This window comes from Paenarthrobacter aurescens, from assembly GCF_041549525.1.
GTDB classification, from domain to species: domain Bacteria; phylum Actinomycetota; class Actinomycetes; order Actinomycetales; family Micrococcaceae; genus Arthrobacter; species Arthrobacter aurescens.
Window position 1 is genome coordinate 1,596,495 of sequence record NZ_CP157456.1, and the last position, 230,686, is coordinate 1,827,180.

General features: G+C 62.1%; 206 protein-coding genes, 1 tRNA gene, 3 rRNA genes and 1 pseudogene (2 of these 211 only partly in view). 146 read left to right on the forward strand and 65 right to left on the reverse strand.

All coding sequences use genetic code 11. From position 1 onward, the window contains the following. The 6 genes in view from glp to ABI796_RS07440 are tightly spaced (at most 51 nt apart) and all read left to right on the forward strand, a layout consistent with a single transcriptional unit that may run on beyond the window. A protein-coding gene (gene glp, locus ABI796_RS07415; protein ID WP_141283932.1) for a gephyrin-like molybdotransferase Glp crosses the window boundary here: on the forward strand, positions 1 to 214 show its end. The gene continues 1,013 nt to the left of window position 1, outside the view; the window shows 214 of its 1,227 coding nt (coding positions 1,014-1,227); the start codon falls outside the window, past its left edge; the stop codon is at positions 212 to 214. Next, on the forward strand, positions 202 to 741 hold the full coding sequence (gene moaC, locus ABI796_RS07420; RefSeq protein ID WP_141283931.1) for a cyclic pyranopterin monophosphate synthase MoaC: 540 nt from the start codon (positions 202 to 204) through the stop codon (positions 739 to 741). The genes glp and moaC overlap by 13 nt, the downstream gene beginning before the upstream one ends. Beyond that, positions 738 to 1,235: a molybdenum cofactor biosynthesis protein B gene (locus tag ABI796_RS07425; RefSeq protein ID WP_141283930.1), complete on the forward strand. Its 498-nt coding sequence runs from the start codon at positions 738 to 740 to the stop codon at positions 1,233 to 1,235. The genes moaC and ABI796_RS07425 overlap by 4 nt, the downstream gene beginning before the upstream one ends. Next, entirely contained in the window at positions 1,225 to 1,680 is a 456-nt protein-coding gene (locus ABI796_RS07430) for a molybdenum cofactor biosynthesis protein MoaE (protein ID WP_141283929.1), read from the forward strand. The genes ABI796_RS07425 and ABI796_RS07430 overlap by 11 nt, the downstream gene beginning before the upstream one ends. Before the next feature lie 51 nt (positions 1,681 to 1,731). After that, positions 1,732 to 2,490 (forward strand): 4-hydroxy-tetrahydrodipicolinate reductase, encoded by a 759-nt coding sequence (gene dapB / locus ABI796_RS07435; RefSeq protein ID WP_141283928.1) that lies wholly within the window; start codon positions 1,732 to 1,734, stop codon positions 2,488 to 2,490. A gap of 3 nt (positions 2,491 to 2,493) precedes the next feature. Next, positions 2,494 to 2,982, forward strand: coding sequence for a hypothetical protein (locus ABI796_RS07440; RefSeq protein ID WP_141283927.1), 489 nt, complete (start codon positions 2,494 to 2,496; stop codon positions 2,980 to 2,982). Here the strand turns inward: ABI796_RS07440 and ABI796_RS07445 are convergent. After that, entirely contained in the window at positions 2,958 to 4,193 is a 1,236-nt protein-coding gene (locus ABI796_RS07445) for a heparan-alpha-glucosaminide N-acetyltransferase domain-containing protein (protein ID WP_141283926.1), read from the reverse strand. The two genes, ABI796_RS07440 and ABI796_RS07445, sit on opposite strands and share 25 nt — an antisense overlap. A gap of 50 nt (positions 4,194 to 4,243) precedes the next feature. Here ABI796_RS07445 and ABI796_RS07450 point away from each other — a divergent pair, with 50 nt between their 5' ends. From ABI796_RS07450 to ABI796_RS07490, 9 genes are all read left to right on the forward strand, one after another. Then, the gene (locus ABI796_RS07450; RefSeq protein WP_141283925.1) at positions 4,244 to 5,233 is read left to right on the forward strand and encodes a GDSL-type esterase/lipase family protein; all 990 of its coding nucleotides are present in this window, start codon (positions 4,244 to 4,246) and stop codon (positions 5,231 to 5,233) included. Between the two features lie 62 nt (positions 5,234 to 5,295). Then, a complete protein-coding gene (locus ABI796_RS07455; protein WP_141283924.1) occupies positions 5,296 to 5,631 on the forward strand; it encodes a hypothetical protein in 336 nt (111 codons plus the stop codon). Between the two features lie 22 nt (positions 5,632 to 5,653). Continuing rightward, positions 5,654 to 6,544: a carbon-nitrogen hydrolase family protein gene (locus ABI796_RS07460; protein ID WP_141283923.1), complete on the forward strand. Its 891-nt coding sequence runs from the start codon at positions 5,654 to 5,656 to the stop codon at positions 6,542 to 6,544. Between the two features lie 57 nt (positions 6,545 to 6,601). Beyond that, positions 6,602 to 7,534, forward strand: a complete 933-nt coding sequence (gene dapA, locus ABI796_RS07465; protein WP_141283922.1) for a 4-hydroxy-tetrahydrodipicolinate synthase — start codon at positions 6,602 to 6,604, stop codon at positions 7,532 to 7,534. Positions 7,535 to 7,540: 6 nt separating this feature from the next. After that, on the forward strand, positions 7,541 to 9,232 hold the full coding sequence (locus ABI796_RS07470; RefSeq protein ID WP_141283921.1) for a ribonuclease J: 1,692 nt from the start codon (positions 7,541 to 7,543) through the stop codon (positions 9,230 to 9,232). 75 nt (positions 9,233 to 9,307) lie between these two features. Next, positions 9,308 to 12,196: a DNA translocase FtsK gene (locus ABI796_RS07475; protein WP_141283920.1), complete on the forward strand. Its 2,889-nt coding sequence runs from the start codon at positions 9,308 to 9,310 to the stop codon at positions 12,194 to 12,196. Between the two features lie 23 nt (positions 12,197 to 12,219). Then, a complete protein-coding gene (pgsA, locus tag ABI796_RS07480) occupies positions 12,220 to 12,822 on the forward strand; it encodes a CDP-diacylglycerol--glycerol-3-phosphate 3-phosphatidyltransferase (protein WP_141283919.1) in 603 nt (200 codons plus the stop codon). Further along, a complete protein-coding gene (locus tag ABI796_RS07485) occupies positions 12,819 to 13,331 on the forward strand; it encodes a CinA family protein (protein WP_141283918.1) in 513 nt (170 codons plus the stop codon). Before pgsA ends, ABI796_RS07485 begins: the two co-directional genes overlap by 4 nt. A gap of 137 nt (positions 13,332 to 13,468) precedes the next feature. After that, entirely contained in the window at positions 13,469 to 13,903 is a 435-nt protein-coding gene (locus ABI796_RS07490) for a helix-turn-helix domain-containing protein (RefSeq protein ID WP_024820363.1), read from the forward strand. Between the two features lie 96 nt (positions 13,904 to 13,999). Here ABI796_RS07490 and ABI796_RS07495 read toward each other — a convergent pair whose 3' ends face one another. After that, positions 14,000 to 14,539 (reverse strand): MarR family winged helix-turn-helix transcriptional regulator, encoded by a 540-nt coding sequence (locus ABI796_RS07495; RefSeq protein ID WP_170224930.1) that lies wholly within the window; start codon positions 14,537 to 14,539, stop codon positions 14,000 to 14,002. Positions 14,540 to 14,580: 41 nt separating this feature from the next. On the opposite strand from ABI796_RS07495, the gene ABI796_RS07500 reads away from it, so the two are divergent. The 6 genes from ABI796_RS07500 (at position 14,581) to dapF (ending at position 20,164) form a co-directional block, all read left to right on the forward strand. Further along, positions 14,581 to 14,805: a DUF3046 domain-containing protein gene (locus ABI796_RS07500; protein WP_141283917.1), complete on the forward strand. Its 225-nt coding sequence runs from the start codon at positions 14,581 to 14,583 to the stop codon at positions 14,803 to 14,805. A 250-nt stretch (positions 14,806 to 15,055) separates the two neighbouring features. Continuing rightward, on the forward strand, positions 15,056 to 16,099 hold the full coding sequence (gene recA / locus ABI796_RS07505; protein ID WP_141283916.1) for a recombinase RecA: 1,044 nt from the start codon (positions 15,056 to 15,058) through the stop codon (positions 16,097 to 16,099). Next, positions 16,089 to 16,631 carry a regulatory protein RecX gene (locus ABI796_RS07510; RefSeq protein WP_141283915.1) on the forward strand — a complete coding sequence of 181 codons (543 nt, stop codon included), beginning with the start codon at positions 16,089 to 16,091 and terminating at the stop codon, positions 16,629 to 16,631. Before recA ends, ABI796_RS07510 begins: the two co-directional genes overlap by 11 nt. Then, the gene (miaB, locus tag ABI796_RS07515; protein ID WP_141283914.1) at positions 16,631 to 18,178 is read left to right on the forward strand and encodes a tRNA (N6-isopentenyl adenosine(37)-C2)-methylthiotransferase MiaB; all 1,548 of its coding nucleotides are present in this window, start codon (positions 16,631 to 16,633) and stop codon (positions 18,176 to 18,178) included. The genes ABI796_RS07510 and miaB overlap by 1 nt, the downstream gene beginning before the upstream one ends. A 19-nt stretch (positions 18,179 to 18,197) precedes the next feature. Then, a complete protein-coding gene (gene miaA, locus ABI796_RS07520) occupies positions 18,198 to 19,124 on the forward strand; it encodes a tRNA (adenosine(37)-N6)-dimethylallyltransferase MiaA (protein ID WP_141283913.1) in 927 nt (308 codons plus the stop codon). A gap of 71 nt (positions 19,125 to 19,195) precedes the next feature. Beyond that, positions 19,196 to 20,164, forward strand: coding sequence for a diaminopimelate epimerase (gene dapF, locus ABI796_RS07525; RefSeq protein ID WP_141283912.1), 969 nt, complete (start codon positions 19,196 to 19,198; stop codon positions 20,162 to 20,164). On the opposite strand, the gene ABI796_RS07530 is transcribed toward dapF, so the two are convergent. After that, positions 20,145 to 20,759 carry a class I SAM-dependent methyltransferase gene (locus ABI796_RS07530; protein ID WP_141283911.1) on the reverse strand — a complete coding sequence of 205 codons (615 nt, stop codon included), beginning with the start codon at positions 20,757 to 20,759 and terminating at the stop codon, positions 20,145 to 20,147. The two genes, dapF and ABI796_RS07530, sit on opposite strands and share 20 nt — an antisense overlap. Positions 20,760 to 21,313: 554 nt before the next feature. Between ABI796_RS07530 and hflX the strand changes: the two genes are divergently transcribed. Together hflX and ABI796_RS07540 are read left to right on the forward strand one after the other, a co-directional pair. After that, positions 21,314 to 22,876, forward strand: a complete 1,563-nt coding sequence (gene hflX / locus ABI796_RS07535; protein WP_141283910.1) for a GTPase HflX — start codon at positions 21,314 to 21,316, stop codon at positions 22,874 to 22,876. Further along, positions 22,869 to 24,929: an ATP-dependent DNA helicase gene (locus ABI796_RS07540; RefSeq protein WP_141283909.1), complete on the forward strand. Its 2,061-nt coding sequence runs from the start codon at positions 22,869 to 22,871 to the stop codon at positions 24,927 to 24,929. Before hflX ends, ABI796_RS07540 begins: the two co-directional genes overlap by 8 nt. Before the next feature lie 60 nt (positions 24,930 to 24,989). On the opposite strand, the gene lexA is transcribed toward ABI796_RS07540, so the two are convergent. Further along, a complete protein-coding gene (lexA, locus tag ABI796_RS07545) occupies positions 24,990 to 25,733 on the reverse strand; it encodes a transcriptional repressor LexA (protein WP_141283908.1) in 744 nt (247 codons plus the stop codon). Between the two features lie 346 nt (positions 25,734 to 26,079). Here lexA and ABI796_RS07550 point away from each other — a divergent pair, with 346 nt between their 5' ends. From ABI796_RS07550 to ABI796_RS07585, 8 genes are all read left to right on the forward strand, one after another. After that, positions 26,080 to 26,439, forward strand: a complete 360-nt coding sequence (locus ABI796_RS07550; RefSeq protein WP_141283907.1) for a LysM peptidoglycan-binding domain-containing protein — start codon at positions 26,080 to 26,082, stop codon at positions 26,437 to 26,439. A 77-nt stretch (positions 26,440 to 26,516) separates the two neighbouring features. After that, positions 26,517 to 27,635 carry a histidinol-phosphate transaminase gene (locus ABI796_RS07555; protein ID WP_141283906.1) on the forward strand — a complete coding sequence of 373 codons (1,119 nt, stop codon included), beginning with the start codon at positions 26,517 to 26,519 and terminating at the stop codon, positions 27,633 to 27,635. Positions 27,636 to 27,680: 45 nt separating this feature from the next. Further along, positions 27,681 to 28,307, forward strand: a complete 627-nt coding sequence (gene hisB, locus ABI796_RS07560; RefSeq protein ID WP_141283905.1) for an imidazoleglycerol-phosphate dehydratase HisB — start codon at positions 27,681 to 27,683, stop codon at positions 28,305 to 28,307. Then, entirely contained in the window at positions 28,304 to 29,050 is a 747-nt protein-coding gene (hisH, locus tag ABI796_RS07565) for an imidazole glycerol phosphate synthase subunit HisH (protein WP_141283904.1), read from the forward strand. The genes hisB and hisH overlap by 4 nt, the downstream gene beginning before the upstream one ends. Then, the gene (locus ABI796_RS07570; RefSeq protein ID WP_170224929.1) at positions 29,051 to 29,209 is read left to right on the forward strand and encodes a hypothetical protein; all 159 of its coding nucleotides are present in this window, start codon (positions 29,051 to 29,053) and stop codon (positions 29,207 to 29,209) included. Positions 29,210 to 29,258: 49 nt separating this feature from the next. Next, positions 29,259 to 30,002 (forward strand): bifunctional 1-(5-phosphoribosyl)-5-((5-phosphoribosylamino)methylideneamino)imidazole-4-carboxamide isomerase/phosphoribosylanthranilate isomerase PriA, encoded by a 744-nt coding sequence (priA, locus tag ABI796_RS07575; protein WP_141283903.1) that lies wholly within the window; start codon positions 29,259 to 29,261, stop codon positions 30,000 to 30,002. Beyond that, positions 30,002 to 30,919, forward strand: a complete 918-nt coding sequence (locus ABI796_RS07580) for an SseB family protein (protein ID WP_141283902.1) — start codon at positions 30,002 to 30,004, stop codon at positions 30,917 to 30,919. The genes priA and ABI796_RS07580 overlap by 1 nt, the downstream gene beginning before the upstream one ends. A gap of 51 nt (positions 30,920 to 30,970) precedes the next feature. Beyond that, complete coding sequence (locus ABI796_RS07585) at positions 30,971 to 32,275, forward strand: MFS transporter (protein WP_141283901.1); 1,305 nt, start codon at positions 30,971 to 30,973, stop codon at positions 32,273 to 32,275. A 101-nt stretch (positions 32,276 to 32,376) separates the two neighbouring features. Here ABI796_RS07585 and ABI796_RS07590 read toward each other — a convergent pair whose 3' ends face one another. Then, positions 32,377 to 32,775, reverse strand: a complete 399-nt coding sequence (locus tag ABI796_RS07590; RefSeq protein WP_105692384.1) for a DUF1844 domain-containing protein — start codon at positions 32,773 to 32,775, stop codon at positions 32,377 to 32,379. Positions 32,776 to 33,168: 393 nt separating this feature from the next. On the opposite strand from ABI796_RS07590, the gene infC reads away from it, so the two are divergent. From infC to ABI796_RS07610, 4 genes are all read left to right on the forward strand, one after another. Further along, entirely contained in the window at positions 33,169 to 34,203 is a 1,035-nt protein-coding gene (gene infC / locus ABI796_RS07595; RefSeq protein WP_246095809.1) for a translation initiation factor IF-3, read from the forward strand. Between the two features lie 117 nt (positions 34,204 to 34,320). Continuing rightward, complete coding sequence (gene rpmI, locus ABI796_RS07600; RefSeq protein ID WP_011774324.1) at positions 34,321 to 34,515, forward strand: 50S ribosomal protein L35; 195 nt, start codon at positions 34,321 to 34,323, stop codon at positions 34,513 to 34,515. 119 nt (positions 34,516 to 34,634) lie between these two features. Then, a complete protein-coding gene (gene rplT, locus ABI796_RS07605) occupies positions 34,635 to 35,309 on the forward strand; it encodes a 50S ribosomal protein L20 (protein ID WP_141283899.1) in 675 nt (224 codons plus the stop codon). Positions 35,310 to 35,335: 26 nt separating this feature from the next. Then, the gene (locus ABI796_RS07610) at positions 35,336 to 36,247 is read left to right on the forward strand and encodes an RNA methyltransferase (protein ID WP_141283898.1); all 912 of its coding nucleotides are present in this window, start codon (positions 35,336 to 35,338) and stop codon (positions 36,245 to 36,247) included. Positions 36,248 to 36,414: 167 nt separating this feature from the next. Here the strand turns inward: ABI796_RS07610 and ABI796_RS07615 are convergent, their stop codons facing one another. Beyond that, on the reverse strand, positions 36,415 to 37,620 hold the full coding sequence (locus tag ABI796_RS07615; protein WP_141283897.1) for an MFS transporter: 1,206 nt from the start codon (positions 37,618 to 37,620) through the stop codon (positions 36,415 to 36,417). Between the two features lie 133 nt (positions 37,621 to 37,753). Here ABI796_RS07615 and ABI796_RS07620 point away from each other — a divergent pair, with 133 nt between their 5' ends. Continuing rightward, on the forward strand, positions 37,754 to 38,188 hold the full coding sequence (locus ABI796_RS07620) for an NUDIX domain-containing protein (protein WP_141283896.1): 435 nt from the start codon (positions 37,754 to 37,756) through the stop codon (positions 38,186 to 38,188). 28 nt (positions 38,189 to 38,216) lie between these two features. Here the strand turns inward: ABI796_RS07620 and ABI796_RS07625 are convergent, their stop codons facing one another. Beyond that, complete coding sequence (locus ABI796_RS07625) at positions 38,217 to 39,305, reverse strand: Rv2578c family radical SAM protein (protein ID WP_141283895.1); 1,089 nt, start codon at positions 39,303 to 39,305, stop codon at positions 38,217 to 38,219. Positions 39,306 to 39,393: 88 nt separating this feature from the next. On the opposite strand from ABI796_RS07625, the gene pcp reads away from it, so the two are divergent. Then, complete coding sequence (gene pcp / locus ABI796_RS07630; protein WP_141283894.1) at positions 39,394 to 40,035, forward strand: pyroglutamyl-peptidase I; 642 nt, start codon at positions 39,394 to 39,396, stop codon at positions 40,033 to 40,035. Here the strand turns inward: pcp and ABI796_RS07635 are convergent. Next, on the reverse strand, positions 40,032 to 40,661 hold the full coding sequence (locus ABI796_RS07635; protein WP_141283893.1) for an SIMPL domain-containing protein: 630 nt from the start codon (positions 40,659 to 40,661) through the stop codon (positions 40,032 to 40,034). The genes pcp and ABI796_RS07635 overlap by 4 nt on opposite strands. Then, the gene (locus ABI796_RS07640; RefSeq protein WP_141283892.1) at positions 40,658 to 41,110 is read right to left on the reverse strand and encodes a hypothetical protein; all 453 of its coding nucleotides are present in this window, start codon (positions 41,108 to 41,110) and stop codon (positions 40,658 to 40,660) included. Before ABI796_RS07640 ends, ABI796_RS07635 begins: the two co-directional genes overlap by 4 nt. Before the next feature lie 101 nt (positions 41,111 to 41,211). On the opposite strand from ABI796_RS07640, the gene ABI796_RS07645 reads away from it, so the two are divergent. The 4 genes from ABI796_RS07645 to ABI796_RS07660 all read left to right on the forward strand — a co-directional run bounded on the left by ABI796_RS07645 (position 41,212) and on the right by ABI796_RS07660 (position 46,991). Further along, a complete protein-coding gene (locus tag ABI796_RS07645; RefSeq protein ID WP_141283891.1) occupies positions 41,212 to 42,147 on the forward strand; it encodes an LppM family (lipo)protein in 936 nt (311 codons plus the stop codon). 185 nt (positions 42,148 to 42,332) lie between these two features. Continuing rightward, entirely contained in the window at positions 42,333 to 43,394 is a 1,062-nt protein-coding gene (pheS, locus tag ABI796_RS07650; RefSeq protein ID WP_141283890.1) for a phenylalanine--tRNA ligase subunit alpha, read from the forward strand. A 2-nt stretch (positions 43,395 to 43,396) separates the two neighbouring features. Further along, positions 43,397 to 45,940, forward strand: coding sequence for a phenylalanine--tRNA ligase subunit beta (gene pheT / locus ABI796_RS07655; protein WP_141283889.1), 2,544 nt, complete (start codon positions 43,397 to 43,399; stop codon positions 45,938 to 45,940). Positions 45,941 to 46,124: 184 nt separating this feature from the next. After that, positions 46,125 to 46,991: a serine protease gene (locus ABI796_RS07660; protein WP_141283888.1), complete on the forward strand. Its 867-nt coding sequence runs from the start codon at positions 46,125 to 46,127 to the stop codon at positions 46,989 to 46,991. Positions 46,992 to 47,176: 185 nt separating this feature from the next. Here ABI796_RS07660 and ABI796_RS07665 read toward each other — a convergent pair whose 3' ends face one another. After that, complete coding sequence (locus ABI796_RS07665) at positions 47,177 to 47,530, reverse strand: hypothetical protein (protein WP_141283887.1); 354 nt, start codon at positions 47,528 to 47,530, stop codon at positions 47,177 to 47,179. Next, complete coding sequence (locus tag ABI796_RS07670; RefSeq protein WP_141283886.1) at positions 47,527 to 47,805, reverse strand: hypothetical protein; 279 nt, start codon at positions 47,803 to 47,805, stop codon at positions 47,527 to 47,529. Before ABI796_RS07670 ends, ABI796_RS07665 begins: the two co-directional genes overlap by 4 nt. Here ABI796_RS07670 and ABI796_RS07675 point away from each other — a divergent pair. After that, positions 47,789 to 48,016, forward strand: a pseudogene (locus ABI796_RS07675) (DUF4193 family protein); the annotation flags it as partial. The gene ABI796_RS07670 and the pseudogene ABI796_RS07675 overlap by 17 nt on opposite strands. A gap of 573 nt (positions 48,017 to 48,589) precedes the next feature. Here ABI796_RS07675 and ABI796_RS07680 read toward each other — a convergent pair. The 3 genes from ABI796_RS07680 to ABI796_RS07690 all read right to left on the reverse strand — a co-directional run bounded on the left by ABI796_RS07680 (position 48,590) and on the right by ABI796_RS07690 (position 51,127). Beyond that, positions 48,590 to 49,108 carry a hypothetical protein gene (locus tag ABI796_RS07680; protein WP_141283885.1) on the reverse strand — a complete coding sequence of 173 codons (519 nt, stop codon included), beginning with the start codon at positions 49,106 to 49,108 and terminating at the stop codon, positions 48,590 to 48,592. Next, complete coding sequence (locus ABI796_RS07685) at positions 49,105 to 50,067, reverse strand: alpha/beta hydrolase (protein ID WP_141283884.1); 963 nt, start codon at positions 50,065 to 50,067, stop codon at positions 49,105 to 49,107. The genes ABI796_RS07680 and ABI796_RS07685 overlap by 4 nt, the downstream gene beginning before the upstream one ends. A gap of 103 nt (positions 50,068 to 50,170) precedes the next feature. Then, complete coding sequence (locus tag ABI796_RS07690) at positions 50,171 to 51,127, reverse strand: hypothetical protein (protein WP_141283883.1); 957 nt, start codon at positions 51,125 to 51,127, stop codon at positions 50,171 to 50,173. A gap of 125 nt (positions 51,128 to 51,252) precedes the next feature. On the opposite strand from ABI796_RS07690, the gene ABI796_RS07695 reads away from it, so the two are divergent. Further along, positions 51,253 to 51,453: a helix-turn-helix domain-containing protein gene (locus tag ABI796_RS07695; protein ID WP_281283984.1), complete on the forward strand. Its 201-nt coding sequence runs from the start codon at positions 51,253 to 51,255 to the stop codon at positions 51,451 to 51,453. 34 nt (positions 51,454 to 51,487) lie between these two features. Here ABI796_RS07695 and ABI796_RS07700 read toward each other — a convergent pair whose 3' ends face one another. Continuing rightward, on the reverse strand, positions 51,488 to 51,952 hold the full coding sequence (locus tag ABI796_RS07700) for a hypothetical protein (protein ID WP_141283881.1): 465 nt from the start codon (positions 51,950 to 51,952) through the stop codon (positions 51,488 to 51,490). Between the two features lie 206 nt (positions 51,953 to 52,158). Then, positions 52,159 to 52,350: a hypothetical protein gene (locus ABI796_RS07705; RefSeq protein WP_174754557.1), complete on the reverse strand. Its 192-nt coding sequence runs from the start codon at positions 52,348 to 52,350 to the stop codon at positions 52,159 to 52,161. Positions 52,351 to 52,453: 103 nt separating this feature from the next. Between ABI796_RS07705 and ABI796_RS07710 the strand changes: the two genes are divergently transcribed. After that, the gene (locus ABI796_RS07710; RefSeq protein WP_141283879.1) at positions 52,454 to 53,092 is read left to right on the forward strand and encodes a 4'-phosphopantetheinyl transferase superfamily protein; all 639 of its coding nucleotides are present in this window, start codon (positions 52,454 to 52,456) and stop codon (positions 53,090 to 53,092) included. Here ABI796_RS07710 and ABI796_RS07715 read toward each other — a convergent pair. From ABI796_RS07715 to ABI796_RS07730, 4 genes are all read right to left on the reverse strand, one after another. Beyond that, positions 53,089 to 54,432: a M1 family metallopeptidase gene (locus ABI796_RS07715; protein ID WP_141283878.1), complete on the reverse strand. Its 1,344-nt coding sequence runs from the start codon at positions 54,430 to 54,432 to the stop codon at positions 53,089 to 53,091. The genes ABI796_RS07710 and ABI796_RS07715 overlap by 4 nt on opposite strands. 11 nt (positions 54,433 to 54,443) lie before the next feature. Beyond that, positions 54,444 to 58,355 (reverse strand): Pls/PosA family non-ribosomal peptide synthetase, encoded by a 3,912-nt coding sequence (locus ABI796_RS07720; RefSeq protein WP_141284011.1) that lies wholly within the window; start codon positions 58,353 to 58,355, stop codon positions 54,444 to 54,446. Positions 58,356 to 58,511: 156 nt separating this feature from the next. Then, on the reverse strand, positions 58,512 to 59,477 hold the full coding sequence (locus ABI796_RS07725) for a quinone oxidoreductase (protein WP_141283877.1): 966 nt from the start codon (positions 59,475 to 59,477) through the stop codon (positions 58,512 to 58,514). 85 nt (positions 59,478 to 59,562) lie between these two features. Beyond that, positions 59,563 to 60,651, reverse strand: a complete 1,089-nt coding sequence (locus ABI796_RS07730; protein ID WP_141283876.1) for an acyl-CoA desaturase — start codon at positions 60,649 to 60,651, stop codon at positions 59,563 to 59,565. A 166-nt stretch (positions 60,652 to 60,817) separates the two neighbouring features. Here ABI796_RS07730 and argC point away from each other — a divergent pair, with 166 nt between their 5' ends. The 9 genes from argC to ABI796_RS07775 all read left to right on the forward strand — a co-directional run bounded on the left by argC (position 60,818) and on the right by ABI796_RS07775 (position 70,445). Further along, positions 60,818 to 61,861 (forward strand): N-acetyl-gamma-glutamyl-phosphate reductase, encoded by a 1,044-nt coding sequence (argC, locus tag ABI796_RS07735; protein ID WP_141283875.1) that lies wholly within the window; start codon positions 60,818 to 60,820, stop codon positions 61,859 to 61,861. After that, positions 61,858 to 63,024 (forward strand): bifunctional glutamate N-acetyltransferase/amino-acid acetyltransferase ArgJ, encoded by a 1,167-nt coding sequence (gene argJ / locus ABI796_RS07740; RefSeq protein ID WP_141283874.1) that lies wholly within the window; start codon positions 61,858 to 61,860, stop codon positions 63,022 to 63,024. The genes argC and argJ overlap by 4 nt, the downstream gene beginning before the upstream one ends. Before the next feature lie 10 nt (positions 63,025 to 63,034). Continuing rightward, positions 63,035 to 63,994: an acetylglutamate kinase gene (argB, locus tag ABI796_RS07745; RefSeq protein WP_141283873.1), complete on the forward strand. Its 960-nt coding sequence runs from the start codon at positions 63,035 to 63,037 to the stop codon at positions 63,992 to 63,994. Between the two features lie 107 nt (positions 63,995 to 64,101). Continuing rightward, on the forward strand, positions 64,102 to 65,325 hold the full coding sequence (locus ABI796_RS07750) for an acetylornithine transaminase (RefSeq protein ID WP_141284009.1): 1,224 nt from the start codon (positions 64,102 to 64,104) through the stop codon (positions 65,323 to 65,325). After that, entirely contained in the window at positions 65,322 to 66,329 is a 1,008-nt protein-coding gene (argF, locus tag ABI796_RS07755) for an ornithine carbamoyltransferase (RefSeq protein ID WP_141283872.1), read from the forward strand. Before ABI796_RS07750 ends, argF begins: the two co-directional genes overlap by 4 nt. Next, positions 66,329 to 66,865: an arginine repressor gene (locus ABI796_RS07760; protein ID WP_141283871.1), complete on the forward strand. Its 537-nt coding sequence runs from the start codon at positions 66,329 to 66,331 to the stop codon at positions 66,863 to 66,865. The genes argF and ABI796_RS07760 overlap by 1 nt, the downstream gene beginning before the upstream one ends. Positions 66,866 to 66,935: 70 nt before the next feature. After that, entirely contained in the window at positions 66,936 to 68,141 is a 1,206-nt protein-coding gene (locus tag ABI796_RS07765) for an argininosuccinate synthase (protein WP_141283870.1), read from the forward strand. Next, positions 68,138 to 69,613, forward strand: coding sequence for an argininosuccinate lyase (gene argH / locus ABI796_RS07770; protein ID WP_141283869.1), 1,476 nt, complete (start codon positions 68,138 to 68,140; stop codon positions 69,611 to 69,613). The genes ABI796_RS07765 and argH overlap by 4 nt, the downstream gene beginning before the upstream one ends. Positions 69,614 to 69,707: 94 nt before the next feature. Then, positions 69,708 to 70,445 carry a maleylpyruvate isomerase family mycothiol-dependent enzyme gene (locus tag ABI796_RS07775; RefSeq protein WP_141283868.1) on the forward strand — a complete coding sequence of 246 codons (738 nt, stop codon included), beginning with the start codon at positions 69,708 to 69,710 and terminating at the stop codon, positions 70,443 to 70,445. Between the two features lie 80 nt (positions 70,446 to 70,525). Here ABI796_RS07775 and ABI796_RS07780 read toward each other — a convergent pair whose 3' ends face one another. Further along, positions 70,526 to 72,028, reverse strand: coding sequence for an AlkA N-terminal domain-containing protein (locus ABI796_RS07780; RefSeq protein ID WP_141283867.1), 1,503 nt, complete (start codon positions 72,026 to 72,028; stop codon positions 70,526 to 70,528). An 84-nt stretch (positions 72,029 to 72,112) separates the two neighbouring features. Here ABI796_RS07780 and ABI796_RS07785 point away from each other — a divergent pair, with 84 nt between their 5' ends. The 15 genes from ABI796_RS07785 (at position 72,113) to xerD (ending at position 93,489) form a co-directional block, all read left to right on the forward strand. Further along, complete coding sequence (locus tag ABI796_RS07785; RefSeq protein WP_373092662.1) at positions 72,113 to 72,781, forward strand: DNA-3-methyladenine glycosylase; 669 nt, start codon at positions 72,113 to 72,115, stop codon at positions 72,779 to 72,781. A 78-nt stretch (positions 72,782 to 72,859) separates the two neighbouring features. After that, positions 72,860 to 75,088: an ATP-binding domain-containing protein gene (locus tag ABI796_RS07790; protein WP_141283866.1), complete on the forward strand. Its 2,229-nt coding sequence runs from the start codon at positions 72,860 to 72,862 to the stop codon at positions 75,086 to 75,088. A 38-nt stretch (positions 75,089 to 75,126) separates the two neighbouring features. Beyond that, positions 75,127 to 76,437 (forward strand): tyrosine--tRNA ligase, encoded by a 1,311-nt coding sequence (gene tyrS, locus ABI796_RS07795; RefSeq protein ID WP_141283865.1) that lies wholly within the window; start codon positions 75,127 to 75,129, stop codon positions 76,435 to 76,437. A gap of 895 nt (positions 76,438 to 77,332) precedes the next feature. Next, positions 77,333 to 78,854 (forward strand): 16S ribosomal RNA (locus ABI796_RS07800). 547 nt (positions 78,855 to 79,401) lie between these two features. Next, positions 79,402 to 82,555: ribosomal RNA gene (locus ABI796_RS07805) — 23S ribosomal RNA — on the forward strand. Positions 82,556 to 82,701: 146 nt separating this feature from the next. Beyond that, positions 82,702 to 82,818: ribosomal RNA gene (rrf, locus tag ABI796_RS07810) — 5S ribosomal RNA — on the forward strand. Together the 16S, 23S and 5S rRNA genes form the textbook arrangement of a ribosomal RNA operon. A 271-nt stretch (positions 82,819 to 83,089) precedes the next feature. Next, positions 83,090 to 84,985 carry a hypothetical protein gene (locus ABI796_RS07815; RefSeq protein ID WP_344762685.1) on the forward strand — a complete coding sequence of 632 codons (1,896 nt, stop codon included), beginning with the start codon at positions 83,090 to 83,092 and terminating at the stop codon, positions 84,983 to 84,985. Continuing rightward, positions 84,978 to 85,964, forward strand: coding sequence for an HAD-IIA family hydrolase (locus tag ABI796_RS07820; protein WP_141284686.1), 987 nt, complete (start codon positions 84,978 to 84,980; stop codon positions 85,962 to 85,964). The genes ABI796_RS07815 and ABI796_RS07820 overlap by 8 nt, the downstream gene beginning before the upstream one ends. 9 nt (positions 85,965 to 85,973) lie before the next feature. Further along, the gene (locus ABI796_RS07825) at positions 85,974 to 86,294 is read left to right on the forward strand and encodes a hypothetical protein (protein ID WP_246095847.1); all 321 of its coding nucleotides are present in this window, start codon (positions 85,974 to 85,976) and stop codon (positions 86,292 to 86,294) included. A 3-nt stretch (positions 86,295 to 86,297) separates the two neighbouring features. Further along, positions 86,298 to 87,110 (forward strand): TlyA family RNA methyltransferase, encoded by an 813-nt coding sequence (locus ABI796_RS07830; RefSeq protein ID WP_141284688.1) that lies wholly within the window; start codon positions 86,298 to 86,300, stop codon positions 87,108 to 87,110. Between the two features lie 12 nt (positions 87,111 to 87,122). Then, entirely contained in the window at positions 87,123 to 88,163 is a 1,041-nt protein-coding gene (locus ABI796_RS07835) for an NAD kinase (protein ID WP_141284690.1), read from the forward strand. Positions 88,164 to 88,166: 3 nt separating this feature from the next. Next, complete coding sequence (gene recN / locus ABI796_RS07840) at positions 88,167 to 89,906, forward strand: DNA repair protein RecN (protein WP_141284692.1); 1,740 nt, start codon at positions 88,167 to 88,169, stop codon at positions 89,904 to 89,906. Between the two features lie 166 nt (positions 89,907 to 90,072). Further along, complete coding sequence (locus ABI796_RS07845) at positions 90,073 to 91,818, forward strand: CTP synthase (protein ID WP_141284694.1); 1,746 nt, start codon at positions 90,073 to 90,075, stop codon at positions 91,816 to 91,818. 46 nt (positions 91,819 to 91,864) lie between these two features. Next, positions 91,865 to 92,527: an NUDIX domain-containing protein gene (locus tag ABI796_RS07850; protein ID WP_141284696.1), complete on the forward strand. Its 663-nt coding sequence runs from the start codon at positions 91,865 to 91,867 to the stop codon at positions 92,525 to 92,527. Between the two features lie 2 nt (positions 92,528 to 92,529). Beyond that, the gene (gene xerD, locus ABI796_RS07855; RefSeq protein WP_141284845.1) at positions 92,530 to 93,489 is read left to right on the forward strand and encodes a site-specific tyrosine recombinase XerD; all 960 of its coding nucleotides are present in this window, start codon (positions 92,530 to 92,532) and stop codon (positions 93,487 to 93,489) included. An 8-nt stretch (positions 93,490 to 93,497) separates the two neighbouring features. Here the strand turns inward: xerD and ABI796_RS07860 are convergent, their stop codons facing one another. Next, the gene (locus ABI796_RS07860) at positions 93,498 to 94,256 is read right to left on the reverse strand and encodes a hypothetical protein (protein WP_141284698.1); all 759 of its coding nucleotides are present in this window, start codon (positions 94,254 to 94,256) and stop codon (positions 93,498 to 93,500) included. 56 nt (positions 94,257 to 94,312) lie between these two features. On the opposite strand from ABI796_RS07860, the gene ABI796_RS07865 reads away from it, so the two are divergent. Further along, on the forward strand, positions 94,313 to 94,810 hold the full coding sequence (locus ABI796_RS07865; protein WP_141284700.1) for an 8-oxo-dGTP diphosphatase: 498 nt from the start codon (positions 94,313 to 94,315) through the stop codon (positions 94,808 to 94,810). Positions 94,811 to 94,889: 79 nt separating this feature from the next. Here ABI796_RS07865 and ABI796_RS07870 read toward each other — a convergent pair whose 3' ends face one another. The 8 genes from ABI796_RS07870 to ABI796_RS07905 form a co-directional block, all read right to left on the reverse strand. Further along, positions 94,890 to 96,029 (reverse strand): bifunctional 2-methylcitrate synthase/citrate synthase, encoded by a 1,140-nt coding sequence (locus tag ABI796_RS07870; RefSeq protein ID WP_141284702.1) that lies wholly within the window; start codon positions 96,027 to 96,029, stop codon positions 94,890 to 94,892. A 75-nt stretch (positions 96,030 to 96,104) separates the two neighbouring features. Next, complete coding sequence (prpB, locus tag ABI796_RS07875) at positions 96,105 to 97,010, reverse strand: methylisocitrate lyase (RefSeq protein ID WP_141284703.1); 906 nt, start codon at positions 97,008 to 97,010, stop codon at positions 96,105 to 96,107. Further along, the gene (locus ABI796_RS07880) at positions 97,011 to 98,531 is read right to left on the reverse strand and encodes an MmgE/PrpD family protein (protein ID WP_141284705.1); all 1,521 of its coding nucleotides are present in this window, start codon (positions 98,529 to 98,531) and stop codon (positions 97,011 to 97,013) included. It lies immediately after the preceding gene. 42 nt (positions 98,532 to 98,573) lie between these two features. Beyond that, a complete protein-coding gene (locus ABI796_RS07885) occupies positions 98,574 to 99,230 on the reverse strand; it encodes a GntR family transcriptional regulator (protein WP_141284707.1) in 657 nt (218 codons plus the stop codon). 69 nt (positions 99,231 to 99,299) lie between these two features. Continuing rightward, the gene (locus ABI796_RS07890; RefSeq protein WP_141284709.1) at positions 99,300 to 100,388 is read right to left on the reverse strand and encodes a methyltransferase domain-containing protein; all 1,089 of its coding nucleotides are present in this window, start codon (positions 100,386 to 100,388) and stop codon (positions 99,300 to 99,302) included. A 144-nt stretch (positions 100,389 to 100,532) separates the two neighbouring features. Next, on the reverse strand, positions 100,533 to 102,188 hold the full coding sequence (locus tag ABI796_RS07895; RefSeq protein WP_141284711.1) for a helix-turn-helix transcriptional regulator: 1,656 nt from the start codon (positions 102,186 to 102,188) through the stop codon (positions 100,533 to 100,535). A 55-nt stretch (positions 102,189 to 102,243) separates the two neighbouring features. Further along, on the reverse strand, positions 102,244 to 102,957 hold the full coding sequence (locus ABI796_RS07900; protein WP_141284712.1) for a response regulator: 714 nt from the start codon (positions 102,955 to 102,957) through the stop codon (positions 102,244 to 102,246). Further along, entirely contained in the window at positions 102,954 to 104,600 is a 1,647-nt protein-coding gene (locus tag ABI796_RS07905; RefSeq protein ID WP_141284714.1) for a sensor histidine kinase, read from the reverse strand. Before ABI796_RS07905 ends, ABI796_RS07900 begins: the two co-directional genes overlap by 4 nt. Positions 104,601 to 104,739: 139 nt before the next feature. On the opposite strand from ABI796_RS07905, the gene ABI796_RS07910 reads away from it, so the two are divergent. The 10 genes from ABI796_RS07910 to ABI796_RS07955 all read left to right on the forward strand — a co-directional run bounded on the left by ABI796_RS07910 (position 104,740) and on the right by ABI796_RS07955 (position 114,508). After that, positions 104,740 to 106,086 carry a cation:dicarboxylate symporter family transporter gene (locus ABI796_RS07910; protein ID WP_141284716.1) on the forward strand — a complete coding sequence of 449 codons (1,347 nt, stop codon included), beginning with the start codon at positions 104,740 to 104,742 and terminating at the stop codon, positions 106,084 to 106,086. Positions 106,087 to 106,339: 253 nt separating this feature from the next. Beyond that, positions 106,340 to 107,239 (forward strand): ParA family protein, encoded by a 900-nt coding sequence (locus ABI796_RS07915; protein WP_141284718.1) that lies wholly within the window; start codon positions 106,340 to 106,342, stop codon positions 107,237 to 107,239. Positions 107,240 to 107,245: 6 nt separating this feature from the next. Beyond that, positions 107,246 to 108,166: a segregation and condensation protein A gene (locus ABI796_RS07920; protein WP_141284720.1), complete on the forward strand. Its 921-nt coding sequence runs from the start codon at positions 107,246 to 107,248 to the stop codon at positions 108,164 to 108,166. Then, complete coding sequence (locus tag ABI796_RS07925; RefSeq protein WP_174754571.1) at positions 108,150 to 108,815, forward strand: SMC-Scp complex subunit ScpB; 666 nt, start codon at positions 108,150 to 108,152, stop codon at positions 108,813 to 108,815. Before ABI796_RS07920 ends, ABI796_RS07925 begins: the two co-directional genes overlap by 17 nt. A 152-nt stretch (positions 108,816 to 108,967) precedes the next feature. Then, positions 108,968 to 110,182 carry a pseudouridine synthase gene (locus tag ABI796_RS07930; RefSeq protein WP_141284722.1) on the forward strand — a complete coding sequence of 405 codons (1,215 nt, stop codon included), beginning with the start codon at positions 108,968 to 108,970 and terminating at the stop codon, positions 110,180 to 110,182. A gap of 3 nt (positions 110,183 to 110,185) precedes the next feature. After that, positions 110,186 to 111,292, forward strand: coding sequence for a prephenate dehydrogenase (locus tag ABI796_RS07935; protein ID WP_141284724.1), 1,107 nt, complete (start codon positions 110,186 to 110,188; stop codon positions 111,290 to 111,292). Next, positions 111,292 to 112,005, forward strand: a complete 714-nt coding sequence (gene cmk, locus ABI796_RS07940; protein WP_141284726.1) for a (d)CMP kinase — start codon at positions 111,292 to 111,294, stop codon at positions 112,003 to 112,005. Before ABI796_RS07935 ends, cmk begins: the two co-directional genes overlap by 1 nt. Beyond that, positions 111,995 to 112,729, forward strand: a complete 735-nt coding sequence (locus ABI796_RS07945) for a 1-acyl-sn-glycerol-3-phosphate acyltransferase (protein ID WP_170224952.1) — start codon at positions 111,995 to 111,997, stop codon at positions 112,727 to 112,729. The genes cmk and ABI796_RS07945 overlap by 11 nt, the downstream gene beginning before the upstream one ends. Positions 112,730 to 112,739: 10 nt before the next feature. Further along, positions 112,740 to 114,290, forward strand: coding sequence for a ribosome biogenesis GTPase Der (der, locus tag ABI796_RS07950; RefSeq protein WP_141284728.1), 1,551 nt, complete (start codon positions 112,740 to 112,742; stop codon positions 114,288 to 114,290). Positions 114,291 to 114,431: 141 nt separating this feature from the next. Next, a tRNA-Pro gene (locus ABI796_RS07955) sits at positions 114,432 to 114,508 on the forward strand. Between the two features lie 129 nt (positions 114,509 to 114,637). Here the strand turns inward: ABI796_RS07955 and ABI796_RS07960 are convergent. Continuing rightward, the gene (locus tag ABI796_RS07960) at positions 114,638 to 115,084 is read right to left on the reverse strand and encodes a MarR family winged helix-turn-helix transcriptional regulator (protein ID WP_141284730.1); all 447 of its coding nucleotides are present in this window, start codon (positions 115,082 to 115,084) and stop codon (positions 114,638 to 114,640) included. A gap of 173 nt (positions 115,085 to 115,257) precedes the next feature. On the opposite strand from ABI796_RS07960, the gene ABI796_RS07965 reads away from it, so the two are divergent. The 6 genes from ABI796_RS07965 (at position 115,258) to ABI796_RS07990 (ending at position 119,818) form a co-directional block, all read left to right on the forward strand. Further along, positions 115,258 to 116,466 (forward strand): MFS transporter, encoded by a 1,209-nt coding sequence (locus ABI796_RS07965; protein WP_141284732.1) that lies wholly within the window; start codon positions 115,258 to 115,260, stop codon positions 116,464 to 116,466. A gap of 280 nt (positions 116,467 to 116,746) precedes the next feature. Further along, positions 116,747 to 117,133, forward strand: coding sequence for a glycine cleavage system protein GcvH (gene gcvH, locus ABI796_RS07970; protein ID WP_141284734.1), 387 nt, complete (start codon positions 116,747 to 116,749; stop codon positions 117,131 to 117,133). Positions 117,134 to 117,269: 136 nt separating this feature from the next. Beyond that, positions 117,270 to 117,749 carry an FHA domain-containing protein gene (locus ABI796_RS07975; protein ID WP_141284736.1) on the forward strand — a complete coding sequence of 160 codons (480 nt, stop codon included), beginning with the start codon at positions 117,270 to 117,272 and terminating at the stop codon, positions 117,747 to 117,749. A 20-nt stretch (positions 117,750 to 117,769) separates the two neighbouring features. Next, entirely contained in the window at positions 117,770 to 118,486 is a 717-nt protein-coding gene (locus ABI796_RS07980; RefSeq protein WP_141284738.1) for a MerR family transcriptional regulator, read from the forward strand. Continuing rightward, positions 118,486 to 118,989, forward strand: a complete 504-nt coding sequence (locus tag ABI796_RS07985; protein ID WP_141284740.1) for a bifunctional nuclease family protein — start codon at positions 118,486 to 118,488, stop codon at positions 118,987 to 118,989. The genes ABI796_RS07980 and ABI796_RS07985 overlap by 1 nt, the downstream gene beginning before the upstream one ends. Before the next feature lie 235 nt (positions 118,990 to 119,224). Continuing rightward, positions 119,225 to 119,818, forward strand: coding sequence for a MerR family transcriptional regulator (locus ABI796_RS07990; protein ID WP_141284742.1), 594 nt, complete (start codon positions 119,225 to 119,227; stop codon positions 119,816 to 119,818). 110 nt (positions 119,819 to 119,928) lie between these two features. Here the strand turns inward: ABI796_RS07990 and ABI796_RS07995 are convergent, their stop codons facing one another. Further along, the gene (locus tag ABI796_RS07995; protein ID WP_141284744.1) at positions 119,929 to 120,738 is read right to left on the reverse strand and encodes a ParA family protein; all 810 of its coding nucleotides are present in this window, start codon (positions 120,736 to 120,738) and stop codon (positions 119,929 to 119,931) included. 303 nt (positions 120,739 to 121,041) lie between these two features. Between ABI796_RS07995 and ABI796_RS08000 the strand changes: the two genes are divergently transcribed. Beyond that, entirely contained in the window at positions 121,042 to 124,437 is a 3,396-nt protein-coding gene (locus ABI796_RS08000; RefSeq protein ID WP_141284746.1) for a pyruvate carboxylase, read from the forward strand. A 69-nt stretch (positions 124,438 to 124,506) separates the two neighbouring features. On the opposite strand, the gene ABI796_RS08005 is transcribed toward ABI796_RS08000, so the two are convergent. Next, positions 124,507 to 126,318, reverse strand: a complete 1,812-nt coding sequence (locus ABI796_RS08005; RefSeq protein WP_141284748.1) for a long-chain fatty acid--CoA ligase — start codon at positions 126,316 to 126,318, stop codon at positions 124,507 to 124,509. A 188-nt stretch (positions 126,319 to 126,506) separates the two neighbouring features. Between ABI796_RS08005 and ABI796_RS08010 the strand changes: the two genes are divergently transcribed. After that, on the forward strand, positions 126,507 to 127,565 hold the full coding sequence (locus tag ABI796_RS08010) for an ROK family protein (protein WP_141284750.1): 1,059 nt from the start codon (positions 126,507 to 126,509) through the stop codon (positions 127,563 to 127,565). Here the strand turns inward: ABI796_RS08010 and ABI796_RS08015 are convergent. The 3 genes from ABI796_RS08015 to ABI796_RS08025 are packed head-to-tail and all read right to left on the reverse strand — an operon-like array spanning position 127,562 to position 129,721. Further along, positions 127,562 to 128,146 carry a hypothetical protein gene (locus tag ABI796_RS08015; RefSeq protein WP_141284752.1) on the reverse strand — a complete coding sequence of 195 codons (585 nt, stop codon included), beginning with the start codon at positions 128,144 to 128,146 and terminating at the stop codon, positions 127,562 to 127,564. The two genes, ABI796_RS08010 and ABI796_RS08015, sit on opposite strands and share 4 nt — an antisense overlap. Then, positions 128,133 to 128,936: a carboxylesterase gene (locus ABI796_RS08020; protein WP_141284754.1), complete on the reverse strand. Its 804-nt coding sequence runs from the start codon at positions 128,934 to 128,936 to the stop codon at positions 128,133 to 128,135. The genes ABI796_RS08015 and ABI796_RS08020 overlap by 14 nt, the downstream gene beginning before the upstream one ends. Further along, on the reverse strand, positions 128,933 to 129,721 hold the full coding sequence (locus ABI796_RS08025) for an alpha/beta hydrolase (RefSeq protein ID WP_141284756.1): 789 nt from the start codon (positions 129,719 to 129,721) through the stop codon (positions 128,933 to 128,935). Before ABI796_RS08025 ends, ABI796_RS08020 begins: the two co-directional genes overlap by 4 nt. 110 nt (positions 129,722 to 129,831) lie before the next feature. On the opposite strand from ABI796_RS08025, the gene ABI796_RS08030 reads away from it, so the two are divergent. Together ABI796_RS08030 and ABI796_RS08035 are read left to right on the forward strand one after the other, a co-directional pair. Continuing rightward, a complete protein-coding gene (locus ABI796_RS08030) occupies positions 129,832 to 130,623 on the forward strand; it encodes a lysophospholipid acyltransferase family protein (protein ID WP_141284758.1) in 792 nt (263 codons plus the stop codon). Positions 130,624 to 130,689: 66 nt separating this feature from the next. Then, positions 130,690 to 132,093: a class II 3-deoxy-7-phosphoheptulonate synthase gene (locus ABI796_RS08035; RefSeq protein ID WP_141284760.1), complete on the forward strand. Its 1,404-nt coding sequence runs from the start codon at positions 130,690 to 130,692 to the stop codon at positions 132,091 to 132,093. Positions 132,094 to 132,155: 62 nt separating this feature from the next. Here ABI796_RS08035 and pknB read toward each other — a convergent pair whose 3' ends face one another. Next, the gene (gene pknB / locus ABI796_RS08040; RefSeq protein WP_141284762.1) at positions 132,156 to 134,231 is read right to left on the reverse strand and encodes a Stk1 family PASTA domain-containing Ser/Thr kinase; all 2,076 of its coding nucleotides are present in this window, start codon (positions 134,229 to 134,231) and stop codon (positions 132,156 to 132,158) included. A gap of 75 nt (positions 134,232 to 134,306) precedes the next feature. After that, positions 134,307 to 135,650, reverse strand: coding sequence for a LysM peptidoglycan-binding domain-containing protein (locus ABI796_RS08045; protein WP_141284764.1), 1,344 nt, complete (start codon positions 135,648 to 135,650; stop codon positions 134,307 to 134,309). A 258-nt stretch (positions 135,651 to 135,908) separates the two neighbouring features. On the opposite strand from ABI796_RS08045, the gene ABI796_RS08050 reads away from it, so the two are divergent. Continuing rightward, positions 135,909 to 136,262 carry an Rv2175c family DNA-binding protein gene (locus ABI796_RS08050; protein ID WP_141284766.1) on the forward strand — a complete coding sequence of 118 codons (354 nt, stop codon included), beginning with the start codon at positions 135,909 to 135,911 and terminating at the stop codon, positions 136,260 to 136,262. A 107-nt stretch (positions 136,263 to 136,369) separates the two neighbouring features. Here the strand turns inward: ABI796_RS08050 and ABI796_RS08055 are convergent, their stop codons facing one another. Next, positions 136,370 to 137,464, reverse strand: coding sequence for a polyprenyl synthetase family protein (locus tag ABI796_RS08055; protein WP_141284768.1), 1,095 nt, complete (start codon positions 137,462 to 137,464; stop codon positions 136,370 to 136,372). Then, a complete protein-coding gene (locus ABI796_RS08060) occupies positions 137,461 to 138,039 on the reverse strand; it encodes a hypothetical protein (RefSeq protein WP_141284770.1) in 579 nt (192 codons plus the stop codon). Before ABI796_RS08060 ends, ABI796_RS08055 begins: the two co-directional genes overlap by 4 nt. 72 nt (positions 138,040 to 138,111) lie before the next feature. Here ABI796_RS08060 and dinB point away from each other — a divergent pair, with 72 nt between their 5' ends. The 23 genes from dinB (at position 138,112) to dnaE (ending at position 165,146) form a co-directional block, all read left to right on the forward strand. Then, positions 138,112 to 139,374 carry a DNA polymerase IV gene (gene dinB / locus ABI796_RS08065; protein WP_141284772.1) on the forward strand — a complete coding sequence of 421 codons (1,263 nt, stop codon included), beginning with the start codon at positions 138,112 to 138,114 and terminating at the stop codon, positions 139,372 to 139,374. A 239-nt stretch (positions 139,375 to 139,613) separates the two neighbouring features. Then, on the forward strand, positions 139,614 to 139,982 hold the full coding sequence (locus tag ABI796_RS08070; RefSeq protein ID WP_141284774.1) for a DUF3040 domain-containing protein: 369 nt from the start codon (positions 139,614 to 139,616) through the stop codon (positions 139,980 to 139,982). A 437-nt stretch (positions 139,983 to 140,419) separates the two neighbouring features. Further along, a complete protein-coding gene (gene mraZ, locus ABI796_RS08075; RefSeq protein WP_141284776.1) occupies positions 140,420 to 140,851 on the forward strand; it encodes a division/cell wall cluster transcriptional repressor MraZ in 432 nt (143 codons plus the stop codon). Between the two features lie 168 nt (positions 140,852 to 141,019). Next, complete coding sequence (gene rsmH / locus ABI796_RS08080; protein WP_141284778.1) at positions 141,020 to 142,018, forward strand: 16S rRNA (cytosine(1402)-N(4))-methyltransferase RsmH; 999 nt, start codon at positions 141,020 to 141,022, stop codon at positions 142,016 to 142,018. Beyond that, entirely contained in the window at positions 142,015 to 142,671 is a 657-nt protein-coding gene (locus ABI796_RS08085; RefSeq protein ID WP_141284780.1) for a hypothetical protein, read from the forward strand. Before rsmH ends, ABI796_RS08085 begins: the two co-directional genes overlap by 4 nt. 42 nt (positions 142,672 to 142,713) lie before the next feature. Beyond that, positions 142,714 to 144,510 carry a penicillin-binding protein 2 gene (locus ABI796_RS08090; RefSeq protein ID WP_141284782.1) on the forward strand — a complete coding sequence of 599 codons (1,797 nt, stop codon included), beginning with the start codon at positions 142,714 to 142,716 and terminating at the stop codon, positions 144,508 to 144,510. A gap of 102 nt (positions 144,511 to 144,612) precedes the next feature. Continuing rightward, positions 144,613 to 146,253 carry a UDP-N-acetylmuramoyl-L-alanyl-D-glutamate--2,6-diaminopimelate ligase gene (locus ABI796_RS08095; RefSeq protein WP_141284784.1) on the forward strand — a complete coding sequence of 547 codons (1,641 nt, stop codon included), beginning with the start codon at positions 144,613 to 144,615 and terminating at the stop codon, positions 146,251 to 146,253. A gap of 6 nt (positions 146,254 to 146,259) precedes the next feature. Further along, entirely contained in the window at positions 146,260 to 147,750 is a 1,491-nt protein-coding gene (gene murF / locus ABI796_RS08100; RefSeq protein ID WP_141284786.1) for a UDP-N-acetylmuramoyl-tripeptide--D-alanyl-D-alanine ligase, read from the forward strand. After that, complete coding sequence (gene mraY / locus ABI796_RS08105; protein WP_141284788.1) at positions 147,747 to 148,856, forward strand: phospho-N-acetylmuramoyl-pentapeptide-transferase; 1,110 nt, start codon at positions 147,747 to 147,749, stop codon at positions 148,854 to 148,856. Before murF ends, mraY begins: the two co-directional genes overlap by 4 nt. Then, positions 148,838 to 150,427 carry a UDP-N-acetylmuramoyl-L-alanine--D-glutamate ligase gene (gene murD, locus ABI796_RS08110; RefSeq protein ID WP_141284790.1) on the forward strand — a complete coding sequence of 530 codons (1,590 nt, stop codon included), beginning with the start codon at positions 148,838 to 148,840 and terminating at the stop codon, positions 150,425 to 150,427. The genes mraY and murD overlap by 19 nt, the downstream gene beginning before the upstream one ends. Positions 150,428 to 150,429: 2 nt before the next feature. After that, positions 150,430 to 151,728 (forward strand): putative lipid II flippase FtsW, encoded by a 1,299-nt coding sequence (ftsW, locus tag ABI796_RS08115; protein WP_141284792.1) that lies wholly within the window; start codon positions 150,430 to 150,432, stop codon positions 151,726 to 151,728. A 6-nt stretch (positions 151,729 to 151,734) separates the two neighbouring features. After that, positions 151,735 to 152,853, forward strand: a complete 1,119-nt coding sequence (gene murG / locus ABI796_RS08120; protein ID WP_141284794.1) for an undecaprenyldiphospho-muramoylpentapeptide beta-N-acetylglucosaminyltransferase — start codon at positions 151,735 to 151,737, stop codon at positions 152,851 to 152,853. Further along, a complete protein-coding gene (gene murC / locus ABI796_RS08125; RefSeq protein WP_141284796.1) occupies positions 152,850 to 154,220 on the forward strand; it encodes a UDP-N-acetylmuramate--L-alanine ligase in 1,371 nt (456 codons plus the stop codon). Before murG ends, murC begins: the two co-directional genes overlap by 4 nt. Continuing rightward, positions 154,213 to 155,079, forward strand: a complete 867-nt coding sequence (locus ABI796_RS08130; protein WP_141284798.1) for an FtsQ-type POTRA domain-containing protein — start codon at positions 154,213 to 154,215, stop codon at positions 155,077 to 155,079. The genes murC and ABI796_RS08130 overlap by 8 nt, the downstream gene beginning before the upstream one ends. 216 nt (positions 155,080 to 155,295) lie before the next feature. Further along, positions 155,296 to 156,516, forward strand: coding sequence for a cell division protein FtsZ (gene ftsZ, locus ABI796_RS08135; protein ID WP_141284800.1), 1,221 nt, complete (start codon positions 155,296 to 155,298; stop codon positions 156,514 to 156,516). 25 nt (positions 156,517 to 156,541) lie between these two features. Continuing rightward, positions 156,542 to 157,282 (forward strand): polyphenol oxidase family protein, encoded by a 741-nt coding sequence (locus tag ABI796_RS08140; protein ID WP_141284802.1) that lies wholly within the window; start codon positions 156,542 to 156,544, stop codon positions 157,280 to 157,282. Beyond that, positions 157,275 to 158,033, forward strand: a complete 759-nt coding sequence (locus tag ABI796_RS08145; protein ID WP_141284804.1) for a YggS family pyridoxal phosphate-dependent enzyme — start codon at positions 157,275 to 157,277, stop codon at positions 158,031 to 158,033. The genes ABI796_RS08140 and ABI796_RS08145 overlap by 8 nt, the downstream gene beginning before the upstream one ends. Before the next feature lie 85 nt (positions 158,034 to 158,118). Next, positions 158,119 to 158,655: a cell division protein SepF gene (locus tag ABI796_RS08150; RefSeq protein WP_141284806.1), complete on the forward strand. Its 537-nt coding sequence runs from the start codon at positions 158,119 to 158,121 to the stop codon at positions 158,653 to 158,655. A 106-nt stretch (positions 158,656 to 158,761) separates the two neighbouring features. Beyond that, positions 158,762 to 159,049: a YggT family protein gene (locus ABI796_RS08155; protein ID WP_024820479.1), complete on the forward strand. Its 288-nt coding sequence runs from the start codon at positions 158,762 to 158,764 to the stop codon at positions 159,047 to 159,049. Between the two features lie 156 nt (positions 159,050 to 159,205). Further along, positions 159,206 to 159,904, forward strand: a complete 699-nt coding sequence (locus tag ABI796_RS08160) for a DivIVA domain-containing protein (RefSeq protein ID WP_141284808.1) — start codon at positions 159,206 to 159,208, stop codon at positions 159,902 to 159,904. Positions 159,905 to 160,003: 99 nt separating this feature from the next. Continuing rightward, a complete protein-coding gene (gene lspA, locus ABI796_RS08165; RefSeq protein WP_141284810.1) occupies positions 160,004 to 160,612 on the forward strand; it encodes a signal peptidase II in 609 nt (202 codons plus the stop codon). Further along, the gene (locus ABI796_RS08170) at positions 160,605 to 161,531 is read left to right on the forward strand and encodes an RluA family pseudouridine synthase (protein ID WP_141284812.1); all 927 of its coding nucleotides are present in this window, start codon (positions 160,605 to 160,607) and stop codon (positions 161,529 to 161,531) included. Before lspA ends, ABI796_RS08170 begins: the two co-directional genes overlap by 8 nt. Positions 161,532 to 161,588: 57 nt before the next feature. Then, positions 161,589 to 165,146: a DNA polymerase III subunit alpha gene (gene dnaE, locus ABI796_RS08175; RefSeq protein WP_141284814.1), complete on the forward strand. Its 3,558-nt coding sequence runs from the start codon at positions 161,589 to 161,591 to the stop codon at positions 165,144 to 165,146. Between the two features lie 46 nt (positions 165,147 to 165,192). Here the strand turns inward: dnaE and ABI796_RS08180 are convergent, their stop codons facing one another. Continuing rightward, entirely contained in the window at positions 165,193 to 165,693 is a 501-nt protein-coding gene (locus tag ABI796_RS08180) for a flavin reductase family protein (protein ID WP_141284816.1), read from the reverse strand. 114 nt (positions 165,694 to 165,807) lie between these two features. On the opposite strand from ABI796_RS08180, the gene ABI796_RS08185 reads away from it, so the two are divergent. The 3 genes from ABI796_RS08185 (at position 165,808) to nrdR (ending at position 168,383) form a co-directional block, all read left to right on the forward strand. Beyond that, positions 165,808 to 166,341 carry a hypothetical protein gene (locus ABI796_RS08185; protein ID WP_141284818.1) on the forward strand — a complete coding sequence of 178 codons (534 nt, stop codon included), beginning with the start codon at positions 165,808 to 165,810 and terminating at the stop codon, positions 166,339 to 166,341. A 4-nt stretch (positions 166,342 to 166,345) separates the two neighbouring features. Continuing rightward, on the forward strand, positions 166,346 to 167,719 hold the full coding sequence (gene hisD, locus ABI796_RS08190; RefSeq protein ID WP_141284820.1) for a histidinol dehydrogenase: 1,374 nt from the start codon (positions 166,346 to 166,348) through the stop codon (positions 167,717 to 167,719). 166 nt (positions 167,720 to 167,885) lie between these two features. Further along, complete coding sequence (nrdR, locus tag ABI796_RS08195) at positions 167,886 to 168,383, forward strand: transcriptional regulator NrdR (RefSeq protein ID WP_141284822.1); 498 nt, start codon at positions 167,886 to 167,888, stop codon at positions 168,381 to 168,383. Between the two features lie 61 nt (positions 168,384 to 168,444). Here the strand turns inward: nrdR and ABI796_RS08200 are convergent, their stop codons facing one another. From ABI796_RS08200 to map, 3 genes are all read right to left on the reverse strand, one after another. Next, positions 168,445 to 169,224, reverse strand: coding sequence for an SDR family oxidoreductase (locus ABI796_RS08200; RefSeq protein ID WP_141284824.1), 780 nt, complete (start codon positions 169,222 to 169,224; stop codon positions 168,445 to 168,447). 7 nt (positions 169,225 to 169,231) lie between these two features. Then, complete coding sequence (ppgK, locus tag ABI796_RS08205; protein ID WP_141284851.1) at positions 169,232 to 170,035, reverse strand: polyphosphate--glucose phosphotransferase; 804 nt, start codon at positions 170,033 to 170,035, stop codon at positions 169,232 to 169,234. A gap of 71 nt (positions 170,036 to 170,106) precedes the next feature. Then, positions 170,107 to 170,985 (reverse strand): type I methionyl aminopeptidase, encoded by an 879-nt coding sequence (gene map, locus ABI796_RS08210; protein ID WP_141284826.1) that lies wholly within the window; start codon positions 170,983 to 170,985, stop codon positions 170,107 to 170,109. 108 nt (positions 170,986 to 171,093) lie between these two features. Here map and ABI796_RS08215 point away from each other — a divergent pair, with 108 nt between their 5' ends. Continuing rightward, a complete protein-coding gene (locus ABI796_RS08215; RefSeq protein WP_141284827.1) occupies positions 171,094 to 171,258 on the forward strand; it encodes an SPOR domain-containing protein in 165 nt (54 codons plus the stop codon). Here the strand turns inward: ABI796_RS08215 and panB are convergent. Next, entirely contained in the window at positions 171,255 to 172,160 is a 906-nt protein-coding gene (gene panB / locus ABI796_RS08220) for a 3-methyl-2-oxobutanoate hydroxymethyltransferase (RefSeq protein WP_141284829.1), read from the reverse strand. The genes ABI796_RS08215 and panB overlap by 4 nt on opposite strands. A gap of 190 nt (positions 172,161 to 172,350) precedes the next feature. Between panB and glnA (ABI796_RS08225) the strand changes: the two genes are divergently transcribed. The 5 genes from glnA (ABI796_RS08225) to ABI796_RS08245 all read left to right on the forward strand — a co-directional run bounded on the left by glnA (ABI796_RS08225) (position 172,351) and on the right by ABI796_RS08245 (position 178,055). Continuing rightward, the gene (gene glnA / locus ABI796_RS08225) at positions 172,351 to 173,691 is read left to right on the forward strand and encodes a type I glutamate--ammonia ligase (RefSeq protein WP_062067946.1); all 1,341 of its coding nucleotides are present in this window, start codon (positions 172,351 to 172,353) and stop codon (positions 173,689 to 173,691) included. A gap of 9 nt (positions 173,692 to 173,700) precedes the next feature. Beyond that, positions 173,701 to 176,712, forward strand: a complete 3,012-nt coding sequence (locus ABI796_RS08230) for a bifunctional [glutamine synthetase] adenylyltransferase/[glutamine synthetase]-adenylyl-L-tyrosine phosphorylase (protein WP_141284831.1) — start codon at positions 173,701 to 173,703, stop codon at positions 176,710 to 176,712. 19 nt (positions 176,713 to 176,731) lie between these two features. Further along, positions 176,732 to 177,301 (forward strand): GNAT family N-acetyltransferase, encoded by a 570-nt coding sequence (locus ABI796_RS08235; protein WP_141284833.1) that lies wholly within the window; start codon positions 176,732 to 176,734, stop codon positions 177,299 to 177,301. 90 nt (positions 177,302 to 177,391) lie between these two features. Next, positions 177,392 to 177,607 carry a hypothetical protein gene (locus ABI796_RS08240; RefSeq protein WP_026542533.1) on the forward strand — a complete coding sequence of 72 codons (216 nt, stop codon included), beginning with the start codon at positions 177,392 to 177,394 and terminating at the stop codon, positions 177,605 to 177,607. 97 nt (positions 177,608 to 177,704) lie between these two features. Beyond that, positions 177,705 to 178,055, forward strand: a complete 351-nt coding sequence (locus tag ABI796_RS08245) for a hypothetical protein (RefSeq protein WP_141284835.1) — start codon at positions 177,705 to 177,707, stop codon at positions 178,053 to 178,055. A 70-nt stretch (positions 178,056 to 178,125) separates the two neighbouring features. Here the strand turns inward: ABI796_RS08245 and glnA (ABI796_RS08250) are convergent, their stop codons facing one another. Beyond that, positions 178,126 to 179,550 carry a type I glutamate--ammonia ligase gene (glnA, locus tag ABI796_RS08250; RefSeq protein WP_141284837.1) on the reverse strand — a complete coding sequence of 475 codons (1,425 nt, stop codon included), beginning with the start codon at positions 179,548 to 179,550 and terminating at the stop codon, positions 178,126 to 178,128. Between the two features lie 312 nt (positions 179,551 to 179,862). On the opposite strand from glnA (ABI796_RS08250), the gene ABI796_RS08255 reads away from it, so the two are divergent. Continuing rightward, entirely contained in the window at positions 179,863 to 180,300 is a 438-nt protein-coding gene (locus ABI796_RS08255) for an RDD family protein (protein WP_141284839.1), read from the forward strand. 107 nt (positions 180,301 to 180,407) lie between these two features. Here the strand turns inward: ABI796_RS08255 and ABI796_RS08260 are convergent, their stop codons facing one another. The 3 genes from ABI796_RS08260 to lipB form a co-directional block, all read right to left on the reverse strand. Continuing rightward, positions 180,408 to 181,169 (reverse strand): DUF4191 domain-containing protein, encoded by a 762-nt coding sequence (locus ABI796_RS08260; RefSeq protein ID WP_141284841.1) that lies wholly within the window; start codon positions 181,167 to 181,169, stop codon positions 180,408 to 180,410. 116 nt (positions 181,170 to 181,285) lie between these two features. Beyond that, entirely contained in the window at positions 181,286 to 182,278 is a 993-nt protein-coding gene (lipA, locus tag ABI796_RS08265; protein WP_141286752.1) for a lipoyl synthase, read from the reverse strand. A 24-nt stretch (positions 182,279 to 182,302) separates the two neighbouring features. Continuing rightward, complete coding sequence (gene lipB / locus ABI796_RS08270; RefSeq protein WP_281283969.1) at positions 182,303 to 183,034, reverse strand: lipoyl(octanoyl) transferase LipB; 732 nt, start codon at positions 183,032 to 183,034, stop codon at positions 182,303 to 182,305. 86 nt (positions 183,035 to 183,120) lie between these two features. Between lipB and ABI796_RS08275 the strand changes: the two genes are divergently transcribed. Further along, the gene (locus ABI796_RS08275; RefSeq protein WP_141281911.1) at positions 183,121 to 184,764 is read left to right on the forward strand and encodes a serine/threonine-protein kinase; all 1,644 of its coding nucleotides are present in this window, start codon (positions 183,121 to 183,123) and stop codon (positions 184,762 to 184,764) included. 98 nt (positions 184,765 to 184,862) lie between these two features. Here the strand turns inward: ABI796_RS08275 and ABI796_RS08280 are convergent, their stop codons facing one another. Beyond that, complete coding sequence (locus tag ABI796_RS08280; RefSeq protein ID WP_141281913.1) at positions 184,863 to 185,762, reverse strand: TIGR01777 family oxidoreductase; 900 nt, start codon at positions 185,760 to 185,762, stop codon at positions 184,863 to 184,865. An 86-nt stretch (positions 185,763 to 185,848) separates the two neighbouring features. Here ABI796_RS08280 and ABI796_RS08285 point away from each other — a divergent pair, with 86 nt between their 5' ends. Continuing rightward, positions 185,849 to 189,376 carry a S41 family peptidase gene (locus ABI796_RS08285; protein WP_141281915.1) on the forward strand — a complete coding sequence of 1,176 codons (3,528 nt, stop codon included), beginning with the start codon at positions 185,849 to 185,851 and terminating at the stop codon, positions 189,374 to 189,376. 111 nt (positions 189,377 to 189,487) lie between these two features. On the opposite strand, the gene ABI796_RS08290 is transcribed toward ABI796_RS08285, so the two are convergent. The 5 genes from ABI796_RS08290 to ABI796_RS08310 form a co-directional block, all read right to left on the reverse strand. Next, positions 189,488 to 189,916, reverse strand: a complete 429-nt coding sequence (locus ABI796_RS08290; RefSeq protein ID WP_141281917.1) for an OsmC family protein — start codon at positions 189,914 to 189,916, stop codon at positions 189,488 to 189,490. Between the two features lie 129 nt (positions 189,917 to 190,045). Next, positions 190,046 to 190,399 (reverse strand): hypothetical protein, encoded by a 354-nt coding sequence (locus tag ABI796_RS08295; RefSeq protein WP_141281920.1) that lies wholly within the window; start codon positions 190,397 to 190,399, stop codon positions 190,046 to 190,048. Between the two features lie 166 nt (positions 190,400 to 190,565). Further along, the gene (gene sucB / locus ABI796_RS08300; protein ID WP_141281922.1) at positions 190,566 to 192,296 is read right to left on the reverse strand and encodes a 2-oxoglutarate dehydrogenase, E2 component, dihydrolipoamide succinyltransferase; all 1,731 of its coding nucleotides are present in this window, start codon (positions 192,294 to 192,296) and stop codon (positions 190,566 to 190,568) included. Positions 192,297 to 192,408: 112 nt separating this feature from the next. Beyond that, the gene (gene lpdA, locus ABI796_RS08305; RefSeq protein WP_141281924.1) at positions 192,409 to 193,791 is read right to left on the reverse strand and encodes a dihydrolipoyl dehydrogenase; all 1,383 of its coding nucleotides are present in this window, start codon (positions 193,789 to 193,791) and stop codon (positions 192,409 to 192,411) included. Positions 193,792 to 194,084: 293 nt separating this feature from the next. Further along, positions 194,085 to 195,608: a leucyl aminopeptidase gene (locus ABI796_RS08310; protein ID WP_141281926.1), complete on the reverse strand. Its 1,524-nt coding sequence runs from the start codon at positions 195,606 to 195,608 to the stop codon at positions 194,085 to 194,087. A 357-nt stretch (positions 195,609 to 195,965) separates the two neighbouring features. Here ABI796_RS08310 and ABI796_RS08315 point away from each other — a divergent pair, with 357 nt between their 5' ends. From ABI796_RS08315 to ABI796_RS08330, 4 genes are all read left to right on the forward strand, one after another. Further along, entirely contained in the window at positions 195,966 to 196,904 is a 939-nt protein-coding gene (locus tag ABI796_RS08315; RefSeq protein ID WP_141281928.1) for a proteasome assembly chaperone family protein, read from the forward strand. A gap of 35 nt (positions 196,905 to 196,939) precedes the next feature. Further along, entirely contained in the window at positions 196,940 to 198,295 is a 1,356-nt protein-coding gene (locus ABI796_RS08320) for a nitrate/nitrite transporter (protein ID WP_141281930.1), read from the forward strand. A 79-nt stretch (positions 198,296 to 198,374) separates the two neighbouring features. Continuing rightward, positions 198,375 to 199,631, forward strand: coding sequence for a DUF4192 domain-containing protein (locus tag ABI796_RS08325; protein ID WP_141281932.1), 1,257 nt, complete (start codon positions 198,375 to 198,377; stop codon positions 199,629 to 199,631). A gap of 246 nt (positions 199,632 to 199,877) precedes the next feature. Next, positions 199,878 to 201,191, forward strand: a complete 1,314-nt coding sequence (locus tag ABI796_RS08330) for an RNA polymerase sigma factor (RefSeq protein ID WP_141281934.1) — start codon at positions 199,878 to 199,880, stop codon at positions 201,189 to 201,191. A gap of 255 nt (positions 201,192 to 201,446) precedes the next feature. Here the strand turns inward: ABI796_RS08330 and ABI796_RS08335 are convergent, their stop codons facing one another. Further along, positions 201,447 to 201,668 (reverse strand): hypothetical protein, encoded by a 222-nt coding sequence (locus ABI796_RS08335; RefSeq protein WP_141281936.1) that lies wholly within the window; start codon positions 201,666 to 201,668, stop codon positions 201,447 to 201,449. 254 nt (positions 201,669 to 201,922) lie between these two features. Between ABI796_RS08335 and ABI796_RS08340 the strand changes: the two genes are divergently transcribed. Continuing rightward, positions 201,923 to 204,031, forward strand: a complete 2,109-nt coding sequence (locus ABI796_RS08340) for a type IIA DNA topoisomerase subunit B (protein WP_141281938.1) — start codon at positions 201,923 to 201,925, stop codon at positions 204,029 to 204,031. Here the strand turns inward: ABI796_RS08340 and ABI796_RS08345 are convergent. Then, positions 204,028 to 205,242: an MFS transporter gene (locus ABI796_RS08345; protein WP_373092956.1), complete on the reverse strand. Its 1,215-nt coding sequence runs from the start codon at positions 205,240 to 205,242 to the stop codon at positions 204,028 to 204,030. The genes ABI796_RS08340 and ABI796_RS08345 overlap by 4 nt on opposite strands. A 28-nt stretch (positions 205,243 to 205,270) precedes the next feature. On the opposite strand from ABI796_RS08345, the gene ABI796_RS08350 reads away from it, so the two are divergent. After that, positions 205,271 to 205,804: a Chromate resistance protein ChrB gene (locus ABI796_RS08350; RefSeq protein ID WP_141281941.1), complete on the forward strand. Its 534-nt coding sequence runs from the start codon at positions 205,271 to 205,273 to the stop codon at positions 205,802 to 205,804. Positions 205,805 to 205,847: 43 nt separating this feature from the next. Here the strand turns inward: ABI796_RS08350 and ABI796_RS08355 are convergent, their stop codons facing one another. Together ABI796_RS08355 and ABI796_RS08360 are read right to left on the reverse strand one after the other, a co-directional pair. Then, positions 205,848 to 206,915 carry a M56 family metallopeptidase gene (locus ABI796_RS08355; RefSeq protein ID WP_141281943.1) on the reverse strand — a complete coding sequence of 356 codons (1,068 nt, stop codon included), beginning with the start codon at positions 206,913 to 206,915 and terminating at the stop codon, positions 205,848 to 205,850. Between the two features lie 5 nt (positions 206,916 to 206,920). Further along, the gene (locus ABI796_RS08360) at positions 206,921 to 207,307 is read right to left on the reverse strand and encodes a BlaI/MecI/CopY family transcriptional regulator (RefSeq protein ID WP_011774471.1); all 387 of its coding nucleotides are present in this window, start codon (positions 207,305 to 207,307) and stop codon (positions 206,921 to 206,923) included. A gap of 280 nt (positions 207,308 to 207,587) precedes the next feature. On the opposite strand from ABI796_RS08360, the gene ABI796_RS08365 reads away from it, so the two are divergent. From ABI796_RS08365 to ABI796_RS08380, 4 genes are read left to right on the forward strand one after another with little or no spacing between them, the layout of a single operon-like run. Further along, positions 207,588 to 209,180, forward strand: a complete 1,593-nt coding sequence (locus tag ABI796_RS08365; RefSeq protein WP_141281945.1) for a cytochrome ubiquinol oxidase subunit I — start codon at positions 207,588 to 207,590, stop codon at positions 209,178 to 209,180. Positions 209,181 to 209,198: 18 nt separating this feature from the next. Further along, positions 209,199 to 210,281 (forward strand): cytochrome d ubiquinol oxidase subunit II, encoded by a 1,083-nt coding sequence (cydB, locus tag ABI796_RS08370; RefSeq protein ID WP_141282027.1) that lies wholly within the window; start codon positions 209,199 to 209,201, stop codon positions 210,279 to 210,281. Positions 210,282 to 210,288: 7 nt separating this feature from the next. Beyond that, complete coding sequence (cydD, locus tag ABI796_RS08375; protein ID WP_141281947.1) at positions 210,289 to 213,702, forward strand: thiol reductant ABC exporter subunit CydD; 3,414 nt, start codon at positions 210,289 to 210,291, stop codon at positions 213,700 to 213,702. A 56-nt stretch (positions 213,703 to 213,758) separates the two neighbouring features. Beyond that, a complete protein-coding gene (locus ABI796_RS08380) occupies positions 213,759 to 214,763 on the forward strand; it encodes a GNAT family N-acetyltransferase (RefSeq protein WP_141281949.1) in 1,005 nt (334 codons plus the stop codon). Positions 214,764 to 214,767: 4 nt separating this feature from the next. Here ABI796_RS08380 and ABI796_RS08385 read toward each other — a convergent pair whose 3' ends face one another. Continuing rightward, on the reverse strand, positions 214,768 to 215,286 hold the full coding sequence (locus ABI796_RS08385) for a DinB family protein (RefSeq protein ID WP_141281951.1): 519 nt from the start codon (positions 215,284 to 215,286) through the stop codon (positions 214,768 to 214,770). A 152-nt stretch (positions 215,287 to 215,438) separates the two neighbouring features. Between ABI796_RS08385 and ABI796_RS08390 the strand changes: the two genes are divergently transcribed. Continuing rightward, the gene (locus ABI796_RS08390; protein WP_141281953.1) at positions 215,439 to 215,822 is read left to right on the forward strand and encodes a VOC family protein; all 384 of its coding nucleotides are present in this window, start codon (positions 215,439 to 215,441) and stop codon (positions 215,820 to 215,822) included. An 89-nt stretch (positions 215,823 to 215,911) separates the two neighbouring features. On the opposite strand, the gene ABI796_RS08395 is transcribed toward ABI796_RS08390, so the two are convergent. Further along, on the reverse strand, positions 215,912 to 218,428 hold the full coding sequence (locus ABI796_RS08395) for a DNA topoisomerase (ATP-hydrolyzing) subunit A (RefSeq protein ID WP_141281955.1): 2,517 nt from the start codon (positions 218,426 to 218,428) through the stop codon (positions 215,912 to 215,914). A gap of 55 nt (positions 218,429 to 218,483) precedes the next feature. Between ABI796_RS08395 and ABI796_RS08400 the strand changes: the two genes are divergently transcribed. The 4 genes from ABI796_RS08400 to ABI796_RS08415 are packed head-to-tail and all read left to right on the forward strand — an operon-like array spanning position 218,484 to position 223,925. Continuing rightward, positions 218,484 to 221,171 carry a bifunctional GNAT family N-acetyltransferase/acetate--CoA ligase family protein gene (locus tag ABI796_RS08400; protein WP_141281957.1) on the forward strand — a complete coding sequence of 896 codons (2,688 nt, stop codon included), beginning with the start codon at positions 218,484 to 218,486 and terminating at the stop codon, positions 221,169 to 221,171. Between the two features lie 57 nt (positions 221,172 to 221,228). After that, positions 221,229 to 221,954 (forward strand): DUF5998 family protein, encoded by a 726-nt coding sequence (locus ABI796_RS08405; protein ID WP_373092725.1) that lies wholly within the window; start codon positions 221,229 to 221,231, stop codon positions 221,952 to 221,954. Then, on the forward strand, positions 221,951 to 223,177 hold the full coding sequence (locus ABI796_RS08410) for an alkaline phosphatase family protein (RefSeq protein WP_141281962.1): 1,227 nt from the start codon (positions 221,951 to 221,953) through the stop codon (positions 223,175 to 223,177). Before ABI796_RS08405 ends, ABI796_RS08410 begins: the two co-directional genes overlap by 4 nt. After that, positions 223,170 to 223,925 (forward strand): thymidine kinase, encoded by a 756-nt coding sequence (locus tag ABI796_RS08415; protein ID WP_141281964.1) that lies wholly within the window; start codon positions 223,170 to 223,172, stop codon positions 223,923 to 223,925. The genes ABI796_RS08410 and ABI796_RS08415 overlap by 8 nt, the downstream gene beginning before the upstream one ends. 34 nt (positions 223,926 to 223,959) lie before the next feature. Here the strand turns inward: ABI796_RS08415 and sepH are convergent, their stop codons facing one another. Next, positions 223,960 to 225,303 (reverse strand): septation protein SepH, encoded by a 1,344-nt coding sequence (gene sepH / locus ABI796_RS08420; protein ID WP_141281966.1) that lies wholly within the window; start codon positions 225,301 to 225,303, stop codon positions 223,960 to 223,962. Positions 225,304 to 225,601: 298 nt separating this feature from the next. Here sepH and ABI796_RS08425 point away from each other — a divergent pair, with 298 nt between their 5' ends. Next, positions 225,602 to 225,901: a DUF4193 domain-containing protein gene (locus ABI796_RS08425; protein WP_141281968.1), complete on the forward strand. Its 300-nt coding sequence runs from the start codon at positions 225,602 to 225,604 to the stop codon at positions 225,899 to 225,901. A 45-nt stretch (positions 225,902 to 225,946) separates the two neighbouring features. On the opposite strand, the gene ABI796_RS08430 is transcribed toward ABI796_RS08425, so the two are convergent. Next, positions 225,947 to 226,444 carry a DUF3093 domain-containing protein gene (locus ABI796_RS08430; RefSeq protein ID WP_141281970.1) on the reverse strand — a complete coding sequence of 166 codons (498 nt, stop codon included), beginning with the start codon at positions 226,442 to 226,444 and terminating at the stop codon, positions 225,947 to 225,949. A 146-nt stretch (positions 226,445 to 226,590) separates the two neighbouring features. On the opposite strand from ABI796_RS08430, the gene dut reads away from it, so the two are divergent. The 4 genes from dut to ABI796_RS08450 all read left to right on the forward strand — a co-directional run bounded on the left by dut (position 226,591) and on the right by ABI796_RS08450 (position 229,154). Then, complete coding sequence (dut, locus tag ABI796_RS08435) at positions 226,591 to 227,130, forward strand: dUTP diphosphatase (protein ID WP_141281972.1); 540 nt, start codon at positions 226,591 to 226,593, stop codon at positions 227,128 to 227,130. Between the two features lie 119 nt (positions 227,131 to 227,249). Further along, entirely contained in the window at positions 227,250 to 228,008 is a 759-nt protein-coding gene (locus tag ABI796_RS08440) for a DUF3710 domain-containing protein (RefSeq protein WP_141281974.1), read from the forward strand. A 49-nt stretch (positions 228,009 to 228,057) separates the two neighbouring features. Further along, entirely contained in the window at positions 228,058 to 228,375 is a 318-nt protein-coding gene (locus tag ABI796_RS08445; protein ID WP_141281976.1) for a hypothetical protein, read from the forward strand. Then, positions 228,372 to 229,154: a DUF3159 domain-containing protein gene (locus ABI796_RS08450; RefSeq protein WP_141281977.1), complete on the forward strand. Its 783-nt coding sequence runs from the start codon at positions 228,372 to 228,374 to the stop codon at positions 229,152 to 229,154. Before ABI796_RS08445 ends, ABI796_RS08450 begins: the two co-directional genes overlap by 4 nt. On the opposite strand, the gene ABI796_RS08455 is transcribed toward ABI796_RS08450, so the two are convergent. Beyond that, complete coding sequence (locus ABI796_RS08455; RefSeq protein WP_141281979.1) at positions 229,121 to 229,858, reverse strand: TrkA family potassium uptake protein; 738 nt, start codon at positions 229,856 to 229,858, stop codon at positions 229,121 to 229,123. The genes ABI796_RS08450 and ABI796_RS08455 overlap by 34 nt on opposite strands. Next, a complete protein-coding gene (locus tag ABI796_RS08460) occupies positions 229,858 to 230,529 on the reverse strand; it encodes a potassium channel family protein (RefSeq protein ID WP_141281981.1) in 672 nt (223 codons plus the stop codon). The genes ABI796_RS08455 and ABI796_RS08460 overlap by 1 nt, the downstream gene beginning before the upstream one ends. Before the next feature lie 113 nt (positions 230,530 to 230,642). On the opposite strand from ABI796_RS08460, the gene ABI796_RS08465 reads away from it, so the two are divergent. Beyond that, positions 230,643 to 230,686: the 5' end (the start) of an APC family permease gene (locus ABI796_RS08465; protein ID WP_141281983.1), read on the forward strand. It continues 1,930 nt past the right edge of the window; only the first 44 of its 1,974 coding nucleotides appear in the window; the start codon lies at positions 230,643 to 230,645; its stop codon lies off the right edge, out of view.

Genomic DNA, 230,686 nt, shown 5'->3' on the forward strand with positions numbered 1-230,686 from the left:
CCTCAGGGCACGTCTGAGCGAACCGTTGACTTCCCCGGAGGGCAAGCACCAGGTCCGTCGGGGGACCGTGGAGTCCAATGGAACGGTTCGGATGGAAGGCGGTGCGGGTTCGCATCTGGTCCACGCTTTGGCCCGGGCAAACTCCCTGGTTCACGTTCCCGGCGACGTCACGGAACTCGCCGAAGGGGACGAAGTGGAAGTATGGATGCTGTGAATGAAACCTCAGGCACCACAGAACCCTCCACAGCGTTGACCCATCTCCGGCAGGACGGCACTGCGCAGATGGTGGACGTATCCCAAAAAGCCGTCACAACACGTCAGGCAACTGCCACGGCCACGGTCCGCAGCACGCCAGGAGTGCTGGCCCTTCTGGGCGCCGGTGAGCTGCCCAAGGGTGATGCCCTTGCCGTGGCGCGCGTTGCAGGAATCATGGCAGCAAAGAAGACACCTGATCTGATTCCGCTGTGCCATCCGTTGCCGATCTCCAAGGTCACCGTGGACTTTGAACTGGGCGAGGACTCGGTGGGCATCCTGGCCACGGTGAAGACCAAGGGAGTCACCGGGGTGGAGATGGAAGCCCTCACCGCTGCCTCAGTGGCGGCCCTGAGCGTCTACGACATGATCAAGGCCGTGGACAAACACGCAGTGCTGACCGACATCCGTGTGCTGGCCAAGAGCGGCGGGAAAAGCGGCGACTGGGACCTTGCCGGACCGTCAACTGCGGCGGAGGCCGGCGCATGAGTGCTTGCGAGCCGAACGTGACGCGCAGGGCAGGAGTGGTCATTGCCTCCACCCGGGCAGCTGCAGGAGTTTACGCCGATGAGACAGGCCCGATCATCCTCGATTGGCTCAACGAGCACGGCTTCGATACTTTTCCCACCATGGTGGTCCCTGACGGTGAGCCGGTTGGGGCTGCACTGAGGGCACTGCTCACTCAGGGGCCCGCCGTGGTGATCACCAGCGGGGGAACGGGCCTTAGCCCCGATGACCGCACACCGGAAATGACACTTCCGCTTCTTGAGCGCGAGATTCCGGGCATCATGGAGGGTATCCGCCGCGCCGGCGCGGCCAAGACGCCTATGGCCATGCTCAGCCGCGGCCACGCTGGAACAGCGGGAAAAACGTTCATCATCAATCTGCCCGGGTCCCCCAAAGGCGTCATGGACGGCTTGGCTGTCCTGGACCCTGTACTGGGGCATCTGTGCGAGCAATTGGAAGGAAATCATGGGCACTGAAACAAATTTTGAAGTGGTCAGCGCTGTTCTCAGTGCCGAGTCCATCTCCGTGGAACAGGCCATCAAAGCCGTGGAATCCGAATCTGCCGGGGCAGTTGTCAGCTTCAGCGGTGTAGTCCGGAATCACGATGGCGGCAAGGCCGTAGACCGACTGAGTTACAGCGCTCATCCCACGGCGCATCAGGTGATGAAAGAGGTAGTGGAGCAACTGGTGGCCGAGCATTCGGGAGAAGCTGCCCAGCCGGTCCGGATCTGGGCAGCCCACAGGATTGGCATGCTGGAGATCGGGGACCCCGCGCTGGTATGTGCGGTGGCTGCTGCCCACCGCGGCCAGGCGTTCGCTGTGTGCTCCGAGCTGGTGGACCGGGTCAAGGAGCAGGTTCCCATTTGGAAGGAACAGTTCTTCACTGACGGCACTGTGGAATGGGTGGGAGCAGGGGAGTAGGCCGGAGTAACGGTTCCTGCCCGGCACCGGCCCGGCGGTAGGGTTAATGGCATGACCGAACAACTTGCTGTTGCAGTGCTGGGCGCCCACGGGCGTATGGGGATGGAAGCCGTCAAGGCAGTAGAAGCAGCCGAAGACATGACGTTGGTGGCCGCTTTGGGCCGCGGCGATTCCTTGGAGAAGATGCTCGACGCCGGCGCACAGTACGTTGTTGACCTCACCGTTCCGGATACCACCGAAAGCAACGTCCGGTTCGCTGTTGAGCACGGCATCCACGCCGTTGTGGGTACCACCGGGTGGAATGCCCAGCGCCTTGACTCACTGCGCAGCCTGCTGGAACGCCAGCCGGCTACCGGCGTCCTTATTGCCCCGAACTTCGCCCTGGGGTCCGTGCTCGCCTCCGCTTTTGCTGCCAAAGCTTCGCAATACTTTGAATCGGTGGAAATCATCGAACTGCACCACCCGAACAAGGTTGACGCCCCCTCCGGTACCGCCGTGCGCACGGCCCAACTGGTTGCTCAGGCGCGTCAGGAAGCCGGCGTCCCGGCCAGCCCTGACGCCACCGAAACATCCTTGGACGGTGCCCGGGGCTGCGACGTGGACGGTATCCGTGTGCACAGTGTGCGCCTCCGCGGCCTGGTGGCCCACCAGGAAGTGCTCTTGGGCGGTCCCGGTGAGCAGCTGACGTTGCGGCACGATTCCTTCGACCGCGCGTCCTTCATGCCCGGTGTCCTGCTGGGACTGCGCAAGGTTGCGGCCAACCCCGGCCTGACCGTGGGCTTGGACGGCTACTTGGACCTGGGGCTTTAAGCCATGGGTAACTTTTGGAGTTCGTTGAAGAAGAACCGCACCAAAATCTGGGTGGGTGCCATCACCCTGCTGCTGGTGCTCTACCTGGTGGTCTCGGTACAGCGCTCGTTCCTTTTACTGGGGGACCCCAACCTGGTTGCCAAGGGAATCGGGGCCGCTTACCTGGTTCTGCCGGCGGTGGGCGCCTGGGCGCTGATCCGTGAGCTGCTTTTTGGTGCCCGGACAGAACAGATGGCCAAAGTGCTCGAAGCCGAGGGCGGCCTGCCGGTGGACGATCTTCCGCGTACTCCTGGCGGCCGCATTGTCCGCACCGCAGCTGACGCAGAGTTCGAGAAGTACCGCGCTGAGGCGGAGGCTGCTCCCGAGGACTGGCGGTCCTGGTTCCGTCTGAGCTGCGCCTACGATGCTTCGGGCGACCGTAAACGGGCCCGCGCATCCATGCGTGACGCCGTGAAACTCTTCCGTTCTCAGCCCACTGCAGCGGGCCGGTGACTGCCCACCGTTGATGCGGTGTGGCTTACCCATTCCAAAGGTCCGCGGCGACGAAGCACGGCGAAACAGGTGCCAACCGCTATGGCAGTAAGCGCTTGGGCCCAATACATGCCCTCGTCCGTCCACCCCTGGGGCAGGGGCTGATTGGTAAAGCCGGACAACACCCAGACGTGGGCAGAGTAGAGGCTGAGGGTCATGGCACCAGGCCCGCTGAGCAGAATCAGGAAGTTGACCTTGATCCGCTCCGCCGTGGTGCCCAGCAGCAGGAACAAACCCACCACGGCCGCAGCCACACCGCTGCTGTGCAGCAGGTCCAAAGTAGTTCCGGCATGCGGGGCTGCCGTTGCCAGCCACCACCAGGAACCCGTCTGTTCCAGGCCGGTGACGTTGACCTGAAGCATGCTTTCCAATGGATATCCCCTGGTGACAGGGAGGGCGGACAAAGCAGTCCGGCCACCCCACACCTCCATGGCCAGGACACCGAGGACCTTTGCCAGGCCGGCCACCGCGATCCCGCACGTCACCAGCAGCAACTGGATCCTCGCCGTCGTCAGTGCCAACCGGCCTATTACCAGCCCGATCAGCAAGTACGAGATCCACTGGAGTACGGGGTAGTAGCCCGTGAAGAAGACGTCGCCGAGTAAAGCCCCAGGCGTGCCGAAATCCTCCCAGTTGGGGTTGTGGCCCAGCTTGAGGGGAGGGTTTGCGTCCAGCAGCAGCGGCCGGACCAGATAAGCAAGCAGTGGAGAGAACAGGACCCAGCCGAGGGCCCATAGGCACAGTGCCTTGAGCCGTAGGCCCAGGAACGGCAGGATGCACAGGAACAGGACTGCGTAGTGAACCAGGATCACGGCGACGTTGACTTCAAGGCCACCAAGCATCAGCCCGACGACGGCAATCACCAAGGCCCGCATGGCCACTCCACGCCGGGCAGCCCAGAGGTCGGAGCCGCTGCGGGGTTCCTGCTTGCCGGTGCTCAGCGCCAGCCCGACACCGGCAAGCACGGCGAAGAGCGCAGCTGAACGGCCCGAAAATACCAGTCCCACAATCGTTGGGTCCCACTGCGGGGGAGGACCGAATGTTGGCATCACATGCGTGGCCATCATCCCCAGCAACGCCGCACCCCTGGCGGCATCTATTCCAGCCAGCCGCGAGGAAACCGTGCCGTTGCCAGGCGCTTTTCGCGGAGGTGCCGTCTCTTGCGAAGTCATGCAGCGATCGTCTCATAATCGCCGGTGGGCCGACGGTAGAGTTCCATGACATGGAATCCGTGAACGCCCAGTGGGCCGGAGCTTTTCAGATCATCCACGACGCCGATGGCTGGCAGCAGTTCAGGCGCCTCGATGCTGCCCTCTTTATGCCTCCTGCCACGGATGGGCTGGAGGAACGGGCCAGAATGTGCGCCGGAATCCATGCAACGTGGACAGCGGGCTCGGGGCGTGTGGTGATTGAAGCCGAAGGAGCGCAGGACGGATCAGCCTTCGATGTTCTGGTCAACGGAGTCCTCCGGCATCGCGTCACCGGGGCGGGCCGTGTCAGTCATGACCTTGAGCTTGGGGACATTCCGCCTCACTCCCGCGTCCAGGTGTGGTTGCCGCATTACGGTTTCCTGAGGGTGCTGGAGGTTTCCCTGAAAGGTGAAGACGTCACAGTGCCCGTACCAACCGGGAAGCGGTGGATCACCTACGGGAGTTCCATCACCCAGTGCCGGACAGCACATGGTCCGTCGGAGGCGTGGCCGGCCTTGGTAGCCAGGGAACTCGGTTGGCAGTTGCAATCGCTGGGCTTCGGGGGAGAGTGTCAACTCGATCCCGCAGCTGAGGACACCATCTCCCAGCTTCCGGCAGATGTCATTTCCCTGTGCCTGGGCATCAACACCTACAACGTCGCTGCTTTGTCCGGACGGGCCTTCGCCAGCCAGGTCCTTGGGTTCGTCCATAATGTTCGCCGGGCACACCCGGGTGTGCCCATCGCCGTCATTTCACCCATGTTGTCTCTTCCCCGCGAGGATGTGCCCAACTCTGCGGGCTGGACACTGGCTGATTACAGGAATGCCGTAGCAGATGTGGTTCGCACGGTCCGCGAACGCGGGGATACGCTCCTTCATCTCATTGATGGCGCCAGCGTGTTCACGCCGGAGGAGGCAAGCGCCCTGATGCCGGACACACTGCACCCGGACAACGAAGGGTATCGCCTGATGGCAGAAAGGCTGGGGCCGGCCCTGGCAGCTGTGGCCGCAGGGGGAGACTGAGCCGCCCCCAGGTGCCGTCACGCCCCCTTGTTTTCGAATATATGTTCGAATAGCATGGCTGCATGAACGATGTTCCCAAGCCGCCGGCTGGCCTGCAAGGTCCCATGAAAGCGATGAGCCCCGGCGTGGTCGATTTCCTTTTCAGGCAGCTCGTCTCCGGCGAGCCTCCGGAGGACACCCAATGGCGCAAAGAGGGCACTGCCCTCGGTGAGCAGGTGCCGGGGCCCGAGCTTGCCCGCCGGTTGTCCGAGACGGATGTGTCGTCCCTGACGCCCCTTGAGCTGTTCGAATACGTTCGCGCGTCCCAACACCTGGTGACCTGGGCGGAACAACTCAAGGAGCGGGCAGTGGCGCAGTACTGCGCTGACGAACCGGCCCGGGCGCCCAAACCGGCATGACTCGCCCGCGTAGGATGACGGGATGACCCATGCGCCCTCCGCGGCTGAACGCGGGCCTTCGTCTCTCCGTGGTGGCCGGGAACCTGAACCGTCCACTGCTTTGCGGGTGGCACTCGTGCAGTACCGGCCACATCGTGCTGAACGTCCTGGCGAAGCTGTAGTGGCGAATGTTCAAACCCATGCGCGGTTGGTGGAACGTGCCCACGCGGAAGGGGCACGCCTGGTGCTGTTCCCCGAGCTCTCGCTCACGGGATACGAGCTCGAGGGGTTCGGCCTTGATGAATCCCGGCCCGGATCGGACGAAGGGCCTGGCCCGTGGACGTCCGAAAATGATGAAAGGCTGCGGCCACTTCAGGAAAGCTGCTCCTCAACAGGAACCACGGCTGTTGTGGGTGCAGGGTGGAGGGACGTGGACTCCACGCCCCGGTTGGCCTCCCTGGTTGTAGGTCCGGACGGTTCACTGCGGGCAGTGTTCAAGACCCACCTGCACGGACTGGAACGTCAGCTGTTCGTCCCGGGAACAGGACCCGGAATTCTTACCGTGGATGGGTGGAGGATTGCGCTCGCAGTTTGTGCAGACGCCGCGCACCCTGCCCATGCTGCTGCGGCTGCTCAGGAAAAGGCGGACGTGTACGCAGTTTCGGCCCTGTATGTGCGCGGCGAAGAAATGCGCCTTGGACTGCATATGGGTGCCCGCTCCATGGACCACCGGATGTTTGGGCTGATGGCCAACCTCGGCGGAGAAACTGCGCTGGGGGCATCGTGCGGACTCACCGGCGTCTGGAATCCGAGCGGCGCAGTGGTGGCCCAGGCTGCGGGTTCGGGCCCGGCTGCTGTCATGGCAACCTTGGAGCGGTCTTCCTTGGATCAGTACAGATTGGAGGATCAGTACAGATTGGACACTGGAGAATGAGGACCATCACGCGGACCCATTCTTCCAACCAGCCTGTCACAGGGTAACGTTTTTCATATGTCTGACTTGCGCGCCCACGTTCCCGCCCTTGGTACCCTGCTGACCGCTATGGTCACCCCGTTCACTGAGGACGGCAAGGTTGACTATGACCAAGCCGCAACGCTGGCGGAAAAGCTCGTTGAGGATGGTTGCGACGGACTCGTGGTCACTGGCACCACTGGCGAAACCTCAACCCTCACAGACGACGAAAACCTTGGCATGTTCCGGGCGGTCAAAGAAGCCGTGGGTGGCAAGGCTGCCATCATTGCCGGTACCGGCACCAACGACACCGCCCACTCGGTGCACCTGTCCCAGCGTGCGGCAGAAATCGGTGTTGACGGTCTCCTGATCGTCACCCCCTACTACAACAAGCCCAGCCAGGCAGGCGTCCGGGCTCACTTTGAGACGATCGCCTCAGCCACGGATCTTCCCGTCATGCTTTATGACATTCCGGGCCGTTCGTCCATTGCGATCGCACCCGAGACCATGATTGCGCTGTCCAAGCACCAGAACATCGTGGCAGTCAAGGACGCCAAGGCGGACTTCGCAGCCGCAACGCGCGTCATGGCTGAGACGGATCTTTTCTTCTACTCCGGTGATGACGGACTGACTCTGCAGTGGATGGCGCTCGGCGCCGTCGGCTTGGTTGGCGTCACCACCCATGTAGCCACCCGCCGCTTCCGCGAGCTGATTGATGCCGTCAATGCCAGCGACCTCGCCAAGGCAAGGGCCATCAATTTTGAACTGGAACCCGTCATCCGCGCGACCATGACGCGGGTCCAAGGCGCAGTAGCCGCCAAGCAGATTCTCAAGTGGCAGGGAGTCCTGCCCAACTCGGTTGTCCGTTTGCCCCTCGTGGAGCCGGACGCGGCCGAGATCGACACCATCCGCGGGGATTTGGCGGAAGCCGGAATGGACTTCGACGTCCAGGACGGTTCTGCCGGAAAGTAGCAAAACATGACCCAAACCGCCCTTCCCGGACTGGTTACTCCGCCGAAACTGCCCAAGGGCACGCTGCGGATTGTTCCGCTCGGTGGACTGGGGGAGATTGGCCGCAACATGGCGGTCTTCGAAATCGACGGCAAATTGCTGGTGGTTGACTGCGGTGTGCTCTTCCCTGAAGAGACCCAGCCCGGCGTCGATTTGATCCTGCCTGATTTCTCGTACATCGAGGACCGGTTGCAGGACATCGTAGGCGTCGTGTTGACCCATGGCCACGAGGACCACATTGGTGCGGTTCCGTATCTTCTCCGCCTCAAGGCTGACATCCCCCTGATTGGATCCCAGCTGACCCTTGCCCTGGTGGAAGCCAAGCTGCAGGAACACCGGATCAAGCCTTACACGCTCACCGTCACTGAGGGGCAGGTGGAGCAGTTCGGTCCGTTCGAGTGCGAATTCGTGGCAGTTAACCACTCCATTCCCGATGCCTTGGCGGTTTTCATCCGCACAGAAGGCGGCAATGTCCTTCACACCGGCGACTTCAAGATGGATCAGTTGCCGCTGGATGGGCGAATCACGGATCTTCGGCATTTCGCCCGACTGGGTGAAGAGGGCGTGGACCTGTTCATGGCCGATTCCACCAATGCTGACGTGCCTGGCTTCACCACGGCCGAAAAAGAGATCGGCCCCACCCTGGACCGCTTGTTCGGCCAGGCCAGGAAGCGCATCATCGTGGCCTCGTTCTCCTCGCACGTCCACCGTGTCCAGCAGGTTCTCGATGCCGCGGCCAAGCACAACCGCAAGGTGGCCTTCGTCGGCCGTTCGATGGTTCGCAACATGGCCATCGCTGCCAAACTCGGGTACTTGGATGTCCCGGAGGGCATCTTGGTGGACATCAAGAACATCGACAACATGCCGGACGACCGCGTAGTCCTCATGTCCACCGGCTCCCAGGGTGAGCCTATGGCCGCCCTCTCCCGTATGGCCAACGGTGATCACCGCGTGATCGTTGGCAAGGGCGATACCGTGATTTTGGCGTCCAGCCTCATCCCCGGTAATGAGAATGCGGTCTTCCGCATCATCAACGGTCTCCTCAAACTCGGTGCCGATGTCATTCACAAGGGCACTGCAAAGGTTCACGTCTCAGGTCACGCAGCCGCCGGTGAGTTGCTTTACTGCTACAACATCCTTGAGCCCCTCAACGCGATGCCGGTCCACGGAGAAACCCGGCACCTGATTGCCAACGGCAACATCGCGTTGGAGTCCGGCGTTCCGTCCGAGGGAATCATCCTCAGCGACAACGGCACAGTGATCGACCTCAAGGACCACAAGGCAAATGTTGTGGGCCAGGTTGAAGTGGGCTTTGTCTACGTAGACGGTTCCAGCGTGGGCGAGATTACCGACGCCGACCTCAAGGATCGTCGCGTCCTGGGAGATGAGGGATTCATTTCCGTCATCACAGTCATCAGCCGCACCACCGGCAAGATCGTCTCCGGCCCCGAAATCCACGCCCGTGGCGTGGCCGAGGATGACTCAGTCTTTGACGAGATCATTCCCAAGATCAATGCCGCGCTTGAAGAAGCTGTGCTGAACCACACGGATCACACCAACCACCAGCTGCAACAAGTGGTCCGCAGGATCATCGGCACCTGGGTCAACCGTAAGCTTCGCCGCCGTCCCATGATCATCCCGGTGGTCCTGGAAGCGTAGCCGCACGGCAACATGAATGCCCAAGGGGGCCTGAGATCCGCGGATTTCAGGCCCCCTTGGGGTAGCGTGGCACTTATGGCGACCCGTACTACCTCCACGCCACGAGGCAGCTCAAGCAGCAAATCCGGCGGCACAGGCCGGAGCACAGCCGCATCCAAAACCAGCGCAGCTGCATCCAAAAGCAGCGCAGCCGCGAGCAAAAGCGGTCGTGGCAGCACTGCCCGCACCAAGCAAGCGGCCGCCGTCGAGCCCCAAGCGCCGCTTCCGCTGCGCATGCTGTCAGGTTTCTGGCAGGGGATCGGCCACGTCGTAGGCGCCGGGATCCGGAGAATCGGCTACGACGTCAGCGATCTTCACCCCGATGACCGCCGCGACGGTGCAGCCCTGTTCAATTTGGTGCTGGGCATCGTGATCGCCACCTTTGCTTGGTGGGGTCTGACGGGTTGGCTCCCGGACATGGTCTACAGCGTCGTCAACGGCACCTTCGGCTGGATGTCCCTGATCCTGCCGTTGATGCTGTTCGTCTGCGCCTTCCGGCTTTTCCGCAAGCCGCAGGACGGACGCGGCAACAACCGCGTGGGCATCGGCTTCATGATCATGACCTTGGCTGGCTCAGGCCTGGCACATGTCATCGGCGGACTGCCCACGGTAGCGGATGGTTTCGACGGCTTGCGCAAGGCCGGCGGAATGCTGGGCTTCCTCGCAGCAGCTCCCTTGGCAGCCATCCATGTTGCTGTTCCCGTAATTCTCTACGGAATGCTGGCGTTTGTGTCGCTGTTGATCGTCACGGCCACACCGTTCGGCGCCATTCCCTCCCGCATCCGGGGCGCCTATGAGCACCTCATGGGCGTAGACCTCATGGACGAGTCGGGCAAGGACGCCCATGACCGCAGCTACCTCTACGAGAATGACACTGCCGCCAAGCCCAGGACGAAAAAGCGCAGGCGCTTCTTCGGCAAGGACGAGGAGCCTGACACTGCTTTGGAAGGCTACGTCGGAGACGAGGCCTTCGAACACGCAATTGTGGACGACGACGAGGACCCGGACACGTCCGCGCCGCGGGTCCCGCCGGGCGTCCGCCGTCCAACACAGGCAGAGATCGCCGTCGGCAAGATCAAAGCCGCCCAAGGCCTGGGAGGCACACCGGGGATCGAGAACCCCACCGAGGCCATCCCGATTCTCACGCCGGAGATGACGGCCCCCGCGCCGCCCGTTGCGCAGGTCCCGGCCAAGCCAGCAGGAGCGCCCCTCCCGCAGACACCCATCCCGCAGCGCACAGAACAGCTGTCCCTGGCGGGCGATGTCACCTACACCCTGCCGGCCTCGGATTACCTGACGCCGGGCTCCATACCCAAGGAGCGCACGGAAGCCAATGACGCCGTCGTCGCCGCCTTGACCGATACCCTCACGCAGTTCAACGTTGAGGCCGCTGTAACGGGCTTCAGCCGTGGTCCCACAGTGACCCGCTATGAGATCGAGCTTTCTCCCGGTACCAAAGTGGAGCGTGTTACCGCTCTGTCCAAGAACATCTCCTATGCCGTGGCGTCGAGCGATGTCCGTATCTTGAGCCCTATCCCCGGTAAGTCAGCAATCGGCATTGAGATCCCCAATACGGACCGCGAAACCGTGTCCCTTGGCGATGTTCTCCGGAGCCAGAATGCCCGCCGCACGGACCACCCCATGGTCATGGGGGTGGGCAAGGACGTTGAAGGCGGTTACGTTGTAGCGAACCTGGCCAAGATGCCCCACCTGCTCGTAGCAGGTGCCACCGGTGCCGGTAAGTCCAGCTTCGTGAACTCCATGATCACCTCCATCCTGATGCGTGCCACGCCGGATGAAGTGCGGATGGTCATGGTGGACCCCAAGCGCGTGGAGCTCACGGCCTATGAGGGCGTTCCGCACCTCATCACGCCCATCATCACCAATCCCAAGAAGGCCGCAGAGGCCCTTCAATGGGTGGTTCGGGAAATGGACGCCCGCTACGACGACCTCGCCAATTACGGGTACAAACACATTGACGATTTCAACAAGGCGGTCAGGGCAGGCAAGGTTGTGCCGCCCGTGGACTCCAAACGCATCATCAAGCCGTACCCGTACCTGCTGGTGATCGTTGACGAGCTCGCCGACCTCATGATGGTTGCCCCGCGCGACGTTGAAGACTCCATTGTCCGCATCACCCAGCTGGCACGAGCCGCGGGTATCCACCTGGTGCTGGCAACGCAACGTCCATCAGTGGATGTTGTGACAGGCCTGATCAAGGCAAACGTTCCCTCGCGTATGGCTTTTGCTACATCCTCCGTCACGGACTCCCGTGTTGTGTTGGACCAGCCGGGCGCTGAAAAACTGATCGGCCAAGGCGACGCGCTCTTCCTTCCCATGGGCGCCTCCAAGGCAATGCGTGTCCAGGGTGCCTGGGTGACCGAATCTGAGATCCACAAGGTTGTGGAGCACGTCAAGGGCCAGCTGCAGGCCGTTTACCGCGACGACGTCGCGGCCGAGGCGCCCAAGAAGCAGATTGACGACGACATCGGAGACGACCTCGAGGTCCTGCTCCAGGCAACGGAGCTGGTGGTGACCACACAGTTCGGTTCAACGTCCATGCTTCAGCGGAAGCTCCGGGTGGGCTTCGCCAAGGCCGGACGTCTCATGGACCTGCTGGAATCGCGTGGGGTAGTGGGACCCTCCGAGGGTTCCAAGGCGCGTGACGTCCTGGTCAAGCCTGATGACCTCGCCGCCGTTCTTGCCGCGATGAAGGGTCAGGAATCACCTGCTGCGCCCGACGCCCACACGGCGGCACTGAGCGATAACGCGAACTCGAACATCGCCGTCGGCGGTTATGCCGAAGACCTCGTCCAGGCGGACCTGGACAACCGGACGCAAGCCATTGAATATTACGACGGCGCCGACTCCCCGAATGATGACGACGAGGGCGGAGAAGACGCTTGGTCGCTCACAGGAAGGTAGCCCAAAGAGGGTAGCCTTGTGGGGTGACTACAGCCGAGGGTGATAACGCGACGTCCAGCAGCTCCGATGTCTGGAACCTGCCCAATATCCTCACTATGCTCCGAATCGCCCTGGTCCCGTTTTTCGTATGGTTCCTCGTAGCCGACGACGGTCAGTACGGGATCTGGCGCTGGGCTGCCGTTGTGGCCTTCGCCGTGGCCATCTATACGGACAAGCTCGACGGCGACATCGCCCGGGCGCGGGGCCTGATCACCAATTTCGGCAAAATTGCAGATCCCATCGCAGACAAGCTGCTGATCGGTTCCGCCCTGGTCCTGCTGTCCATCCTGGGGGAGTTGCCCTGGTGGGTGACCATCCTCATTCTCGTCCGTGAGTGGGGGATTACGGCCCTGCGGTTCGTCGTCATCAAATACGGCGTCATGCCGGCCTCCCGCGGCGGCAAGTTGAAGACAGTCATTCAAACCGTGGCCATCTTCCTCTACGTCCTTCCGCTCAAAGCGATCGCTCCCTGGCTGGGAGACGTTGCCTTCTGGGTCATGATGCTGGCTCTTGCCATCACGCTGTGGACCGGCGTGGAGTATGTGGTGCAGGCCCTCAAACTGCGCGCGGCCGGGCGGCGTTCATGACGCCCCGTGAAGGTGCATCCGCTGCAGCGCAGGCAGCCACGGCTGCGGTCGCCATGGCAATCGGGAACAAACTCACCGTTGCTACTGCTGAGTCACTGACGGCCGGAATGGTTGCTGCGACGCTGGCCAACACTCCCGGCGCTTCCGGGATGCTGCAGGGCGGAGTGGTCGCCTACCAGAACCCGGTGAAGTCCGGCGTCCTGGGTGTTTCGCAGGAACTGCTGGCAGCGGTGGGCTCAGTTGACGGGCAAGTGGCAGAGGCAATGGCCGACGGCGCCCGGCGGGTCTGCGGGGCGGACCTTGGAATCTCCACCACAGGTGTTGCCGGACCCGAGCCGCACGATGGCAAGGACGTAGGCACGGTATTCATCGGCATCGCAGGTAAATCCGGGACAGAGTCGTTTGAATACAGCTTTTCGGGGGACAGGCATTCCATCAGGGAACAGGCTTGCGAAGCCGCCTTGGCGCGTCTGCTTGCTGCTCTGAGTGACGTTGGTTACCGTTCGTAAAGTAGTCGGGAACAAAAACTGATTGCCAATAGTTGTGTCATTGTGTCGCTTCGGAAGAGCCGGGGCGCCTAGGATGTAAAAACCAACCCGGTCCGCCAGCCAGCGAACCGGACGAATGAGGGAGCAAGGCGATACAGATGGTAAAGCAGCCCGTATCCGTAAACGGCGTTGTCCGCTGGAAGGATGTGGGCTTGGCTGATCAGACACAGAGCGAACAGAAGGAGCGCAAAATGGTTGTACTACGCCACGAGATCGGTGATGTACTGCGCGATGTCCGCCAGCGTCAGGGCCGTACCCTCCGCGAGGTTTCGCACAGCGCCCGCGTTTCACTCGGTTACTTGAGTGAAGTTGAACGCGGCCAAAAGGAGGCTTCTTCCGAGCTCCTGTCTTCTATCTGCACAGCCCTGGATGTTCCGCTGTCCCACATGCTTCGCGAAGTCAGCGATCGCGTGGCCGTCGCAGAAGGTGTTGCTGTTCCGGACACCGTTCCGCAGGAATTCTCACAGCGTTATGGTCGCGATCTGGATCTCACGGATGACTTCCCGCAGGGAATGCTCTCCGGAGCCCGGTAATCGTTCACCAGAGTCATGAAAAATGGTCCCCAGCTCAGCTGGGGACCATTTTTTGTTTGAACGGGGGCCGTCATTGACGGCTTGCTTGAGTGCAGCTCAGGCGGATTCGGATTTGTCTTCGACGTCGTTTTCCGGGTCCTTCACACTGAGGACGCCATCGCCGTAGATGGCGTTGAGGCGGCCCATGTAATCAGCGAGTGTTTGAACATCTTCCAAAGGCCATTCGCCGAGCCGTTCACGGAACACCTGTCGCCGGGCGTCCTGGACCTGGTGCATTTTCTCTTCGCCCTTGTCCGTCAATCGGATGGACTGGGCCCGGCCGTCCTGGGGGTCCGCTTCCTTGTAGACCAGTCCTATGCTCTCCAGAAAAGCGATCTGACGGCTCACGGACGGCTTGCCCACCCCAATGCAGGTGGCCAGGTCCGTCAGGCGGATGGGCCCTTCCCTGCGAATGACGGTAAGGAGCCCGTAGGCAGCAGGTTCCATGTCCGGATGCACTTGGCGTGAGAGCTGGTGGGAGATGGAACGGGCGCGGCGCCAGAGCAGGCTCAGCTGGTGTTCCACCTGCTGGAGGGCGTCGTCCACGGCGTCACCTGGTACCGCCGGTCCGGGCGTGCTCTGGAGAGAATTGCTCATGGCAACCATTCTAGAGTCCGGCGCCATGAGAGACTCTATCGGTGAGGGCAAGTGACTTTTGGCGATTAATGGACGACGAATTCGGGGCAGGCTACTCCCGGGTCCTGGCCGGCTCCCTGGTACTTGCCAGCGTGGGTGGACGGACCGCCGTGGAAGCATTGGCCGCCGGTTACCAGCCCCGCGAGGTGTGGTTGGCTGTCTGCGAAGTCCAGGATGTTCCGCCGGAGCGAAGGCTGGGCAGGGACATCAAGCCGGCCTCAAACTGAGTGCCTTTCGGGCAACGGCCCTTCAAGACACACCGGGCTGGTCATTCGAATATCTGTTCGGATGGGGATATGCTCCTGAAAGAGGAAAATTGATCCTGAACGACGCGTCCGGGGCATTCCGGCAGTCCTGTTTATCCACATAGCAGGGGTCGGCTTGTAAAAATGTCAGGGTGTCGTAATAGCGTCTGACATGACAGGAAAGCGGCCTTTCAGGCCACTCCACAGCGAGAAAGCATCAGAGGTGTGAACCATGGCGGCAGCCCCGGATCGTGAGAAGGCGCTCGAAGCAGCGCTTGCCCAGATCGACAAGCAGTTCGGTAAAGGCTCAATCATGCGTCTGGGTGATGACACCCGCGCACCGATTGAGGTCATTCCCACCGGCTCCATTGCATTGGATGTCGCCCTTGGCATAGGTGGCCTGCCCCGGGGCCGCGTTGTGGAAATCTACGGCCCGGAATCATCGGGTAAAACCACCGTGGCACTTCACGCCGTAGCCAACGCACAGCGCGCCGGAGGCATCGCGGCCTTCATTGACGCTGAACACGCCCTTGACCCTGACTACGCCGCCAAGCTGGGCGTGGACACTGATGCACTCCTCGTCTCGCAGCCGGACACCGGTGAGCAAGCCCTGGAGATCATGGACATGCTGGTGGGTTCCGGCTCTCTGGACATCGTGGTCATCGACTCCGTGGCCGCCCTGGTACCTCGTGCTGAAATCGAGGGCGAGATGGGCGACTCCCACGTGGGCCTCCAGGCCAGGCTCATGAGCCAGGCACTGCGTAAGATCACCGGCCGCTTGAGCCAGACCAAGACCACCGCCATCTTCATCAACCAGTTGCGCGAAAAGATCGGCGTGTTCTTCGGATCACCGGAAACCACCACAGGTGGTAAGGCCCTGAAGTTCTACGCTTCAGTTCGAATCGACGTCCGCCGTATCCAGACTCTGAAGGAAGGTGCGGACTCCGTCGGTAACCGCACCAAGGCCAAGATCGTCAAGAACAAGATGGCCCCGCCCTTCAAGATCGCCGAGTTCGACATCATCTATGGTCAGGGCATCAGCCGCGAGGGCGGCATCATTGACATGGGTGTGGAGCACGGCATCATCAAGAAGTCCGGCTCGTGGTTCACCTACGACGGCGATCAGCTGGGGCAAGGCATGGAGAACTCGCGTCGCTTCTTGCGGGATAACCCCGAGCTGGCCCAGGAGCTGGAGCGCTTGATCAAGGAAAAGCTCGGCGTGGGCGTGGTCAAGGCTGAAGAAGATTCTCCGAAGCTGAAGGCCGTTGACGGCTAGGAGAGGGCCGGATCCGGATACTTCCGTAGCGGCCGATCCTGAGCCTGATCCCGAATCCGTGGCGCGTGCCATCGTCTTGCGACAATTGACGATGGCGCCGCGGAGCCGGCTTCAGTTGTCCCGGAAGCTAGCAGAACGCAATGTCCCTGAACATGTGGCTGAGGCAGTGCTGGATCGCTTTGAAGAAGTTCAGCTGATTGATGACGCCGAGTTCGCCCGAATGTGGGTGCGTAGCCGCTCGCAAAGCAAAAAGCTCGCAAAAGGCGCCATCCGTCGCGAGCTGGCGGACAAAGGCATCGAGCTGGATGCCGCCGAAGAAGCCCTTTCGCAGCTCAGCGATCAGGACGAGGAATCGGCTGCTCGGGAGCTGGTTCAGCGCAAGCTCCGGCCCAGTATGAATCTGACCGATCGGGCAGAGCGGGACAAGTACACCCGCCGGTTGGCATCCATGCTGGCACGAAAAGGTTACGCCCCTTCCTTGGCGTTCAGGATCGTCGGTGAGGTGCTGGCAGAAGCCGGTACCCTTGAGTAGTGAGTTTGACCATTCCCTCCCCATCAGCTGCCGCCTCTCCTTCTGTTGAACCCGGAACCACTGCAGAGCCGCGGACTTATCAGGTCCGGACTTTCGGCTGCCAGATGAACGTCCATGATTCAGAGCGCATGGCGGGACTTCTTGAAGAAGCCGGTTACGTGCCCGCTGATGGCGAGGTAGCGGACGTCGTGGTCTTCAACACATGTGCTGTCCGTGAGAACGCGGATAACAAGCTTTACGGAAACCTTGGCCAGTTGCGCCAGGTCAAAGAGGCAAACCCCTCGATGCAGATTGCCGTGGGTGGATGCCTGGCCCAGAAGGACCGGGAAACCATCGTCAAGAAGGCGCCGTGGGTTGACGCCGTGTTCGGTACACATAACGTGGGGGCGTTGCCGGCACTGCTGAACCGTGCCCGGCACAACAACGAGGCTCAACTGGAGATCCTCGAATCCCTGGATGTCTTTCCTTCAACGCTCCCCACCAAGCGTGACTCCGTCTACGCGGGTTGGGTTTCGATCTCCGTGGGTTGCAACAACACCTGCACGTTCTGCATTGTGCCTTCGCTTCGCGGCAAGGAGAAGGACAGGCGACCCGGAGAAATTCTGGCGGAGATCCAGGCCCTCGTAGATGACGGAGCTGTTGAAGTGACGTTGCTGGGTCAGAATGTGAACTCCTACGGCGTGGAGTTCGGTGACCGCCAGGCCTTCTCGAAACTCCTGCGCGCCTGCGGGGAAATTGATGGTCTGGAACGCGTCCGCTTCACCAGCCCTCACCCGGCAGCTTTCACCGATGATGTGATCGATGCCATGGCTGAGACCCACAACGCCATGCCGCAGTTGCACATGCCCTTGCAGTCCGGCTCGGACAAGGTGTTGAAGGACATGCGCCGGTCCTACCGTTCGAGCAAGTTCCTGGGGATTCTGGACAAGGTGCGCGAACGGATCCCGAACGCCGCCATCACAACTGACATCATTGTTGGCTTTCCGGGCGAGACCGAAGAAGATTTCCAGGCCACCCTGGACGTAGTGGAGAAGTCCCGCTTTGCCTCGGCCTTCACTTTCCAGTACTCCAAGCGCCCTGGCACCCCTGCCGCTGATTTGCCGGAGCAACTCCCCAAGGCTGTGGTGCAGGAGCGCTACGAGCGCCTCACGGCGCTGCAGGACCGTATTGCTGCCGAAGAGAACGCCAAGCAGCTGGGACGTCAGGTGGAAGTTCTGGTCACTGCGCAGTCCGGACGGAAGGCCGGAGAAACGCATCGGTTGTCCGGTCGGTCCAAAGATCAAAGGCTCGTGCACTTTTCCGTGCCCGAAGGCTCCCAGGCTCCCAGGCCGGGTGACTTCGTCACTGTCACCATTACCGAGGCCGCTGCATTCCACCTCGTGGCTGATCCGGCAACTGGGCAGGACTACCTCCTGCGTAGATCCCGCGCAGGCGATGCGTGGGATCGTTCACAGGCTGATTCCTGTGGAGTCCCGGCAGCAGGGGCGGCACCAGGGAAGACGGGCGTGTCGTTGGGCATGCCGTCACTGCCTGTTCGCCGGGCATAGGCGCGGACCACAGGATCGCATGTCGCCTACCCATCAGGAACTTCCGCAGCCTGTCATCGCAGTTGTTGGTCCCACCGGTTCGGGGAAGTCGGATCTGGGGGTCAACCTGGCGTTGGCATTGAACGGTGAGGTGATCAACGCCGACGCCTTGCAGTTCTACCGTGGAATGGACATTGGCACCGCCAAGATCACCGTGGACGAACGCAGGGACGTTCCGCACCATTTACTGGACATCATGGACGTCACCCAGGAGGCCAGCGTTGCGGACTTCCAGGATCAATGCCGTGCAGCCATCGCAGACATCCACTCCCGGGGCAAGCGGGCCATCCTTGTGGGCGGTTCCGGCCTCTACGTGCGCGCCGCCCTGGATGTCCTGGAGTTTCCGGGCACTGATCCGGAGCTCCGTAAACGCTTGGAAGAGGAGAGCCAGAGGCGCGGGCTTGCGCCGCTGCGCGCGCGCCTTGAGGAAGTGGATCCCATTTCAGCTGCTCGCCTTGGCGACGCCCGGCGTGTGATCCGGGCACTGGAGGTTCACGGGCTGACCGGCCGTCCCTTCAGCTCATTCATGCCGCAGCGTCAGTATTTCCAGCCCGCGGTTCAGATCGGGTTGGAAGTGGATCGCGAGGAACTGAGGCAACGCCTGGCATTGAGGGTGCACCGTATGGTGGAGGAGGGCCTTGAAGAGGAAGTTGAACGGCTTGACGCCTTGGGTTTGCGGAGCGGCAAAACAGCCTCCCGTGCCTTGGGTTATGTCCAGTTCCTGAAGGTTCTGGACGGGGAGATGACAGTGGAAGCTGCCGCCGAGGACACCATTGTTGCAACCAGACAGTTTGCACGGCGCCAGTTGACGTGGTTCAGGGCGGATCCACGAATCACCTGGCTTGACTGGCAGGATCCGGAACTGTTGGTCAAAGCCGTAGATGCGGTGTTGACCGCCCCAGGGTAACCCGCACCTGACCGTTGGACGCCAGCCCGCGAAATTTCTGGCCGAACCTGCGTGGCGGGTAGCCTAGATCCATGGATGAAACCGCTGCAGTTCCCGCCCGGCAATCCGCAAACGCGGATGTTCCGGTGACACTTTCCAGCCTTGCCGGCCTGGCGTTCTCAAAGGGCCACGGAACGGGTAACGACTTCGTCCTGATTGCTGATCCCGGCGATGCCCATGAGATCACGGCCGAGCACGTGGCTCAGTTGTGTGACCGTCATGTGGGCATCGGTGGCGATGGTCTCATCCGGGCCGTCCCGTCCCGCTTTCTCCCGGAGGGCCGCGTTGCCTTGGAGCAGGATCCCCAAGCGGAGTGGTTTATGGACTACCGCAACGGTGACGGTTCGCTCTCGGAGATGTGCGGCAATGGGGTCCGCGTCTTTGTTCATTTCCTGATCGCCGAGGGGCTGGTGGACCTCGGACCCGGTCAGACACTTTCCATTGGAACCCGCGGTGGTGTGAAGAAAGTTGTCCGGACCGCCAACGGCTATGCCGTGGACATGGGCCCGTGGGAGTTTATCTTCCCGGACGAAGCCCGGAGCAAGGCCATGGATGCGCTGGTCAGCGCTGATGGCCTGGAGGTGGCAAGGCCCGGGCTCTCTGTGAGCATGGGTAATCCGCATACGGTAGTTGCCCTTGCCGAACTCAGCGAACTGGCCGCCACGCAGCTCTTCAAAGTCCCGGTGGTGGATCCCACACCGGTCAATGGGACCAACGTGGAGTTTGTGGTTCCGGCTGAGCCACTGGTGGAGGATGGCGTAGGAACCATCACCATGCGCGTTCATGAACGCGGCGTGGGTGAAACGCAGTCCTGCGGCACCGGGGCGTGCGCTGCCGCCGTCGCTATCCGTCACTGGGCCGGTGAGACGGCACCGAACGACTGGCACGTCAACGTACCGGGCGGCGTCGTTGCCGTGAAGTTTTTCCCCGGCGCGGGCGGCAGGGAGCACGTGGAACTGAGTGGTCCTGCCGTGATCGTGGCTACAGGGACGCTTTCCTGACCCTGATGATCCTGAACGTCTTGGATGTGCTTTCACGCGAGACCGTGTAAGAGCCGTCCAGCTCGTTGGCGAGCCACCGTTGGAGTGAGTCCGAGCCCAGGTTCTTCTGGACCACCAGCCAGGCGCTGCCCCCGGGTGCCAGCCGGGGCAGCCACGTCAGCAGCAGCGAGTGAAGTTCGTCCTTGCCAATTCGGATGGGCGGGTTGGACCAGATGGTGTCGAACTCGACGGCGGGATCCACTTCATGCGGGAGGCTGGCCGTGACGTTGGTGAGTCCCAGGGCCGCGGCGTTCTCGTTGGTCAGTGTGATGCAACGCTCATTGACGTCAACGGCATGAACTTGCGCATGTGGCGCCATGAGGCCCAAGGTGAGGGCAATTGGACCCCATCCGCAGCCAATGTCCAGCAGGTGCCCCTGAGGTGAGGGCGGCGGAACTTCGGCGAACAGGACCGCTGTGCCCTTGTCCACTCCGTCCGGGCTGAAAATACCCGATGAGGTCTGCAGCCGGCGCGTGGCTCCGGCGAGTTCTACTGTTAGTGGCTTGCGCGTGAATGGTCCGGCCGGTTGGGAAGTGAAATAGTGTGCAGACTCCATAATTTGCCAGATTAGTTGGCTATTGCCAGCTTGGGAAACCGCCTCCGTCCGTCGCGGGTTTGACACGTGCTGCTAAAGTTGTATGCATGTTCTTGATCTTTGAGTAGTCAGCCCGAAACGCCTGAGCTTTCAGGCGTTTACTGGTACTGCCCGCGAAGCAGGCCCGGTTTGGTTAATGCCGGCCCGGCCATTCCGCCCGGCAGGTTCCCCGAGGCTCAGTTTGTTGGCTTTCCCGGTTGGTTCCCAAGGCTCCTGAAGTCTTGAGGCCTGGACGGTGGAGCAGGACACTCAGTAGATCCAATCCGTTGATGCGCAGTGAACCGCCATGGTGTACATGGCTCCTGCAATGCCAGCGGTGAAGCATCCCACCTCGGCCCGGACCCTCCTGCGGATTCACACTAAGCCACTTCTACAGCAGCCACCTCAAAGATCAGGGGTGGCTGTTCAGGACACAGGAGGCCCTTTTGGCCAATGCCCGTCAGCCCAGCGCGAATAGCGCCCCATCGAGCAGCAAACAGCACTATTCTGGAATTGCCGAACAGTCTAAGGAGACCATGACCACCCAGAAGCACTCCGGATCCGATTCCGACGCCCAGGACATGAGTCCTGAACAAATCCAGGCCGTGATCGACCGGATTCTTTCCAAGGATGTACCTGCGCAGCCATCCGAGGACAACGATGCCAACGGTGTGTTCGGCAAGGCGCAGGCGATTTCCACGCTGGACCAGGAACACAGCATTTACGACGGCGACCAAGAGGACCTGGCTGAACGCCGCGCCCTTCGGCGTACCGCTGGATTGTCCACCGAACTTGAGGACGTCACAGAGGTCGAATACCGGCAGCTGCGCCTCGAACGTGTTGTGCTGGCAGGCCTGTGGACCGAGGGGACTCTTGCAGATGCGGAGAATTCACTCCGTGAGCTCGCCGCACTTGCCGAGACCGCTGGATCCGAGGTGCTGGACGGCCTGGTTCAGCGCCGGCAGAAGCCGGACCCGGGAACGTTCCTGGGATCCGGCAAAGCCCAGGAGCTCAAGGACATTGTGGCCGCCACCGGCGCGGACACCGTGGTGGTGGACACTGAACTGGCTCCATCGCAGCGTCGCGGCCTTGAGGACATTGTGAAGGTCAAGGTAGTTGACCGCACCACGCTGATTCTTGACATCTTTGCCCAGCACGCCAAGAGCCGCGAAGGCAAGGCGCAGGTTGAGCTCGCTCAGCTCGAGTACCTGCTCCCGCGGCTTCGTGGTTGGGGTGACTCCATGTCCCGCCAGGCTGGTGGCCAGGTAGGTGGAGCAGGCGCCGGTATGGGCTCCCGTGGTCCCGGTGAAACCAAGATCGAACTGGACCGTCGTCGAATCCGTACCCGTATGGCAAAGCTGCGTCGCGAAATCGCCGCAATGAAGCCGGCGCGAGAGACCAAGCGGGCCAACCGCCGTCGGAATGCTGTTCCCTCCGTGGCTATCGCCGGGTACACGAACGCAGGCAAGTCGTCTTTGCTCAACCGCCTCACCGACGCCGGTGTCCTGGTGGAGAACGCCCTGTTCGCCACCCTTGATCCCACGGTCCGCAAAGCACAAACGCCGGATGGAATTGGCTACACCTTGGCGGACACTGTTGGTTTTGTCCGCTCATTGCCTACCCAGCTGATTGAGGCCTTCCGGTCCACGCTGGAGGAAGTTGCGGATGCGGACCTGATCCTTCACGTAGTGGATGCATCGCACCCGGATCCTGAGGGCCAGATTGCAGCCGTCCGGTCCGTCTTCACCGAGGTGGACGCCCGCAAGGTTCCCGAGATCATCGTCCTGAACAAGGTCGATGTAGCGGACCCCTTCGTGGTGGAGCGGCTCAAGCAGAAGGAACCCCGCCACGCGGTGGTGTCCACCCGGACGGGCCAAGGCATCGCTGAATTGCTGGAAGACATCAGCCGGTCCATTCCACGGCCTGGTGTGCGCCTTGAACTGCTCATTCCCTACGACCGCGGGGAAATGATCAACAAGCTGCACAATTCCGACTCGGAAATCCTTAGCCTTGAGCATGAGGAGAACGGGACCCGCGTAGTCGTCATGGTGCGCGAAGGTCTGGCCGCCGAACTGGAGTCATTCGTTAGTAATGGTTGAGAAAGTGGCGGCGGACGCCGTCGAGTCGGTGGGGGAGAAAGTCACCCTCGAGCTGTTGGACCGGGCTGTTGCCGGCATGGGCGGACAAAGCCGTGCCGGCCAGCATGAAATGGCCAAGCATGTCACACGGGCCATCGAGACCGGGGAGCATCTGCTGGTCCAGGCGGGAACGGGAACGGGTAAGTCCTTGGCTTACCTGATTCCGTTGATCGCCCATTCCATGGACAGTGACAAACCGACGCTGGTGTCCACCGCCACCCTGGCACTCCAGACCCAGATCGTGGGGCGGGACCTCCCGCGCCTTCTGGAGACCATCAACCCTGCCCTTGATCGCCCCGTCAATGTGGCACTGGTCAAGGGCAGGGCCAACTATGTTTGTCTGCAGAAACTTGAAGGCGGGTTCCCCAGCGAAGAGCCCTCCGAGGGACAGTTGTTTTCCCTGGGGGAGGATACCAGCGTTCCCCATTTCGCTGCCTCCATGAGCGGGCCCCAGTCCCAGCTGGGCAAAGAAGTGGTCCGTCTCCGGGAGTGGGCGGAGAAGACCACCACCGGGGACCGAGACGAACTCATGCCTGGCGTGACGGACAGAGCCTGGCGGCAAGTATCCGTAACGTCCATGGAGTGCCTGGGTGCCCAGAAGTGCCCCGTGGCGGAAGAGTGCTTCAGCGAGCTGGCCCGCTCAAGGGCGGGCGAGGCCGACGTCGTGGTCACCAACCATGCCATGCTGGCCGTCAGCGCCTTCGAAGGCCTGGCCGTTCTGCCCGAGTACGACGTCGTTGTGGTTGATGAGGCCCACGAGCTTCAGGACAGGGTGACCGGAGCTGTGTCCGGGCAGTTGTCCGTTGCCATGGTCCACGCGGCAGCATCCAGTGCCCGCAAACACACAGCCATCACTGTGGATGCCCTCAACGCCGCTGCGGATAGCTTGGACATGGCAATCGCCGGAGTGCCCAACGGTTTGTTGCCCAACGGACTCAACGACGAACAGCTCGATTGTCTGGACCAATTGCGCGACGCCACACGCGCGGCGCTCTCGGATTCGAAGACCGATTCCTCCAACGCCGTTGACGGAGGACGCCAGCTCGCCCGTTCACGGCTCATGCTCATCCTGGAACTGTGCGAGCGGATGCTGGCCGCCAAGGAGAACCGCGAAGTGGTCTGGTTCTCGCGGAACAGCACCTTCGACCCCCAGCAGGGCTACTCGCCACCGGACGAGACCGCACCTGCTTTGATCAACATTGCACCTCTTAGCGTCGCAGGGCGGCTCCGTGAGGGACTCTTTGCCGGACACACCGTAGTGCTGACCTCCGCCACGCTGGCCATCGGCTCGGCCTTTGAGCCAGCCGCGGGTGGTCTGGGCCTGATTGGCGAAGGCGCACCGAGCTGGACCGGGATCGATGTCGGATCGCCCTTTGACTACCCCAAACAAGGGGTCTTATACGTCGCAAAACACCTGCCCAAGCCAGGCCGCGGTACCTCGCCTGAGGCGCTGGACGAATTGGAAGACCTCATCCGCGCTTCCGGGGGCGGAGCGCTCTGCCTGTTCTCTTCACGGCGTGCAGCCGAAGAAGCCGCCGATGCCATGCGGCTCCGGCTGGACGTGGATATCCTCTGCCAAGGCGAATCCACCATGGCGGCCCTGGTGAAGCAATTCGCGGACGAACCTGACACGTGCCTCTTCGGAACCATGTCACTATGGCAAGGCGTCGACGTACCGGGTGGCTCCTGCCGTCTGGTGGTCATTGACCGCATCCCCTTCCCACGTCCTGATGATCCCCTGATGACCGCCCGTTCCCGTGCAGTGGCCCAATCGGGCGGTAACGGGTTCATGGCCGTGTCAGCCACCCACGCTGCTATTCGATTGGCTCAAGGCGCAGGCCGGCTAATCCGCTCTACAGGAGACAAAGGGGTTGTAGCCGTACTGGATTCCCGGCTGTCAACAGAGCGCTATGGGGGCTTCCTGCGTGCCGCCCTGCCGCCGTTCTGGGCTACGACGGACCGGACAGTAGTGCGTGGCGTCTTGGAGCGTCTGGGATCGACCAAAGCCTCTTAGGGAGGCGCTGGGTCTGCGGGGAAGCCTTGAGTGTGCGTTTCCTCAAGGAAGCGTGCGTGCTTAGAGAGAGCGCAGCACGGAAACGACCTTGCCCATGATGGTGGCTTGATCTCCGAGGATGGGCTCGTACTGTGTGTTCTGCGGAAGCAGCCATGTGTGCCCGTCCCGCTGCCGGAACGTTTTGACGGTGGCTTCGTCATCCAGCAGGGCGGCAACGATGTCGCCGTTGATGGCATCGTTCTGGCGCCGGACCACTACCCAATCGCCGTCACAGATAGCGGCATCAATCATGGAATCGCCGGCTACCTTCAGCATGAACAGTTCGCCATGCCCCACAAGTTGGCGAGGGAGTGCAAGCACGTCTTCAACCGTCTGGTCAGCCAGAATCGGACCGCCGGCAGCAATGCGGCCCACCAGAGGGACCATGGCAGTATCGCTGGCGCTTGCCAATTCCGTCACGGCCAGGCCACCGGCACTGCGCAGCGTGGTGGGGGCTTCCACGCCGGGAATTGGTCCGCCGTCAAGGGTCAACGGCATCAGCACTTCCATGGCGCGGGGTCGCTTGGGATCTCTGCGGAGGTAGCCGAGCTTCTCGAGCTGTGACAACTGGTGCGTGACGCTGGACAAACTTGCCAGGCCTACGGTGTCGCCGATTTCACGCATGCTGGGCGGGTAGCCGTTGTCGTTGACCGAACGCTGGATGGTCTCCAGGATCTTCTTCTGCCGGACAGTCAGGCTTTTGGGACTCTTTTGAGGCTGTTGGCTCCGCAGGGGTGCCCCGCCGCCTGTGGCTTTCGCTGCCATGTTCGCCAATGCCTTTCATTCAGCCCGATGAGTGCCCGGGGTTGTTGGGTCCGCAAAAAATGTCGGACCCTCCTGTTCCACTGAAACAGTGCTGTTTCTTCACTCAAACGTAGGGCAGGCACAGGCGTTTATCAAACATTTGTTCTAGCGAGTCTCGACACCGTTCGTTGATAAGTGCTAAAAATGTCATAGCAAGGTTCGAATATGTGTTCTATAAACCTGATGCTGAAGCCCGATGTTCGAACAAAGCGTTCGAACATCGGGGGTCGGGGGAGGGGAACACCAAGAATTGGCAGCCAAGCACCGGTACTCCGGAGCCTGGCAATAGCTCAGAAGGGCTCAGCTCATGTCCGCAGTCATCACGTTCGCTGAATTCCGCACTACCCAGGCACCCGCTCGCTTGCGTCTGACCCGGCGTGGTCGGTTTGTCTTCTTCGGCATCCCCGCCATGCTGTTGGTGGCGGCGTTGCTGAGTCTCGCCGGTTTCATCAACTCCCCGGCCAAGGCTGCGGACTCACAGTCCCAGTTGCGTCCGCCTGTGGCCGTCACGGTCACTGTCCAGCCCGGGCAGTCCCTGTGGGGCATTGCTGGTGCTGCAGCTCCTGAGCGGGATCCTCGGGATGTCATCGCCGAGATCATCCAGTTGAATGACCTCCGCGGCGGCCGCATCCTGCCCGGCCAGCAACTCTTCGTCCCCGCAAACTAGGTAGTCCCAGGTCTGTTGCATCTGTGGCCGGGCGTCACAGTTAGTCGGCAGTCCCGACCGCCCCTTAAACTGGGTTGGTGAGTGACCAGCTTGAGCGACTTGACCGACTTCCCCTCCGGACCAACCTGCGTGGACTGAGCCCCTATGGCGCGCCGCAGCTTGATGTCCCCATCCTGCTCAATGTCAACGAGAACACTCATGGCGTCCCTGCTGATGTGCAGGCCGCCATTACCGAGGCTGTTGCTGCTGCCGCTACTGGACTGAACCGTTACCCGGATCGAGAGTTCACTGAACTCCGTCAAGCCCTTGCCGAGTACTTGGGCCACGGACTTTCTCCGGATAACATCTGGGCTGCCAACGGTTCCAATGAAGTCCTGCAGCAAATACTCCAGGCATTTGGCGGTCCGGGACGCAAGGCCCTGGGTTTCCCTCCCACGTACTCCATGTACCCCCTGCTCGCCAGCGGCACTGACACCGAGTATGTCCGGGGAGTCCGTGCTGAGGACTATGGGCTGGACGCAGCTTCGGCTGCTGCGCAGGTCCGGGAAACCGGGGCCAACATTGTTTTCCTCTGCTCGCCCAACAACCCCACGGGCACGGGACTGGGGCTGGACGTCGTCGAGGCAGTCTACGAAGCCGGGGAAGCCAGCCAAGCGATCGTGATCGTGGATGAGGCCTATCACGAGTTCGCACACGACAATACTCCCAGCGCCCTGACCTTGCTGCCCGGCCGCGAGCGATTGATCGTTTCGCGCACAATGAGCAAGGCTTTTGCCCTGGCCGGTGCCAGGCTCGGGTACATGGCTGCAGCTCCTGAAGTTACGGACGCGATCAGGTTGGTGCGTCTGCCCTACCACCTCTCTGCGGTTACCCAGGCAACAGCACTTGCGGCGCTGACGCACCGTGAAGCCCTTATGGCCGACGTCGAAGACATCAAGGTCCAACGGGACCGCATAGTCACTGAGCTGCTGCGCATGGGCCTCAAGCCTGCAGCTTCGGACTCCAACTACGTCTTCTTTGGAGGGCTCGAGGAACCTCACGCGATTTGGCAAGGCCTGCTCGATGCCGGCGTGCTGATCCGCGACGTCGGCATCCCCGGTCATTTGCGTGTTACCGCAGGCACGGAGCAGGAAACAACGGCCTTCCTTGAAGCGCTGGAATCCCTGTTGAACGGCACTGCGCCGCAGCACGCCTAAACTTGTTCTAGACCCAACCCACCCTCCGTGTATAAGGACGTCCCAATGAGCGAAACCGGCGCCACGCCGACCGCTGCCCGAACCGCGCGCATGGAGCGCACCACCAGTGAATCCTCGGTGCTGGTGGAGATCAACCTGGACGGAACAGGTGTATCGGATATCAGCACCTCGGTTCCGTTTTATGACCACATGCTGACGGCATTGTGCAAGCACTCCCTGATTGACATGACAGTCAAGGCCACCGGCGATACCCACATCGATGCCCACCACACCGTGGAAGATGTCGCTATCACCTTTGGTGAGGTTCTCCGCACCGCACTGGGAAACAAGGCCGGCATTCGTCGTTTTGGTGAAGCAACGGTTCCTTTGGACGAAGCTCTGGCGCACGCGGTGGTGGACGTATCCGGGCGTCCGTACCTTGTGCACGGGGGTGAACCGGCCGGACAGGAATACCACTTGATCGGTGGACACTTCACGGGATCGCTGACGCGGCACGTTTTTGAAGCCATCACCCTGCACGCCGGAATCTGCCTGCACATGAATGTCCTTGCCGGGCGGGACCCCCACCACATTGTGGAGGCACAGTTCAAGGCCTTTGCACGTGCGCTTCGCGCTGCGGTGGAGTCCGATCCCCGGGTGGAGGGCATTCCCTCCACCAAGGGGGCACTATGAGCGGGCAGTTCTTGAAGGATGGGGCAGTTGCGGACGCTGTTGCTTCAGTGAAACCGGAGTCGCCCGAGGGCAAGCCCACGGTCACGGTCCTGGACTATGGATCCGGTAATGTGCGGTCCGCGGTCCGCGCCCTGGAACGTGCCGGCGCCCATGTCATTCTCAGTTCCAAACCAGAGGATGTTCTCAACGCCGACGGTCTGGTGGTTCCCGGCGTCGGAGCTTTTGAGACGGTGATGCAGGAACTGAAGTCCGTTGACGCCATCCGCATGATTGGGCGTCGGGTTGCAGGCGGCCGTCCCGTGCTGGCCATCTGTGTTGGCTTGCAGGTCCTCTTTGAGGCAGGTGTCGAGCACGGCACCGAGTCCGAAGGTATGGCCGAATGGCCTGGCAAGGTTGAGCTCCTTCCTGCTCCCGTTGTTCCGCACATGGGGTGGAACACCGTGGACGTTCCGGAAGGCTCCAAACTCTTTGCCGGTGTTGAACAGGAACGGTTCTACTTTGTGCACTCTTATGGTGTGCAGGAGTGGAACTTTGACGTGGTTCAGCCGCGTATGGCTCCTCCCATGGTCACGTGGTCCGAGCACGGTGCGCGCTTCATTGCTGCGGTGGAGAACGGGCCTCTCTGCGCCACGCAGTTCCACCCGGAGAAGTCCGGCGATGCCGGAGCCCGGCTCTTGCGAAACTGGGTGGACACCCTCCGCAAGCCCGCACCGGAAGCATCTTCCGGAAGCGGAGCCGCCTAGATGTGGTGGTCCGTACTCCTGATGGGCCTCGCTGGTCTTCTGGTGGGTGGGGGAATTTCCTTCCATCAGCAGAAAAAGCCCAGGTGGGTCTCCATTTCCTTCTATGTGCTGGCCGGGATGTCCCTGCTGGCCGCCTATCTCCTGACGCTGGGTAACTGAACCACGCGCTCACCACGCCGCGTCACCTTTCGAAACTTCAAGGACACACATGACCTCCTCTGCCCAGTCCGTTCTGGAACTCCTGCCCGCCGTTGACATTGTTGACGGCCAGGCGGTCCGCCTCCTGCAGGGAGAAGCCGGCTCGGAAACCAGCTACGGAACGCCGCTCGAAGCTGCACTGAACTGGCAAAACGCCGGTGCCGAATGGGTGCATATGGTGGACCTTGATGCCGCCTTCGGCCGTGGGAACAACGCTGCGCTGATCAGTGAGGTTGTCTCACAGCTCAACGTCAAAGTGGAGCTCTCCGGCGGATTGCGGGACGACGAATCCCTGGAACGTGCACTTGAACTGGGCGTCGCGCGCGTAAATCTTGGAACGGCGGCGTTGGAGAACCCTGAGTGGACCCGGCGTGCGATCGAGCGCTTCGGTGACAAGATCGCCGTCGGCCTTGATGTCCGGGGGACGACTCTTGCCGGACGCGGCTGGACCAAAGAAGGTGGCGACCTTTGGGAGGTTCTGGCGCGTCTGGAGGACGCCGGCTGCGCCCGCTATGTGGTTACCGATGTCACCAAGGACGGAACCCTGCAGGGCCCCAACGTGGAACTTCTCCGCCAGATGGTGGAGAAGACCGGCAAGCCGGTAGTTGCCTCCGGTGGTATTTCCAGCTTGGAAGACCTCCGCGTCCTGCGTGAACTGGTGCCGCTGGGCGTTGAAGGTGCAATCGTCGGCAAGGCGCTCTACGCCGGTGCCTTCACCTTGCCCGAAGCGCTGGACGTTGCCGGGCGCCGCTGATGCCACATCACGACGGACACGCACCCGGGCACGAGGACCGGAGCCACGCCCGGCGTGAGCTTCCCGGCCATATCGCCGCCGCGTTGGCCGGTGCCGGGGGAGCCACTGACTCCGCTGGGCAACCGTGGGCCGGCAGGAGCCTGAGTGGTGACGACGCCAAAATTCACAACTTTGAAGACGACGACGGATCGGCGGACGCCGGTTATGTCGCCGCGATCGCAGCGCTGATCAAGGGGACGGGCAATGAGGCGGACGTTATAGCTTCACTGGCCACGGCGCGAGTTTTCGTTCCCGTTGTTGCGCAGCTGGCGGAGGAAGCGGAGGGTGTCGAGGGCCTGCATGCGGACAAGCAGGCTGATATGGCATTGGTCACACTCAAGGCTCCCGATGGTCGCACGGCCATGCCGGTGTTCACCTCCGCGGCTGCCCTTGAAGCGTGGCACTCCCAAGCCCGCCCGGTAGCTGTTTACGCCGCCCGCGCCGCACTTTCCGCAGTATCGGAGGGTGCGCAACTGTTGGTCATGGACCCTGGCTCAGACTTTGCATTCGTTGTGCGGCGTCCGGCAATGTGGGCCCTGGCTCAGCAGAAAAACTGGACGCCGTCCTACCTCGATGATCAACTGGAGGCAGCTCTCGCTTCGACGGTTTCGGCATTTCGCACGGTCCGCCGGCTGGAGACGCAGCCCGGTGCTGGAGTTGCGTCGTTGACAGCGGACGGCCGTCGGGTACCCGGGGGCGGTGCAGGGCCGGAACTGCGTGTGGTGCTCTTCCTCGAAGATGGACTTGACGCCGTGGCTGTGCAGACGCTCGTGGCCCAACTCAACGAGGCCTGGTCACGGATGGATTCCTTTGCCGAAGGCGTGGATTCCATGGAAGTAAAACTGCAGCGCGCAGCACAGGAGCCCGCGCAGCATTAATGGCGGTGCCGGTTCCCCGGGGCTGCCCTGGGGAACAAGAGGAATTAGCCAGTGAACTTTGCTCTCTACAAAGAGACGCTGTCCATCCGTCCTGTCCGGCGCCTGCTGGTAGTGGGCATGATTGCCCGCATTCCCCACTCGGCGGCGGGCGTACTCCTCACCTTGCACATAGTGCTCACCCTCGGTCACGGCTATGCGGCTGCCGGAGCGGCTGCCGCCGTCATGACCATTGGCATAGCGCTGGGCGCTCCTTGGCGTGGCCGTCGAGTAGACATGGTGGGACTCAGGAAAGCGCTGATCCCCTCGGTGATCTCGGAGACGGTCATATGGTCGATCGTCCCGCATGTTTCCTATGAGTGGCTGTTGCCTCTGGTATTTGTTGGCGGCCTCTTCACGCTGCCGATTTTCAGTGTTGTCCGCCAATCCCTCGGTGTGATGGTTGACGGCGAGCAGCGGCGTTCGGCGTTTGCCCTGGACTCCATCGCCACCGAGCTGGTGTTCATGATTGGACCGGCCGTCGGCGCGATCGTGGCCACCAGTGGTTTCTCAGCCGTGGGGCTCACTGCTGTGGGTATCTCAGTTTCCGTGGCGGGGCTGTTCCTCATCTGGTTCAATCCGCCCACCCGCAGCGAAGCGGTGTGTACGCCGCAGGAGTCGGCCGACAGGGCCGCGGCTGATCTCGCTGCGGCTGAGGCGGCCATGGTGGCATCCGCGCCTGCCCACGTCCAGGAGGCGGCCTCGGAAATGGCGTCGCCCACCTCCCGTACGGCAGCTTTGCGAAGCCGCGTGGCCAGGAACTTCACCTGGTTCACGGTTTCTGTTGCTGCGCTCTTCGCAGTGGCCGCCGGCTCGGGCATGGTGCTGAGCGGGTCCGATGTCAGCATCGTGGGCCTGTTGGAGCGTGGTGGGCACGAGAATGAAATTGGAATCGTGTTCTTCTTCTGGTGCGCGTCCTCGGTAGTGGGTGGCCTGATCTACGGTTCAATGAAGCGTTCCATCTCGCCCATGCTCCTGCTCCTGGGCATGGCCGCGCTCACCATCCCCATGGGATTCGCCCAGGACACCTGGACCCTGGCGTTCCTGTCACTCCTTCCGGGCCTGCTGTGCGCACCGGTCTTGTCAGCCTCCTCAGAAAAAGTGGCTGACCTCGTTGAGGAAGAGCGCCGGGGGGAGGCCATGGGCTGGTACGGCTCCGCCCTGACAGCGGGTGTCGCCCTTGGCGCACCGTTGGCCGGAGTCTTCATCGACACCGTGGGTCCTTCAGGCGGGTTCGCTGCGGTGGGCATCGCCGGTGTTGTCCTCTGCGCGGCGGGATTGTTGCTGACATCCATGCGTCGCCGGGCAGCGCGGGTCTGAAACAGCCGCAGTGCGGGTTTAAAGAATCCTGAACAGACGACGACGGCGGGCTGACCATATGTGGTCAGCCCGCCGTCGTCGATTCTTGCCTCAGTTACCGCTTAGTTCACAGGTCCGGTGAACTTCTCTCCCGGGCCCTTGCCCGGGGCGTCGGGGATGAGTGATGCCTCGCGGAATGCCAGCTGCAGGGAGCGCAGGCCGTCGCGCAAGGGGCCGGCGTGCTGCGAGCCGATCTCTGGGGCGGCGGCGGACACCAGGCCGGCAAGGGCTGTAATCAGCTTGCGGGCTTCGTCAAGATCCTTGAGGTCCTCGGCATTGGGGTCATCGGCAAGGCCGACTTTGACGGCTGCCGCACTCATGAGGTGAACGGCGCCGGTGGTAATGACTTCCACAGCCGGTACTTCGGCGATGTCGCGGATCTGCTGGGACACCCCGGCATCGGCGGCAGGGGCGGCGTTTTCGCTGTAGGAGTTGCGGGAATTGCTGTCTTCAGTGCTCATACTGGTAAGCTTGTCACAGACCGACTGGAAGTCGTTATTCAGGGTTAATATCCGCAGTCAACGTTCCCGCCTTCCGCAATGTGCGCTTGGCGGGATGTTTCTGTAGAATTGTCTTTCAGTTTGCAAGCGGAGTTCTCTCCCACCCGCGTCAGCCGTTCCCTCAGGGGGCAGGATCCCTTTTGGGACAAGAGGTTGCCGGGTACCTGGTCGGACACTTGTGGAAGCATGGCTTCCGGAAGTGCGTGCTTCCTTGATGGAAGTACAGCCGATCTTCGAGGCCTTCGATTGCACCAGCAATTGGAGGCCTTCTCTATTTGCCGGTGACATCACCACAACCACAGGAGCTTTAACATTAGCGAGCCAAGAATCAATGAGCGTATCCGCGTCCCCGAGGTGCGGTTGGTCGGTCCTGCCGGCGAACAGGTAGGAATTGTCCGCATCGAGGACGCCCTGCGTCTTGCTGCCGAGTCCGATCTCGATCTCGTTGAAGTTGCCCCGCAGGCTAAGCCTCCTGTTTGCAAGTTGATGGACTTCGGTAAGTACAAGTACGAAGCCGCAGTGAAGGCCCGCGAGGCCCGCAAGAACCAGACCAACACGGTTCTTAAGGAAATCCGCTTCCGCATTAAGATCGACAAGCACGACTACGAAACCAAGCGCGGACACGCACTTCGGTTCCTGGGTGCCGGCGACAAAGTCAAGGCCATGATCCAGTTCCGTGGCCGTGAGCAGCAGCGTCCCGAGATGGGCATCCGCTTGCTGCAGCGTTTCGCTGAAGACGTTGCCGAGGTTGGCATCATCGAGTCCAGCCCGCGCATCGATGGCCGCAACATGGTCATGGTGATCGGCCCGCTGAAGAACAAGGCTGAAGCCAAGGCCGAGGCCCGCCGCGCTACGCAGCGTGCTGAAGCCAAGGCACAGAACGAGGCCAAGGCATCCGGACGCGTTGACACCACGGGGGAGCAGGCTCCGTTGACTCAGAGCCTCGCCGACCTTCTGCCTGAGGGTTTCAAGGTCACCGAAGAGGAGACCACGAAGACATCTGCCGAGGCCACCGAGGCTCAGGCGCCGGTGGCTGAAGAAGCTCCCGTTGCCGAGGAAACTCCGGTTGAGGAAAAGGCGCCGGAGGCTGAGGAAGCTCCCGTAGCTGAAGAAGCTCCGGTTGTTGAGAAAGCACCTGTGGCTGAGGCTCCTGCAGTCAAGGCTGCGCCGGCTCCGGCCAAGGCAGCGCCTGCAGCGAAGGCTGCACCGGCTCCGGCAAAGGCAGCGCCTGCAGCAGCAGCTCCAAAGCCTGTAGTACCGGCAGCGGCCCCGAAGCCTGCAGTTCCTTCGGCTCCGAAGCCCGTCGCCAAGCCGGCAGCTCCCAAGCCGGCAGCTCGGCCTGCGGCCCCCAAGGCTGCACCGAAGCCTGCATCACGCAAGACCAACTAGTTCAACGCCGTGGAAGCCCCGCTTCCATCGGCAAGCAACCAGCACGCCGGCCCTTGTAGGCCGGCTGCGCGAAAGAATCGCGGACTCGTCCGTGGATACGTAAGGAGATCGGTTCCCATGCCGAAGATGAAGACCCACAGCGGTGCTAAGAAGCGCTTCAAGCTGACCGGCACCGGCAAGCTGAAGCGTCAGCAGGCCAACCGTCGTCACTACCTGGAGCACAAGTCCTCCAGGCTGACCCGTCGCCTCGCCGGCGACAAGCTCGTCTTCAAGGGCGATGCCAAGGTCATCAAGAAGATGCTCGGCGTCTAAGTTCCAAGTTCTTTGGTTTCTGCCATCCGGCAGGGACCGACTACACCAAAAGCCTTCTCAGGCCGGCCGGGTTTCCGGCAGTAGCAGCTTGGGATAAAGATTTCTGAAGGAGTACGCACGTGGCACGTGTGAAGCGGGCGGTAAACGCCCACAAGAAGCGCCGGGTTGTCCTTGAACGCGCAAAGGGTTACCGCGGACAGCGTTCGCGCCTGTACCGCAAGGCCAAAGAGCAGCTGCTGCACTCGTTTGTGTACAGCTACGGTGACCGCCGCAAGAAGAAGGGTGACTTCCGTCGCCTCTGGATCCAGCGCATCAACGCTGCATCCCGCGCCAACGGCCTCACCTACAACCGTCTGATCCAGGGCCTGAAGGCCGCTGAGGTTGAGGTTGACCGCCGCATGCTGGCCGAGCTGGCCGTCTCCGACGCCAACGCTTTCGCCGCTCTGGTGAACATTGCCAAGGCAGCACTTCCGGCTGACACCTCCGCTCCGGCTGCTGCTGCTCCCAAGGCTGCCAAGGCTGCCAAGGTTGCTCCGGCTGCTGCCACCGCAACGGCTGTCAAGGCTGCAGTTTCCGAGAAGCCGGCTATCGACGGCGCAGTTGCTGCCGATGGCGACGAAGCTCCGGAAGGCTACGCCATCAAGGGCAACGCCGAGTCCAAGAAGTACCACGTTCCGGGTTCCACCTGGTACAACACCACTGCTGCTGAGTACTGGTTCTCCACCGTTGAGGCTGCAAAGGCTGCCGGCTTCGAGCCTGCAGGTGGCGAAGCCCGCCAGCAGATCAAGAACTAGTCGCAACTGCCACTAAAGTTCTTTATATGAACGAAACCGGGCGCCCGCAAGACTTTCCGATGACCAACCCCCGAGCTGATCGGGTGAGGGACGTCGCCAAGCTTGCCGGGCGCCCGGCCCGTTTAAAGCGCGGGCGCTTTCTCGCAGAGGGTCCGCAAGCGGTGCGTGAGGCGTTGACCTTGCACCGTGAGCGCACAACGGCCGGAGGTTCCGCCGTCGTGCACGAAGTTTTTGCCAGCGAAACGTGCCTTGAGCGCCTCCCCGAGCTCGCAGACCTCGCTGAAGGGACCTTGCTCCGGTTAGCCACTGACGAGGTTCTTGCCGCTATGGCGGACACGGTGAATCCCCAGGGGATCGTGGCCGTGTGCAGTTTTGTTGACGTCAGCTTGGATTCGGTGCTCGACGCCGGTCCCCGCCTGATCGCGGTGATGTGCCAGGTTAGGGACCCCGGCAACGCCGGTACAGTCCTTCGCGCGGCAGATGCTGCCGGCGCCGATGCTGTTGTCCTTACCGGCTCAAGTGTGGACATTTACAACCCCAAAGCTGTGCGTTCCACAGCGGGCTCTTTGTTCCACCTTCCCGTTGTCCTCGGTGCCGATGTTGAGGAACTGGTGGCCCAATGCCGGGACCGCGGTATTGGTGTCCTGGCAGCGGACGGCTATGGGACCGTGAACCTGGATACCCTGCAGGATGAGAACGCAGCCCGAAGGCTGGGGAATGAGTCAGTGGTCTCGGACTATGCCCTTGAGTCTCCTACCGCCTGGCTGTTCGGCAACGAGGCCCAGGGCCTCTCTGACGCTGAGCTTGCACTGGCTGATCATCGGGTGGCCGTTCCCGTCTACGGGGCGGCTGAGAGCCTGAACCTGGGCACCGCGGCCACAGTGTGCCTTTATGCAAGTGCGCGATCCCAGCAGGGCGTCAAAGCAGGAAAAGCCTAAGCAGGATCGGCGATGCCGGGCAACGGATCCGCACGGCTGTACCGATCAAACAAGAAACGGGCTCCGCTTCGGCGGAGCCCGTTTCTTGTTTGATCGGCCTTGACCCCGTCACCGGAGGCCTTCAGCGACAGCGAGGTTCGGAAGTGATCAGCGAGGTTCGGAAGTGATCAGGCCAACGGCTTTTTTCGTTCCAGCAGGCCGCTCAGCAAAGCTACTCCGAGGCCCAGGATGGCAAGCACCGCACCCACCAGGGCGGGAGCAACATAGCCCCAACCCCACGCAATTACGGTGCCACCCAGGAAGGCGCCAAGCGCATTGGCAATGTTGAGGGCTGAGTGATTCAGCGAGGATGCCAGCGAAGCCGCTCCCGGTGCCGCGTCCAAGAGCCGCGTTTGCAGTGCGGGAGTGAGCATGGAGCCAACCCCGCCCACTACAAAGGCCATGATGAAAGCGGCCCATGCCCAGTGTGCTGCAATGGCGTACACCACCAAGGCAACAGCAATTCCGGGCATGACCCAATAGATGGTTCCCATCACTGATCTGTCAGCAAGGCGTCCACCCAAGATGTTGCCCGCCACCATGCCCAGCCCGTAAAGGGCCACAACGGCGGGAATGAGGTTTTCAGGTATGCCGGCCACGGAGGTCATGGTGTGGGCGATGTAGGTGTACACGGCGAAGAATCCGCCGAATCCAATGATGCCGATCAGCAGGGCAAGCCACACCTGGAGCCGTTTGAGGGCACCCAGTTCGCGCCGGATGCTCGCCTCCGGGTGGGCTGGCTCGAAGGGAACGAATTTCCACACCAGGGCAACGGTCAGGAGCCCGATGGCACCCACTATGACGAAGAGGAGGCGCCAGCCGAAGGTCTGGCCCGCCCACGTTGCTGCCGGAACGCCGATGACGTTGGACACCGTGAGCCCTGCCATCACCATGGAAATTGCCCAGCCCCTTTTGGTGGGGGCCACAAGTCCGGCAGCGATGACGGCCGCCACTCCGAAGAAGGCTCCGTGGGGCAGTCCTGACGCAAAGCGGGAGAGCAGCATGAAGCCGTAGTCGGGGGCGATGAAGGACGTCAGGTTCGCCAAGGACAGGAACAGCATGAGTCCCAAGGCAAGGTGTTTTCTTGGAAGTTTTGCTCCGAAAGCGGCGAAGAGCGGGGCACCGATGACGACGCCCAGTGCGTAAGCGGAGATGAGATTCCCGGCCTCGGGGGTGCTGATGCCCAGGCCCTCCTCGATCTCCTTGAGCAGTCCCATCATGGCGAACTCGGTGGTGCCGATTGCGAATCCACCCATGGCCAACGCCAGGATGGCCAGGCCAAGGTGGTTCTTTGCCGTTTTGGCGGCAGCGGACGGGGACGCGGTGATAGTCATAAGCCTGCTTCTTGGAGGTGCCTTAGTGGCCGGGAAATGCGGAGAAAATCCGATAATAAGTTTAGTCCCGTGGAGAGAACTAAGAACCGGTATGTGAGAAGTCCCATTGCCCGGGCCGCCATAGACTGTTGCGGTGACTTCATTGATCAACGTAGTGGGCGCCGCCGTCGTCGACTCCCTGGAAGCCCCCACCCGCCTGCTGGCCGCACGCCGCACAGCGCCTCCCCAGTTTGCCGGGATGTGGGAATTTCCCGGTGGCAAGGTTGAAGCAGCAGAAACTGCCGAAGCAGCATTGCACCGGGAACTTGCCGAAGAACTGGGAGTTCAAGTGCAGCTGGGGGCGGAGCTGGAGTCCGGCAACCCCGTTGGGTGGACGCTGAATGAGCGCGCGGCAATGCGCGTGTGGTTCGCCGAAGTAACCGTGGGGGAGCCGCAGCCCTTGGAAGACCACGATGAATTGCGTTGGGTGCCGTTGACCGATGACCATCAGGTTCTTGGCCTTCCGTGGATACCGGCAGACCTCCCCATTGTCCGGGCCTTGCTGGACCGGGTAGCTGCTCCCGCGTGAAACCGGGCCCGCAGCTTAGAGCGGACTTTTAGAAAAGCGGCTGTTGTCCGGGCAGGGGAGCTGCGGCTGCGGGGGCAACTGCGGACCCGGTGGCGGCCCGGGCATTGCGGTGGCTGAAACCGGACGTCCCTGTGAAGCCGTACTTGGCTTTGAAGAACGTGACTCTCCCGGTGAGCCAGGTGCGGTATTCCTTGGAGGCGTAAGCTCCTTTGCCATAGAGCCGCCTGTATTTGCCCACCAGTTCGGGGTGCTGAGCGGCCAGCCAGTCCATGAACCACTCCCGGGTTCCCGGTTTCAGGTACAGGGCGCCGGCGGTGACTCCTGTGGCGCCAGCCTTGGTCAGCTCGGCGAAGAGATCATCAAGGGCCTCATCGGAGTCTGTGAGCCACGGGAGAATGGGCATGGCCATCACTCCGCATCCCAGTCCGGCGTCACGGAGCCTGGCTATGAGTTTGAGCCGGGCCCTGGGTGAGGGCGTGCCGGGTTCAATGAGCTCTGCGAGGTCCTGGTTGGTCATGGCCAATGAAATGCCGAGGTCCACCGGTACCTGGGTAGCTGCGTGCTTGAGCAAGGGGATGTCCCGGGCCAACAACGTGCCTTTGGTCAGGATGGAGAACGGCGTGCCGGAATCGGCCAGGGCGCGGATAATTCCGGGCATGAGTGCGTAGCGGCCCTCCGCGCGCTGGTAGGGATCGGTATTGGTGCCGAGGGCAACTTGAGGCCTTTCCCAAGAGGGTTTGGCCAGTTCCTTGCGGAGCACCTCCGCGGCGTTGATCTTAACCACCACCTGCGAATCGAAGTCCCGCCCGGCGTCGAACTCCAAGTAAGTGTGACTCTTGCGGGCAAAGCAGTAGACGCATGCATGGCTGCATCCGCGATACGGATTGAACGTCCACTCAAAGGGCATGTTGGACCCGGAAGGCACCTTGTTGAGCACTGACTTTGCGGTGACCTCATGGAAGGTGACTCCGGAGAATTCGGGTGTGGAGATGGAACGCACAAGTCCGGCAAGCGGCAGCAGAGGCTCCATTGCCGGGGCAGGGCCTGGAGCCTCGATTCCGCTTGTAACTGACGCCGGTCCACGGGTAGGTGAAAGTGCTTGTGCGTCCCATCTCATGAACTCCATTCGAAGGTATGTTCGAACGAATGTCAAGGCCGCCCGCAGTGGGGGCGGAGCAGTGGCCGGGCGTTGCTATGGTTGGTCCATGATTCTGCTGACTGGCTTTGAACCTTTTGGCGAGGACACCGTAAATCCATCATGGCTGGCAGTGCAGCGGGCAGCGGAGTTGCTGGCCTCCGAAGGCATTGCCGTTGAAGCTGTGGAGCTGCCCTGCGTCTTCGGTGAATCAGCCACGGTTCTCATGGACGCCATCATGGGCCTGAAGCCGGAGATTATTGTTTGTACCGGCTTGGCCGGGGGTCGTGCGGGGATCTCCCTTGAACGCGTGGCCATCAACTGCGATGACGCACGGATACCGGACAACAAGGGCCAGCGACCCATCGACGTTGAGGTCATTGCCGGGGGACCTGCGGCGTACTTTTCAAGCCTGCCGATCAAGACCGCGCTCAGAAATCTACAGATCGCAGGAATCAGGAGTGAAGTCTCGCAGAGCGCAGGTACTTACGTTTGCAACCATCTTTTCTACGCATTGATGCACTCCCTGGCATCAAAGCCCGGTGTCCGCGGTGGATTCGTCCACCTTCCATACCTCCCGTCGCAACTTCGGGCAGGCAGCGAAACACCGTCCATGCCCCTGGAAGCCATGGCAGAAGGTATCGCCATCGTCGCCAGGACCGCCTTGGACACAACGGCCGATGTGAAATTCGCAGCTGGGGCAATCAGCTAAAGAAGCTCCCACTCCACCTTGATGCTCGCTGAAACAGAGGACTCCCCGGCTTCCACGGGCATGGCTTCTGCGGCGAAGGAAGCCCTCACCATTCCACCCAAAGGGACAGGCGCGCCGTGCAACGGTTCCTGGGCAATGGAGACCACCTTTCCAAGGCTGGCCGAAGCCAGAGACGCATATTGTTCCGCCCGCGCCACCGCATCCTGCCATGCAGCCTCCTGCGCCCGGGCAAGAACGGAGGAAGCATCCGCGAAGCCCTGCTCGAGCCCATTGATCCGAACGTCATCTCCGCCGGCAGCCACCGCGGCAGCAATAGCCACAGGAGCGTCCGCCTGGGAACGGATTCCCACCTGCAGATTGGTGGAGGCCACATAGGCGTTCACCTTCTGGCCTTGCCCCTCCACCCAGACCAGATCGGCGCGCAGGTTCAACCCGCTCGTCCGGAGGTCCACGGCTGATATGCCGGACTCCCGCAAACTGGCCGCCACAGCGTTAGCCGCTTTTCCGGCGTCGTCATATGCTTTTGCTGCGGTGTCCCGGCGCGTTTCCACGCCAAGGGTCAACGTCACCAGGTCCGGAACGGCCTTCGCGCTCGCGGTCCCGGTAACAGTGATGGTTCGGTTCATGCTGAGGCCTCGATTCGTGGGCCTGCAGGGCTGTCCTGCCGGCGGTGGTCAGTGTCAACGTAGCCGCCTGCGGCGAGGCCGGCTTGCCTTTCAAAGAAATTCTTCAACCCGGGGTTCCCGCTTCGAAGCATGGACCACGCCGCGGCAATGCCGTAGAGGGCCAGAAAGGGAAGCCCCAGGCAGTATGCGTACTGGCTGCTGTGCCGCTCTTCATGCCCCAGGAGAACGGGGTCACGTCCGGCGGCGCCATGCGGGGCCCGGTAAAGGATGACGTTACCCAAAGTGAAAGCGCCGGCATGGGGAAACTTCCAGTGGTAACCGGCCGCGATCAGCAGCCCGCGCGGCCCGTTGGAGACGGTGCACCTGGATGCGACCGCTACCAACAACCCCAGAGGTGTGGAGAAGTTGAGGACATTTGCGAGCTGCCGTAAGCGTTGCACGGGAGTCATGAAGCCATGCTAGCCCCGTTGACTGTGGCGCAGCATGGATGCCGGGGATACGCTGACTGGGCGCGCGTCTGTGCCGCACTCACATTGGGGGAAGAAGGAAAATGAACGCGAAACGCGCCTTGGGCGTCGTCGGTGTACTGCTCGCACTCATGCTGGCTTTGACAGGTTGCGTCAAGCTCAACATGTCCGTGAAAGTCAACAATGAAAAGAGCGTGGACTACGAGGTGGTCTACGCAATCCAAAAATCCGTGCTGGGAGAGAAGTCCTTCGACGAATTCATGGAGTCCAACGGTACCGGAAGCCAAGGGATGGACATCCCGGACGGTGCCACAGTGGTGGATTACGAGGACGAGAAGTACAAAGGCAAGCGGATCACCGCTGCCAACCTGGACCCAGCCAAACTTGCCGAGTCCTCCAGCTCCGAGAGCCCCTTCGACCTGAAAAGGGACGGGGACTTCTACGTCATCTCCATGGGCGGAGTGACCGGCGGTGAAAGCGGCGACGCCTCATCATCTGCCATGGCGAAGTCCATGTTCGACGAAGCCTCCGTTACGTTCACCTTCCCCGGCAAGGTAGTGGAAGCCAACGGCGCCACCGTGGACGGTAACAAAGCCACTTTCGACATGCTCTCCGTCAAGGACACGGTTGTCCAAGCCAAGGCCGAGGCCAACGCCGGAATTCCCCTGTGGATTATCTGGACCCTCGTGGCAGTTCTCGTCATTGCCGCCGCACTGGTCCTCCTGTTCGTCCTGTTGCGCAAGAGGTCAGCACGTCAAGAGCCGGCGCTCGCTGGGGCAACTCCCTATGATCCTCAGGGGTACGCAGTCCAGCCGGTTGTCCAACCCCAGCAGCCGCCCTATCAGCCACAGCAGGATTGGGCAGGGCAAGGCTATACGCCGGGAGCACCGTCTGCGCCGGTACAGCCGCCCAGTCAGCAGCCGCCGGCCCAGCAGCCGCCCGCCCAGCAGCCGGGTCAGACGCACGACGGCGGCCGCGTACCTCCTCCGCCGCAGGCACCGCCCGCTTCCGGCGCCTAAGCGCACACCGCAACCTCAGCCGCCGTCGTCGTTTCACATAGCGGGACGGGTTCGGGTGGGTTAAATCGCCCCCGTGAGGTTCAACTAGACTGAAGGGTAGTGCCTGCCGTCCGCGGCGAGCACTACCCTTTCGTTTTGCAGGCCAGCCTCGCCGGCCGCTCCCAACTCGTAGCTAAGAACAGTAGATGACTGACACTTTGCCAGGCGCTGCCATCCCGAATCCGCTGGATGAAGCCGCCATCAACGCCGCCGTCGAGGACGCCATTGCAGCCATTGCTGCCGCATCCTCCCTTGAAGAACTCAAGGCTGTCCGCCTCGCCCACACCGGAGAGAAGTCGCCCCTGAGCCTTGCCAACCGTGAAATCGGTGGGCTCGCCAAGGAACACAAAGCCGCGGCCGGTAAGCTCATGGGTTCCTCCCGGGGCCGCGTCAACCAGGCGCTCGCAGCACGCACAGCAGTTCTCGAGGCTGAGAACGACGCCCGCATCCTGGTTGAAGAGACCGTGGACGTCACGGCCGCACCGCGCCGGCGCCGGGCAGGCGCACGCCACCCGCTGTCCACGCTGCAGGACCGCGTCTCTGACATCTTTGTGGGCATGGGTTGGGAAATCGCCGAAGGCCCCGAGGTGGAGTCCGAGTGGTTCAACTTTGATGCCCTGAACTTCAAGCCGGACCACCCGGCCCGCGAAATGCAGGACACATTCTTCGTGGAGCCCCCCGAAGCGCATCTGCTCATGCGCACGCACACGTCCCCGGTGCAGGTCCGTTCCATGCTGGAACGTGAAGTGCCCATCTATGTACTGTGCCCCGGCAAGGTTTTCCGTACGGATGAACTGGACGCTACGCACACACCCGTCTTCCACCAGTTCGAAGGCCTTGCGATCGACAAGGACCTCAGCATGGCTGACCTGCGCGGCACGTTGGAGCACTTCGCCCGCCAGATGTTCGGCGACGAAGCTTCCATCCGCCTGCGCCCCAACTACTTCCCGTTCACGGAGCCTTCCGCTGAACTGGACATCTGGCACCCGGGCGCCAAGGGCGGTCCGCGCTGGATCGAGTGGGGCGGCTGCGGCATGGTCAACCCCAACGTCCTGCGGGCAGCGGGTATTGATCCGGACATCTATTCAGGTTTTGCCTTCGGTATGGGTATTGAGCGCACGCTCATGTTCCGCAACGAGGTCGGCGATATGCGCGACATGATCGAAGGCGACGTACGTTTCAGCGAGCACTTCGGGATGGAGATCTAACAGTGCGTATCCCACTTTCCTGGCTGCGTGAATTCGCGCAGGTTCCGGCCGATGCGACGGCCGAAGACGTCATGGCTGATCTGGTCAAGGTTGGTTTTGAAGAAGAAGAAGTTCACCGCCCCACGGACGAACTGACGGGTCCCGTTGTGGTGGGCCAGGTTCTGAGCCTGGTCAAGGAACCGCAGACCAATGGCAAGACCATCAACTGGTGCCAGGTCCGCGTGGTTCCTGAGGGCCAGGAGCAGACGCTTACCGGCGAGGGCATTGATCCTTCCGGCGTGCAGGGCATCATTTGCGGTGCCCACAACTTTGTTGAGGGCGACAAAGTGGTTGTCACCCTGCCGGGCGCTGTTCTGCCCGGAAACTTCCAGATCTCGGCGCGCAAGACTTACGGTCACCTGTCCGCGGGCATGATCGCTTCCGTCCGTGAGCTGGGTATCGGCGATGACCACGACGGCATCCTGGTGCTCTCGCGCATCGGACTGGACCCGGAAATCGGCTCAGACGCGATGGAACTGCTTGGTCTTTACGACCAAGCAGCCGAAATCAACGTCACCCCGGACCGCGGTTATGCCTTCTCCATCCGCGGTGTGGCCCGCGAGTACGCCCACGCTACCGGAACGTCGTTCACGGACCCCACGTCCAAGGTCAACGCACCGGCTTCCCTGCAGGGCGGCTACGGCGTCAAGCTCAACGATGACGCGCCTATCTACGGCAAGCCCGGATGCGACCGCTTCGTGGCCCGCACGGTCCGTGGCGTGGATGCTTCCCGTCCCACCCCGCCGTGGATGTCCTCCCGCCTTCGCCTCGCCGGCATCCGCTCCATCTCCTTGCCGGTTGATATCTCCAACTACGTCATGCTGGAGCTCGGCCAGCCGAACCACTGTTATGACCTGGATAAGCTCTCCGGCGACATCGTGGTGCGTCGTGCCGTGGCGGGGGAGAAGATCACCACCCTGGATGACAAAGAGCGCACGCTCGACGTCGAGGACCTGCTGATCACTGATGACTCCGGTGCTATTGGTATTGCCGGTGTCATGGGTGGTGCGCACACTGAAGTGTCCGATTCCACCACGAACATTCTGGTGGAAGCTGCGCACTTTGACGAGGTTTCGATCGCACGCTCCCGTCGCCGCCACAAGCTGCCGTCCGAAGCGTCCAAGCGCTTTGAGCGCGGCGTTGACTGGCACGTGGCCCACATTGCTGCCCAGCGCGTGGTGGACTTGCTCGTGGAACTGGCCGGTGGGGTCGCTGACGAGGCGGGAACCGACGTCGGAACCGCTCCTGATGCTGTGACCATTGAGTTGCCGGCAAAGTTCGCCTCCGCGCGTATCGGCATCGACTTCACCGAAGAGCAGATCACCACGTCTCTGGAAGACCTTGGTGCCGTGGTGGAAAAGACCACCTCCGGTTACACAGTGACGGCTCCGAGCTGGCGCAATGACCTCGAGACCAAGGAAGACCTCTCCGAGGAAATCGCGCGGCTGGTGGGCTACGACAACATCCCCTCGACACTTCCGGTGGCGCCCCCGGGCCGGGGCCTCAGCCGCACCCAGCAGCAGAAGCGCCGGGTTGTCCAGGCGTTGGCTGATGCGGGGCTTACCGAGGTGTTGTCCTACCCGTTCGTCTCCAAGGCAGCCAACGATACTTTCGGTGTTGCCGCTGAAGGTGCTGCCCGTCCCGCACTGAAGCTTGCCAATCCCATCAGCGAGGAACACGGTTATCTCCGTACGTCCATCCTGCCGGGATTGATCGAGGTTGCACGCCGCAATCACTCACGCGGTTTCCGCGATTTGGCTGTGTACGAGGCCGGTTCGGTCTTCCTCCCTGGCGAAACGCTGGGCACGGATTCCATCCCGCCGCTGGGCGTCAAGCCCGCCGATGAGGTTCTTGATGCACTGTACGACGGCGTCCCTCACCAGCCGCTGCACATCGCCGCAGTCCTGACCGGACATGATTCACCGGCCGCTGCGACGCACACGCCTCGGGCGTGGGATTGGGCAGACGCTCTTGACGTGGCACGCCTGATCGCCGATGTTCTGGGCGTGGAATTGGTTGTCAGCCAGGGAAGCCACCAGGCGTTCCACCCTGGCCGTGCAGCTCAGCTGGCGCTGCGCAACGGTGAAGTAGTGGGCTACGCCGGCGAGCTTCACCCGAAGTTGTTGGCTGCGCAGGACATGCCGGCCCGCTCCGTGGCGCTTGAGGTCAATGTGGAGGCGTTGTTCGAAGCTGCTGCTGACGTGATCGTGGCCAAGCACATCTCCGGATTCCCCGTTGCGACGCAGGACGTTGCCTTGGTTGTCCCGCAGGACGTGCCGGCGGACCAGGTTCTGGCTGCGCTGCGTGAAGGTGCGGGCGAGCTCCTCGAAGACGTCGCGCTGTTCGATGTCTACGCGGGTCCCGGAATCGACGAAGGTAAGAAGTCACTGGCTTTCGGCCTCCGCTTCCGTGCTGACGACCGCACACTGACCGCGGATGAGGCTTCTGAAGCCCGTGCCGCAGCTGTTGCTGTTGCAGCCGAGCGCTTCGGAGCTGTCCAGCGCTGATACTGCTCGCGATTGATCATCCCCGGAACCATCTGGTTCCGGGGATTTTCTTTTAATCGAGATTGAGCTCCCAGCATCTTGACAGACTATTCACATGTGTATGACAGTTCTGTCATGCGCATGTGAAGCATGTGTATCACATCCCTCGCACGGTTCCATAAGAGCCGTCCTTTGAAAGGTACCCATGAAGAAGCACAACGTTGCTTTGCTCGTCGGGGCAGCAGTCATGGCTTTGACATCCTCACTTGGCGGAGCTGCAGTGGCGTCAGAGTCGACGCCCCAACCAGCCGCAGCCGAGGTCCAGCCCGTATCGCACATAGTGGACAAGTCGCAGACGTCAGGCTCGGCCGCATCCCCTTTGGCTGACCGGTATGTCATTGCCGCGCCTTCCAAGACCGGCGGCGCGTCCACGGATTCGGTCATCGGCGCTGATGGTCGCGTGCGGATCACCAACACCACAGCAGCCCCCAACCGCTCCATTGTGCAGATCGAATTCAACGGCGGCTACATCTGCTCAGGAACCTTGATCTCAGATGACACCGTGCTCACGGCCGGACACTGTGTTCACGAGGGCGGCACGGGTTCAACGGCTGACTATTCCTGGGGCGTCAAAGTAGCTCCGGGCCGCAACGGTTCAACGGACCCCTACGGAACGTGCGGTGCCACTGAACTCCTCACGGACCAGCGCTGGATCGACTCCGCCAACACCAACGCGGATTGGGGTGTCATCAAGCTCGACTGCACCATCGGCAACACCACCGGCTGGCTCAACTACACCGGCACCACGGCGAGCCTCAATGGAATCAGCACCACAGTGCGCGGCTATCCGGGAGACAAGGCATTCGGCACCATGTGGTCCATGACCGGACCCATCGAGAGCACGCAGACGGAAAAGGTGTTCTACAAGATGGACACCTATGGGGGCCAGAGTGGCGCCCCTGTCTACAACAGCTCCAACACCATCGTTGCCATCCACACCAACGGTGGAAGCTCCAACTCCGGCACCCGCATCACTCCCACCCTGGCCAACTACCTGACGTCGGTGAAGTAGCCCGGCTGGGTTAATCCGGCCAGCAGTGTTCCCCGCGGCGTGTTCATGGCTGCGGGGAACACTTGCGTCCAAGGAGATACGTCAGACACAAGCTACAGTTTGCAGGCGCGAACGATGCGATTTGTGAGGTGGGTTGTGCCTGGGTGCGATGTCGGACTCTCTACACGTTGAAGCTGGTATGCGAATCACTCAATAGTCGGGTGGGCCGGAAAACTCGAAATGATCAACAAGACCTTCGCGCCCGATAGCCAAGGACTCCATGTGAGAAGCGACAGCCATAGCATTAATGTTGTCGACGGCATCTTGTTCTTGGTGTTGTCGAAGATTCCAATGTCGTCTTTATCAGCCACGTCCTGCATTCGCGCCCTGTAGTTCCGGTTCCATCGGTGAGCTGGAATATTCATTTCCTGACGGAACTGAAAAGCCAAGTGAATCTCACTCATCTGAGCCATGATGCGGGGCTTGATTCTCAGTCTTGAGTTGGCAGGTTCAAGCAACCAAAGCGCGCAAGCCGCTGAATCGAGGGCGTTGCGGATCAACGTGTAGGGTCCGTACGGCCCAAGCTGACGTGGACGTTTTCTTCATCCTCGTCCACCCTCATCTGCTGCAGGCTTTGTAGGCAACCGAAGGCCACGACGAGTTGAGCGTAAGCGAACTGGGACACCGGGAACGACTGCAAGGCTGCATCGTCGGTGCTGAGCGGGGAATTGGTCTGAACGGTGCTGTATTGTCTCAACGTTGCTTCCCATTCGCGGAAGCTGGCAAATGCACTCAGGCCTATGCCGACGGCGGCCTTTTCTGCTTCATCGGTCACAGCTTCGGCGTCGGTGAATGATGTGTCATACGGAGAATCTGGTGCAGATTGGGCCGGTCCTTGCGATGAGACCTCAAGGCCGCTGGTTGTTCAGGTCATCCCGCCGGCGGCTGATGAGTTCACCTGCTTCTCGTGTTTTCTGGTCCGCCACCGCTCCCAGATAGCCCGAAAGAAAGACGGCCACGCCCACTGCGTGGAGTGCGAAGGCTGAAGCCGGGCTATTCTTCACTTCGTACCGGCGGGCTTTGCTGGTCATTGCTTCCTACCGGAATTTGCCCTCGGGATCTGGTGCGCATCGGGTGTTGCCGCCGAGGGAGGTGCCGAAGCTGCTGGTTCCGAGCTGCATGGAGAACTTGCCATCGCCAAAGCCTGTGGTCGTCTGGTCTCGGTTAGACCCCGAGGGCTGCGTTTGAACAACTCTTAGCCCTTTGCTCTCAAAGATCTCCCTTACCGTCTTATGTATTGCTGCAGCCTGCTCTTCTGTGATCGTGCCCTGCGTACTGTCGTAATTGAACCGAGTGCCCTCGGTCCCGTCCGGGAGGGGGCACGCCATGCCGGGTTTATCGGGTGTAATTTTCGTCCAGTCGCCAGGGGCGAGAGCTTGAATTTGTGTGAAGATGTCGAGGTATTCCGTGCGGGCTTGTTCTGGTCCCCTAGTTTGCTCCTCGGTGCTGGTAGGTGGGTTGGTGCTCGGCGTTGTTCCGCACCCAGTGAGGACCAGAAGAAGGACCGCCGTGGCGGGAAGGGCACGCCAGTAATGGCGGCGTCTCGGGGTCATTGTTTCCTACCGGAATTTGCCTTCCGGATCGGAAAAACAACGGGTGTTCCCTCCGAGGGCGATGCCGTATTTGCCTGTGGTGAGTCCCATGACGAACTTTTCGGGGCCGAACACGTCGGTTCTTCTGACAAAGTTTTCGCCTCCGTCGGTGTGTTGCGTGACGGTGAACCCTGTGGTATGGAACTCAGCCTTGACCTTGTCGTGGAGAGCGTCCATTTCTTCCCGGCTCAGCGGGCTTCGGGTGGCATCGAAAGAGACTTGGGTGCCTTCAGTGCCGAGAGGGCCATCACAGACCCCTCCGGGTTTGTCTGGCGTGACCTTTGTCCAGTCGCCTGGGGCGTGGGCTTGAATCTTGGTGAAGAGATCGAGATATTCCTTGCGGGCTTGTTCTGATCCCATGGTCTGCTCCGCGGTGCTGGTAGGAGGATTGGTGGTCGTCGTCGTCCCGCATCCTGCAAGGGTGAGAAGAATGATGGCTGCCGCGGGAAGGACACGTCTGTAAACGGGGTGGAGTTTGGTGGTCATCGTTTCGCATTCGTGAGTTGATCGTGCAGACCGAGAGAGATCTTGGCTTGGTTAATGCTTGACTCGGTTCTCCTGTCGAAGTATCCGTAGATGCCGTTTTCGCCTCCAGTTTGTCCATCATGGGTCTTCGTGGGGTGCTCGATGGTGCCATCCGGTGCTGTCGCGCCGTCTGTGCCGAAGGTGACGGCCCCGAACCCCGGGTCGGTGGTGTATTTGCGGTACGAGCCAGCACCATGCCCGATCACTGCTGTGTAGTCCACGGTGTAAGTTCCCCGGTAAACGGTGCCGCCGGGGTTCAGGTGGAGATCTTTCACAGAGGTCACGTTATCAGGGGCTCCAACGTCACCGACGAGAACGACGTTATCGACAGGCAGCTCTTTTTTTGCTGCTTCCATTACCCCGAGGGATCCCATGGAGTGCCCGATAGCTGTTGTCATGGCAGTGTTGTCGAGGCTTTCATGAACAGCGTTGAACCCTGTCACGTCGTTGCGAAGGGCAGCTCCCACGACTTTTGCCTGGTCGTTGCTGAACACACCGAGGTCCTTGGCTGGTTCAGCGCCAATCCAGGCAACGACGGCAAGGCGGTCCGGGTCAATTCCATGAGGGACAGCATGTTCACGTTGATCGGCTCTTTGATCCTTGGCCTGCTTGGTTTTGGAGGACATGTCATGGCCAACGGTGGTATTCAGCCCGGGGACCTGGTAGGTGACGTGCTTGGCGGCATCGAGGTCTCCCACGGAAATAGATGCACCATATCCAGTCTCTGATCCTTGCCGCAGTCCAAAGGGAACGAAGCTTACGAGTTGAAAAGCCGATGACTCGTCATCGGCGTCGGCAACTTTGGGGTCGCCATTGGTGTCGTAGAGCGATTCCCAGACTTTGTTGACCATGCCTTCCTGGGAGCCTTCATCAACTTCTCCGCCGTGCTCTTGGCGGTATTTCTTCCAGTGGTCGTGCATTTGCAGCAACTTTTGGCGGTTGGCAAGGTCCCGGGCGGTCGCGGTGACACCGTTCAGGTTACCTATGACGTCCGGAAGAGCTTCGATCAGAAGGTGCTGTGCTTCACTGACGGTAACTTTCCCTGTGGCAGGCTCGACGGTGTGGCCGAGACCAGACCACCACGTGGCTGTCGCTACGGGGGTCCAGTCCTGGTTGGGTCAGGAGTTCCCGCAGCCGGGCGGTGCCACCCTTACCGAGCCAAACCTTCCGTTGCGCGGCACTCATGGTTCCGAGGTCGTTCAGGCCCACTTGGTTTGGTGCTGCGTACTGGATGAAGAGTCCGTTGAGCGTGCTGTCTGCGACGGCGCCACTGCCTGCTGTTTCGAATGCGGTGGCGACCTGCTCTATCCAATTGGCATCTGCTGCGTTGGCGGCGAGCAGTCGCTCAAAACCAGCAACAAAAGATTCAGTCTCGATGTTCACCCAGGAACATGATGCTGTGAAGCTGCTCCAGGCGTTCCGGGCTGCGGCAAAGTGTGTGTTCAGGGTGTTCGTGGCAGTCCGGGACACCGACGCGAAGCCGCGCAACTTGCCCGGATCAGCTGAGGTGGTTCCGGTTCCCGGCCCGCCGGCGAACCGGGGCCGTTCCCGCGCCGAAAACGCAGCTGCAACTGTAGGCGCAGCAATCGGCGTTCTCTCGGGCATTGGGTCCAGGACCATGGTGGCGACTGTTGCGGATGCTTCGGCGATGTTCCCGGAGAGCAGTTGCTGTTTGCGGAGATTGTCGCGTTGCTGCCAGGCGTCCATGTTCTTTTGCCGGGTTTTCTCTTGCTGGGCCCTGTGCTTGGCCTCACCGACGTCCTCGGCCAGAGCCGCGAGGACACCAGAGAGCTTGCCGCGATCATCGGACCTGACGCCGCAGGCGTCCTTGAAGAGACGCCCGTAGCTGCCGTTGAAGTCCTGCACTGCCTGCTCCACGGCCCCGTACAGGAAGCCTCCTTCGGCACGCAGAACCTCGTCGGCGGAGTTCGCGGCACTGATCAGCGCATCGGCTGCGCCGTCATCAAAAGCAATTCCCATGCCAGGCCCCCAGGCAGAACAATAAATCCAATGACTAGCATAACTGCTGTTGCGCAATTGAAAGGTTAGTGGTGTTGGACGAATTTAGGAGGGTGTAGGCCTGAGGATGCAAGAAGCACCGCTTCCTGGCCACGGAACAGGCTGCCGAGAAACTGAACATGTCAGTGAACCAGATCCGGGCGCTGCTCAAGTCTGGTGATCTGCGGGATATCCAGATCGATGGCCGGAACGTCTGGCGCATCGCTGCAACCGACGTCGAGAGCTACATCGCTGAGGCGTACAGGGTCACTGCAGAGCGGATCGCCGCCGGCGGACTGCCTGAGTGATGGCACGGCGAACAGACTTGAAGCGATGCTGCGCCTAGCGGCGGCTTCCTCGCGTCTTGTGCCAGTACTCGGCGCTCTGGCTCTCGGTGCCCACGATGTCGTCGGATTTCGGCGTAGCTGGCCACATCTCCAGTATGTAATGATCGATGACTTCTTCGGAGAATTCTCCATCATGGCCTTCGTCGCGTCCCTTCGCGCTGACCGGCAGCCGGTAGCTGCCGGACGGCACGTGGCCTAGCTCGCCGGTGGTCTCGTCCGCCCACGAGGAATCACTGTCCAGCTCTGCAGGCTCATCCAGGAGCATGATGCGCACGTCAGAGCCGCCCGATCGCCGGCCGAAGCGGACGTAGATGGCATCCGGATTGGACGCCGGGCCCAGGCCGTTGACCTGGCCATCGAAGAAGCGTTCAAAGATTCCGTCAAAGCCATAGCCGGACCACAGAAGGTTGAACTGGCCGTACTCGGTCATGATGACTTGATCGAGCAGTACTCTTTCCACGGACTCAGCATACGAGGGAGCGGCCGGGTTATTCAGCTGCACCGGTGAAGTACTGCGCGACGTCGTAACTGCCGATCAGCCGCGCCAGCCCCACGGGATTCTGTCCACTTCCGTTGACGCTGTGTGGATCAGCGCCGTGCGATCGGAGGAGCTTCCATATCTGAGCCGCAAGACAGCGCACGCCGGCAGGATTGCCTAGGGTCTTCTCAGGACTTGTTCCTGGTTCCGGGGATGTGAGTTGCTGAGGGCTCAGTTGCAGCAAGTTCACGCAGCTGGCGGGGGCGGAATGGTTTGATCAAGTATGCGGTGGCTCCGGCTGCGATGCCATGAAGTTCATCATCACGCTCAGCGAAAGCTGTGATTCTGTCATTGTAGAGGTTGCTTAAGTCGAAACTCATGTCGAGGTTTCCAGATAAAGTAAGGATCGCCAATCAACCGCAGAAATTCCACCCATTCCTGTTGCGACATTTCGCAGGAGCCAAAGCTGTGAAAGGGGTCGTGATGGACAGTCCGGTGCTTGACCTACGGCAGCTCCATGACCCCCGCATTCCTGACACCAGACTTGAGGTACTCGGGAAACCTGCCGAACGACGCGCCCTACGCTACGCCAACCCTGCACATCGAAACGAGTTCGTGGCCGGCCGGTTGGCCGTACTGCACTTTGCGGCGACGCTTGTGGGAGTGGAGTCCCGCCGCCTCGTTCCTGACTTTCACTGTCCGCGGTGCGGCCCCGGCCAGGACCATGGTCGCCCAGGGTTCATGCTCGACGGCGGCGCCGCGCCTCTGGCGCTCAGTGCATCCCGGGCGTCGGGCTGGGTACTACTGGCCGGCGTCGTGCATGCTCCCGAAGGACTACGGCTGGGAGTGGATCTTGAATCGACCGGCAAAGCAACCTTCGAAGGCTTTGACGACATCGCGCTGACCGCAACCGAGAAACGCTTCCTGTCCACCATCTCGGATCAGGAGCGAGATAGTCAGCGCGCGCGCCTGTGGGCACGCAAAGAGGCATGGCTGAAGATGACGGGGGAGGGCCTGAGGCGCAACCCCGCAGAGCTGGATGTGCTGGACCTGCCCGGCCTGAGGGATATCACGGAAAGGGCACTGCCTGACGGTTTGGTAGCCGCCTTGGCACTGGGTTAGCGCGCCGAAGGCAGGGCCGGCAGCGAAGCTTCGTACAGCCACGGGCGGATAATCGAGGCGCAATCAAAGCCCGGAAGGAACGCGTCCGCAGCTGCGACGAACGATTCCGTGGAGACTGAGCCGTGCCGGTTCGTGGCCGTCCAGTGCTGCAGGAATCCGAAGAACGCTTCGTCCCCGGCCGCCATCCGCACAGCGTGAACGGCAAGTGCGCCGCGCTTGTAGACGCGGTCATCGAACATCAGCTCAGGGCCCGGGTCACCTACCAGCAGGTCCTGCGGCCCGGCGTCGAGCCTTTTCCATGCGGCTGTTGCCCGCGAGGCAACAGTCATGGTCCTGGATTCCTCGGACCACAACCATTCGGCGTAGCAGGCGAAGCCTTCGTGCAGCCAGATGTCTTTCCAGCTGGTGACCGTCAGGGAATTACCAAACCACTGGTGGGATAGTTCGTGCGCGATCAAGCGCTGTGAATCCCAGGTATCGCGCATATGGTTCCGGCCAAAGATGGAAACAGTCTGGGCTTCCAGCGGAATTTCGAGTTCATCCTCAGTAACCACGGAGGTGTAATCGGCGAAGGGGTAGGGGCCGAAGCAGTCCTCGAAAGTACGCATCATGTCCGGCTGACGTCGCAGGCCTTGAAGGGCGTCAACGGCCGTTTCGGGGGTGACGGCTACGAATTGAGGGACACGGTGGTGGGTGTCGTCCACGTGCAGCGGAACCTTGGCGTACCGCCCGATCTGAACAGTGGCCAAATAGGTTGCCATGGGCTCGCTGTTTTCGTAAACCCACGTTTCCCGGCTTGATTTTCGCGAGTGGGATACCAGCCTGCCGTTGCACACCGGGCGGTAGTTATCGTCCGTGGTTACCGAGATGAGGAAACTCGACTTGTACCGGGGATGGTCGTTGCAGGGGAACCAGGACGCCGCGCCGTTTGGCTGGCCGGCCACCAGGACGCCGTCGTTCAGTTCTTCCCACCCCACTTCGCCCCACAGGCCGCGGCGCGGCTGCGGGTTGCCGTCGTAGCGGATCTCCAAGGAGAACTGCTGGCCGGCCTTGAGCGGGGACACAGGTGTCAGCACGAGGTGTTCTGCCCGGTGACTGAACTTCTGCACCTTCTTGCCGTCCAGCTGAACCTTGCTCGCCCGCAGTCCTACCAGGTCAAGGACGATCTGGGCCATGGGCTCCAGGACCGTGCATCGCAGGACTGCCTTGCCGATCAGCTTGTTGCTGCCCAGCCTGACATCGAGGTCCAACTCGTACCTGTCCACGCGGTAGGCGCTGCTGCCGTGGTTCAAGGCGTAGGGGTCGGCTTCGGTGAGGTGAGTATTGATTGGAGCGGCCATATCCGTCCAATCTACTTCAGGCGCGGCGCTTGTGCTGACGGACCCACCCAAGGGCTCACGGGGTTGCCCATCCAGTACGTCCCGGCCGGGACGGTTTCGCCGCGCATGACCAACGACGCCGGCCCCACAGTTCCGCCGTCGCCGATGCTTGCCGCGGGGAGGATGACCCCGTGCGGGCCCATGGTGGCGCCGTTGCCGAGCGTCACGGTGTCAAGGCTCATGACACGGTCGTGGAAGAGGTGTGTCTGGACTACGCAGCCACGGTTGACGGTGGAGTTTTCGCCCAGGGTGACGAGGTCGGCTTCGGGGAGCCAGTAGCTCTCGCACCACGTTCCACTGCCGATCTTCGCGCCAAGCCCACGCAGCCACCACACCAGGGCAGGGGTACCAGCGGCGGATCGGGCGAACCACGGGGCACTGACCATCTCAATGAAGGTATCCACCACTTCGTTGCGCCAAATGAACGAGCTCCACAGCGGATGTTCTCCCGAGCGGATGGTCCCCACCAGAACCCACTTGGCCACAATGGAACTCAGCGCGGCCACGGCTCCTGCTGACAACATCACCACGCCGCCAAGGACCGCTGCTGCCCAGTAACCCCAGCTGCGCGCGATTCCATCCAGGACCAGCATCACGCTGACGGCTATGGCCACGGTGAGGATGACCGGAATCAGGCGGCACAGTTCCCACAGTGCCCTGGCGATCTTCAGCTTGAGGGCCGGGCGGAAGGTACGGGTCTGATCAGCATCGACGGCGGTGCGGCGCAACCTGACGGGCGGACTGCCAAGCCAGGACGTGCCCGACTTCGCTTTGGCCGGGGTGGCCGAGAGGACAGCCACCAGAGAGTTCTTGGGTACGTTCCGCCCGGCGGCCGTCATGCCGGAGTTGCCCAGGAAGGAACGCTTCCCGATTTTGGCCGGTGCAATTTTCATCCAGCCGCCACCAAGTTCATACGATGCCACCATGGTGTCGTCCGCAAGGAAGGCGCCGTCGCCGATGGTGGTCATTTTGGGAACGAGGAGCACGGTTGAGGCTTCCACGTTCTTGCCAACCTTGGCCCCGAGGAGACGCAACCAGACGGGGGTAAAGAGGCTCGCGTAGACCGGAAACAGGAGATCCCGGGCCATGTCCAGGAGGCGTTCGGTAGCCCAGACCTGCCACCCGATGCGGCTGCGCACCCGGTAATAGCCCTCTTTCAGACCCAGGCCGAGGAGCCTGGCAAAAATCAGGATCAGTACCAGGTTGCCGAAGAACCACACCAAAGCAGCGAGCGGAACGGCCAAGGCAATCTGTGGAAGGGCCGTTCCCAGGGACTTGTGGCCCTGGATGAAAGCCAAAACCACCAGTGCGCCTGCAAAGGCAGAGATGTAGGGGATGAGGGCCAGCAAAGCTGACGCGCCAGCGAAAGCGGAGAACCAAAGCCGGTCCATGCCCGCGCGGCGGCTGCTTGGTTCAGGCCATTCGTGTTTGGCTTTTCCGCGGCGTTCTGCCGGTGAGCCGGCCACCAGGTGTCCGGCTTTGACTTTGCCCAGCACAGCGGATCCGGCATCAACGTGGGCCCCCGCACCTATGGTGGCTCCGGGCATCAGGGTGCTCCGGGCACCCACCACTGCACCGGCTCCCACATGGATCTGGCCAATGTGCACCGAGTCACCGTCCACCCACCAGCCGGAAAGGTCCACTTCAGGCTCGATGTTCGCTCCGCTGCCCAAGGACAGCAGGCCCGTCACCGGGGGTAAGGAGTGAAGGTGGACGTCCCTGCCGATTTTCGCACCGAGGGCGCGCGCGTAGTAGGGGACAAACGGGGCGCTGGCCAGGCCTATGGCACCCGAAAGGTCTTGAATCTGTTCTGCGAGCCACAGCCGCAAGTGCGTCTTGCCGGACCTGGGGTAGGTTCCTGGTTCAACCCTGCCGAGCAGGATGCGGGCCGCCAGCACCGAGATCGTCATGCGACCCAGAGGGCTGACAAAGACCAGCCATGACGCAGCGATCCACCACCAGGAGAGAACGGGAGCGGCAGCGAACCCGGCGAAGTCGGCCAGTAGTTTGTTGGCAGCCATAAGGTAGGTCAGCCAACGCATCCCTACGAGGATGTGGAGCGGCACGCCCATGAGGACCTGGAAGACTTGTGACTTCAAGGCGGTGGGGCGGACGCTGCGCTCTGCAGCGGGGCCTGGCGCGCCGCCGTCGGGCAGTGATTGCCGGGCGGCGTCAATCAGGGCGCCGATGCGCGGAGTGGCATAGATGTCAGCCACGGTGATGGTGGGGTAGCGGACCCGGAGTGCCGACACGAGCTGGGCCGCAGCCAGGGATCCGCCACCATAAGCGAAGAAGTCGGCATCGAGTGAACTGACGGGGCTGCCCAGTACCGATTCCCACTGCTCCACCACCCACCGGGCGTCATCGGGCAGGTTCAGTGGAGCGTTGCCTGCCTCGGTGGCGCCCGCTCCTGCCAGCGGCCAGGGCAGCGCATGGCGGTCCACTTTGCCGCTGGTCTTGGTAGGAAGCGAATCCACCACTGTCAGCAGGGGGATCAGAGCAGCCGGCAGGCTCTCGCCCAGAAGTTGGCGGGAATCGTCCATGGACAGTTCATAACCGTCAACGGGAGCCAGGTAACCCACCAGGATCTGGTTGCCGGCCGCCGTCGTCTGCACTGCGGCAGCCGCACCTGCGACGCCGGGCAAGGACTGCAGCGCTGCATCAACTTCGCCCAGTTCAATCCGACGTCCGCCGAGTTTGACCTGTTCATCGGCCCTGCCCATGAAGATCAGGCCCTCGGTTTCGAAGCGCACCAGGTCACCCGAGCGGTACGCACGTTCCCATCCGAGCGTTGGCATTGGGGCGTACTTCTCGGCATCCTTGGCGGGATCCAGGTACCGGGCCAACCCGACTCCGCCGATGATCAGTTCCCCGATCCCGCCTTCGGGAACGGGAACGCCATGTGAATCGACGACGGCGAGGTCCCACCCGTCCAGCGGCAAGCCGATCCGTACGGGGCCGGGTCCGCCAAGGGGTGCGGCGCAGGCGACGACGGTCGCCTCGGTGGGTCCATAGGTGTTCCACACTTCACGGCCATCCACGGCCAGGCGTTCGGCCAGCTCCGGCGGGCAGGCCTCTCCGCCGAAGATCAGGAGGCGGACGTTTTCCAGTGCTTCCGCGGGCCACAATGCGGCGAGGGTAGGCACGGTGGAAACCACTGTGATCCCGTGGTTGATGAGCCAGGGCCCCAGGTCCATCCCGGTCCGGACAAGGGCTCGTGGCGCAGGCACCAGGCAGGCTCCGTGACGCCAGGCCAGCCACATCTCCTCGCAGGAAGCGTCAAAGGCCACCGATAGGCCGGCCAGCACACGGTCCTGGGGACCGATCGGCTCGGGCTGGAGGAAGATGCGGGCTTCTGCATCAACGAACGCCGCTGAGGAACGGTGCTTGACCGCAACTCCTTTGGGGGTACCGGTGGATCCGGAGGTGAAGATGATCCAGGAGTCATCATCCAGCGCGGGGCCTGCCGGTGAGGAAACAGCATCTCTGGCGGGACCGGAAAGCTGGATGTCCAGGCCTGCGGCAATGACGGCAGCCACCTTGGCTTCACCGAACACCAGACGGGCCCGCTCCTCGGGATCGTCCGCATCCACGGGAACGTAAGCGGAACCGGCCATGAGGATTCCCAGGATGGCGATGTAGAGCTCGTTGGTGCCCGACGGAATCCGGACACCGATTTTGTCTCCTCGCCCAAGCCCTGATGCGTTCAACTTTGCGGCAAAAGATCGAACCGCCTTCAGCAGCTCGGTATAGCTCAGTGACTTGTGCCCGTCATCCAAGGCCGAAGCCTCTGGAAAGGAGGCTGCCGTCGCCTCCAGAATGTCCACGAGAGTGCGTTCGGCAGGGGCCAAAGGGCCACCGGGCAGCTGGGGACGGTACGTCATCAGGGCAGGCGTCGTACCGGCCCCAGCGGAATGTTCTGTGCTCACGTTGGTCAGCTTTCCGCAGAAAGATGAACAAAAGGTGTCCGGCGTTTCCTGAAGGTCACGCCGTGTTGACCTGCAGTTCGCTTTTTGCACATGTGGGGTTCACAAGGCTGATCAGGGAACCAGGAGTACTTTGCCGGTGGTCCGCCGTCCTTCCAGGTCCCGGTGCGCCTGGGCTGCCTCCGCGAGCGGGTAGGTTGCGCCCACCCTGACAGCCAAAGTGCCGTTGGCGGCGGCATCGAAAATCTCTGCTGAACGCCACCGGCGCTCCTGGGCGTTCTGGACGAAGTGCGCCATGGTGGGCCTGGTCAGCGTCAGTGAACCGGCGGCGTTCAGACGCTGGGGATCAAATGGCGGTACGGGGCCGGAGGCGGCGCCGAAGAGCACCATGGCGCCTCGGATGCGAAGGCTTCTAAGGGAATCGTCGAACGTGTCTTTACCCACGCCGTCGTACACCACGTTGACGCCTTCGCCGTCGGTCAGTTCGCGGACCCTGTCAGCGAATCCGTCATAGCGGAGAACCTCATCGGCGCCGGCCAAGGTAGAGAGATCGGCCTTCTCATCCGAGGAGACCGTGGTGATGACGCGGGCGCCGCGTGCCTTCAGGAGCTGAGTCAGCAGGAGGCCAACACCACCGGCTCCTGCATGCAGGAGGACGGTGTGGCCCGGCTCTACCCGGAACGATGAGTTCATCAGGTAATGCGCGGTGATGCCCTGCAGCGGCAGGGCCGCAGCGGTGTGGTCGTCGACGCCGTCAGGAACCGGAAGTGCCTTGCCCGCCTCCACGAGGGCGTACTCCGCGTAGGTTCGGCTTCCCTCGGCCGTGGCGACCCGGTCACCCACGGAAAATTCTTCGACACCTTCGCCTACGGCCTCCACCGTGCCAGCGGCCTCAGCGCCCGGGGTGAAGGGGTATTCCACCTTGTAGGTGCCGCTGCGTTGGTAGGTCTCAATGAAGTTGACCCCGGCAGCTGCGACCTTGATCAACAGCTGGCCGGGGCCAGGCTTCGGTATTTCCACAGTGGCGTACTCGAGGACCTCAGGTCCTCCGGGCTGCTGTGCAACGATGGCGTGCGTCATGGTGGCTCCTCACTCCGGGGCGGTCCTTCCGGTGCCCGGTTTCAGAATCCATCCTAGGGAGGTTGGGGCCTCCGGTGTGGAACGCCTAACGGCGTCCGTGCGTCGAAGCCACCGGGCAGTCGAAGCCGCGGCCTGCTGCCAGGCCCACGTCATTGAGGTATCTGACAACGATCCCGTAGGACTGTATCAGCGTGGTTTCCGTGTAGTTAATGGAGTGCTTGGCGCAGAACTCGCGCACGATTTTTGTGGCCTTGTACAAGTGGGGGCGGGCCATGTCCGGGAACAGGTGATGCTCCACCTGCCGGTTGAGTCCGCCAAGGAGGAAGTCCATGAAAATGCCACCGGAGATGTTCCGCGACGTCAGAATCTGGCGGTTGAGGAAGTCCACGCGGCTGTCCTTGGGGAGGACCGGCATGCCCTTGTGGTTGGGTGCGAACGAGGCACCCATGTAGAAGCCGTAAACCATGATCTGTACGCCCAGGAAGGCGAACGCCATGCCGATGGGCAGGAACGTGAAAGCCAGGATTGGGAGGGCGGCAAGCCTGGTGACCAGGATGGGTGTCTCCACCCAGCGGTGACGTACTTTCTGCTTGCCGAAAACAAAGCGAAGGGAGTCAAACTGCAGGCTCAGGCCCAGGAGCGTCAGGAGCGGGAAGAAGAACCAGCCCTGCTTCTTGGTCAGGAAAGCCAGGCGGCCTTTACGTTCGGCCGCGGCGTCTTCGTAGAACACCAAGGCGTTGTTCCTGATGTCCGGGTCCTTGGAGATGACGTTGGGGTGGTTGTGGTGGGCTCCGTGCTTCTGTTCCCACCAGGAGTAACTGATGCCTGCTACGCCGGTGGCAAGGAGGCGGGCGGACCAGTCATTGGCCCTGCGCGAGGCGAAAATCTGCTTGTGGCCTGCCTCGTGGGCAAGGAAGCTCAGCTGCGTGCACAGGATGCCTACGGCAGCGGCAATCAGGAGCTGATACCAGGAATCGCCAATGAGGGCGAAGCCCAGCCAAGTGCCCGCCATGAGCAATACCAGGGCCACGAAGACCCAGATGTAGAAGCCACTGCGGCGTTCGAGGAGTCCGGCGGATTTCACGCTCTTGAGGAGCTCTGAGTAGCTCTGGACGACGGGGTTGGGTTGAATTGCGCGAGCTTTGGGGCGCTCAGCGGTGGACGTGGGTGACATAAATGGCCCCGTATCGCTAACGGGCAACGCTGCAGCCGACGTTCGGACTGCACGGTCTGGATCACCCTTCACTAAGCATACTCGCAATGCACTAAAAAATGAGACACATCACAAAGTCATGCATAAATATCGGACAGCATGAATATTCTTGCTGTACAGTGGACTCATGACTATTTCTGTTGCGGTCTCCGGTGCCAGCGGCTACGCCGGGGGAGAAGTGCTGCGTCTGCTGGCAGGCCATCCGAACGTCACCATTGGTGCCATCACCGCTCACAGCAACGCCGGTTCTAGACTAGGGGAGTTGCAGCCGCATCTCCATGGCCTGGCCAGTCGGATTCTGGAAGAGACCACGGTGGAAAACCTGTCCGGCCACGACGTCGTGTTCCTTGCTTTGCCGCACGGAGCTTCGGCCGAGATAGCTGCACAGTTGCCCGAAGGCACTGTAGTGATCGACGCCGGCGCGGACCACCGCTTGCAGGACGCCGGAGCGTGGGAAAAGTTCTACGGCTCTGCCCACGCCGGAACCTGGCCCTATGGTCTTCCGGAACTCCCCGGCCAGCGCGAGGCGCTCAAGGGTGCGACGCGCATCGCGGTGCCCGGCTGCTACCCGACGTCGGCCTTGCTGGCCTTGACGCCCGGATTCGCCAACAACCTCCTCTTGGCGGACGACGTCGTCATCGTCTCTGCCTCCGGGACCTCCGGCGCCGGCAAGGCTGCCAAAGTCAACCTGATTGGCTCTGAAGTCATGGGCTCAATGAGCCCCTATGGCGTAGGCGGCGGCCACCGCCATACGCCCGAAATCGAACAGGGTCTCTCGAATGCCGCCGGCGAACCGGTGACTGTCTCCTTCACGCCAACACTGGCGCCCATGAGCCGCGGCATTCTCACCACTGCCACGGCCAAAGTGCGGCCTCAGGCTGGACGCAGTGTCACAGAAGCCGAGCTTCGCCAAGCGTGGGCGGATGCTTACGACGACGAGCCGTTCGTGCACCTCCTTCCGGAAGGTCAGTGGCCCACTACCAAGTCGGTTCAAGGCTCCAATCACGCTGTGATGCAGTTGGCCTTCGACTCCCACACGGGCCGCGTCATTGTCACGTGCGCCATTGACAACCTCACCAAGGGGACTGCAGGCGGCGCCGTGCAGTCCATGAATATTGCCCTCGGCCTGGACGAAACCGCCGGCCTGAACCTGCAGGGAGTTGCACCGTGACCATTACCGCCCCCAAGGGATTTCGCGCCGCCGGCGTCAAAGCCGGTATCAAGGCCTCCGGCAACCCGGACCTGGCTTTGGTAGTCAATGACGGGCCGCAAAAGTCCGCGGCCGCAGTCTTCACCTCGAACCGCGTCGCTGCCGCCCCGGTTCACTGGTCGCGCCAGGTAGTCAGCGATGGCCGTGTGGACGCCGTTGTGCTGAACTCCGGTGGAGCCAATGCCTGCACCGGTCCGCAGGGTTTCCAGAACACCCACGCCACCGCAGAGAAGGTGGCGGAGGTCCTGGGAGTCTCAGCTTCTGACGTTGTAGTGTGCTCAACCGGCCTGATCGGTGAGCAACTGCCCATGGACAAGATTCTTCCCGGCGTGGACGCTGCCTTCCGCGAATTGTCCGAAGATGGCGGCTCCGCTGCCGCCACGGCCATCATGACCACGGACAGCGTTTCCAAGGAAGCCGTTTTCACCGGCACTGATGCCCAGGGCAAGGAGTTCACCGTAGGTGGCATTGCCAAGGGTGCCGGCATGTTGGCGCCGGGCCTGGCAACCATGCTGGTGGTCCTCACCACCGACGCCGAGGTTCCTGCCAATGAGCTGGACGTCGTCCTCCGCGACGCCGCCCGTGTCACCTTTGACCGGGCAGACTCGGACGGCTGCATGTCCACCAATGACACGGTAGTGCTGCTGGCATCCGGAGCCTCCGAGGCTTTGCCTTCTGCCGAGCAGTTGAGCGAGGCCGTCACCAGCGTCTGCGCCGAACTGGCACGCAAGCTGATCGGCGATGCCGAGGGCGCCAGCCACGACATCGCTATCCGGACCTTCAATGCCGCCAGCGAACGCGACGCGGAAATCGTCAGCCGCAGCGTTGCCCGTTCCAACCTGTTCAAAGCCGCCATCTTCGGCAAGGACCCCAACTGGGGTCGCGTGCTCTCTGCAGTGGGAACAACTGACGCCGTCTTTGAGGCAGACCAGCTCAATGTGGCCATGAACGGTGTGCAGATTTGCCGCAACGGTGCAATCGGCGATGACCGCAACCTGGTGGATCTGGAACCGCGCGAGGTGCTGGTCGAAATCGACCTGCAGGCCGGCGATGCCGAGGCCACCATTTGGACCAATGACCTCACGCACGATTACGTGCATGAGAACAGCGCCTACTCGAGCTGAGCGGATGACCATGACTTCGCACACCCGCGAGACGACGTCCACGAGCCATGTCTCTGCCGAAACAGCCCAGGACAAAGCCGGCACGCTGATCGAAGCACTGCCGTGGATCCAGCGCTTCGCTGGCACCACCATGGTGATCAAATACGGTGGCAACGCCATGGTCAACGATGACCTCCGCCGTGCCTTCGCCGAGGACATTGTGTTCCTCCACCACGTTGGTATCCATCCCGTGGTGGTTCACGGCGGCGGCCCCCAGATCAACTCCATGCTCGGCCGCCTCGGCATTGAATCAGAGTTCAAGGGCGGCCTGCGCGTCACCACTCCCGAAGCCATGGACGTGGTCCGTATGGTCCTCACCGGGCAGGTGGGGCGTGAACTAGTAGGCCTCATCAACTCCCACGGGCCCTACGCCGTGGGCATGTCAGGCGAAGATGGCGGCCTGTTGCGCGCTGTCCGTACGGGCACTGTTGTTGATGGCGAAGAGGTGGATCTGGGCCTGGTGGGCGAAGTGGTGGGCGTGGATCCCGATGGCATTACAGACATCCTCGACGCCGGCCGCATCCCGGTGATTTCCACGGTGGCACCCGAGATCGTTGACGACGGCAACGGCTCCGGTCCCACCACGGGTCAAGTCCTCAACGTCAACGCCGACACCGCAGCTGCAGCCGTTGCTTCAGCCTTGGGCGCCACCAAGCTTGTCATCCTCACCGACGTTGAAGGCCTGTACGCCAACTGGCCGGACAAATCCTCGCTGATCTCCTCTCTGACGGCTTCTGAACTCCGTGAGATGCTGCCCAAGCTCGAATCCGGCATGATCCCCAAAATGGCCGCTTGCCTGAAGGCTATTGACGAGGGCGTGGAACGCGCACACATCGTGGACGGCCGTCTCGCGCACTCCATGCTGCTGGAAACCTTCACCACGGCAGGCATCGGCACGCAAGTAGTACCTGACGAGGAAGTGAACGCATGAGCGAAGTTGTTGGCATCGATCCGACCGGCGATGGAACCCCCGCCCGCTTCGCGGTGCCCGACCACACCCGGGGTCCCATCGCCGGATCGGATGCCAAAGCTTCCGTCATGACTGGGGTGAGTAATGGTGCTGACTGGCTGGCCCGTTACTCGTCCTCGCTCATGGGTGTTTTCGGTACTCCGCAGCGGGTCTTGGTCCGTGGCGCCGGCTGCCTCGTGTGGGATGCCGACGGCAAGGAATACCTGGACCTCCTGGGCGGCATTGCGGTGAACGCGCTGGGTCATGCCCACCCGTTTGTTACGTCGGTGATTTCGAGTCAGCTGGCCACACTCGGCCATGTCTCGAACTTCTTCACCAGCCCTACGCAGATTGCCCTGGCGGAAAAGCTGCTGGCGCTCAGCAAAGCTCCGAATGGTTCCAAGGTGTTCTTCGCGAACTCCGGTACTGAGGCCAACGAGGCCGCGTTCAAGTTGGCGCGCCGTAACAACGGTGACGGGAAGCGCACCAGGATCATTGCGCTGGAAGGTGCATTCCATGGCCGCACCATGGGTGCTCTGGCGCTCACGGCCAAAGAGGCTTACCGTGCGCCTTTTGAGCCACTGCCCGGTGGCGTGGTGCACATTCCGTTCGGTGACATCGATGCCCTGCGCGCCGCCGTCGACGATTCCACAGCGGCCCTTTTCCTGGAGCCGATCCAAGGCGAAGCGGGCGTCCGGCCACTCAGCGCCGAATATTTGCAGGCAGCCCGCGAAGTGACCAGCGCAGCCGGTGCTCTTCTCATCCTTGATGAAGTCCAAACGGGCATTGGCCGCACTGGAAAGTGGCTGGCCAGCGAAGATGCCGGAATTGTGCCCGATGCCATGACCCTCGCCAAGGGCCTGGGCGGCGGCTTCCCCGTGGGTGCCTTGATTACCTTTGGAAGTACGACGTCGGCCCTGCTCACCGCCGGGCAGCACGGCACCACTTTTGGTGGCAACCCGGTGGCTACGGCTGCGGCGCTGGCCACACTGCACGCGATCGAAAGCCAAGGCGTGCTGCAGAACGTGCTGACGGTCGGGGAGCACCTTCGCGAAGGCCTTGCTGGCGTGGAAGCTGTCACCGAGGTTCGCGGTGAGGGGCTGCTGATCGGCTTCGATGTGAACGCCGACATCGCCCCGGCCATGGTATCCGCGGCCTTGGACGCAGGCTTCATCATTAACAGCCCTGGCCCCCGGACCATCCGCCTGGCACCTCCGCTGATCCTCACCATCGATCAAGCGGACCGCTTCCTGGACGCTCTTCCCACCCTGATTGCCACGGCTACAGCCCAAACCGCTAAGGATGCCCAGTGACTTCTTCCACCACCACCCGTCACTTCCTGAAGGACACGGACCTCAGCCCTGCAGAGCAGGCTGAGGTCTTGGATCTCGCCGTCCGGATGAAGGCCGCGCCGTACAGTGTGCAGCCCTTCGCTGCCGAGGGCAACGGCCGCAAGACCGTGGCCGTGATCTTTGACAAGACCTCCACCCGCACGCGTGTTTCCTTTGCCACGGGCATTGCGGACATGGGCGGCAACGCGTTGATCATCAACCCGGGTGAGGCCCAGATCGGCCACAAGGAATCCGTCGAGGACACCGCAAAGGTCCTTGAACGCATGGTCTCCACCATCGTGTGGCGCACGGGTGCCCACTCGGGCCTGGTGGCAATGGCGGAGAACTCCGGGGTCCCTGTTATCAATGCCCTGTGCGATGACTACCACCCCTGCCAACTCCTGGCGGACCTCCTGGCAGTCAAGGAGCACAAGGGGGAACTTGCCGGACTGAGCATGGCCTACCTCGGTGATGCCGCCAACAACATGGCCAACTCCTACCTGCTGGCGGGCGTCACGGCCGGAATGCATGTTCGCATCTCCGGCCCTGAGGGCTACTTGCCCGCGCCGGAAATCGTGGCCGCCGCGGAAGAACGCGCAGCCGAAACCGGCGGTTCGGTGCTGATCACCAGTGACGCTGCCGAAGCCCTTAAAGGCGCAGACGTCGTGGCAACGGACACGTGGGTTTCCATGGGGCAGGAAGCGGAGAAGGAAGCCCGGATGCAGCTGTTCCGCGATTACTCCGTGGATGAGGCTGCCATGGCACAAGCTGCACCGGACGCCGTGGTGCTCCACTGCCTGCCTGCGTACCGCGGCTACGAGATTTCCGCCGGAGTCATCGATGGGCCGCAATCCATCGTCTGGGACGAAGCAGAAAACCGCCTGCACGCGCAGAAGGCACTGATGGCGTGGTTGATGCACCGCTCCGGGCTGGCCTTTGTGGAGGGACTTTCTCCTGTCGAAGGCACCGGGGAGAGCACGTTCTAGTGTCCACCACCCCGTCCGTGCCGGGCGCGAGCCCGGCCACCAAGACTGCCCGGCAGGCGCGCATTACCGCCATCCTGACCGGTGAGTCCGTGCGTTCCCAAGCAGAGCTTGCAGCACTGCTGGCGGACGACGGCGTCCAGGTCACCCAGGCCACGCTGTCCCGCGACCTCGTGGAACTTGGCGCAGTCCGGGTCCGGGGCAAAGAAGGTGCCCTCGTGTACGCCGTTCCGGGGGAGGGCGGGGACCGCAATGCCAAAAGTGGTGTAACCCAGGAAATTCTGGATGCACGGCTGACACGTCTTTGTGGCGAACTCCTGGTCACCGCGGAGGCCTCGGGGAACATTGTGGTGCTCCGCACACCGCCGGGAGCTGCCAACTTCCTGGCCTTGGCCGTTGACCACTCGGTGATGCCGTCGGTATTGGGTACGATCGCAGGCGACGACACTTTGCTGCTGGTCGCGCGTGACCCTGACGGCGGGGCTGAACTGGCGGCGCGTTTTTTGCGCATGGCCGAAGAAGCCGGGCCCGGCAACTGATTGATCTTTTCAGCATTGATTCACACAGCATTGATTCGAATGAACCAAGAAACAACTAAGGAGCACTCTCGTGACTGAGCGCATTGTTCTGGCCTACTCCGGTGGCCTTGATACTTCCGTAGCCATCGGCTGGATCGGTGAAGCCACCGGCGCCGAGGTCATCGCTGTGGCGGTCGATGTTGGACAGGGCGGCGAGTCCCTGGAGACCATTCGCCAGCGCGCCCTCGGTTGCGGCGCCGTCGAAGCTTACGTGGCCGACGCCCGTGACGAGTTCGCCAACGAGTACGCCATGCCCACCCTGAAGGCCAACGCCCTCTACCAGGGCCACTACCCGTTGGTTTCGGCCATTTCCCGCCCGGTGATCGTGAAGCACCTGGTGAAGGCTGCCCGCGAATTCGGCGCCACCACGGTCGCTCACGGTTGCACGGGCAAGGGCAACGACCAAGTCCGTTTTGAAGTTGGCATCCAGACCCTCGGCCCGGACCTGAAGTGCATCGCCCCGGTCCGCGACCTCGCCCTGACCCGCGACAAGGCCATTGCCTTCGCCGAGGAAAAGGGTCTTCCGATCGAGACCACCAAGAAGAACCCGTATTCGATCGACCAGAACGTTTGGGGACGCGCCGTGGAGACCGGCTACCTCGAGGACATCTGGAACGCCCCCACCAAGGACATCTACGACTACACCGCCACTCCGGAATTCCCGCCGGCACCGGATGAGGTCACCATCTCCTTCCAGGCCGGTGTTCCGGTAGCGATCGACGGCGTGAAGGTCACCCCGCTGCAGGCCATCCAGGAACTGAACCGCCGTGCAGGCGCCCAGGGCGTTGGCCGGATCGACGTTGTTGAGGACCGCCTTGTTGGCATCAAGTCCCGCGAAATCTACGAGGCCCCGGGTGCCATGGCGCTGATCACCGCGCACAAGCACCTCGAGGACATCACCATCGAGCGCGAGCAGGCCCGCTTCAAGGCAACTGTTGGCCAGCGTTGGGCCGAGCTGGTGTACGACGGCCAGTGGTTCTCCCCGCTGAAGCGCTCCTTGGACGCTTTCATCGAAGACACCCAGCAGTACGTTTCCGGAGACATCCGCATGGTCCTTCACGGTGGCCAGGCAATCGTCAACGGTCGTCGCTCGGACACTTCGCTGTACGACTTCGACCTCGCCACCTACGACACCGGCGACACCTTCGACCAGTCCATGGCACGCGGCTTCATCGAGCTGTGGGGCATGTCCTCCAAGGTTGCCTCGGGCCGCGACCTCCGCGTCGCAGGGCAGTGAGTCCTCAGCAGGGCCCCGGGACGCAGGGGTCCCCGGCCGAGCGGAGCGAGGTTGGGGAGCGTTCAGGGACAAATGAAGGTGCGCTGTGGGGCGGCCGGTTCGCCGGCGGCCCTGCGGATGCGCTGGCAGCACTGAGCAAGTCCACTCACTTTGACTGGCGGCTTGCCCGCTACGACATCGCCGGTTCCAAGGCCCACGCCCGCGTGCTGGCCAAAGCCGGATTGCTGGACGACGCCGAACTCGAAGGCATGCTCACCGCCCTCACCCAGCTGGACGAGGACGTCGCCAGCGGCGCCTATCTCCCGGCTGAGAGCGACGAGGACGTGCACGGGTCACTGGAACGCGGACTTATTGAGCGTGCCGGGACCCAGTTGGGCGGCAAGCTCCGGGCCGGCCGTTCCCGCAACGATCAGGTTGCCACCCTTGGCCGCATGTTCCTGCGTGACCATGCCCGGATCATCGCCCGCGGTGTCCTTGCCACCATTGAGGCCCTCGTTGAGCAGGCCAAGGCCCATCACGGTGTAGCCATGCCCGGCCGGACACACCTTCAGCACGCACAGCCGGTGTTGCTCAGCCATCACCTGCTGGCCCACGCCTGGGCCCTGCTGCGCGATGTGCAGCGGCTTCAGGACTGGGACAAGCGTGCCGGTGTTTCGCCTTATGGTTCCGGTGCACTTGCTGGCTCCTCCTTGGGCTTGGATCCTGAGGCCGTTGCCGCGGATCTGGGTTTCTTCTCGGCCGTCCATAACTCGATCGATGGCACCGCATCCCGCGATGTGTTCGCCGAGTTCGCCTGGGTTTGCTCCATGATCGGCGTGGATCTTTCCCGGATTTCCGAGGAAGTCATCTTCTGGGCAACCAAGGAGTTCTCCTTCGTCACGCTGCATGACTCGTATTCCACGGGGTCCTCCATCATGCCGCAGAAGAAGAACCCGGACGTCGCCGAGCTCGCCCGCGGCAAGGCAGGACGCCTGATCGGCAACCTGACCGGCTTGTTGGCCACGCTCAAGGGCTTGCCGCTGGCGTACAACCGTGATCTGCAGGAAGACAAGGAGCCCGTTTTCGATGCCGCGGATACCTTGGAGCTGCTGCTTCCGGCCGTGTCCGGCATGATTGCCACTCTGAAGTTCAACACCGAGCGCATGGAGTCCCTGGCTCCCCAGGGCTTCGCGTTGGCAACGGACATTGCCGAATGGCTCGTCCGGCAGGGCGTTCCCTTCCGTGAGGCCCATGAGCTTTCCGGTGCTGCCGTCAAGCAGGCCGAAGGCCGTGGTGTGGAGTTGTGGGATCTGACGGATGAGGAGTATGCGGCCATCTCGGAGCACCTGACTCCCGAGGTCCGCAGTGTCCTCAGCACCGAAGGTTCGCTCAGCAGCCGGAACTCCCAGGGCGGAACGGCGCCGGCCGCCGTCGAGCGCCAACTCAAGGCACTCGAAGCGGAACTGGACGCGGTGCGTTCTTACGCCGGCTAATCACTTCGCATTGACGCATTGACGCATTGACCTGTGGGATGGCACGTTCGCTGCCATCCCACAGGTGTTTAATGTGGTGGGCTAGCATGGCGCTATGACTCAGATCACCCCTGAGGCGCTGCCCGCAGAGCTTCACAAAGCCGCAAGCACCGTCTTCCGCCTCCTGTCCAAGATGGACGAATCCTCCGTCGCTGAACCGTCTGAACTGCCAGGCTGGACCCGCGGCCACGTTCTGGCGCACATCGCCGGTATATCCAAAGCGATGGCCCGGCAACTGGACTATGCCCGCCGCGGCGAGACCATTGAGCTCTACGACGGCGGCATGGACGGCCGGAACAAGGCGATCGAGCTCGCGGCCGGACACAGCCTGGCCCGGCACACGGAAGCTGTCACCTCCGCAGTGGATGCCGCCGTTGCCGCCTTTGATGCCTTGGGGCCGAACGAATGGCAGGCGCGCATCGCGTACCGGGACGGAACAGTGCTGGACGGCGGTCTGGCGTTGTGGCGTGAACTGACCATCCATGCCTCGGACCTGAAGCTGGGGTTCGGACCGGAGACGTGGAGCCGTCCCTTCTGCGAACACCTCATCGGGTTCCTCGAAGCACGCGTGCCGGACTCATCCAAGTTTGTTTTGCAGCCGACGGGCCTTCCGCAGCGAAGCATTGGGAGCGGTGGCACGTCCATCGCCATCACCGGCATGCTCACGGACATCGCTGCGTGGCTGGCGGGCAGGGAGCCCAGTCTGGGGAGCCTCCGCGCCACTGCGGCCGCCGACGGCGTTGACCTCCCGGAGTTGCTGCCCTGGCCCGCCGCATTGCCCGCGCCCCGCTAACCCGACGCTCTCTCACTTCCCGGGTGGTTTGGGTGGTCCCTCTCTCACGTCCCGGGTGGTTCGGGTGGTCCCTCTCTCACTCAAGAACGCGGAGTGCCCCTGGCCTTGACCGCTGCCGCGCGCCACAGGTGCATGGTGGCGTAAGAGCGCCAGGGGCTGACCTCCCGGAAATCGGTGCTGAGTTCGGTGACCGACGGCAGCGACTTCAAGCCGTTCCGCACCGCGGCGTCGTTGGCGAGGAAAACATCGGGTGCGCCCAAAACGCGCATGGCCACGTAGCCGACAGTCCAGGGCCCCACGCCCGGGAGGGGGAGCAGTTTCCGCCCAAGACTTTCCAGGGAATCGCCGTAGCCGAAGTCGAGCTCCCCAGCGGCCATGGCCTCAGCGGCGGCGACGATGGAGTCTATCCTCCGCTGTGGCCCCCGCAGGAGGTCGCGGCCGTGTTCGGCCAGTTCAGCGGCCGTCGGAAATAATCTGTCCAAGCCGGGGGCGGCGCCCTCGACGAAGGATCCGGCTGCGGACAACTGGGTCAGGGCCGTGCGGGCGGCAGCCACGGTGATCTGTTGGCCGATCATGGCCCGGATGAGCAGCTCGTGGGGATCCACAGCCCCGGGCACCCGAATCCCGGGGATCCCAGCGACGCTTGACGTCAACCGCGGATCCTTTGCCAATGCGTCATCGATCGCTAGGGGATCCGCGTCCAGGTCGAACAACCTCCGGACCCGGCTCATCAGTGCCGGGAGGTCGTGGAGGTCCACGGCGGTGGTGGTCAGTTGCAACGGTTTGCCGGCAACTGAGGGGTTGTAGGAGACCGTGAAAGACGCATTGCCCCGAGGCAGGCGCAGGGTACGGGCATAGGTTCTGCTGGAATTGGTCCCGGGTGCGTCCGTCGAGGTATTCGCCGCCTCTATGCCCGCTACAGCTCGAACCGCCAAAAAGTCGAAAATGCCGGAGTCAAAGGGCTCCCTGTACGGCAGATTGAGCGTAAGGGAGCCAGGGGCTGCGGTACTCCGGCGTTGGCCGGACTTTGCCCCGGTGGCACGCACCGCCGTCGGCGTCATGGCAAAGACCTCGCCGATGGTGTCGTTGAATTGCCGCACACTGTTGAAGCCGGATGCGAAAGCAACGTCGGCCAGCAGCATGTCCGTGGATACCAGCAGGGTCCTGGCGGTTTGGGCCCTGCTGGCCCGCGCCAGCGAGAGGGGACCGGCACCTAGTTCGTTGCTGAGAATGCGGTTGAGCTGACGCGGGGAGTAGCCCAAGCGGTGAGCGAGTCCGTCCACGCCTTCGCGAGTGATCACGCCGTCGTTGATCAGCCGCATGGCCCGGCCGGCGACGTCGGAACGGAGGTTCCACGCGGGAGTTCCGGGAACGGCTTCCGGTAGGCAGCGCTTGCAGGCGCGGTATCCGGCTTCGTGGGCGGCTGCGGAGGTTTCGTAGAACGTGACGTTCTCAGCTTTGGGCGTACGGGCAGGGCAGGAGGGCCGGCAGTAGATGCCGGTGGAGCTGACGGCAGTGAAGAATTGCCCGTCAAAGCGGGTGTCGCGCGCGTCGATTGCCCGGTAGCGCTGCCAGAAGTCCATGGCTTCATCCTGCCAGCCGCCCATTGCCTGTGCTAGCGGAAATCGGACATGGCCGTTTGCTGGTTTCTTGTTAGGGTCTGGTTCATGAGTTCGTCCATGGACCAGCACATCAGCAGCCCGGCAGAGGTGCGCACCTTCCTCCAAGGCGATCCCCGAGTCATCGCTCCACAGATACTTGGTGCCGTGTTGACCCATCACTCCGACGCCGGTCCGGTCTCGGTACGGCTCACAGAAGTTGAGGCCTACATGGGACCCCGGGATTCGGAAAACCCGGACCCTGGCTCCCACACCTTCGGTGGGCTTACGCCCCGGAACGCGCCCATGTTCGGCCCGCCTGGATTCCTCTACGTGTACTTCACCTATGGCATGCACTACTGCGCAAACATTGTGTGCGGTCCCGACGGCTCACCTTCAGCGTTGCTCCTGCGGGCTGGAGAAATAGTGGAGGGCCAGGGGCTTGCTGCCCTCCGCCGGCCCGCCTCCAAAGCGCATAAGGATCTGGCCAGCGGTCCTGCGCGGCTGGCCTCCGCACTGGGGCTTACGACGGCGGACACTGGCCGCGACGCCCTCGCCTCACCGTTCAGTTTGTGGTTGCCCACCACGCCTGCACCTGCCGTGGCCAGCGGACCGCGCGTTGGAGTAGCCGGGCCGGGTGGCAGCACTGACTACCCATGGCGATTTTGGATCGAAGACGATCCCACGGTGTCCAAATACAAGGCCGCCAAGCCCCGGACCCGTAACACTGCCGGGTGACGCTCACCGTACCCCCCACGTTTACCAAAATCGCTGTAGAATGGACGGTCTGTCTTTTGCGATAGGGGTTACGGTTCGATGCACGACGCTGATTTGGTCCACGAGCAGGAATATGTTGCCGGGCTTTACGCCCGGCTCGATGAGTTGCGCGCTGAAAAACGCGCTCAGCTGGCGCAGGTGCGCAAGGCCGGCGCGGTGGGAACCATGCAGAACGTCTCGGAGCGGGACGCCTTCGCAGCGCTGTACGAAGACCGCCTGGCCCAGCTCGACGCCGTCGATGACCGCTTGGTCTTCGGACGCCTGGATCTTGACTCCGGTGAAGCCCAGTACATTGGCCGCATCGGGCTTTCCACAGCCGATCTGCAGCGGCTCATGGTTGACTGGCGCGCCCCGGAAGCCGGGCACTTTTACCAGGCCACCGCGTTCGACCGCCAAGGCGTCAGACGTCGCCGCCACCTGATCCTTCAAGGGCGCGATGTGAAAGCGATTGAAGACGATGTCCTGGACGCCGGGATGCTCGCGGACAACGACTCCCTCCAGGGTGAAGGGGCCTTGCTGGCGGCGCTCAATTCCAAGCGCACCGGACGTATGTCTGACATTGTTGGCACCATCCAGTCCGAACAGGACAGGATCATCCGTTCTTCCATTTCGGGGGCGTTGGTAGTCCAAGGCGGTCCCGGAACGGGCAAGACTGCCGTGGCCCTGCACCGCGCCGCCTACCTGTTGTACACGCACAGGGAACGGCTCAAGAGCGCCGGCGTCCTGCTCGTTGGGCCCTCGTCCTCGTTCATGCATTACATCGAACGAGTGCTGCCGTCGCTGGGTGAGACCGGCGTGGTCATGGCCAGCCTTGGACGCCTCATGCCCGGCATCCACGCCATTCCCGAGGAAGACGCGGATGTTGCCGCGCTCAAGGGCAAGCTGGATATGGCCACCGTGGTGGCAAACGCCGTAGCCAACCGCCAGCGGACACCTGCGGAAGACCGTATCCTCGAGGTTGATTCGCGGAAACTGACACTGACCGTCCGCCAGGTGCGCCGAGCCAGGGAAAAGGCCCGTGCCACAGGAAAGCCCCATAACGAAGCACGGCTCACGTTCGTCAAGATCCTTCTGCGCGAGCTCACCGAACAGCTCACGGACCTGGTGGAAGAGGGCAACATCGGCAACAACGCCGATCGCGCCTACCTGGCAGAAGACGTCCGATCCGCCCGGGATGTGCGCATTGCGCTTAACCTCTGCTGGATGCCGATGACTCCTGAGAAGCTCATTTCCGAGCTCTTCAGCAAGCCGGCCATCCTCGAAGCCTGCACGCCTCACCTGACCCCTGAACAGCGCGCTTTGCTGCAACGTCCGGTGGATGCACCGTGGACGGAAGCGGACGTTCCGTTGCTGGACGAGGCTGCCGAGTTGCTGGGTGAGCTGGATCCGGCCGCAGGCAGGGGACTGGCCCAGCAGGAGGCGGACCGTGCCCGTGATCTCGCCAACGCCAAGCAGACCCTTGCCAACATGGAAGCCATGGGCGTGGACGTTTTGGTAACTGCGGAAGAACTTGCCGAGCAGAACCAGGAACGCGAGGGCCGGCTCACTGCTGCCGAACGCGCTACGAGCGACCGGTCGTGGGCCTTTGGGCACATTGTGGTTGACGAAGCCCAGGAACTCTCTCCCATGCAGTGGCGGCTCCTGGTTCGGCGCTGCCCGCTGAAGTCCTTCACCATTGTGGGCGATATCGCCCAAACAAGTGCAGCAGCCGGCGCCAATTCCTGGCAAAGTGCCCTGGCGCCGTCGTTCGGTGACCGCTGGACCCTGGAAGAACTCACCGTCAACTACCGCACGCCCTCGCAGATAGCCGAAGCTGCTGTGCGCATGGCCAACCGCGCGGGCCTGGTTGTCTCGGCTCCCAAGGCCGTCCGTGAAGGCAAGTGGTCGCCGATTGTGGACCACGTGGAGGCTGATGGAATCATCAAGCGCTTGGTTGAAGTCCTGCCGGAGGAAGTCGAAGCGATCGACGGCGGCCTGCTGGCCGTCATTGCCGACGGTCCTTTGCTGCCTCAGGCCACCGCCGCGCTGCGGGAGGTCTACGGGCGCCGCATTGGCAGCGGCGCGGGCAGCTACCAGCAGGACATTGTGGTGATCAGTCCCAAGGAAGCCAAGGGCCTGGAATTCGACGGCGTTGTGGTCTTGGAACCGGCCGCCATGCTGAACCATGAGCACGGTAAGGTGGGCGATCTCTACGTTGCCATGACCCGAGCCACGCAACGTCTGCGCCTCATAGCAGCTGCACCGGTACCGGCCGGCATTGAGCGCTAGGAAAAGCGGACCCTGCAACCGGTGCTAACTTAGATCTCGTGTCACACGTAAACAACCTCGAGTCCCAGCACAACGATCCCGCCTTTGCCAACGTCTGGCAGGAGCTCAAATGGCGCGGCCTTGTCCACGTTTCCACTGATGAAACTGAACTGGAAAAGCTGCTCGCCGGGGACCCGATCACGTATTACTGTGGCTTCGATCCCACCGCGCCATCGCTGCACTTGGGCAACCTGGTGCAGTTGTTGGTGATGCGTCGTCTGCAGTTGGCCGGTCACAAGCCGCTCGGATTGGTGGGAGGATCCACGGGCCTGATCGGTGACCCCCGCCCCACGGCGGAACGCACCTTGAACACCAAGGACACCGTTGCGGAATGGGTTGGCTACCTTCAGGGCCAGGTGCGCCGCTTCCTGAGCTTTGAGGGCGAAAACCCTGCGCGCATGGTGAACAACCTCGACTGGACCGCTCCGCTGAGCGCCATCGACTTCCTCCGCGAAATCGGTAAGCACTTCCGCGTAGGCACCATGCTCCGTAAGGATGCTGTGGCCTCGCGCCTGAACTCCGATGAGGGCATCAGTTACACGGAGTTCAGCTACCAGATCCTGCAGGGCATGGACTACCTTCAGCTCTTCCGCGATTACGGCTGTGCGTTGCAGACCGGTGGTTCGGACCAGTGGGGCAACCTCACCAGTGGAACGGAACTCATCCGCAAGGTGGAAGGCAAGAGCGTCCATGCTCTGGGTACGCCGCTCATCACCAACTCCGACGGAACCAAGTTTGGTAAGAGCGAAGGCAATGCCATCTGGCTGGACCCGGACATGTGCAGCCCGTACACGTTCTACCAGTTCTGGTTGAACACGGCCGACGCTGATGTGGTTGACCGCCTCAAGGTGTTCACCTTCCTCTCCCGCGCCGAAGTCGAAGCACTCGGCCAGTCCGTGCAGGAGCGCCCGTTTGCCCGTGAGGGCCAAAAGAAACTCGCCTTCGAAGTGACTTCTTTGGTGCACGGCGTCGAGGCCACCGAGAAAGTCATCGCCGCTTCGGCTGCGCTTTTCGGCAACGGCGATCTCTCAGTACTGGACGAGCGCACTTTGGAAGCAGCCACTGCCGAGCTTCCTTCCGCCACCGTCAATGCCGAGGGCCTGGGCATCATTGACCTCCTGGTCGCTTCCGGTCTCTCGGACAGCAAGTCGGCAGCACGCCGAACGGTTGGCGAGGGCGGTGCCTATGTGAACAACACCAAGGTCTCTGATCCCGATGCCGTTATTGCTCAGGATGAACTGCTCCACGGGCGCTACTTGCTCCTTCGGCGCGGCAAGAAGAACCTGGCCACTATTGAGGTCTCGGCCTAGGCACTCTTTACACTTCGGTTCCGAAAGGGCCGGCACCTTCACGGGTGCCGGTCCTTTCCGTTGTTGAGGGGGCTTTTTGTAAATGGGTGGTCGTTTCTGTCTTTGAGCCCGGCTTTTCCGCAGAGCCATGGACTCAACCCGCCTCCCTCCTCCTTCCGACGCTCTCTCACTTCCCCTGGGTTTTTACCGGACCGTCTTTCAGATCCCTCGGGTTTTTGCCGGACGCTCTCTCACTTTTGTGGGGGAGCGGTTCTGTTTAACGGCAGTGGGTTGGTTGTTAGGTCTTGATGTTCGACGGCGGTGGTTGGCTTTGGGTTCGGGGGCTGGTGGTGTTGGGGTTGGGTGGGGTTGTTGGTGGTGTGATGGGCTTCACGTGGGTTGGTTGTTGGGTGTTTGGCGGGTTTTGGGGTGTTGGTGGGGTTGTTTGCCGTGTGTTTGCGGGGGTTTTGGGTGGTGTTGGGGTGGATTTGGTGTGGGGGTTGGGCGCGTGTAAAGTTATTCGAGTCGCCGCCGCTGATGCGGAAAGATAGCGACCGACTCCCTTTCAAATTCGCCGGTTTCGGTGGTGCTTTTGTGCGCTGCTGGGTGGTGTGGGAGGCCCGGGTTCTGGTTTGCTTTGTGCGGCTGGTTCGGGTAAGTTTGAAAAGTTGCTCCGGAGCGATTCCGGGACCTGTGAGGGTTCTGGTTGGTGCCGGGTGTGTCTGTTGTTTGAGAACTCAATAGTGTGCCAAGTTTGTTGATGCCGATTGTTTTATTGATTGGTTGAAATTATGGCCGGATTGTCGCGCACCCCCGTGTGTGGTGGTCTGGTTTTCAGCTGGTTTCGAATTTTGTGCAGCCGTGTCTTGCCGTTATTTCCGGTGGGTGTGGTTGTGTCTGTTTGATTTGTTTTACTTCAACGGAGAGTTTGATCCTGGCTCAGGATGAACGCTGGCGGCGTGCTTAACACATGCAAGTCGAACGATGATCCCAGCTTGCTGGGGGATTAGTGGCGAACGGGTGAGTAACACGTGAGTAACCTGCCCTTGACTCTGGGATAAGCCTGGGAAACTGGGTCTAATACCGGATATGACCATCTGGCGCATGTCATGGTGGTGGAAAGCTTTTTGTGGTTTTGGATGGACTCGCGGCCTATCAGCTTGTTGGTGGGGTAATGGCCTACCAAGGCGACGACGGGTAGCCGGCCTGAGAGGGTGACCGGCCACACTGGGACTGAGACACGGCCCAGACTCCTACGGGAGGCAGCAGTGGGGAATATTGCACAATGGGCGCAAGCCTGATGCAGCGACGCCGCGTGAGGGATGACGGCCTTCGGGTTGTAAACCTCTTTCAGTAGGGAAGAAGCGAAAGTGACGGTACCTGCAGAAGAAGCGCCGGCTAACTACGTGCCAGCAGCCGCGGTAATACGTAGGGCGCAAGCGTTATCCGGAATTATTGGGCGTAAAGAGCTCGTAGGCGGTTTGTCGCGTCTGCTGTGAAAGACCGGGGCTCAACTCCGGTTCTGCAGTGGGTACGGGCAGACTAGAGTGCAGTAGGGGAGACTGGAATTCCTGGTGTAGCGGTGAAATGCGCAGATATCAGGAGGAACACCGATGGCGAAGGCAGGTCTCTGGGCTGTAACTGACGCTGAGGAGCGAAAGCATGGGGAGCGAACAGGATTAGATACCCTGGTAGTCCATGCCGTAAACGTTGGGCACTAGGTGTGGGGGACATTCCACGTTTTCCGCGCCGTAGCTAACGCATTAAGTGCCCCGCCTGGGGAGTACGGCCGCAAGGCTAAAACTCAAAGGAATTGACGGGGGCCCGCACAAGCGGCGGAGCATGCGGATTAATTCGATGCAACGCGAAGAACCTTACCAAGGCTTGACATGAACCGGAAAGACCTGGAAACAGGTGCCCCGCTTGCGGTCGGTTTACAGGTGGTGCATGGTTGTCGTCAGCTCGTGTCGTGAGATGTTGGGTTAAGTCCCGCAACGAGCGCAACCCTCGTTCTATGTTGCCAGCGCGTTATGGCGGGGACTCATAGGAGACTGCCGGGGTCAACTCGGAGGAAGGTGGGGACGACGTCAAATCATCATGCCCCTTATGTCTTGGGCTTCACGCATGCTACAATGGCCGGTACAAAGGGTTGCGATACTGTGAGGTGGAGCTAATCCCAAAAAGCCGGTCTCAGTTCGGATTGGGGTCTGCAACTCGACCCCATGAAGTCGGAGTCGCTAGTAATCGCAGATCAGCAACGCTGCGGTGAATACGTTCCCGGGCCTTGTACACACCGCCCGTCAAGTCACGAAAGTTGGTAACACCCGAAGCCGGTGGCCTAACCCTTGTGGGGGGAGCCGTCGAAGGTGGGACCGGCGATTGGGACTAAGTCGTAACAAGGTAGCCGTACCGGAAGGTGCGGCTGGATCACCTCCTTTCTAAGGAGCTGCTAACAACTGGTTGCTGTGCCTGTATGGGTGTGGTGGTGGTTGTCAGTGTTGCCCATTGCGCAGGCGTCTGTTCTGCGGTGGGTGCTCATGGGTGGAATATCAACAAATCAAAGTTTCTTTGGCATGGCCTTTCCTGGTTGTGTCCTGGTGTTAGTACGGCTTCCTGTGTTCCTGCTTTGGTGGGGGTGTGGGTTGTGTGGAACGCTGCCGGGGCGTGGTTTGTGGGGGTTGTGTTTGGCGCACTGTTGGGTCCTGAGGCAACAGGACCTTTTTGCAGCAATGCATGGGGGCACTTCTGGTGTTTCTTTTGTTCCTGCGGCCGGTTCCTCTGGTCACCGTTGAGCGGCTACTCCTTTTGTTGGGGTGGTTGTGGTGGTTGGGGGTGTGGTTGACGGGGTTGTTGTTTGAGAACTACATAGTGGACGCGAGCATCTGAAACACACGCCTTTTTGGTGTGTGTTTCTACAGCAATTTCTTATGAATGAACCTGGCCCTTGTGGTCATGGTTCTCTCGAGTAAGTTTTTGATCTTGTGTGGTCAAGTTTTTAAGGGCACACGGTGGATGCCTTGGCATTAGGAGCCGAAGAAGGACGTAGGAATCTGCGATAAGCCTGGGGGAGTTGATAACCGAGCGTTGATCCCAGGATGTCCGAATGGGGAAACCCCGCACAACGCTGTCATGGTGATTGTGTGACCCGCATCTGAACACATAGGGTGCGTGGGGGGAACGCGGGGAAGTGAAACATCTCAGTACCCGCAGGAAGAGAAAACAATAGTGATTCCGTTAGTAGTGGCGAGCGAACGCGGATCAGGCTAAACCGTTTCCATGTGTGATAGCCGGCGGGCGTTGCATGGGCGGGGTTGTGGGACTTTCCGTTCTGGTTCTGCCGGACCAGTGAGGTGAGGTGCAGGCATAGGTGAACGGTCTTGAAAGGCCGGCCAGAGAGGGTGTGAGCCCCGTAACCGTAATGTTGTGCACGGCCTGGGGAGTATCCCAAGTAGCACGGGGCCCGAGAAATCCCGTGCGAATCTGTCAGGACCACCTGATAAGCCTAAATACTTCCTAATGACCGATAGCGGACCAGTACCGTGAGGGAAAGGTGAAAAGTACCCCGGGAGGGGAGTGAAACAGTACCTGAAACCGTGTGCTTACAATCCGTCGGAGCAGTCGTGAGTAATCACAAGTAACTGTGACGGCGTGCCTTTTGAAGAATGAGCCTGCGAGTTAGTGTTACGTCGCGAGGTTAACCCGTGTGGGGTAGCCGTAGCGAAAGCGAGTCTGAATAGGGCGAGTGTAGTGGCGTGATCTAGACCCGAAGCGGAGTGATCTACCCATGGCCAGGTTGAAGCGACGGTAAGACGTCGTGGAGGACCGAACCCACTTCAGTTGAAAATGGAGGGGATGAGCTGTGGGTAGGGGTGAAAGGCCAATCAAACTCCGTGATAGCTGGTTCTCCCCGAAATGCATTTAGGTGCAGCGTTGCGTGTTTCTTGCCGGAGGTAGAGCTACTGGATGGCCGATGGGCCCTACAAGGTTACTGACGTCAGCCAAACTCCGAATGCCGGTAAGTCAGAGCGCAGCAGTGAGACTGTGGGGGATAAGCTTCATAGTCGAGAGGGAAACAGCCCAGACCACCAACTAAGGCCCCTAAGCGTGTGCTAAGTGGGAAAGGATGTGGAGTTGCGAAGACAACCAGGAGGTTGGCTTAGAAGCAGCCATCCTTGAAAGAGTGCGTAATAGCTCACTGGTCAAGTGATTCCGCGCCGACAATGTAGCGGGGCTCAAGTACACCGCCGAAGTTGTGGATTTCACATAATGCCCTAGCCTTCGTGGTTCAGGGGTGTGGAGTGGTAGGGGAGCGTCGTGTGGGCAGTGAAGTCGCGGTGGAAACCAGCGGTGGAGCCTACACGAGTGAGAATGCAGGCATGAGTAGCGAAAGACGGGTGAGAAACCCGTCCGCCGAATGATCAAGGGTTCCAGGGTCAAGCTAATCTGCCCTGGGTAAGTCGGGACCTAAGGCGAGGCCGACAGGCGTAGTCGATGGACAACGGGTTGATATTCCCGTACCGGCGAAAAACCGCCCATGCCAAGCGGGGGATACTAACCGCCCGGAGCCTGCCCGCCCACCCTTGTGGTGTGTGGGTTTTGGCCGAGCGCGGGACCTGATCCCGGGAGGTAAGCGTATTAACAGGTGTGACGCAGGAAGGTAGCCGGGCCGGGCGATGGTTGCCCCGGTCTAAGGATGTAGGGTCAGGGATAGGCAAATCCGTTCCTGTGTGCTTCGAGCACGATCCTGAGATCTGATGGGACCCCCGTTTGGGGGGATCCGGTGATCCTATGCTGCCAAGAAAAGCATCGACGCGAGGTTTTAGCCGCCCGTACCCCAAACCGACACAGGTGATCAGGTAGAGAATACCAAGGCGATCGAGAGAATTATGGTTAAGGAACTCGGCAAAATGCCCCCGTAACTTCGGGAGAAGGGGGGCCTGCCCCGTGATGGAGACTTGCTCTCCGTGAGCGGGTGTGGGCCGCAGAGACCAGGGGGAAGCGACTGTTTACTAAAAACACAGGTCCGTGCGAAGTCGCAAGACGATGTATACGGACTGACTCCTGCCCGGTGCTGGAAGGTTAAGAGGACCGGTTAGCCCTTACGGGCGAAGCTGAGAATTTAAGCCCCAGTAAACGGCGGTGGTAACTATAACCATCCTAAGGTAGCGAAATTCCTTGTCGGGTAAGTTCCGACCTGCACGAATGGAGTAACGACTTCCCCGCTGTCTCAACCATAAACTCGGCGAAATTGCAGTACGAGTAAAGATGCTCGTTACGCGCAGCAGGACGGAAAGACCCCGAGACCTTTACTATAGTTTGGTATTGGTGTTCGGAGTGGCTTGTGTAGGATAGGTGGGAGACGTTGAAACCCGGACGCCAGTTCGGGTGGAGTCATCGTTGAAATACCACTCTGGTCACTTTGGACATCTAACTTCGGCCCGTGATCCGGGTCAGGGACAGTGCCTGATGGGTAGTTTAACTGGGGCGGTTGCCTCCTAAAAAGTAACGGAGGCGCCCAAAGGTTCCCTCAGCCTGGTTGGCAATCAGGTGTCGAGTGTAAGTGCACAAGGGAGCTTGACTGTGAGAGAGACATCTCAAGCAGGGACGAAAGTCGGGACTAGTGATCCGGCGGTACATTGTGGAATGGCCGTCGCTCAACGGATAAAAGGTACCTCGGGGATAACAGGCTGATCTTGCCCAAGAGTCCATATCGACGGCATGGTTTGGCACCTCGATGTCGGCTCGTCGCATCCTGGGGCTGGAGTAGGTCCCAAGGGTTGGGCTGTTCGCCCATTAAAGCGGTACGCGAGCTGGGTTTAGAACGTCGTGAGACAGTTCGGTCCCTATCCGCTGCGCGCGCAGGAAATTTGAGAAGGGCTGTCCTTAGTACGAGAGGACCGGGACGGACGAACCTCTGGTGTGTCAGTTGTACTGCCAAGTGCATCGCTGATTAGCTACGTTCGGATGGGATAACCGCTGAAAGCATCTAAGCGGGAAGCTCGCTTCAAGATGAGATTTCCATACACATTATGTGTGAGAGGCCCCCAGCCAGACCACTGGGTTGATAGGCCGGATGTGGAAGCGAGGACTAAAGACTCGTGAAGCTGACCGGTACTAATAGGCCAACAACTTACACCACACAACACACTGCACGCGTCCACTATGTGGTTCCCGAACAACAACCAATGTTCCAGGAACCAACAACTGAATAACAACACCACAGTTGAAACAACACCACAGTTGTAACCCAAAGATTTCCCACCCCACGGGGTCGGGTAACAGAGTTACGGCGGTCATAGCGTGGGGGAAACGCCCGGTCCCATTCCGAACCCGGAAGCTAAGACCCACAGCGCCGATGGTACTGCACCCGGGAGGGTGTGGGAGAGTAGGACACCGCCGGACAACCATTACAGAAAGGCCCCGACCACCAGGTCGGGGCCCTTCTGCTTTAACCACCAAACACCACATAGTTTGGGATGCCGTGGACTTGTGAGACTTGCCACGGGTTGCACGAAAGCTGTCTCCGGCGTTCGGTGGGTGTGTCGGGGTCGAATAGAATTGAATGAGATATACGAGTCGGTGGCTGAGCGCTGCCGGCGGCGTGACAACGAAATAAGGGTTATGAGCGACTACGCACGCGCCAGTGGTCGGCTCGCAACAGGAGGAATCCACCATGGCTGAGCACAACGGCGGCAATCGCGGCGGCAATCGCGGAAACTTCGGCGGGAACCGGGACGACCGCGGTTCGTACCGCCCCAACAACAATTCCGGTGGAGACCCTCGTGGTTTCCGTTCCAGGGAGAACCGTGACGGTAGTGACCGTCCGGCACGCGACGGCGAGCGTCGCCCCTTCAACAATGATCGTAATGATCGTCCGGCACGCGATGGCGAGCGTCGCCCGTTCAACAATGACCGTGGTGACCGTAAGCCGTTCGGTGACCGTCCCGAGCGCGGACCGCGGAACTTCGATGGCCCCCGCCGCGAGAATGACGACCGTCGCTCTTTCGGCGGCGACCGCGACCGCAAGCCCTTTGGCGACCGGAACGATCGTCCGGCACGCGACGGCGAGCGTCGCCCGTTCAACAATGACCGTGGTGACCGTAAGCCGTTCGGTGACCGTCCCGAGCGCGGACCGCGGAACTTCGATGGCCCCCGCCGCGACAATGACGACCGTCGCTCCTTCGGCGGCGACCGCGACCGCAAGCCCTTTGGCGACCGGAACGATCGTCCGGCACGCGATGGCGAGCGTCGCCCGTTCAACAATGACCGTGGTGACCGTAAGCCGTTCGGTGACCGTCCCGAGCGCGGACCGCGGAACTTCGATGGCCCCCGCCGCGACAATGACGACCGTCGCTCCTTCGGCGGCGACCGCGACCGCAAGCCCTTTGGCGACCGGAACGATCGTCCGGCACGCGATGGCGAACGCCGTCCGTTCAACAACGACCGTGGTGACCGTAAGCCGTTCGGCGACCGCGACCGTAAGCCCTTCGGTGACCGTAAGCCGTTCGGCGACCGTCCCGAGCGCGGACCGCGGAACTTCGGGGGTGACCGTAGTGAGCGCGGTGGTTCCTGGGAAGAACGTCCGGCACGGGTTCCCAACGCCAAAGACATCCGCAGCGCCAACCGTCCTGACCGTGAGCGTTCCCCGGAAATTGATGAGGACGTAACGGGCAAAGAGCTGGACCGGGCAACTGGGCATCAGATCAAGACCCTCGAGGAACAGAGCGCAGGGTGGGTCGCCAAGCACCTGGTGATGGCTGGCCGTCTGATCGATATTGAGCCCGAGCTGGCTTTCCAGCACGCCCTTGCTGCCAGCCGCCGCGGTGGTCGCCTTTCGGCAGTTCGCGAAGCGGTTGGGCTGACGGCCTACGCGGCCGGCCACTATGGTGAGGCGTTGCGTGAGTTCCGTACCTACCGCCGCATCAGTGGTTCCAACGTACATCTGCCGGTGATGGCTGACTGTGAGCGTGGCCTCGGCCGCCCTGACCGCGCACTGGATATGGTCCGCTCTCCCGAAGCGCAGGATCTTGACGCGCCGGGCAAGGTTGAGCTCGCTATCGTGGCCTCTGGCGCACGTGCAGATCTTAATCAGCTCGATGCTGCGGTCAGCGAGCTTGAGATCCCGCAGTTGGACATCAACCGCGCCTTCTCCTACAGCCCCCGCCTCTTCCGCGCATACGCTGAAGCTTTGAGCGCGGTGGGTCGCACCGAGGAAGCAGACAAGTGGGCCCGCCAGGCCCTCGTTGCTGAGAACGCCTTGGGTGTCGGTGACTTTGCCGAGCCTGAGATTCTTGACCTGGGTTGGGACGAGCAGGAAGAAGCAGCTGCCCGTAAGCCGCGCTTCGAGAAGCCGGCGCCGGACGCCGACGTCGTGAAGTCTGAAACGGAAACGGTCATTGTTGAAGCGGCAGCCGCTGACGTCGAGCACGATGAGGTTGAGCTTGATGATGCCGAGTCGGATTACTTCGAGTCCGACGACGCAGAATCGGACATTGACTCTGCTGAAGATGACGTAGAGGCAAAAGACGAAGATACCGAGGACGAGGGCACCGATTCCCGGAATGGCTGATTCACTGATCTCATCTTTTGATGCTGTCCTGTCGGACCTGGATGGAGTGGTCTATGCAGGACCACACGCCATTCCCGGTGCTGTGGAGGCCTTGCAGCGTCTCGAAACCGTAGGCGTCGGCCTGGGTTACGTGACCAATAATGCCTCGCGCACGCCGGCCCAAGTGGCTGCGCACCTGCGTGAGCTCGGCGCTCCGGCGGAGGACCATCAGGTGGTCAGTTCCTCCCAGGCAGCAGGGGAGCTTCTGGCTTCCATGCTGCCTGCGGGGGCGCATGTGCTGATTACCGGCAGTCCGGCGTTGGCTCATGAGATCGAGTTGGTGGGACTCAAAGCGGTGCACAGTGCCGCGGAGTCGCCCGTGGCGGTAGTCCAAGGATTCAATCCGGAAATCGGCTGGAAGGATCTGGCCGAGGCATCGTACGTGGTGGCCGGGGGAGCCATGTGGTTCGCCACCAATACGGACATGTCCATCCCGCAGGCACGAGGGATCGCACCAGGGAATGGAACGCTGGTGGCGGCGGTGGCGGCTGCCACCGGTAAGACTCCGTTGGTGGCCGGCAAGCCCGAAGCGCCTCTCTTCCATGCAGCGGCCAAACGGCTTCAGTCGGAGCGTCCACTGGTTGTGGGGGACCGGTTGGACACGGACATCCTGGGTGGCAACCGCGCAGGCTTTGCGACTGCCGCTGTCCTTACCGGGGTGGACACCACCTTTTCCATCCTTGCGGCGCGGACCGACGAACGTCCTGATTTCCTGTTGGCGGACCTGGAGGGACTTTACGCACCGTATCCGGAGATCACCAACGACGACGGCGTGTACCGTTGCGGTGCCGCCGCGGCGGTTGCCGTGGACGGCATCGTCACGGTCACCGGCAGGGAAGGTGACCTTGACGCCTGGCGTGCTGCATGCGCTGCCTGGTGGGCAGAGGTTCCCGACACGGAGCTGGCACAGGCCCCGCAACTTGAATGGCGAAATCACTAGACTGGTGCGATGACCGAGCCCCAACATTCTGCGATCACTCCTCCTGAGTGGCCAGCACATCAAACGGAGCACCCTGAAACGGAGCAGCCTGAGCCGGATCATTCAGAGTCGGAACGCCCGGTTGTCCGGTGGCCTGAAGCGCCGAGCCTCACCGGGGATCCCTTGGTGGACAAGGCATTGGGCCTGCTGGATGGGGTTGCGGGTTCCCCTGTCCCTGACCATGGAGAGTTGTACGCCCGGGTTCACGATGGTCTGTTGGAAGCTTTGGACGCGGAACCCGGGCTTCCGGCAACCCCCAGGAGCACTGCCCGCCCGGAAGGCGATAGCTAACGCATGCCAAGACTTGATCAGGAACTCGTCACCCGCGGGTTGGCGAGGTCCCGTACCCATGCCGCCAAGCTCATCAGTGACGGCAAGGTCAGCTCGGATGGCCATGTCCTCGTCAAAGCGGCCCAACAAGTGGACGCCGGCACGGCGTTGGACGTTGAGTCGCATCTGGAGGACATTTACGTCAGCCGCGCCGGTCACAAGCTGGCCGGCGCGCTGAAGGCGTTCCCCGACGTCGTGGTTTCCGGAAAACGGTGCCTGGACGCGGGTGCTTCCACAGGCGGCTTTACCGATGTCCTGTTGCGGGCAGGTGCGGCTCATGTGGTGGCTGTGGACGTGGGGCACGGCCAGCTGGTGGCCAGCCTCCGGGATGACCCCAGAGTGGAGGTCTATGAGGGCCTCAACGTCCGGTACATGACGCCGGAGCAGATCGGCGGTCCGGCAAGGTTGACCGTTGCTGACCTGTCCTTCATTTCCTTGACCCTGGTGCTATGGCCGCTTGCCCAATGCACCGAGCCCGGTGGAGATATGGTGCTCATGGTCAAGCCTCAGTTCGAGGTTGGCAAGGAGCGCTTGAGCCGGACCGGGGTGGTCTCTTCAGAGAATGAACGACGCCGGGCGGTGGCCCAGGTTGCCCGGGCGGCAGTGGATGCCGGCCTTGAACTTCAGGACCTGGCGGCCAGTCCACTTCCTGGCCAGGACGGAAATGTTGAATACTTCCTGTGGATGAAGCGCAGGATGTCCGCGGTGTTGCCTAAGATCGAAGAGCGGGACGAGGACGTTGCTGCGTTGACCAAGAAACTCTGGCCGAACCACTAGAAAGCAGATCCGATGAGCAGGCGTGTACTTGTCCTTGCCCACACAGGGCGGGAGGAATCGCTCCGCGCGGCGTGGGATGCCTGTACGCAACTGCATGCTTCCGGTTTGGTTCCCGTGCTGCAGAAATCCGAACTCGCCGATGTTGAGCGTTTTTTTGGTGCCCTTGATACGCCCATTGAGATCCTCAATGATCACGTGAACCTCGAAGACGTGGAGCTGGTGATGGTCCTGGGTGGCGATGGCACCATCCTCCGGGCTGCCGAGCTGGTCCGTGAGGTGGACGTCCCGTTGCTGGGTGTCAACCTCGGGCATGTGGGTTTCCTCGCCGAAAGTGAACGCGCGGACTTGGCCCAGACTGTTGAGTGGATTGCCAGCCGCCAGTACACGGTGGAAGAACGCATGACCATAGATGTTCAGGTATGGGTTAAGGGCCAGAAGATCTGGCACACGTGGGCGTTGAACGAGGCTGCCATTGAAAAGGCCAACCGGGAACGCATGTTGGAGGTTGTCACCGAAGTTGATGAACGTCCGTTGACCTCGTTCGGCTGCGATGGCGTTGTCCTTGCAACCCCCACAGGTTCCACGGCCTATGCCTTTTCTTCCGGCGGGCCTGTTGTCTGGCCGGAGGTTGAAGCTTTGGTCATTGTTCCCATCAGTGCACATGCACTTTTTGCCAAGCCCCTGGTGGTGTCTCCGCGTTCGAAGCTTGCTGTTGAGATCATGAACCGGACCGATGCCTTTGGGGTTCTCTGGTGCGATGGCCGACGCTCCGTGGACCTGCCGCCTGGAGCACGCGTTGAAGTGACGCGCTCTGCTACCCCGGTGCGGCTGGCCCGTACCCACAGGACTCCCTTCTCGGCCCGCCTGGTCCGTAAATTCCAGCTCCCCATTCACGGCTGGCGCGGCCCTGCTCCTCGGAGCGGTGAAGTCCACACCGGCCCCATCCCTGTTATCCGGACCCTGTCACCGGCTCCTTTGCCCAGTCCCCGGGACTCCGAAATGCCCCAGGACCAGGGGCCCGGTGAGTCATCAGATCCCACGAATGCGAAGTGAACCATGCTCGAAGAACTCCGAATCCGTGACCTGGGCGTCATCACCGACGCCGCCCTGCCACTGGGCCCAGGCCTGAGCGTTGTTACCGGCGAGACCGGTGCGGGCAAGACCATGGTGGTGACCGCCGTCGGACTTCTCCTTGGTGCCCGCTCGGACGCAGGTGCTGTTCGCAGCGGTGCCAAATCGGCGTCGGCGGAAGCTGTGCTGAAGCTTGATCCCGCGCACAGCGCGGTTGAGCGCGCCAAGGAGGCGGGAGGCGAGGCCGAAGAGTTCGACGGCGTTGCTGAGCTCCTGCTGGCCCGCACCGTTGGTGCCGATGGGCGCAGCCGGGCTTACGTTGGCGGGCGTGCGGCGCCTGTGGGCGTATTGGCCGAGTTGGGCGAAAGCCTGGTGGTGGTCCATGGGCAGTCGGACCAGATCCGGCTCAAGAGTGCCACTGCGCAGCGCCATGCTTTGGACAGGTTCGCAGGGTCGCCGCTGGCCAAGACTCTGGGGGAGTACCAGGAGCTGTTCAACCACTGGAAGTCCATCCAGTCCGAACTTGAAACGCTGCGCAGCGAAGCCCGTGAGCGTTTGCGGGAGGCTGAGTCCCTGGACGCTGCCCTCAAGGAAATTGATGAGGTGGATCCGCAGCCGGGGGAGGACGAGACCCTCAAAGCTGAGGCAGTGAAGCTTGCCAACGTCGAGGAACTGCGTTTGGCGGCAGCTGCCGCCCACGAGTCGCTTATTGCCGAAGAATTCGGAGATGCCGGCGACGCCACCACCATGGTGGACGCGGCCAAACGGACGCTGGAGCATGTGGCGGAGCACGACGACGAACTTCGTCAGGCAGCAACCCGGCTGGCGGAAGTGGGGTTCCTGCTCAATGACATTGCCGCTGAGTTGTCCAGTTATCAGGCGGCGCTGGATACGGAAGGGCCGGAACGGCTCTCGGAAATCGAAGAGCGCCGGGCAGTCCTGGCCAAACTGATCCGCAAGTATGCCCCGAGTATTGATGAAGTCCTTGAGTGGGCCGCTACGGCCAGGGCCCGATTGGATGAGTTGCAGGACGACTCAAGCCGCATTGAATCCTTGGATGCCGAGGTTGCCTCTGCAGAGGCAACCCTTGGCAAGCTGGCGGCCGCAATCACCAAAGCCCGCCTCAAAGCAGCCAAGGATTTGTCCGCCCGGGTCAGCGCCGAGCTGAAGGCACTGGCAATGGCCGATGCCACCTTGGTCATCGAGGTGGATGGCAGCGGCGCCTTGGGCCCCTGGGGCACCGATGAGATCGCTTTCCTCCTCCAACCCCACTCCGGTGCTCCGGCGCGGCCCCTGGGCAAGGGAGCCTCCGGCGGTGAATTGTCCAGGGTCATGTTGGCGATCGAAGTTGTGCTCGCAGCGGTGGATCCGGTCCCGACTTTTGTTTTCGATGAGGTGGACGCCGGGGTAGGTGGCCGTGCTGCCGTGGAGATCGGCCGCAGGCTGGCCATGCTCGCCCGGCACGTCCAGGTCCTGGTAGTGACGCATTTGCCACAGGTGGCTGCTTTCGCCGATCAACATATCCGCGTGACCAAAACTTCGGTGCGGGGCTCAGACGGGAAGACCACCACCGGCTTCACTTCCAGCGACGTGCAGTTGCTCAGCGAGGAGGAGCGGGTCAAAGAGCTTGCGCGCATGCTGGCCGGTCAAGAGGATTCCGAAAGTGCACAGGCCCACGCCCAGGAATTGCTCGATGACGCCAAGCTGCTGCCGCAGCGCGCCTGAGGCAACGGAAAACGGGCAACGGATAACGGGGCACGGGTGACGGGCGGGTGAATGCGAGCACCATCACATAGGGCACTAAATCCCGCCCGGGTCTTGCTTGGAATGCGGCGGTGAGCAACTATTGACCATTTGGGGAATCCGAACGGACGCTTGGAAGGCGTAATTGATGATAAGCTCGAATTCCGTGGTGCAGCGATCAAATTCCCGTGTAAATTCCCGGTTCCCGGGCTCGTCCAAGACGACCAAACACATCTTCGTCACCGGTGGTGTGGCGTCCTCGCTCGGTAAGGGTCTGACGGCTTCAAGCCTCGGTCACCTGCTGCGGGCACGTGGTTTGTCTGTAACTATGCAGAAGCTCGATCCCTATCTGAACGTGGATCCGGGCACGATGAACCCCTTCCAGCACGGTGAAGTTTTCGTGACGGATGACGGCGCCGAAACCGACCTCGACATCGGACACTACGAGCGCTTCCTTGATGAGAACCTCGAAGGTTCGGCCAATGTCACAACCGGTCAGATCTACTCCACGGTCATCGCCAAGGAACGTCGTGGCGAATACCTCGGAGACACCGTCCAGGTCATTCCCCACATCACTGATGAAATCAAGCGCCGCATGCGTCTTCCTGCCGAAGGCAAGAACGCTCCGGACGTCATCATCACTGAAATCGGCGGCACCGTGGGCGACATCGAGTCGCAGCCGTTCCTTGAATCCGCGCGCCAGGTCCGCCAGGATGTCGGCCGTAACAACGTCTTCTTCCTGCACGTTTCCCTGGTGCCGTACATCGGTCCTTCCCAGGAACTGAAGACCAAGCCCACCCAGCACTCCGTGGCTGCCCTCCGCTCCATTGGCATCCAGCCTGAAGCGATCGTGATCCGCTCAGACCGTGAAGTGCCCGAGGCAATGCGGGAGAAGATCGGCCGTATGTGCGACGTCGACATCGACGCCGTGGTGAACGCCGCTGATGCCCCCAGCATTTACGACATCCCCAAGACCCTGCACTCCCAGGGCCTTGACTCCTACATCGTCCGTGCACTGGATCTGCCGTTCAAGGATGTTGACTGGAGCAAGTGGGACAAGCTGCTCGAGGCTGTTCACAACCCCAAGCACGAGGTTGAAGTTGCCCTGGTGGGCAAGTACATCGACCTCCCGGACGCCTACCTCTCGGTCACCGAGGCACTGCGCGCCGGTGGTTTCGCCAACGAGGCCAAGGTCAAGATCCGTTGGGTCCCCTCGGACGAATGCGAAACCTTGGCAGGGGCAACCAAGTCCCTGGCCGGTGTGGACGCCATCTGCGTTCCCGGAGGCTTTGGTATCCGCGGCCTTGAAGGCAAGCTGGGCGCACTGAAGTTCGCCCGCGAAACCAAGCTCCCGGTCCTGGGCCTGTGCCTTGGCCTGCAGTGCATGGTCATTGAGTACGCCCGTAACGTGGTTGGCCTTGAAGGTGCTTCTTCCAGCGAGTTCGAGCCGGATTCGAAGTACCCGGTGATCGCCACCATGGAAGAGCAGCTGGACATTGTTGAAGGCAAGGGAGACCTCGGGGGCACCATGCGTCTTGGCCTCTATGAAGCCAAGCTGGACGAGGGTTCGGTCATTGCCGAGACCTACGGCACCACCACCGTCAGCGAACGCCACCGCCACCGCTATGAGGTCAACAACAAGTACCGCGATCAGATCGCTGCCGAAGGCCTGGTGTTCTCCGGTACTTCTCCTGACGGCAAGCTCGTGGAATATGTGGAGCTTCCCCGTGAAGTCCACCCTTACTACGTGGCAACGCAGGCGCACCCGGAGCTCAGCTCCCGCCCCACACGCCCTCACCCGCTGTTCGCAGGTTTGGTCAAGGCTGCCCTGGAGCGTCGTGAAGGTGCCCCCGTGGCCACCAAGACCGGCGCCCGAACCGTAGCTGCCAAGTAACACCTGGCTGCCAAGTAAGACGCAAGTACTAACGAAGGACGGCGCGATGCCCGGTATTTCTGAAACCCCCCGCACATCAAGGCAGGTTTCGGACATGCCGAGCCCGCGCCGTCTTTTGTCTACCAGCAAGGTGTACGAAGGCCGCATTTGGGATGTTGTCAGCGACTCGTTTCAGCTGAGCGACGGTACGGACACCTTGGTCCGTGACTACATTGACCACCCCGGTGCCGTTGCCGTGCTACCCATGAATGTTGACGGCGAAATCCTGTTGCTCAAGCAGTACCGGCATCCTGTAGGCATGGATCTCTGGGAGATCCCGGCCGGGCTACTGGACGTTGAGGGCGAAGACTTTGTGGTGGGCGCAGCCCGTGAATTGGCTGAGGAAGCCGATCTTGTAGCGGCCACCTGGAACGTTCTTGTGGACTTCTTCAACTCCCCGGGTTCTTCCAGCGAGGCTGTCCGAATCTACCTGGCCCGGGGACTCAGCGAGGTTGCCCTGGCTGACCGGCATGTACGTACCGATGAGGAAGCTGAGATTGAGCTCCACTGGGTGCCATTGGATGAGGCTGTGAAGGCAGTGATGGAAGGCCGGCTGCACAATCCTTCGGCAGTGTTGGGGATCCTGGCCGCGGCCGCCGCGAAAGCTGATGGCTTCACCAACCTTCGCCCCGCCAACGCACCGTGGCCGGCTCATCCGAGCCAGCGCTGAGCATGCCCGAGGCCGCCACTCGAACCGCCAACGGCGTGGATCGGGCCATCACCGACTACCTTCAGCATGTGGGCGTGGAGCGCGGTCTGGCGGCCAACACTTTATCTGCATACCGGCGGGACCTGTCCCGGTATTCGAACTTCCTGGCAGCCCAAAGCGTGGAGCAACCGGAAGGCATTACACGCCATCATGTGACCGCCTTCGTCCAGGCGTTGTCCGACGGCTCTGACGGCGGCGCTGTTTTGGGCGTCCGCTCCGCCGCACGCACAGTGGTGGCCGTCCGGGGGCTCCATAAGTTTTGGGCGTTGGAAGGGACAACGACGGCGGACCCCGCCAGCGATGTCCACCCGCCTATGCCCGGTAAAAGGCTGCCCAAAGCGATCAGCGTGGACGAAGTAACGCGCATCCTCGAAGCTGCCGGTTCCGATACCGCCACCGGCCTGCGGGACCGCGCACTGCTTGAATTCCTGTACTCCACCGGGGCGCGCATCAGCGAGGCCGTGGGATTGGACGTTGATGACGTCTCGCTGGAGGACAGCGGCAATGAACCCGCAATTGTGAGACTTTTCGGCAAAGGCTCCAAGGAACGTTTGGTGCCCTTGGGATCCTACGGTGCCCGCGCCGTCGGGGCTTATGTTGTCCGCGGCAGGCCACTGTTGGCGTCCAAGGGGAAAGGATCACCGGCCCTGTTCCTCAACGCCCGGGGCGGCCGAATCAGCAGGCAGAGCGCCTGGACCATCCTCAAGACGGCGGCGGAGAAGGCCAACATCACCAAGGATGTTTCGCCGTACACTTTGCGTCATTCTTTTGCCACCCACCTCCTTGAGGGCGGGGCGGATGTGAGGGTAGTGCAGGAGCTTCTGGGGCACGCGTCGGTAACAACAACCCAGGTCTACACGCTGGTCACTGCGGACACGTTGCGCGAGGTCTATGCAGCAGCACATCCCCGGGCCCTGGGCTAACAGCAGAACTATTCGAGCACGTTCAGCGTCAGCTCCACGGCGTCCACAAATACTGCCAGCAAGGATGTCCCCAGTCCGGCAACCAGCAGGAGTCCGGGGTGCGCCAGTCCTACCACCACGCGTTTAAGGCGGGGACGTCCACGGAGAAACTTCTTTGGTACGCGCGTCTTCACCGGTACCTGCCGCCAACCCCGCAATCGCCGCAGGAACCATGCGCAGCGGACGATGAAGGCCATCCACAGGACGGAGAGAACCAGCGGAACTGCGGCCAGCATAAGGTTGAAACCCAGGGCCGTGACTTCCTTCTCGGAATCGCCGATCACGGTCTGGATGGTGGTGGAGATGGAGGCACTCATCACCACCGAGGCTGCCCACACCATGAATGCTGCTATCAGTGCGAGGAACCGAACAAAGAAATGGCCGAGCACGGTTGAGTCCACTGCGCGGAGATGGCTGCGAGGCGTGGCATGGAGCACCAGCAGCGTGGAAATCAGGGTGGGAAGGGCGGCAACGAAGACCAGCAGGTACCAGGTCCATCCGGCCAGGTCCACCACTTCGTCCAGGACGATCAGCCCCGCCCACACCACGGTCCATGCCCAGCCGGCATAGAGCGGGTGTGCCACCAGCCATTGTGGCAGCCACGTATCCCGCTCAGACCTTGCTTTGGGAACTGTTTGTACAGCCTTGGCAGGTTCCTCGCTTGGCGCTTCCAGGGCGCCGTCCACGGCGGCTGCCTGGGCTTGCCCGTTTCCCCCACCTTCAGTCATGGGCTCACTGTAGCAATGGCGGCTGCGACGGGGGAGATCAGGTTAAGGTAGGCAGCATGACTGCAGCCCATGTGACTTTGTGCTTCCTCCTCCGTGACGGCGCGGACGGCGAGCATGTCCTGCTCGGAACCAAGAAGACAGGTTTCGGCAGGGGAAAGGTGGTGGGCGTTGGCGGGCACGTTGAGTTGGGCGAGACGGCTTCACAGGCTGCCTGCCGGGAGGTCATGGAGGAAATCAACGTGGTGGTGGCTGCTGAGGACCTGATTCCGGCGGGCACTGTGGACTTCGTTTTTCCGGCCAGGCCGGACTGGAACATGGCCACCACCGTGTTCCTGACCCGTACCTGGGAAGGAGAACCTTCCGAAAGCGACGAGATTGCCCCGGCATGGTTTCCGGTAACGGCACTTCCCGTGGACAGAATGTGGGCTGATGCCGAACACTGGCTGCCGGCCATGATCGCCGGCCGGCGCATCGCCGTGCGGGTGGCGCTGGCTGCCGATAACGAGAATGTGGCTGACGTCCACACCATTGATTGGGTGGAACCCCGGCTGTAGCAGAAAGAACGACGCCGGTCCGCCTCACCGCAAGGCGAGGCGGACCGGCGTCGTACATCATGATGAAAATCCGAAGGCGTTAGGGGACGTGCCGCTCTTCGGGCCCGTTGTATTCACTCAACGGGCGGATCAGCGAGTTGGAGGCAACCTGCTCCATGACGTGTGCGGTCCAGCCGGTGATGCGGCTGGCAACGAACAGCGGGGTGAAGGTCTGGGTGTCGAAGCCCATGAGGTGGTAGGTGGGGCCGGCGGGGTAGTCGAGGTTGGGTTTGATGGCCTTGGCCTCATCCATGGCCTGCTCGAGCCCGTTGTACAGACCGAGGAGTTCGGGCCGGCCGTAGTGGGCGATCATCTTGTCCAGGGCGGCTTTCATGGTGGGCACGCGGGAGTCTCCGTGCTTGTAGACGCGGTGTCCGAAGCCCATGACCTTCTTTTTCTGTGCGAGGGCGTCTTCCATCCAGGCCCGGGCACGCGTGGCAGCTTCCTCGAGGGACTCTTCGCTGCGGATGCCGATCTCGTCAAAGGTGTGCATGACAGCTTCGTTGGCTCCACCGTGCAGCGGACCCTTGAGAGCACCGATCGCCGCCGTCACGGCCGAGTGCAGGTCCGAGAGCGTGGAGGTGACCACGCGGGCGGTGAACGTGGAGGCGTTAAAGGAGTGCTCGGCGTAAAGGATCATGGAGACGTTGAACGCTTCCACCACTTCATCCACAGGCTCTTCGCCGAAGGTCATCCAGAGGAAGTTGGCCGAGTAGTCCAGGTCTTCCCGGGGTTCGATCACGTCCTGGCCGCGGCGGCGGCGCTGGTCGTAAGCAACCACGGCGGGCATGGCAGCCCAGAGGTCGATCGCTTTCTTCATGTTCGCCTCGGGTGAGGAGTCCTCAGCCAGTTCGTGGCGCGCGCCCAGCACGGAAGCTGCCGTGCGGCAGACGTCCATGGGGTGGGAGGTGGTGGGCAAGGCATCCACTACCGTCTTGACCACGGGGTCCAGTGCGCGGCCGGCGCGTTCCCGGGCCGTGAATTCCGCGAGCTGTGTTTGGTTGGGCAGTTCGCCGTTCCACAGCAGGTAGGCCACTTCTTCGAAGCTGCATTTGGCGGCCAGTTCCTGCACCGGATACCCGCGGTACAGCAGCGAGTTGGTGTCCGGATTGACCTTCGAGACGGCGGTGTAGTCCACCACGACGCCGGCAAGGCCCTTTTTGATGTCTTCAGCAACCACGCTGAACTCCTTCGTTCATGGAGCAGGCGCTCCGGGTGTCCGGAATGCCTGCGTTCCCCTTGATGAATCCGGAACCTAGCGGACGCCAGGAACCTGGAAGTTGAATACGCCGGTATCGAATTGGTTGTATGCCTCGTAGTCGACGAGTTCGTAGAGGCGCGCACGCGTGAGCATGTTCTCCACGTGCGCTTCCTGGGTCCCCGCAGCCTTGATCGATTCCAGAGTACGCTCTGCAGCGCCCATGGCAATCCTGAGAAGGGTGACGGGGTAGATGACCATGTTCACCCCCACTGCCTGGAGTTGGTCAACGGTGAAGAGTTCGCTTTTGCCGAACTCGGTCATGTTGGCCAGGATGGGGACGTCCACGGCGTCCCGGATGGCTTGGAACTCGCTCAAATCGCGCATGGCTTCGGGGAAGATCGCGTCCGCGCCGGCGTCCACCAACGCACGGGCCCGGTTTTGTGCGGCCTGGATCCCTTCGACGGCGCGGATGTCGGTGCGGGCCATGATGAGGAAGTTCGGGTCGCGTCGTGCGTCGGCTGCTGCGCGGATGCGTTTGGTGGCGGTGTCGATGTCCACCACGTTCTTGCCGTCCAGGTGGCCGCAGCGTTTGGGGTTGAATTGGTCTTCGATGTGGCAGCCTGCCAGGCCCGCGTTTTCGAGTTCCTGGATGGTGCGGGCCACGTTCATGGGTTCGCCGAAGCCGGTGTCCGCGTCCACCAGGGAGGGCAGGTCCGTCATGCGGGCGATCTGCCCGGCCCTGGTGGCAACTTCGGTGAGCGTGGTCAGGCCGATGTCCGGCAGGCCGAGGTCGTTGGCCAGGACCGCGCCGGAGATGTAGACCCCGGCGAAGCCTTTCTCCTCGATCAGCCGGGCCGAGAGCGGGTTGAACGCTCCAGGGAACTGCTGGATTTTTCCCGAGTCAAGCAGTTCCCGCAGCTTCACCCGCTTCTGTTCGGGGGTGACTTTGGAGTACAGCATTTAGAACAGCCCCTTGGGTGCGTTGTTGAGGTCGATCACGCCGGGCGCTGCGGTGATGTTCAGCTGGTCCAGTTCGCCGGCTCCGAGTTCGGTGACGCGTTCGACGGCGGCGAGGAACCTTTCGATTTCGGCTTCCTCCACAAGACCGGCGGCGAGGGTGCGGAACTTGTTGACGTATTGCTCGCGGGCGAACGGCCGGGCACCGAGCGGGTGAGCGTCAGCCACCGCGATCTGATCGGTAATGACCGTGCCGTCGGTGAGGGTGATTTCCACGGAACCGCCGAAGGCCTTCTCCGCGATGTCCAGGGAGTGGTACCGGCGGGTCCATTCGGGGTCTTCCACCGTGGTGACCTTGTGCCAGAGTTCCACGGTGTCAGGGCGGGCAGCGCGCTCGGGGGCGTAGGAGTCCACGTGGTGCCAGGCGCCGTCCTGCAGGGCGACGGTGAAGATGTACGGGATGGAGTGGTCCAGGGTTTCGCGGGACGCGGTGGGGGAGTACTTCTGGGGATCGTTCGCGCCGGAGCCGATCACGTAGTGGGTATGGTGGCTGGTCTTGATCAGCACCGATTCCACGTTGGCCGGGTCCGTGGTTTCCGGGTGCTCGCGGTTGAGCTTGCGGGCGAGGTCGATCCACGCCTGCGCCTGGTATTCGGCGGAGTGTTCCTTGGTGTAGGTGTCCAGGATGGCGCGCTTGGCTTCACCGGGCAGCGGCAGTGGGACCTCGTAGGAGGCGTCCGGGCCGTCCAGCATCCAGGCGATCACGCCGTCTTCGCCTTCGTAGATCGGCACGGGGGAGGTCTGGCCGCGCATGGAGCGGTCCACGGCTTCGACGGCCATCTTGCCCGCGAACGCCGGGGCGTGGGCTTTCCAGGTGGAGATTTCACCCTTGCGGGACTGCCTGGTGGCAGTGGTGGTGTGCAGGGCCTGGCCCACGGACTGGAAGATCGTCTCCACGTCCAGGCCAAGAAGGGTGCCGATGCCGGCTGCGGCGGAGGGGCCGAGGTGGGCCACATGGTCGATCTTGTGTTTGTGCAGGCAGATGGCCTTGACCAGGTTGACCTGGATTTCGTAGCCGGTGGCGATGGCCCGGACCAGGTCCGCGCCGTTGGAGCCCACGTGCTGGGCGACGGCCAGGATCGGCGGGATGTTGTCCCCGGGGTGGGAGTAGTCCGCGGCCAGGAACGTGTCGTGATAATCGAGTTCACGTACAGCCACGCCGTTGGCCCAGGCGGCCCACTCGGGGGAGACCTGCTCGGCGATGCCGAACACGTGGGCGCCCTTGCCGTTGGCGGACGGGGAATGGGTCAATGCCTGCGCCCGGGCCGCGACGATCGGTGCGCGGTTCAGCGAGGCGATCGCCACCGAGGCGTTATCGATGATCCGGTTGATCACCATGTCCGTAACCTCAGGGGACACTTCGACGGGGTCGGCGGCGACCACGGCGATCTTGTGCGCCAACTGCTCCTCGCGGGGAAGGTTCTCCTCGGACTTGTAAACGCGGACGTGATGGTTCTTAACCATGGTGCTCCTTCTAGGCGGTGCTATTTCTCGGCAGTGCTATTTCTACGCAGGGTGTTTCAGGGCAGGGGTGTGGGCGGCTTTGACGTGGGTGAGGCTGCGATGCAGGTGGACTGTGGTGGCGGCTTCGGCCAGCCTTGGATTGCCGGCTGCGATGGCCTCGGCGATCGCAGCATGCTCTGCCGCCGCCGCATGGAGCCTGGCGGCGTCGTCAGCTGCCAGGCGGCGGACACGCACCAGGTGCACGCGCAGGCTGCGCATGGCATGGGCCAGGTAGGAATTGGAAATCGCGGTATCGATCGCATCATCCAAACGGCTCACCAGGGCGTAGTAGTCATGGCGTGCGGGATCCTGGTCGCGAAGCAGTTCAGGAGCCAGCAGCAATTGGGTGTGCAACGCCGCAAAGACCCCGGGATCTCCACGTTGGGCAGCCAATGCAGCGGCCCGGACTTCCAAGGTTTCGCGCAATTCGAACAGTTCGTCAATGCTATCCAGCGAGATATCGGTGACGACGACGCCGCGGCCTCCCGCCGCCGTCGTCAATCCTTCCGCGGTCAGCCGGCTCAGCGCCTCCCGGACGGGGGTGCGGGATACTCCGAGGCGTTCGGATTGCTCAACTTCCGCCAGGACAGTGCCCGGACGGAGACGCCATTCAATGATGTCTTCACGGAGAGCGTTGTAAGCCCGATCACTGGCGCGCATGCCACTACTGTATACATAAGTAGCGCAATAGGCGATCAAGGGCACCTAATATTCACCTTCTGTATACATTCAGCTCTTGGCGATGAAGTATGCGTTGAACGGGTCCTCTTCCAGTTCCTTCACCTCAACGCTCCCGAAACCCGCGTTCCGCAACATATCCGTGGCTTTCTCCCTGCCCCACACAGTGCCCAGGCCCTCGCCACCTTGACCCAGGGAAACCGCCATGCAGTGGAAGGTGGAAATGGTGTACAGGAACCCGGCCCACGGCAGCCCCCCATTCTCCTCCAATCGGCTCGAGGCGTTGATATCCACCATGAGGAAAGTTCCGCCGGGCCTAAGCGCAGCTTGAATGTTTGCCAGAACCTCGGCTGGGTGTGCTTGGTCGTGGATGGCGTCGAACGCTGTGACCAGGTCAAAGGCCTCCACAACTTCAAGACCGGTGACGTCCTGGAGTTCGAAGTGAACATTCAACAGTCCCAGTGCCGCGGCTTCTGCGGCAGCGGCCGTTATGGCCTCGGCAGAAAAGTCGTAGCCGGTGAAAGAACTGGCCGGGAAAGCATTGGCCATCAGATTCAACGCATGCCCTTCTCCACATCCAATGTCCGCCACGGAGATGCCCCTGCGCAGTGCCTCCACACAGCCTGTCAGAGGAAGAATCGTCTCCAGGAGGGAAGCGTCGTTCACAGCGGCGCTCTCGGAAGCCATGATGCGGTGGAACCGCGGATAGTCCTCGTAGCTGGTTCCGCCACCTGTATAAAAGGCCTGGGCGATCTTCGGAGCCACCTCGCCCATGAGTGCAACGTACTGAAGAGTCCGCGCCAGATTTTCAGTGCCCGCCCCTGTCACCACTGGCACAAATTCGGGACGCAGGACATAAGTTCCCGGGTCCGCTTGGTAGTTCACTAACCCGGCCGAGGTCATGCCGCCCAACCATTCCCTTACATAGCGCTCATTAAGGCCGGAGGCATCGGCAATAAGGCTGCTGGAGGCTGCCGGCAGGGCTTTCAAGGTCTCGAACAAACCCGTTTGGTGTCCAACGCCAATCAGCAGGGCGATGGAGGAGTCGTTGAGTATTCCAATCATCCGGGCGGCGGCCTGTTCCACGCTGTCCTGATGAGGCGTCGAGGTTTCCTGCTGTTGAATGTGGTCGGTTTTCATGTCCGGTCCTTTGTGATCCGGGGGCCGGTTCACCCGGCCGGTTGCCCGCAACTTCACGCTATTGCCCGAACCCGGGCCCCGGCATCGGGGGAATTGCGCATCTTTCGGGGAGGGACATGAGGCAAATGATGCAGGGTCCGGGCATCAGGACCTCCGACGCTCCGGGATGCCATGCTGGCGGGCCCAGGCGGCGGCAGCTGTTCTGGATGAGACACCGATCTTGGTGAAGATGTTTGTCAGGTGCCGTCCGGCGGTCTTTTCGGAGATCGTCAGCGTCGCTGCGATTTCCCGGTTGCTCGAACCTGACATTACGCACGCGAGCACCTCCACTTCACGGGAGGTCAATCCGCCCGGCTCCCCGGACGTTTTGGGCCAGTAACTGGTGGCAGCGCCCAGCTGGGTGCGGATAGCGGCAGCTGTTGCCCTCTCCGCGCGGGCAGCACGGTGCTCGCCCCTGGCTGCCATGACGAAGGCAAGGCGATGATGAATTTCCGCCAGCTCGTACCGCAGATGTTGGGATCTGTACACCTTCGCAGCGGCCTCCAGTGCCGTCACCGCCTCAGGCCATTGTTGTTCTGCCATCAGCACCGAGCCGCGGGCTTGATTGGCCCGGCCCAGAAAGCCCGGGCTGCCGTAGCGGGACGCCGTTGCCTCCAGCTCCTTGCAGTAGATCTCGGCCTCCGCCGGATTCTCAAGCGCGAGCAGCTCCACCATCGGCAGGAGGAGCCATGCCCGTCCCAGAGGTCCGCGCTCGGCCAGGGCCGCTCTGAGTGCGTCCACAGCGGCCTCTGTCCTGCCCGCCTGTGCAAGGAGCAGCGCGGAGCCAGGCTGCGCGTCCACTCCCAGCTTCCGGGCCTCTGCAAAGGCGGCAGCCGCACCCGTGGCGTCACCGCGTCGCCGGCGGATCTCACCCAGCTCACAGAAGCAGTCCGCGGCAATCCAGCCGTGGGCGTTTCTCAGGCGCTCGCTGAGCTGGGAGATCTCAGGCTCAACCTGGGCCCAGTTGCCCTCAGCGCTGAGTAACTGAAGTTCATGTACGCGGACAACCCCCGCGTACATGAATGACGTTGACAGCCCTGCGCACCATGAGGCCATGGCATCGGTCCAGGCCCTCATGCGGGCGTAGTCCGCCATCTCGTAACAGAGATGGATGACAGAGCAGTAGATATCGCCGCCCCATTCAGGAGGCAGTTCCCCGGCCAGGACGGGGAGCATCGCTTCGTCGAGGTCCCGGAAGCCGTTCCTTGCATCCCCGCTGCGTACCGCCGCCAGTCCGGCCAACATCGAGGCAAATCCCGCCAGTTCCGGTGCCACCAACCGGTGGGACAACTCTTTCAACCGGATGGAGGCCTCCAAGGCCGGTCCGGGATCCCCTTCCAGGTAGATCGCATCGTTCCCTTCCAGGTACAGGAGGTAACCGTGCTCAACAGACTCCGGCAGGCTCTCCAACAGCAGGCGGGCACGATTGAGCCATGCAGAGGACACCGCGATATTTCCGCGCAGTCCCCACTGCAGGGAAAGCATCAAGGCAGCTCTTGCGGCGGACCGGGGGAGCCCGTTCGCTACCCTGCGGTGAAAGATTCCCTCGGACAGTGCCATGGAGCCCTGGACATCGCCGAGCCACCATTTGGAACGTGCCAGAATTTCCTGGTCTTCCACCCCGAGGGCCGTTTCGGCCGCGGCACACTCCATGGCCCGATTCGCAGCGTCCCAGTCTCCGCGGGCAAACGCCTCGCGGGCTTCGGTCACCAGCTGGGGCGTTGCAGACAGCGGGTGTGGTGGCAGCGACTGTTGTGACATGGGAACTCCAGGCTCGCCACCAGCTTACTGCCGGGCCGCGGGGAAGGGGAGGACCCTAACGGTGGTTCCAGCCGTATTCGTTCTCCGGCCGTCCCGGGGTGCCGTACCGCGGCGCGCGGGTGACCGTTCCGGCGTCGGCAAGGTACTCAAGGTACCGGCGGGCGGTGACGCGGGACATCCCCAGCGCATCCATGACCTCGCTGGCGGACACCGGACGCTGCCCTGCCCGTACCAGGTCCTTCACTGACTCCAGCGTTGAGCCGGAGAGTCCTTTGGGGAGCGGCAGCTCGGTGGGGGCACGGAGGCTCGCGAACGCCTGGTCAACGTCACTCTGGGAGGCCCCTGCTTTGGATATCCCGGACATCGAGCCTGCCAGCTGCTCGCGGAACGTCCGGTAGCTTCGGAGCTTGTCCGCAAAAGTGGCGTAGGTGAAGGGTTTGATGAGGTACTGCACCACTCCAATGGACACGGCGCTGCGCACAATGTTCAGCTCCCGGACGGCAGTGATGGCGATGATGTCGGCAAAGACTCCCGCGGAGCGCATCCTGCGCGCTACATCAAGGCCATGAAGGTCTGGAAGGTTCATGTCCAACAGGACAAGGTCCACCGGAGTGCCGGAGGCTGCAAATTCGCCAAGGATACGCAGGGCAGACTGGCCATCCGGCGCGGTGCCCACCAAGGTGAATCCCTCCAGGCGGCCAACGTAGACAGAGTGGGCGTCGGAGGCTATGGGCTCGTCCTCCACCACCAGGACGCGGATGTCTGTCATGCCTTCTCTTCCTCGGGAACAGGCGCGGGGAGCAGGACATGGAACTGTGCTCCGCCGGGATTGCTGATGGTCATCGTACCGTTGAGCCGCTCCACAGCCTGCCGCACCAAGGCGAGGCCGACGCCCCGGCCGTGGGCTCCCCGCGGATTTTCTTCCGGGGACTTCGTGCTGAAACCGTACTGCAGTACGTCATCGATGGAGTCGGGATTGATCCCGCTGCCTGAGTCCCGGACAGTGAATTCGACGGCGGCCGGCCCCGCTTCGACGTCCAGCTCCACCTTTCGCGGGAAGTCGCCGCCGGCGGCGGCATCAATGGCATTGTCCAGCAGGTTGCCCAGGATGGTCACCAGGTCCTGGATCTCCAGCCCGCGCACGCCGGAACTCCCGGACGTCCGGACCTCCAATTCCACCCCACGTTCATGGGCTTCGGCAGCCTTCCCCATCACCAGTGCGCTCATCACGGGCTCGTCCACCGAAGCCACCATGTCATCGGTGAGTTGTTGGCTGAGTTCGAGGTCTTTGGTGGCGAAGTCCAATGCTTGAGGCGTGCGGCCCAGTTCCAAAAGGGAAACGATCATATGCAGGCGGTTTGCATGCTCATGCGTCTGGGCCCGCAGGGCATCGGACAGGGTTTTCATGGTCTGCAGTTCGGTACCCAGGGATTCGATCTCGGTCCGATCCCGGATGGTTGCCACCGTGCCGTAGACGGCAGGTTTCTGACGGCTGCGTTCAGGCACCGGACCAACCGCGGGGGCCTGATTGACAACCAGGATCCGGGAACCGGTTAGGTGGATCTCGTCATGTGCGGGCCTCCCGGACTCAAACAATGCCCTCAGGCTTCCATCGAAGGGAAGATCTGCGAGTTTGGGGGCTTTCTCAGGGGACCGGTCCGCGTCGGAAGGCTCAAGCCCCAGCAGCTCCGCGGCCTGGTCGTTGTACATCACGGCCTTGCCATGGGTGTCAATCAGGATCACGCCTTCACGGACCGAGTGGAGAACGGATTCGTAGTACGCGAAGAGTTGTGCCAGTTGCTCCGGGCCCCATCCACGGGTCACCGAGCGCAGGTACCGCCCAAGCAGCCAGGAAGCGAAGGAACCGAAGACCAGGACCACCAGGGCAATTCCCCCAATCACCCCCAGCCTTTCGGCAACGTCGGTATCCACCGTGCGCACCGTGACGCCGGCCGCCACCAAAGCCTTGACGTTTCCATCAGTGTCCTTGACCGGTGCAATGGTCCGGACAGAGGGTCCCAACGTTCCTGCCGTGACTTCGGTGAAGGTTTCACCGCCAAGGGCCGGCTCAATCGTCCCGATGTAGGGCTTGCCCAGCTCTTCGGCCCGGGGGTGGGTCCAGCGTGTCCTGTCAGGAGCCATGATGGTGATGAAATCAGCATCTGCGTCGTCCATGACTTCCCGCGCGTAGGGCTGGAGGATCGCTGTTGGATCCGGGGTGGAAGCAGCCTGCAGGACCAGTGGGTTGTTGGCCAGGGAGGCAGCGATTGCCTGCATCCTGCCGCCGGCTTCGTCATAGGCCCTGTCGCGGGCCTCCACCACGGAGAACGCACCGAACACCGCCGTCAGCACCAGGACGAACAGCAAGTTCGCCACGAACAAACGGCGCGCGATGCTCCAGTTGTGAAACACGAGGGCCTCCCATGACCAATATGACCGCAACGGTGATGTGTGTCACCAACGGCTCAATGATGGATATCACACAAGGGCAGCGGATTGGACATCAGTGCAGGACCGCAGCGCCTTATACAGTATCCAGAAGGAGAATCCCATGACCTCTCAACGAGGAGAGTCGGCAGTAGCTGCCAAAGGTGGACGCAAGGGGCTCGATAAGTCGCACTACCTGTACATCGCCGTCATCCTGGCCGTAGTGCTCGGCGCCGTGATCGGCCTGATGTTCCCTGAGGTTGGCAAAGCCCTCAAGCCGCTCGGCGATGGCTTCATCAAGCTCATCAAGATGATGATTGCCCCGGTCATCTTCTGCACCATCGTTTTGGGCATCGGCTCCATAGCCAAAGCCGCTACCGTTGGCAAAGTGGGAGGGCTGGCACTGGGCTACTTCGTGGCAATGTCCACCTTTGCCCTCGCAATCGGCCTGGTGGTGGGCAACCTGATCCACCCCGGTGAGGGCCTCAAGCTGACCCCGTACGATCCCACCAAGAAGGCCGACTCCAACAGCACCGTTGACTTCCTCCTGGGAATCATCCCCGGTGACATCCCGGTGCTTCCCACCCTCCTGGCTGCCATTTTGGTAGGTTTCGCACTCCAGAAGATGGGTAAGCAGGGTGCGCCCATCCTCAACGCCATTGGGCACGGACAGCGCCTTGTCTTCCGTATCCTCATCATGATCATGTGGCTGGCCCCGGTTGGCGCCTTCGGTGCCATCGCCGCCGTCGTTGGTGCCACCGGCGCACAGGCAATCCTCAGCATGTTCACCCTGATGCTGGCCTTCTACATCACCTGCGCACTGTTCATTGTGGTCATCCTTGGCACCCTGCTCCGCGCCGTGGCCGGGGTCAACATCTTCAAGCTCATGAAGTACCTGGCCCGCGAGTACCTCCTGATCTTCTCCACCTCTTCCTCCGAGGCAGCACTGCCCCGCCTGATCGCCAAGATGGAACACCTGGGTGTCTCCAAGCCCGTTGTGGGCGTTACGGTTCCCACCGGCTACTCCTTCAACCTCGATGGCACTGCGATCTACCTGACCATGGCCTCGCTGTTCGTCGCCAACGCCATGGGCACGCCGCTGGATCTTGGCGCCCAGGTCTCCCTGCTGGTGTTCATGATCATCGCTTCCAAGGGTGCCGCAGGCGTTACCGGCGCCGGACTTGCAACCCTTGCCGCCGGCCTCCAGGCCCACAAGCCGGAGCTTCTGGGTGGCGTCGGCATGATCGTTGGAATCGACCGCTTCATGTCAGAGGCCCGTGCACTGACCAACTTCACCGGCAATGCAGTGGCCACCGTCCTGATCGGTACCTGGGTCAAGGAAATCGACAACGGCCAGGTGGAACGCGTCCTCTCCGGCCACGAGCCCTTCGATGAGCAGACCATGATCGCCCACGGCGCCGAAGAAGAGACGGCGCCCGAGGCTGAGAACCGCGAAAAGGCCACGGTCTAACAAAGATCAGGTTCAACGCAGACCCGTTCGAGTGAAGGCCGGCACCCACCAGGTGCCGGCCTTCACTGTTCCCGTTGGAGCGGACGCCGAACCAGCAACCTTCGACCTCAACCAGAGGGTCAAGGCTCAAGAATCGGCCAAAGTCAAGTTCCCCAAATAACCGTGTCGGGCGCTGTAGCCTAAAGGGGTAGCAGCGCTGTCGCCCACGGGTGCAGCGGCAGGGAAGATCGTCGTCGAAAGAGTGGTTAGATACGTGAGCATCGAACGGGGAACAGCTACGCTGGAAGGCACCGAGCTCGATCTGGAAGACGCCATCATGGGGCCCACGGGCCGTCCTCACCGCGAATTCCCGGAACCTGCTCCACTTGACTCCCACGGCCCGGCAAGAGTCATCGCCATGGTCAATCAGAAGGGCGGCGTGGGCAAAACCACGTCCACCATCAACCTGGCGGCTGCGCTCGCAGAGTACGGCAGGCGGGTCCTCTTGGTGGATTTCGATCCCCAAGGCGCGCTGTCCGCCGGCCTTGGAGCCAATCCGCACGAGCTGGACCTCACGGTCTACAACGTATTGATGGACCGCAAGGTGAACATCCGCGATGCCATTCAGCAGACCGGTGTTGAGGGCGTTGACCTCCTGCCCGCCAACATTGACCTCTCCGCCGCCGAAGTCCAGCTGGTCAATGAGGTAGCCCGGGAACAGGTTCTGGACCGCGCCCTGAAGAGTGTTGAAGACGATTACGACGTCGTGTTGATCGACTGCCAGCCGTCGCTGGGTCTGCTGACAGTGAATGCGTTGACCGCAGCGCACGGAGTCATCATCCCGTTGATTTGTGAGTTCTTCGCCTTGCGCGCGGTGGCGCTGCTGGTGGAAACCATCGAAAAGGTTCAGGACAGGCTGAATCCGCGCCTGCAGGTGGACGGCGTCCTGGCAACCATGTACGACGCCCGCACCCTGCATAGCCGCGAAGTCATCTCGCGCTTGGTGGAGGCTTTCGGGGACAAAGTCTTTGAAACTGTCATCAAGCGTTCCATCAAGTTCGCAGATGCCACCGTTGCCGCCGAGCCCATTACCAGCTACGCCGGCAACCACATCGGGGCAGACGCTTACCGCCGCCTTGCCAAGGAACTGATCTCGCGCGGCGGCGCGCCCTAGCGGACGGTGGGACCGTCAATCACCCCCACCGCTGAAGCGGATCTGGCCTTAGCCGTCCCTGCGGTAACGCCCGACGCCGGCACCTCCGAGGTCCGCAAGGCCGGCTTTGAGGTACGGCTGGCTAACTTCACGGGTCCTTTTGACCTTTTGCTCGGGCTCATTTCCAAGCACAAGCTGGATATCACCGAGGTGGCCTTGGCCACGGTCACCGATGAATTCATCAAGTACATCAGGCGTCTCCAGGAATTGGGGGAGGACTGGGCGCTGGATGAAGCCAGCGAATTTTTGGTGATCGCCGCAACCTTGCTGGATTTGAAGGCTGCCCGCCTCCTGCCTGCCGGTGAGGTGGAGGATGCGGAGGACATTGCCCTCCTGGAAGCGAGGGACCTGCTGTTTGCGCGCCTCCTTCAGTACAAGGCGTTCAAGCAGATCGCCGGGATTCTGGGCGGCACGCTGGATGAAGAAGCCCGGAGATACCCGCGGCAGGTTGCCCTTGAAGGCCATTTCGCCGCTTTGCTTCCCGAACTTGTGTGGCGGCATACTCCGGAGCAGTTCGCGGAGCTTGCTGCCAAAGCGCTCAAACCCAAGGACTCTGCCCCGGCCGAGGTGGGCTTGGATCACCTCCACGCTCCGCCGGTCAGCGTCAAGGAGCAGGCCGAGATTATGGGTTACCGGTTGAAGCTGGGCGCGCCGCTGTCGTTCCAGGCGTTGATTGCCGACGCCGAGACAACCTTGGTGGTAGTGGCCCGATTCCTGGCCTTGCTGGAGATGTTCCGGGACCGCGTTGTTGCCTTTGAACAGCCCGGGCCGCTGGCTGAGCTGACTGTTCGATGGACGGGCGATGACGCCGGATGGGACAGTTCCAGCCTGATCGAGGAATACGGGCCGGAAGCAGGAGCAGGAAACGGGGATGACGTCAGTGAGTGAACAGGAAACGGCAGAGGACGGCCTGGCTGAGCTGGAGGCTTTGCCAGGGGGTGCGCGTGCAGCACTGGAGGCTGTCCTGATGGTCATTGACGTGCCTGCCACCTCGGAGGAGCTCGCCGCCGGGCTGAACGTCACGGTGGCCGTCGTCGAGGATTTGCTGCAGGACCTTCAGCGGGAGTATAGCGGCTATACTGTTAAAGCCCCGGACGTGGATGCTGTCGGCTTTGCCAATGCCAGCACTGCACCCCGGGGTTTTGAATTGCGGAACGTCGCCGGTGGGTGGCGGATTTATTCACGGGCGGATTTTGCCGACGTCGTGGGCAGATTCGTCCTTGAGGGGCAGACCACCAGGCTTACTCAGGCGGCGCTTGAGACGCTGGCGGTCATTGCTTACCGGCAACCGGTCTCCAGGGCCCGGGTTTCCGCCATTCGTGGCGTCAACGTAGATTCCGTGGTCCGGACTCTCACCCAAAGGGGTTTGATCGAGGACTCCGGAAATGATCCTGAATCGGGGGCTGTCCTCTACAGGACAACCTCTTACTTCCTGGAACGGATGGGCATCGGCTCGGTGGCTGAACTGCCGCAGCTCTCGCCGCACCTTCCTGGTTTGGAAGGCATCGACGAGTACTACGACGCCAGCCGGATGTAGCCCAAGGCCAGCACCGGTACTGCAAGAGAACTTCATACTGATTCACGGCGCCATATCAAGGTGCACAGCGACAAAGGGCAGACGATGTCTGCCCGGCTGGCTAGTGTTGATTTCAACACCTATTGCCGGCCATTACTACACAAGGACGGGTCATGACACAGGCGGGACGCCAGAGTTCACCACGTAACGGTTCGGGACGAAACAGTTCCGGACGCAATGAGGCCAAGGGAGGCGGCACAGGCCGCTCCAACGCCGGCGGTTTCTCAGGCCGCGGCGGCAGTGCCGGCGCTGGAAAGCGCAACTTCCCACAGGGCGAGGGTCGCCCTTTCAAGGCTTCGAAGCCGCGTGAAGCGGCACCTTTCGATCCTGATAACCCCACAACAGCGGGCGATTACGATCGCGGCCAGGCAGCCAGGCCCACAAAGCCCTTCCGTAAGCCCGGCTCCAACAAGCCCGGCTTTGGCAAAGCTCCCGGAACTCCGGGCGCCATCAAGCCTAAAGCGAAGCCGGCACGGCAGTATGGCTCCAAGGCCTTCGGCAGCGAACGCTTCGGCCAGAACCTGGGCCCCATCCGCAAGCCGGCCCGCAACCGCGGTCCGCGCCAGGAAGTGCCCCAGTCCGATCTCCACGATGCTGACGGCGTACGCCTGCAAAAGGTCATGGCGCAGGCAGGCGTGGCCTCACGCCGCGTGTGCGAGGAAATGATCCTCGAAGGACGCGTCGAGGTTGACGGTGTGGTTACCACCGAGCTTGGTATGCGCGTTGATCCCACGGCAGCCGTGATCCACGTCGATGGCATCCGGATCCAGCTGGACGACACCCTGGTCTACATGGTCTTCAACAAGCCCAAGGGCGTTGTTTCCACCATGGAGGACCCTGAAGGCCGTCCCTGCATCAGCGACTTCCTCAAGAACAACAAGAACAAGGGCGAGCGCCTGTTCCACGTCGGCCGCCTGGACGTCGCCACTGAGGGCCTGCTGCTGCTGACAAACGACGGCGAACTGGCCAACCGCCTGACGCACCCTTCGTACGAGGTACCCAAGACGTACCTGGTCCAGGTGCGTGGTCCGTTCCCGCAAGGTGTGGGCGCAAAGCTGAAGAACGGCGTCGAGCTTGAAGACGGCGTAGCTGCAGTGGACTCCTTCCGCCTGGTTGATTCGACCCCCGGTCACGTCCTGATTGAGGTAGTGCTGCACTCGGGCAAGAACCGCATTGTGCGCCGTATGTTCGACGCCGTCGGATTCCCCGTGGAGCGTCTTGTCCGCGTCAAGGTTGGCCCCATCGGCTTGGGCGACCAGCGTCAGGGCAGCATCCGCAACCTCGGCAGGCAGGAAGTCGGACACCTCCTGGCATCGGTGGGACTCTAAGGCATGTCGGCATTCGGTACGCACGGCCGGGGCCATCTTGATGGCCCGGTCGTCGTTCTCGGTACAGGCTTGCTTGGGGCCAGCATTGGCCTCGGCCTGCGCGGACGCGGAGTCCCCGTGTTCCTTTTTGATCCCTCGCCCACCAACCAGGCGGTGGCGGTGGACATCGGTGCGGGACGGCCACTGGGGGAGTTGGCTGAACAACCTCAACTGGTAGTTGTCGCGGCCCCGCCGGACGTTACGGCCGACGTCGTGCAGAAGGCGTTGGCGGATTACCCGTCAGCGGTGGTTGTTGATATTGCCAGCGTCAAGGCCACCATCCAGGCACAGTTGCGCGAACGCGGCGTTGACCTCGCCCGCTATGTGGGTACCCACCCCATGGCTGGCAGGGAGAAGTCCGGCCCGGTTGCGGCCAGGGGTGAGCTTTTCACTTCCATGCCGTGGGTGCTGTGCCCCTCCGAAGAAACCTCGGATGCTGCACTCCAGGCTGCACGTTCGCTCGCAGGGGATTTGGGAGCAATAGTTTCCCAATTCACGGCGGACGAGCACGATGAAGCCGTGGCGTTGGTGTCCCACTTGCCGCAGATCATGTCCTCGCTTCTGGCGAGCCGTCTGCAAGGTACGCCGCTCCATGCGCTGTCTTTGGCCGGCAATGGACTCCGGGACACCACCCGCATTGCCGCCAGCGATCCCACCCTCTGGGTGCAGATCCTGGGCGGCAACGCAGAAAAGGTGGTGTCCATCCTGCATGGTGTCCGGGAGGACCTGAACCGTCTGATCGGCACCTTGGAAGAACCGCTCGCCCCCGGCGCGCGGCTCGACCTCGCCCAGCTGATCAGCGAGGGCAATGCCGGCCAGGCCCGGATCCCCGGAAAGCACGGCGGGCCTCCCCAGGCCTATTCGTGGCTCACTATCCTGGTGGATGACAAGCCTGGCCAGATCGCGCAGCTCCTGACGGAGATCGGCGAGATCGGTGTGAACCTTGAAGACCTTCGGCTCGACCATTCGTCCGGACAGAACGTGGGCATGGTGGAACTTTCCGTGCTTCCGAGCAAGCATGACCTCCTTGTTGAAGCTTTGACTGACCGTGGATGGCGGGTACTCCAGTAATGACGCGTGAATTCTTTGGCCCGGAGACAGTTGCCCGGCCCGGTAAGCCGCTGGTGATCGCGATCGACGGCCCTTCGGGGTCCGGCAAGTCCAGCGTCAGCAAAGAAGTCGCCCGGCGCTTGAAGCTGGCGTACCTGGATACCGGTGCGATGTACCGTGCCCTGACCTGGTTCTGCCTTAAAACCGGCGTTGACCTGCAGGACGGCGCCGCGGTGGAACAGGCTTCCAAGATCATGCCGTTGGAGATCAGTACCACTACCGCAACGGAATATGTGGCGGTTGACGGCACAGACATCACGGACGAGATCCGTGATCCGCTGATCTCCTCGTCCGTCAGTGCTGTTGCCACGACTCTCGGTGCCCGCACTGAGTTGATTCGCCGCCAGCGTGAGCTGATTGATCAGCACCACCGCCGCATGGTGGTGGAAGGGCGCGACATCACCACCGTCGTCGTCCCTAACGCCGAGGTCCGCATGCTCTTGACTGCCAGTGAGGAAGCCAGGCTTCGCCGTCGTGGGATCCAGTTGGGCGGCACTCAGACCAAGGAGCAGCTCAACGCCCAGGTGATCCAGCGAGACGCCAAGGACTCCACCGTTGTGAACTTCACCCAAGCGGCTGATGGCGTGGTCACGCTCGATTCCTCGGACCTGAACTTCGAGGAAACGGTGGAGACTGCCTTGGCGATCGTCAGCAAGGTCATTTATGGTGACTGAGATTCAGCTCCCCTCCGCAGTGAGCAGGGTGTGGAGCCGGCCAGTGGGCTGGTTCCTGGACCACGTGCTCTACCGGACCATCGTGGCGGGGAAAAGCAATGTTCCCGCAGCGGGGCCGGTGGTGTTCGCGGCCAACCACATCAGCTTCCTGGATGGGCCCGTGATGTTCGGCGCTTCCCCGCGTCCCATGCACATCCTGGTCAAGAAAGAGATGTTCACGGGCTTTTTGGGCTCTGTCCTGCGGGGTTCCGGACAGATTCCGGTGGACCGTTCCGGTGACCGCACCGCCCTGCACGTGGGCACGAAACTGCTCGACGCCGGCCGTTGCGTAGGGATTCTTCCCGAAGGAACCCGGGGGAGCGGCTCAGCCGAGAACATCAGCAACGGAGTTGCGTGGCTCGCCTTGAACTCGGGAGCCACCGTTATACCCGTTGCCATCCTCGGAACCCGTCAGGGCGATGAGCATCGCGACCATATCCCCAAACTACGCCGCAAGCTCCATGTCAGCTTCGGCGAACCCATCACGGTGAAGCGCCGGAAGGGCGAACCGGGGCGTGTTTCAATGGACAGGGCGGCTGCGGAGATCCGTGAAGCCCTGGCCGGTCACGTCCAGGACGCCATCCGGGCCACAGGCCAGGGCCTACCTCTGGAACCTGCGCCCGGAGAACCCACTTCGCAGCACCGCCATACAGCAGTAGCCGGGACGCCGGCAGACCACCCCTAAGGAAAGTGCAATGAGCGATACGACTCAAAAATCCGGCCTCCACGGAGCCGGCGACGACGAATACACGCCCACCGGCACCGACCAGGTGGCGGAAAACCTGGCGGCCCTGGACGACGACGAGGCAGAGCTCCGCGCGGCCACCCTCCGTGCAGGCCTGGAGGACTACGAACTCGACGAAGAAGACGCCGCGCTGCTCAGCGGCGAGTATGGCGATGAAGGCGAGGAAGGCCCGCTCAAGCTGGATCCGGTACTGGCCATCATTGGACGCCCGAACGTGGGCAAGTCCACCTTGGTCAACCGCATCCTCGGCCGCAGGGAAGCAGTTGTTGAGGACACCCCGGGCGTCACCCGCGACCGCGTGATGTACTCGGCCCGCTGGAACGGCCGCAACTTCACCCTGGTGGATACCGGTGGTTGGGAGCACGATGCGAAGGGCATCCACGCCCGGGTTGCCGAGCAGGCCGAAATGGCTGTTGAGCTCGCAGACGCAGTGCTGTTCGTGGTGGACTCCGCCGTTGGCGCAACAGCCACGGACGAGGGCGTCATGAAGATGCTCCGCAAGAGTAAGAAGCCGGTCATCATGGTGGCCAATAAGGTGGATGACTTCGCGCAGGAAGCCGATTCCGCAGCACTGTGGGGACTGGGCTTTGGCCAACCGTACCCGGTTTCGGCCCTGCACGGCCGCGGCGTTGCGGACCTCCTGGACCACGTCATGGACACCCTGCCTGAGTACTCCTTGGTGGACGGTGTAGAGCGTTCAGGCGGCCCGCGCCGTATTGCGCTGATCGGCCGCCCCAACGTGGGTAAGTCCTCACTGTTGAACAAGCTTGCCGGCTCCGAGCGCGTTGTGGTTGATCCGCTGGCCGGCACCACGCGTGACCCTGTTGATGAGTTCATCGAACTTGGTGACCGTACCTGGCGCTTTGTGGACACCGCTGGTATCCGCCGCCGTCAGCACATGGCCCAGGGCGCTGACTTCTACGCCTCCCTGCGTACCCAGGCCGCGCTGGAAAAGGCGGAGGTCGCCGTCGTGCTTCTTGCGGTGGATGAGGTCCTCAGCGAGCAGGATGTCCGCATCCTGCAGTTGGCCATCGAGTCCGGCCGTGCCCTGGTGCTCGCGTTCAACAAGTGGGATCTGCTCGATGACGAACGCCGCCGTTACCTGGAGCGCGAAATCGAGCAGGATCTTGCTCACGTGGAGTGGGCTCCCCGCGTGAACATCTCGGCCAAGACCGGCTGGCACAAGGACCGCCTGGTTCCCGCGCTGGACATCGCCTTGGAAAGCTGGGATCGCCGCATCCCCACCGGGCGCCTCAACGCGTTCCTGGGCGAACTTGTGGCAGCGCACCCGCACCCGGTCCGTGGTGGAAAGCAGCCCCGTATCCTCTTCGGCACCCAGGCATCCAGCCGCCCGCCGAAGTTTGTACTGTTCACCACAGGCTTCCTGGACCCCGGATACCGTCGTTTCATCACCCGTCGCCTCCGCGAAACGTTCGGCTTTGAGGGCACGCCCATCGAGGTCAACATGCGTGTACGCGAGAAGCGCGGCAAGAAGCGCTAAGTGAGACGCGCATCACAGCCCACTTTGGCTGTGATGGCGTCTTCGACCTCCAACTTCGTGTAAGCTTTTGGAGGTGGTTCGGCCGGACTGCTTAGGTGAGACTCTTCGGAGGAAAACTTAGGCGGAGAACGGTAGAACCAGCGGGCTGTAGCGCAGCTTGGTAGCGCACTTGACTGGGGGTCAAGGGGTCGCAGGTTCAAATCCTGTCAGCCCGACCATAAAGGCCGGAATCACGTGGAAACACGGTGATTCCGGCCTTTGGTCGTTAAGGGTCCGACTCATCCCGGCCTTGTTCGATTCCCGCGCCGTTCAACGCCGGGGCAATCGGACAAGGCCGGGGGAGTTGGCTACGCCTTCTGCAGTGCCCCGAGCGCCCGCACCAGCGGCTCAAGCTCGGGCACGGACTCGGCAGCTTCGAGGGCGGAGGCGAGGGTGTGGTCATGCACGGGCTTGGCTGCCTCAAGAAGCTTCTGGCCGGCTTGAGTGAGTTCGGTGTAAATGCCGCGACGATCATCGGCGCACAGGATGCGGGTGAGCAGGCCCCGGTCCTCGAGGCGATTGACCAGGCGGGTGGTGGCGCTGCTGGACAGGGCGGTGGCGCGGGCCAACTGCTGCATCCGCATGTGCCAGCCGTCCTGGCGACTCAGCGCATCCAGCACGGTGTATTCCACCACAGAGAGGTCGCTGGAAGCCTGGAGGGCTTTCTCGAGCTCCGTTTCGATGCTTCCATGCAGGGCGGCAAGGGTTCGCCAGCCCTGTGCCCGTACTTCAACGGCGTCATCCTTGATGCCCATGTGTGTTGCGCTCCTGCCTTGGTGTGAAGTGATCCGCGACGCATTCAAAAGTAGTTGCTTGCGCAAGTACCGAGCGTGTGCCTCTATTTATAGAGCGTCTGCAACTATTATTCTACGGTTCCCGGCGACGCACTTCCACTTCTCTGAGGAACCCACCATTTAAGGAGTTCCACATGCCCGCAGGGTTGATTGCCCTTGCCCTCGGCGGATTCGGCATCGGACTGACCGAATTCGTCATCATGGGTCTTTTGCCCGAAGTTGCTGCCGACTTCCGCGTCAGTGAAGCATCGGCCGGCTGGTTCATTTCCGGCTATGCCCTCAGTGTCACTGTCGGTGCACTCCTGGTGACGGCGGCGGTCACCAGGCTGCCACGCAAGCCTGTCCTTATTGGTTTGCTGGTGTTGTTCATTGCCGGCAACTTTCTATCCGCAGTCGCGGACAGCTATGCGGCCATGATGATCGGGCGCATCATTGCAGCACTTTGCCACGGCGCGTTCTTCGGAATTGGTTCAGTGGTAGCGGCGAGCCTGGTGCCTGCCCACAAGAAGGCCGGGGCAATCGCCATCATGTTTACCGGCCTTACAGCAGCAAACGTCCTGGGCGTTCCCTTCGGAACGCTGCTTGGCCAGAACTTCGGCTGGCGGTCAACGTTTTGGGCGATCACCATCATCGGAGTCGTTGCCCTGCTGGGCATCGCGCTGATGGTCCCCGCATCCACCACGGAACCCACCAAGGGCCTTCGCAGCGAACTCGGTGCTTTCGCATCAGGCCAGGTGTGGCTCTCCCTCATTGTGACCATTCTTGGATTTGGTGGCATGTTCGGTGCGTTCACCTACATTGCCTTCACCCTCACCGAGGTCTCCGGATTCGAGTCAGGCGCCGTGCCGTGGCTTCTGGTCCTCTTCGGCGCCGGCCTGTTCGTTGGCAACTTCCTCGGCGGCAAGGCAGCAGACAAAGCATTGGACAAGTCGCTCATTCTCATCCTCGCCGGACTCGTGGCGGTTCTGATCTTCTTCGCCCTCACTGCCTCGAACAGCATCGCAACACTTCTTTCACTGGCACTCATGGGCGGTTTCGGATTTGCCACCGTGCCAGGTCTGCAGATGCGGGTCATGCACTTCGCCTCCACAGCGCCCACACTGGCCTCAGGTGCCAACATCGGCGCGTTCAACCTGGGCAATGCCCTCGGCGCCTGGCTCGGTGGCGTCACCATCACCGCAGGCCTGGGCTACACCTCGCCCATCTGGGCTGGAGCCGGCATCACCGTAGCCGCGCTGCTGGTCATGCTGGCTGCGGCTGCTGCCGCCAAGCGCAAGGGGACGGCGCCGCTGGCCGTCACTCCCGACGTCGAACGCGAACCGCGTGAGGCCACCGTCGCCTGACGCGCAACCACGTTGCCCGCAGGGTTCACTTAACAACCAGGAAGCCCGCCCCGGATAGTCCGTGGCGGGCTTCTTTGCGTTTTAGTGCCACCGGGATCAGGACTAATTCTCTGAGGCCACTGGCGGGCTTTTTCCGCGCCGGTACTTGTGCTTGTCCGGCCGTGGGTCAATCATGGCAGAGACCCCATCAGGTGCAGGGGAAATGTGCCTATACTTTCAGCGGTGGCCCTGCGCAGGGGCCGCCGTCGAGGTTCGTAAATGTCCCGATGAAAGGCCTCCAGTGAGCAATATTCCGGAAGAACTCTCCTACACCGCAGAACACGAATGGGTTACTGCTCCCGATGCCGACGGCGTAGTGCGCATTGGCATCACAGACTTCGCCCAAGGCGCCTTGGGGGATGTTGTCTATGCCCAGATGCCCGAGCCCGGGACAAAAGTCACCGGTAATGAAGTTGTTGGCGAAGTGGAATCCACCAAAAGCGTCAGCGATATTTACGCTCCGGTGACAGGTGAAGTGACCAATCGAAATGACGCCCTGGACACTGATCCGGCCCTCATTAACTCGGACCCGTACGGCGAGGGATGGCTTATTGAAGTAAAGCTTGCAGAAGCTGATGCAGTGGAATCCCTGCTCAGTGCATCGGAGTACGAACAACAGGTAGGCTAAAGTTATCTGGCCCGTCAGGCTGCTTTCCTTAAAACGGAAAGCGGGACGGCGGGCCAGCAACCGATTTGCCCGGCGGTACCGGGAGGCGGAAGTGCCGGCAGGTTTTGGAACTGCCGGCGGATGAGGAGGAAATTCCATGGTTGGCGGCGACGAACAGAATCAAGCCAATGTCGGGAACGGCGCGGAGGAACAGCCGACGTCGGAGACCACCTCCATCAGCATCACACCAACGTGGGACGAGCCAAGCATCGCGCCCAAGCTGGCACCTGAAGAGCGTGCATCCGTAGAAGCACTCCCGCCGAACTCAGCATTGCTCATAGCGCACAGCGGCCCCAACGCCGGTGCCCGTTTCCTGTTGGACGCGGACACCACCACGGCGGGACGGCACCCGGATGCTGACATCTTCCTCGATGACGTCACGGTATCCCGCAAGCATGTCCAGTTCATCCGGTCTGAGTCCGGATTCGAGCTGGTGGACATGGGCAGCCTTAACGGAACGTACGTTAACCACGACCGCGTAGACCGCGTGCACCTCAAGAGCGGAAACGAGGTCCAGATCGGCAAGTTCCGGTTGACCTATTACCTGAGCCCTGTTCGCGCAGCAGGCCAAGTCTGACGGGGTATCTGCCTGTGGCTATGGCCCAGCAGGACCGTCGCGGACCGCAGGTCCTGAATATAGGGGAAGTCCTCGCTCAACTTAGCGATGACTTTCCGGGTATGACTGCGTCCAAGATCCGCTTCCTTGAGGAAAAGGGACTCATCAACCCCAAGAGGACTCCTGCCGGGTACCGTCAGTACGCAGACAGCGATGTTGAGCGGCTCCGTTTTGTCCTGGCCCTGCAACGCGATCAGTACCTGCCGCTGAAGGTCATTAAGGATTATCTGGACGCAATTGATCGCGGCGAGAGGCCGGAGAATCTCCCTCCGGGCGTCACGGTGTCGCCCAGGGTGGTCTCCGCGGAAATGGCGGCAGAGGTGCAGGGGCGTGCCCGTGCCCTCACCGAAGAGCAGTTGCGTGCCGAGTCCGGCGCCAGCGTGCCGCTGCTCGAATCGTTGCTGAGCTTCGGATTGATCAGTCATGTGGGCGGAAAGTTTGATGAACACGCCCTTCAGGTGGCGCGGGCATGTGTTCAGCTCGAAGGCCATGGCCTGGAGCCACGGCACCTCCGGCCCTTCCAGGCTGCCGCTGAGCGGGAGTTCGGCTTGGTTGAGAGAGCTGTTGCACCGCTGACCTCGCGGCGGGACGCCGCATCGCAGGCGCGTGCCGCGGAGGCCGCCCGCGAGATCAGCGATCTTTGCCTCACCCTGCACAGGGCCTTGGTTCATGACCGTATCTCCCGGATGGATAGCTGATGATCGAAGTCGAAATCGTCGGGGTCCGGATCGAACTGCCTTCCAACCAGCCTTTGGTGCTCCTGAGGGAAATCAAAGGGGAGCGGCATGTTCCCATCTGGATCGGCACTCCCGAAGCCAGCGCGATTGCCCTGGCCCAGCAGGGCGTTGTTCCGCCCCGGCCCATGACGCACGATCTTTTGGTGGACGTTGTGGAGTCCCTGGGCCACTCCATCATCAGCGTCAATATAGTGGCTGTGGAAGACAACATCTTCTATGGGCAATTGCAGTTCGACGACGGCACGGTGGTAAGTTCGCGCGCTTCGGACGCGTTGGCCCTGGCGTTGCGGGCCAAGTGCCGCATCTGGTGTGCCGATGCTGTGATGGATGAAGCCGGCGTCCGTATCACCGAGCACGATGAAGGCGAAGATTCAGAACCGGATCCCGCAGTGGATGAAGAGCGCGAAATGCGCCGTTTCCGGGAGTTCCTGGATGACGTTGAACCGGAAGATTTTGAAGGCTGACTCACCCTAAGCCTAAAGTTGAGGGTGAAACTTTCGACACGGCCCAATTTCGGGGCCAAGGTCTTTGACCTCAGGGCCTCACGGGCCTAACGTCGAAGTTATCAAGTTCCCGTTGCATACACTGCCTGCGCAAGTCACACTGGAAGGTGCGGACTTGCGGGAATTACACTGCTGCATTTCGCCGTTGTATCAGTGTATGCACCGTCCCCAAGGGAACTGAGAACAAGGAGGTCACGTGAGTCCGAAAGGCGAAGCAGGCGAGCTGAAGCAGTCCTCTGCCGGTATTGCTGCGCCCGCATCCGGCGCCCAAGGTTTGCTCTTCACGGAGGACCTTCCTGTGCTGGACGAGGACGCGGGTTACCGCGGCCCTACCGCATGCAAAGCTGCAGGAATCACCTACCGCCAGCTCGACTACTGGGCACGCACGGGCCTGGTTGAGCCTGCCGTCCGCGGCGCTGCCGGCTCCGGTTCGCAGCGGCTCTATGGCTTCCGCGACATCCTGGTTCTCAAAGTGGTCAAGCGTCTCCTTGACACCGGCGTATCACTCCAGCAGATCCGCACCGCCGTTGAACACCTCCGCGAGCGGGGGGTTGAGGACCTGGCGCAGATCACCCTGATGAGCGATGGCGCCAGCGTCTACGAATGTACATCCGCTGATGAGGTCATAGACCTCGTTCAGGGCGGGCAGGGCGTCTTTGGCATCGCCGTGGGCCGCGTATGGCGGGAAGTGGAAGGCAGCTTGGCTGCGCTGCCCAGTGAGCATGCTGGTGAGCAGTCGTTTCCGGACGACGAATTGAGCAAGCGACGCGTCGCGCGCCGTATTGGCTAAAGACTAGCGGCAAGGAATAAGAATTCAAGACGAAGGCCTCGTCCCCTGCGGGGGACGAGGCCTTCGTCTATGCTGGTGCGCGTTGTGAAGCGGTGGTGCCCGGCGCTGGTTTAGCGCTGGCGGCGCTCCCGCGACGGGGGCTGTCCGGCCAGGAGGCTTTCAAGCAGGGCGTCGAAGAGTTTGGCGGCGTTCTTCGCCGAGTCTCCGGGCCAGTGGTGCACGGAGTGGGCTGCACCTTGGATTTGCTGCCAGTTGGCTTGCTCCGGAATGTGGGGCGTCAGCAGGAGTTCGCCGAACATGGACTCCATTTCGGCCAAGCGGAACGTGTGCTCCACCGATCCGGTGCGGACTCTGTTGGCAACAATCCCTGCCGGGGCGAGCTGTGGGGCGAACTCCTGCCGGAAAAGTTGAATGGCGCGCATGGTGCGTTCGGTGCCTGCTACGGAGAAGAGCCCGGGCTCGGCCACAAGTACCACGCGGTCGCTGGCACTCCAGGCCATGCGGGTCAGTCCATTAAGCGACGGCGGGCAGTCAACCAGGACGAGATCGTAATTGGTGGTGCCGGCCAACACCGCTGACAGCCTGCGGAGGTCGCGCCGGCCCAGATCGGGGCGGTCGTAGATTCCGGTGAAGGCTGAACCAACTGCTACGTCCAAGGTGCCGTTGCTTGAGCCGTTGGAAACCCAGCTGCTGCCTGCCACGTTGCCGGCAAGGTTGGCTTTGCGGGGGCTTTTGAGCATCCGGCCGATGTCCAGTTGTCCGCCCGGCTGAACACCAAGTGCTGTGGTGGCGTCGGCATGGGGATCGAGATCCACTACCAACGTGGAAATGCCGGCTGCTAGGGCCGCGGACGCCAGACCGGTGGTCACGGACGTCTTTCCCACTCCACCTTTGAGGCTGCTGATGCTGACTACTTGCACTTGAAAACCCAAAACCTAACGCCGGTTGCCGTGTCGCGCTGATTCGCTCCGGACGTGCCGGAGCCGGGGCTTGCCGAAGCCCCTTCAACATCATATGGTGCATCGCGGTGGTTTCCCGCTTTCTACGCGCCCGGGGCCCGGGGGAGATGGCCCGGCAATAGCACGCCGTCGGATCGCGCGCACGCATATACAGCCCACATGACGATTCCTTTGTGATGGTTGCCACAAAGATTTGTGTTTGATGCTGGCGGCACTACACACTGTGACCACCGACCGATCCACCCGCAATGATGCAGGAGAAGTATGTTTTCGAAAATTCTGGTGGCCAATCGCGGCGAAATCGCGATCAGGGCGTTTCGCGCTGGTTATGAACTGGGCGCCAAGACAGTAGCCGTCTTTCCGCATGAGGACCGTAACTCGATCCACCGGCAGAAGGCCGACGAAGCTTACCTGATCGGCGAGGTGGGCCATCCCGTCCGCGCCTACCTGGACGTAGAGGAGGTTGTCCGCGTCGCCAAAGAAGCCGGCGCTGACGCCATTTACCCCGGCTACGGCTTCCTCTCGGAAAACCCGGACCTGGCTCGCGCGGCCAAGGCTGCAGGAATCACCTTTGTGGGTCCGCCCGCTGAGGTCCTGGAACTGGCAGGCAATAAGGTTGCCGCCCTGGAGGCTGCACGCAAGGCAGGCGTTCCTGTCCTGAAGTCGAGCAAGCCTTCCAAGGACCTTGACGAGCTCATTGCTGCAGCTGACGAGATCGGTTTCCCCATTTTCGCCAAGGCAGTTGCTGGTGGTGGTGGTCGTGGAATGCGCCGTGTGGAGACGCGCGAGGCCCTTCCTGAAGCGCTGCAGTCCGCCATGCGCGAGGCCGATGCTGCCTTCGGTGATCCCACCATGTTCCTGGAACAGGCAGTCCTGCGTCCCCGCCACATTGAAGTGCAGATCCTGGCCGACGCCGAAGGCAACGTCATGCACCTCTTCGAGCGCGACTGTTCCCTGCAGCGCCGTCACCAGAAGGTGGTGGAAATCGCCCCTGCTCCGAACCTGGATGAAAACATCCGCCAGGCGCTTTACCGGGATGCGGTGGCCTTCGCCAAGGCCCTGAACTACGTCAACGCCGGAACCGTGGAGTTCCTGGTGGATACCGAGGGGGAGCGCGCCGGACAGCACGTCTTCATTGAAATGAACCCCCGCATCCAGGTTGAGCACACCGTCACTGAGGAAATCACCGATGTTGACCTTGTGCAGGCCCAGATGCGCATCGCCTCGGGTGAAACCCTGGCGGATCTTGGGCTGAGCCAGGATTCGGTGTCCATCAAGGGCGCTGCCCTCCAGTGTCGTATTACTACTGAGGATCCCTCCAACGGCTTCCGCCCTGACGTTGGAAAGATCACCGGTTACCGTTCCGCTGGTGGCGCCGGTGTAAGGCTCGACGGCGGTACGGTCTACTCGGGTGCGGAGATCAGCCCGCACTTTGACTCCATGCTGGTAAAGCTGACCTGCCGTGGCCGTGACTACCCGGCGGCTGTGGCCCGTGCGCGTCGTGGCCTGGCCGAGTTCCGCATCCGTGGCGTCTCCACCAACATCCCCTTCCTGCAGGCAGTACTTGCGGACCCGGACTTCAATGCCGGGAACGTGGCTACGGACTTCATCGACAAACGCCCTGAGCTGCTGAAATCGCACATTTCCGCTGACCGTGGCACCAAGCTGCTGACCTGGCTGGCGGAAGTGACCGTGAACAAGCCGAACGGCGAGCTCAAGGTCCATTCCGATCCCGCCAGCAAGCTGCCCGCCATTGATGGGCCGGTTCCCGCGTCGGGTTCCCGCCAGAAGTTGATTGAACTTGGGCCGGAAGGTTTCGCAAAGGCACTTCGCGAACAGCAGGCGCTGGCCGTCACGGACACCACCTTCCGTGATGCCCACCAGTCTCTGTTGGCAACACGTGTCCGCACCCGCGACCTCGTAGCTGCCGGCCCGGCAGTGACCGCACTCATGCCGGAGCTGCTTTCCGTGGAGGCCTGGGGCGGTGCAACATACGACGTCGCGCTCCGCTTCCTTGGTGAGGACCCGTGGGACCGTCTGGCTGCTTTGCGCAAGGCGTTGCCGAATACCTGTATCCAGATGCTGCTCCGCGGCCGCAACACTGTGGGCTACACCCCGTACCCGGAAGAAGTGACGGAGGCTTTCGTCAACGAGGCCGCTGCTACGGGGATCGACATCTTCCGTATCTTTGACGCCCTCAACGACGTCAACCAGATGGCCCCCGCCATCCGGGCCGTCCGGGCCACGGGGACCGCCGTCGCGGAAGTTGCCCTGTGCTACACCGGCAACCTTCTTGACCCCAACGAGGACCTGTACACCCTCGACTACTACCTGGACCTGGCCCAGAAGATCGTCGACGCCGGTGCACACATCCTGGCCATCAAGGACATGGCAGGCCTCCTGCGTCCCGCCGCTGCCGCGAAGTTGGTGACGGCGCTGCGTGAGCGCTTCGACCTCCCCGTACACCTGCACACGCACGACACCGCCGGTGGTCAACTTGCCACCTTGCTGGCAGCTGTTGACGCCGGTGTGGACGCAGTCGATGTGGCGGCGGCTTCCCTGGCAGGCACCACCAGCCAGCCCGCGGCGTCCGCCTTGGTTGCTGCCTTGGCCAACACGCCCCGCGATACCGGGCTGAGCCTGGCCAACGTGGGCGCGCTCGAGCCTTACTGGGAAGCTGTACGGCGCGTCTACGCCCCCTTCGAATCCGGTCTCCCGGGTCCCACAGGGCGCGTCTACCAGCATGAAATCCCCGGCGGCCAGCTCTCCAACCTTCGCCAACAGGCCATCGCCCTTGGTCTCGGTGAGCAGTTTGAGGCCATCGAGGACATGTACACGGCCGCTGACCGCATCCTTGGCCGCTTGGTCAAGGTCACGCCGTCTTCCAAGGTTGTGGGCGATCTCGCGTTGCACCTTGTTGGACTCAACGCCGATCCCGCGGATTTCAATGAGAACCCGCAGAACTACGACATCCCGGATTCTGTCATCGGCTTCCTGTCCGGCGAGCTCGGTGATCCTCCCGGAGGCTGGCCCGAGCCGTTCCGCACCAAGGCCCTTCAAGGCCGCAGCGTCAAGGTGCGCGACGTCGAGATCAGTGCCGAGGACAGCGCAGCGCTGAAGGGCGACTCCAAGACGCGGCAGCACACGCTGAACCGTTTGCTCTTCGCTGGACCCACCAAGGATTACCTGAAGAGCGTGGACACCTACGGGAACATCTCCGTGCTGGATACCCGTGACTATCTGTACGGTCTCCAGCAGGGCGCAGAGCACGTTATTGAGCTGGAGAAGGGTGTCCGCCTCATTGCCCAGCTTGAGGCTGTTTCAGAAGCCGATGAGAAGGGCATGCGCACCGTGATGTGCACGCTCAACGGCCAGTCCCGGCCGGTGGTTGTCCGTGACCGCTCGGTGGTCAGCAACGTCAAGGCCGCCGAGAAGGCAGATCCGGCACAGCCCGGCCAGGTTGCTGCTCCGTTTGCCGGCGCAGTTACCGTCACGGCAAAGGTGGGCGATGTAGTCAACGCGGGCGATACTGTGGCCACCATTGAGGCCATGAAGATGGAAGCTTCCATCACCACGCCGGTAGCCGGTACGGTCTCCCGCCTCGCCATTTCCTCCGTGGAGCAGGTCCAGGGCGGCGACTTGCTGCTGGTGATCGGCTAGCCATCCAGGCAAAGAAGTACCCCGTCCGGAAGAATCCGGACGGGGTACTTTTTTGTCTTTTCCCGGTGACTAGGAAGCGCGGGGTGCTGAGTACATTTCCTCTATGACGGCGTCGAAGTCCTTCATGACCTGTGCACGCTTGACCTTCAGGGACGGGGTCAGGTGCCCGGAGGCCTCGGTGAAGTCCGCAGGAACGATCCTGAAGGACTTGATGGCCTCGGCCTGGGAGACGGACTGGTTGGCCTTGCTGATGAGCTCCTGGACTGCTGCCTTCACCACCGGGTGATCAGTGGCCTCTGCCAGAGTGGTGCTTGCGGGAAGTCCATGGCGGTCCAGCCATCCGGGGAGCGCCTCTTCATCCAAAGTGACCAGAGCACCGATGAACGGGCGGTTGTCGCCCACCACCAGCACTTGGGAAACCAGGGCATCTGCGCGGATCTGGTCCTCCAGCAGGGCCGGAACCACGTTCTTCCCGCCTGCGGTAACAATGATTTCCTTCTTGCGGCCAGTGATCTTGAGGAATCCGTTGCTGTCCAGCTCGCCGATGTCCCCGGTGCGGAACCAGCCGTCGGCAAACGTTTCGGCCGTCAGGTCTTCGCGCTTGTAGTAGCCCCGCATGACGCAGACGCCCTTGGCGAGGATCTCACCGTCGTCGGCGATTTTCACCGAGTTGCCGGGGAGCGGGGCGCCAACGGTGCCGATCTTGATCATGGACGGTGTGTTCACCGAGATGGGGGCTGTGGTCTCGGTCAGGCCGTAGCCCTCCAGGATCTGCAGGCCGATTCCTTGGAAGAAGTGACCCAGGCGCTCACCCAAAGGGCCGCCTCCGGAAACGGCGTGGGCAACGTGGCCACCCATGGCGGCGCGGAGCTTGCCGTAGACGAGTTTGTCGAACACGGCATGCTTGAGCTTCAGGCCAAGTCCCAGCGAACCGGCCTCGCGGGCTTTGGAGTACGCGATCGCAGTATCCACGGCCCGGTGGAAGATGGCACCCTTACCGCCGTCCTCCGCCTTTGTCAGTGCCGAGTTGTACACCTTTTCAAAGACCCGGGGTACAGCCAGGATGAACGTCGGCTGGAAACTCTGGAGATCAGCCAACAGATTCTTGATGTCCGGGGTGTGCGCCACCTTGACGCCGCCGGCCACCGCCAGCACGGAGATGAAGCGTGCGAAGACGTGGGCCAGGGGGAGGAACATGATGGTTTTGCCGGACTCGTTGATGATCTCAGGCAATGAAGCGCGGGCGTTCTCGGACAGTTCCACAAAGTTGCCGTGCGTCAGTTCGCAGCCCTTTGGCCTGCCCGTGGTGCCGGAGGTGTAAATGATGGTGGCGAGGTCCTTGAGGCCGGCCGAGGAGCGGCGGGACTCAAGTTCGTCGTCGGGGACGCCAGCGCCTGCGCTGCGCAGGGCGTCCAGGCCTGCGCCCTCAAGCTGCCAGACGTTGGCTACGGATGTGATGTCTTCCGCGGCCACCGCTTGGCGAATGACGTCCTCGTGATGTGCTGCTTCGCCGAAGGCAGCCACTGCACCGGAATCACCCAGGTTCCACGCCACTTGTGAAGGAGAGGATGTCTCGTAGATCGGCACGGACACAGCCCCTGCGAACCAGATGGCGAAGTCCACAAGGGACCATTCATACCGCGTGCGGGACATAATTCCCACGCGGTCGCCGGCGGCAACACCGCTGGCAATGAGTCCCTTGGCCAGGGCGCGGACGTCCTCGAGGAAGTCCTTGGCACGGATGTCCTGCCATTGCCCGTTACTGTCCAGCTTGGAGAAAAGTGCAGGGTTGGACGCTTTTTCGGCCTCGCGGATCACGAAGTCCGTGATGTTCGTTTCAGGGGCGATATTCACCAGGGGAGGAACACTTATTTCGCGCACGGAAGCTCCTTTGATATCCACGGGCCACGAGGGGCTGCTTTCACTCTAGTATGCCCGCTCGAGGTGGTGTGTTCTATTTCACCTACTGGCGAGTAACTTTACGGATGAGCAGGCAATTCAGGCAACTCGGGATCTGGTTCACCTGCGCAATGCAAGAGCCGCTCTGCGCTGCGCAATAGGATGATGGGATGCCCGTACTACGGTCCAGTTCCATGGTCAGATCCAAGCCCCCGGCCTCGGCATGGAAGGATGTGCCCTGGGCTGCCCGGCGGAGCCACCTGGGACGGCGGGGACTGGCAATCGGCATTGACATCGGCGGCACCAAAGTGGCCGCAGGTGTAGTGGACGCTGAGGGCAGGGTCCTGGCCGAAGCCCGCAGATCAACGCCTGGTGCAGACCCCCGGGCTGTGGAGCAGACCATAGTGGAGCTCGTGAACGAGCTCAGTGCCGGCCACAGGGTTGCCACGGTGGGAATCGGCGCAGCAGGCTGGATGGACCTCGACGGCGGCACGGTGCTGTTCAGCCCGCACCTGGCCTGGCGCAATGAGCCCCTGAGGGACAGCCTCCAGAAATTGCTGAGGCGTCCGGTGCTGCTGACCAACGACGCCGACGCTGCAGCATGGGCCGAATGGCGCTTTGGCGCAGGTCAGGGCGAAAGCCGGCTGGTCTGCATCACGCTGGGCACGGGAATCGGCGGAGCCATGGTGATGGACGGCCGGGTGGAGCGCGGCCGCTACGGAGTGGCCGGGGAATTCGGACACCAGATTATCTTCCCCGGAGGACACCGCTGCGAATGCGGCAACCGCGGATGCTGGGAGCAATACGCCTCCGGTAACGCCCTGGGCCGGGAAGCCAGGGAACTGGTACGGACCAACTCCCCGGCAGGTTCAGCCCTCCTGGAAAAGTCCGGCGGGACCGCGGAGGAACTATCCGGCGCGGCCGTTACCGCGCTGGCGCTCGCCGGTGATGCCACCTCGCGTGAGCTCATTGCAGATCAGGGGCAGTGGTTGGGCCTGGGGTTGGCCAACCTTGCGGCGGCGCTGGACCCCGGCATGTTCGTCATTGGCGGAGGGCTGTGTGATGCGGGGGAGTTGCTTGCAGCGCCGGCCCGGGAGTCATTTGCCAAGAACCTCACGGGGCAGGGTTTCCGGCCCATGGCCAGGATTGAACTCGCCGCGCTGGGTCCTCGTGCCGGCATGATCGGTGCGGCAGACCTGTCCCGGGTCAGCGGCCGGGCACGCAGCTAGAGGCGCGCGCCGTCGTCGTCCTCGTTCTTTTCCTGCGGGAGCCGCATGATGAGATAAATCACTGACGCCACGAAAATGGCCACAATGCCCAGCGTGGCCGTCAATGGTGCCGATCTCCAGAACATGGCAGTGAAGAGCAGCGCGAGGGGTCCGCCCACCGCACCAATCCATGCGAGCATGACCAGCGGTTCGGTTCCGGCCAGGCTTGGGGGGTCCTCGGGGACGAACGTGTGGTCCTCATCCTCCACTTCGAAGTCCCGGGGCCCGGCCGGCCTGCCGGAGGCTGCGGCCTCTGCGCCGGAATCGGCCGCATCAGCCGCCGGGTCCTGTGCCCGGGGAGAGAGGCCCAGCGGATCAAAGTCCTTGAACGTACGGCCGGGCCCGGGCTGCTGCACTGGCTCGGCTTCAGAGCCGTGGCTCCCGGGGCTGTCCTCAGTGGCGTGCCTCCCGGGGCTGTCCTCAGGCCGGTCACCGGCCAGGCCGGACTGTGTGGCCTCCAACCGGGACACCAGATCCAGCCATACGGCGTCGTCGTCCTTGTTGGCGCTCTGATCGGCTGAGTTGGGATCAGGCCTGTTCATGGGCTGTGTCCTTTGCAGGGGAAAGCCCGTGACCGGCCAGGGCCGCTACGGTCTTTTGAATAAACTCGACTGACCCGTCAAAGATCTCCGGTGCGTCATGATCCAAGGTGGCAACATGGCGGCTGTTGTGGAGGTAGTTCACCTCAACGGGCGCCTGCACCCGGGACTTGAGGAATTCCAGGCTCGCAGTGGAGATGACGTTGTCCACCGTGGATTTGTACACCCGGACGGGGGAGCTGATGCGGGGCAGTATGGCCGCAGTATCCTTGTACATCTTTTTCAGTTGGTGAGCGGCTGCTACAGGGGTCCGGGCGTAGGCGCCTTCGTCCTGATCCGGTTTGAGAATGTCATTGGCGATGGACGGCGTAGTCTTCACCACATATTTGAGGGCAGCGACGATCACGGCCCGGGGATCATCCAGGACCAGCCCCGGATTGACCACCACCGTGCCGGCAACGGGACGGGTGGCGGCGATGCGCAAGGCCAGGGTCCCACCCATGGACAAGCCTGCTGAGAAGACGTAATCGCACTCGGAAGCCAGTTCGAGGTAGGCCTCGTCCACGGCACGGTGCCACTCCCGCCACGAGCGCTTGGCCATGTCCTGCCAGGTGGTGCCGTGCCCGGGCAACAAAGGCAGCCTGACGGCATAGCCGGCTGCGGCAAGGTGCTGGGCCCACGGCCTGACGCTGTGCGGGCTTCCGGTAAACCCATGGGACAGGACCACGCCGACGCGCGGCCCGGCCCCCGTCCAGCTGCTGTGGAACGGCGAAAAATCCGGGAGCATTTTCATGATGACTCTGAGGCTACTCTGTCACCGGCGTGCTGGCGGAAAAAGCCGGCCGATTCTTCAAAAATCGTGGGCGCATCAACATCAAGGGTGGCAACGTGCGCACTGCGCGGAAGCGTAACAACTTTCAGGCGGGATGAATCAACGTGCTTGCTGATGGTGGCCAGAGAACTCGGCGGGATGACTTCGTCCACGGAGGACTTGAAGACCAGGACTGGAGCCACCACGTTCGGCAGGCCGCGGGTAGCTGCACGGAAAAGTTTCTTGAGTTCGTGGACCGACTGCAGTGATGTTTTTGAATAGTCCCCGGTTTCAGCCGTTGCCGGTGAGGGGTTGTCCTCCACTATGGGGGTGGTTGTACGCATCACGTACTTCAAAGCCCCGATGTACCTCACGCGGGGGTCATAGAAACTCAGCCCCGGGTTCACCAGGACAACCCCCGGAACGTCATGGCGGGAGGCTACCTGGAGAGCTACGGCTCCACCCATGGACAAGCCCGCCACAAAGCAGGACTTCGTCTTCCCGGCGAGCTCCACATAGCTCTGCTCAAAGGCCCGGTACCAGTCCTGCCACCTCGTGCTTGCAAGATCCTGCCAGCTTGTGCCATGCCCTGGAAGGAGGGGCGCAGATACAGCGAAGCCCTGCTTTGCCAAATATTCTGCCCACGGAAGGACTGTCAGAGGGCTTCCTGTGAAGCCGTGGCAGATTGCCACTCCAATGGAAGCGTTGGGTCCATGTCCGGGGTAGTGGAAGGCGAGTTGCGTGGCGGGTTGGTTGCGTTCCGTCATGCGTCCATCGTGTCACTGTTCCTGGGATTTCTCACTGGAGTAGGGTTGCTGTTGAGTGCCGGCCGGGTTGCCCGGGTGCAGGCCAAGCAATCGGCCGTGGAAGGACAACTGTGTTCTATTGGGTCATGAAGAGGATTTTTCTCGGTCCCGTTCTTAAGCTCTTGTTCCGGCCCTGGGTCAAGGGGCTGGACAATGTTCCTGAAAGCGGGGCGGCCATTCTGGCCTCCAACCACTTGTCCTTCTCTGACTCCATTTTTCTGCCCCTGATGGTTCATCGCCCGGTGATCTTCCTGGCAAAGTCCGAGTACTTCACCGGAAAAGGGCTTAAGGGCCGCCTCACTGCGCTGTTTTTCAGGTTGAGCAACCAGTTGCCGATGGACCGGTCCGGCGGGGCAGCCTCGGAGATGTCCCTGCAGGCAGGCAGGGATGTCCTGAACTCGGGAGGCCTGCTGGGTATCTATCCGGAAGGCACCCGAAGCCCTGACGCCAGGCTGTACCGCGGCAAAGTGGGCGTGGCCAGGCTTGCGCTGCAGACCCGTGTTCCGGTGATTCCGGTGGCCATGATCGGAACGGAGAAGGTCCAGCCGATCGGTAAACGGCTCCCCAACATCCGCAGGATCGGCCTCATTTTTGGCCAGCCTCTAGACTTCAGCCGCTACTACGGCATGGAGGATGACCGCTTGATCCAGCGGGCCGTCACCGATGAAATCATGTACGAACTGATGCGGCTCTCCGGCCAGGAGTACGTGGACGAGTACGCAGCGGTAGTCAAGGCCCAGTTGGCGGGCAAGGGGCCCGAGCCAGTGCACAGGATTGAGGTTGCCGAAGAGGCAGCTGCGGACGTTGCCGAGGACATTGATGATCCACGGAGCGAGGGGACCGGATCAGCGGGGACACTGTGACGCAGGCGGCGGCATCAATTACGGCTGTAGTCCCGGAACCTTGCTGCGGGCTACTACTCTTGAAGGGTGACTGAGCTAACCGCGAACACCGCACCCTCCACAGCAGATCCTCTGGCCAGCACCGCTCAAAGCGGGGCAGCAAACTATCCCGGGCTCGATGCCTGGCGGGACCTGCCGATTTCCCAGCAGCCCACGTGGTCCAACACAGAGGTCTTCAAGGCCTCTGTCAAGGAGCTCTCAGTGGTGCCGCCCTTGGTCTTCGCCGGTGAAGTGGACGTTCTCAGGGAGCGCCTGGCCGCTGCTGCCCAAGGCAAGGCTTTCCTCCTGCAGGGCGGCGACTGCGCTGAGACGTTTGAGGCCGCGACGGCGGACAAGATCAGTGCGCGGGTCAAGACGATTCTGCAGATGGCAGTGGTCCTGACATATGGCGCGGCAATGCCCGTCATCAAAATGGGTCGTATGGCCGGACAGTTCGCAAAGCCACGCTCCTCAAATGACGAAACCCGGGACGGCGTGACCCTTCCCGCGTACCGCGGCGACATCGTCAACGGCTACGATTTCACTCCCGAATCCCGGGCGCACGACGCCGGCCGGATGCTCAAGGCCTACCACACGTCCGCATCCACGCTGAACCTGATCCGAGCCTTTACCCAGGGCGGATTCGCGGATCTTCGCCTGGTTCATCAGTGGAACAAGGGCTTCACTGAAAACCCGGCGCATGCGCGTTACGAATCATTGGCACGTGACATTGATCGTGCCATCAGCTTCATGGATTCCTGCGGCGCCGACTTCGAAGCACTCAAGCGCGTTGAGTTCTTCGCCAGCCACGAGGCGTTGCTGCTCGATTACGAGCGCGCCCTGACGCGCATCGATTCGCGGACCGGACTGCCGTATGACACCTCTGCACACTTCCTGTGGATCGGCGAGCGGACCCGCGAGCTCGATCACGCCCACGTGGACTTCCTGTCACGGGTGCGCAACCCCATCGGCGTCAAGCTCGGTCCCACCACCAGTGGCGATGACGCCTTGCGTCTCATTGACAAACTGGACCCCAACCGGGAGCCTGGCCGCCTGACGTTCATCACCCGAATGGGCGCCGGAAACATCCGCGAGAAGTTGCCTGCCGTCGTCGAACGCGTCACCTCATCCGGTGCCCAGGTGCTGTGGGTAACGGACCCGATGCACGGCAACACAGTTACCTCGCCCAACGGCTACAAGACCCGCAACTTCGATGACGTCATTGATGAGGTGCGTGGCTTCTTCGAGGTGCACCAGGCCTTGGGCACGGTACCGGGCGGACTTCACGTCGAAATGACCGGCGATGACGTCGCTGAGTGCCTGGGCGGTGCCGATCCCATCGATCAGGATGCCTTCCTGGACCGCTACGAGTCGGTGTGCGATCCCCGCCTGAACCACATGCAGTCCCTCGAGATGGCTTTCCTGGTGGCCGGAGCCCTCTCCAGGAAGTAGTACACATGACAAAGGCGCGGTCCGGGTTCTCCGGGCCGCGCCTTTGTGATGTGAGGAACCAGCTATACAACCGTCAGCGTCACCACTGAATCTTCCGGTACCTCGGTGTTGACAGGATTTTGGTCGCGGACGGTGCCGAAGAAGCCGCCCAGGACTTTGTTGACCTCAACTTTGAAACCGAGTTTCTTCAACTCCCGTTCAGCTTCGGCCGCCTGTTTTCCAATGAAGCTGGGAACCTTGACCAGCTTTGGCCCCTTGGACACCGTGAGCGTCACGGCCTCGCCGCGGATCAGCGTTCCGTTGGCCGGCAGCTGGGATACCACAGCCCCCTTGGGCACTGTCTTGTCGTTCACTGTCTCCGGAGCGATCACAGCCGTGAGGCCAGCGTCCTGGATAGCCTTCACCGCGGCATCCTGGGCCAGTCCACGAACATCGGGAACAGGAATGGGTTGGGGACCCTTGGAGACCACCAAGGACACCGGAGTGCCATGCCTGACTTCAGTTCCTTTGGCCGGGTCCTGGGAAAGCACGACGCCGGCAGGAACCTTCTCGTCGAAAGCCTGCGTGACGTTGCCCAGAGCCATCTCGGCTGCATTTAAGGCGATCTTGGCTTCGTCCAGAGTGCCGCCTGCCAGACCGGGCAGGGGGAAAAGCTGGGCACCTTTGGAAACGAAAAGCGTGATGGGTTGGAACTTCCGTACCTCGGCGCCGGAGGCGGGCTCCGTCCCAACGGCCAGGCCTGCCAGGATGTCGTCATCGAAGACGTCCTGCGGTTCCGATTGGAAACCGGCAGTGCGAAGGAGCTGCTGTGCCTCGGCAACGGTTTTGTTCTTGACGTCCGGCACGGTCCCCGGAGATCCCGGGCCCATCCCGAAGAACCAGCCGGCAGAGGCCGCCAGCGTTGCAAGGATAACGATCACGATGGTCCAGATGATGCCGCGACGCCGGGGGTTGCCCTCGCGGAGCGGACGACTCGGCGTGGCTGCGGCCCGGGCTCGATCCTTGCTCTCTTGGCGTTCGAGCCTCTTCAACTCCCTCTTGCCGGGCTGTCGCCCGTCGGCGTCGTTGCCTGGGACGGCGGGCACAAGAGCGCCGGCTTGCGGCCTGCCCGGGCCTCCTGCGGCCATGATGGTGGTGGGGTTGCTCTGGTGGGAGATCAACTCCGTGGGCGAGGCAGTGGTGGCCAGGGCTTCTGTTGGGTTGCTGCCCGAGCTGTCCAACGGGGTTGTGGCGCCAGCGGCCGGAAGGAAGCCAGGGTGCTGGGAGGATGTTTGCCGGCGATCCAGCTCTTCGTCGGTCAACGTGGTGCGGATGTGCCGGAGTTCGGTCAGCAGAGCAGCGCCATCCACCGGCCTGTTCTCCGCGTCAACGGCAGTGCACCACTGCACCAGCTCATCGAGGTCCTCGGCAAGGCCGGGGGCGGCGTCAGAAGGGCGTCCCACTACGGCATTGACGTGCTGGTAGGCAACCTGGATGGGGGAGTCTCCCGCGTAAGGCTGTTTACCCGTCAACATCTCATAGAGCATGATGCCTGCAGAGTAGATGTCGCTACGGGCATCTGCGGGCTGGCCGAGCACAAGCTCGGGAGCCAGATACGCCACGGTGCCTATCAGTGCCCCGGTGCTGGTATTGGCGGAAATCGCCCTGGCCAAGCCGAAGTCGCCCACTTTGATGCGTCCGTCGTCGGCTATGAGGACGTTCTCGGGTTTGACGTCGCGGTGGATCAGGCCGGAGTGGTGTGCGGCAGCCAGGCCTTCAATGACGGGATCTATCAGGGCCAATGCAAGGCGTGGCGGCAAGGGTCCCTGTTCGTTGAGGGTATCGCGAAGGGTGTGCCCCTTGACGTACTCCATCACCAGGTAGGCAATGTGTCCGTCCTCGCCTTGGTCCAGCACCCCCACAATGTGGGGGTGGGAGAGGCTCGCGGCTGCCTTGGCTTCACGGCTCAGACGCGCCAGGAATGTGGGGTCGTTGGCCAGGTGCGGGTGCAGGACTTTGAGGGCAACGTCGCGCTCGAGGCGCTGGTCCGTGGCCAGGTAAACAGTGGACATTCCGCCCCGCGCCAAACGGGAACGGACGGTGTACCGGCCGTCCACGGTGGTCCCGATGAGGTGGTCCTGCGTTGGTTCTTGCACCATACGATCCTAAACGAGGCAGGGAAGGGGCCCGAATCCACGAGGGATGCGGGCCCCTTCCGAGGTGCAGTTGAGGGCCTAGCCGAAAGTGCGCTGGCGGGCCTTGATGGATTCGACGTAGCGCTTGGTGTCCTCGTACATGCCGTACTTGCTGACCGAATACTGGCCCTGGTAGTAGCCGGCAATTGCCGTGTCCAGGTCCTTGCTGGTGGCAATGAGTGTACGAATGATCGCAACACCTGCCGTGGCGTTGTCATAAGGATCCAGGAGGTTGAGCTTTCGACCCACCAGATCAGATGCCCACTGTCCGGAGGAGGGAATGACCTGCATGGTGCCGATTGCGTTGGCGGGGGAGACGGCGCGCTGGTCAAAGCCGGACTCCTGTTCGGCGAAGGCCAAAGCCAGGGACGGGCTCACTCCCATGCGCCGGGCCGTGTCCGCCACGATGCTCTTCATCTCAGCGCGGCTGGGCACCGGCGAAGCGTTGAGCAGCGCCTTGTTCTCGTTGGCAGAGCTGACCACTGCCGGCGGGTAGGTGAAGCCGAGGAATGTACTCGGTACCAGCGGCTTGGTATCGCCCACCGGCTGCAGGCCGGCGCCGGGAATGGTGAGCTTCTGACCGGGATAGATCACGGTGGTGGCTGTCACGTTGTTGTTTGCGGCCATCAACGCAGCCAAGGAAACCCCGTGCCGGGAAGCGATGGAACTCAAGGTGTCGCCTGCCTTGATGGTGTAAGAACCTGTGCCGGCCAAGGGTGCCGGCGCCGGAGCCGGGGCTGCCGGTGCAGACGGGGCTGAGGGTGCCGATCCGCCACTGACCTTGATCTTCTGGCCGGGATAAATGATGGAGCTTCCGTTCAGCCCGTTCCAGCTGAAGATGCTGGACAAGGGAACGCCGTGCTTGGCCGCAATGGCTCCCAGGGTATCTCCGGGAACCACGGTGTATACAGTGGCGCTGGTGGTGGCGCTGGGCGCGCTGGGAGCAGCCGGGGCGGGCTGTGCCGGCGCTGAAGCCGTGCCCTTGAGCTTGATGGTTTGTCCCGGATAGATCAGCGTGGTGGCTGAGAGCTTGTTCAGCTGCAGCACGGCCGCTGTGTCCAGGTTGAAGCGGCGGGCAATCGCGCTGATGGTGTCGCCGCGGACAATCGTGTAGGTATCCGGGACGGACGGTGCCATGGGGCGCAGGGTGGCAGGAAGGGTGGCTGCAACCGCATTGGCGGGAATGACGGTGCCCACGTTGACAGCTTGGGCCTTCATTGCCGCGGCAAGCGTGGCGGGGATCTTCCGCGGTTGGGGTGCCGGTGTTGCCACGGACGGTTGAGCCAGGGCAAGGGAGGACAAAACCACGGCGGGAAGCGCGGCCGTGGTTGCCGCTATTACCGGCATGCTCATGGTTCGTTTCGGCGAGCGGGGCGTCGTCATGGAATGTGTCCTCATCTCAAACAGCGGGGTGCGATTGTTAGCGCTGTTGTCAGTGTTACCAATGTTGCTCATGTTATCAATGGTGCAAATGTGATCAGTGTGAATCTCTCATACTTAGTCGATCAACACAACAATTCCTGTCAAACCAAACAAATAACCACAATCAATGGGGGCCAAAGAGCTATGACGGGGCATTCCGGGCCAGTTCGGTGGCACTTCGGCTAGGCGTCGGGCAGGGCGGCGTGGCAACCTTGTTCCGTGAGTAATGTAGAAAGCCTTGTTTCCGACTGGCTGCCGCTGCCGGATGTCGCTGAACTTTTGGAAGTTTCCATCACCAAAGTCCATGGACTTCTGGATGAGCGTGCGCTTGTAGCCATCAGGCGGGGGGAGCGGAACATCCGCTCAATCCCCGCCCTCTTTGTCCAGGACGGGCATGTTGTAGACAGCTTGAAGGGGACCATTGCGGTTCTCAGCGACGCCGGTTACAACGACGAAGAATTGATTATCTGGCTTTTCACCCCGGACGAGTCATTGCGGGGACGTCCCATCGATGCCCTGCGCGAGGGGCGTAAAACTGAGATCAGGCGCCGCGCCCAATCTCTGGCTTGGTAGCGTCTTTGCCTTAATCATCGGTTTCCTCAACAGGGGACCTGCTTAAACGCGGACGACGGCGGTGACTCACCGCCGTCGTCCGCGTCTGTCGTTGAAGGAGCTGCCGCTCACGCCGCCCGGCTGACAGCTGACTCGGCCAGCTGGCGCAAGGCCGTCAATGGCAGGTCCTGAAGGGGCAGGCGTTCAAGAGCGTCGAAGGCTTTGCGGCTCAACTCGCCGATCAACGATTCTGTAGCCTCCAGCGCACCGCATTCAATGATGATGCGCCGTATCTCAGCCACCTCGCCTTCCATCAAGAGTGGGTTGCCGAGCATCCTGTCCAGGTAATCTGCCTCCGGCCGAGGCGCTTGGTTGATGGCGAAGCCAACCAAAACCGTTCGCTTGCCTTCCCGGAGGTCGTCCCCGGCGGGCTTGCCGGTAGTTTCGGGATCTCCAAAGACACCCAGAACGTCATCGCGCATTTGGAATGCCTCGCCCAGGGGCAGAGAGAACTGCGAATAACCTTCCAACAAGGTGGCCGGGGCCCCGGCCAGTGCCCCGCCCAAGGCCAGCGGGTGCTCGGTGGAGTATTTGGCAGATTTGTACCGAATGATCGATTGTGCGCGGGCAACGGAGCCGGCGCGGTCCCGGACTGGTCCGGCCACTTCTTCCAGGATGTCCAGGTACTGACCCGCCATGACTTCGGCGCGCATCACATTGAAGATGCGTCGGGCAGGGCTTCCCGCAGCTGCCCGGGCGCCGATCTCCGTGAAGGACTCCTCACTGAAGGAAAGGCAAAGATCCCCTGTGAGGATAGCTGCCGCATCCCCGAATCGCCCGCTGTCCAAAGCCCAGCCATTGACTTCGTGGAGCTGGCTGAACCGCTTGTGCACGCTGGGACCACCGCGGCGGGTATCGGAACGATCAATGATGTCATCATGAATCAAGGCCGCTGCCTGGAAAAGCTCCAAGGCGCAGCCGGCGGTAACTATTTCCGGGTTCCCTGCAGGGCCACCAGCACCCCGCCAGCCCCAATAGCACATCAGGGCGCGGAGGCGCTTGCCGCCCGTGACGAGATTCGAAATGGATCCAATGAGCGGCTCGACGTCGGGAGAGACAGAAGCCATCAGTTCCTGTTGCCCTGACAGGAACTCATGGAGTTTGCCGGCGACGCCGCCAATGAACTCTGTTTGCTCTGAGCCTATGAGTGAAATGGCCGTCACTTGACGGACCCGGCCGCCACGTTCGCGCCGATCGTGAACGTGGAGACGCCTTCCTTTTGCCTGACCGAAACATTCACGGTCTCGCCGTCACCGCGGACGAAGTCCAAGGAGGTGACATTGCCCACTGCGGATGGCCCCGGAACAAGCTTGAACCCTTGGGCCTCCATGGAGGTCTTGTAGTAGTCCACAACGCCCTCCGGTGGGGCTTTGACCGTTCCCACGAGGGCAACGGTGGCTACTGCCTCACTCTTGTCCACGCTGCTTGAACGGACGGACGTGTTGGGCATGACCGGGATGAGCTGCGCGGGAAAACCAGGGACCAGCGCGTTGACGGTGGCCGTGGCATCAGGCGCCGGCGCCGGTGTCTCTGTGAAGGTGGTGGTTTCCGGTGAAGCTGTGGAACCCGAAACTGAGGTTGACGGTGTTGGCGACGCTTGCGTGGATGCCGATGCGGCACCCGGTGTTGAGGGCGCTGCCGAACCGCCGGGCGATGGTGTGCATGCTGAGGCCGCCAAAGCGACACTGGCTGCGAGCAGGGCAAACCCTCGCGATTGAGGAGTTCCAAAGAGCTTCACAGGGTATCCTTCCTGGGGCTGAGCCGGACTGTGCCTCCAGTTTAGTCAGTGGCCGGGCATAGTATTGCCGATGTGAGGCAGGAAGCATTCGGTGGCGCTCAAAGTGCCGGCAGCAGGCCCGCCCGCAGCGCCGGAGATGCCCTGCGGGAAATGCGGCGAACCAGCATACTTCACGTGGACATGGATGCCTTCTTTGTCTCAGTGGAACTGCGGAGTCGTCCCGAGCTGCGGGGAAAGCCGGTCATTGTGGGGTTCCCGGCGGAGCGGTCCGTGGTGCTCTCAGCCTCCTACGAGGCCAGGGCCACGGGTGTGAAGTCGGCCATGCCGATGTCCATTGCCATGAGGCGGTGCCCCTCGGCCGTGATCATCAACCCCCGGCACAAAGAGTATTACGAGGTCTCTGCCCGGCTCATGGAGATTTTCGCCTCCATCACTGACCTCGTGGAACCGCTCAGCGTGGACGAGGCCTTTCTGGACGTGGGCGGCGCAATCCGGCGCTTGGGATCGCCCATGGACATTGGCCACCTCATTCGCCGCAGGGTCCACTCGGAACTGGGTATCACGGCCTCGGTGGGGATCGCCAGCACAAAGTTCGTGGCCAAGATCGCCTCAACCAGGTGCAAGCCTGATGGCATCCTCCAGATTGACGCCGAGGATTCAGTTTCTTATCTCCACAGTCTTCCGGTGGGAGCATTGTGGGGTGTCGGGGGAAAGACCGCCGAAGTGCTGTCCCGTCTGGGTATCCGCACGGTTGCCGACGTCGCAGCTACACCGCTGGCATCGCTGAAGAAGGTCCTGGGAGCCAGCGGTGAGCACGTTCATCGCCTATCCATGGGTATAGACCCGCGCCCGGTAACTCCAGCCAGGCTGGAGAAAAGCATCGGAGCGGAAGAAACGTTCTCCGTTGATACCGGGGATGAGGCCTTGCTGCACAGGGAGTTGCTGCGCCTTTCGCATCGCACTGCCATCCGGTTGAGGAGCTCAGGCATGCTCGCAAGGACTGTGGCGTTGAAGCTTCGATATTCTGACTTCTCCACCGTCACCCGGAGCCGCACTGTTCAGACCCCCGTGGACAGCGCCCAACTGATTTACCAAGTGGCCGTACAACTCCTCGAGTCCCTGGGCACACGATCCATGAGTGTTCGATTGGTAGGGGTGCGCGCCGAGCAGTTGGAGCCGGCGGGCCAGACGTCCCTGCAGCTGAGCCTTGATCGACGGGATGACAACTGGCGGGCGGCCGAACAGGCACTGGACCGGGTCTCGGAGCGTTTTGGGTCCAAAACCCTGCTCCCGGCCCGGCTGCTGGAGCCCGGCAAGCCTGCGGCGGACACGTGAGGTTGCGCAGGGTTTCGCGGTGGGCCTCCGGGCGTCTTTCAGAACGGCGTCGGACAAACTATCCTATTTATTACAGAGATTTAGATCGTCTGGACAAACTGTTTCCTGAACAGTCGGCCCCGAGATGCCCGCTGAACCAAGAGGGAAATTTCGGGAACGCTTTTCTTGGTCCGATCGTTATGGAAACAGACGCACAGGAAGCGTTATGTCCGGACGTTGGCTGACTAAAGGAGGTCGCGATGCCCCTCTCGGAGCATGAACAGAAGCTGCTTGAGCAACTGGAAAAGCAACTTCATGAGGACGATCCGAAGTTCGCCAACACCATGGGTTCGGATCCCATCCGCAGCTGGTCTACCCGGCATGTGATCATTGGTGTGCTCGGTGCCATTGCCGGTATCCTGCTCCTGCTTGTTGGTGTCTCGCTGCAGGCCATTCCGGTGGGAGTGCTCGGTTTCGTCGTCATGGGTGCTGGCGTCTATTTCGCTACGTTGCGTGGCGCGGCTTTTGGCAAAGCCGGCAAGGGCAAACCCGGAAAAGGCAAAGCGAAGAGTTCATTCATGAGCAACCTGGAAGAACGGTGGGACGAGCGGCGTCGCGACGACCACTAGGAGCCCGCACCGCATCACCGGCCGGCGCACCCGGCCTCTCCTGAGTCAACCCTGCCCCTGAGGTTCGAAGAGGGATAACGAAAGACCCGCACTGCGGGTCTTTTCGCATTTAAAGACCCTGGGCTCCACTTTCCACCCTTTTCTCCACTTTCTTCCCCGCTTCCTGCCTCAGGGTGGATCGCGCGCGGTTTTAGCGGCAACGGAGCAGGCAATACGCCGGGACGGTGCGGGTGGCTCTCTGCTTGCGCCTCCAGCCCTCCACTCTTCGCCACCGTCCCAAAAACCGCGTGATTTCAGGCCTGATGATTCTCGAAGTGGTGGAGAAACGCCCCGCGGTGCGTTGACTGTGGGGCGTTGTGGAGTAAAGTGGAGTACATAAGAGGGTAGTGGCAGTGTTGGGAATGTGCGGGCACCTTGATTGAGGGGCGGTGGGGCCAGTGTTTCTGGGTACTCACTCGCCGCGTCTTGATGAAAAGGGCCGGATCATTCTCCCAGCCAAGTTCCGTGAGGAGCTTGCCGATGGATTGGTTCTCACCAGAGGCCAGGAACGCTGCATCTACGTCTTCAGCCAGAAAGAATTCGAGCGAATCCACGAGTCGATGCGGGAGGCGCCACTGTCTTCCAAACAGGCACGTGACTACATTCGGGTTTTCCTGTCTGGAGCCTCTGACGAGGTACCTGACAAGCAGGGGCGCGTGACAATTCCGCCGGCGCTCCGGTCTTATGCAGGCCTCGGCAGGGAACTGGCGGTCATCGGAGCCGGAACCCGGGCCGAGATCTGGGATGCCGAAGCTTGGAATGAGTATCTCAACGAGAAGGAAGCAGCCTTCTCGGAAACGGATGACGAGAATCTGCCCGGGTTCATCTGAGTCCGGTTGGAGGAAACCGCAGTCCAGCTTCTTGAATGGGATCTCCAGCCGCCCATCGAACTGTTTTCCTGGCTCAACTTCCCCTGAGCCAGGCCGGCAGCCGATAGGCGCGGATGGGGATCCGATTTAAGAAGCAGCACGTAAGCGATTGAGGAAAGAGGAGGCAGCGTGGAAGAGCAGGACGCGGCAAAGCCCACATCGGAGCGCCACGTGCCCGTCCTCAAAGACCGCTGCATCAATCTGCTCGCCCCCGGCTTCGAAGCTGCCAGGGAACGCGGCGAAACCCCCGTGGCCATCGATGCCACCTTGGGTATGGGTGGACACTCCGAGGCCATGCTGCAGCGTTTCCCGGATCTGCACCTCGTAGGCATTGATAGGGACGAAGAGGCTCTGGCCCTGGCAGGCGCGCGGTTGGAACCCTTCTCCCACCGCACGGACCTCGTACACGCGGTCTATGACGAGATCGAGGATGTCCTGTTGGACCTTGGAATTTCCGAGGTCCATGGCATTTTGATGGACCTTGGAGTCTCCTCCCTGCAGCTCGATGAGCGCGAGCGGGGTTTTGCCTACTCCTACGATGCGCCGTTGGATATGCGCATGGACACCAGCCGCGGGCAGACCGCAGCTGATGTGGTCAACAACTACACCGAAGACGAACTGGTGCGCATCATCCGCAAATGGGGTGAGGAGAAGTTCGCCGGCCGGATCGCCAACAGGATCGTCAATGCCCGCACGGAGAAGCCCTTTGCCACCACGGGGGAACTCGTGGAACAGATTCGCAGCGTAGTCCCTGCCGCGGCGGCCAAGAGCGGCGGACACCCGGCCAAGCGCACCTTCCAGGCCCTGCGGATTGAGGTCAACGAAGAACTTGATGTCCTCGAACGTGCAGTTCCGGCAGCCGTAGCCGCAACCGCCATGGGTGGCCGGATCGTGGTGATGTCCTATCACTCACTCGAAGACAAGATCGTGAAGTCCGTTTTCCAGTCAGGTTCCAAATCTTCGGCGCCGCTTGGCTTCCCGGTGGAGCTTGAAGAACATAAACCCGAATTGAAGACCATTACCAAGGGCACGGAAGTGCCTACGGCAGCAGAAATCGCTGAAAATCCCCGCGCGGCGTCTGCCCGGTTGAGGGCAGTGGAGCGTATCAAACAGAGGAGAGAAGCATGAGCAACGCCGCAGCGAAGACTGTGCCCTCCACGCTGGGCACGGCCCGTAGCCTCACCGCGCCCGCGGAAAAGGCCGGGGCCGGCCGCAAGGCGCGTACTCCTCTGTCGCTGGTCCGCAGCGCCCCGGGTAAGCGAAGGACCCCGTTCGTGGTTCTGTGCTTCGTGGCGATGGCAGCCGCCCTCCTGACAGTCCTGGTGTTGAATATCTCGGTGTCCACAGCGCAGTACCAGTTGGTGCAGCTCAAAGCCGAGGCTGCCACGCTCAACAAGGAAAACCAGGACCTGACACAGAAGAAGCAGAACTACGAAGCTCCCCAGAACCTGGCCGCAAAGGCTGCAGAATTGGGAATGGTTGCTTCCACCACCAAAGGTCAGATCGATCTGAACACCATGGCGGTGACCGGCAAGGCATCACCGGCGGTTAAGGGAGATAATCCCGGTGCCCTCCTTGCTGCTCCCGCCGTGGAGGGGTTGATTGACGTGGTTCCGTCGGTGACTACCAAGGAACCGCTGGAAAGCCGCAAACCGGAGGCAACCCCGGTGGCCCCGGCTGCAACGCCGTCCACCCCGGCAGCACCGCCGGCGGCCGCGCCTCCTGCTGAGCTTTATGGGGGATCGGTACCGGCACCCCGGCAAAAGGTGCCAGGGCAGTAGATCGTCAAACCATCGAAGCAGGGCCAGCAGCAAGGAATCAACGTGGCAAAGAACCCCGGCACATCGACAAAAACGAAGACGCCGGCGGCAAGAAAGCGGTTGCGCGTTGGCCTTGGCATCATGCTGACCCTGCTTCTCGTGGTGGGCGGCAAGCTGTTCATGGTCCAAGGCCTGGACATGGGCGGGATGGCCGAAGCTGCCCTGGCCAGTCGCCTGACCCCGCAGGTACTCCCTGCTGAACGTGGCCAGATTGTGGACGCCAACGGAACTGTGTTGGCATCGAGCGTGATTCGCTACAACATCGTGGTGGACCAGACGGTCAATACCACCACACAGACCTTCCACCGCTTCAACGAGAAGACCGAAACGCTGGACGAGATCACACGTGACCAGGGGATAGCCGATCTCGCCGGGCTGCTCGGAGCGGACGAAAGCACCATCCGGGAATCCCTCACTGGCGACAAAAAGTACTTCATGGTTGCCAAGGACGTAAAACCGGAGCTGGAAGACCGCATTTCGAAGCTGTACATTCCGGGACTCAGTGCAGAAGGTGTGAGCAAGCGCGTCTATCCCAACGGCAGCGTGGCCGGTGGGGTGGTTGGTTTCCTCAAGGACGGAACCAACGGCCAGGCCGGCATCGAACAGACCCAGGATGAGATTCTTCGTGGGGTTGAAGGTAAACGGGTCTTCGAAATCGGCGCCGATGGCCTGAGGATCCCGGTGGCCACTGACGAGCTCACTCCGGCAGTTGACGGCAGCGACGTCAAACTCACCATCAACACGGACATTCAGTACTTTGCCCAGCAGGCCATCCAGAGCCAGGTCAACAAGATGAACGCCGAGTGGGGTTCCATCATTGTGATGGACACCAAAACGGGCAATCTCATTGCCTTGGCCGATACCAATGCCCCGGACCCCAATGACCCCGGGAAAGTTGATGCCAAGGACCGTGGGGTCAGGTCCGTGACGGCCGCTTATGAGCCAGGCTCGGTGCAGAAGATGATTACCGCCGCAGCCGTGATTGAAGAGGGAAAGTCGTTCCCCTTGGATCACTTCACCACCCCGGCGGCCTACACCATTGACGGACAGACCTTCACCGATGCGTTCGAGCACGGCACGGAAGAGCGCACTCTCGCCGGGATCCTGGGCTGGTCCATGAACACCGGAACAGTGATGGCCGGCAGCCGCCTGACCAAGGAACAACGCTACGACTGGTTGAAGAAGTTCGGCATTGGAGAACAGACGGACATCGGCTTGCCCGCTGAGGCCACCGGCATACTGGCAAAGCCTGAGCAGTGGGATGACCGTCAGCAGTACACGGTGCTTTTCGGCCAGGGTGTCTCGCAATCGACGCTCCAGACCGTGCGCGCCTTCCAAAGCATCGCCAATGATGGTGTGATGCTGCAGCCCAGGCTCATTGACAGCTACATCACCCCCGAGGGCGAGGAACAGAAGGTTCCCGCAAAGGATTCACGCCAGGTGGTCTCCAAGGAAACCGCCCAACAAGTCCGGGACATCCTGGAGAGCGCAGTCACCGAGGGCCAGATCAAGGACGCCGCCATTGACGGCTACCGCGTGGGGGCGAAGACCGGAACCTCGCAGGCGCCCCGGGAGGACGGCTTGCCCGGCTTTGACGGCTTCACGGCCTCCATGGTGGGCATGGCCCCCATGGATGACCCCCGGTTCATCGTGGAAGTGGTCCTTCAGCGGCCCAAGGGAAACATCTATGGCGTCACGAACGGTCCTGTTTTCCGTTCGGTGATGTCCCAAGTCCTGCGGACCTACAACGTGGCCCCGTCCACGGGAACGCCCGCGCGGTTGCCGCAGTTCGTCAAGTAAGCTTTTTGGGCGTCTGTTTCGGCCAAATATCGATCCACCAACAACGGCCCGGGCGCCGCTGGCCCCCAGCCGGTCGTTCCACGAGCACCAACGGAGAACCACGTGTCAGAGCACAATGAGGCAGCTACCAACGCCACGACGCCGGGCGCCGGCCAGACCGGATTTCGTCCTGCATCCGTGGCTGCGGTGCCGTTGGCCATAATCGCGGAAACACTCGGCGTTGCCGTTCCTGACGCAAGCCAGGACAGGGGAGTGACCGGCATTTCGCTCAATTCAAGAGCCGTGGAAGCCGGTGACCTCTATATGGCCCTGCCCGGTGCTTCGCGCCATGGTGCGGACTTCGTTCCGCAGGCGATTGAGGCTGGAGCGGTTGCGGTAGTTACCGACGACGCCGGGGCGCGCCAGCTTGCGCTGGCAGGTGAGCAGCCCGTGCCGGTACTCATCGTGGCCGAGCCGCGGACCGCCGTCGGACGTTTGGCCGCACTGATCTATCGCAGCCAGCCTGACGACGGCGGGTTCCCAACGATGTTCGGGGTCACCGGTACCAACGGCAAGACCACCACCACCTATTTCATCAACTCCTTGCTCAGCGCCTTGGGCAAGAAGCCGGGCCTGATAGGCACCATCGAGATCCTTGCAGGCGGGGAGCCTATCCCCAGCCTTCTCACAACGCCGGAATCCACGGATGTCCACGCGTTGCTGGCCCTCATGCGCGAACGCGGCCTGGATGCCGCCTCCATGGAAGTCTCGTCCCACGCGATCTCCTTCCACCGCGTGGACGGGGTGATGTTCGACGTCGCAGGGTTCACCAACCTGACCCAGGACCATCTGGACCTTCACGGCAGCATGGAAGAGTACTTCCGTACCAAAGCTGAGCTTTTCACAGCCGGCAGGGCCAGGAACGCCGTGGTGACGGTGGACGATCAATGGGGCCGCAAGCTGGCCGCCGCAGCTGACATCCCCGTAACCACTCTCTCCACCAAACCCTCCGAACAGGTCAACGCCGACTGGAAAGTTGCCTCCATCACCGCGCGTGGACTGGGCTCGGAATTCGAACTCAGCCACGCCGATGGACGGATCCTGCGCGTACACACCGGCCTGCCGGGCGAGTTCAACGTGGCCAACGCAGCCTTGGCCACCATCATGGTCCTGGCCTCCGGAGTGGACGAGGCCACGCTTCAGGCTGCCCTGGATGCGCACGACCCCTTCACGGTGGCAGTTCCCGGACGCATGCAGCTGGTCTCAACAGAACCTGCCTCCGTTGTTGATTTTGCCCACAATCCGGACGCCCTGTCCCGGGCCCTGGAAGCTGTTCGCTCTCCCAAAGCGGGGTCCCGGGTGATCGTGGTCTTCGGGGCAACGGGGCAGCGTGACCAAGGCAAACGCCCCACCATGGGTGCAATCGCCGCCCGTCTGGCCGACGTCGTGATTGTCAGCGATGACGATCCCCATGACGAGGACGCAGCCGCAATCCGGGCCGAGGTCCTTCAAGGCGCCTACGCAGCCCGGGAAGCCGAAAACCTGAGCAGTGAGATCATCGAGTCCTACCCGCGGGATGCCGCCATCAGGATGGCCGTGGACATCGCCACCGGCGACGACACCATTCTCATTGCCGGCCGCGGGCATGAGGTGTGGCAAGAGGTCAAAGGCGTGAACCTCGCGCTGGATGACAGAGTGGAGTTGCGGGCCGCCTTGACATCCAAGGGATTCAGCGTTTCAACGGACCAGCGGATAGAGTCCTAAACCGAGATGATTGCACTTACTGCGGCGGAGATCGCCGACATCACCCATGGCCGATTGACCGGAGATCCGGACATCGTGCCCACTTCCGTCGTCACAGATTCCCGGGAAGCGACGCCCGGATCGTTGTATGTTGCCAAACCCGGTGAGCACGCCGATGGACATGACTTCGTCGACGCCGCCTTTGAACGCGGTGCCGTTCTGGTTCTTGCCGAACGTGTTGTGACCGACTCCGACGGCCGCCCGTATCCCGCCGTCGTGGTTGAAAACGCGGTGTTGGCCATGGGGGCGCTGGCTGCAGAGTCCGTCAGGCGCATCCGCGCTGAGCGTACGAGCCACGGCGAGGACTTCACCGTGATCGGCATCACCGGGTCCGCAGGAAAAACCACCACCAAGGATCTCCTGGCGGGCATCCTGTCCACCGCTGGAGTCACAGTGGCGCCGCAGGGCTCCTATAACGGTGAGGTGGGCGTCCCGCTGACGGTCTTCGCCGCAGATGCCGGAACCCGCTTCCTGGTCATCGAGATGGGCGCCACGGGCCTGGGGCACATCAAGTACCTGGCAGAGATGGTGAAGCCGGACATCGGCGTGGTCCTGGTGGTTGGTACCGCCCACGCCGGTGAGTTCGGCGGCGTGGAGAACATCGCCAAGACCAAAGGCGAACTGGTGGAAGCCCTCGGCGAGCACGGTACGGCCGTCCTCAACCTCGATGACGGCAGGGTTGCCGCCATGCGCACCAGGACCAAGGCCAAGGTGCTGGGGTTCACGGCCTCGCCTGCCACCACTGAAGAGGTGGAAGCACGCAACGTTGTGGTCAATGCCCAAGGATTCCCTGATTTTGATTTGGTGCTGCCCGACGGCGGTCCATCCGTTGAGGTGCGTAGCCGCCTGATCGGCGCCCACCACGTCACCAATCTGTTGGCTGCCGCCGCCGCTGCGTTCGCTGCAGGCATCCCGGCCAGAGACATCGCGTCCTCGCTCAGTTCCCAGTCTGCCGCCAGCCGCTGGCGGATGGAGCGGACCGAGCGCGAAGACGGTGTGACCATCATCAATGACGCCTACAACGCCAATCCGGAATCCATGCGGGCTGCCCTGCGAACATTGGCGGACCTCGGTCAAGGCAGAAGGACCTGGGCCGTTCTTGGAGCCATGCTGGAGCTGGGCGAGGACTCCATTCGTGAACATACCGCAGTGGGGACGCAGGTTGTGCGCCTGAACATTTCCAGGTTGGTGGTGGTGGGTCGTGAGGCCCGTGCGCTTTACGTCTCGGCCATTCAGGAAGGCTCCTGGGGTGATGAGTGCTCCTTCACCGAGACTGTGGAAGAAGCCTACGAGCTGCTTCAAAATGAGCTGGAACCCGGAGACCTGGTGCTGTTCAAGTCCTCCAACGGTGTGGGCCTGCGGCATTTGGGTGATCGGATAGCATTACCCCCACGGGCCGAGCCCACCGGAGAAAACGCGGATGAAGCTGCCGCAAGCGAAGGGAACGAGCTGCTGTGATTGCACTTTTGATCGGCGCCGGCGTCGCCCTTCTGGTGGCCCTGATCGGGACACCCCTGTTCATTAAGTTCCTTGTGGCCAAGAGCTACGGACAATTCATCCGGGACGACGGACCGACGTCCCACCACACCAAGCGCGGCACTCCCACCATGGGCGGGACAGTGGTGGTGGCCGCGGTGCTTATCAGCTACTTCGTGACGCACCTGATCATGTGGATGATGAATCCGGACTCCGCGGGCCCCTCGGCCTCGGGACTATTGCTGCTGTTCCTCATGGTGGGCATGGGTTTTGTTGGCTTCCTTGATGACTTCATCAAGATCTCCAACAAGCGCAGCCTCGGCCTGAACGCACGGGCCAAGCTGATCCTGCAGGCGGCTGTGGGCATCATCTTTGCGGTGTTGGTCCTGCAGTTCCCCAATGAGGACGGCCTGCGTCCGGCCTCCACCCAGATTTCGCTCGTGAGGGACATCCCGTGGCTGGACCTCGCCTTCGGCGGGACAGTGGTAGGTGCCATCTTGTTTATCCTCTGGTCAAACCTGATCATCACCGCAGCCACCAACGGCGTGAACCTGACCGACGGCCTGGACGGGCTGGCGGCCGGAGCATCCGTCATGGTCTTTGGTGCCTACACCATCATGGGGATTTGGCAGAACAACCAGGCCTGCGGATCACCCCGGGAAGCCGGCAGCGGGTGTTACCAGGTCCGTGACCCCATGGACCTTGCCCTGCTGGCCGCCATTCTGAGTGCGGCTCTGGTGGGATTCCTGTGGTGGAATACTTCACCTGCCAAAATCTTCATGGGTGACACCGGCTCCTTGGCCATTGGCGGTGCCGTTGCCGCTTTCGCAATCCTCTCCCGCACCGAACTCCTGCTGGCGTTCATCGGTGGGCTCTTCGTCCTCATCACCCTGTCCGTGATCATCCAGGTGGGCTTCTTCAAGCTAAGCGGCGGCAAGCGGGTCTTCAAGATGGCTCCGTTGCAACACCACTTTGAATTGAAGGGCTGGGATGAAGTCACCGTCGTGGTCCGGTTCTGGATTCTGGCAGGGCTCTTCGTGGCCGCGGGCCTTGGAATTTTCTATGCTGAATGGGTGGTGCTGCTGTGAACGAAAGCCCGGAGATGACGCCGTCGAACACTGACAGGCTTAAGACACTCACCAGCTGGGATGCTGACTGGGCCGGCCTGCGCGTTGTGGTGACCGGCATTGGTATCTCCGGCTTCGCAGCTGCAGATACCCTGATCGAGCTCGGCGCCAAGGTGGTAGTTGTTGATGCCGCTACTTCCGCCAAGGCCAAAGCCCAGGCTGACACCCTCAAGATTGTGGGTGCCGTGGACGTGTTGCTGGGTGAGGACGCGGTCACGGCCCTGCCGTTGATCGATGAGGCGTTGCCGGAGCTGGTAGTGACCTCTCCCGGCTGGCGCCCGGATCAGGCTTTGCTTGCCGCCGCCAAGCGCAAGCACGTTCCCGTTTGGGGCGACGTCGAGCTCGCGTGGAGACTGCGCGAGCGGGCAGGACGAAAGACGGCGGACTGGTTGACCATTACCGGCACCAACGGCAAGACCACCACCGTGGGCATGGCTGAGTCCATGCTGCAGGCAGCCGGGCTCAAGGCCATCGCCGTGGGAAACGTGGGTACCCCGATTCTCGACGCACTCCGGGACCCGGTGGACTACGATGCTTTTGCTGTTGAGCTCTCCAGCTTCCAGCTGCACTGGAGCCACTCTTTGTCTCCTGTAGCGAGTGTTTGCTTGAACGTTGCCGAGGACCACGTCGATTGGCACGGCTCCTACGCTTCCTACCTCGCGGACAAGGCCAAGGTGTACGAGAACACCCAAAAGGCGGCGATCTACAACGCCGAACAGATCGAAACTGAACGAATGGTGGAAAACGCCGACGTCATCGAGGGGTGCCGGGCAATCGGCTTCACCACCAACACCCCGGCCATCAGCATGCTGGGCGTAGTGGACGGTCTGCTGGTGGACCGGGCCTTCATTGCAGAACGCAAAGATTCTGCGGCGGAGCTTGCCGCAATGTCCGATCTTGGTCCTGTGGCACCTCGCCACATGGTGGCCAATGCACTGGCGGCAGCAGCCCTGGTGCGGGCCTATGGCGTTGATGCGGCAGCGGTGAAGCAGGGCATTGCCAATTACCTGCCAGGTGCCCACCGCATCCAGCTGGTGGCCAACCACAAGGACATCCTGTGGATCAACGACTCCAAGGCAACCAATCCGCACGCGGCCTCAGCCGCCCTTTCCGCTTTCCAGAAGGTGGTGTGGATTGCCGGCGGCTTGTCCAAGGGTGTCAATTATGAGGACCTTGTCAAAGAGCACGCGCCCCGGCTCAAAGCCGTGGTCCTCATTGGCACGGACACCGAGGCACTTGAAGGGGCGCTCCAGCGACACGCACCCGATGTCCCGGTCATAGCGCCCTCCAAGGGCGACACTGAAGGAGTGCAGACCGCAGCCGGAGACGCCGCATCGCCAATCTACGGTGAAACCATCATGGCCCGGGCCGTGGCCTCGGCGGCTGAAGTGGCAACGCCCGGCGATACGGTGCTGATGGCGCCGGCGGCTGCATCCATGGATCAGTTCTCTTCCTACGCTCACCGTGGCGATGCTTTCGTCCTGGCAGTTCGCGAGCTTGTGGAAGGGCAGGCACCGACCACCGAGGAGTAACAATGGTCAGCACGCCCACCCGCACCCGCGGCAAGGAACCCCGGGACGGGAAGTCCGCGCCGGCATCCGGCGACGGCCGCCCGGCAAGGCTACGCGGACACCTGCGGGGCTTTTGGGAGAGCCTTGAAGGCAAAAGCAAAGCACCCAACAGCTCCACGTACTACCTGATCCTCGGCTGCGCCCTGGCGTTGACGGCAATCGGCATCATGATGGTGTTGTCCGCCTCGAGCGTTGAAGCCATTTCCGAGGGCAAATCGCCGTACGCTGACGCCCTCAAACAGGCGGTCTTTGGTGTTGTGGGCCTCATTGCCATGTACGTCATTTCGCGGACCAACGTGAACTGGATGAAAAAGTTGTCCTGGTGGGCGCTGGGGGCCGTGATTGTGCTTCTGGCTTTGGTTCAGGTCATGGGCAACACCGTCAACGGCAACAAGAACTGGATTGACCTCGGAGGTATCACCCTTCAGCCCTCCGAGATGGCCAAGCTGATCTTGTGCGTCTGGATCGCTGCCGTTCTGGCACGTAAACAAAAGCTCCTCAACCGCTGGATGCACGTCATCATTCCCGTGGTGCCCGGAGCCGGCCTCGTCATGGGTTTGGTGATGTTGGGCAATGACCTCGGAACGGTCATCGTGATTGCGGCCATCACCGCAGCGGGGCTGTACTTTGCCGGGGTTCCCGGACGCATGCTGGCTATTGCCGGTGCGGTGGGGGCGGTCGGAGCAGTCCTGGCCACCATCAGCAGCGCCAACCGGATCTGCCGCATCACCTCCTGGTTGGGAACAGCGTCCGCGCAGTGCACCGAGCAGTTCGACTTTGACTTCCAATCAACCAACGGCATGTACGGCCTTGCGCAGGGGAGCTGGACGGGATTGGGCCTGGGCCAGAGCCGCCAGAAATACAACTGGTTGCCGGAGGCCCACAACGACTTCATCTTTGCCATCATTGGCGAGGAACTGGGCCTCGTGGGAACCATTGTGGTCCTGGTCCTGTTCGCGATCCTGGGCATCGCCATCTTCCGGGTTGTAGTGCGCCAGACAGACCCGTTCCAGCGCACCCTCGCCGGCGGAATCATGGTGTGGCTGCTCGGCCAGGCAAGCATGAACATGGCCGTTGTAACCCAGCTCCTTCCTGTGGTGGGGGTGCCGCTGCCTTTCATCTCCTACGGTGGCTCCGCCCTGATCATGTCCCTCTGCGGCGTGGGCGTAGTGTTGTCTTTGGCCCGCGGCCAATTGCCGGCGCAGCAGCGTTCAGGATTCTTCCCGCGCCTCATGTCCAAGACCGCACGAAAGCGTACCTAGCACTTCATGACTTCTGACTCCACCACCGTGCCCAAGCCTTTGTCCGTCGTCCTAGCCGGCGGTGGCACTGCCGGTCACGTCAGCCCACTTTTGGCTATCGCTGATGCCATCAAGGACCGACGACCGGACGCCGCCATCCTGGCTGTGGGGACGCCGTCGGGCATGGAAACCCGGCTCGTTCCCGCGGCCGGATACGAGCTGGCCACCATCGACCGCGTTCCCTTTCCGCGGCGCCCGTCGGCGGACCTTGTTAAGTTGCCTGCCCGGTTGAGCGGCGCGGTGCGGCAGGCCCGGCGAATCCTGGAAGAGTCCCGTGCCGATGTTTTGGTTGGCGTGGGCGGCTACGTCTGCACACCGATGTACCTTGCCGCGCGGAAACTTCGGATTCCCATCGTCATCCACGAGGCCAACATGAAAGCCGGCCTGGCTAATCGTGTGGGCGCGCGGTTCACCAAGCATGTTGCCGTGGCCTTTGCCGGGACCCGCTTGCGGGGTGCACGCCACGTGGGCATGCCCATGCGCCGGGCGATCTCGCAATTGGACAGGACCGTAGCTGCGCCTGCGGCAAAGACCTCCTTGGGGCTCGATGCCAACCGCCCGGCTTTGATCGTCACAGGCGGCTCCTCAGGGGCGTTGAGCATCAACCGGGCCATCACTGCCGCGCTGCCCTCCCTGGCAGCTGCCGGCATTGACACCCTCCACATCACTGGCAAAGGCAAAGCGGTCAAAGATGACGAGGGCGGTGTTCTCGCCGCAGATGGATACCGCCAGGTTGAGTACGTGGACGGTATGGAGAACGTCTATGCCGCGGCCGACGTCATCCTTGCACGCGCCGGGGCCGGAACCGTCAGCGAGGTAGCTGCCGTGGGAGTCCCGGCTGTCTTTGTTCCTCTGCCCATCGGCAACGGCGAGCAAGCCTTGAACGCAGCGCCTTTGGTCTCTGCGGGCGGCGCGCTGATGATTGATGACAAAGACCTCAGCCCTGAATGGCTCCGAAGCGAATTGATTCCGCTCTTGACGGACCGCAGCAGGCTTAGGGACATGGCCCGGAAATCCGAAGCCCTGGGTATTAGAAACGCCGATCAGCGGATGGCTGATCTTGTCTTGGAAGCGGTATCCGCATGACCACCAGCATCGCCGGGCTTGAGTCCCTCGGACGCGTCCACTTCATCGGAATCGGCGGAGTGGGCATGTCCGCCGTCGCCCGCATCATGGTCTCCCGGGGCGTCCCGGTCAGCGGAACGGACGTCAAGGACTTGCCGGTCATGGGTGACCTAGCGCTGGCAGGTGCCCGCATCAAAGTGGGTTACGACGCCGGAAACCTTGGGGATGCCCAGACCGTGGTGGCGGGCTCAGCCATCCGGGCCGACAACCCTGAGTTAGTGGCTGCACGCGAATCCGGACTACCTGTACTGCACCGTTCCGAAGCCCTGGCCGCCACCATGGCCGGCCACCGGGTTGTCACTGTGGCCGGAACCCACGGCAAATCCACCACCACCTCCATGGTGGCTGTCCTCCTGAAGAAAGCCGGCTTGGATCCTTCCTTTGCCATCGGTGCGAACGTGCCGGCGCTGGGGGTCAATGCCGCCCACGGCGAATCCGATATCTTCGTGGCTGAGGCCGATGAATCGGACGGGTCGTTCCTGAACTACGAGCCGTTGATTGCAGTGGTTACCAACGTCGAGGCCGATCACCTGGACCACTACGGGACACCGGAAGCCGTCTTCGCTTCCTTTGACAAGTTCGCCGCGCTCCTGCCTGCCAACGGAGTGCTGCTGGCATGCGCAGACGACGCCGGAGCCAGGGCCTTGGCAGAACGAACAGCGTCCAAGGGCCGAACACGGGTATTGACCTACGGAACTTCTGCTGATGCCGATGTTCGGCTTCACGACGACGGTCCGGGTCAGGTGTCGGTTGACGTCGGAGGTGAAGTCCACAGTCTCGAACTGCAGGTGCCTGGACGCCACAATGCCCTGAACGCGGCGGCAGCCTTCGCAGTCGCCGTCGAACTCGGTGTGGAGCCCGGTGCGGCAGCGGCTGCCCTGGGCCACTTCACCGGGGCGTCCCGGCGCTTTGAGTTCAAAGGCCAGGGGAGGGGTGTCCGGGTTTATGACGATTACGCCCACCACCCCACGGAGGTTCGTGCAGCGTTGTCGGCAGCACGTTCCGTAGCAGCCGGCAACAAGGTGCACGTGCTGTTTCAACCGCACCTTTTTTCCCGGACCCGTGAGTTCGCCAAGGAGTTCGCGGCCGCGTTGGACCTGGCAGATACCGCGTTTGTCCTGGAGATCTATCCTGCCCGTGAGGACCCCATCCCCGGGGTTACAAGCGCGCTGATCACCGATCGGTTGGTCCACGGAGGGCTCATATCCGCTGATGAAGCCGTGTCCGCCGTTGCGGCCGTTGCAGGTGAGGGTGATGTGGTCCTGACCGTCGGAGCCGGAGACGTCACCGCCTACGGGCCGGACATCGTGGCGGCACTGGATGGCTAGCACCCGGAAGCCCACTTACAGGCCGGCAACGGACCCGCGTCCCGCCAAGGCGAGCCGGTCCGGAGGCGGCTCGGCGGAGGTCATCAGCGCACAGCGCCATGTAGAACCGGACGTCAAGGGTGCCCCGGCCCCGGCTGATAACGTCATTGCCTTTCCCGAGCCCCGGAGCCGGCGCCAGCGGCGACTCGTGCTGTGGACTCTCTCCATCGTGGCCGTGGTGGTGGGTTCGTTGATCGCAGGGGCCATTTTTTCGCCGGTGTTGGCAGTTCGCACCATCACTGTTGACGGAACCTCGCTGGTCACTCCTGACGCTGTGCAAAAAGCACTGGCCGGCCTCGAGGGCAAGCCGCTGCCACAGGTCAGCGAGCAGGAAATCAACGAACTGCTGAAGCCACTGGTCCAGGTCCGCTCCGCCACCATGGAAGCCCGGCCGCCCTCTGAGCTGCTGGTTCACGTGGACGAGCGCGTCCCGGTGGCCCTGCTGAAGCAGGGGGAGAGCTATGTAATGGTGGACGTGGACGGCGTCCAGCTCGGTGCAACACAGGATTTGGCCGCTGTGGCTCTACCTCTGATTGACGCCGGAGTAGGCACCACCAATACGGAGTTGTTCAAGGCGATTGCCGCTGTTCTGAATACCTTGCCAGCGGACATCCTGGCCCGGATGTCCACTGCTTCTGCAGCGTCGCCGGACGCCGTTGAACTGAAACTTGTGGACGGAAAGACGGTAGTGTGGGGCAATGCCGAGGACAGGGAACTGAAGGCCAAGGCTCTCGAAGCACTGCTGAGGATGCCGGCGGATCCGAAGGTGCCGGTGAACGTTTACGACGTCAGTGTTCCCCGGCATCCGTTCACGAAGTAAGCAGTATTGAGAACGTAACCTGCGGCCGACGGTGTGCTAATTTCCCGGCAATCACACGACACGCGCAAGCGGAGATTGCATGTGGGAACCATAGGAAATACCGTCGCAGTAGAGTTACTTGACATAACTATAACCTTCAACTAGAGGGTTAAGGTCCAAGTATTCAAGTTGGACTCGATCAGTTTCGCTATAGGACACAAGCAAGGGGCACGAAACGTGGCAGCACCGCAGAATTACTTGGCCGTCATCAAGGTCGTCGGCATCGGCGGCGGTGGCGTGAACGCAGTCAACCGTATGATCGAGGTCGGCCTTCGGGGCGTCGAGTTCATCGCCATCAACACAGACGCGCAGGCGCTGCTCATGAGCGACGCCGACGTCAAGCTCGACGTCGGACGTGAGCTCACCCGTGGCCTGGGTGCCGGGGCAAATCCCGAGGTAGGCAAGCAGGCAGCAGAAGACCACGCCGATGAGATCGAAGAAGTTCTCCGCGGTGCTGACATGGTCTTTGTCACCGCTGGCGAGGGTGGTGGCACCGGAACCGGTGGCGCTCCCGTTGTTGCGCGCATCGCCCGCTCCTTGGGTGCGCTGACCATCGGCGTAGTCACCCGCCCGTTCACCTTTGAAGGCCGACGCCGTGCCGGCTCTGCAGAAGCCGGCATCGACGCCCTCCGTGACGAAGTGGACACCTTGATCGTCATCCCCAACGATCGCCTGTTGTCCATCAGCGACCGCAATGTCTCCGTCCTGGACGCCTTCCGCTCCGCGGATCAGGTCCTCCTGTCCGGTGTGCAGGGCATCACTGACCTCATCACCACTCCGGGCCTGATCAACCTGGACTTCGCTGACGTCAAGTCAGTGATGCAGGGTGCAGGCTCTGCCTTGATGGGCATCGGTTCGGCCCGCGGTGAAGACCGCGCCGTCAAGGCTGCGGAACTGGCCATTGCCTCCCCGCTCCTTGAAGCTTCCATTGACGGCGCCCACGGTGTCCTGCTTTCCATCCAGGGTGGCTCGGACCTTGGCTTGTTCGAAATCAACGAGGCCGCCCGCCTTGTCCAGGAAGTTGCGCACCCGGAAGCGAACATCATCTTCGGTGCCGTTATTGACGACGCCCTGGGCGATGAAGCCCGCGTGACCGTTATTGCCGCCGGCTTCGATGACGTCAAGGCAACCTCACCTTCAATGGACCAGTCGCGTCCGGCCCAGAATCCGGTGCCCTCGGATCGCCCGGCTGCTCCCAGCAGTGCTCCGTCCAATGCTGCCGCCCCGCAGCACGCCACGGCAGGAATCGGTGCTGCAGGCCTGAGCAACTGGGGCCAGCAGCGCCCCTCCGCCTTGCCCGCAGACTCCGGCTTCGACGTCGACCTCCCTGCAGTGGTTGAACCGGATCTTTCCGGCAGCCGCTCTGACGATCTCGACGTTCCTGACTTCCTGAAGTAAGTCGGGTTGGGAGAGTCAGTACCAGGTGTTTTGGTGGCGAAATGAAGTACGGCCCGGCGTCTCTGTGGCTTTCACGGACACAGGCGCCGGGAACCTGGCTCTCCACGTGCAGGACAACCCCTCGGAAGTGATGGCTCGCCGGGCCCGGCTTGAACAGGTGATCGGCCTGGACAACCACGGCTCCGGTAAGCGGCACTTCCAGTACATGGACCAGGTCCACGGAAATCATGTTGAGTTCATAGAAGGCCACGGCCCCGGACCCACCGCAGATGCCATGGTCTCCGCTGCCCCTGCCAGGCCCACAGCCTCCAGTGGATCCGCGCAGCCCCTTGCGGTCATGGTGGCTGATTGTGTCCCCATCTTGCTGGTTGGGACCGACGCCAACAGCAGCCCCGTCCTGGCTGCTGTCCACGCGGGACGTCCGGGAGTGGCTTCAGCTGTTGTTCCCGCAGCTGTCACTGACATGCAGCGCCGGGGAGCTGCGGACATCGCCGCTTGGCTGGGCCCGTCCGTGTGCGGCTCCTGCTATGAGGTCCCGGAACAGCTGCGTGCTGAGGTTGCGGCAAAGATACCGGAAACCTGGTCTTCCACCTCGTGGGGAACACCGGCCCTTGACTTGCCGGCGGGCGTGCGTGCGCAGCTGGCCGCACTCAATGTCCCGGTGGAGTACTCGGGGGAGTGCACCCTCGAAAACGACTCCCTCTTCTCATACCGGCGGAACTCCCTGACCGGTCGATTCGCAGGTTTGGTGTGGACGCATGACTAGCCTTGAACATGGCAACGGGCAAATGAACGAGGCAGCCGGCGACGCCCGCGCTGCTGAGCTGGCTCACAAACTGGGACTGGTGCGGCAGCGAATAGAGTCCGCTGCTGCAGCTGCAGGACGAACCGAGCAGCCGAGGCTGATTGTGGTCACCAAGTTTCATCCTGCTGCCGATGTCCGCCGTCTGGCTGCCCTTGGCGTAGAGGACGTGGGGGAAAACCGCGACCAGGAAGCGGCCTCCAAGAGCGCTGAACTCTCAGGGCTTGATGTCCGTTGGCATTTCATCGGACAGCTTCAGAGCAATAAAGCGAAGTCCGTGGCCAAGTATGCTGCCTCGGTCCAGTCCGTTGACCGTCCCCAGCTTGTGGAAGCTTTGGCCAAGGCCGTGGTCCGTGAGCAAGATGCCACGGGCCGCAGTGACCTCCAGTGTTTTATCCAGGTGAACCTCGATGACGACGCCGGTGCTCACCGGGGTGGTGCCAATCCCGCTGACGTTGAGGTGCTTGCGGAAAAAATCGAAATGGCTGAGGGTCTCGTCTTGTCCGGACTCATGGCGGTGGCCCCGTTGGGGGCTGACCCGCATCCGGCGTTTGAGCGTCTCGCGAAGATTTCCGAGACCCTCCGGGCGGTGCATCCGGCCGCCACGGGCATCTCCGCCGGAATGAGTCAGGACCTGGAAGCGGCAGTAAAGTTCGGGGCGACACACCTGAGAATTGGCTCCGATATTCTCGGTTCCCGTCCGGCCGTGCGGTAGCGTCAAAGTATTGGAACGATGGGCCGGGGTTCCAGTATGTCAAGTCATGGCGGCCCGCCTACTGCAGAAATGATAGGAGTGCACCATGGCTGGCGCTCTGCGCAAGACAATGATCTATCTTGGGCTCGCCGACGGCGATGAACACTACGAATCTGAGCAGTCCGTCGCCGCGAACCACGACGAAGAACGCCCCCAGGCACAGGAACGGGAAGAGCGCCGTGCGCCTGCTCCCGTCCGGGAAGTTGTCCGTGAAATGCCCACTGTAGATGCCGAAGAGGAATACCGCGCACCCGTGACACCCATCAAGCGTGCGGCGTCCAGCCGCGAAGATGCCTCGGGCCTGAGGCAGATCACCACCGTTCATCCCCGTTCCTACAACGATGCCAAGGTCATTGGTGAGAGCTTCAGGGACGGCATTCCTGTCATCATGAATGTGACTGACATGGGCGAATCCGACGCCAAGCGGCTGGTGGACTTCTCTGCCGGGCTCGTGTTCGGCCTTCATGGCAGCATTGAGCGGGTAACCAACAAGGTCTTCCTGTTGTCTCCGTCATACGTTGAGGTCATCGGAGACGACAAAAAGGCCAGCGAAACACAGGCCAGCTTCTTCAACCAGAGCTGACAACAGACTTTTGCGGATGCCAGGCGGGTCACCCTGCCTGGCATCTGTGTTGCAATAGTAGGGACCGATCGGCATTCCGGAACAAGTGGGAGATCTGAGCTAACTCGTGGGCATTGTTTTCGGCCTTATCTATATTGTGTTGTTGCTGTTCTTCATTGCCCTGATCATCCGGCTCATCTTCGAATGGGTTCAGATGTTCGCCCGTCAGTGGCGGCCCCGGGGTGTGGCGTTGGTTACAGCCCATGTGGTCTACTCCGTGACTGATCCGCCCCTGAGCAGGCTCAGGAAGTTGATACCACCACTCCAACTGGGTGGAATATCACTGGATTTGGGGTTCTTGATCCTTATTATTGCCGTCAGCATTGCCATGGCAGTGACCAACAGCCTGGCGTAGCTGCTCCGCGGAACCCGGGCCACCGATGGTCCTTAGGCCGCAAATTCTCCAAATCAACACGATGGTGTTGAATTGGAGGAACAAGATGATATTTAGGTACCGTAGTTTTGAACGGCCGGAAGGCCTACTGACTAACTAGACCAACGAGGTGACCAGATGGCTTTGACGCCAGAAGACGTTGTCAACAAGCGCTTTCAGCCGACCAAGTTCCGCGAAGGCTACGACCAGGACGAGGTTGATGACTTCCTCGACGAGATCGTGGTGGAACTCCGCCGCTTGAACCAGGAAAACGACGAACTTCGCAAGAAGCTCGGCGAGGCCGGATCGGCCGTTCCTGCTGCAACTGCTGCGGCTCCGGTGGTCGAGAAGGTTCCGGCCCCGGTCAAGGTTGACAAGGAAGCTGAGGCAAAGGCCGAGGCCGAAGCCAAGGCAGCAGAAGATGCCAAGAAGAGGGAAGCCGAGAAGGCAGCAGCTGCTGCTGCAGCTCCGAAGGCACCGGCTGCAAACAACGGCGTCACCACTTCCGCTGAGTCCGCTGCAGGCCTGCTCGCCATGGCGCAGCAGATGCACGACAAACACGTTGCCGACGGCGCGCAGCAGAAGGAAAAGATCATTGCCGAGGCTCAGATCGAGGCTTCCAGCCTCGTCAACGACGCCCAGGAGAAGTCCCGCAAGATCCTTGGTGCCCTCGAGCAGCAGCGCTCCGTCCTTGAGCGCAAGGTTGAGCAGCTCCGTGGCTTCGAGCGCGACTACCGTTCACGCCTGAAGGCTTACATCGAAGGCCAGCTCCGCGACCTCGACGCCCGTGGTTCCGTCGCTGCCCCTGAGGTTGGCGAAGCAACCGCTGACGTTTAGCAAGTATTCTGAAAGCCGGTGGCTGAGGTTTCCTCGGCCGCCGGCTTTCGCTGTTAAAAGCACAGACAGCACCCCACACGCTTCCCGAATGAAAGCATTATGACCGACGACTCCACCGCTGATGCCACACAGCCGACGTCCACAGGGCGCCGTAAGTGGCGTCCTGCCATGCTCTGGCTCTTCACTGGCTTTGCCGTGTTTGCCTACGTTTTTGACCAGCTCACCAAACTCTGGGTAACCAGCAACATGACTGAGGGTGAGCGCATTCCGGTGTTGCCGCCGCTGCTGCACTGGTACTTCATCCGTAATTCCGGGGCGGCGTTCTCCATAGGTGAGAACGTTACGTGGATTTTCACGATCGTCATGGCTGTGGTCTCCGTGGCGATTCTCTTTCAGCTGCGGAAGCTGGGCTCGGCCTGGTGGGCGCTTTCCCTCGGCCTGCTCTTGGGAGGTGCGCTTGGCAACCTGACTGACCGCCTGTTCCGGGAGCCGTCCTTCGCCATGGGCCATGTGGTGGACTTCATTCAGCTGCCGAACTTCGCCATCTTCAACATTGCAGACTCGGCGGTGGTTTCCGGCGTCGTCATTATCTGTCTCCTGACGCTGCGGGGGATCGGAATGGACGGTACGCGTCATGTTGCCCCGCCAAAGCCGGCCAAGAATGCCAAAGCTGCCGGCGGTACAACCGGGGAGCCTGCTGGTGAGTAAGTCCGTGGTGGTACCCGAAGAGCTGGCCGGAGTACGTGTTGACGCCGGCTTGGCTCAGCTTCTGGACATTTCCAGGTCAGCAGCGGCATTGCTGATATCAGAAGGAAACGTCACCAGCGGCGGAGTTGCGCTGGGCAAGTCGGCGAAGCTCGTTGCCGGCGCAGCTCTTGATGTCACGGTTCCCGAGCGGCCGGATCCCTTGGAAGTCGTGGAGGAAGTTGTGGAAGGCCTGAAGATCCTGCTGGACGACGACGAATTTGTTGTCATCGACAAACCCGTGGGGGTAGCTGCCCATCCTTCACCAGGCTGGGTTGGACCCACGGTGGTGGGAGGCTTGGCCGGCGCGGGATACAGGATTTCAACATCCGGAGCCCCCGAGCGCGCGGGGATTGTCCACCGGCTCGATGTGGGAACGTCCGGTGTCATGGTGGTGGCCAAGACCGAGAACGCCTACACGGTGCTGAAAAAGGCGTTCAAGGAACGTACCGTGGACAAGGTTTACCACGCAGTGGTCCAGGGGCTGCCCGATCCCCTCCAGGGCACCATTGATGCCCCGATCGGGCGCCATCCCGGCCATGACTGGCGTTTCGCCGTCATAGAGGACGGCCGGCCCTCGGTGACCCACTACGAGGTCCTGGAAGCTTTCGGCAAGGCAACCCTGGTGGAAGTGCACCTGGAAACTGGGCGTACCCACCAGATCCGTGTGCACTTCTCAGCCTTGCGGCACCCCTGTGCCGGAGATCTCACCTATGGAGCGGATCCGCGCCTTGCTGCCACGCTGGGGCTCACCCGGCAATGGCTGCACGCACGTCAACTTGGATTCACGCACCCCCGCACGGGCGACTGGGTGGAAGTGAGCAGCGAATACCCTGCGGACCTGCAGTACGCTTTGGACCTGCTGGCCACCGGATCCGCGTAGACGGAATTCACTGCCCGGGTCCGTTTTACGTATAGTCCGGGACGGTAGACTGTCGTGGTGACTTCCAGCAATGATTCGTTCGTCCATCTGCACACCCATACCGAATACTCCATGCTGGATGGAGCTGCCCGGCTCGGAGAGCTTTTCGATGAAACCGAGCGGTTGGGGATGCCCGCCCTGGCTACGACAGACCACGGATATCTGTTCGGAGCGTTCGACTTCTGGCGCAAAGCCACGGACAAGGGCATTAAGCCGATCATCGGCGTCGAAGCCTATGTGACGCCCGGTACCGCCCGCGGGGACAAAGAGCGCGTGCGCTGGGGAGATGAAAGCCAGCGTAAGGACGACGTCTCCGGTGGTGGCTCCTACACGCACATGACGCTCCTGAGCTATAACAACGTGGGGATGCGGAACCTCTTCAGGGCTTCCTCCATTGCCTCCCTGGACTCAGTGTTCGGCAAATGGCCGCGGCTGGACCGGGAACTGCTCAACACCTACTCCGAAGGCCTGATCGCCACCACAGGATGCCCGTCCGGAGAGGTTCAGACCAAACTGCGGCTGGGCCTCTACCGTGAGGCCGTGGAGGCAGCAGCGGAGTTCCGCGACATTTTTGGAGCGGAGAACTACTTCTGCGAGCTCATGGACCACGGCCTGGACATCGAACGCCGTGTTACAGGTGACCTTCTGCGCTTGGCGAAGGAACTGAACCTTCCGCTGGTGGCCACCAACGACCTCCACTACACCCATGAGCACGATGCCAAGGCCCACGAAGCGTTGTTGGCCATCCAGTCCGGTTCCACGCTCCTGGAACCGACGTACGACAACGGCGGATCCCGCTTTGCGTTCTCCGGCAGCGGCTACTACCTCAAGTCACCGCAGGAAATGCGGGAGCTGTTCCGGGATCACCCTGAAGCCTGCGACAACACGCTGCTGATCGCCGAGCGCTGCGAGGTTTCCTTCAACACCGGCGCCAACTACATGCCGCGCTTCCCCTGCCCTCCCGGGGAAGACGAAACCTCCTGGTTGGTCAAGGAAGTAGATGCCGGCCTGAAGTACCGCTACCCCCAGGGCATCCCGGACAAAGTCCGCAAGCAGGCGGACTATGAACTGGGCGTCATTACGTCCATGGGATTCCCCGGGTACTTCCTGGTGGTTGCCGACTTCATCAACTGGGCCAAGAACAACGGCATCCGTGTAGGTCCGGGCCGTGGTTCCGGTGCAGGTTCCATGGTGGCCTACGCCATGCGCATCACGGATCTTGATCCTTTGCAGCACGGCCTGATCTTTGAGCGCTTCCTCAACCCTGACCGCGTCTCCATGCCTGACTTCGACGTCGATTTCGATGATAGGCGCCGCTCGGAAGTCATTGACTACGTCACCAAAAAGTACGGCGACGAGCGCGTGGCCATGATCGTCACGTATGGCACCATCAAGACCAAACAGGCGCTGAAGGACTCTTCCCGAGTGCTGGGCTACCCGTTCAGCATGGGTGAGACCCTCACCAAGGCCCTTCCGCCTGCGGTCATGGCCAAGGACATTCCGTTGGCGGACATCCAGAACCCGGAGTCCAAGCGGTACAGCGAAGCAGGGGACTTCCGCCAACTGATCGCCACCGATCCTGAGGCCGCCAAGGTCTTTGAGACCGCGTTGGGCATTGAGGGCCTGAAGCGCCAGTGGGGCGTTCACGCAGCCGGCGTCATCATGTCCTCGGATCCCATCATTGACGTCATTCCCATCATGCGCCGTTTCCAGGACGGCCAGGTCATCACCCAGTTCGATTACCCGACGTCCGAAGGCCTCGGCCTGATCAAGATGGACTTCCTGGGTCTGAGAAACCTGACGATCATTTCTGATGCCCTGGAAAACATCAAGATGAACCGCGGCGTTGACCTGGATCTTGAAAACCTGGAACTCGACGACGCTGCTTCCTACGAGCTCCTGGCCCGTGGCGACACCCTGGGCGTCTTCCAGCTCGACGGCGGGCCCATGCGGTCGCTGCTCAAGCTCATGAAGCCTGACAACTTTGAAGACATTTCCGCAGTTCTTGCGCTGTACCGTCCTGGTCCCATGGGCGCCAACGCCCACACCGACTACGCCCTGCGTAAAAACGGGATCCAGGAAGTCATTCCCATCCATCCGGAATTGGAAGAGCCTCTCAAGGAGATCCTTGGCGGTACCTTCGGCCTGATTGTGTATCAGGAGCAGGTGATGGCCGTAGCCCAGAAGTTGGCGGGCTACTCACTGGGCCAGGCAGACATCCTTCGCCGTGCCATGGGTAAGAAGAAGAAATCCGAGCTGGACAAGCAGTTCGCCGGCTTCTCCCAAGGCATGCAGGACAACGGTTACTCCATGGCCGCCGTCAAGACGCTCTGGGACATCCTGCTTCCGTTCTCCGATTACGCCTTCAACAAGGCACACTCGGCAGCGTACGGTGTGATCTCCTACTGGACGGCATACCTGAAGGCCCACTATGCACCGGAGTACATGGCGGCCTTGCTGACCTCCGTGGGTGATGACAAGGATAAGTCCGCCATCTACCTCAATGAGTGCCGCAGGATGGGCATCACTGTCCTCCCGCCGGATGTCAACGAGTCCTCGCTCAACTTCACCCCGGTGGGAACGGACATCCGCTTCGGCATGGGTGCCATCCGCAATGTGGGCGTCAACGTGGTGGATGCCATGGTTGCTGCCCGCACGTCCGAGGGCAAGTACACCTCCTTCAAGGACTTCCTCCTGAAGGTGCCCGCCGTGGTGTGCAACAAACGCACCATCGAATCGCTGATCAAAGCCGGAGCGTTTGATTCGCTGGGCCATCATCGGCGTGCTCTGGCGATGATCCATGAAGAAGCCATCGATTCTGTGATCACCCTCAAGCGCAACGAAGCGATTGGCCAGTTCGATCTTTTCGCCGGCTTTGAGGATCAGGAGCCCGAAGCGTCGCTGACCACCGAGATCCCGGACCTGCCCGAGTGGGAGAAGAAGGACAAGCTCTCCTTTGAACGGGACATGCTGGGCCTCTACGTTTCTGACCATCCCCTGCAGGGTTTGGAAGGGGTCCTCAGCCAGCACGCGGAACAATCCATCACTTCGATCATCGCCGAGGACGGACCGCACGACGGCGCCATTGTCACCATTGCCGGCATGATCACCTCGCTGAGCCGCAGGATCGCCAAGGCCAGTGGCAACGCGTATGCCAGGGCGGAGATCGAGGACCTCGGCGCTTCCATGGAGGTCATGTTCTTCGGTCAGGTCTACGGTCCCATTGCCTCAGTCCTGGCCGAGGACCTCATTGTTGTGGTCAAGGGCCGGTTGCAGCGCCGGGATGATGGTGCGGTGACCCTGAACTGTATGGAGCTTTCCGTGCCGGACCTCAGCGAAAGCGTCAACGGACCGGTGGTCATCACCATCCCTACGTTCAAAGCAACAGAAGCGGTGGTTACGGACTTGCGTGATGTGCTGCGCACTCACCGGGGCAACTCCGAAGTCCGCCTCAAGCTGATGGGCGATACAAAGGTGGAGGTTATGGGTTTGCCGGTCCATATGCGGGTCAATCCCAGTCCGTCACTTTTTGGCGACCTGAAAGTCCTGCTGGGGCCCGCCTGCCTGGATCACTGAAATTTGCCGGGATCGCAAATTTCCCCAGGGCACTATATCCGGGGCACTATATTTCGTAGTCGAGCGGTGCAGGTTTGCTGTAGGCGCCGCTGTGGTAGAGCAGGGGAGTGCCGTCTTCGCCGACTTGCCCGTCTACAACCTCCACCACCACTACTGCGTTGTTCTCAAAAGACAAGCGCATTTGGATCCGGCCCACAAGCCATCCGCTGACGTCCTTGAGGATGGGAACATCGTGGGGCCCGGGCTCCCAGTGATCGCCGTCGAACCGGTCGCGTGTCCGGGCAAACCGATTGGCGAGGGCCTGGTTTTCGAGCCCCAGCATGTGGACTCCGATGTATTCAGCGTTGGCCACAGCCGGCCAGGAACTGGAGCTCCTGGCCATGTTGAAGGTGAAGCGGGGCGGCTCGGCGGACAGGGAGGCCACGGACGTGGCGGTGAATCCGAAGGGGCTTCCGTTAAGGTTCGCCGTGATGATTGCCACCCCGGCGGCGTGCCGGCGGAACATCTCCCTGAAAGTCTGATCGAAGCCGGATGGTTCGCTGGACACGTGGGCATTCTCCTGAACTGTGGCTGTGGTACATCTCTCCTTCAGCGTATTCCTCCGGTGCTGCAAGCCCCACATTTTGTTGAGTAGGCGTGAACCTTTGTTAATGTGAGTTCCATGACCGAGCCCACCGTGCACGTCCCAGCCGTTGCAGAACCGATGCCCACCGTGAAGCCCCGGCGGGCCAGGGACCTTCTTTGGCTGGTCCTTCCGGCTGCTGCGGGCGTGGTGGCCGGGGTGTTGTGGTGGTTACTCGCACCTGGCGGTTTGAACCTGGTCTCGGGAAATCCGGACCTGGCCAATGCTGCGAATCCCGATTCCTGGCTTCCGCGCGACCTTGTGCTCGGCGCCTTGATGTTGCTGGCAGGATGCGCTACCGGCGTCATGCTTGATGGAAAGCTGCAGGGCGAGGGTTCCGGCCGGCGCTTGGGATTTGCTCTTGCCGGTGGCGCCCTGGGCGCTTTCATCGCTTGGCTGGTGGGGCTGCTGACGGCCCAGTTGTTCGGTCCGGCGCCGGATCCGGCGCTTGGTCCGGGCTTTGGCTTCACGCTTCGCTCCTCCGCCGTGCTGGTGCTGTGGCCAGCCGCGGTCGCCTTCATCACGTTCGTCCTGGCCCTGTTCGGGGTTCTGTCAAAGAAGCCCGTAAAATAGCCGGGTGACCACTTCCTCGGAAACCTCTGCGCCCTCCACTGACACCCTTTACTTCCGGAGCATCGACTTCCGGGGCCGCCACCTGACTTTGGCGGAGCTGCGTGCGGCGGTGCCCAGGGCACAGCATCAGACCATGGCAGACGCGGAGCAGAAGGTCCTGGACATCATTTCCGATGTCCGGAGCCGGGGCTTTGCCGCTTTGGGAGAGCTGGCCAGCAGATTCGACGGCGTGGAGCAGTCCCACCCCCGGGTTCCGGCAGAGGAGCTCGCCCGTGCCCTGAGCGAACTCGATCCCAAGGTCCGTGCCGCTTTGGAGGAGTCCATCAACAGGGCCAGGCAGTTTGCGGAGGCGCAGCGCCCTGCCAATGTTGATGTCCGCCTGGGCGATGGCGCCGTTGTCAGCCAGAACTGGATTCCGGTGGGACGTGTTGGGCTCTACGTTCCCGGCGGGCTGGCTCCCTTGGCGTCCTCGGTCATTATGAACGTTGTGCCCGCCGTCGCTGCCGGGGTCAAGTCCATTGCGCTGGCCTCCCCGCCGCAGAAAGACTTCGATGGCCTTCCGCACCCCACCATCCTCGCCGCCGCAAAACTGCTGGGCATCGATGAGGTGTACGCCATCGGCGGTGCACAGGCCATCGTTTCGTTCGCTTACGGCATCCCTGGGACCGGAGATGAATTGCCCATAGAGCCTGTTGACGTGGTCACGGGTCCGGGCAACATTTTTGTGGCTACAGCCAAGCGGCTGGTTAAGGGCGTGGTGGGCATCGACTCCGAGGCCGGAACCACGGAGATCGCTATTCTGGCCGACTCCACGGCACAGGCCCCTCTGGTGGCTGCTGATCTCATCAGCCAGGCTGAGCACGATCCCAAAGCAGCTTCAGTCCTGGTGACTGACTCGCAGGAGCTGGCCGACGCCGTCGTGCTTGAATTGGCGCGCCAAGCCGCCACAACAAAGCACAGCTCACGCGTTATCGAAGCGTTGTCAGGTCCGCAGTCCGGTGTTGTCCTGGTGGATGACCTCGAGCAGGGCATCGCGGTGTGCAATGCCTATGCCGCAGAACACCTGGAAATCATGACGGCGGACGCGGCAGCCGTTGCAGCGCGGATCCATAACGCGGGAGCGGTTTTCGTGGGCGATTTCAGCCCGGTGAGCCTGGGAGATTACTGCGCCGGTTCCAACCACGTGTTGCCCACGAGCGGGACGGCTGCTTTCTCCTCGGGGCTCAACGTCACAACCTTCCTCCGCGCAGTGCAGGTCATCAATTATGACCGTGCCGCGTTGGAGGAAGTCAGTGGACACATTGTGAGCCTGGCCGGGGCTGAGGACCTTCCCGGCCACGGTGATGCTGTTCGGATTCGTTTCGCAGAGGCCCCCTGACCACTACATATAAGGGTGCGCACTACTACATGTAGTAGTTACACGCTTGTCATTACAGTGTGGCGGACCGTAAACTGGTGCCGGAAGTGAAACTTCCGGCACCTTTTGCGTATCCGGCATCCTGCCGGGGTCGATCCTGTGCCGGAACCGTCAGGGGAGGCCCAGCGTGTATTGTCCGTTCTGCCGGAATCCCGACTCCCGCGTCGTTGACAGCCGCATGGCGGACGACGGCTCCTCCATCCGCCGCCGGCGCCAGTGCCCGGAGTGCGGGCGCCGTTTCACCACTGTGGAGACCACCAGTCTGTCCGTCATCAAGAGATCGGGCGTCGGCGAGCCGTTCAGCCGGATCAAGGTCATCAGTGGAGTGCGCAAGGCCTGCCAGGGGCGGCCTGTCACCGAGGACGACCTAGCCATGCTGGCCCAGGAAGTCGAGGAGAATATCCGTTCCTCAGGTGCGGCGGAGATTGATGCCCATGAGGTGGGTCTGGCCATTCTGGGCCCACTGCGGAAGCTTGATGAAGTGGCGTACCTGCGTTTCGCCAGCGTTTATCAGGCATTTGAGTCTTTGGAAGACTTCGAGTCGGCCATCTCGTTGCTGCGCCATGAAGCAGAAGAGGCCAAGGCAGGCGCCAAGGCCACGGGCTCGGAAAAGAGCCAACTCTAGCTCCGGTGGCGGTAGCGGAGGGGAAGCCGCAGCCGCCACCGGCACCAATAACGGTCCGGCGTTAGCGTCCGCCGGACACAGGGAGTACAGCCCCCGTAATGTACCCGGCGTCTTCGGACATCAGCCACATCACTGCCGCAGCTACCTCTTCGGGTTCAGCGCCGCGTCCCATGGGGATGGTGTGGTTCAACCGCTCCACCCGGTCCGGCATTCCGGCCGCTGCATGGAGGCCGGTATTGGTGCTGCCTGGAGCTACGGCGTTGACCCGGATACCCTGCTTGGCCACTTCCGCTGCAAGACCTACCGTCAGGACGTCAACTGCGCCTTTGGTGGCCGCATAGTGCACCCACGTGCCGGGAGAGCCGGCTTTGGTGGCTGTGGAGGAGATATTGATAATGGATCCGCCGCCACCGCCGTTGTGCGTGGAGAGCCTCCGAACGGCTTCCTGGCACATGAAGATCATCCCGGATACGTTGACGTCAACAACTCTTTGCACCGTTTCGGCCGGTACGTCAACCAAGGTGCCGATCATGTTCCCGGTGATGGCGGCATTGTTGATGACCGCAGTCAACTCTCCCAAGCTGCCGGCCTGATCGAACAGATGCACGACGTCGGCAGGGCGGCTGACGTCCGCCTGAACGGCAAGTGCCCTGCCGCCCAGGCTGAGGATGTCCTCAACAACGTTTTTGGCGCCGACGCTGTCCTCGGAGTAGTTGACCACCACTGAATGTCCGGCGCGCGCTGCAGCGTAGGCTGTTGCAGCGCCGATGCCCCGGCTGGCACCGGTGACGATTGCAACTCCGCGCCCGGCAGGCCGGACGGGAGTCAGCTTCTCTTCCATCCAATCGCTACTTTGCGAGCTTGTGGTGCAACGCGACCTCCAGGGCGGCGCCCACGATTCCGGCGTCGTTCTTCAGCTTTGCGGTGACAATTTTGGTCCGCAGCTGGAGGTGCGGGAAGTATTCGTCGGAGCGCTTCGAGATGCCGCCCCCCACAATGAACAGTTCCGGGGAGAACAGGAACTCCACGTGCTGGAGGTAGCGGTTGAGCAGGACTCCGTACTCGTCCCAGCTCAAGCCGTCGCGTTCGCGGGCAACAGCGGAGGCCTTGGTTTCGGCGTCGTGTCCGTCCACTTCCAGGTGGCCAAGCTCGGCGTTGGGGACCAGCTGTCCGTTGAAAATGAAGGCTGAACCGATTCCGGTGCCCAGGGTAATGACCAGAACGGTGCCGTCCACACCTTCGCCGGCGCCATAGCGGGCCTCGGCAAGGCCGGCGGCATCGGCGTCGTTAATGACCTCAACAGGGCGACCAAGACGCTTGGTGAAAGCGGCGTCGATGTCGGTGCCAAGCCAGGTCTTGTCCACGTTTGCTGCGGAGTTGACTACGCCGTGCTGGATGATGCCGGGAAAGGTTACGCCCACCGGGGTGTCCGCTGCTGGAGCGTCGGGGCGGCTGGAGAGTTCTTCAACGATTTGGGCCACTACCTCCGCCACAGCCTCCGGGGTTGCCGGCTGGGGAGTGGGAACGCGGAAGCGGTCGCCTATCAGCTTGCCCTTCTTCAGGTCGACAATGCCGCCCTTGATGCCGGTGCCGCCGATGTCGATGCCGATCAACGGGGCGTTCTTGTGTGTCTTCTCATCCTTCTTGGACAATGCATTTCCGATCATGGCAGGAGGGGATGGGCATGGCGCAGCCGCCCGGGCTGCGTGAACCTTCCGGGAGCTCAGGGAAGGGTAAGGATTTCCGCGCCGGTCTCGGTGACCAGCAGGGTGTGTTCGAATTGGGCCGTGCGCTTGTGGTCTTTGGTGACAACAGTCCAGTCGTCGCCCCACATTTCCCATTCGATGGTGCCAAGGGTCAGCATGGGTTCGATGGTGAACACCATGCCTGCCTCGATCACTGTGTTGTACGCCGGGGCTGCGTCGTAATGCGGAATGATGAGGCCCGTGTGGAAGGCCTCACCTACGCCGTGGCCGGTGAAATCCCTGACTACGCCATAGCCGAAGCGTTTGGCGTAGGACTGGATTGCCCGGCCGATTACGTTGATTTCGCGGCCAGGAGCCACGGCCTTGATGGCCCGGTTGAGCGACTCCTGCGTACGCTCAACCAGCAGACGGGATTCTTCATCCACGTCGCCAACCAGGAAAGTGTAATTGGTATCCCCGTGTACCCCATTGATGAAAGCTGTGATGTCAATGTTCAGGATGTCCCCGTCCTGAACCACGGTGGAGTCCGGGATTCCGTGGCATATCACCTCGTTGAGGGAAGAACACAGTGACTTGGGGAACCCGCGGTAACCGAGGGTGGAGGGGTAGGCGTGGTGGTCCAAAAGGAACTCGTGCCCCACTTTGTCCAGGTGGTCCGTGGTGACGCCGGGCTGGATGTGCTTGCCTACCTCGACAATCGCTTGTGCAGCGATTTTCCCGGCAACCCGGATCTTTTCGATGGTCTCCGGAGACTTTACTTCGGAGCCGGTGAACTTGGCGGGTGCCTTCTTGCCGACGTACTCCGGCCTGGGAATCGACGCCGGTACGGGACGTTCAGGGCTGATGGTTCCCGGGGTGAGGGCGCCGATGGGTGCAGTCGAAGCAAGAGAAGGCATAGATTGATCATATAAGGCACACAAGAGACGTAAGTAACAAAGTGTGGCCGGGTTCCTGTGACCCCGCCAACGTTACGCGTCCAGAGGCCACGCGATAGAGGAGGAGATGTGACGGAGTACTGGTACAACGTCAAAACGCACGAGATCGAAGAGGACGCCATGTCCGATTGGTCCCAGCTGATTGGTCCCTACAAAACCAGGGAAGAAGCAGAGCACGCCTTGGAAAAGGTCAAGGCGCGCAATGACGCCTGGGACGCCCAGGACGAGGACTAGAAGGAGTGCTCCGGTCCGGGGAACTGCCCGGAGCGGACATCCTCCCCGTAGGCGGCGGCGGCATCGCTCAAGGTGGTGCGAAGATCGGCGTATTGCTTGACGAATTTGGCCATTTTGCCGCCCCGCAAACCTGCCATGTCCTGCCACACAAGTACCTGCCCGGTGGTGCTCTTGCCGGCGCCGATACCCACAGTTGGTACCCGCAGGGCCGCATCCACAGCGGCGGCGGTCTCAGCAGGAACCATTTCCATGAGGACACTGAAGGCGCCGGCGTCCTGTAGCGCGAGGGCGTCCTCGATGAGCCGCTGGGCGTCATCGCCACGGCCTTGAACACGGTAACCGCCAAGGGAGTGTTCGCTTTGCGGGGTGAATCCGATGTGGGCCATGACGGGTATGCCTGCCTGGACCATGGCTTTGACGGTGTCGGCGTAGTAGGCGGTTCCCTCGATTTTGACCGCGTGTGCCAGGCCTTCCTTCAGGAAGCGGACACCTGTGGCCACTGCCTGTCCGGGGGACACTTCGTAACTGCCGAAAGGCAGGTCAGCCACTACCAAAGCCCTCTTGGCCGCACGGCTCACTGCCCGCGTCAGGGGCAGAAGCTCCTCCACGGTGACCGGAAGGCTCGTTTCGTTGCCGAAGACGTTGTTCGAAGCCGAATCGCCCACCAGGAGGACTTCGATTCCGGCCTGGTCAAAGATCTCGGCCGTGTACTGCTCATACGCCGTCAACATGGCGAAGTGCTCGCCATTGTCCTTGGCCTGCTGCAGGTGGTGGATACGGACCCGGCTGATAGGCTTCCTGCCGGCCGCGGGGGGAACGGCGGCGGCGCCGGCCGGGCCCGTGCCGTAGGGTGCGGGAACTTCGGCGGGCGTGGTGGACTCAGGAAGGTTGCTTGGGGCCATGGATAGAGCCTAAGCGGTGCCGACGACGGCTGCCACCAGTGTGCCCGGCGTCACCTTATGTAAACGCTGTGTTACGCGCAGCTACTGCTGCGGCATTAGCACGGAACTCTTAGTAGAGTGAAGGCTGAGCTGCCGTGGCTTCTCTCCAATGAAACCAGCGGCATGGACACTGAATCGGAAAAGAGGCCCTATGGACCGCCAGCAAGAGTTCGTTCTGCGGACAATCGAAGAGCGTGACGTGCGCTTCGTACGCTTGTGGTTCACCGACGTCGTGGGTTCCCTTAAATCGGTGGCGCTTGCGCCGGCCGAAGTTGAGGGTGCCTTTGAAGAAGGCCTTGGCTTTGACGGTTCCGCCATTGAAGGCCTGGCCCGCGTGTTCGAGTCGGACATGCTCGCGCAGCCGGACCCGTCCACGTTCCAGATCCTGCCGTGGCGTGGCGAGACAGAGCAGACGTCGCGAATGTTCTGCGATGTCCTCACTCCCGACGGTGAGCCATCTGCCGCGGACCCCCGCAACGTCCTCAAGCGGACCCTTGCGAAGGCCGCTGACATGGGCTTTACCTGCTACACCCACCCTGAGATTGAGTTCTATCTGTTGAAGTCCAAGGACCTCGGTCCTGACGGCGCTCCTGAGCCCGTGGATGAGGGCGGCTACTTTGACCACGTACCAGGTGGTGTAGCGCAGGACTTCCGCCGTACAGCGGTCACCATGCTCGAATCCGTCGGCATCTCGGTGGAGTTCAGCCACCACGAGGCCGGCCCGGGCCAGAACGAGATCGACCTCCGTTATGCGGATGCGCTTCAGACCGCGGATAACATCATGACGTTCCGGACGGTCATCAAGGAAGTGGCCCTTCAGCAGGGTACGTACGCCACCTTCATGCCCAAGCCGTTCACGGACCACCCCGGTTCAGGCATGCACACCCATTTCTCGCTCTTCGAAGGCGACACCAATGCGTTCTTCGAAGCCGGTGCCGAGTTCCAGCTGTCCAAGACGGCTCGCCAGTTCATTGCCGGAATCCTCAAGCATGCTCCTGAATTCACGGCCGTCACCAATCAGTTCGTCAATTCCTACAAGCGCCTCTGGGGCGGCGGAGAGGCCCCCAGCTACCTGAGCTGGGGCCACAACAACCGCTCGGCATTGGTTCGTGTACCGCTATACAAGCCGGGCAAGGGCCAGTCGGCACGCATTGAGTACCGTGGCATCGACAGCGCCACCAACCCCTACTTGGCTTACGCCGTACTGCTGGGTGCCGGTTTGAAGGGCATTGAGGAAGGTTATGAACTTCCCGCCGCAGCCGAAGACGATGTTTGGTCGTTGACCACCGCCGAGCGCAGGGCCATGGGGCATGCCCCGCTGCCGGCCAGCCTCCACGATGCCATCCGGGCCATGGAGGAATCCGAGCTGGTGGCCGAAATCCTGGGGGAACAGGTATTCGAACACTTCCTGCGCAACAAGCGTGCAGAATGGCAGGACTACCGCCTCCAAGTCACCCCGTACGAGTTGCAGCGCAACCTCGGCATTCTTTAGGCCGGGGCAATGAGCCTTGCGCGTCGGCTCATCTCAGCCGGATTCAGTGACCTTGAAAAAGGCGAACGGTTCCTGTCCGCTCCGGAACTTGAGGGGATAGACGAGGACGCCCTCTTCGCCGGGCTTTCCCTGTCCGCGAGCCCGGATACTGCGCTCCAGTCACTGGTCCGGCTGATTGAAAAGAACCCCGGCCTGAAAAAGCTGGCCGCCGCTGATCCGGACACCAGCGAGCCCATGTATCGGCTCCTTGGTGCCTCGGAGGCGCTGGGGGAATTCCTCATGCGGCGGCCCGAGCATCTGGATGTGTTCAATGTCCGGGTCAGCCCCGAGCCTGTGCAGGCCTCCAGCGAGGACTTGCGGGCAGGGCTGCTGCGCTCCGTCAAAGCCGAGCCCGGTGCCCAGCGGCCCGTGGCCGGAATGACCGGCCAGCCTGCCTATGCAGCCCTGCGAAGCGCGTATCGCCGCGGCCTGACCGAACTGGCCATCAAAGATATCTGCGCCGCATCACCAACAGATTTCATGCCCGCGGTCGGGGCGGAACTGGCCGATCTCGCCGGTGCTGCCATTGAGGCTGCGCTGGCGGTGTCCCGGGCCGAAGCTGCTGCCCAGTTCGACGAAGCCGAGATCGCCGACGTCGGGCTTGCCGTTATCGGGATGGGCAAATGCGGCGCCCGGGAGCTGAACTACATCTCCGACGTCGACGTCATCTATGTCATCGAAGCCACGGAAGTGGACGATGCCCGCGCGTCAACCATTGGCACAGCGCTTGCCTCCGGGATATCCAGGGCCATCTCTTCCTCGGCTCCGGAACCGGGGCTGTGGGAAGTGGACGCCAATCTGCGCCCGGAGGGAAAGTCCGGCCCGCTGGTTCGCACGCTACCCTCGCACCTGAGCTACTACGCCCGGTGGGCCGAAAGCTGGGAGTTCCAGGCTCTGCTGAAGGCACGGACCATTGCCGGGGACCGGGACTTGGGTCAGCGCTATGAGAAGGCCGTGGAGCCACTTGTCTGGGCATCGGCTGGACGTGAGGGCTTTGTGGAGTCCGTCCAGGCCATGCGGCGCAGGGTGACGGACTACATTCCGGCCGCTGAAGAACAGCGTCAGATCAAGCTGGGGCGTGGCGGCCTCCGCGATGTTGAGTTCACGGTTCAGTTGCTGCAACTGGTGCACGGAAAATCCGACGAGTCACTGCGACGCAAGGACACCACATCGGCCATCGCTGCCCTCTCTGCCGGGGGATACATCGGCCGTACTGACGCCGCTGCCTTTGACAACGCGTACCGCTACCTGCGCTTGCTGGAGCACAGAATCCAGCTGTTCCAGCTGCGCCGGACCCACCTCATGCCTGTTGCTGAGGACGCACAGCGTTTCCTTGCCAAGGCTGTCCTTGGACCCTTCGCTTTGGAGCGGCCACACCCTGACCAGCTGATGGCAACCTGGCAAAAAACCAAGAAGGCCGTCCGCGAACTCCACGAGCGCATCTTCTACCGTCCGCTGCTCAATACCGCAGCGAAGCTCAGCAGCGAGGACGCGAAGCTCAGCCCGGAGGCTGCCCAGGGACGTCTGGCCGCACTGGGCTATGTGGATCCACAAGGTGCCATGCGGCACATCGAAGCACTCACTGCCGGCGTCAGCAGGCGCGCTGCATTGCAGAGGCAGCTCCTGCCGATCCTGCTGGGCTGGCTCGCGGAGGGCGTTGACCCCGACGCCGGGCTGCTCGCCTTCCGCAGGGTCAGCGAAGCCCTGGGGACCACGCACTGGTACTTGGGGCTGCTCCGGGATTCCCAGGCTGCAGCTGAGCGGCTCTGCCAAGTACTTGCCAATTCCCGGCTGATTTCGGATTTGTTGGAAGTCTCTCCTGAGTCCGTTGCCTGGTTGGGCAGCGACAAGGAACTCGCACCCATTCCTTTTGAAGCCCAATGGCAGGAAATCCAGTCCAAACTTTCCCGGCATGCGGATCCGGAGAGTGCCATGCGGCTGATCCGGCTGATTCGACGCAGGGAGATCCTCCGAACCGCGATCGCCGATAGCGCTGGACTGCTGGATCAGGATGCCGTGGGTTTGGCCTTGTCTGAAACGGATCGGGCTGCGGTTCTGGGGGCATTGCACGTAGCGGAGTCGGTGGTGGCGGCGTCGGGTCCGCTGAAAACCGATGTCCTGGTGGTGGCGATGGGGCGTCAAGGTGGCCGGGAGATCGGCTACGGCTCGGACGCTGATGTCATCTACGTACACCGCGCCCGTCCCGGCTTCACCGATGCCGAGGCGCAGGAACAGGCCAGCACCATAGTGGCCAGGATTTCCAGTTTCCTCACCCAGCCGCTCAAGCCTGCCATCATGGCCGAGCGGGTGCTCATGGTGGACGCCGACCTCCGTCCGGAAGGGAAGAACGGCGCTATGGTGCGGTCCTTGGAGTCCTACGCGGAGTACTACCGGCGCTGGTCCCTCATCTGGGAGGCGCAGGCTCTACTGCGTGCCCGTCCGATGGCGGGCTCGGATGAACTGGCCGCCGACTTTGTCTCTCTCATTGATCCCATCCGGTACCCGGAGCACCTGGCGGAGAGCGATGTCCGGGAGATCCGCCGCGTCAAGGCCAGGGTGGAGTCGGAGCGGCTGCCTCGTGGCGCTGATCCTGCCCGGCACGTCAAGCTCGGCCGCGGCGGCCTGAGCGATGTTGAATGGCTGGTTCAGCTGATTCAACTCCAGCACGCCGGAGAAGACCCGGAATTGCGGACATCCTCAACCCTTGATGCACTGGCCGCTGCGGAAAAGCTCGAATACATCTCCTCGGACGACGCCTCGCTCCTGCGTGAAGCATGGCGACTGGCCAGCCGGATCCGCTCCGCGAACGTCATCGTGACGGGACGGGCCTCGGACCTTCTGCCGTCGTCACGGAAAGACCTTGAAGCAGTGGCGCGGTGGTGCGGATACCAGCCTGGAAACGCGGGTCATTTCGAAGAGGACTACTTGCGGCTGAGCCGCCGGGCGCGGGGCGTTTTCGAGAAAGAGTTTTACGGCCACTGAAGGATGAGACATCCAGCCAATGCGTGATGCTGAATCAGAAGAAGAATTTTCCATCCACGGTGATGCTCCGGACCAAGGTGATGTTTGGCTGATTCCCCTCAAAATGCTCGACGACGACGCCCGGGCCATCCAGCTCGGCGCGGTTGCGGAGTTGGCCGTGGAAGCACAGCAACGGGACTTTGTGGGGGACCCACTGCGAATGATGCTGATTTCCCTGGAAGAAGAATCCCGCTTCCCGTACGTCATTGAGTCCGGGGGAGCAGCAGTGGGCGTGCTGACCCTCCAAACCGGGGCTGCAACCCTCGCGGGCTGGCCTGATGACGTCTCGGTGTGGTTGCTGCGCGGGTTCCTCATCGACTCAAAGAGCCAGGGGCGCGGTCTGGGTACCTTGGCCGCGCGGGCCGCGGTGGAGGAAGCCCGCAGGCTGACCGTCCGGCTGGGTGGCGGCCAGGCCGGCGTCGTGCTTTCAGCCAATGAGCGCAATCCTGCAGCTTTGTCCGCATACTCGAAGGCAGGTTTTGTGGACTCCGGACGTTATATGGGCGGTAGTGCCGGACCGCAGCGGACTATGTACAAGGCCTTCGGGTGATGTTTGCGGCCGGTGCGATGGGCCGCGTGACCGCCAGCCCGGCGTCAACCATTGTTGACGTCAAGCAGCTCGTCAACTAGGGTTGACGGCATGGAGGTGGACCGGATGAAAACGCTGGTTGGATCAATGGATGGCATGGGGCCCGCTGAGGCTCTCTATGCTGTTGCCGAGTTGCAGAAAGAAGTGGGTCGCAGGGAGGCTTCGCTGGTGCGGGCTGCCCGGCAATCGGGCTTGTCCTGGGAAGCGATCGCTCTTTGCCTTGGCGTGAGCAAGCAGGCCGTTCACAAGAAGTACGGAAAGCAGTAGCGGGTCCTGTGACTGCCGAATGACGGCGGATCAACCATGAAGCTAAGTAACCTTATAGACTTCATGTGTATCTGTTCTCAACGCATAGGGGAAGTACATGGAATACAACGGAAATCCGTCCGAGAAGGCCATTCCTGCCGGCGAACTGGACCGGCGTCACGTGGGCCATTCTGTGAGCTTTCAGCCCAATGATTTCACCGTCGTCTTCGGAACCATCGCAGGCATCGCAAGGACTGAAGCCCTTGTGTACTTGTCGCTCGACGGGGTTTCAGGCGGGACGCATCTGAAGGATGAATACGATCTTCCCATCGACAAGAACGTGTACCTTCAGCTGGACCCGCTGGGCAGCGCAGAAAAGGGAATTTCGGAGGCCGCCAGTTTCGTCAAGGACAAGCTGGACGAGATCACCAAAAACCTCAGAGACCGCGACGCCGGCAAGTCCGAGTAGTCAGCATCCACAAAAGAGGCCAGCCCCAGTCGTGACGGACTGAGGCTGGCCTCTTTGTTACGTGGTGATACTAGACGCCGTAGTAGAGCTCGAACTCGTAGGGGTTCGGGCGCAGGGACAGCGGGCGGATCTCGTTCTCGTACTTGTAGTCAATCCAAGTATCGATCAGGTCCTGGGTGAAGACGCCGCCGGCTTGGAGGAACTCGTTGTCCTCACGCAGAGCCTCAAGTGCTTCTTCCAGGGAGCCCGGAGCCTTGGGGATGTCCTTGGCTTCCTCGGCCGGGAGCTCGTAGAGGTCCTTGTCGATGGGAGCCGGGGGTTCAATGCGGTTGCGGATGCCGTCGATGCCGGCCATCAGCTGGGCAGCGAATGCCAGGTACGGGTTGGACGAGGGGTCCGGTGCGCGGAACTCGATGCGCTTGGCCTTCGGGTTGGTGCCCGTGATGGGGATACGGATACCGGCGGAGCGGTTGCCCTGCGAGTACACCATGTTCACGGGGGCTTCGAAGCCCTTGACCAGACGACGGTACGAGTTCACGGTGGGGTTGGTGAAAGCGAGGACTGCCGAAGAGTGCTTCAGCAGGCCGCCGATGTACCAGCGAGCCGTGTCAGAGAGGCCAGCGTAGCCCTTCTCGTCATAGAACAGGGGATCGCCGTTGCTCCACAGCGACTGGTGGCAGTGCATGCCCGAGCCGTTGTCACCGAAGACAGGCTTCGGCATGAAGGTGACGGACTTGCCCCAAGCATCGGCGGTGTTCTTGATGATGTACTTGAACTTCTGCAGATCATCAGCAGCCGCGGTCAGCGTGGTGAACTTGTAGTTGATCTCAGCCTGACCGGCGGATCCAACTTCGTGGTGGGAGCGCTCAACCTCAAGGCCAGCCTTGTCCAGCTCGATGCACATGGCATCGCGGAGGTCAGCCTGCTTGTCCGTGGGGGAGACCGGGAAGTAACCGCCCTTGACGGGGGTCTTGTAACCGAGGTTACCGCCCTCTTCCTTACGGCCGGTGTTCCAGTGTGCTTCTTCAGAGTCAATCTTGTAGAAGCTGCCCTGCGGGGAGGACTCGTACTGGATGTTATCGAAGACGAAGAATTCTGCTTCGGGGGCGAAGAATGCAGTGTCCGCGATACCCGTCGAGGCCAGGTAGGCTTCGGCCTTCTCAGCCACGCCGCGGGGATCGCGGTGGTACGGGTCACCCGTGCGGGGGTTCACGATGGAGAAGTTCAGTGCGAGCGTCTTCTCGATCCGGAAGGTGTCGATGAAGGCCGAGGTCACATCCGGGATGAGCTGCATGTCGGACTCGGCGATGCCCTGGAAGCCGCGGATCGAAGATCCGTCGAAGAGCTGGCCGTGGACGAAGAAATCGAGGTCGACGCTCTTGGCCGGCACGTTGAAGTGCTGCTGAACACCAGGGAGGTCGGTGAAGCGGATATCGACGAATTTGACGTCTTCGTCTTTGATGAACTTGAGGACTTCGTCCGCAGTCTTGAACATCTATGCTCCTTATGCATATCAAGTAACAGGCCCGGAAGGCCGCGTGGTGCAGCCCATTCCAAGGGTCCGGAGACACAGAAAGATCCCCGTGCCATGGTGGCTGGCAACTCCTACCACCTTAGGGAGATGGGATTTCCCGGGGGTGTCAGTATTGTTTCCGGCAGGTTACAGAATCATCTGTCGTGTAAACGGTAGTCGGCCATCCGGTGTACGGTCCATCCGGGTCCGGTGGGCGAACATTCCACAACGTTGAGCGCCGAACGGCGCTTCGGTGGGTCTGCTACCGGGCATACCAGCCGTTAGGCTTGGAGGGTGGTAGATCGAAAAGACATTGGCTCATGGTTGAGCGGGCCGGACACTTCCGGAATCTCCAAATATCCAGGCGAACGGCTCGGCCTGCCTGAGTCAGGCCCGGGCTCCATGGCGAGGGCCGGGCGCCGGATCCTGGGCATCGTGGTGGACTGGACGATCGCCTTGGTGATCAGCAATTTCGCCTTCGGCGGTAACTCCTGGGCAACCTTGGCCATCTTCGCCGCCGAGCAGATCCTCCTGATCGGGACACTGGGATACAGCATTGGTCACAGGATCGCCGGAATTCACGTGGTTCGCCTCGGCGGTGGCCCAGCTGGGCCCCTGGCCGCCGTAGTGCGGACACTCCTGCTCTGTTTGGTCATTCCTGCGGTGGTGTTCGACCCCGACCAGCGCGGATTGCACGATAAAGCGATGAACACCATCCTCATCCGGATGTAACTCAGTCCAGGATCACAGCACCGCGAAACGCAGCTCACACAAAACCGCCCCTGTCTCTGCAGGAGATTTCTCTCTGCTGGAGACAGGGGCGGTTTCCGTTGGTGGATTTAGCGTCCGCGAGCGGCCTTGCGGTCCGGGCGGGCCTTGTAAGGGTCAATGCCCTTGGGGATCGGCAGACGATTACCGAGAGAGTTGATGCGCTTTGATACCGCGTTAACTTCCACCTTGGTGAGTTCTTTCTTGAGCTTGCCCATGGTCTTGGCCAATTTGTTCAGGGGCACCTGTCCTTCACCGCGACCTGATTCCAGGACGTGGATGGTGACGTTGGGCAGGATGCGGTTGAGGCGCTTGCGCTCAGCATCCACGAGCGGCTTGACGCGGTGGGTGGGGCCTTCACTGACGAGCACGACACCCGGCCGGCCGATGGCCATGAACACGGCGTCCTGGGTTCGCGGATTGACGGCAACCGGCTGATCCTGGGTGACCCAACCTCGGCGAAGAGTACCCAGGGCGGCGCCGGAAGCGCCCGGCTGGTTCTCGATCTGCGCGAACGCGGCCTTTTCGGCGCGGCGGGAGAGAATGAAAACGGCCGCGAGCAGACCCAGCGGGATGCCAATGATGAGGCCGGTAACCCAGTTCTCCAGCAGGAAGCCGATGAGGAGGGCCACGGCAACCACTGCAAGGAATGCCAGCAGCATGACCCAGACAACCTGCGGATCATTCCGCCGGGTCATCTTGAAGACTTCAGCGATCTGCTTCAGTTGGCTGGGCTTCTTGGCCTTGGCTTCCTTGGGCTTGCGCTTAAAGAGCCCACGCTTGGGGGCGTCGGCCGAGGGGGTCGAATTGCTGGAATCAGAGGAGTTCGCCATAGTGCCTTAATTCTACGTGATGGACGTAGAAGGACCGGACGCCATGACGTGGCATCCGGTCCTTCACTGCTGATGATTGCTGGTGCTGTGCGCGCTGCTTGAGCCCTGGGGTGTGTTTAGGCGTGGGCGGCGAGGATGGTGGAGGCTTCCTGGCGGGTGGTGCCGGAGTCCTGGATGCCCTCGGCGATGTGGGCGAGCTCGGCGGGGATGTCCCGGCCTTTCTTCCGCATGGCGGTGGCCCACAAACGTCCGGCACGGTAGGAGGACCGGACCAGGGGGCCGGACATGACACCGAGGAAGCCGATCTCCTGGGCTTCTTCCTGGAGGTCCACGAACTCCTGGGGCTTGACCCAGCGGTCCACCGGCAGGTGCCGCTCGGACGGGCGCAGGTACTGGGTGATGGTGATCAGGTCACAGCCGGCGGCGTGCAGGTCCCGGAGGGCTTCGGAGATTTCCTCGCGGGTCTCGCCCATGCCCAGGATCAGGTTGGACTTGGTCACCATGCCCAGATCCCTGCCCTGGGTGATGACGTCCAGGGAACGCTCGTACCGGAACGCCGGACGGATCCGCTTGAAAATCCTCGGCACGGTTTCGACGTTGTGCGCGAACACCTCGGGCTTGGAATCACAGATCGCCGCGATGTGCTCGGGTTTGCCGGAGAAGTCCGGGATCAGCAGCTCCACCCCGGTGCCCGGGTTCAGTTCATGGATTTTCCGGACCGTTTCGGCGTACAACCACACCCCTTCATCGGCCAGGTCATCACGGGCCACCCCGGTCACCGTGGCGTACCGCAGCTGCATGGCCTGGACGCTGCGGGCCACCTTGGTGGGCTCGAACATGTCCACCGGGGACGGTTTACCCGTATCGATCTGGCAGAAATCACAACGCCGGGTGCACTCGGACCCGCCGATCAGGAACGTCGCTTCCTTGTCTTCCCAGCACTCAAAAATGTTCGGGCAGCCGGCCTCCTCACATACCGTGTGCAGGCCTTCCTTCTTCACCAGATTCTTGAGCTGGACAAACTCCGGGCCCATCTGGACCTTGGCCTTGATCCACTCAGGCTTACGTTCAACCGGGACAGCCGAGTTGCGCTGCTCAACGCGCAGCAACTTACGGCCTTCAGGTTGCCAAGGTCACTGGAGTGCTCCTTCGGGTGTGGAAACGAGTGCTTCTTCGTGCTTGTTGAATTCTTCAACGAAGCGGTCAACGATGTCGGCAGGATTGATGGTCCGGCCGGCTTCCAGCGACATGGTGGTGACGCTGGCGTCAGTGATGCCACAAGCAATGATCTGCGCGTAGGGCGCCAGGTCATTGCTGCAGTTAATGGCCACGCCGTGCATGGTGACGCCGTCCAGGACGCGAATGCCGATTGCTGCGATCTTGCGGTCCGGTCCGTTCTCGTCGGCAAGGATCCAGACTCCGGCCCGGCCCTTCACGGTGACGGCCTGGATGCCGTAGTCCTGCATCACGGCGATCATGATGGCCTCAAGCCGTTCAACGTAATCGCGGATGCCGGCACGGTTCTTGAGCTTGAGGATCGGATAAGCAATAAGCTGCCCCGGGCCATGCCAGGTCAATTTGCCGCCACGATCCACGGGGACTACGGGAGTGCCGTCAAAGGGGCGCTCGTGGTCCTCCGTCAGCTTGCCTGCCGTGTAGACGGCGGCGTGCTCAAGGATCAAGACGGTGCTGTTTTTCTCGCCCGCAACAACTTTGTTGTGGATTTCGCGTTGCAGGTCCCAGCCCTGCATATAGTCAACGAAGTCCGGGGCAAGACCCAGTTGTGAAAACTCAAGAGTCATGCGTTCAAGCTTAGACCCAGCAGCAGGCTGACCATCGTTTTGTGGTGAAGCTCTCAGTCGCATCCCGGGCGGTGGGGACCGTGCAGATGACGGGACAGCGCCTGTGGATAACTTCTGCGGAAATTCCAGCATTCCGGTACACCTTGTTTATGGAAAACATTGACACCGCAGGCGCCGTGGCTCCCCGCGTTCCGGGCTATTCGATCTCCCGCCCGCTGGGCCACGGCAGCAGTGCCACGGTGTGGCTTGCCACGAGGGACAGGGACGGGGTGCGGTTTGCCATCAAATGCGCCAGGACCCAACCCGTTGTTGGCGGTTCGGCCGGTGCGGAGCAGGCTCGGACGGATGTGGCCCGGACGGATGTGGCCCGGGAAATGAGGCTCCTCTCCGGTCTGCAGCACAAGCATCTCATCGGGATCCACGACGTCCTTCCCGTGGATGGAGGGCCGGAGGGCACGGTTGGGATCGTCATGGATTACGCATCGGGAGGCTCACTGGGCAATCTGGTCTTGGCGAGGGGGAGGCTCGGGATCGGAGAAGCCGTGACCATCCTGGCTCCGATCGCCCAGGCGTTGGACTACCTTCATGCAAACGGCGCGCAGCATGGGGATGTGTCGCCTGGAAACATCTTGTTTACGGCTGAGGGGATGCCACTGCTGGCAGATCTGGGCCTTGCCGCCAGGGTAGGGGACAATCCGCAGGACCCGGGGGTGGGAACACTTGGATTTATGGAACCTCAGGCTGAGCCACCATCGAACGCCGGATATCCGGCGGGCAGCCTCCAGCCCCAACGTGATGTCTATTCCCTGGGAGCGGTGGGCTGGTATTGCCTGACGGGGGCGACCCCTGAGCTGGAACAGGATCGCCCTCCATTGTCGCTTCTGGTTCCTGAGGTACCCAAGGCACTTGCCGCAGTTCTGGAAGCAGCGTTGGACAAGGACCCGCGGAACCGTCCGTCAGCAAGGGAGCTCGGGACGGCGATTTTCAGGAGTGCAGCCCCGGAAGCGGTGGACTTGTCCGCCGCAGTGCACCCCTCTGTGATCCCTGAATTGCTGACCAGACGCGAGACGCTGGGCCGCCGGACGCGCCGACCAGCCGGTGGTTTAGCGAGGGCATGGCGGAAGTTCCAGCCCTCCAGGGGCATGGCAGCTCTGCCAGCGCCGCGGCGTTCGGGGGGCTTACCACGCCGGCCAGGCCGTGGGGGGAGCCGCCGGCTCCTTCTTGCGGCAGCGGTCGCGGTCCTGGTTGGCGCCGCGTCGTGGATCCTCTGGGAGCAGAACGGCACGACGACGGCGATTGCCCCCCAGGCGGCGACGCGGACCGGTGTTGTGGCTTCCGGTCAGGCCGCGGATTTTCCGGCCACCCGGGATCTCCCGCCAGCACTCGCCGACGGCCTCCGCTCTCCGGACCCTTTGGTTGCCGTATCCGCCCTATCCGCCGTGCGGGACATTGCTTTGGGCGACCGTCGCCTGGACCTTTTGGAAACCGTGAACGCTCCCGGCTCACAAGCCGAGGCCACTGATAAACAGTTGGGCGATTACCTGAGAGGTGCCGGGACGGCTTTTGCAGGTCTCCAAACAACCCTGACAGGCGTGACCGTGGAGGGACCTGCGCAGAATGATCGTGTGCTGGTGGCCGCAACGGTCACAACGTCCGGCTACGAAGAACGCCTCGCATCCGGAGAGGTTCTCAGGACCGAGGGCGCAGGAACTCCGCAGGAGCTTCGGCTGGACATGGTTCGTTCAGATGGTCGCTGGCAGATCTCAGGAATCATGGGCGTCGGCGCAGAATAACCCCAATCGTGCATAGGAAAGCGCAGAGTAAAGGGTGCGCAGGTCAAGGGGTGCGCAGGGCAAGGGGTTTAAGCGTGACAGCCTGAGCGTTGCCCTCGTCAGCGATTGGTATCCTGTCTCAGCCATGCCATGGCGTCACGGAGCGTGGGATGGGACCACTGGAAGCCGGCCTCCTGCAGCCGTGCAGGCTCCATTCGTTGGTTGGCCATGACGAGTTCGTCAGCCAGCCCGCCCAGGACCAGTTTCAGCGCTGGTCGGGGCACACGGAGGAACGCCGGCCGGTGGAAGGCCTTGGCGAGTTGGGCAACGATGGTGTTGACGTCAGCGCTCTCCGGGGCGCAAACATTCACCGCTCCCTCAAGGTCTGCTGTGAGGAGGTAGGCGAGTGCGCGCGCTTCATCGGCGAGGGTAATCCATGGCCAATACTGGCGGCCGTTGCCAAAAGGACCTCCCAGCCCGAGTTTCAGCAAGGGCAGCAGCGGCCCGAGCGCTCCGCCGGAGCTGCTAAGCACCACCCCTGTCCGGGGAGCCACCACCCTCACTCCCGAGGGCGCCGTCCTTGCCATTCGCTCCCATTCAAAGGACAGGTGTCCCAGCACGCCGCTGCCTTGTGCTGAATCTTCCCGCAGGGCACCCTCGCGTGAGGCTCCGTAATAGCCTGAAGCAGACTGGCTGATGAAAGTGGCCGGTGGTTTGCTGAGGCGCCGCATGGCAGCGGTCAGGGTCTGCGTGGGCCGAAGGCGGGACTCCGTGAGGACCTGAATGCGGCGCTTGGTCCAGGGCCGGTCTCCGATCCCTGCGCCGGAAAGGTTGACCACAGCATCGGCTCCCTCGAGAACAGCCTCATCAAGTTCGCCCTTGGCCGGGTCCCACGTCCATTCAAGCGCTGTTTTGGCGGGGCGCCGGACGAGCCGGACCACCTCGTTGCCGTCAGCTGTCAACTGCCCGGACAGGGCCGTCCCGATCATTCCTGAAGCTCCGGACATTACGATTCTCATGACCCATCTCACCATGGGAAGCGCTTGTGGTGGAAACGGGCAGCAGGTGCCGCAACTGAGGCGTGCCTCTTGACTATGATCGAACAATGACCTCCTCCAGCTACCTCCGTTTCCCGCATGTGCACGGCGACCTGGTCACCTTCGTGGCCGAAGACGACATCTGGATCGCCCCCCTTTCAGGTGGTCGCGCCTGGCGGGTTTCCTCACAGCAACTTCCGGCCAGGAACCCGCGGTTCACTCCGGACGGCAAGAGGCTGGTCTGGACCACTGTTGTGGGCACATCGCCGGAGGTGGTCACAGCAAACGTCGACGGCGGCGGGTACAGGCAGCTGACGTACTTCGGGCACAGCACTACCAAGGTCAAGGGCTTTACGCCCGCAGGCAATGTGGTGGTTACCAGTGCTTTCCAGCAGGCCGAAAGCCGCCACACGTACGCCTACAGCCTCCCGCTGGACGGTGGTGCCGCCGTCGAACTTCCTTTTGGTCCGGTGGAAGCCGTTGCGTACGGTCCCGAAATCGGTGACGAGAAGCCTGTAGTCCTGGCAAGCGTGCTCTCCCGCGAGCCCGCGTGGTGGAAGCGTTACCGGGGCGGTACTGCCGGGAAGCTCTGGATCGACTCCGACGGTAACGGCGAGTTTGAGCGCTTGGCCAAGGAGATCGACGGAAACCTGACTGATCCCTTGTGGATCAAGGGGCGGATCGCCTTCCTCTCGGATCACGAGGGCTACGGAAACCTTTACTCGCTGCTTCCGGATGGTTCCGATCTGCGCCGGCATACGGACCACGAGGACTTCTACGTTCGCCACGCCAGCACGGACGGCAGCAGAGTTGTCTTTGAATCGGCAGGCGAGCTGTGGATGATCCCTTCCTTGGATGCCGAGTCCGAGCCCGTCAAATTGGACATCACGCTGGGTTCGGCATCACCGGGCCGGCGCCCCGCGCCGCTTAGGACGTCCGCCCACTTGGGGGACGTCTTCCCCAACGTGGCCGGAACGGCCAGCGCGGTGGAATCACACGGTACTATCCACTGGCTCCGTCATAAAGATGGGCCATCGCGTGTGGTTGAGGCCACGCCGGGGGTCCGTGCCCGGCTTCCCCGGCCGCTCACCGATGGCCGGATAGCTTACGTCGCTGACCACGGGGGAGTGGAAGCGTTGTATGTCAAGCGCATTGCCGCCCGCCTGGCCCCTGTGATGGAAGTGCCTGCAGTCAGTGCTGAACCCGCGCCTACTGCAGAAGAATCAACACCCCTGCCGAAGCCCGTTTCCGCATCCAATGTGATCGGCCAGGCAAATGCTCAGGTGCTCAGCCAAACCACGCCGGCCTCGGATGACCGGGCCCAGGCCGGTTCGGGCGACGACGCCAAGGCCGAACCATCAGCAGACACTGTGGGTGGTGGTACTGACCCCGCAGTCCCGGTGGCATCGGAAGATTCGGCGATTCTTCGTGTCGAATTCCCGGCTCCCACCCGAACGAGTGCTTTGGAAGCCAGCCCGGACGGCCGCTGGATTGCCGTGGGTACGTCCTTCGGGGACGTCTTTATTGCCGACACCACTTCAGGGACACTGGACCGGCTTGTCAGCGTGGGTGAAGGCAGCATCGAGCAATTCTCTTGGTCCAGCGACTCCCAGTGGCTTGCCTGGTCCGAACCGGTGACGTCTTTCGGTTCCCGGAGCAAGCTGCGGATTGCCCGCCCGGCAGAGCCCGGCTCCGGCATCATTGATGTCACGGACGGCCGCTTCTGCGATGAGTCTCCGAACTTCACACCGGACGGAAAGTTCCTGGCATTCCTGTCCAACAGAAGCTTTGACCCCGTGTATGACGGTCATTCCTTTGACCTCTCCTTCCCGAGTCCCATCAAGCCGTACATGGTTGCCTTGGCCGCCGATACGCCGTCGCCCTTTGGCCCTTCCATTGACACACTCGATGACGCCTCACCTGCCGCGGACAAGGCCGGGAACGTTAAGTCCGACGACGGCGAAGCTCCGGTTGTGCGCGTGGACCCCGAGGGGTTGGCCCACCGGGTTATTGCTGTGCCGGTGCCCCAGGGGAACTACTCCGGGCTGACCGTGGGTGAGGGCGCATTGTTGTGGCTCGACACCGAACTTGCGGGTGTGATGGGTGATGGGCGTGGCACACTCCAGGACAAGAAGACTGCGCCTTCCCTGGTTCGCTACGATCTCGCCAAGCGCAAACAGGTTACCCTCGTCAAAGCCGTGGACAGCTACAGGTTGTCCGGTGACCTTAGCCGGATTGTTTACGTACTCGACAAACAGGTGACGTCCGTCCCTGCCGAGAACAAGGTGGAAGAGGACTCCGCTGAACTCGTGAAGGTGGAGCTGAACAGGGTGCGGCTCATCATGGATCCGGTGGCTGCCTGGGGACAGGCCTTTGACGAGGCGTGGAGACTGCAGAGGGACTTCTTCTGGACCGCCGACATGGCCGGCCAGGACTGGGAGTCGGTGTACAAGCGCTACCGTCCCATTGTGGAAAGGCTGGGCTCCCACGATGACCTGGTTGACCTGCTGTGGGAAATCCACGGTGAGCTGGGAACCTCACACGCTTACGTCAAACCGATTGCCGTCACCGAGCCCGGACGAAACGGTCAGGGCAGGCTTGGCGCTGAGTTCCAGCTAGGCCACGGGGGCTGGGAAATTACCCGGATCCTCGCTGGAGAGTCCTCTGACCCCTTGGCTACTTCGCCCATGACGCGTCCAGGGGCTGACGCCAAGGTGGGCGACGTCCTCTTGGCGATTGACGGCGTCGAGCTTTCTGCGGAACTGACCCCGGCGATGCAACTGGTGGGGTCGGCGGGCAGGACGGTTGAGTTGACCCTCTTGAACGGCTATGCCCATGGCGGCGCTGCGGGCGTTCAACGACGCGTTGCGGTGGTACCCGTCCGGGATGAGGAACGGTTGCGCTACCAGGATTGGGTCCGGGCCAACCGACGCACAGTCCGGGAGGCCTCCGACGGCAAGTTCGGCTACCTGCATATTCCGGACATGATGGCCAACGGGTGGGCGCAGCTTCACCGCGACCTGGACACAGAGACAGCCTTGGATGGCCTGATTGTTGATGTGCGGCGAAACCGGGGTGGACACACATCCCAGTTGGTTGCCGAATTGATCGGGCGCAAGGTCACGGGATGGAGCATGCCGCGCGGTGAAAAGCCGCGGACATACCCGCACCACGCGCCGCGCGGACCGGTGATCCTCCTGGCCGATGAATTTGCCGGGTCCGATGGCGACATCATCACCCAGGTTTCCAAACTGAGGGGCATCGGCCCTGTCATTGGTACGCGGACCTGGGGCGGCGTGGTGGGGATCGATAACCGCTTCTCACTTGCCGATGGCACGGGAGTCACCCAGCCTCGATACGCAACGTGGTTCAGTGGCGGGATCGGTTGGGACGTCGAAAACCGTGGCGTGGAGCCTGACATCGAAGTGCTGTTCCCGCCGCACGCATATGCTGCCGGGACAGATCCCCAATTGGAGTACGGAATCGGTGCCCTGAAGGAAATGATTCAGGAACTGCCCACTGACCGTCCACCTCTGCGCGAGGGCTACCGTAAACTGCGGCCGGCGCCCCTGCCCTCACGTCCCCGGGTGGGTTAGCGCCACCAGGGCATGAACACGCGGGCATGAAAGAGCCCCGCCACTTCCTGAAGGAGTGGCGGGGCTCTTTTTGTACCTACGGGGCCGTCTCATGACCGGCCCTCTGTGCAGTTATGCTGCGAGCGTGGCATCCAAGGTGATCTCAATGCTGGCCAGTGCGCCCGATACCGGGCAGCCGGTCTTGGCGTCCTCGGAAATGCGGCGGAAGTCTTCCTCGGAGAGGCCAGGAACCTTCGCGGTCATGGTCAGGTGGCTACCTGTGATGCCCGTTCCGGGAACGAACGTAACGTCCGCCTTGGTGTTTACTTCTTCTGCGGTGAACCCTTCGCCTGCCAGGGCGTGGCTGAAGGCCATGGAGAAGCATGCGGAGTGAGCAGCGGCGATCAGTTCTTCAGGGCTGGTCTTGCCGCCGGCCTGCTCGGTGCGGGCCTTCCACGTGACATCGAAAGTGCCCAGACCTGAGCTGTCCAGCGTTGTGTTACCGGCGCCCTCCATCAGGTTGCCGTTCCAAACCGTGTGTGCGGTGCGTGTTGCTGCCATGTCCACTCCTTGAAAATCGTTGTGAGTCGGCACCAGCCTTCGGCAGGTGCCACCGGGTTCAATCCTAGGGATTTGCCTGCCGGAGCGCACGGTCATTCCGCTGACGGTGGATTGTGACCCCCGGGCGAACTAGTTCCAGAGAGTGGCAATCGCGATGTTGATCAGAGCCAGGCCACCCACGCCGTGGGCCAGCCCGGTGGAGACCGGCTCGCCCTTCTTCACCTTGCGGGAGCCGATAACGGCCAGGACACCAACGGCTACGCCAATGGCGAACTTGACTCCGAGCTTGAAGTAGTTGGGATCCGCGTCCGGCAGCAGCGGGAAGATGCCCATCATGGCGATGCCGGTGAGAAGCTGAAGGAAGGCGCCGTCGCGCTGGCGCGGATGGACGGTTGGCGTCTTGAGGGTGGCGATCCAGTAGCCCACAATCATGGCTGCGCCGACGATGTGCAAGAACACCAGGATGTTGAAGAGAATACTCATGGCCCCAGCTTATCCAGATGGTTCTACGTCCCGTAGCAAAGCCACGCGGACTCCTTGAGACAGCCAGGTGGTGTGACTGCGGGTCCGGTACAGCAGAAGGGCAGGTTACCGGTATCCCGGTAACCTGCCCTTCTGCTTGTGCAGAGCTGTTTAGTAGTGCGGGGCCTTAGAGGCCGAGGTCAGCTTCGAAAGCGCCCTCTTCAAGGCGGGCCTTGAGGGTCTGCAGGAAGCGGCCCGCATCGGCACCGTCCACTAGGCGGTGATCGTACGTCAGCGACAGGTACATCATGGAACGGATAGCGATCGAGTCGTCGCCATTCTCGTCCGCCACAACCACGGCGCGCTTGACGATCGCGCCGGTTCCGAGGATACCCACCTGAGGCTGGTTGATGATCGGGGTATCAAACAGTGCACCAACGGAACCGATGTTGGTGATGCTGAAGGTGCCACCGGACAGCTCGTCCGGACCGATCTTGCCGTCGCGGGTGCGTCCTGCGACATCAGCGATCTTGCTGGCCAAGCCAGCAAGGTTCAAGTTGCCGGCGTCGGAAATGACGGGAACCAGAAGGCCCTTGTCAGTGTCGACGGCGATCGCCAGGTGCTCGGCGTTGTGGTAAGTGATTTCCTGCTTGGATTCATCGTAAGCAGCGTTGAGCTTGGGGTGCTGCTTCAGTGCCTCGGCCACAGCCTTGGCGATAAACGGCAGGAACGTCAGCTTGACGCCATTCTGGGCCTGGAACGAGTTCTTGGCCTTCAGGCGGAGCTTGGCGATCTTGGTCATGTCGACCTCGTGCACCTGCGTCAACTGGGTGGAGACCTCAAGGGACTCGCGCATGCGCCGGGCAATGACCTGGCGGATACGCGGTGCCTTCTCGGTGGTACCGCGCAAGGAGGACGCAACCACGGGGGCGGCGGTCTTGGCAGCGGGAGCTGCGGCCGGAGCAGCTGCAGCGGGAGCGGCAGCAGCCTGCTTGGCTTCAGCGGCGGCAAGGACATCCTGCTTGCGGATGCGGCCGCCCACGCCGGTGCCGGAGACCGATGCGATGTCTACACCGTGCTGGTTGGCCAGCTTACGAACCAGAGGAGTGACGTAGCCGGATTCCGAGGAACCTTCTGCCGCGGGAGCAGCAGCAGTAGCAGGAGCAGCCTGGGCGGGTGCGGCAGCGGGCGCAGCCGGGGCCGGTGCAGCAGCAGGTGCGGGCGCAGCGGGTGCGGCAGCAGGAGCAGCGGGTGCTTCTGCTGCCGGGGCAGCCGCAGGGGCCGGAGCCGAAGCGGGAGCAGCGCCTGAGCCGATGACGGCCAGGACGGAGCCAACCTCAGCTGTCTCGTCCTCGCTGACGCGGATTTCCTGCAGGGTGCCGGCAACGGGGGAGGGGATCTCGGTGTCTACCTTGTCGGTGGAAACTTCGAGGAGGGGCTCATCTACCTCAACGGTGTCGCCAACTGCCTTCAGCCAGCGGGTAACCGTACCTTCAGTAACGCTCTCACCCAGTGCGGGGAGGGTCACTTCGTGGCCTTCGCCGGAAGCAGCGGGCGCCTCGGCTGCCGGTGCTTCTTCAGCAGCAGGTGCGGCAGGAGCTTCTTCGGCAGCCGGAGCGGCCTGCTCGGCAGGGGCTTCCTCAGCCGGTGCGGCCTCGGCGGCCGTAGCGGCGGAGCCGGAACCGTCACCGATGCGGACCAGGGGAGCGCCAACTTCAGCCGTCTCGTCTTCAGCGACGAGGATTTCTTCGATGACGCCAGAGATCGGAGAAGGGATTTCAGTGTCTACTTTGTCGGTTGAAACCTCGAGCAACGGCTCGTCGATCTCTACCCGGTCACCAACCTGCTTGAGCCAGCGGGTGACGGTTCCTTCGGTGACACTCTCACCGAGGGCGGGCAAGTTAACGGATTCAGACATGTCGTCCCCGTTCTCCTTATTGATCTTTATGCGGATGAATTCTGCTGGTTCGGGTCAGGTGCATACGGACATGGAGCGCCGCATGCACCTGACCCGGGGGTCTTGGTAAGACTTAGCCGTGGAGTGCCTTGCCCGCGAGGGCAAGGTGGGCTTCGCCCAGGCTTTCGTTCTGGGTGGGGTGGGCGTGGACCAGCTGGGCCACGTCCTCCGGGTAGGCTTCCCAGTTCACGATCAGCTGGGCCTCACCGATCTGCTCGCCCATGCGGGAGCCGATCATGTGGATGCCAACTACGGGGCCATCCTTCTGGCGGACAAGTTTGACGATGCCGCCGGTGCCCAGGATCGAGCTCTTGCCGTTGCCTGCCAGATTGAATTCCTGGGTCTGCACCTGGTCCTCGCCGAACTTCTCCTTGGCAGCCTTTTCGGTGTAGCCGACAGTGGCGATCTCGGGCTCGCAGTAGGTGACCTTGGGGATGTTGATGTCCTCAACGATTGCCGGGTTAAGACCGGCGATTTCTTCTGCGACAAAGATGCCCTGCTGGTAGCCACGGTGTGCCAGCTGGACGCCGGGAACGATGTCGCCGACGGCGTAAATGTTGCCGACGCCGGTGTGGAGGCGCTCGTTGGTGATGACGAAGCCGCGGTCGATGGTGATGCCGGCTTCTTCGTAGCCAAGGTTTGCGGTGACGGGACCACGGCCAACGGCGACCAGCAGGAGGTCGGCTTCGAACGTCTGGCCGTCAACCAAGGTGACCTTCACGCCGTCATCGTTCTGCTCAACGCCCTGGAAGAAGATGCCGGTGGTGAACTTGATGCCGCGCTTCTTGAAGGCACGCTCAAGGTTCTTGACGATCGCAGCGTCCTCGTTGGGGACCAAGGAGGGGAGGCCTTCGATGATGGTGACATCCACGCCGAAGGACTTCCATACGGAAGCAAATTCGACACCGATGACGCCGCCGCCCAGGACAATGGCGCTCTTGGGGATGTAGTCCATGGTGAGGGCTTGATCGGAGGTGATGACCTTGCCGCCGATTTCCAGGCCGGGCAGCGACCGGGAGTAGGAACCCGTGGCCAGAACGATGTTCTTGCCCGTGTAGGAGGTGCCGTTCACGACGACAGTGTTGTTGCCCTGGAGCTTTCCTTCACCCTCAATGACGGTGATGCCCTTGGACTTGATAAGCCCTTGGAGGCCCTTGAACTTACCGGCAATGATGCCATCCTTGTACGCGTTCACGGCCGACATGTCGATGCTGTCGAGCGTAACGTTCACGCCATACTTGGCTGAATCGCGTGCATGGTCGGCCAGTTCGGCCGAGTGCAGGAGTGCCTTGGTGGGAATGCAACCGTTGTGCAGGCAGGTTCCGCCGAGCTTTGCCTTTTCCACAAGGCCAACGGTGAACCCAAGCTGAACGGCCCGCAGGGCAGTGGCGTAGCCGCCGCTGCCGCCACCGAGTACCAGGATGTCGAATTCTTGCGCAGTTGCCTGATCGGCCACTAAAACGCTCCCTCGCGTGAATGATGACACGGGACTGCGTGCCATCTGGTCTTTGGAACTTGTTCTGCCGTGATTATGTCAGCACCTAAGTTCTCTTGCATTTGTGACTATCGAGTTCACCTTAGCGAACCACTTACCCATGCTCCACCCTCTGCGGGCGTTTTGGGGAGCGCTTGTGTCCAGACTCACGTTCACTTGTGACACAGCGCTACCGCCCGCATAATTCCGGGGTTGCGCGGGCCCGCACCGGAGATCCGGCAGGGGCGCGCGCAACCCGGAAGGGCAGATTGATGCTAGGCGGAGTGGTCCAGGAGATCCTCGGCGTAGGCAAGCAGGGTGCGGACAGTGCATCCGGTGCCCTGCTTGGGCGTGTAACCATACGGGGCGCCATTGTTAAACGACGGTCCAGCGATGTCCACGTGGGCCCAAGGAATCTGTTGCCCGTCGTCGTTCTTCCCCACAAATTCGCGGAGGAAAACTGCAGCGGTCATCATGCCACCGTTGCGTTCACCAATATTCGCCAAATCCGCTACCTGTGAGTCCAGGCTCGGACGGAGTTCTTCGGGCAAAGGCATTGGCCAAACCAGCTCGCCGGCCCTGTCAGCGGCCGACTTCAGGGCTTGGGTGACCGAATCGGATCCCATGACGCCGGCTGTGCGCAAACCAAGGGCGATCAGCTGGGCACCTGTCAGTGTTGCGACGTCAATAATGGCGTCCGGCTTCTCCAGGCTCGCCGCGACAATGCCGTCGGCCATGACCAGGCGCCCCTCGGCGTCGGTGTTCAGGACCTCAACGGTCTTGCCGCCGTAGATGGTGAAAACATCAGCAGGCCGGGCAGCGGCGCCCGACGGCATGTTCTCCGCAATGCAGAGCCATGCAGTGGCCTTCAGCGGCAGGCCGAGCGAGGCGATGGCCAGGACGGTGTTAAGAACGACGGCGGCACCGGCCATGTCGCTTTTCATGTCGCCCATGCCCAGGGCCGGCTTGATGGAAATGCCGCCGGTGTCGAACGTGATGCCCTTACCGACCAGTGCGATCTTCTTGGTGGCCTTTGCCGGGGCGTATTCGACTTTGACCAGGCGCGGCTGGCGGGTGGATCCCTTGCCAACGCCCAGAATTCCGCCGAAGCCTTCCTTTTCAAGGCGCTTCTCATCCCAGACGGTGATCTTGACCGGAAGGCCCTTGGCAAGTTCCTTGGCGGACTCGGCGAAGGACTCGGGGTACAGGTGGCTGGGAGGTTGGTTGACCAACGTGCGGGTTGAATTGACGGCGCGGGCCAGCACAATGGCCCGGTCCAGTCCGGGCTGGGCGGACTTGGCATCAACATCCGAGAAAATCAGCACCTTGGCTACAGGTGCATTTAGCCCATCTTTGCTGGAACGGTGCTCGGTGTAGGAATACGCGCCCAAAGCCGCGCCCTCGGCAACAGCGGTGACATCGGCAGGGGTGGTTGTAGGGAAAGCCAAGGTGACCGACGCCGTACCGGCCAGCTGGCGAACGGCGGACCCTGCGGCGCGGCGCAGGGCTTCTTCGCCCAGGCTTCCGTCATCGTTGAGCTTTCCCACTCCTGCAAGGACAAGAATCCCCGAGCCGGTCTCCGGCAAGCCCGGAAGCCGGTGCGCCTGGTCAGTAGCCCCGGTGATTCCCAGGATCTTCAGCGACCCTGCCAGGGATTCGGCGGCCTTGGCACTCAACGGGTTGGACAGCAGTACAGGCCCGTCCGCTCCTTGGGCAACGCCAATGACAAGGGCGTCGCTGGGGGACTTTTTCAGGTCCTTGGCGATGATGCCCAGGATGATGTCAGTAGTCTTGACCACGAGGATGTGTCCTCACTTCTCTCTGCATTGCATGGCGGGGCCGCATGTTTGGCGGCCCGCCCCGATACGCGCCCGACGTCTTCTGGCGACGGCGGCCTTGGTCTTCAGGTCCGTTGTCCCAAAGGATGGGGACCCGTTTCGATCGTAGTCTCTCCCAACGCTGCGGACGGCATTAAATGAGAGCTGCGGCACACCGGGGGCAGGAATGCCCCTTGGCTATGCAGCGTTGTATGGATTAATAGAGCCCCGCAACCAGCCAGTGGTGCCCGGTGGTGTGATGCCTCAGTGTCACCTCGCCGGTCATCCATTTACTGATGCGAGGGGCCCCGAACTTTGTCATTGCGAAAGGAATACGCCGTGTTTGAACGGATATCCGGCTCTCTCCTGGACCCCGAATCGCTGTATGCGCGAAACATCGAGACCTTCCACAGCCCCGAACTTCGCGGGCTGAACATGGTCATGGGATTCACGGGCTTTGCCGATGCCGGTCACGTAGTCCGGCAGATCAACGCGGAACTTCTGGACGAACTGGATGCTGAGGTGGTGGCCATGTTCGACGCCGACCAGCTCATCGACTACCGCTCCCGGCGCCCCCACATCAGCTTCGTGGAAGACCATGTGCAGGACTACCAGGCGCCGAAGCTTGGGCTGTACAAGCTCAACGACGGTCTCGGCCAGCCATTTCTGCTTCTTGCCGGCTTTGAGCCCGATCTCCAGTGGGAGCGTTTTTCGCGGGCAGTGGTTGGGATCGTTGAAGAGCTGGACGTCAACCTGGTGACCTGGATCCACTCCATCCCCATGCCCGTCCCGCATACGAGGCCGGTTGGCGTAACTGTCCACGGCAACATGCCCGAGCTCATTGAGGGGATTTCGAGCTGGAAGCCTACCGTTGAGGTCCCCGCCGCCATTGGGCACATCCTTGAACTGCGGCTTACCGAGGCTGAGCGCAACGTGGCCGGATACGTCATTCATGTCCCGCATTACCTTGCTGAAGCGGAGTACCCTCCGGCGGCCGTAGCCGGTTTGGAATACCTGGGGGCAGCTACGTCCCTCATGCTGCCAACGGACAGGCTGCGTGAGGCGGGGCGCGAAGTAGGCCGACAAATTGCCGAGCAGATCGAAGCTTCCGAAGAAGTACAGGCTGTGGTGACGAACCTCGAAACGCGCTACGACGAGAAATCCGAAGGCATCGTCCGCCGCTCGCTGCTGGCCGATGAGAACGATGAACTGCCCAACGCCGAAGACATTGGCGCTGCGGTAGAGGCGTATCTGGCACGTAAAGACTCGCCTCAATAAATCAGCTTTGTATCGTTGGCAGGCATAATTGGGGGGTGAATGCTCCCCGCGCCTGGCTTATCTGGACGATTGGCGTATTTGCCTACCTGGTGGCGGTGGCACAGCGGACATCGTTCGGTGTGGCGGGATTGGAAGCCACTGACAGATTCCATGCCAGCGCCTCTGCCATCTCCTTTTTCACGGTCCTTCAACTGCTGGTCTACGCAGGTTTGCAGATCCCGGTAGGCCTTCTGGTGGACAGATTCGGCTCGCGGGCCATGATTGCCGGCGGTGCCGTGCTCATGGGCTTGGGGCAGTTGCAGCTGGCCTTTGCGGACAGTGTCCCCGGCGGGGTGCTGGGCCGGGTCCTGGTAGGGGCCGGAGATGCGATGACCTTCATCTCAGTGATCCGTTTGGTCCCCTTGTGGTTCGCTCCTGCCAAGGTGCCGCTGGTCACGCAATTGACGGGCATGTGTGGCCAGCTTGGCCAGCTATTCAGCGTGGTCCCCTTCGCACTGCTTCTTCATGCGGCCGGGTGGACGCCCGCTTTCCTGACTCTGGCAGCGATGTCCGTACTGGCGGTGGTCCTGGTCCTGGCAGTACTCCGGGACGCCCCACCGGGGCACCCGCCGCGGGAAACCGGCCAGGGCCTCCGGGCCACGGGCATCTCGCTCTCCCGCGCATGGCAACAACCGGGAACCCGGTTGGGCTTGTGGAGCCATTTCACCGTTCAGTTCAGCGGGAACCTGTTTGCGATGACCTGGGGCTACCCCTTCCTGTTATCAGCCCAGGGGCTCGATCCCGCAACGGTCTCCAGCCTCATGGCGCTGTTCGTGGCCACCGCAATAGTGGCCGGCCCGGGATTCGGCCGCTTTGTATCCAAGCATCCCATGCGAAGATCGGCCATGGTCCTGCTCATCGCGCTGGCAACTGCTATGGCTTGGGCTGCTGTACTGCTGCTTCCTGAGCGCGCCCCTTTGTGGCTCCTGGCGATTTTGGTGGTGGTGCTGGCGGTAGGCGGCCCTGGATCCATGATTGGCTTCGACTTTGCCCGCACCTTCAATCCTTCGCACCGGATCGGCACAGCCACCGGCATTGTCAACGTGGGCGGCTTCATAGCGGCGCTCGTGGCGATCTACCTCATAGGTTTGGTGCTCGATGTCCTCTACGCCAGTGGTTTCTCCGGCGGGGAACTCTACGGACTGGCACCGTTCCGTATTGCCCTCAGCGTTCAGTTCGTTCTACTGGGCCTTGGCACTGTACTGATCCTTGTAACGCGCCGGAAGGTGCGCCGTCAGATGGCCAGCCAGGGGATCCACGTGCAGCCGCTGCTGGTCGCCCTCGCCAGGCAGCGCCGGGAACGGATTGAACGACGACGCGCCGGGCGGCCTGTGTCCTCGGACGACGAATAGGGCCGCTTGCCGCTGTCGCTTTTCCACATAGGCACGATGCCCTCTGTCTCCGCAGGCTGGAGTTGAGCAGGGTGGAACCATGACCTCGAACAGAACGCTCAGCATTCACCAGCCCGAAGATATTCTTGGCTATATTCCCCACATGTTGGGTTACTGGCCCGAAGACAGTCTTGTGGCAATAACCATGCAAGGGAAGACTCTGGGAGCCACGTTGCGGGTGGACCTGCCGCACCTCGGTTCGTTTGAGGCCCGTGCGTTCTTTGCCGACCAGATCCGAAGTTTCCTGATTGCCGATGAGGACGCCAACGGGGTGGTGCTCGCCGTCTACACCGACTCCGGATGGGAGGACGGCAACGTTGTCCGCCAGACAATCCCGTTGCTGGAGGCCCTGCAACTGAGCCTGGATGAGGTTGACTTATCGGTCCGGGATGCATGGCTGGTTGGCTCTGAGTACTGGCGAAGCGCGTACTGCACAGACGTTCAATGTTGCCCGGTGCCGGGATTGCCCGTTGAACGTATCAAGAACAGCAGGCTTAGCGCGGAACTGGTGTACAGGGGGAGTTCAATAGGGCCCTCACCCAAGCGGGCGCAAGGGAAAGCAGCGACTGCCGCCCCGGGCGTCCTGGACCCACGGGTTCTCGCCGCGGAGTCGCGCTACGGCAAGCAGATCCTGGGTAGGTGGAGGAGCGCGCATTGCATGGCCGCTGTCCTTGCTGTGTGGCACCACGTGCTGATCAAGGCAGAAGCAGGCCAGCTCCCGGCGCCGGGGACCGATGTCCACATCATGGGTTTCCTCAGAGCAACCCTCAAAATCCCTGCGTGGCGGGACGCTGTGGTTGTCATGGCGGCAGCGGGCATGGAATCGGCGAAAACCGGCGCTTCCGCGTTCGGGTTGTTCGTTGACCAGGAGTGCAGCGACACACCCTTTGACCCTCAAGAACTTGGGATTCCACTCCCGGTCCTGTCCGCTGCCACGGCAGTACCTGACGGACATACAGAGGGGGACGTCTTTACCTACGGCGACGTACTGCTGGGAATGCAACCGGATATGCCGTGCTGGAGCATGCTTGATTCTCTGCAGAAAGTTCTCGCCGGGCTGTGCGTCGAGGGTGAATCCGGCATCGTTCCGGCCGCCTCTTTGACCTTGCAGGGCTGGATTGCCTGGTGCAAGGGGCGCGGATCAATTGCCCATGCGTGCCTCATCGGGGCAGAAGCAGCCCAGCCTGGCTACCGTCTCGCTGAGCTGCTCCTTGATCTTCTGGGGCAGGGGACCATCTGCGCCTGGGCGCGAAGTTCCAGCACTGCTTGGCGCGGACCCAAGGACACCGTTGCGTAGAGGGTTTGGACGTTCAACCGGCGTGCGTTTAGCAAAACCGTGAGACAATGGATGCCGAGACCCGGTTGGGTCCGCGTTCGAATGCCTGTAGTGGCCCCTTCACCGGGAACAATACAGTGTCGTCGGGAGTTCTCTATAGAGACTCTGCAGACGGCGATCGCATTTGAAATTGATCGCGGACTTGACAGGGTCATAGTGGTGTTGCCCGTATGGTGATTCCACAGACCGCCGCTAGAAAGGTTTTCTGTGACCCCGTCTTCCGTCGAGAAGGAACCCGCCGCCCAGGCCGAACTGTCCGCTGAGGAAAAGAAGGCGGCAACATCGGCAAAGCGCGCAGCGACACGTGCTGCCAACAAGGCCTCAGAGGGCGACTCTGACAAGCCGGCACCCAAGAAGCGTGGACCCAAGCCTGGTGCGAAGGCCGCCGCTGAAGCCGCGAACAAGACCTCAGGCTCCGACGCTGAGGACTCCAGCGGCGAGGATGAAGACTTTGATCCCGCAGCTGCCGAGGAAGTCGAAGTCGGAGACGACGACGTCGAGGACGGCGCTGCGGCCACTAAGGACAAGGCTGCGCCCTCCGGCTCGGGATTCGTTTACTCGGATGCCGACGACGACGACGCACCTGTTCAGCAGGTCATGTCCGCCGGCGCTACAGCCGACCCCGTCAAGGACTACCTCAAGCAGATCGGCAAGGTAGCACTGCTGAACGCGGAGCAGGAAGTTGACCTTGCACTTCGCATTGAGGCCGGCCTCTTTGCCGAGGAAAAGATCAACGCTGACGACGGATCCATGGATCCCAAGCTCAAGCGTGAGCTTGAATTCGTCATCCATGATGGCAAACGCGCCAAGAACCACCTGCTTGAGGCCAACCTGCGCCTCGTGGTCTCCCTGGCCAAGCGCTACACCGGCCGTGGCATGCTCTTCCTGGACTTGATCCAGGAAGGCAACCTTGGCCTCATCCGTGCAGTGGAGAAGTTCGACTACACCAAGGGCTTCAAGTTCTCCACCTATGCAACGTGGTGGATCCGCCAGGCCATTACCCGCGCCATGGCGGACCAGGCGCGCACCATCCGTATCCCGGTGCACATGGTTGAAGTCATCAACAAGCTGGCCCGCGTACAGCGGCAAATGCTTCAGGACCTCGGCCGCGAACCGACACCTGAAGAGCTGGCTCTCGAGCTGGACATGACCCCTGAGAAGGTTGTTGAGGTCCAGAAGTACGGGCGAGAGCCAATTTCACTGCACACCCCGCTGGGTGAGGACGGTGACTCGGAATTCGGTGACCTCATTGAGGACTCCGAGGCTGTTGTTCCCGCCGACGCCGTCAGCTTCACGCTCCTGCAGGAGCAGCTGCACTCCGTGCTGGACACACTGTCCGAGCGCGAGGCCGGAGTTGTGGCAATGCGCTTCGGCCTGACCGATGGTCAGCCGAAGACTTTAGACGAAATCGGCAAGGTCTACGGTGTTACGCGTGAACGTATCCGCCAGATCGAAAGCAAGACCATGTCCAAGCTGCGGCACCCGTCGCGCTCCCAGGTCCTGCGGGACTACCTGGACTAAACACGCAGTCTGGACTCAATACGCAGTCAACACGCAGCGCCGTTAGTTGAAGTGGCCTGGCCGGACATCCGGCCGGGCCACTTCTTTTTTTGGCGGAACATACTCCGCTGTCGAATCCTGTAAAGCAGCGACACCCAGCGCAACGCGACAGTACCCAGCGCAACGCAACAGTACCCAGCGCAACGCAACAAGGCCCCTCCCGGAGGGGAGGAGCCTTGTCATCTGATCAAAAAGGGTTTCCGGTTAGCGGACTACCTAGTCGACGGGTACGGCAGCCTTCTCGTTGAGGCGCTCGGTCTCATCGTGCCAGTCCGAAGTCATGGGCCGGAGCGTAGCTTCAACTGCACGGGCGTGGTGGCCACAGAAGAGCAGCTCACCCCCGGAGGACTCGAGTACAACGCGGACGTACGCTTGGGCTCCGCAACGGTCACAGCGATCAGCTGCGTTCAGCGTGCGGTCTGCAACTGCTGTTGTCATGTCGGCCTCCTTAGTAGTTCTGTACATCCATATAACCAGCATTCGATGCAGATCCATGGCAAGGATGGGTCACTTTCGCTGTCCGCGTATCACATGTACGTAACGTAACCGCATTAGGCTGCTCGTGCAGGGAGTGGCAAACGGCGCTTCCCCTCTTCCCCGGCTAGGCTTGTACGGGCATTGTTTGCCTTGAATTACCAGCCAAACGCGGCTGGGAAGCACCCCGAGATATACCCTGAAGGAGCACACCGCGAGTGGCACCGAGTTCTGAATACAACGCCCGGCATTTGTCTGTCCTTGAGGGCCTGGAAGCGGTTCGGAAGCGCCCGGGCATGTACATCGGCTCCACGGACTCCCGAGGCCTCATGCACTGCCTCTGGGAAATCATCGACAACGCCGTGGATGAGGCTTTGGCCGGCTTCGGCCATGACATCAAGGTCATTCTGCACGCGGACAACTCGGTGGAAATCCACGACGATGGACGCGGTATTCCCGTGGACGTCGAACCCAAGACCGGCCTCTCCGGCGTCGAGGTAGTGTTCACCAAACTCCACGCCGGCGGCAAATTCGGCGGCGGTTCCTATACGGCCTCAGGTGGTTTGCACGGTGTGGGTGCCTCCGTGGTGAACGCCCTGTCCAGCCGCCTCGATGTCCAGGTGGATCGCGGCAGCAAAACCTACCAAATGTCATTCCGCAGGGGAGAGCCGGGTCGCTTCGTCGATTCCGGCTCAAAGCCCAGCCCGAATGCTCCCTTTGAGCCGTTCGTCGAGAAGTCGGTGCTCGATGTTGTGGGCAAGGCAAAGCGGGGTGTCACCGGAACCCGCGTGCGCTACTGGGCTGACCGCCAGATCTTTACCCCGGATGCCAAGTTCTCCTACGACGACCTCGCCTCAAGGGCGCGTCAAACTTCCTTCCTGGTGCCCGGACTGAAGATCACCGTGCGGGACGAACGCAAGCTGGCCGGTACGCCGGGGGAGTCCGGTGTCCATGAGGAGGTCTTCCACCACGACGGCGGCATCTCCGAGTTTGTTGAGTACCTTGCGGCTGATTCCGGAGTAACGGACGTTTGGCGTCTTCATGGTTCCGGAAAGTTCAAGGAGACCGTTCCGGTCCTGGACGAGAACGGGCACAGCAAGATCGCCGAAGTGGAACGTGACTGCGAAGTGGACATCGCCCTGCGCTGGGGCATTGGTTATGAAACCACAATGCGCAGCTTCGTGAACATCATCGCCACACCCAAGGGCGGCACACACCAGTCCGGCTTTGAAACCGCCCTGCTGAAAACGTTCCGTAAGGCCGTAGAGACGAACGCACGCAAGCTCAAAGCCGGCAACGACAAGATTGAGAAGGACGACATCCTCGCCGGGCTGACAGCGGTGCTGACCGTACGTCTCGCGGAGCCCCAATTCGAGGGCCAGACCAAGGAGATCCTCGGGACCTCGGCCGTCAGGGCCATTGTTGCCAAGGTGGTTGAAAAGGAAATAACGGCAAGGCTGAATTCGGCCAACCGTAATGACAAAGCCCAGTCTGCCCTCCTTCTGGAGAAGATGGTGGCTGAGATGAAGTCGCGCATTTCCGCGCGCGTCCACAAGGAAACCCAGCGCCGTAAGAATGCCCTCGAAACGTCATCAATGCCCACCAAGCTCGCGGACTGCCGTACTGATGACGTGGCGCGATCCGAACTCTTCATCGTTGAGGGCGACTCAGCCCTGGGTACGGCCAAGCTTGCGCGGTCCTCGGATTTTCAGGCGCTATTGCCTATCCGGGGAAAGATCCTGAACGTCCAGAAGGCATCTGTTGGGGACATGTTGTCCAACGCTGAGTGCGCAGCGCTGATCCAGGTTGTTGGCGCCGGTTCCGGCCGAAGCTTCGACCTCGACGTTGCCCGCTACGGAAAAGTCATCCTGATGACCGACGCTGACGTTGACGGCGCCCACATCCGGACCCTGCTGCTGACGCTGTTTTTCCGTTACATGCGGCCCATGGTGGAGGCTGGCCGCGTGTTTGCGGCAGTGCCGCCCCTGCATCGCGTGGAGGTTATCAACCCGGGCCAAAAGGCCAATGAGATGATCTACACCTATTCGGAGGCCGAGCTTCACGTGCTGCTGTCCAATCTGGCCAAGGAAGGCAAACGCTACAAGGAGCCCATCCAGCGGTATAAGGGTCTGGGTGAGATGGACGCTCAGCAGTTGGCTGAGACCACCATGGACCCGCGCCACAGGACGCTTCGGAAGGTAGGTATTGAAAGTGCCCAGCGTGCCGAGGAAGTCTTCGACCTCCTGATGGGCTCCGACGTTGCACCCCGGAAGGAATTCATCATCGCAGGCGCTGCCACCCTTGACCGGGAGCGCATCGACGCTTAGCTCCGGGTGGGCCCAACCCGTGCATCGTCAGTGACCGGCGTTGCGCGGGACGGGGCGGCAAACGCTGCGGCGCCCACCACTAAAGCCAGCGCCCCTAGTCCCCAGGGCAGCCCGGCGGCTACTGCAACACCGCCCACCAGCAGTGGCCCACCGGCGTCGCCAAGTTCACGGCCCAGTTCGGCTGATCCCATGGTCCGGCCGAGGCGTTCGGCTGGCGTTGCGTCGGCCAGGTGGGCAAAAGCGAGGGGTGTCGAAATGCCGATTCCCACACCGATGAGCACGGCGGCGCAGTAGATCCAAGCAGCGCCCGGCAAAAGACCTGCCATGAGGATGCCCGCCGATATGGCTGCCAGGCCAGTGACCATGCCTGGTCTGTCGGAGATTTTTCCATGATCCCGGAGACGGCCGATGCGGGGCTGTATCAGTGCCGATGACACTGCAAGGACCGTGACAACAGCGACGCTGCCGCCGGTCCCCAGTCCCTCCTGCGCCGCCAGGGCAGGGAGGAAACCAACGGCCGCACCAAGTGCTCCAGTGGCGGCGGCCAGTACCAGCGTCGGCCCAAGGAACGACCTCTCGGTGCTCTGGCGCCACACGTCCACAATGGTGTACCTCGGGCGCGGCAGCGGCTGCAGTTGAGGCACTGCTACAAGGGCCCACGCAGCCACCACCAGGCCCAGAACCGATAGTGTGCCAAAGAGGAGACTGAAGCCTCCGGCGATGATGGCCACAGCTCCCAGCAAAGGACCTATGGCGTAACCGAGCCCTTTCCACGAGCCGTATCGTCCAAAGTAGTGCCCCGTTTTGCCGCCTGCGAGCCTGGCCACGCTTGCGGACGAGGCCGGCGAGAAGGCTGAGGCGGCCATTCCCTGTCCCAGGCGGGCAGCGGCCAGCATGGCGGGCTGCTCGGCCCCGAGGCCGATTAAAGAAGCGGCAGAGAAGGCCAAAAGCCCGCCCACTATGACTGGCTTGGGTCCAATGCGATCACTGAGTGCGCCGAAAACCGGTTTGAGGAACACTTCCGCTACGTCGTACAGAGCAAGCAGGATTCCCAAAGTCAGCAAACTAAGTCCGATGTCTGCACTTTCAGCCCCCAAACCTGCCGCGACAGCGTGGGCGCCAAAGGCAGTGGTGAAGCCCGCGGCGTAGAGGGGCCAACGCCGGCTGGCTGAAATGGAGGGAGGAAGTGCATCTGGCGGGTTCACACTTATGAATGTAACAGCTGCTACATTCATAAGTGTGATTGATGAACGCTGGCTGCTTATTCTCGTTCAGGTTCCCGCGCAGCCTTCCCGGCACAGAGTGGCCGTATGGAGGGAGTTGCGTCGGATCGGGGCGGTTCCGTTGTCCCCGGGAACGTGGCTTCTCCCCGCACATCCGGCCTTTGACGAGGGCCTCGCGCGGGCGGAGGCGTTAGTGGCCAAAGGGGACGGTTCCTGGACGCTGGTGGACGCCGCTCCGCGGGATCACGGGCCGGCTGCCTTCCGCAGCGCCTATGAAGCAGCCCGGTTGGAGGAGTGGCAGGAATTCACAGCAGACTGCGGGAAGTTTGAGCAGGAAATAGCCAAAGAAATCTCGCGGGAGAAGTTCACTTTCGCCGAACTGGAGGAAGAGGAACAGAGCCTGGAGCGCTTGAGGCGCTGGTACAGGGAGTTGAAGACGCGCGACGTCCTCCGTCTGCCTCAGGCCGGCGACGCTGCTGAACACCTGGCCCGTTGCGTTGACGCCTTGGAAAGCTATGCATCACTGGTGTACGACGCCACGCTGCCGTAAGCCGGGACTCCAGCCCACATGTGACTTCAGCCCTGCTGTGACTTCAGCCCAGCAGACCGGGAACGATCAACAATGCGGTGGGCACTGCAAGCAGCAGGGCCGAGGCCAAGAGGACCAGCACTCGTACCGGCTTGGTGAGTGGCGGCTTGGGCGAGAGCAGGCGGCTGACGCGTGACGCCGTCGTACGCGGTGAATCGGCACCACCGGTAGCGCTGACGGCACCACCCTCCACGACGGCGCCACCAACGCTGAGTGCCTGGCCGCCGGCCAGCTCCTGCCCCCGGCCAAGGCCCTGCACGGCACCGTTACCGTTAATGCCACCAACCTGCGCGCCGCCAAACTCGCCCAGGGCCGGTTGTGAGGACCCGCTGGCCACAATGGCGATGGCCTTGATCAGGGTTCCTTTGCTCTCCGTGCGGAGTGCGACGTCATCGGCGAGCATTTCGATCAGTGAGTTCACGGCCGTTTGGGCCAGCCTGGTGGTGGGGAACCAAGGCAGTGCCTGCCGCCATGCAGCGAAAGCCCACAGGAGGAGATCGTGGCGTTGGGACAGGTGGGCGTTCTCATGGATCAGCACGGCCCTGAGTTCGGCCGGCTCCAATGCTGCCATCAAGCCGTCGGAGAGAACGGTTACGGACCGGGCGCCGCCGGGAAGGCAGTAGGCCACGGGGGAGTCGTGGTTGATGACCACGGTGCCGGGCCCGTCCTGGGATGGTGATGCCAGGAGGGCGAGCAGCTCGCGGTGGCGTCGGCGTTGCCGTTCAATTTTGTAGTAGGTCAGCAGCAGGGTGAAGACCAGGTGAGCGGTCAGCAGTGCTGCAGCAGAGAGAGCAAAAAGGTGCCAAAAGCCAAGCGCTGTTGTGGGTTCATTGTTGAAGACCATCCCGGCCAGGCTCTTGAGCCCTGCTATCAGGTTGTCCCCGATTGGCTCCAGTCCATAGACGAGCATTGCTCCGATCATGGACAAGCCACCGGCGAGGGCTATCGCCTGCCATAAGACCATGGCAGTGAACGGGGATCGCGCCGGCCACTGCGCACGTGAGAGCAACACGGGTACCGGCCATGCCAGAATCAATGCCAGGACCGCAAGCAGGTATGAGGTCCAGAACATAGTGGCTAATTGTAGCCGAGCAGTTTGCGCAGGGTAGCGGCTTCGCTTTCGGTGACGGAACCAATGAAGCGGGCGAGGACGGCCTCGCGGTCCGGAGCGGAGCCCAAGACTTCATGCATGAGCTCGGCGGTGTGGTCAGCGCGGCTTGAGACGGCCTGGTAACGGTGCGGACGCGTTCCGCGTTCGCGTTCAACCAGGCCCTTCTTTTCCAGGCGCGAGAGCACGGTGAGAACCGTGGTTACTGCCAGGTCCTTGCCTTGATGCCCTGCGGTGCCGTCTCCGGCCTCGGAATCCTGCGCCAAGAGATCACGCAGTGTGTTGGCAGTTGCAGCCTCCTGGCCTGCCCAGAGCAGATCCATCACTGCCCGTTCCAGTTCCCCAAGACTTGCCATCAATACGTCCCTACCTTCCGCTTTCCGGTACAGCGTGTTTGCTGTCGGAAGCGATGATCCAACATTCCACAATAAATCTACCGCTTTTCCGACCTTCATTCTACGTGAGGTAGAACGACCGGCGTGGCGGCCGGGGTACTGACCCCTTGCGCGTGGGTTACGCCACTTGAAGAATGGGTCCCGGCGGTCGCCATTTGTTCTACACTGTGTAGAAGAGAAGTTTTCTACGTGACGTAGAAGTAAGGTCATCGTACTTCGGTCCACCGCACAAAGGACAGCCATGGACGCCTTGGAAATCGCACGCTGGCAATTCGGTATCACCACCGTTTACCACTTCATGATGGTTCCGCTCACTATCGGCCTCGGCCTGGTGGTGGCCATCATCCAGACCATTTGGTACCGCACCGGCAAGCCCGAATACCTGCGGATGACCAAGTTCTGGGGAAAGCTCTTCCTCATCAACTTCATCATGGGCGTAGCTACAGGCATCGTCCAGGAATTCCAGTTCGGCATGGCATGGAGCGAGTACAGCCGCTTTGTAGGAGATGTCTTCGGCGCGCCGCTGGCTCTTGAAGCTTTGTTGGCCTTCTTCGTGGAGTCCACCTTCCTGGGATTGTGGATCTTTGGATGGAAGCAGCTCAAGCGCGGCGTTCACTTGGCGTGCTTGTGGATCGCCGTGATTGGCTCGGTCTTCTCCGCCTACTTCATCATTGTGGCCAACTCCTGGATGCAGCACCCTGTGGGCGTGGAGATGATTGACGGCCGGCCCGTGATGACCGATGCCTGGGCAGTATTTACCAACAACACCGCGCTGGTTGCAGTGCCCCACACCCTGTTTGGTGCACTCGCTGTGGCGGGGGCGTTCCTTCTGGGCATTGCCTGGTACCACCTGTGGCGCCGACGCCACGACGGCATTGACGTTGTGGGCAAGGACGGCAAGCTGGTCCCCGGTGAGGCTGCCATCCCGGGCCGCGACAAAACCGATTACACCGTCTGGATGACCTCCCTGCGGATCGGTGCGGTGGTGGCCATGATTTCCTTCGCCGGAACCGCCATCACCGGTGACTTGCAGGGCAAGCTCATGTTCGAGCAGCAGCCCATGAAGATGGCTGCCGCGGAAGCTGCCTGCCACGACGGTACGGGCTTCTCAGTCCTGAGCGTGGGTAACCTCGGCGCCACCAACTGCGAGGACATCGTGGCGGTGATCGAAGTGCCCGGTATCCTGTCCTTCCTGGCCAAGGGTGACTTCACCACCGAGGTCAAGGGCGTGAACAGCCTGCTGGGTGAATACAAGGAAAAGTACGGCACCCACCTCCCGGACAACCCGCTGTACGGTGAGCGCGCCGGGCAGGAAATCCAATACGTTCCGGTCATGGAAGTTACCTACTGGGGCTTCCGCATGATGATCGGTTTCGGCGGCATCGCCGCCTTCGCAGCCCTGCTGGCACTCTGGGTGACCCGTAAAGGCGTCGTCCCTGGGTCCAAGTGGCTCATGCGCCTGGCCGTCTTCGGGATCCTCGCGCCGTTCGGCGCCAACGCGGCCGGCTGGATCTTCACCGAGATGGGCAGACAGCCGTTCGTGGTGGCCCCCAACCCGGACATGAACGGCATAGACCAGGTGTTCATGTTTACCGCCGCGGCGGTCTCGCCGGGTGTCAGCGCGGGCGAGCTCATGACGTCCCTGGTGGTTCTTACCGCCATCTATGCGGTGCTGTTGGTGGTGGAAGTGAAGCTCCTGGTCAAGTACATCCGTGGAGGCGTAGCCTCGGCGATGCCCGAATTGGGGCACCCCACGGATTCCAAAGACCACCACGACAAGAACGATGACGGCCCGGCCAAGTCCGGAAACGACGTCCTGGCATTCGCCTACTAAAGCCAAGGGGTAATGACAATGGAACTGTTGCCAACCATCTGGTTCGTAGCCATCGCAGTGTTGTGGACCGGGTATCTCTTCCTTGAGGGTTTTGACCTAGGTGTGGGCATGCTCATGAAGATGTTCGCCCGCAACAACACGGACCGCCGTGTGCTGCTGAACACCATCGGCCCGGTATGGGACGGCAATGAAGTGTGGCTTCTCACCGCAGCCGGTGCCACCTTCGCTGCCTTTCCCCTCTGGTACGCCTCGCTGTTCTCCACCCTCTACCTGCCGCTTCTAGCGGTCCTGGCTGCTCTGATCTTCCGGGCTGTCGCCTTCGAATACCGCGGCAAGGTGGATTCCGAACGTTGGCGCAACCGCTGGGACTGGGCGATCGCCGTCGGGTCCTTCGTGGCCGCCTTCGGCATCGGCGCAGCACTGGCCCTGACCACTACTGGCCTGCCCTTGAACGGGAACGGAGACCGCGTGGGCGGTCCCATGGCATGGTTCAGCGGTTACGCACTCCTGGGCGGTTTCGGGGTGGTGGCGTTCGCGCTGGTCCACGCCCTGGCATTCCTGGCCCTCAAAACCGACGGCGACGTCCGGTACCGGGCCCGCCGTTGGTTTGTCCGGCTGGTGCCGTTCGCGGTGTTGCCGATGTTCGGCTGGATGGTCTCCGTCCAGTTCCTGAGCGGCAAGCCCTGGACCTGGGCGTTGGTAGCGGCTGCCGTGATCGCCGTCGTCCTGGCCTGGCGGCTTGCCCGGGCGGGATCCGAAGGGCGCGCTTTCAGTGCCCTCGGCGCCTTCATTCTTTGCGCCACAGCCTCCATCTTTGGAGCAGCGTTCCCCGTGGTCATCCCGTCCACGCTTGACCCTGCCTTCAACCTGACCATTTCCAATGCCTCCTCCTCGGACTACACGCTGGGGCTCATGAGCATCGTGGCCGCCGTTGGACTGCCACTGGTGATCGCTTACCAGTCATGGACATACTGGGTATTCCGGCGGCGGGTCAGCGCAGCCCACATCCCCGAAGCCCACGGATTCCTGCCCGCCATTGCCGGCAAGGTGATGAATCCCAAGGACAACACCCCGGCCACCTCAACCCCACCCGGAGACTAGTCGCCCCATGAAACCCGTGTTCCCTTCCGGCCCGGCAACCCGATCAGCACTCTACGCAATCGGCCTCATGTCCGCCCTCAAGGCGCTGTCCTTGGTGCTCATGGCGCAAGCTGTAGCGGCGATGCTGGCAGGGCTCGCCTCCGGATCAGGGGACTGGAACAGCAGCCTGCTTTGGGGTGCAGCCGGAGCGGTCCTGAGGTCACTGACGGTGTGGGGCCAGGGAATTGCTTCAAGGCGGGCGGCCCTTGGTGTCAAGGAAGAACTGCGGGCGCGGTTGCTGCGGCGCTCGCTGTCCGACGCCGGTTCGGCGCCGGTTACGGGCATGAACGACGGCGGTCTGGCGATCCTCGCCACAAGGGGCCTGGACGCGCTGGACGACTACTACACCCAGTACCTTCCGGCGATCGTGAACTGCGCAACGGTCCCATTGCTGATCGGAGCGCGGATCCTCTTTGCCGACTGGGTAAGTGCCGTGGTGATCGTCCTGACCGTTCCCTTGGTACCGCTGTTCATGGTTTTGATCGGCAGGCACACCGAAGACACCGTCCGGGAGGCCCAGGGCACGCTCCGGAAACTCTCCGGCCACATCCTTGAGCTCGCAAAGGGGCTTCCCGTCCTGGTGGGCCTTGGCCGTGCCACCGAACAACGCGCAGCGCTGGAAGAGATTTCCGAGCAATACCGCAGCCGCACCATGGGAACCTTGCGCACAGCGTTCCTCTCCGCGCTTGCCCTGGAACTGATCGCAACCATCTCAGTGGCCGTGGTGGCAGTGTTCATCGGTGTCCGGTTGGTGCATGGCGACATGGCCCTTGAAGCCGGACTCCTGGCACTGATTCTGGCCCCGGATTGCTACCTTCCGCTCCGGGAACTCGGTACCGCCCACCATGCCAGTGACGACGGCAGGGCCGCCCTCGAAACCACCAACGCGGTATTGGATACACCCGCACACCGGCGATTGCAAGAGGCCGCTGCATCCGGAGAGGACCATGCATCCGGAACATCGGCACCGCCTGCCGTGGTGGTGAGCGGGCTGACGGTGACTTACCAGCAAAGGTCCGCACCCGCCGTCGGGCCCCTTGGCTTCACCGCCGCGCCCGGGCGCGTCACCGCCCTGGACGGCCCCAGCGGCGCAGGGAAAAGCACGGTGCTCAGAGTCCTCGCCGGACTGATAGGGCAAGGACCGGCAGCCACTGTCTCAGGGACCATCGCCGGCGCAGCGCCGGGAACAGTCGCATGGGTTCCCCAACACCCGGTCATGGCCAGCGACACTGTGCAGCAAGAGATCGAACTGTATCTGCACGGATACCAAGGGAACATGGCCGAGGCTGTCACTTCCATCCTGAGAAAGGCATCCGCAGAACACCTGGCCGCCGGAAATCCCGCAGAACTGAGCCCCGGGGAACTACGGAGAGTTGCACTTGCCCGGGGGCTGGCCCGTGTTCGAGCCGGCGCCACCGTCCTGCTGCTCGATGAACCCACCGCCCACTTGGACCAGTATTCGGCAAGCGTGGTTCGGCGGGCCATGGAGTCCCTTCGTGGCAACGTCACTGTGATTCTGGTGGCCCACGACGCCGCCACCCGTGCCCTGGCCGACCATGTAGTGCCCGTGGGAAACCACGCCCACTCGGCCCCCGTCGCGGCCGGAGCGGGCACTCCCATCGCGGGCACTCCCATCGCGGGCACTCCCACCACGGGCACGGCGTCAACAGCGGCCCCTGCGGCTAAGACGAAAGGCGCCACAGCACCGGGCGCATCTTCATCGGCTCCCATCACCGCAAGCATGTACAGGCTCCTGCTGGCCTTGAAACCCGTCCGCTGGAAGTTCGCCGCGGCCGGCGCAGTAGCCGTCCTGGCCGCCCTCTTTGCCGTTGCGTTGTCAGGCCTGTCCGGATGGCTCATCATCCGGGCCAGCGAACAGCCCCCCATTCTTTACCTGCTCGGAGCGATCGTCGGAGTGAGATTCTTCGGCATCGGACGGGCGGTGCTGCGCTACTGCGAGCGGCTCCTGACCCACGATGCCGTCTTCGCTGCCATGACCCGCCTCCGCGGTGCGCTCTGGGCCTCCCTAAGCCGCAGGGCACTGTCCCTCCGGCGCCTCCTGAACGGCGGCAACGTGTTGGGCTCCATCGTGGATGATGTAGACACTCTCCGCGATCTCCTGCCCCGCGTTGTCCTTCCGCCTGTGACTGCCCTGGGAGTCGGTGCTGCAGCAATCCTGGCCACATCCATCGTCCTGCCCCAGGCACTGCCGGCCGTAGTGGCGGCCACCGTTGCGGGGCTGCTCATTGCACCCACGTTGGCCATCCTGGCTGACAGAAACGCGGCCCTCGCCGAACAACAGATGCGCTCAGTGGTCTTGCGGGCAGTTGCCGCTGCCCTCGATGCCCGCGAAGAACTGAGCGCCAACGGTGTTGGAAAACCGGTCCTTGATGCCCTCCGCGCCAAGGACCGCAGCGCCACCCTCTCAGCGCAGCGCTCGGCATGGGCCGAAGGACTCGGCCAGGCCGTGATTGTCCTCGCTTGCTCGGCGGCCGCGTTGTGGGCGGGCGCCCTCAGCGCCCCCGCCGTGCTCAACGGCACTGTTGCACCGGAACTGGCGGCCGTCATTGTCCTCATGCACCTGGCCTTGGTGGAAGCCTTCGGTGGCATGGTGTCCGGCGTCCGCCAAGCCCCGGCGCTCGCAGCCGTGCTGGGACGGGTGGCAGCGTCCGGGGCGCTGGACACTGACGGTTTGACGGATCACGACGGCGGCACCCGGCAATGGCCGGAACGTCCCGGTCAGGCGGGACTGGAGTTGAAGGACGCAGCGGCATCCTGGCCCGGTGGCCCAACGGTCTTTTCCGGTGTGAATGCCGTTGCCGCGCCAGGCCGCTGGCTTGCCGTAACCGGTCCCTCCGGTGCCGGGAAGTCCACGCTTCTGTCCGTGTTGCTGGGGTTCCTGCCGTTGGACCACGGAAGCGTGAAACTCTCCGGCTCTGCCGCATGGTGCCCCCAGGAGGCGCACCTGTTCGATTCCACGGTCCGCGGCAACCTCCTGCTGAGCCGCCCTGCTGAGTCGAAGCCCAGCGAAGCAGAGATGCGCAAGGCCTTGGCCGACGTCGGGCTTGATGCGGTGGTGGAAGCGTTGCCCGATGGCCTGGACGCCAGAATCGGACCCGGCGGTTCCTTCCTTAGTGGCGGTGAACGCCAGCGTCTGGCCATGGCCAGGACACTCCTGACCGGAGCGTCCGTGCTGCTCCTGGACGAACCCACAGCGCATCTGGACGCCGGCGCGGCCCGGGAAATGATGGACATCCTGCGCACGGGACTCCGGGATGTCACCGTTGTCCTGGTGACCCACAACCCGGAGGACATTGATCCCTCCGATGCGCGGTTGGAGTTCACTTCCGCGCAGGTTGCCCCAGCGCAACTTGCCAGGTGAATCGGATGGGCGCGGCGGAACTGGTGGGCAGGCCTACTCCTCAGTAGCCTGTTGGCATGCCATTCGAACCCGCGAACCTGCCTGATGCCACTGCCACCGGCCTGAGCTGGCGGCCAGCCACCATGGAGGACCTGGAGAATTGGGCGGGCCTCATTGCCCGGACGGCTGCGGCCGAACATCCCGTTTGGTACGAGAAGCGCGGCGACCTCGTCCACATCCTGGAGTCCGTCAAGAACCCGGCGGAAACCAGCACCCTGTTGGGCTTGGATTCCGATGGCGTGGCCCGCGCCTATGGACGCATCGCCAAGAACCCGGACGGTGACAAAGCCACTGGTACGGCATGTGTTGACCCGGCCTGGCAGCAACGTGGGATCGGCTCGGCAGTGCTGCTGTGGCAGGAGGGGCAGGTGCGCACCCGCTTCCAGGCCGATCAAGCAGCCGGCCACACCACCGCGCCGCCCCGCCTCCGGATCCAGACCGAGGAGCAGCACGAACACCAGGCAACATTGCTGATGGGCCACGGTTATGGTGCTGTGCGCTGGTTCAACGAAATGCACCGGTCACTTTCCACGGATCTGCCGCACGTGCCCCTGGGGGAGGGCCTTGAGCTCAGGACGCTGGATCAAATATTTTTTGAACCCGTGCGCCAAGCCCACAATGATGCGTTCAGGGATCATTGGGGAAGCGAGCCACGGGATGAGGAATCCTGGCGCTTCACCATTGAGGAACCCACTGCCCGGCACGATCTCAGCGCCGTGGTGATCGATTCCGCCACGGGGGAGGTGGCCGGGTACCAGCTGACCAGCTTCGATCCCGACTCCGCCAGGGACCGCGGTTACAAGGAGGGATACACCGAACTCCTTGGTGTGCGGCGCGCTTATCGTGGCAGGGGCATAGCCCAGGCCCTGCTCTCCGACGCCATGAACCGCTACGCCTCCGCCGGGATGGAGGTGGCCTCACTGGACGTGGACTCAGCCAACCCCACCGGCGCGCTGGAACTCTACCTCGGCATGGGTTATGAACCCGTGAACCGCAGTATGACGTGGGAGAAAATGCTCTAGTTCCCTAGCCGTCCACATCATGAAGATGGTGAACAACATCGTGGAGGAAGTACTGGGAGAACGTCAGCACGGTAAATGAGGATCCGTTGCTTCGCGTTCCGGTGCGCTGCCAGTCATCCTCGGTGACCCGTGCGAAGGACTCGGCAATTTCCTTGCCCTCGGCCTCGAGTTCATCGGCCACAGTCCGCGGATCAGCGGAACCATACTCGCCGTCGATCGCCGCCTGGTCCTGGTCCCAGTTGGCGAATCGGGCGTCGTCCTCCGTGAGCATCAGGTTCAGCCGCTGGTCGAACAGGCTGAAGACATCGCGGACATGGCACGCATACTCGAGGTTGGACCAGGTGTGGTCATTGGGACGTGTGGCCACGTCCTCCCGCCGCAGTACCGCCCGCCACCGCGGGAGCATGTTCAGGACGGTGCCCGGCACCGTGGAAGGTGTCACCGTGGCGGGGTCGAAACCGCACTCGGGGCAGGGCTTGGAGAGCACCCAGGTCCAGTCTTTTTCATCAGGGATGATCGGCATGCGGCCAGTCTAAGCTGATCAGCGCCAACCCCGGTGCATGGCAGTGAATATGTTGTTGCACGGGCAGGAAAATACGGTGTGGTTTTCGGATTACTTACGGGCTGTCCCCAGAGTAAAGTTCGTTCCGGGGGGAGAGCCGGAAAGAGAAAACAATGCTCAAGGATCAGCAGGTTGGTGCCGTCCTACCGGCACAGGACATAGCCCGGGCACGCGCGTACTACAGCGAAAAACTCGGACTGGAACCTGAAAATCCGGACGACGACGACAACCTTCAGTACAGGTGCGGCGATTCAACCGGATTCTTTATCTATCAGACGTCCAATGCAGGGACTGCCAAGAACACTCAGATGGGCTGGAACGTCAGCGATCTAAGGTCCACGGTTCAGGAACTGCGCGGCAAGGGAGTTCAGTTCGAAGATTACGATCTCCCCGGCCTGAAGACAGAAGACGGCATTGCCACGATGCCTGACGGAAGTGCTGCGGCATGGTTCCTGGACAGCGAAGGAAACATCCTCAGCATCAACCAAACCGGCTAACCCGCGCTTTGGCCTGATGGCCACGGCAGCACAAAGGCCGGAGGTCTGCAGCCCCCGGCCTTTGCCATGCCAGCCGAACCACTGTGCGACTATTCTGCCGCTTCAGCCCAGGCCATGCTCGGGCCGATCGCTTCCACGGGCTGGGACAGCGGAACACCGGAACCATCCCTGCGGCCGTGTTCGTGCGGGAGTGCACGTGCTACGCCGGCCGCTGAGGACGCCTTCGCAGGACCGTGCCCGGCCCACGCCAGGAGCAGGGTATCCTCGCCCTTGAGGAATCGGTGAACCCGCACGCCGCCGGTGGCCCGGCCCTTCGCGGGGTACTCCTCAAAAGCGGTTACCTTTGCAGTCCCCGGTGCCGTCCCGGGCAGCGCGCCGTTGGTGCCGGCGATGGTCACCACGACGGCGGCGGGATCGTCCGCGCGAACAGTACCGAAGTGGATCACTTCGTCGCCGGCGCCCAGCTTGATTCCCGCCATGCCACCGGCTGTCCGGCCTTGGGGGCGAACGTTTGAGGCACTGAAGCGAAGCAATTGTGCCTGGCGCGTCACGAACACCAGGTCTACGTTGTCCTCCTGTGCCGGTTCCACCGCAAGGACCGAGTCCTTGTCCTTGAGCGCGATGATCTCCCAGTCTTCCCGGTTGAGCGGATAATCCGGCTGCACACGCTTCACGACGCCCTGAACTGTGCCGATTGCCAGGACGGCGTCCAAGGGCACGAACGCCACCAAGGTCTCGCCCTTGAGCAAGGTGATGAAGTCCTTGGCCGGGACACCACCGGCTAAATTGGGCAGACCGGAAACCGGCGGCAGAACCGGCATGTCCATGACTTGGAGGCGCAGCATGCGCCCTTGGGATGTGACCGCACCGATTTCTCCCCGGGCAGTGGTCTTCACCACGGACCGGAAGACATCATGCTTGGTCCGGGGGCCCGACTCGGCCAGAGGTTCCTGGTTGGAAGTCCTGGCAATCTGGCCCGAGACACTGAGCAACGCCCAGCAGGGATCGTCCGGAATTTCCAAGGGAAGCGCCGCAGCTTTGCCCTTGGGCCCGGGAACGGAGGCTGCCAACGCTGCCGCAACGGTGGGGGAGACTGCTTCCGATTCCAGGAGCACTGTGCGCCGGGGAGTGCCGTATTTTTCGGCGACGACAGCCAACTCGCCGGAAACAAGATCGCGCAGCAACACATCAGAGGCAAGAATTGCCTCCAGCGCTTCGATTTCGCGCCGCAGTTCGTCCTGTTCCTTTTCAAGTTCAAGGCGGGAGTACTTGGTCAACTGCCGCAGGCGCAGTTCCAGGATGTAGTTTGCCTGGATTTCGGTGAGGTCGTAGATGGACATGAGACGTTCACGCGCTGCCGAGGCTTCGTCGGAGGAACGAATGATCTGGATGACTTCGTCGATGTCCACGATCGCGATCAGAAGGCCTTCCACCAGGTGGAGGCGGTCCTTCTTCTTGCCAAGGCGGAAGGACGTGCGGCGGCGCACCACGTTCAGGCGGTGCTCCACGTAGACCTGCAGCAGCTGGAGCAGGCCGAGCGTTTGTGGCTGGCCGTCCACCAGGGTGACGTTGTTGATGCCGAAGGAATCTTCCATGGGCGAGTAGCGGTAGAGCTGCTGGAGCACGGCGTTGGGATTGAAACCGTTTTTCAGCTCGATGACCAGGCGCAGGCCGTGATTACGGTCCGTGAGGTCAACGACGTCGCTGATGCCTGTCAGCTTCTTGGCGTTGACGGCATCCTTGATCTTCTCGATCACCTTTTCCGGACCCACCATATAAGGCAGTTCGGTGACCACCAGGCCGGTACGCCGGGCGGAGAGCTGTTCCACCTCAACCTTCGCCCGGGTCTTGAAGGATCCACGGCCCGTGGCGTAAGCATCACGGATTCCGTCCAAGCCCACAATCCTGCCCCCGGTGGGGAGGTCGGGCCCTGGGATGAACCTCATGATCTCGTCCAGCGTTGCACCGGGGTTGGCGATCAGGTGGCGTGCGGCAGCAATGACTTCAACCAGGTTGTGCGGAGGCATGTTGGTGGCCATGCCCACAGCGATCCCGGTAGTGCCGTTGACCAGCAGATTGGGGAATGCTGCGGGGAGGACATCGGGCTGCGTCAGCTGGTTGTCATAGTTGGGCACAAAGTCCACAACATCTTCGTCCAGATGGTCCGTCATGGTCAGCGCAGCGGCCGCCAACCGTGCCTCTGTGTAACGCGGTGCTGCCGGCCCGTCGTCGAGCGAACCGAAATTGCCGTGCCCATCAATCAGCGGCAGGCGGAGGGAAAAGTCCTGGGCCATGCGCACCATGGCGTCGTAGATCGCGGTGTCGCCATGCGGGTGGAGCTTGCCCATGACTTCACCCACCACGCGGGCGCTCTTGACGTGGCCGCGGTCCGGGCGCAGGCCCATGTCAGACATCATGTACAGGATGCGCCGTTGGACGGGCTTCAGACCGTCGCGGGCGTCCGGGAGCGCACGGGAATAGATCACCGAGTAGGCGTACTCCAGAAAGGAGCCTTCCATCTCGGACGTGACGTCAATGTCCACGATGTTCTCGGTGAAATCGCCGAGCGGCTCGGCTGTGCGTGATGATTTTTGGCTGCGGGCCATGGGGTCGGTAAATCCTTGAAAGTTGTACTGCGGATGTTTTAGCTAGGCTAAGCCTATGGTGGATCAGCCCGGCGTCGGCATTTATCCGGAATATTGGGAGGCTGATGTCGTGCTGCGCGACGGCGGGACCGCCCACCTCCGTCCAATACGGCCCCAGGATGCGGACGCGTTGCAGGCATTCCATGCCGGCCAGTCCCAGGCTTCGATCTACATGCGGTTCTTCTCCTTCAAGCCCAAGCTCTCCGGCAAGGAGGTTCGGCGCTTCACCGAAGTGGACCACATCAACCGCGTGGCCTTTGTGATCACCATTGGCGGCGAAATCATGGGGATCGGCCGTTACGACCGTCTTGACGATCCCACCGAAGCAGAGGTGGCCTTCAACATCTCCGATGCCCACCAGGGCCGCGGGATCGGCTCCATCCTCCTGGAGCATCTGGCCGTTGCAGCCAGGGAAAACGGCATCCGCCGCTTTACGGCCGAGGTCCTCCCGGACAACCGGAAGATGCTGATGGTCTTTGCCGACGCCGGCTATGACCTCAAACGCCAGTTTGATGACGGTGTGGTGAGCGTGGAATTCAACATCGATCCCACGGAGAAATCCCGGGCCGTCATGGAGTCACGTGAGCACCGCGCGGAGGCGCGCAGCGTGCGCGACCTCCTGTGGCCGTCGTCGGTGGCCGTCATCGGCGCCAGCCGCAAATGGGGGACCGTGGGTTACCAGCTGCTGGAGCACATCATTGAAGGTGGCTTCAAGGGACCGGTCTATGCCGTCAATCCCGAGGCGTTCGAACTGGCCGGAATGGTCTCCTTCGGGAAGTTGTCCGAGATCCCGGGGCCGGTTCAGTTGGCCATCATCGCTGTTCCGTATGAAGAAGTGCCCAAGGTGGTGGATGACTGCGCTGCTGTAGGCGTCAAGGGGATTGTGGTGGCCACGGCCGGATTCGCCGACGACGGCGAGCGGGGACTGGTCCGCCAGCATGAACTGGTCCGGGGCGCCAGGGCCAACGGGATGCGCGTCATTGGCCCCGAGTCGCTGGGAATCCTCAATACACATCCGGAGGTGTCCCTTAACGCCTCCATGGCTCCCACCATGCCGCCCAGGGGCAGCCTGGGTCTGTTCAGCCAGTCCGCCGCAGTGGGGGTGGCCGTTTATGCCGCCGCCAGCCGCCGACGCCTCGGCCTGTCTTCGTTCTTGTCTGCGGGAAACCGCGCGGATGTTTCCGGTAACGATGCCATGCAGTATTGGGAGGACGACGCCGATACTTCCGCCGTGGGCCTCTACCTGGAGTCCATTGGCAACCCACGCAAATTCTCCCGACTGGCACGCAGATTGTCCCGCAGCAAACCCGTCATTGTTGCCAAGTCGGATGTCACAGGCCTGAGCTTGCCGCCGGGCCACGAGGTCCGCACCACCCAGGCGCCGTCGGCAGCAGTGGATGCCATGATGCGCCAGGCTGGTGTGATCCGTGTTGAGACCATCGAACAACTCATGGACATCGCCCAAATAGCGTCTTCACAGGCGCTGCCCAAAGGGCCCGGTGTTGCCGTTTACTCCAATTCGGTGGCACTGGCCAAAGTGGTGGCCGATTCTGCAGGCCCCTTCGGGCTGGATGTGAACAGGCTGGTAACGGACCTTGACCTGGACGCCGGAATGTCACTGGCACTCCCGGCACTGAAGGCAAGCCTCCGGGAAAGCCTCGCGGACGATTCCGTCCATGCCGTGGTTGCAGCCCTTCTCCCGGCGCGCGGGCTGACCGTGGAATCACTGGCAGGTGTCCTGGCCGAGTGCGCGGCCGAGGCCGGCAAGCCCGTTGTGGCGGCGTTCACCGGAATACTGGATCCCTCCGTGCACGTTGAGGGCATGGTGGGAGCAGAGGGAAAACCCGTCCTGCCTTGTTACTCCAATGCCGGGGCTGCCGTGGCGGCTCTTGGCGCGATTGTCCGTTACGCGCAATGGCGGGACCGGGACCAAGGGCTCTTTGTGGAGCCCGAGGGTTGCGACGTGGACGGCACCAGGGACCGGCTAAGTGCCATGCTGGCCGGGGTAACGGGCGAAAAGATCAGAAAGCTCGACGCCGGTGCTGCCGCGGCACTGTTGTCCGGCTACGGAATCGATGCTGTGCCCACGCTGGGATTCGGCACTGCAGATGAGGCCGTGCAGGCAGCGGAGACCGTTGGCTGGCCCGTGGTCCTCAAAACCACCGATCCTGCACTGCGGCACCGGCTGGACCTTGGGGGAGTGCGCCTGGATATTCAGGACGCCGAGTCCTTGCGGCAGAATGTTGCCCAAATGCGCCGCGCCCTGGAGCCGTACGGATCTCCATCACTGGAAGTACAGGCGATGGCGCCGGTGGGCCAGGCTTGCACCTTCCGTGCCATGGAGGACCCGCTGCTGGGGCCGGTAGTGTCTTTTGGGCTGGCCGGCGATGCTGTGAACCTGCTGGATGACTGGGCGCATAGGGTGCCGCCGCTATCGGCTGCAGATCTCCACGACGTGATCCGTTCGCCCCGGGCGTCCCGGAAACTCTTCGGCTACCAAGGCCTGCCCGCTGTTGATGTCCAGGCCCTTGAGGACATTGCGGCCCGGCTTGCCAAGCTCAAAGACGATCACCCCGGGATCGCGCTGGTGGAGTTCAACCCCGTCCTGGCGGGTCCCTCGGGAGCCACCATCCTTGGGGCGGATGTGTGGATCGGCAATGCAGCGCAACGCACGGACAGCGCCCGGCGCGCGATGCGGGGTTAGCCACAGCAGCGTGCCGCACGGTTAGGTAGTCACCAAGTGATCTGTGAAAATGGGGGAATGAGCACCCAGTCTCCGACGCCTCAATCCCGCCCGTCCAATGCCGGGCCCCACACCGCCCATCATCACAGCTCGCAGGGACAGAGCCTGGACCAGGCGCTGCAGCAGGCAGCTTTCTATCCGCGGTTGGTGGCCGACGTCGTTGACGACGCCCTGGACGGCAGGGAGTGCCTGTCCCATTTGGTCCATTTGGAGACCCATTTTGATCGCGCTGAGGTCCGCAGGCATATCACGGTGCTGGTGCTCACCGAAGACATGCTGGTGATCACCCATGTGGATGACCAGCAGTTGGATGAGGCGGGGGAACAGATTGTTGCCCAAGTCTCCACGGAGTCCGTACCGGTGGCCCAGATCCGTTCAGTAGTCCTGAGCTACATGTACGCCCAGCCGCAGAACTACAAGCCCTCCGATCCTGTCCGTGAGATGACGGTGTCCATTGCCTGGTCCGGCGGTCAGCGCCTGGACATGGGGCCGGCCAGCTGCGGAGATCCCCAGTGCGAAGCCGATCACGGCTACAGCGGAACCATCGCACAGGAAGACATCGTGCTGCGGATCAGCGCCGAGGCAGACGGGCTGCAAGCGGTTCAGGATGCCAAGATCTTTGCCCGGGCCCTGCGCGCGGTCAATACGGGAAACCCCTCACCTGCCCTGCACGCCAGTATTCCGGCGCCGAGGCCGCGTTCAGGTGTCTTCAGCAACCGCCTCAGCCGCGGACACCAGCGTTGAGGGATGCCGCACAGAACCCGGTAAACGTCTCCCTGGGAAGCAATCCCGCCGACCTCCCATCGCCTCCGCTTTTTGGAAGCAAGTCCATAGCGGAAGTCCTTACCAGCTCTGCCGCATCCCTGGGCATGCCCGGCTTCGCCAACCCCCTCCAGTTGCCATCCACGCAACGCGTCTGCGTGGTCCTTGCCGATGGACTCGGACGCAGCCTCCTGAAGCAGAAATCCTCCCACACGCCGTTCCTCCGATCGGTCATGGCCGGGGGACAACGCAAGGTTCCCACCTGGATCGATTCCGCCTTCCCCAGCACCACGGCAGCATCCTTGGCGAGCCTCGGCACCGGTCTGCCGGCCGGGCAGCATGGAATGGTGGGTTACGACGTCCTCGATCCTGCCCAGGACAAAGTAGTGAACCTCCTGGGTAACTGGGACCCGCACGTAGACCCTGCACAGTGGCAACCTCACCCCACAGTCTTTGAGCGTCTGGCCGGAGAGTTGGATGTGGTGACTGTCAGCCTGCCCCAGTTCGGGAACTCCCCGATGACACAGGCAGCACTGCGGGGAAGCCGCTTTGTGGGCGGGACCACTTTGCATGCCCGAACCGCCGCAGCCGCTGAGGCCATGTCCGGCGGCGGACGCTCCCTCATGTACTTTTACGCCAACGAGCTGGACAAAGCCGGCCACCGCTACGGCTGCCAGTCGGACCGTTGGGAGCACCAGCTCGAAGAACTCGACTCAACTGTCAAGAGGCTCTCCGCCACACTGCCCGCCGGGACCACCATCCTGGTGACCGGTGACCACGGCATGTTGGACGTCCCCGAATCCCAGAGGATCGACTACTCCGCTGATGAGTCCCTTTTGGCCGGAGTCCGGCACACCGCAGGGGAGCCCCGCATGGTCCATCTCTATCTTGAACCCGATGCCACCCCGGCACACCTGGAATCCCTGATGGCAGCCTGGCGTACACGCTTTGGTGAACGGATCTGGGCCTTCACCCGGGAGCAGGCCTTTGGTGCAGGATTGTTTGGTGCAGTACGGCCTGAGGTGGCTCCCCGTATTGGGGACCTCATGATCGCCGCCCGGGACACCCTGGCGCTTTATGACACCCGAAGGGTTCGCCCGGCATCACTGGAAGTAGTGGGCCAGCACGGATCACTGACCAAAGTGGAACGGGAAGTACCGCTGCTGTGTTTCTCCGCGGCAGGCAAAAAGGGCAAACGTGGCTGAGCTGGTTTTCTTTTCAGGCACCATGGACTGCGGCAAATCCACCCTGGCCCTCCAAATGGACCACAACCACCGTGCACGCGGACGCGGAGGCGTCCGGTTCAGCTGTAACGACCGCGCCGGCGACTCAACCATTTCCAGCAGGCTGGGCCTGCAAACCGATGCCGTGGAAGTTCTGGACAGAACCGATTTCTGGGAAGAGGTGGTGGCGCGGCGGACCAACGGACTCCGCGTGGACTACCTCATCTGTGACGAAGCCCAGTTCTACTCGCCCCTCCAGGTAGAGCAACTGGCACGGGTTGTGGACGAGATGGAAGTGGATGTCTTCGCGTTCGGCATCACTGCCGACTTCCGCACCCGCTTGTTCCCCGGCTCGCAACGCCTCATTGAACTCGCGGATAAAGTGCAGGTGCTGCAGGTGGAAGCCCTGTGCTGGTGCGGCCGCCGCGCAACCCAAAATGCCCGCACCGTTGACGGCATCATGGTGGTGGAGGGTGACCAGGTGATGGTGGGTGATGTGGCGCCGCAAAACAGCGGGGATGAGGCCGGGCCTGCCGAGGCCGTGCAGGACACCCTGCCCATGGAGACCGCACCCGCGCAGGTAGTAGGCTACGAGACTTTGTGTCGCCGGCACTACATGAGGCGGGTCACTGCCCATGGCGCCCATCTCATGGCGGGCACGGACCAGACACTTCCGTTCGACATTGATGCCTGCCTCTGGCCCGGAGCCGGGGCTCTGCGGCGCAGCTAGCCGATCCCGGTGGCGCTAGCCGATGCCAGCGCCGCTAGTCTCCCCGTGCTCCAAAGACGATCTCGTCCCAGCTTGGAATGCTGGAGCGCTTGGGGCGTGAGGGCTGGCGTTCCGCCGGGGCATCAAGGTCCTTGCGCGCCTCAGGGTCTTTCTGATCCTCCGACGACGTCTCATCCTGCTGGCCGTCATCGGGAGATTGCTTAGCTGTGGAGTCGTCTTCCGTCCGCGGGTGAGAGGTTCCGCCGCCACCCAGAAGTTCGTCCAACCCGGCAGGTTTGCGACCCGCCAGCGAAGTGACAGGCCGCAGCGGGCCGGCTACCACTGTTATTTCGCGGGTGTCCGTGCTGACGCCGTCGTGCAGCTTCAGGGAGTCCTCTTCGGTGTCTTCGTGGGATTCAAAGTGTCGCGGAGCCAGGCTTAACCGCGACAACATTGAAGGGCGTCCGTCCTTGCGCGCAGGCTCTTCAGCGCCGGTGGCTGCCGGCTCGGCAACTGCCACGCCTGCATCTTCACTTGGCTCATCCAGGTCTTCGCCGGGCCTGGGGTGAGCTGCGGGAACGTTGCTCAGCAGTACAGCCAGGGCGTCGTCGCCGTCTTCGTCCACACCCAGTCGCTGGCCGCGCCGGGAACGAAGCATTTCCAAAAGGCTGTCCGCTTCCTTCGCGGACGCACGCGCCGCGGTTTCGGCGTCGGTCTCGAAGTCGAAGGGCCTGTCCGAGACCGCAGTCAGACGGCGGGCCGGGACCGGGCCGTCCATGGGCTCAAGCTCGCTGAGTTGCTGCGCCCAACGGTTGGCGTTCTGCAGTGACTTGCGCTGGGGACTGAAGGTCCACATGGCTGGTGGTTCTTCGCCGATGCTGCCGTGGGCGCCGGGGACAGTTTCAAAGCGTGCCACCACCGTCCATGTGCCGTCCGGACGGCGCCATGAATCCCAATCCACCGTGGAGGAATCAATGCCGTGAGCCGAGAGCCGGTAATCAACCATCTCGCCGAGGGTGGCAGGGTTGTCTCCAAAAGCGGAGCGGTAGATCTCGTGTCCGGGCGCAGGGGAGGCAACTTCGATGGCGCGGGCCTGACGGACAACGTATTCACGCTCTGCAAGCACGGGGCCCTCATAGCGTTGAACGTTTGCCAGGGGCAGGCCGGACAGCTCGGCAACTTCGCTGGCTGTGGCTCCGCCTCGGATCCGTGCCTGGATGTCCCGGGGCGACATGGCAATGGCTGTGTTGGCGGCGCGGGCGGCCACCTGGGCAGGGGTGCGGCTCGCCGCGGACCTCAAGGCCTCGTCGATCGGAAGCTGGAACATCGCACCACCGGGGCCGCTCAAGAGCAGATGCCCGCCGTCGTCGTGGACGCCTACCAGTCGTAGATCCTGCATAACACCCTCCACCACATGGCATAACTGACATTCGAAACTCTGCCACCCGCGGGGTTCTTTTCCTACTAGCCCCTAGGGCGTGCCGTGATATTCCGCTCAAAAGCGGTGGATTCCGGAGCATTTGGAGCCAACATTTGCTCAGAACAGGCCCTATGGACATTCGGGGCAGGGGAGAGGACAATCTGGCCGTGATCGGGCACAAATCCGGAGTGTCCGGCGTTTGGACCCTTAAACCGGAGGCAGGGAGTGTCCTGTCTCCGGTTACCGCCCGCAACCTGCACGGAGGAGGAGAAGGACCATGGCCACGGATTACGATGCGCCTCGGAAAACTGAGGAAGATGTCAGCGAGGACTCCATTGAAGAGCTCAAAACGCGCCAGCCGGGCAAGCAGTCCTCAGCGGTGGATGTCGATGAGACCGACCTCGCCGATGGCTTTGAGTTGCCGGGTGCGGACCTCTCCGGTGAAGAACTCCTCATCCAGGTCATGCCACCGCAGCCGGATGAATTCACGTGCTTCAACTGTTTCCTGGTCAAGCACAAGTCCCAGATTGCCGCGGAAAGGGACGGACACCAGTACTGCTCGGAGTGCGAGAGCTAGGCGCGCCACTCTGCCACCATCCCGCTGAAACAGTTGGGTTCGGCGCTAGCCCTTGGGAACGGTCAGAGCTGCTACGAGCTCCTCCGGACGCCGCGTGGACGCCAGCCAGTAAGGGGTCCGGTCAGCGGGGTCGGTAATTTCGATCTTGACTACCGGATCAATCCACCCGCGGAAGCACATGTACGCCAGGCCATTGAGGCGCGGGCCCCGTTCAGCGGTGGCCTCCGACTTTTCGAACGCCTCCACAGCGCCTACGAATTTGCGGTCGATGCTCGCCCGGCCAACTCTTACGGTCTCAGGGGTGACGGTGATGGTAGGCGTGGAGAGCACCAGCATGATGGTCATAATCGCCAGCAGGATCAAGGCGGCGATGATCCCTGTGGCTGCACTGATGGGACCGAACATCAGCACACCAGCTCCGGACAAGCCAACAACCACAATCCAGATCCACACCGACGGCCACAGCTTCTCGGTATACAGGACCTCGGAGGCCGAAGGAGTGTTCCGGGCAGGAACAGGGGAGGATTGGTCAGACGTAGGCATGAGTCCAGCTTATCGTCGCGCTGGTCCTGCTTTATCCCGCCGGCTTAGTCCCGCCGGCTTAGTCCCGCCGGAAGCTTCACCGTCCGCCGGATGGATCCCGTCTGCCGCGGTCCCGTGAAGGAGTGGTCCCGGTAGAATGGACCACTGTGAGCAACGAGACCGCAGTATTCAGTACAGACACCGCTTCCGCAAGTGCGGACAGCAGCGAAACCACCTCAGCGTACGGCGCCCCCACAGTGGCGGTGCAATTGAAAATGCTCGACGCCGGCTTGGAAGCCCCGTCGTATGCGCACCCTGGCGATGCCGGGGCTGATCTCCGCGCGCGGGAGGATGTGCATCTTGCCCCTGGTGAACGCAAGCTTGTTCCCACGGGTGTCTCCATTGCGCTGCCGAACGGGTTCGTGGCTCTGATCCACCCCCGTTCCGGGCTTGCTGCCAAGCATGGGCTGACGGTGGTCAACGCACCCGGGACTGTGGACGCCGGCTACCGCGGCGAAATTGCCGTCACGCTCTTGAACACCGACCAAAACCACCCCATTGTTCTCAAACGCGGCGATAGAATTGCACAGATGGTGATTCAGCGCGTCGAATACGCGCAGTTCGTAAATGTTGACCAACTGTCCGATTCCGTTCGGGGAACCGGCGGCTTCGGGTCCACCGGCGGCTTCAACGCACCGCAGGCCTGAGAAGACTACTACTGGCTTTGCGTACCGCATGCCGGGGCTTGACGCACCGGAGCGGTTTAGCGAGGTTTTACGTGGTTGCGGTTTACTTGGGGATAGACCACTACTAAGGAGAAAACCCAATGCTTTTTGGGCGCGGCAAAAAGTCCAAGGACGAGCAGCCGGAAACCGCCGGCACCGTCGAGGAATCCGGTACCGGGACATCACAGTCGGAGCCGGGCGGGTCCGGCATCGCCGGTGACTTCCGGCTCGGCAAGGGTCCCCTGGACATCGACGAAATCGAGAGCCGCGATGGCTACGTGGACCTCGGTGCGCTGTTGATTGCACCTGCTGACGGCCTCCAGTTGCGGCTTGAAGTTGAAGAAGCCACCCAGCGGGTGGTTGCTGTGACCATGGACCTGAATGGTTCCAGCCTGCAGCTTCAAGCGTTTGCGGCACCGCGTTCAGAGGGTCTGTGGGATGAGATCCGCGAACAGATCACCCAGTCCGTGGCGAGCCAGGGTGGGGAAACTGAAGAAGTTTCCGGAGCCTTCGGCACCGAACTCGTAGCCAAACTGCCTGCTGAGGCAACTGACGGCAGCCGCGGCTTCCGTGCTGCCCGCTTCATGGGAGTGGATGGGCCGCGATGGTTCCTCCGCGGTGTGCTGGGAGGACAGGCTGCTCTGGAGCGTGATGCGGCAGCGGGATTGGAAGAACTCTTCCGCAAGGTTGTAGTGGTCCGTGGCGACAACCCCATGCCTCCGCGCGAGTTGCTTCAGTTGCGGCTGCCCAAGGATGCTGCCGTACCGGGCCAGGCCGGTGCTCCCCAAGGTGCGGTTCCGCCGGCGGAACCGGCCATGCAGCAACCGGAGCGAGGGCCGGAGATCACCCAGATTGGCTGATGCGGCGGGCGGCAACGGGGTGCCTGGTCAGGGCCCCACAAGGCAGGGAGTGCGGGATCTGCCTGCCAGGGGCCGGGCAGTGTGCACCGGCTTCATTGAGTCGGTCACCCACCAGCCGCCCAGCGAGCAGCCCTTTTTCTCCGCCGTCGTGGTCGATTCCGTGCGTGCCGGAGCCGGGTCAGGGATGACCGACGGGCTCAGGAAGCCCTACGATCGCCTCCGCGTCATTTGGCTGGGGAGGACGCGTGTTCCGGGCATTGAAGCCGGCGTCGAACTCCGTCTTGAAGGCATGGTCACCCAGGTTGATGGCCTACCGGCCATGTTCAATCCCCGCTACGAAATACTTTCCCGTCAGGAGCACCTATGACCGTAGCCAACGGTTCGGAACCGAAGGACACAGGGCGCGTTTCGCCCCATGAAAACGAAGAACCGCAGGTGGAAGCTCCAAAGACCGGTGCTGAAGGCCCCACGGTCTCCGATCTCGCCGCCGGGTATGCCGAAAAGGCCGGGCTGCACCGGAACAGTGCAGGTCACGTGGATATGCTCAAGTCCGCCGGGGGCGTGCAGGGCATAGCCGAGAGCATCCTTCCGGGCTTGGTGTTCCTGGTAGCCTTCACGGTCACACGTGACCTCACGCCTGCCCTGATTGCGGCATTGGGTGCGGCCGCTGTCTTCACGGTGGTTCGCTTGATTCAACGCCGTCCCCTGACACAAGCGTTGGCGGGTGTGGTGGGTGTGGGTATTTCTGCCTGGCTGGCAAACACCACGGGCAAAGCCGAGGACTTCTACGTCCTTGGCTTCTTTACCAACATCGCTTACATCGCGGCCATGGTGGTGTCCATTGCCCTCAAATGGCCGGTGGCCGGGCTTCTCTTTGGATTCGTGCGCAATGAAGGGCTGGAGTGGCGCAAGAATGCTGAACGCCTCCGGGCCTACTCCTTGGGTACCTGGATTGTGGTGGCAGTGCTGACTCTGCGCCTCGTGGTGCAGGTTCCCTTGTACTTCATGGGCGAGCCCGGCCTGACAGCGTTGGCTACCACCAGGCTCCTGATGGGCGCCCCGCTGTACATCCTGGGCCTCTGGGTGGCCTGGTTGGTCACCAAGCCGTCGCTTCAGCCGTCGAAGCCGTCATCCTCGGCGGACTGATCGGCTGATTCGGCCGTTCCCCCGGGACGTTCGTGATCGTCAGCGGAGGCTGGCGACAACAGGGCCCGCAAGCCGTCCTCGGCCGCGATGGTGGTGACGAAGAAGAGTTCGTCGCCGCCGTCGAGCACATCATCACGCGTGGGCGTTATGGGTGCCTGATCACGCAGGATGGCAACCAGGGTGGCATCCTCGGGCCACTGAATTCCACCTACCGTGCTGCCGATGACATGGGAGTCATGCGGAACGGTGAATTCCACGATCGAGGCAACACCTGTTTGCAGCGTTAGCAGGCGTACGATGTCGCCGATTTCCACGGCTTCTTCCACCAATGCCGTCATCAGCTGTGGTGTGTTCACCGCTACGTCCACGCCCCAGGAGTCATTGAACATCCAGTCGTTCTTGGGGTTGTTTACGCGTCCCACGGTCCGGCCGACGCCGAATTCGGTCTTGGCGAGCAAGGACACCACCAGATTCACTTTGTCGTCGCCCGTGGCAGAAACCACGACGTCGGCATCCTCAAGTTTGGCGTCCTGCAGGGTGCTGAGTTCGCAGGCATCGCCCACCAGCCATCGGGCACCCCGGAGTCCGCTGCGCCCAATGACCTCGGGCTTGAGGTCAATAAGGAGAATTTCGTGTTTGTGGGCCAGCAGCTCACGGGCAATGGACGAGCCGACGCTGCCCGCGCCAACAATGACAACTTTCACTAAGACTCCTTGGCGGGTGCTTTGGCGAGAATCCGGCTGATCTCGGACGTTCTGTCCAGGCTCACTATCGCGTGGACGGTATCACCCTCCTGGTATGCGGTGCCGGCTTGGGGCAACAGACCTTCACCGAACCGGGTGAGGAAAGCGATGCGGATTCCGGCGGCGGACTCGATCGAGTCCAAGCTGTGTCCTATCCACGCTTCGTGCAGATCAACCTCGGCAAGTACCAGCCGGCCTGATGGTTCGCGGTAGTCACCGGCCAGGTGCTGCTCGGGAAGAATCCGCCGGAGAACCTGGTCGGCACTCCACCGCACGGCAGCCACTGTGGGGATACCCAGCCGCTGGTAAATTTCGGCGCGGCCGGGATCGTAGATCCGGGCCACTACATGGGCCACATGGAATGTCTCGCGGGCAACGCGCGTGGCCAGGATGTTTGAGTTATCGCCGCTGGAGACCGCAGCGAAGGCGTATGCCTCTTCCACGCCGGCCTGCTTGAGGGTGTCACGGTCAAAGCCGACTCCGGTGACCTTGCGTCCTGTGAAGGTGTTGCGCAACCGGCGGAAGGCCCGCTCGTCCTGGTCGATGATGGCCACGGAGTGACCGGCATCCTCCAAAGTGTGTGCCAGGGTTGCGCCAACACGGCCGCAACCCATGATCACGAAGTGAGCCACCGTGTCTCCTTATGTGTGTAGTCAGTCCCGCTCGGTATGACTTTACCGGTGCAGCGGGGTAAGCCGGGGACCGCCGTCATGACATCCCCGGGGATTCAGAGTAGCTTTGCGGAGTGCTGACAATTCTGAATGCCGCGAAGAGGGTATTGGTGGGCCG

Coding starts and splice junctions, on each gene's coding strand:
- ABI796_RS07715 (WP_141283878.1), bottom strand. CDS start 54,432: ATGGCCGCTCCAATCAATACTCACCTCACCGAAGCCGACCCCTACGCC.
- ABI796_RS08360 (WP_011774471.1), bottom strand. CDS start 207,307: ATGGCAAGTCTTGGGGAACTGGAACGGGCAGTGATGGATCTGCTCTGG.
- dapA (WP_141283922.1), top strand. CDS start 6,602: ATGTCTGACTTGCGCGCCCACGTTCCCGCCCTTGGTACCCTGCTGACC.
- cmk (WP_141284726.1), top strand. CDS start 111,292: ATGACGCGTGAATTCTTTGGCCCGGAGACAGTTGCCCGGCCCGGTAAG.
- ABI796_RS07960 (WP_141284730.1), bottom strand. CDS start 115,084: ATGGGCATCAAGGATGACGCCGTTGAAGTACGGGCACAGGGCTGGCGA.
- ABI796_RS07485 (WP_141283918.1), top strand. CDS start 12,819: ATGACGCCCCGTGAAGGTGCATCCGCTGCAGCGCAGGCAGCCACGGCT.
- ABI796_RS07980 (WP_141284738.1), top strand. CDS start 117,770: ATGGCCCAGCAGGACCGTCGCGGACCGCAGGTCCTGAATATAGGGGAA.
- recN (WP_141284692.1), top strand. CDS start 88,167: ATGCTCGAAGAACTCCGAATCCGTGACCTGGGCGTCATCACCGACGCC.
- ABI796_RS08430 (WP_141281970.1), bottom strand. CDS start 226,444: ATGCCTACGTCTGACCAATCCTCCCCTGTTCCTGCCCGGAACACTCCT.
- ABI796_RS08365 (WP_141281945.1), top strand. CDS start 207,588: ATGGACGCCTTGGAAATCGCACGCTGGCAATTCGGTATCACCACCGTT.
- ABI796_RS08230 (WP_141284831.1), top strand. CDS start 173,701: ATGAGCCTTGCGCGTCGGCTCATCTCAGCCGGATTCAGTGACCTTGAA.
- ABI796_RS08235 (WP_141284833.1), top strand. CDS start 176,732: ATGCGTGATGCTGAATCAGAAGAAGAATTTTCCATCCACGGTGATGCT.
- ABI796_RS07730 (WP_141283876.1), bottom strand. CDS start 60,651: ATGTCACCCACGTCCACCGCTGAGCGCCCCAAAGCTCGCGCAATTCAA.
- ABI796_RS07645 (WP_141283891.1), top strand. CDS start 41,212: ATGAACGCGAAACGCGCCTTGGGCGTCGTCGGTGTACTGCTCGCACTC.
- ABI796_RS08200 (WP_141284824.1), bottom strand. CDS start 169,224: ATGGAAGAGAAGCTGACTCCCGTCCGGCCTGCCGGGCGCGGAGTTGCA.
- ABI796_RS07470 (WP_141283921.1), top strand. CDS start 7,541: ATGACCCAAACCGCCCTTCCCGGACTGGTTACTCCGCCGAAACTGCCC.
- murD (WP_141284790.1), top strand. CDS start 148,838: ATGGGTGGTGCTGCTGTGAACGAAAGCCCGGAGATGACGCCGTCGAAC.
- ABI796_RS07860 (WP_141284698.1), bottom strand. CDS start 94,256: ATGACTGAAGGTGGGGGAAACGGGCAAGCCCAGGCAGCCGCCGTGGAC.
- miaA (WP_141283913.1), top strand. CDS start 18,198: ATGTCGCCTACCCATCAGGAACTTCCGCAGCCTGTCATCGCAGTTGTT.
- ABI796_RS07640 (WP_141283892.1), bottom strand. CDS start 41,110: ATGACTCCCGTGCAACGCTTACGGCAGCTCGCAAATGTCCTCAACTTC.
- ABI796_RS08085 (WP_141284780.1), top strand. CDS start 142,015: ATGAGCAACGCCGCAGCGAAGACTGTGCCCTCCACGCTGGGCACGGCC.
- ABI796_RS08245 (WP_141284835.1), top strand. CDS start 177,705: ATGGAATACAACGGAAATCCGTCCGAGAAGGCCATTCCTGCCGGCGAA.
- ABI796_RS07625 (WP_141283895.1), bottom strand. CDS start 39,305: ATGAGATGGGACGCACAAGCACTTTCACCTACCCGTGGACCGGCGTCA.
- ABI796_RS07820 (WP_141284686.1), top strand. CDS start 84,978: ATGGCTGATTCACTGATCTCATCTTTTGATGCTGTCCTGTCGGACCTG.
- ABI796_RS07965 (WP_141284732.1), top strand. CDS start 115,258: ATGCCCGCAGGGTTGATTGCCCTTGCCCTCGGCGGATTCGGCATCGGA.
- der (WP_141284728.1), top strand. CDS start 112,740: ATGAGCGATACGACTCAAAAATCCGGCCTCCACGGAGCCGGCGACGAC.
- ABI796_RS07850 (WP_141284696.1), top strand. CDS start 91,865: ATGCCCGGTATTTCTGAAACCCCCCGCACATCAAGGCAGGTTTCGGAC.
- pknB (WP_141284762.1), bottom strand. CDS start 134,231: ATGGTGCAAGAACCAACGCAGGACCACCTCATCGGGACCACCGTGGAC.
- ABI796_RS08260 (WP_141284841.1), bottom strand. CDS start 181,169: ATGGCGAACTCCTCTGATTCCAGCAATTCGACCCCCTCGGCCGACGCC.
- ABI796_RS07455 (WP_141283924.1), top strand. CDS start 5,296: ATGAACGATGTTCCCAAGCCGCCGGCTGGCCTGCAAGGTCCCATGAAA.
- ABI796_RS07845 (WP_141284694.1), top strand. CDS start 90,073: ATGATAAGCTCGAATTCCGTGGTGCAGCGATCAAATTCCCGTGTAAAT.
- ABI796_RS08280 (WP_141281913.1), bottom strand. CDS start 185,762: ATGAGAATCGTAATGTCCGGAGCTTCAGGAATGATCGGGACGGCCCTG.
- ABI796_RS07445 (WP_141283926.1), bottom strand. CDS start 4,193: ATGACTTCGCAAGAGACGGCACCTCCGCGAAAAGCGCCTGGCAACGGC.
- ABI796_RS07635 (WP_141283893.1), bottom strand. CDS start 40,661: ATGAACCGAACCATCACTGTTACCGGGACCGCGAGCGCGAAGGCCGTT.
- lexA (WP_141283908.1), bottom strand. CDS start 25,733: ATGGCAGCGAAAGCCACAGGCGGCGGGGCACCCCTGCGGAGCCAACAG.
- prpB (WP_141284703.1), bottom strand. CDS start 97,010: ATGCTGTACTCCAAAGTCACCCCCGAACAGAAGCGGGTGAAGCTGCGG.
- ABI796_RS08145 (WP_141284804.1), top strand. CDS start 157,275: ATGACTAGCCTTGAACATGGCAACGGGCAAATGAACGAGGCAGCCGGC.
- lspA (WP_141284810.1), top strand. CDS start 160,004: ATGACCGACGACTCCACCGCTGATGCCACACAGCCGACGTCCACAGGG.
- sepH (WP_141281966.1), bottom strand. CDS start 225,303: ATGCAGGATCTACGACTGGTAGGCGTCCACGACGACGGCGGGCATCTG.
- ABI796_RS07705 (WP_174754557.1), bottom strand. CDS start 52,350: ATGAGTTTCGACTTAAGCAACCTCTACAATGACAGAATCACAGCTTTC.
- xerD (WP_141284845.1), top strand. CDS start 92,530: ATGCCCGAGGCCGCCACTCGAACCGCCAACGGCGTGGATCGGGCCATC.
- ABI796_RS07775 (WP_141283868.1), top strand. CDS start 69,708: ATGACTCAGATCACCCCTGAGGCGCTGCCCGCAGAGCTTCACAAAGCC.
- ABI796_RS07890 (WP_141284709.1), bottom strand. CDS start 100,388: ATGAAAACCGACCACATTCAACAGCAGGAAACCTCGACGCCTCATCAG.
- ABI796_RS07910 (WP_141284716.1), top strand. CDS start 104,740: ATGACCTCTCAACGAGGAGAGTCGGCAGTAGCTGCCAAAGGTGGACGC.
- dapB (WP_141283928.1), top strand. CDS start 1,732: ATGACCGAACAACTTGCTGTTGCAGTGCTGGGCGCCCACGGGCGTATG.
- ABI796_RS07450 (WP_141283925.1), top strand. CDS start 4,244: ATGGAATCCGTGAACGCCCAGTGGGCCGGAGCTTTTCAGATCATCCAC.
- ABI796_RS08000 (WP_141284746.1), top strand. CDS start 121,042: ATGTTTTCGAAAATTCTGGTGGCCAATCGCGGCGAAATCGCGATCAGG.
- ABI796_RS08380 (WP_141281949.1), top strand. CDS start 213,759: ATGCCATTCGAACCCGCGAACCTGCCTGATGCCACTGCCACCGGCCTG.
- ABI796_RS07660 (WP_141283888.1), top strand. CDS start 46,125: ATGAAGAAGCACAACGTTGCTTTGCTCGTCGGGGCAGCAGTCATGGCT.
- ABI796_RS07725 (WP_141283877.1), bottom strand. CDS start 59,477: ATGACGCACGCCATCGTTGCACAGCAGCCCGGAGGACCTGAGGTCCTC.
- ABI796_RS07815 (WP_344762685.1), top strand. CDS start 83,090: ATGGCTGAGCACAACGGCGGCAATCGCGGCGGCAATCGCGGAAACTTC.
- ABI796_RS07540 (WP_141283909.1), top strand. CDS start 22,869: ATGGTTGAGAAAGTGGCGGCGGACGCCGTCGAGTCGGTGGGGGAGAAA.
- hisB (WP_141283905.1), top strand. CDS start 27,681: ATGAGCGAAACCGGCGCCACGCCGACCGCTGCCCGAACCGCGCGCATG.
- ABI796_RS07975 (WP_141284736.1), top strand. CDS start 117,270: ATGGTTGGCGGCGACGAACAGAATCAAGCCAATGTCGGGAACGGCGCG.
- ABI796_RS07550 (WP_141283907.1), top strand. CDS start 26,080: ATGTCCGCAGTCATCACGTTCGCTGAATTCCGCACTACCCAGGCACCC.
- ABI796_RS08015 (WP_141284752.1), bottom strand. CDS start 128,146: ATGAACAGGCCTGATCCCAACTCAGCCGATCAGAGCGCCAACAAGGAC.
- pcp (WP_141283894.1), top strand. CDS start 39,394: ATGATTCTGCTGACTGGCTTTGAACCTTTTGGCGAGGACACCGTAAAT.
- murC (WP_141284796.1), top strand. CDS start 152,850: ATGACCACCAGCATCGCCGGGCTTGAGTCCCTCGGACGCGTCCACTTC.
- ABI796_RS07720 (WP_141284011.1), bottom strand. CDS start 58,355: ATGACGTACCGTCCCCAGCTGCCCGGTGGCCCTTTGGCCCCTGCCGAA.
- map (WP_141284826.1), bottom strand. CDS start 170,985: ATGCCTTCTCTTGCTTCGACTGCACCCATCGGCGCCCTCACCCCGGGA.
- ABI796_RS08290 (WP_141281917.1), bottom strand. CDS start 189,916: ATGGCAGCAACACGCACCGCACACACGGTTTGGAACGGCAACCTGATG.
- ABI796_RS08070 (WP_141284774.1), top strand. CDS start 139,614: ATGCCCCTCTCGGAGCATGAACAGAAGCTGCTTGAGCAACTGGAAAAG.
- lipB (WP_281283969.1), bottom strand. CDS start 183,034: ATGCGACTGAGAGCTTCACCACAAAACGATGGTCAGCCTGCTGCTGGG.
- ABI796_RS07900 (WP_141284712.1), bottom strand. CDS start 102,957: ATGACAGACATCCGCGTCCTGGTGGTGGAGGACGAGCCCATAGCCTCC.
- ABI796_RS07475 (WP_141283920.1), top strand. CDS start 9,308: ATGGCGACCCGTACTACCTCCACGCCACGAGGCAGCTCAAGCAGCAAA.
- ABI796_RS08425 (WP_141281968.1), top strand. CDS start 225,602: ATGGCCACGGATTACGATGCGCCTCGGAAAACTGAGGAAGATGTCAGC.
- ABI796_RS07710 (WP_141283879.1), top strand. CDS start 52,454: ATGGACAGTCCGGTGCTTGACCTACGGCAGCTCCATGACCCCCGCATT.
- ABI796_RS08395 (WP_141281955.1), bottom strand. CDS start 218,428: ATGGCCCGCAGCCAAAAATCATCACGCACAGCCGAGCCGCTCGGCGAT.
- ABI796_RS08325 (WP_141281932.1), top strand. CDS start 198,375: ATGACCTCGAACAGAACGCTCAGCATTCACCAGCCCGAAGATATTCTT.
- ABI796_RS07945 (WP_170224952.1), top strand. CDS start 111,995: ATGGTGACTGAGATTCAGCTCCCCTCCGCAGTGAGCAGGGTGTGGAGC.
- ABI796_RS08240 (WP_026542533.1), top strand. CDS start 177,392: ATGGAGGTGGACCGGATGAAAACGCTGGTTGGATCAATGGATGGCATG.
- ABI796_RS07835 (WP_141284690.1), top strand. CDS start 87,123: ATGAGCAGGCGTGTACTTGTCCTTGCCCACACAGGGCGGGAGGAATCG.
- ABI796_RS07495 (WP_170224930.1), bottom strand. CDS start 14,539: ATGAGCAATTCTCTCCAGAGCACGCCCGGACCGGCGGTACCAGGTGAC.
- moaC (WP_141283931.1), top strand. CDS start 202: ATGGATGCTGTGAATGAAACCTCAGGCACCACAGAACCCTCCACAGCG.
- ABI796_RS07685 (WP_141283884.1), bottom strand. CDS start 50,067: ATGCACGACCACTGGAAGAAATACCGCCAAGAGCACGGCGGAGAAGTT.
- ABI796_RS08355 (WP_141281943.1), bottom strand. CDS start 206,915: ATGTTCTGGACCTCATACCTGCTTGCGGTCCTGGCATTGATTCTGGCA.
- ftsW (WP_141284792.1), top strand. CDS start 150,430: ATGGTCAGCACGCCCACCCGCACCCGCGGCAAGGAACCCCGGGACGGG.
- ABI796_RS07925 (WP_174754571.1), top strand. CDS start 108,150: ATGACGTCAGTGAGTGAACAGGAAACGGCAGAGGACGGCCTGGCTGAG.
- priA (WP_141283903.1), top strand. CDS start 29,259: ATGACCTCCTCTGCCCAGTCCGTTCTGGAACTCCTGCCCGCCGTTGAC.
- ABI796_RS07440 (WP_141283927.1), top strand. CDS start 2,494: ATGGGTAACTTTTGGAGTTCGTTGAAGAAGAACCGCACCAAAATCTGG.
- ABI796_RS07570 (WP_170224929.1), top strand. CDS start 29,051: ATGTGGTGGTCCGTACTCCTGATGGGCCTCGCTGGTCTTCTGGTGGGT.
- ABI796_RS07610 (WP_141283898.1), top strand. CDS start 35,336: ATGAACGAAACCGGGCGCCCGCAAGACTTTCCGATGACCAACCCCCGA.
- sucB (WP_141281922.1), bottom strand. CDS start 192,296: ATGTCTGAATCCGTTAACTTGCCCGCCCTCGGTGAGAGTGTCACCGAA.
- ABI796_RS08405 (WP_373092725.1), top strand. CDS start 221,229: ATGAGCACCCAGTCTCCGACGCCTCAATCCCGCCCGTCCAATGCCGGG.
- rpmI (WP_011774324.1), top strand. CDS start 34,321: ATGCCGAAGATGAAGACCCACAGCGGTGCTAAGAAGCGCTTCAAGCTG.
- ABI796_RS07580 (WP_141283902.1), top strand. CDS start 30,002: ATGCCACATCACGACGGACACGCACCCGGGCACGAGGACCGGAGCCAC.
- ABI796_RS08440 (WP_141281974.1), top strand. CDS start 227,250: ATGCTTTTTGGGCGCGGCAAAAAGTCCAAGGACGAGCAGCCGGAAACC.
- ABI796_RS07785 (WP_373092662.1), top strand. CDS start 72,113: ATGAGTTCGTCCATGGACCAGCACATCAGCAGCCCGGCAGAGGTGCGC.
- ABI796_RS07780 (WP_141283867.1), bottom strand. CDS start 72,028: ATGGACTTCTGGCAGCGCTACCGGGCAATCGACGCGCGCGACACCCGC.
- cydD (WP_141281947.1), top strand. CDS start 210,289: ATGAAACCCGTGTTCCCTTCCGGCCCGGCAACCCGATCAGCACTCTAC.
- ABI796_RS08390 (WP_141281953.1), top strand. CDS start 215,439: ATGCTCAAGGATCAGCAGGTTGGTGCCGTCCTACCGGCACAGGACATA.
- ABI796_RS07825 (WP_246095847.1), top strand. CDS start 85,974: ATGACCGAGCCCCAACATTCTGCGATCACTCCTCCTGAGTGGCCAGCA.
- ABI796_RS08025 (WP_141284756.1), bottom strand. CDS start 129,721: ATGACGGAACGCAACCAACCCGCCACGCAACTCGCCTTCCACTACCCC.
- hflX (WP_141283910.1), top strand. CDS start 21,314: ATGACCACCCAGAAGCACTCCGGATCCGATTCCGACGCCCAGGACATG.
- ABI796_RS07750 (WP_141284009.1), top strand. CDS start 64,102: ATGACTGGGGTGAGTAATGGTGCTGACTGGCTGGCCCGTTACTCGTCC.
- ABI796_RS07830 (WP_141284688.1), top strand. CDS start 86,298: ATGCCAAGACTTGATCAGGAACTCGTCACCCGCGGGTTGGCGAGGTCC.
- ABI796_RS08020 (WP_141284754.1), bottom strand. CDS start 128,936: ATGAAAATGCTCCCGGATTTTTCGCCGTTCCACAGCAGCTGGACGGGG.
- argC (WP_141283875.1), top strand. CDS start 60,818: ATGACTATTTCTGTTGCGGTCTCCGGTGCCAGCGGCTACGCCGGGGGA.
- ABI796_RS07880 (WP_141284705.1), bottom strand. CDS start 98,531: ATGGTTAAGAACCATCACGTCCGCGTTTACAAGTCCGAGGAGAACCTT.
- ABI796_RS07590 (WP_105692384.1), bottom strand. CDS start 32,775: ATGAGCACTGAAGACAGCAATTCCCGCAACTCCTACAGCGAAAACGCC.
- ABI796_RS07425 (WP_141283930.1), top strand. CDS start 738: ATGAGTGCTTGCGAGCCGAACGTGACGCGCAGGGCAGGAGTGGTCATT.
- ABI796_RS08385 (WP_141281951.1), bottom strand. CDS start 215,286: ATGCCGATCATCCCTGATGAAAAAGACTGGACCTGGGTGCTCTCCAAG.
- ABI796_RS07690 (WP_141283883.1), bottom strand. CDS start 51,127: ATGGGAATTGCTTTTGATGACGGCGCAGCCGATGCGCTGATCAGTGCC.
- ABI796_RS07680 (WP_141283885.1), bottom strand. CDS start 49,108: ATGACCACCAAACTCCACCCCGTTTACAGACGTGTCCTTCCCGCGGCA.
- ABI796_RS08045 (WP_141284764.1), bottom strand. CDS start 135,650: ATGACGACGCCCCGCTCGCCGAAACGAACCATGAGCATGCCGGTAATA.
- ABI796_RS08185 (WP_141284818.1), top strand. CDS start 165,808: ATGACCGAGCCCACCGTGCACGTCCCAGCCGTTGCAGAACCGATGCCC.
- glnA (WP_062067946.1), top strand. CDS start 172,351: ATGGACCGCCAGCAAGAGTTCGTTCTGCGGACAATCGAAGAGCGTGAC.
- ABI796_RS08160 (WP_141284808.1), top strand. CDS start 159,206: ATGGCTTTGACGCCAGAAGACGTTGTCAACAAGCGCTTTCAGCCGACC.
- ABI796_RS08335 (WP_141281936.1), bottom strand. CDS start 201,668: ATGACAACAGCAGTTGCAGACCGCACGCTGAACGCAGCTGATCGCTGT.
- ABI796_RS08150 (WP_141284806.1), top strand. CDS start 158,119: ATGGCTGGCGCTCTGCGCAAGACAATGATCTATCTTGGGCTCGCCGAC.
- ABI796_RS07530 (WP_141283911.1), bottom strand. CDS start 20,759: ATGGAGTCTGCACACTATTTCACTTCCCAACCGGCCGGACCATTCACG.
- ABI796_RS08295 (WP_141281920.1), bottom strand. CDS start 190,399: ATGAGTATTCTCTTCAACATCCTGGTGTTCTTGCACATCGTCGGCGCA.
- murG (WP_141284794.1), top strand. CDS start 151,735: ATGACTTCTGACTCCACCACCGTGCCCAAGCCTTTGTCCGTCGTCCTA.
- ABI796_RS08010 (WP_141284750.1), top strand. CDS start 126,507: ATGCCCGTACTACGGTCCAGTTCCATGGTCAGATCCAAGCCCCCGGCC.
- ABI796_RS07885 (WP_141284707.1), bottom strand. CDS start 99,230: ATGCGCGCCAGTGATCGGGCTTACAACGCTCTCCGTGAAGACATCATT.
- ABI796_RS08285 (WP_141281915.1), top strand. CDS start 185,849: ATGACCTCCTCCAGCTACCTCCGTTTCCCGCATGTGCACGGCGACCTG.
- ABI796_RS07460 (WP_141283923.1), top strand. CDS start 5,654: ATGACCCATGCGCCCTCCGCGGCTGAACGCGGGCCTTCGTCTCTCCGT.
- argB (WP_141283873.1), top strand. CDS start 63,035: ATGACTTCGCACACCCGCGAGACGACGTCCACGAGCCATGTCTCTGCC.
- recA (WP_141283916.1), top strand. CDS start 15,056: ATGGCGGCAGCCCCGGATCGTGAGAAGGCGCTCGAAGCAGCGCTTGCC.
- ABI796_RS07930 (WP_141284722.1), top strand. CDS start 108,968: ATGACACAGGCGGGACGCCAGAGTTCACCACGTAACGGTTCGGGACGA.
- ABI796_RS07935 (WP_141284724.1), top strand. CDS start 110,186: ATGTCGGCATTCGGTACGCACGGCCGGGGCCATCTTGATGGCCCGGTC.
- ABI796_RS07790 (WP_141283866.1), top strand. CDS start 72,860: ATGCACGACGCTGATTTGGTCCACGAGCAGGAATATGTTGCCGGGCTT.
- panB (WP_141284829.1), bottom strand. CDS start 172,160: ATGGCCCCAAGCAACCTTCCTGAGTCCACCACGCCCGCCGAAGTTCCC.
- ABI796_RS07490 (WP_024820363.1), top strand. CDS start 13,469: ATGGTAAAGCAGCCCGTATCCGTAAACGGCGTTGTCCGCTGGAAGGAT.
- murF (WP_141284786.1), top strand. CDS start 146,260: ATGATTGCACTTACTGCGGCGGAGATCGCCGACATCACCCATGGCCGA.
- cydB (WP_141282027.1), top strand. CDS start 209,199: ATGGAACTGTTGCCAACCATCTGGTTCGTAGCCATCGCAGTGTTGTGG.
- ABI796_RS07865 (WP_141284700.1), top strand. CDS start 94,313: ATGACTGCAGCCCATGTGACTTTGTGCTTCCTCCTCCGTGACGGCGCG.
- ABI796_RS08130 (WP_141284798.1), top strand. CDS start 154,213: ATGGCTAGCACCCGGAAGCCCACTTACAGGCCGGCAACGGACCCGCGT.
- ABI796_RS08400 (WP_141281957.1), top strand. CDS start 218,484: ATGGTGGATCAGCCCGGCGTCGGCATTTATCCGGAATATTGGGAGGCT.
- ABI796_RS07430 (WP_141283929.1), top strand. CDS start 1,225: ATGGGCACTGAAACAAATTTTGAAGTGGTCAGCGCTGTTCTCAGTGCC.
- pheS (WP_141283890.1), top strand. CDS start 42,333: ATGACTGACACTTTGCCAGGCGCTGCCATCCCGAATCCGCTGGATGAA.
- ABI796_RS07985 (WP_141284740.1), top strand. CDS start 118,486: ATGATCGAAGTCGAAATCGTCGGGGTCCGGATCGAACTGCCTTCCAAC.
- ABI796_RS07895 (WP_141284711.1), bottom strand. CDS start 102,188: ATGTCACAACAGTCGCTGCCACCACACCCGCTGTCTGCAACGCCCCAG.
- glnA (WP_141284837.1), bottom strand. CDS start 179,550: ATGTTCAAGACTGCGGACGAAGTCCTCAAGTTCATCAAAGACGAAGAC.
- hisH (WP_141283904.1), top strand. CDS start 28,304: ATGAGCGGGCAGTTCTTGAAGGATGGGGCAGTTGCGGACGCTGTTGCT.
- ABI796_RS07615 (WP_141283897.1), bottom strand. CDS start 37,620: ATGACTATCACCGCGTCCCCGTCCGCTGCCGCCAAAACGGCAAAGAAC.
- ABI796_RS08450 (WP_141281977.1), top strand. CDS start 228,372: ATGACCGTAGCCAACGGTTCGGAACCGAAGGACACAGGGCGCGTTTCG.
- dapF (WP_141283912.1), top strand. CDS start 19,196: ATGGATGAAACCGCTGCAGTTCCCGCCCGGCAATCCGCAAACGCGGAT.
- ABI796_RS08275 (WP_141281911.1), top strand. CDS start 183,121: ATGGAAAACATTGACACCGCAGGCGCCGTGGCTCCCCGCGTTCCGGGC.